Genomic DNA, 230686 nt, shown 5'->3' with positions numbered 1-230686 from the left:
TTCTCTATGATATCTTCAAAACGGTCTGTGAGCAGGCTCTGGTCGATTCCGTCCCTCTTTTTTGTCTTATCTCTCACAAGGATCTTTGCCACTGATAGATTCGCTCCGATTTTATGGGGCATCTCTTCCTTCTGACTCTCCACCAGCTTGTAAACTCCGGTTCCCACAGTCCCGGACCTCAAAAGGCCGATTTTCAGCGTCTTTAAATCTTTCATATTTATACCTCTTTCCTTTGGATTTTTCATATCAGAAGATCAAATTTAGTTCCTTTAGTATATGCCCGCCGATTCTTCTTTGCAAGACCTTTGCGGTGACAAATTACTAACGCAGAAGTTCGTGTTCGATAATCTCTGCCAGCGTTTTATTATGAACCACATAGCTCTCATGGCTCTCCCCCTTTAAGATCCTTAATCTGGCTCTTGGAATCAGCCTGGCGATCTCTCTCGTCTGGCTCTCTTTGACCAGATCCCTGCCTCCGGCAAGGACGAGAGTTTTTGCCCTTATGGCCCTCAGCTGACTTCTGGAAATATGGGGTTCTGTAAGCATCAGCTTCACCTTCGGGTCCCGGGACCAAAAATAAGAAATCTTCAGCGGAATCCTGAGCTCTGCTTTCAGGCCTCCGGGATTGATATTGGCTCCGCTTATAATCAGATGAGACAAGAGTCCCGGCCTTCTGGATGCCAGCAGAAGCCCCACGATCCCTCCGTCACTGAAGCCGTAAAAAGCCGGACTTTCAATCCTGAGCTTTTTGATAAACTGAAGCATATCGGATGCCATGTCCACATAGTGAAACTCCTCTGTGCCCGAGCTTCTCCCATGTCCTCTGGCATCCGGCAGATAAAGCGTAAAATTTTTGGACAGCGGTTTTATGACCTCCCTGAAAATCGTGTGGTCTTCCCCATTGCCGTGCAGCAGAATCAGCGGCCTTCCGCTGCCATATCGTTTATAATACATCTTGATGCTGTTTAACTGGACAAACATAACTCTCCTCCCTATTTTTCTAAAGCCCTGACAAGACGAAGGATATTTTCCACCGCAAACGCGATGTTTTCTTCCGTATAGAAACGGCTCTCTGAAAAATCCTGAGGTTTTTGATTGATGGGAAAGACGGCCGAAAGCCCTTTTTCATAGATTCCGTCAATTCCTTCTCCGACGCCTCCGACCACAGCCGCCGACGGTATCCCCAGGGCCCTGGCTCTCCCGGCTACTCCGTCCACAACTTTTCCGCAGAGGCTTTCCCCGTCAAGCCTGCCTTCTCCGGTCAGGATGAGCTTTGCGCCCCGGGCGATATCGTTGAAATGCACCATGTCAAGAACAACCTCAATTCCCATATTAAGTTTCGATCCCAGAAATGCGGCCATGCCTGCTCCCATGCCTCCTGCCGCTCCTGCCCCCGGAATTTCCGACACATCCAGGTTGATATCTTCTCTGATCCTTGTACACAGGTGGATCAGTCCCTGGTCCAAATGTGCCACCTGTTCCGAGTCTGCTCCCTTTTGGGGCGCACAGACATGGGCCGCTCCCCGAAGTCCATAGAGAGGGCTGTTCATATCACACATCGTGATGATTTCCACCCCTGATAGCTCTTTTGCGAGCCCTGATTTGTCAATATAGCGGATATCCATCAGCGTCCCTCCGTTTGGGATAAACGTCTGCTGTTCTCTGTCAAAAAACTGAACGCCCAGTGCGGAAGCCATGCCGCATCCCCCGTCGTTCGTACACGAGTCCCCCAGTCCGACGATGATGATCTCGGCTCCCCTCTGGGCGGCAGAGAGAATCAGCTGTCCCACTCCGTATGTCGTGGTGATCTCCGGATTCTTCGTCTTTCCCGCCATAGGAATTCCCGCGCAGGAAGCCATCTCGATCACAGCCACTCTGCCGTTGTCCACCAAACCATAGGAAGCGCTGATGTCATGAAAATATGGATCTTTTACCTCAATCCGGACCTTCTCTCCGCCAAAAACCTTCAAAAACACATCCACACTGCCCTCCCCTCCGTCTGCCGCAGGGATGGCAATCACCTCACTGTCCGGATATATCTCTGAAATTTTTCTGCTCATGATCCGGCACACTTCGAGGGAAGTTGCCGTCCCCTGAAAAGAATCCGGGATACAAATAAACTTTTCCATTTAAACATCCTTCTTTCTCTTTCTTCATCTTACATTGATTTTTCCCGAAATTCTTTGCCTGATACATCATCCTTACGATTATCATACGCCTTGACAATCTTTTTTTCCAGCGGTATCATAAAGTTATCATTTATTGCGCACGCAACTGTTATAAAGGAGTAGATCAGTGAAAGGCTTTTTAAAATGGATATCAACCATATCCCGCTTTACCAAAATGCAGCTGGATAAAGAATTCAAAAATCTGGGGTTTAACAGCAGCCAGCACATTTATATCTTAAAAATCTGCGAAGATCCGGGCATTGCCCAGGAAGACCTGCTGACCGCGTTCAACGTCAATGCCAGCAACGTGACGAGAGCTCTTGCCCACCTGGAAAAGGAAAATTATATTGTCCGGGTACAGAACAGAGACAACAGACGCTGCTACAACATCTATCCGACCCAAAGAGCAAAAGACGTATGCCCGGTCATCAAAGACGCCCTGAAGCGCTGGAACTCAAAGATTCTTGAAGATTTCACCGACGAAGAAAAACATCTGTTTCTGGAATTCCTCACACGGGCCGGAAACCATATGTTAGATTTTGTATATCATAGATAAGAAAGAGAGATATGAATTATGGAACAGCAGCAGTCAGTCAGGGACAATCCGCTGGCCTTTGAGAGCACCGGCCGGCTCATTGCCAAATATTCCGTACCGAGCGTGATCGCCATGCTGGTGAGCTCCCTCTACAATATTGTAGACCAGATCTTCATCGGCCAGGGAGTCGGCATGCTCGGCAATGCGGCAACCAACGTGGCGTTTCCCTTCGTCAATATATGCATCGCCCTTTCACTGCTCATCGGAATCGGCGGTGCCTCCAATTTTAACTTAAATATGGGAAGAGGAGAAAACGAAAAAGCAAAAAGCTTTGCAGGCACCTCGATCTCTCTCCTGATCCTCTCGGGCCTTGCCTTAAGTATTTTTTCCCTGCTGTTCCTGAAACCGATCCTGATCGCCTTCGGTTCCACGAAACAGGTATTTCCCTATGCCCTGACCTACACGAGGATCACCGCACTGGGATTTCCTTTTCTGATCGCCACCAACGGATTCTGCAATCTGATCCGGTCTGACGGCAGCCCCAGATATTCCATGGTCGTCATGGTGACCGGAGCCGTCATCAACACCTGCCTGGACCCTCTGTTTATCTTTGGATTCCATTGGGGCATCGCCGGCGGAGCCGCTGCTACCGTCATCGGCCAGATCGTCTCCTGTGTCATGGCCGCTGTCTATCTCACAAGGTTCCGTACCATGAAGCTCACAAAAGACTGCCTGAAGATCAAGGCGGACAATCTAAAGGCCATTGTGTCCATCGGCATCGCCAGCTTCTTCAACCAGATTGCCATGATGGCCGTGCAGATCGCTTTAAACAACACCCTGGCATACTACGGTGCCCTGTCCTCCTACGGAAGTGATATCCCCCTTGCGTGTGCGGGTGTGATCATCAAGGTCAACGCTTTTGTCATGGCATTTGCCATCGGCATCGCCCAGGGATGTCAGCCTATCCTAGGCTTCAACTACGGCGCACAGCTGTATGGAAGGGTCCGTGACACCCTGAAAAAAGAGATCATAACCGTTACCGCTATCTTCTCCGCCGCATTTATCTGTTTTCAGCTGATTCCGAGACAGATCGTCAGTATTTTCGGGGAGGGAAGCGCGGCCTATTTTCACTTTGCCGAGCGCTATTTCCGCATTTATCTTTTTATGGTTTTTATAAACGGACTCCAGCCTATTGTGTCCAACTTTTTCAGTTCCATAGGAAAAGCCTGGAAAGGGATTTTCTTATCCCTCACCAGGCAGATACTGTTTTTGCTCCCTCTGATCCTGCTGCTCCCTATATTTTTGGGAATCGACGGAGTCATGTATGCGGGCCCCATCGCGGACGGGATTGCCGCCGTCACCGCCTTTTTCCTTGGCCGTCATGAATTTATTCAGATGCAGAAGCTGGAAACTTCACAGGATTCTTCTGAGACGGCAGCAGCCGTTCTCCGCTGAGATTAAGATCAGCGTTCTTCCATGGGAATATACTTCTTTTCTTCTGCCACACTCTTATAGGCAGGACGTATGATCTTATCCACGTTGGTAAGCTCCTCCAGCCTGTGGGCGCTCCAGCCGACGATCCTCGCCATGGCAAAGATCGGTGTGAACAATTCCAGCGGAATATCCAGCATGCTGTAAACAAATCCGCTGTAAAAGTCTACGTTGGCGCTGACGCCTTTGTAGATCTTCCGCTCCTCCGCAATGGCCTGGGTTGCCAGTTTTTCCACTGATGAATAAAGTGCGAAATCATCATCCCGGCCCTTTTCTTTCGCAAGTTTCTCCACAAAGCTCTTAAAAATCAGCGCTCTTGGATCGGAGATTGAATACACCGCATGTCCCATGCCGTAGATCAGGCCCTTTTTATCAAAGGCCTCTCTGTTCAGCAGCTTCAGCAAATATGCCTTCACCTCATCTTCGTCTTTGACGTCCTTTACACTTTTCCTGAGATCCTGCATCATCTGGACGACTTTAATATTGGCGCCGCCGTGTTTGGGCCCTTTCAAAGAAGATAAGGCTGCTGCGATGACTGAATATGTATCAGACCCGGCGGATGTGACCACATGGGTCGTAAATGCGGAGTTATTTCCTCCTCCGTGCTCCATATGCAGCACAAGTGCGATGTCAAGTACCTTGGCTTCCAGTTCTGTATACTTCATGTCCGGACGGAGCATCCGCAAAATATTCTCAGCCGCAGAAAGTTTTTCGTCCGGACGGTGGATATAAAAACTCTCCTGCTTTACATAATGATTATATGCATGGTAGCCGTAGACTGCCAGCATCGGAAATACACTGATCAGCATCAGGCTCTGCCGGAGAACATTCGGCATGGAGATATCGGCTGCCTTCGGGTCATAGGACGCCAGATTCAGCACACTCTTTGTCAGAGAGTTCATGATGTCTGCGTTGGCCGCTTTCATAATAACGTCTCGGGTAAAGTTCCTTGGAAGTGTCCTGCAGAGTGAAAGGACGTCTTTAAATTCTGCCAGTTTCGTTTCGTTTGGAAGTTCCCCGAACAGCAGAAGATACGCAGTCTCCTCAAAGCCAAACCTGCGGTTTTGTACAAAATTTCTTGTGAGGTCAATAATATCATAGCCTCGGTACAGGAGCCGCCCGTCGCACGGTACCTTTTTCCCGTCAATCTCTTCATACGCCTGGATTGATGAAATATTTGTGAGTCCTGCCAAGACACCCGTACCATTTTCATCTCTCAGTCCCCTCTTTACGCCGAACTGGGAATACAACTCCTTCGGAACCGTACAGCTCTCCGTACACAGCTTAGAATAGGAATCTGTATACTCTCTGATAATGCTGCTCGTCTTCTTGTATTTCATTCTGGGTACCTCCTTTACATTTCCTGGTATTTCTTTTCATCATACCTCAATATTTGATTTTTGTCAACCATTGACACTTATCAATGAACTGATTATACTGTAGATAAGTATCAAAGAAAATTAAGGAGAGCATAAAACATGAATCAGGCAGAATCAACGGGGATCGCCGTATCTCTGTTTGAAATATTCCCTCTGTGCCGGAAACTGATTTTCAGTTCTCTGGATATGAAAGATCTGAATCTGACGAAAAGCCAGCTGTCCATCCTGTTTGCGCTGGAAGTCAAACCTTGCCTTACGATGTCCAGGCTGTCCAAATATATCGGTTCGTCAAAAGAACAGACGACCCGGGCAGTGGCTCCCCTGGCAAAGGAAGGTCTTGTGGAGCGGTACATGGATGAGGAAAATCGGAAATATGTCTACATTCGGCTATCCGAAAAGGGCACATGTATGATACAGAAAGCAAAACAGGCTTTTATCAATCATCTCAAACAGTCCTTTGACCGGCTGCCGGAAGAGGATTTAAACGATTTAAAACAGGCGGCCCGGACTACCTTAAACATCTTAAAAAAGCTGGAACCATAGTGCTGCACGGTTCCGGCTTTACTTTTTATAACATCCTGTGTTATAATTTTATATACTACATTTGTAAGATTAAAAGGAGTGGACCTATGAAACCGATTCCCCAGATTTCAGATGCCGAATATAAAGTGATGAAAACCGTGTGGGCCCATGCGCCGATCAGCACACCCCAGGTGACAAAGCTTCTGGCCGCCCAAAATGACTGGAGTCCGAAGACTGTTCAGACCCTCCTCTCAAGACTGGTCAAAAAAAGAGCCCTGACCTATGAAAAACGAGGCAGAGCTTTTTTCTATACCCCTCTGGTAAAGGAGGAGGAGATCTTAAAACAGGAGACAGATTGTTTTCTCAACCGCTTTTATGACGGCTGTTTCAGTTCGCTTGTAACAAATTTTTTAGAAGAAGACCGGCTGACAGCCCGGGAAATCCATGAATTAAAAGAGATTTTGGATGCGGGACTTGGCAGGGAGGATGAATAACATGTATCAAGCTCTGATGGAGAATTTTCTCTTCCACTGCCTGTTTCTTGCTTTTATCGTCCCTGTGATCCTGGCAGGACAAAAATTGCTGCGGCGTTGTCTGACAGCGCAGTACCGGCATATGACCTGGTATCTTTACTGTTTCTGCGCTCTTCTTTTCTTTCTTCCCGTCCGTCTGCCCGGATCAGCGGATCTCGGCTCTTTTATCATCAGTTTTATGACGAATGCTTCCAGGCAGGCTGTACAGATTTCCCCTGCCTCCGCCGCATCAGGCTCTGCCGTACAAATCAGCGACTACGCCGTATCCGCCGGAGCATCTGTCCCCGGCCCGGTCTTTACTGCCCTGTTTTGGATCTGGGCTGCCGGCGCTGCCGCCATGACTGCCGTCTTTTTATATCACTGTGTCCGTTTAAACCGCCTGGGCCGCTCTATGGCTTTCGTTAAAAATATGGATACAGAGCGCCTTTTTCTCCAGTGTAAAGAGGAATTGGGAATCCGCAGAAACATCCGCTTTGTGCTTTCCGAGACCACAGATACTCCCATGGCATTCGGGATCTTCTTCCCTGTCATCGTATTTCCGAAAAAGTTTCTCTCGGTCTTTTCTGAACGAGAACTTTCCTATGTATTTTATCACGAGCTGAGCCATTATAAGCGGGGTGATCTCGCCGGCAGCCTCATCTGCTGTATCGTGAGGGTGCTTTACTGGTTCCACCCTTTCGTGCTTTATTCTCTCAAAAAAATGCGGACAGATCGGGAAATAGCCTGTGACGCTTCCGTACTGAATCATATAAGACAGCAGGAATGGAATTCTTACGGCCACACAATCCTGAATTTTGCAGGATACCTGTCTTCCGGAGAGATATTTTCTGTTTCCTCAGGCATCGGAGGCAGCGATTCCCAGCTAAAACAGCGCATCACGGCCATCGCCTCCTACCGCAGGCCGTCAAAGAAAACAAAACTTGCAGGTTTTTCTCTCCTGCTGATCCTCTGGCTCCTGTTCTCGCCTTTCGTTCAGAATCATAATTTATTGGCGGACTCCGTATCCGGGAAACCTGACCGGCCATTCGTTTCGGTTGATCTGTCTTCTTTCTTTCCGGAAAATGAGGGCTGTTTTGTCCTATATGATAAAAATAAAGACCAGTACAGCATATACAATGAAAAAATGAGCCGGCAGAGAGTCTCCCCGGATTCCACCTATAAAATATACAGCGCACTTGCCGCATTGGATGCCGGCGTGATCTCCCCCGGCAAATCTGAGATTGCCTGGGACCAAAAGCAGTATCCATTTTCATCCTGGAATAAAGACCAGACTCTTGACAGCGCCATGTCCTCCTCAGTCAACTGGTACTTCCAGACCCTGGATAAAAAGCTTGGGAAAACGGAACTGCAAAAAACACTCAGACGCATCCGGTACGGCAATGAGGATATTTCCGGCGGAATCACTTCTTTCTGGCTGGAATCCTCTCTGAAAATTTCCCCCTTAGAACAGGTCATTCTGCTCAGAGATTTTGATCAAAACCGACTCGGCTGCTCTGAGAGATCGGTCAGAGCAGTCCAAAATTCCATCCGGCTCAACAGCGGCCCCGACAGCACCCTGTATGGAAAAACCGGGACCGGCAGCATAGACGGCCATGACATAAACGGATGGTTCATTGGTATTCTGAAAACCAAAGATAATACGTACTGCTTTGCCCTGAGAATCAAAGGCCGCGACGGCGCATCGGGGAAGGAAGCAGCCCGGACTGCCTTAGAGATTATTCGTTCTCTTTCGCTTTGATCACCGGAAGAGTCTTCTTCACGACATATCCGCTGCCCCCGCGTTCTTTCACATCTTCTGCCATGGTAATTAAAAGCCATGGCTCTTTTTCACTTTTGTCTGCAGTAAAAATCCCGAACCATCCAAGCTCTGTTCCTGAAGTATCGCTCTTGCTCGCTTTGATCTCGGCGGTTCCGGTCTTTCCGGCAAGCTTCACGCCGGGAGTCCTTGCCCCGTGTCCGGTGCCGTCCGGGTGTTCGATGACCTGAATAAGATCTTTTCTCAAGATCTCCGCCGTTTTTTCAGAAAATGCGTCTTTAATCCAGTATTGCGGTTCCGGTTTCTTCTTATAGAGAAGATATGGACGCACCATGCTGCCCTTGTTGACAAAGGCCGAATAGATCGATGCCAGGTGAACCGGATTCACAAGTACCTGGCCCTGGCCATACCCGCTGTCAGCCAGCTGGACTTCTGAATCAATACTTTTTTGATTATTTGAAAACTGAGACACTGCCGTCTTAATGTCAAAAGGCAGTTCCCGGCCAAACCCGAGATGTTTTGCCTGTGCCGCATAGTCCCGGGCCCCGATCTTTAACGCCGCCTTCGCAAAATAAATGTTATCGGAATAAATCAGTGCATTCTCAAGCACTGCGTTCTTGTATGTATGCAGGGTCGTCACTTTATAAGATCCCCAGCTGCTGTCTTTCTGCCATGAGAGCCCGCTGTATCCGAAATCCTCATTGGGCTTCAGTTTTCCTGTATTCATGCCCATCCCTGCCACCACCGGCTTAAAGGAGGATCCCGGCGCCCATTTCTGGCGGAAGCGGTTGTAGAGCGGTTTTGCCTTGTCTTTGTTCAGTTCCTCCCACTGATCCGCCGGAATCCCCAGCACAAAGTCATTACTGTCATAGGCCGGAGTGCTGACCAGAGCCAGGACCTCCCCTGTCTTCGGATTCATCATCACAGAACAGCTTTTATCACCTTTATATTGGTCATAAATTTTCTCCTGAAGTCCCGCATCGATCGTTGTATAAATATCTTCCCCATTCTTTTCCCTTTTTACGGCAAGCACCTTCTTTTCTCTGCCGTCCTCATTGAGGATCGATATCTTATATCCGTCGGTCTCATGGAGCCGGTCTTCATATAATACTTCAAGACCGCTTTTCCCCACCAGCTGTCCCTGCTCATATCCCTGATCTTTCTTTTTTTCCAGTTCCTCTGCGCTGATCTCCTGGACATATCCGGTCAGGTGTGATGCCTTCTTTCCATACGGATACACTCTGCTGTCCTCTGAAGACACAAGCACACCGGATATCTTTAACAGTTTCTTCTCTATTTTCGCTTCCTGGACAGGCGTCATTTTCTTTACCGGTACAAAGGAATCTTTTGTGACCCAGGATGCGTCAAGCTTTTTATCAATATCCTCCTTTTTCACACCAAGCAGTTTCGCTAAACCGGATACAGAAGCTTTCCGGTCTTTTATTTTCCCCGGCACAAGTCCCACAGATGCGGCTTTTCCTTTCCCGGCCAGCATTTTCCCATTTCGGTCGTAGATTGCTCCCCGAGTCCCTTTTAACTTCGTGACGCGGACTTTATCTGTGAATTCCATGTCCGGAAAAATCAGACTGTCATCCCACTTGAGACGGTAATCTCTCCCCACTTTCTCAAAATGAGCCTGATGATCAAAAGAAATTCTGCCTGCGATCGTATCCATTGACATGCGGTAGGAAACCTTATCCCCCTCTGAATCTTTATCCACAGTAACCTCCACATTTTCAGCCCCGATCCCCTGATAAATCTTTTGATTTCTCTGTATAAACTCTTTTTTTGATATCTCTTTTTGACTTCGTTTATCCAACAGTCTGTACATCGACTCATAGTCTTTTTTTTCAATACACGAAACATACTCGGAAAGTACATCTCCCGGATGCCCTGTGCCAAAATAGTTCCAGAGAACATATGCAGCGATGCCCAGTGCTGCTGCTCCGAATATAAAAATTCCTGCCTTTTTCATAAACACCTCCTGTTCCTGATCTTCTGGTATCAATATCATTTATATCTTACATGTGTAGGATATATGTGTCAAGGAAAACCAAACGGTCGGAAATCTCAGAAATAATTTCCAGCTTTTTCACGGAAAGCGGGTGGGAATCTGGCAAAATCTGTTGTATAATAATAAGTACAGTATTTGCCGCAGATGAATATAATAAGACTCGCAGAAAGACAGGGGAGGGTAATCGTGTTTAAATTAATCGACGAAATCGCAGAAGTAATCTATGTCGCAGATATAGAGACATACGAACTTCTGTATCTGAACAGTTCCGGCAAGCGCCTGTTCGGTGCAGAAAACTATAAAGGGGAAACATGCTACCGTCTTCTTCAGGGAAGGGATGAGCCGTGTGAATTCTGCACAAACCATCTGCTGTCCAGGGATTCTGTCTATACATGGCGTTTCACCAACAGGATGACAAACCGGCATTTTATACTAAAAGATAAACTGATCGAATGGAACGGCCGTCCGGCGCGGATGGAGATAGGATTTGATCTGACAGAACAGGAGAAGTCCGAACAACTGCTGAAAAACAAAGCAAAAGGAGAAGAACTTCTTTTGGAATGTCTGCGCATCCTCCACCAGACCAAAGATTTAGAAAATTCCGTACAGATGATCCTTGAAAAAGCAGGAAGATTCCTTTCCGCAGACCGGACCTATATTTTTGAAATCAGCGGACAGACCATGAACAACACCTACGAATGGTGTGCAGAAGGCATAGACCCTGAGAAAGACAATCTGCAGAATCTGCCTGTGACCCTGATCGACCGCTGGAGCAGAGAATTTGAGAATAACAAGTGTATTTTTATAGAAGACATGGAAGATCTCAGGAGTCAGTCACCGGAAGAATATGAGGTCCTTTCATCCCAGAATATCAAACGGCTGATCGCAGCACCGCTTTTTTCTAACCAGCGTCTTGCCGGCTACATCGGAGTAGACAATCCGCCCGGAGATCTTTTTGATCAGGTAGAGGCTTTTCTGGAGACTCTCAGCTACTTTCTTTCTTCCAGCATGGAGCAGATGCGCACGTACCGCGTGCTGAAAGATCTGAGTTACCTGGATACACTGACCGGACTCTATAACCGCAACCGTTTCAATGAAGATCTCGACCGCTTCGGCAGACAGGATTTCCGTTCAGCCGGGGTCATTTATCTGGATCTGAACGGACTGAAAGATATTAATGACACTAAGGGCCATCAGTGCGGAGACCAAATTCTCAAAGAATCCGCCAAAAAGCTTCAGGTCATCTTCTCAGAGCATATGATCTACCGAATCGGCGGAGACGAATTTGCCATTCTCTGTCTGAATATAAAAAATGAGCACTTTATGCGTATGATACGTGAACTTAAATATTTGTTTTCCCACTCGGTAGACGGCAGCGGCGCCGTCGGATACAGCTGGTCTGAAAGCCCGTCTGACTTTCAGGTTCTCTTAACTGAGGCAGATAAGATGATGTACACAGACAAAAAAGAGTATTACCGGTCCAATCCAAATTCTTCAAGATACCGGAATTACTTTGATGACCGGCTCGATCTCAAAAGTCTTGATCATCTTCTGAAAGCCATTGAAGAGGAACGGTTCTGTGTGTATCTCCAGCCAAAAGTCCTGTGCAGTACACAGGAAATCATCGGTGCCGAGGCTCTTGTGCGGTATATTGGCCAGGATGGAACCGTAGAGCCCCCCATCAGCTTTATTCCGCTGCTGGAATCTGCCATGACCATAAAATATGTAGATTTTTTTGTATTTGAAGAAGTTTGCCGGATCATCCAGGACTTTATCAAGTCCGATTCTCCGGTGTTCCCTATTTCTGTAAACTTCTCACGATTCACACTGGTGGATGCCGGTTTTCTGAAGACGATCTTTTCCATCTGTGATCAGTATCAGGTACCGCGCAGTCTCCTGGAGTTTGAGATCACGGAAAGTGCAGAAAACATCGACGAGACATTTCTGGATGATATGATCCGGGATATCAAAAAAGCCGGATTTTCTGTGGCCATCGACGATTTCGGAGTCAAATATGCCAACCTGTCTCTGGTTCTTAACAGCGATATTGATACGCTGAAGCTGGACAAAAGCATGATCGACTCCATCGAGAGCAATGAAAAAGCCATGATGTTTATCCAGGCTCTGGCTTATATCTGTAAGACTCTGAATATCAGTTTCATCGTGGAAGGCGTGGAATCACAGGATCAGTTTGAAATCCTAAAAGCTTTGCGGTGTGAAGGCATACAGGGCTATCTATTTGGACGTCCTATGCCCCTTTCTGACTTCTGCCGGTTCCTTGAAGAAAAACAAAACAAACCGAAAAACTCCCCCGCAGAATAAAACTGCAAAATCATATGGCCTCCGCTGCATCAGGCAGCGGAGGCCATATAAGGCTCTGTACTTCTTATTCTTCCATGATCTCTTCCGGCGTAAAACCCCGGTATCTCCACTGCCGGGTTCGTTTCTGCCAGCGTGCGCAGCAGGCCAGGAATTCCTCTTTTTCATGTATCTCATTCAGAAAAATACCGGCGTCTTTCATCAGAAGGAACATTTGAGAGACACCGCCTCCTAAGAGCAGATTGTCTTCCAGTGCGGTCATCAGTTCCGCAAACGACAGGGGATTGTGTTTCCTTTTCTCCAGAAACTTTCTCAGTTCCTTGTACTCAGGTGCATCTACATCCACATATTCTTCATAATACAGACGGATCTCCTCCTGATCTGGTATGTAATACGGCAGGTTTTTCACCTCATTCATAAGGTTTAGGCAGACTCTGGTATCCGAAATTTTGGAGGAGATCACGTAGCGCCCTTCGACACGGTAATCCCCGTAGACTTTTTCGGAGAATTTTAAAAATCTCGAAATTTCCCCTTTCCTGAGAGGTGTGCTGTGAAACTCTTCCCACACCCTCATCAGCTGTTTTTTTTCATAAACGCCGTACAAATGGGCCAGAGCTCTTGCATACCGGTAAAACTCCTGGTTGCGGACGACTGTCTCCCTGTTTTTTGTATTGGACAGGAATCTTGCGATCTTTGCTTCTACTTCGGGCGGCACAACTAACTTCCTCCCGCCGTCTTCACCGAACACAAAAAGCCAGCCTCTTCTCTGGTATGTCCAGATCCCGGTGCTTTCCCCGTCCGGCTCACTCAAAAGCAGCTTCAGTCCTCTCAGGTCTTCGGAAGAGCTGTATTTTAAAACGGCTGGCGTCTGGGCTAAAATCTCGTATTCCAGTTTCTCCGCCAGTTCATGCTTCCTGTACCGTGTGCCGTCCATTCCATAAAAAGAGGCAATCTCTAAAAGCTGGCTCTTTGTATAACACTGAAGGCAGTCCAATAAACCTTGTGCAGAGCTTTTCAGAATTGTCCATTTCATTTCTTTTTTCTGCTCCATCTTGCACCTCTTTTCTAAACTGTACATCTTTTTTTTATTTTACCATAGAATACGTATCCTTCCTACCAGTATACAATATACTTTTTCTCTGAAGCATCTTCTCCCTCGTTTTTTCTTTCACATATTTTATCCGGCACCATAAAATATAGAAAGACAAATTATGGATGTGATGTTTTGAATCATTTTACTGTCTCCTGCCAATCCCTGGGGAGCCATCTGCCCTCCTGCGCCCAATATAGTATTGATGCCGATTCTGCCTCCGAAAGTCTCCTTCCCTTGTTTCAGGTCTTTGAACAGGGCGGACAGATCAGACAGGCAGATGAACATACAGCCATATTGATGCCGTCTTCATTTTACTTTGTAAGCTATCATTTTATTGCGGGTCCCGGAAGCTGGAAGTATTTTCGTATCCTTCCGTGCATCAACAGCAATCCCGCGCTTTTATATGCTTCTTTTTCCCCCGCCGCCTCAGACGGGCTCGCATCAGCATCGGCTTGTTTTATCACAGATAAAGCCCTGCACAGCCCTGCTTCCCTGAGTTTCCGGGTGAGCTATCCGGAATCTCCAAAAGCCTTCAGCATTACGGGGGCCGTGAGCATTGCAGCATATGATGCCTGAACACAGGAGAGAACAGCAAGGACCATGTCCCGCTGTTCTCTCTCAGCAGTTCCCCACAAATACATATTTCAAATAAGCTCTCGCTGTCTCTGCCAGCCGGTAGACCTTTTCGGTTTCCGTGGCCTTCTTGTCCGCCATGTTCCATCTCGGAAAAAACCGGTTCACGTGAAGCGGAATGTCCGGATTTACAGAGGCCACCCAGGCGGCCATCTCCTCCATCTCTTCCCTCGAATCATTTTCTCCGGGAACGATCAGTGCGGCAAGTTCCACATGACATCTGTCTGCCGCTTTTTTGATAAAATTCTGTACCGTCCCCAGATCTCCTCCCAATTTCCTGTAGTAATCTTCTCTTATGCCTTTCAAGTCCACATTCATCGCATCAATATAAGGAAGCAGCGATTCTTCCACGGCTTCAGAAAAAGCACCGTTGGTCACCAAAACATTCTTCATTCCGTACTGTTTTACTATTTTTGCCGCGTCTCTCACATATTCATAACCTGTCAGCGGTTCGTTGTAAGTATATGCGACTCCGATGTTGCCTCTGGCCCTGAGTTCCGATGCCTTGAGTGCAAGCTTCTCCGGTGCAAGAAAGACCGTCTCCGCCTCATCTGCATTCTTCATGGAAATGTCATGGTTCTGGCAGAAGGGACAGTGTAAGTTGCATCCGAAGCTTCCCACAGACAGTATGACGCTCCCAGGATAAAACATAGAAAGCGGTTTCTTTTCGATAGGGTCCAGAGCCAGGGCAGTAATCCTGCCATAGTTTTCACACACGATCATACCGTTTACATTTTTCCTGGCCCCGCACCTTCCAAACTGGCCTGGTTTCAGCCTGCAGCGGTGCATGCATACCGTACATGTCTCTTTCATCTTCTCACCTGTGCCTTATGACTTCAAACCGTTCGACCTGTACAGATTCCTCTTCTCCGATCCCGGCTTTTTGTTTTGCAATCTCAATCTGTTCGTCCACGGTATCCACGCCGGAAAGATTCGGAAGCAAAAGCCCTCTCCGCCCTCCCCGTGTTACGATGACTCCATATTTTTGGGCATCCAGTTCCTCCATTGATGTTACCTTCTGAGTCTTTCCCAGGACATCCACGCTGTACTCCAGCTGAGCCAGTTCTTCTTCTCTGACAGGGGAGAATCTCGGATCTCTTGCTCCGGCGCTGACTGCATTTTGTATGATTTCCTCCGCAACAGAAGATTTCGTCGCACATATAGTGCCGATGCAGCCTCTCAGCCTTCCCTCTTTCTTCAGAGAGACAAAGACTCCTGCCCTGCTGCTCAAGAGGTCTTCCGGAAGCCCTTTCGGAACTCCGATCATAGTTCCGTTTCTCACATAAGATTCCAGTGACAGCCTCGCCAGACGCACAAAGCTGTCTTCCCTGGCCTGCCTTCGCTCCGCCTTCTTTCTCTGAAGTCTCACATACTCGTCCTTAAACTTTCGGCCCGGGTCCTCCCTGAGCGGCTCAAAGGCACAGACCCCATATCCCACGCCAAAAGGCCCCTCGTAAGAGAGTTTCTCCGTTTTCACTGCCATGCCGTCCAGGGCTCCTGCCAGCATCACAAAAGCCCTGTGGCCGCACTCTCCTGCTTTCTCAAGAAATTCCTCGTCAAAATTAAAAAGCTCCAGAAAATCTCCGCTTTCCATAGTCTTCATGATCCTGCTGTCATAACGCGGACCTTCCTCACAGTATCCGTAAGGCCCGTCCTCCATCAGCCGGTGGGACAAATCTCCGCTGGCAATAAAAACTGTCTTCCTTCCAAGGCAGTCTGCCGCCTTTTTCACATACTGCCCCATTGTATAGTGGTCAGAAAGAGAAAGACCCGAAAGGCTGATCCTGACCGTCTGAAACTCCTGATAAGTCTGCTGTATGAAATAGAGAGGAATCATCGACGCGTGATCCAGCTGTTTCTCCTGCTCTCCTGCAGTGCCTGCCATAAATCCGTCTTCTTCGGCCAGCCGCGTGATCATTTCTGTCATTTCCCGGTCATAGCCGGTACTGATCCGGCTCTCTTCCGCTCCAAACTGTGAGAAATCCCCCCGGGCCCCGTCTCCCGGAGAAATGTGAAAGTAGTCCGTATACATGACAGAGTGGGGTGTCGCGATCACGACTGTCTCCGGGGCAAGACATGCGATTTTTTTTCCGGCTTCTCTGTAAGCTTTTACGGTGTCTGCCGCCGCCTGCTCCTTTCCGCATCCCACCCCGGGAATGAGCAGCGGGGGATGCGGTACCATAAATGCACCAATTACAGCCATTTTCCATCATCCTTTCTGTGGTATTTATATTTGGTAATGTCATGGCAGGACAGCATACATGCATCTTTTTCTCCCCACCGGATCAGCGATGCATCTGCTTCCGTCCATACATTCAGGACAGGATTGAAAATCTCCATGGTCCTGTTGATATTTCTGCTTATATTCTTTGCCGGACACTCCTCACACGGCCTGGTCCTTGCAAAAAACGCCTCATAGCAGTACATTCCTGTCTTCACATCCGGTGCCATCCTGTTTGTCTTTTCGTTGATATAAATCAGATGAAAATCATCGGGGTCGATGATATAGATCCAGGAATTCTGGTTATCAAGAGCCATCTGAAGGCCTGCGGCAGTTTTCTCGGCCCTGTCCTGTGCCCTCTTTTTTAACAAGAAGACCGAAAGGAGCATTGCGGTCAGTGTCAGAGCATAAATCTGATCCTTCGTCCACATTCTCCTGATAACACACTCGTCAAATCCCACAAAGCCTTTGCATTCACCCCCATCCCTGATAGCGCACTGAAGGACTGATTTGATCCCTCTGAGCTCTAACGCTTCCTTCTGTTCTTTTGGAAGCTGCGCGATATCAGGGCAGTAGAACAGCCCGTTCTCATCAAAATTATTCTTGCAGTGTGCTTCAAACTGATCATCGGATATAGTCTGGCGATATTCTGCCAGCGGCCTGATACCCCTGCTGCACCATTCAAATGTATTGGCGCACCCTTTTTCCGATTTCTCGAAGATATAAGCCCTGCTCACGCCGAAATGTCTGCCTGCTGTCTTAAGAATCGAATCTACCGCTGTCTCCAGATCTTTCTCTTCACATATCTTTTGAATGATCTGCTCGATCAGATCATTTATTTTCTTCCCCTGTTCTTCGTTGGAATCGATCCTCGTATTTGCGGCAGGCAGTATTCCGGGAAAACCGCCCCCCTGTTCTGACAGTGAATGCTCATACAGGCTGTACCCGTTTTTACCCCTGGATTTTGCATCATACAGTGCCAGATCACTGTGTCTGAACAAGTCTTCAAAACGGGTCCCATCCTGAGGGCAGCAAGCGATTCCTATGCTTGTGGAAAACTCGCAGGATGTCATGTTCTGCCGGAACATAGACTGAAAAGATTCCCTGATCTTTTCCGCCCTGCTCTTCAAGATATCTACCCTGCGGATATCCTTCATAAAAATCAGAAATTCGTCGCCGCCGATCCTGGAAATAACATCTTCTTTCCTGAGCACTCTCGTGAGAACCGATGATATCTCCTGAAGCACGGCATCCCCGAACATATGTCCGTACCGGTCATTGATCAGTTTAAAATCGTCCACATCAATAAGCATCATGGCTGCCATTTCTTTTGGATCTCTTCTTTCCAGATAGTATTCAATCTCTTTTCTGGCAGTTTTTCGGTTGTAGAGTCCGGTCAGTTCATCTCTGGACGCCTTTTCTTCCAATGCCTGTGAAGCTCTCTTTTCATCGTCAATATCTGCCATGATCCCCACGGCTTTAAACGGTTTTCCAGCCCGGTCGAACTGAGCCGTAGCTTTTACTTTGTACCAGCGGTAGCAGCCGTCCCTGTCCGCGAGGCGGAACTCAGCCTGCCCATACGGCATGCTGCCTCCCATATCACGGAGCAGTTCTTCCACAACTTCCAGATCTTCAGGATGAATATGGGACTGTGTCAGCAGTCTCTCACTGGCTTCCTCCATGACCGGAATATATCCGAACTTCTTCTCCCAGTTGGAAGAGTACAGCATTTTATCCTTCTTCATATCCCATTCAAAAATGACATCATTGGACTGTTCCATGATGATTCTGTGTCTTTCAAGAGTCAGCCTCAGTTCCTCCTGAGCCTGTTTGGACTGAGTGATATTGATCAGTGTCCGGAAGATATGTTCCTTTCCGTCCGTTCCTGTCACCAGATTTCCCTTATCCAAAACCCATATGATCTGCCCGTCCCTTGCCACAACGCGGTACTCCAGTTCAATAACATTCCCCGAACTCAGCTGTTTTTTCGTCTGAGCCAGGACTTCCTCCCGGTCAGGCGGGTAAATGACCTCAAGATAATGTCCGCGGAATTTTTCTTTGATTTCCCAGGCCTCATAGCCGAGCAGATTTTCCAGCCCTTCATTGATCTGAAGCATCGTAAAATATTTATCGTTTAAGCACTGCTGGATACCCCCGAGAAGGTTTCCTGCTCCCCCTGTGCCCGGAATCCTGGAAGTTCCGGGCTGCTTTAATTCTCCTGCTTCTTTCAACTCTTTCCAGACCAGCATGATCCTTCTCTGGTAAGGGTGCCCGTCGGAGATTCTGAGAATCGTACATTCACACCAGCCGTATGTTTTCAGGTGCCTGTCGTAAATGCGGAATTTCCGGCTTATTTTCATCAAACCGTCATCGAGAAACTGTTCCAGATCCGGTCCCAGAAAATGAAGCATACTTTCCCGGTCCTCCGGGTGTGCAGATTTTTCCGCAAAATTTTTCAGGACATCCTCAAACCGGTCTCCGGATTTTAATGCTGAGAAGTTACTGCTGGCCGCATATACAAGATGGTGAATGCCTGTTCCAAGATCCACTTCCATAACTGTAGAGTCTGCATATCTCAGAAGAGTAAAATATTTTGCCTGCCCCATCTGAAGGGTGTCTATCGCTTTCCTGTGATGGGTTTTTTCCGATATATCCAGATCCGGAGACTCCCCTTTTGGCACGCTCCTGTCCGCATATATTTCTGAATATTCTGCAAATATGTCTTTTACATTTTTAAAAGATTCCAATAATTTCGGAGAAAAAGTCCCGCACTCGCCGTTCAGGATCATCGTAAATGCCTTCTCCGGAGCGATAGCTTTTTTATAGACCCTGTCAGTGGTCAGGGCATCGTAGCAGTCTGCAATCCCCACGACCTGGGCATAGATCGGGATGCTGTCCCCTTTCAGACCGTCCGGATACCCCCTGCCGTCCCACCGTTCATGGTGGTATCTGCATATATTATACGCATATTTAAGGTATTGTCTGTCACTCATCCGGTCCAGACCTGCAAGAATCTCACATCCTTTGACCGAATGGGTCTTCATGATCTCAAATTCTTCTTTTGTGAGTCGGCCCGGCTTGTTTAAGATTGCATCGGGGATTGCGATCTTGCCGATATCGTGCATGGATGAGGCGCTGACGATCATCTGGATCTCGGAATTTTCCAGACCGTATTCCGGGTAACTCAATGCCACATCATGAAGCAGTGCTTTTGTAAAAATCCTGATCCGCCGGATATGCTGTCCCGTCTCTGCGCTGCGGTATTCGATTATGGACGAGAGGGCATCGATCATGGCAGAGTTGGACTCCCTGAGCCTTGCCGCCTGTTCCTCGATGAGTTCTTCCTGGTTCAGCCGGTGCTGATTCAGCTCAACAATATTCTGGACGCGCCGTTTCACCACATAGGGTTCAAAGGGTTTCATAATGATCTCGGAAGCCCCCATGTCAAAAACCTGCATCTCATTCTGGACTGAATCTTCTGCTGTGATGACGATCACAGGAAATTCAGAGATCATGCCGCTTTGCCCGATCTCCTTCAATACTTGAAACCCGTCTTTTACAGGCATGACCAGATCCAGCAGCACCGCGGCGATCCGTCCGTGGTACTGTTCCAGAAGGACGAGAGCCTGCTGTCCGTTTTCAGCCTCAAGAAGATTATAATCTGCTTCAAACACTCCGCGGAGGATGACACGGTTTATCTCCATATCATCAACGATTAAAATAGTGTCTCTTCCTGTCATCACATTTCCCCCGATATTAAACTTCAAAAACTTCCCATCTATAATTTCCAAAATAAACTATATTAATAAGTATAACACAAATCAAGAAGAGAAACGCAAAAAAACAGCCGGATAAACCAGCTGTTTTCATACGATATTTTCCACTCTGCAATCGTTTTTTTCTTCATCTGCTTTCTCTGACAGATACTGCGTTAAATTCACTTGACAATACCTGTTAAGTTTTTATTTATCCAGTACAGTGTGCAAAAAACGATCGCAGATGGCATCTTTGGTTTCTAAGCAGCTTCCTCCGGCATACATTACCTCCATTTTCTGCATGATTGGAGTGAGGCATTCTAAGAGCCGAACGGAAATCATGCAGAAAATGTCACACATAGATAATCGTCACTCCCCCAAAGCTGATTCTTCCGGTCAGTCTGATCCGTATCGTACCGTCGCCGTGGTTCCTGTTTTTCTCATCCACAGCCCCGAAGACAGCACTGGCCTGATTGATCACCGTCCACTCTTTCGGCAGGAAAAGTTCCATCCCGGCAAACGATACGTCCACATTGATTTCAGCATCTCCACCCTCTACTTCTGCGTTGTCGAAGTAAGCCTTGATCTCCCCGAAGCTTACGTCAAACTGTGCATATTTGAAATGATCAGAATTTACATATTTGACGGTAGAACCGAATGTAGTTCTGTGGCAGACAGCAGTTCCGTCCTCCTCGTCAATGACTGACTCAAACGGCTCATCTCTGTGCCATTCCTTCCATCTCTTTTTCCTGGAAGGAAACAGCAGATGACACCCGATGCTTCCCAGGAGTGCAGCTCCTAATACCGGCCATGGCGTGACAGCGGTGATTCCCAGCGGCCCTGCATAAATGATGCAGAGAAATGCAATGGAAAACAGGATTCCCGTATACTCCAGATGCATCAGGCTTTTGATCAGCATAGCCGCAAAAAATATCGTTAGCATCAGGCTGAATACACTGACTTCTCTCAAGTATCCCAGTCTTCCAAAAATAATAAACACCGCTCCAAAGATAAAAAACAATCCCCAGAAAATCTTTTCTTTCTTCATCTCCCGATCCTCTTTTCTTCTAATTTTTGTTTCAGCGGTTTCAGATAAAGTCTCGACACATACAGCTGTTTATGGGTATGTTCAAACTGTATGATGCCGGAAGCCGATATCCCCCTGCTGATGGAATAGATCCTGTTGGTGTTGACAACGGCCGACTTTGAGATCCTCATGAAGGACCCCGGAAGCATCTCTTCCAGTTCATACAGCCGGTACCTGGTCTCGTAGATATCATCCGCCGTGTGCACGTTGATGGTGTTTCCGTCTGTCTCAAAAAACAGAACCTTGGACAAGGGAAAATAGTACTCCTGCTCTCCCTTGGAAAACACGGCCGTCTGTGTCCCGGATGCTGCCTCCGAGACCGCTTTCTGCACTTCCTGGACGATGTCATTTAAACCGGCACACCGGATGATGACCTCTTCTTCCATTAAATTTTCATCAATCTCAATTCGTATCTTCATCTTTTCATCTCCACGCCTTTATTATAGCAGAGCCCGTGAGACTGTAAATGAAAAACAGCCAAGTGGTAAAAAACAGAGGGTAAGTGACACATTCCTCTGTATATATGGTATAATAGCTGCAATCAGAATGGAGGTATCATACTATGTCCAAAAAAATTTTTTTCTTTGATATCGACGGGACCCTTGCGGATCAGGAAGACATCCTTCCCTCGAATCAGAAAGCCCTTCGGGAACTGAGGTTAAAAGGACACACGGTCATGATCGCATCAGGAAGGCCCGCCGGCTATATCAGGCGTATGTTTTCCGGGCTGTCCGACGGATTTATCGCCGCAAACGGCAGACGCATAGAGCACGAGGGAAACGTCCTGCTGGACAACAGCTTCACCGTCGCAGAACTGAAAGAAATCATTAAGCTGTGCAGGGTTTCCCAGTGCTCTTACTGTCTCCTCGGAGACGGCGTCGTATACCACGGCAATCCGCTGTATCTGTACGGACATACGAGACCATACGAATCCATCGATGTAATTCATGTAGATAGCTGGGACATCCGGGATGTCAGGGCCTATGCATTTGATATCATCTACAAAGATGCGGCACATCTAAAGACAATCAAGCAGAATTTTGACGGCAAATATATCATTAACGACCACTTTGACGGCTCCGCCGATGTCTCCAGTGTATCCTTCAACAAAGGACATGCTGTTGCCTATACGACCAGTGCCCTCGGCTTTTCACAGGATGACAGCTATGCATTCGGAGACGGAGACAATGACGTTCACATGTTTGAGGCCGCCGGTACGGCAGTTGCCATGGAAAACGCAACCCGGGCAGCGAAAAAAGCCGCAGATTACGTCACCCGCCATTATAAAGAGGATGGAATTTTCCATGCCCTGAAACACTTAAAAGTAATCAGCTGTCTGCTTTAATACAAAAAGAAAAAACACCAGACCTGCGAAACTACAGTCTGGTGATTTTTTTATGTGGAAAATTGTGAGTGGTAAAGCTGTTCGTAGTATCCCTTTTTTTCAAGCAGTTCCGTGTGCGTGCCGGTCTCCACGATCCGGCCTTCTTTCAGCACGAGGATCAGATCTGCATTTTTTATCGTCGACAGCCTGTGGGCAATGACAAAGCTGGTCCTTCCGGACAGCAGCTTATGCATGGCTTCCTGAAGTATCTTTTCAAGCCTTGTATCCACGGAAGATGTGGCTTCATCCAGAATCAAAATTTTCGGGTCCTTTAACACCGCCCTTGCAATCGTAAGAAGCTGTTTTTCACCCTGGGAAATATTGCTTCCTTCCTCGTCGATCTCCATATCATAACCTTTCGGCAGCGTCCGGATAAAGTGATGAACATTTACCGTCTTGGCCGCGTCGATCACCTCATCCTTTCTGGCATCCAGCCTTCCATACCGGATGTTTTCATAAATCGTTCCGGAAAACAGCCATGTGTCCTGAAGGACCATGCCGAACATGCTTCTTAAGTCTTCTCTTTTCATGGACTTGATATCCACCCCGTCAATCAGGATTCTTCCGCTGTCTGTGTCATAAAAACGCAGCAGCAGGTTAATGATCGTTGTTTTCCCGGCCCCTGTAGGACCTACGATGGCGACCATCTGGCCGCTTTTTATATGAATATCCAAATCCTTTATGACCGGTTTGTCTCCGTATCCAAAGGCCACATGCTCGAATGAAACCTCTCCTCTTACATCCAAGATGCGTGTTCCCGGTTTTGGATCTGGAATCTCCTCAGGTTCATCGAGGATCTCGAAAATTCTTTTCATCCCTGCAAATGCTGCCTGTATCTGTGCTGAAAGCTGGGCCACCTGTGAGAGGGGTTCATTGCACTGCCAGATATATCGGATGAAAGCCTGGAGATTGCCCACGGTCAGCATCCCCTGTATGACAAAGACAGTCCCGGACACCGCCACGCCTCCGATACACAGATATACAGACAGAGAAATCAGCGGACTCATCATGGAAGAGACAAACTGTGCTTTCAGAGCATGCTTCTGGAGTCTTCCGTTGATCTCTTTAAACCGTTCCTGGGAAGACTGCTGCCTTCCGAACAGCAGGATCTCATTGTATCCCGTATATAGCTCCGTGATCGTCCCGTTCAGTTCTCCCAGAGAATCCTGCTGCGCCTTGAAGTGCTTCTGGCTTTTCCTTACCACAGCCACACTGATCAGAATACTGACAGGAATGATCAGCACGACCAGCCATGCCATCACCGGCTGGATGGTAAACACCATCACAAGGACCAGGATGAGCGTCAGGACGCCGCTGATAACCTGGGTAAAGCTCTGCTGCAAACCGTTGGATACCGAATCGATATCATTTGTCACCCGGCTTAACGTATCCCCAAAGCTGTGGGTATCGAAATATTTCACCGGCAGCCTTCGGATCTTATCCTGCACCGCATTTCTCATATCATGCATGGCGCTCTGGATGGAATTGGTCAGCAGAAACATACTGATGACCTGGGATGCCATCTTTATGATATAGATTACCGCCAGTACAGCAAGAATTTTCACGATCACATCAAACTGTACTCCCGCACCGGGTACTTTTCCTGCAATCTGCGCTGCGTCTTTGGCCAGCTGGGTGGTGATCATTCCCTCGATCCTTGGCGCCGAGGTCATGGCGGCCACGCTTAAAACCGTCATCACAACCGCTCCGATGAATCCCCATTTATAAGGAGCGATAAACGGCCTGAGTCTGCTGATCACCGCACCTGCCTGTTTTATTTTCTTAATCATGGGCCAGTTCCTCCTTATCCAGCTGGGATGCGGCGATCTCCTGATAAATCCTGCAGCTTTCCAGCAGTTCTTTATGAGTTCCGGCTCCCACGACCCGGCCCTCATTGAGCACCATGATCTTATCTGCATCCATGATGCTGGTGATTCTCTGGGCTACGACCATCATGACCGCGTCCTTCAAAACCTTTTTCAGTTCTTTTCTGAGCTTTGCATCGGTCTTAAAATCAAGAGCAGAGAAAGAATCGTCAAAAATATAGACTTCCGGCTTTCTCACAAGTGCCCGCGCGATGGAAAGCCTCTGCCTCTGTCCGCCGGATACATTGGTTGCATTTTCCGTGATCTGCACGTCAAACCCGCCTTTTTCCATGATAAAATCATATGCCTGGGCGGTTTTTGCCGCCTCCTCCATTTCTTTCAAAGAGGCATCTTCTTTTCCAAACTTGAGATTATCAGCGATGCTTCCGGAGAAAAGCATAGCCTTCTGCGGTATAAAACCGATAGAATTTCTCAGAGACTTAAGATCGATCTCCCTGATGTCCTTCCCATTGACCAGAATCCTTCCGCCGGACACATCATAAGCCCTGGGTACGAGATTGATCAGAGTGCTTTTTCCGGAACCCGTGCTGCCAATAAATGCAATCGTCTCTCCCTTTTTCACAGTGAAGGACACGTCGGTGAGCACTGCTTCCTCCCCGTCCGGGTATGCGAAGGTCACATGGTCAAACGTGATCTCATCAATGCGGATAGGGCTGCCTCCTTCTCCCGAAGCATTTTCAACTGCCGGCACAGCGTCGAAGATTTTTGTAATCCTCCTGGCGCTGACCGCCGCTTTCGGATACATCATGAAAACCAGACAGAACAGCATAATAGAGAACATCACATGGAACAGATAATCCATGAAGGCTACCAGCTGTCCAATGTTCAGCCCTCCCTGCTCTATCATAATGCTGGAAATCCAGTAAATGAGCATGCCGGCTAAATTCATAAGAAAATAAAAGGCCGGCTGAGTGACAGACATCAGTTTAAACAGCTTTTTGGAATATCCCATATAGGCACTGTTTGCTTCATCAAAGCGCTTCTTTTCATGCCGGTCGTTGGTAAACGCCCGGATGACCCGGATACCGCTGATATTTTCCTTGGAAATGCGGTTGATCCATTCCAGCGAAGACTGCTGGCGCTCACTTAAAAGTTCAGAGCGTTTTGCCACAATGATCACACCTACGACGATAAAGGGAACCGTCCCCAGGATCACCATGGAAAGACTCAGAGAAGCTTTCAGCACAAGCACGATGCTGCCAACAGTCATTACCGGGGTCATCAGCGCGGTGCGGAACAGAATATTCAAAAACATCTGAATCTGAAAAGCGTCGTTGGTCGTCCTCGTAATCAGGGATGCCGTCCCGAATTCTTTGAATTCCCTGTGTGAAAATTCCTGCGTTTTTTCAAACATGTCATTTCGGATGTCCCGCGTAATCGAAGTGGACAGATAGGCACAGCAGTAGCCCAGCAGGATCGTCCCAGCAGTTCCGAGCAGAGAGATCAGGAGGATCACTCCTCCCATCTCAAAAATAAAAGCCGTGTCCTTTTCCGATACGCCCCGGTCGATCATCCACGCTACGATGGTCGGTATCCCCAGCTCCACGAGAGCAAAGCCGAATACCGAAAAAACATTCAGCGCAAACATTTTTTTATAATGTTTCAAGTAAGATAAAATTAGTTTCATTTTGTCATTTCCTCGTTCATTCCCCCATCTTCATTCTTGACGGGATTTACGTGTACCATACAATGTTTCACCGGCGCAAACTTCTCCTCAATTTTCAAGTGGACTTTTTCCGCCGTGTCGTGGGCCTTTCTGAGCGGAAGATTCCCGTCCATACAGATTTCCACATCCACATATACCCTGGCTCCGAATTTTCTCGTCCGGATATCATCAATCCCCCTGACTCCCTTCTGGTCAAGGATCACGCTTCTCATCTGTTCCACCGTCTCCCTGCTACACGACTCATCGATCATTTTGCGCACGGCATCTGCGAAAATGTCGTAGGACGCTTTTACGATAAAAATGCAGATCACTACACTCGCCAGGGGGTCCAGAATGGGAAATCCCATCCTGGCTCCCAGTACACCGACAAAGCTGCCGACGGAAGACAGTGCGTCAGAGCGGTGGTGCCACGCATCCGCCATCAGCGCAGCAGAATCAATTTTCCTGGCCGCATTCCTCGTATACCAGTACATTCCCTCTTTGACGGCTATGGAGATCAGGGCGGCCGCCATGGCCAGAGCTCCGGGAATCACAAGTTTTCCCTGATCCCCCGCAAAAATCTTCTGAAGTCCGGCCGCTCCTATGAAAAGCCCTGTGATGCACAGCACTGCTCCCAGTAGGACCGCCGCCACACATTCCATCCGTTCGTGGCCGTACTGATGTTTTTCATCTGCTTCCCTGGAAGCCAGAACAACCCCCGCCATGACAATGACCGTGCTGAACACGTCGGATGCAGAGTGGGCCGCATCCGAGATCATGGCTCCGGATCTTGCCGCAATGCCGGCAAATAACTTAAATGCCGACAATATCAGGTTTACAAGAATACTGTTGACAGACACTTTCATGGCTATCCGTTCTTTTCTTTGCTGTCTCACCGGTCCCTACACCCTTCAAATCTGAGTACTTATAGAATATGCATATTCCCTGAAAATGTACGATAAAGATTCACCGTCTGTCCGGGTGTGCATATTATAAAAACAACTGAAACAGCAAAGGATGTTTTATATGACATTTTGTGATTCTTACCATCCGGCGGTCACAGACCCCCATCCCTACCCACCTGTAAAAGCAGCCCGGCGGAATCCCCGGTATGCGGAAATGATACTGCCAGCACTGAGAGCCCAGTCCAGCGAACTGACGGCTGTCACCACATATATTTATCAAAACTGGATCTTCTTTAAAAAGTATTCCTCACTGGCCGATACTCTGATGAAAATAGCAAAGGTGGAAATGCACCACATGCAGATGCTCGGCACACTGGTCTCCCTTCTGGGCGGCGATCCGAGATTTGCCGAAGACCCCTGCCAGTGCTGGAGCGGAGATGCCCCTGATTATACAAAGGATCTTCACCAGGCACTGAAAAGCAACATGGAAGCAGAAGAGGCTGCCGCCAGCTTTTATCTGGAGACTGCCTCTAAAATACAGGACCCGTTTGTCTGTGCTGTGCTGAACCGGATCGCCATGGATGAAAAAGTCCATGTTCAGATCTTCCGTCATTATCTGGGTGCTTCTGGCTGCTGACATTTTTCGTTACAGCTTCAGCACCTCCAGGTCTTCGGGCACATAGACATTCCCTGAGTACAGCAGTTTGACCTCTTTTGTATACTGCTTCTTCCGATTCTTTAAATCGGTATCCTCCGTATGGTAAAGCACCAGATTTCTGACTTTAAGTTTTTCGGCCAGATTCCCGGCGTCCAGCGCCGTGCTGTGGTGCTTTTCATATGGATGGAAAATATCCCTCATACCGTACAGACAAAAGGCTTCGCAGAGCATCCAGTCTGCTCCTTCCACATAGGGCTTACATAAGCTGTTGTACGGTTCGTCACCAAGACATACCAGTGAAATGTCTTTCTCCAAATCCGCTCGAAATCCAAATTGCTTCGCCTTTGTGGAATGTATATCAAAAAAACGGACATGCATATCTGAGATCTGTATCCCTTCTCCGTCTTTTACTTCCTGTATTCGTATTTTACTGCCCAGAAACTTTAAGAATTTTCCGGCCAGCGTCAGTTCGCATATCTCCCTGAGAACCTTCGCCGCCTCATCGTGGCAGTAGATCGTAAAACGTCCGTGATAGGTTTCGGCGAGCATCATAGCAGCGGCTTTCCTTATGATCCACACGGCACCGAGAATGTGGTCTGTGTGGGCATGGGTTAAAAACATATGGCGGATCTGTTCAAATGGGATCTGTGCTTTTTCCAATTGTGAAAGGATCCCATTTCCTCCCCCCGCATCCACAAGAAAATATTCTTCCTCATTCCGGAGAGCAAAGCATGTATTATAGCACTTGGTAACCATCGCATTTCCGGTTCCAAGCATAATCAGTTCCGGCTTCATAAAATCAACTCATTCCTTTTTCGTTCACTGCACTCTTTTTTCAGTTTCACAGATGCTGCCATGAGCACCGGTCTGCTGACTTTCCTCGCGTGTTCCGGACAGACGGCGATGCACCGCATACAGGAGATACATGTTTCCTTCAGTGTCTCTTCCGGATGCTCTGCGGGTATGGCGCCGACCGGACAGAGACGGGCACACAGACCGCACTTCTTACACTGTTTTCCGGCAGAAGGCTTCATGGGAACTCCATTGTACTCCCGGTACGGCCGGTTTCCTTTCACGGAAAGTTCTGTCATGCCTTCGATATCTTCTGTCTGCTGTATCTTTTCCCGGATTTTCACAGCAAAATCCGTGAGTTCACTCTGATCCCGGCTGTCGGGCCTTCCTTCTGCATACTGGCGCATAATGGAATGTTCCGCCGCCGCAGCCACGGCTGCCGCAGGAACAAATCCCTGCTCCTCTGCCAGGTCTTTCATCTCAAGAAGAGTGTCGTCATAATCCCGGTTCCCGAATGCGGTCAGAAGGATGATCGGTGTCTTTTGTCCCTTTAAATTCCGAAACCGTTCTGCAGCCGGAGCCGGCACTCTTCCCCCGTAGGACGGGACTCCAAAAACTATCAGGTCCTGTGCGCCAAATTCGTGTATTTTCCTTTCCTTTGGTATCCTGGAAAGATCAATCTCCTGATGCGTTTCTTCCCATGCTTCACCAATCAGTCTGACAATGCGTTCCGTGCTGTATGTAGGGCTGAAAAATACTTCCGTCACTTTTGATATTTCCATACTCAAAACCTCCTGACTTCGCTTTCTGCCATTATAACAGAAAACTTTATCGTCTGGTAGCTTTATCGGTTCCTTTTCTGGTAATCCAAAACTCTCTCTTTATCTGCTGTTCTGATCTGATTCCCAATATAACGCACCCTGCCGTCCCCAAATTTTTTCAGAGTTACTTTATGGCGGAACAGGCAGTCCGTCCCCTTTTGTTTTAAAACAGCATCCACGGTGAGAACGATCCTTCCATCTCTTTTATGCTCTGCCCCAATCACCTCAGGAACCGGCATACTTTGAGGAATTAAATTTCCGCACCTTAAAGGCTCCCACAGATAACGTGTTCCGTCTTCGCTTCTGTCTGCCCGGACACGGATCTGTCTCTTTGAAAACGGAAGATATTTTTGCAACAGAAGTTCAAATTCTTCAGATGGAATCCCTTTTGTCCCGTTGTCCCCGTCAAAATGTCTGCCGGTCTCTATGCGGTACAGATACTCATAGAGATCATTTACATAAAGTTTTCTCGGCTTATTTTCATTCCAGTCGGTAAGAAACAGATTGTTTCCTCTGTAACCCACCGGTTCAATATATTTCCTGCAAAATCTGCGGTATTCTTTTTTAAGAGGGCGGATGCGGATCATGCTGTGGGTATCCATCTCCTCATTTTCTGTATGTTTGGTCTCCCAGATCAGCCATCCTTTCTTCGTCACACTCCAGGAGGATGCTTCCTCTTTTTTTACATAGGATACTGCCGGATTCCCCTGTTTGTTCCAGTCCAGATAAGCGTCTGTGAATTCCGCTTTGTTTCCTATCGGCTTCAGTTCATATCTGTGGATTCCCCCTGATCTGGTGACACAGAAAAATACGGCGGAAGTCTTCCCACCCTTTTCGGCTTTCCGCAAAGCTTTCTCTACTGTCCGTCCATTCTGCATATCACAGTCATTTTCCATACACGCGGCAGCATATCCGCATGTTCCGAGCCGCTGAACAATTCTGTGGATCTCCCTTTTGTCCAGCACCGGATTCATGCCTTTCCCTTTTTGTGCAGATGCATAAATCGTCTGATAGCAGTCTGCTGCCGCAAAAAGTTCTTTTTTGATCTTTTCTGTTCTTCCTTTCGGATTCTTATTCGTTTCTGTGGCGCAGGCAGAAAGACAGAAAAGGCATCCCAGCACTGGGATCAAAATTTTTATGATTCTCATAGTCATTTATCTCCTTTTTTAAATCTTACATCTGTAAGAATTAATTGTCAAGTATAGCTGTCTATGACAAAAGCCATATTAAAAAGTAAATATGATATTTAGAAAGGACGGTACAAATTATGGATGCGATTGTTTATCACGGAGTGAAAGATGTGGGAGTGGAAAAGGTTCCGGACCCAAGGATTGAAAGGGAGGATGATATCATCGTAAAAGTGACTTCCACGGCCATCTGCGGCTCCGATCTCCATCTGATCCACGGCCGGGTTCCTGCCCTGAATCCGGGATTTATTCTCGGACATGAGACCATGGGAATCGTTGCAGAAACCGGAAAAGCCGTAACCAATGTAAAGAAAGGTGACCGGGTCATCGTTCCGTTCCCTGTGGCCTGCGGACACTGCTTCTTCTGCGAACACGGGGAATACAGCCAGTGCGACAACTCTAATCCAAACGGAGGAGCCGGCGGCCTGTTCGGGTACAGTGACGCCTTCGGCGGATATCCGGGAGGGCAGGCACAGTATCTGCGGGTTCCTTACGCCAATGTAGGGCCTGTAAAAGTACCGGAAGAACTTGAAGATGAGCAGGTCTTATTCCTGACTGACATCCTCCCCACCTCCAGATGGGCCGTGGATATCAGCGGCATGAAACCGGGTGACACCGTCGTGGTCTTAGGCTGCGGCCCTGTCGGCCTTTTGACAGTCAAATGGGCCTTTTTGCTGGGTGCAGAACGTGTCATTGCCGTGGACAGCGTAGACTACAGGCTGCGGCATGCGGCATCCTACGGCGCCGAGGTCATGAATCTTAAGGACTATGATAACACCGGTATGGAACTCAAAGAAAAAACCCACGGCGGCGCCGATGTTGTCATCGACTGCGTGGGTATGGACGGGAAAATGTCAGTCGTAGAAAAAGTGGAATCCGCCCTGAAACTCCAGGCCGGCTCCAAGTCTGCCATCGAGATCTCCTCCGAAGCGGTGAGAAAATGCGGCACCGTGGCAATGATCGGTGTCTACGGCGGAAGATATAATCTGTTCCCTCTGGGCAACTTTTTTGACCGGAATATCACATTGAGAATGGGTCAGTGTCCTGCCCAGAGGTATGTGGACCCAATTCTTTCACAGATCGCGGACGGTTCCTTTGACGCCACGGATATCATCACCCACCGCCTTCCTCTGAGCAAAGGAAAACACGCCTATAAGATCTTCGATGAAAAAGAGGATGAGTGCATCAAGGTCATCTTAAAACCTTAACTCTTATCTCCCTCATGGTAAACAATCTGCCCATTGATGATTATATAAAGAGTCTTGGTAAGGGTATTCACCGGATTGTCAGAAAAAACTGCGATATCCGCATCTTTACCCGGCTTCAGGCTTCCGACCCGGTCATCCACACGGCAGATCTTAGCGGCATTGATGGTCACCGCCTTCAGTGCCCCTTCCATGGACATGCCCTGTTTCACGGCCAGTCCTGCGCAGAGAGGCAGATACCGGATCAATGATACCGGATGGTCTGTCATAATAGCCGTCAGGACCCCAGCCTTTTCTAAGATCCCGTTGGTCTTGAAGCTCATATTCTGTACTTCAATCTTGGACCGGGCAGTCAGATCAGGACCGATAATTGCAGGAAATCCGGATTCTGCAATTTCCTCAGCGATCAGATGGCCTTCCGTACAGTGATCCAGGGTCAGGTCAATCTCAAACTCCTTGGCGATCCGGATTGCGGTCAGAATGTCATCTGCCCTGTGGGCATGGGTCTTTAGCGGAATCTTTTTTTCCAGCACGGGAAGCCACGGTTCCATCTGAAAATCTTCTTTTTCCAGTGTTCCCTCCTGTTTCTCTTTCTGGTACTGTTTTGCCTGAAACAGCACTTCCCTCAGGAGTGCAGCCGTTCCCATCCGTGTTCCGGGCATGAGGTCTCTCCCACCGTATTCATTTTTGGGGTTTTCTCCGAAAGCAGCTTTCATTGCCGCAGGATTGAGCACTGCCATTTCATCGACACACCGTCCGTGTGTCTTTAAAAATATGGACTGGCCTCCCACCACATTTGCACTGCCGGGTCCTGTCATCAGTGAAGTGATCCCTGCGATAATCGCATCGTGAAACGCAGGGTCCATCGGATTTACTCCGTCCACAGCCCTCACGGCAGGAGTTATAGGATCTGTGGCTTCGTTGCAGTCATCTCCTGCCGTACCTCTTTTCTCCTCCATAATTCCCACATGGCAGTGGGCATCAATGAGTCCCGGCATGACCCAGGCCCCTTTCACATCGAGGACTTCTTCCCCCTTACCCGGCGACGGTGCCTGCTCCATTTTCCCCAGTTCTTTTATTACCTCACCTTTCGTCTGTACATATCCGTTTTCTATTGTTTTTCCTTCCATAGGAAGGATTTTCCCGTTTATAATCAGCATCGTTTTATTCCTCCTGTAACTAATGTCTCAAGAAGTATTTCCCAAAACAGAATTTTCAAACAGCGGAGCATTTTCCCGGACACATCAATAATTTTTTCTTTTTTTGGCATACTGATTATGATACGAAGTCTTATCAGATATAAAGGAGATTAAGATTATGCCAAAAAAAATCATTGTCATCGGTGCGAATCATGCAGGTACTGCAGCGCTGAATACGATACTCGACAATTATAAGGATGTGGACGTCACCGCCTTTGACGCCAATTCCAATATTAGTTTCTTAGGCTGTGGAATGGCACTCTGGATCGGGGGACAGATTTCCGGGCCTGACGGACTGTTTTATTCCAGCAAAGAAATATTGGAAGGGAAGGGCGCAAAGATCTATATGGAGACCTCGGTCAATTCCGTAGATTTTGACAGCAAGGTCGTCTATACAAAGGATGCTGCCGGCAAAGACTGTGAATACCCTTACGACAAGCTGATCCTTGCCACAGGCTCTACTCCGGTGGGACCTCAGCTGCCAGGCATGAGCCTTGAAAATGTACAGTTTGTAAAGCTCTATCAGAATGCGGCGGAAGTCATCGAAAAGCTTGGAGATACCTCTATAAAGAAAGTCGCTGTCGTCGGAGCCGGATATATCGGTGTGGAACTTGCCGAGGCTTTTCAGAGAAACGGCAGAGAAGTCACTTTAATTGACTGCGCAGACACCTGCCTGTCCGCCTATTATGACGATATGTTCTGCAAACGCATGGAAAAGCAGCTGTCTGACCACGGAATCCATCTGGCATTTGAGGAAAAAGTCGAACGCCTGGAAGGAAACGAAAAAGTCGAGAAGGTGGTCACAGACAAACATACTTATGATGCCGACATGGTCATATTCTGTGTAGGATTCCGCCCCAACACAAAACTCGGAAACGGCCAGCTTAAGCAGTTCCACAACAATGGAGCCTATCTTACGGATCTCATGCAGCAGACCAGCCGCCCGGATGTCTATGCCGTAGGTGACTGTGCCACCGTTTACAACAACGCCATCGAAGACACGGATTATATCGCACTTGCCACCAACGCCGTCCGTTCCGGAATCATCGCCGCCCACAATGCCTGCGGCACAGAGCTGAAATCTCCGGGAGTACAGGGTTCCAATGGAATCAGCATCTGGGGCTTAAACATGGTGAGCACCGGGCTTTCCCTGGAGCGCGCAAAAAAGCTGGGTTTTGACGCCGCAGCCACAGACTATGAGGACTGGCAGAAAGCCGGATTTATGGAGAAGGACAACTATAAAGTCGTAATCCGCATCGTCTACGACAAAAAGACCAGACGCATCCTCGGTGCACAGCTTTGTTCCGACTATGATATCTCCATGGCAATCCACCTGTTTTCTATGGCCATCCAGGAAAAAGTGACCATTGATAAGTTAAAACTGTTTGACCTGTTTTTCCTTCCCCATTTTAATCAGCCGTACAATTATATCACTATGGCCGCACTGAACGCAGAATAGGAGTGATTCATATGCCGGAAGCAAAAAAATCAACCTCTTTCCATGAACTCTATAAAGAATTACTCCAAAAACAAATGAAAAATGAAGATATCAGTGAGGCTGACTATGATCCCCATCAGCTGGACTGCCTCTTAAATCCGGACCAGTATGCCCCGGTCATCCACACCGAATCATGTGAGAGCTGTGCCTATGACAGGGCCTGCAAAAACAGCTGTATTTTTGACGCCATCGAAGAAGTTGACGGAAAGCTGTCCATCGATCCGGATAAATGCAGCGGGTGCGGTGTCTGTATTGAGTCATGCAGGCTTGATAAGCTGGCGGAAAGCAAGGATATCTTCCCAGTGTTAAAAGAAGTGCGCAGTGAAGAAAAAGATGTGTATGCTCTGATCGCCCCTGCTTTCGTGGGCCAATATGAAAATGCTTCCCCAGGACAGCTGAGAAGTGCCCTGAAGGCCGCCGGATTCAAAGGAATGGTGGAAGTAGCGGTCTTTGCAGACATCCTGACTCTGAAAGAGGCTTTGGAATTTGACGAGCATATCAACTCAAACGATGATTTCCAGCTTACCAGCTGCTGCTGTCCGGTCTGGATCGCCATGATCCGCAAAATCTATCATGAACTGATTCCCCATGTGCCGGGAGCGGTCTCCCCGATGATCGCGGCAGGACGGGCAGTAAAGCAGATCCACCCCGATGCAGTCACAGTATTCATCGGCCCGTGCATCGCAAAAAAGAAAGAAGCCAGAGAACCGGATATTGCAGATGCAGTGGACTATGTGCTGACGTTTCAGGAAGTACAGGATATCTTTGACGCGGCCGGGATACAGCCGGAAGAACTTGCCGACAATGACAGGGAACACTCCTCCAGGGCAGGCAGGATCTATGCCCACACCGGCGGCGTCAGCGAAGCCGTAAGGTCTACTGTGGAAAAACTCAGTCCGGGAAGAGACGTCCCGGTCCGCGCACAGCAGGCGGACGGTGTCCCTGCATGCAAAGCCATGATCGAACAAATCCAAAAGGGCGAAACAGACGCCAACTTTTTTGAGGGGATGGCATGCAGAGGCGGATGTGTCGGCGGACCTAAAATTATCATTGATAAAGACAAAGGAAAAAGAAACGTAGAAACATACGGAGAGGAAGCTCCTTATAAGACGCCCCTTGACAATCCGTATGTGATGGAACTTCTCCACCGGCTCGGTTTTAAAAATATGGAGGAGTTTGTAGAAAAGAGCGATATGTTTACCAGAGAATTTGCAAATAGTTAAAAATACAAAGAATATATATTTCCCATTTAAACAAACATCCGTTACAGTAAAAATCAATTCTGTAACGGATGCTTGTTTTCGTTTAATCTAAACTTGTTTCTTTCCATTCATTCCTGAGATCTTCTACCAGATACTCATCGCTGCGGCAGTGCATATCAGAAATTCCTGATTTAAACGTTCTATAGCGGAATATTTATCGATTAGGCCAGGAATCCAAAGTATACAATTACCACAATACCAAGCAGAATCCGATAAACTCCAAAAACTTTGAAGTCATGTTTTCGGATATAACTTAACAGCAGACGGATTGCCAGGATGGACACTAAGAAAGAAACCAAGGTTCCCACAGTCAGGAGAATCCATTCACTGCCTGAAAACATTCCTACCTTCAGAAAATATTTGATCAGTTTCAATCCGCTGGCTCCGGCCATAACCGGCACTGCCAGGAAAAAAGAAAACTCACTGGCGACATAGCGGGAACAGCCCAGCAAAACGGCTCCCAGAATCGTTGCACCGCTCCTGGATGTCCCCGGAATAGCCGCAAGCACCTGAAAACATCCGATGAAAAACGCCGCTTTATATGTCAGATCCTCCAGTGACCGCATAGACGGACGCCTGTTTCTGCTCTCAATGACAATAAAGGCAATCCCGTACAAGATCAAAGTTGCCGCTATGACATAAACGCCGGAAAGATAATCTTCCAGTACCATATCCAGCGGAAGTCCCACGATGATGATCGGTATGCATCCTACAATGACCTTTTTCCAGAGGTTATATGTATCCCGTTTTTCCCTTCTGCTCTTGCGCGGAGAAAATGGATTCAGTTTGTGAAAAAATAAAACCAGCACTGCCAAAATAGAGCCGAACTGGATCACTACTTTGAATACTTCAAAAAACTCCGGGCTTGATGCCATCGGCCAAATATTGTCAAACAAAATGAGATGGCCCGTACTGCTGATCGGAAGCCACTCTGTGATTCCCTGAATAATACCGAGAACAATCGACTTTACGATTTCTATTACATTCATAATTAATCTCCCTTACATGTTTTGTCTATTATATTTCACATCAGGGAGAATTTCAACTTATAATATCGTCATTGATTGATATCATCAAAAAAATCTTTCAGATCTTTTCTCACTTCCGGTGACAGATCCTTCTTTTTTATTCCTTCCACCGCCCCTTCAAGTCCCCAGAGCAGATGGAGGCAGGCAGACTCGTCAAAAGCTCTTATCTTCAGCCACGCTTCTTTACTTCCGGCCTTAATCAGCTGCTCTTTCGTATAGATTCCCGCCTGGTTCAGCTGATCCTCTGTTTTTGCCCCGATGTTCTCAAGATCTTTCAGTTCTCCCATAATAACTCCTTCCCGGCTCACACTCCTCATAGGTATGCAGTGCCGAGCACGATGATTCCTAAAATAATTTCAAAGATAACTTTTCCGATCATATTGCGATCCGTAATATAAAGATAGGGCTCGTTTTCGCAGATAAAAACAGGATAAGGCTTTCCTGCCTCATAATTCTTTGATATTTCAGGAGGAATGTTTTCGCCGCTCTCATTTTTATAGACAACTCCCCCGTATGTATATTCAAAAGTAGGTGTGACGCTTCTGTTTCTTCCCGTGCCTGATATCTTACTCTCTACAAACCTTCCATAAACCATTGTTTTACATATACGGATTTTTATGAGATCAAAAACACCCAGAGAAATACTGAAAAGTCCAACGCAGCTCCAAAAAGCGATCCTCAAAAGTACCGAATTTTCTGTATAGACTGCATAGAATCCCACAATTCCCCCTGCCAATAAAATAAGACCCGAAATTTCTTTTTTAATCCAATAAAATCTTTTCCCTTTAAATCCGGAAGAAAAAAGAAAAAACAGACCTGACAATATATCTGCTGCTAAAAGAATTTTAATTACTGTATCCAATCTTGCTCCTCCTCTCTCATATATTCCAATTATAAATCATTCAGTTCCATTTGAAAATCATGAAAACTAAAAACAAAAACAGTCCCAGAATTCATATAATATCCCGGAACTGTTCTATATCTAATTTCTGCCGCCTTTTAAAGGCGCTCCTGTTAATCGCATATCTCTATTGTATAACTTATTTCTTTTGTTTCCCCTGCCTTCAATGACTGGATTAAATATTTTTTCCTGATATCCTGCACGCCCTGTCCCACGAAATCATTCATGCCATACCACGGTTCAATACAGATATATTCAGCTTTATCAATAGCAGAAGGCATACTCCAGACCGCCGCTGCCGGAAATCCCGGGAAACTTACTTTCAGATGATAGTCTGCCTTGTCACACTCAAGAAGCATGGATGAAATCCCGTCTTCAAAAATGAGCGCATCGTGCCGGAGAAGATCAGGATTTAATGGAAGCTCTCTGATCTGCCTGTCCACCGGATATGTTTCCCTAGTTATCAGCCTGCCCTTTATCCGGTGCGTATTCAGATCCAAGGTCCGGTCAAAGATCAGACGGTAATCTGACAGCTCTGTATCCTCTGCAAACTGAAATCCCGGATGGGCTCCAATAGAATAATACATGGTATTTGTTCCTGCATTCAGAATTTTCCATGTAACCGTAAGTTTTCTGCCTTCCAGCCGATGAGAAACCTGCAGGCAGAAATGATACGGGTAGGATTCATAAGTCTCTTCACTGCTCTGAAGCTCCATGACAATCTCCTCATCTGTTCTGTACACTGGTGTGAAATCCATGTCACGTGCGAAACCGTGCGCCTTCATTTTATAAATCTTTTCTCCCGCCATATAAGTTCCGCCGTAAAATCCTCCGATCGCAGGAAACAGGAGAGGCCCATGCTTCGGCCAGACTGGTCCTGCCTGCCATATATACTCCCGTTTCCTCACTTTATCGTACATTTCACATAATTCACTGCCGTGTTCTTTCACTGAAATCCGGCATATTTCATTTTCTATCTGGTACACTTTGAAGTCCCTCTCTTTCTTTCATACATCTGGATTTTTGTTATGAGATATAGTATAATGAAGCGGCAAAAAACATGAATTTTTTACCATTTTATCGGCTTGCATGCTTTCATCTGGTGAAAATGGACATACTATCTGCAAATATTCCCGTTTTGGAGGATTTGAAATGAATCGAAAATTTATGTCGGTCAAGAACTGTCTTTTGGAAAAAATTAATACAATGGCACCCAATGAAAAGCTGCCTTCTGAACGTGATCTCATAGAAGAATTCGGCTTCTCCCGCCCGACCATTCAAAAGGCACTGTCCGACTTGGAAAATGAAGGTATTATTTACCGCAGGCCAAGACAAGGCTCTTTTGTTTCTGAACGCCGTCTGCACAAATCCCTGGATTCCCTCCAGAGCTTTCCTGAAGACCTGCGGTCCTCAGGCGACGTCCCTTCGACCCGCCTGATCGCTTTTGAAATCATTGAGGCCTCTGAGACTGTGGCACGGAAACTGCATCTGAAAACAGGGGATCCCGTTTATTACCTTGTTCGGCTGCGGCACAAGAATGGAGATCCGATCATTTATGATTATTCTTACTATGCGCCATTTGCCATCCAGGATGCCAGCTGTGAAGTTTTCGTCGACTCCATATACAGCTTCATGGAACAAAGAGGCATGAAGATCTCCATGGCAGAAAAAACTGTGGATGCCATCCTTCCTCCAAAAGAAATAGCCGAAGCACTAAAACTACGCGATGACGAACCTGTTATCAAAATAGAAATGGTTGCCTACCTGTCGGACGGACGGCCGTTTGAGTATACGCTGTCCCATAAGAATCCAAAAAAATATTTGCTTGAAATAAAATCCTACCGCTGATAACGAAAAGGTGCCGGTCAAAAAGACTGGCACCTTTTCGTTATCTGATGGTCACCTCATCTCCAATCCGGCAGTCCGGGTATTCACCTTCCACATGTACAGTGCCGGGAAGGGCCGCTTCTCTGGCCGCATCAAAACGGACTGTACAGTGTCCCAGCTCTGAAAATGTTTTTGATGCCATATCTCCCACAGCAGTGACTGGATAGCTGAATTTCCCGATTGTCAAAATATCCCCGGGACAGATGGAAACTGTTTCCTCCGGCTCTCTTATGAGTACGCTGTAGTCTTCCAGGCCTCCGCCTGCGCACTGCCCAAAAAAAATCAGCATATTTTCATCCCGGAAGTCACATGCCTGCGCTCCGATGCCCAGTATCTTCGCCGTATATTTCATTTTTAATTTTCCCTCCTAAAATACCAGCTGGCCAATGATGACCGCAATGAGGATCTCGACTGGAGCTACCACAAATTTAGAGAACAGCACTGCAGATACTCCCACCTCTACCGTCTCCGGCTCCGCCTCACAAAGTGACATGCCTACCGGAATAAAATCTGCTCCGCAGGGCTGATGGATTGCAAATACAGTAGGAAGCGCCATGGTAAGCGGTACGGCACCCGTGCTGATGAGTCCTCCGATCAGTGCCCCGATCACCTGCGGGATCACCGCTCCCGGTCCAATGATCGGAGAGAGCAGCGGAAATGTGATGATCAGGCCCATTACAATCAGTCCTATAGGAGAAGTTGCCAGTCCTGACAGTGCATTTGCAATAATATTCCCGACCCCGGTACTTGTGATCAGCGTAAATACTGTTGACACAAAAATCAGAAATGGGATAATGGTTTCCAGACAGAGTTTAAACGAAGTTCTTGCAGCCTGTACAACTGTCATTACAAACTTTCCGATCCCTGCAGCAACTGTTGTCATAAATTTAGAAACTGTTTTCATATTTTTCCCCTTCCACACACTCAATCTTCAGCGGTAACATTTTTAACAGTAGAGCCGGACACGTAAATCCCCTCTTTACAAAATGATCCAAATGGTCCGCTTGGCCCGGTAGGATTCAGGTTGATCGTCTTTAAACCCTTTTTCGGAAACATCCCAAGCCGGAGGCTCCCTCCGCAGTTTACAATGACGCATGCAGTTTCGGCATCCGGAACCGGTTTACGGAATCCGTCCACCGCTTCTCCCCCGATGATCCCGGCAATTTTTTCTGCCAGCGGATGAATGCCCACACCTGTCATACATACAACTTTTGTTCTTTTCCCTTCTGCACTGATCTCCAGCGGAGTACCAAATCCCCCGCCTCCTTTTGATACGATAGCTTTTCCCATTTCTGCAACCTCCTGTATAAATGATATCTTTGTCAGACACAGTACTGTACGTTAGTATGCTTCTCCATGTTTTCTTGCTTCCACCTCTTCCCAGTTGATGCCTTCACGCTTGGCAAGTATCCCGTTGACTTTCTCAATCGTAAGTCCAATCATCGAAGAGGTACATAATCCGATCAGGAATGTACATACCGCCAGAACTCCTCCGGCCTGTGCCCCATACATTTTAACAACCCCCTCGTATACCCCCAGCCACACATACATTTCTGCCGGATTTACATGAGGAAACAGACACATCATCGGCGCCATATTGGTACGGTTTGCAACCTCAAAAAAAGCGGCTTTATACTTTTCTTTCAGATAACGGCCGAAGGTAAATACAATGGGGCTTCCGACAAAGAAGTTTCCAAGATACGGAAGAATAGTATATCGGGTAAAAAAGTTTCCTGTCAATTTTTGCGCAAAGTTATCAAAGCGTTCCTCCCCGACCAGACTCACCACCGCATTCAGTACTGTCAGTGCGATCAAAGCCATTGGCAGGATGCCCAGCATATTGTCAAGGAACGTCGTTCCTGCCGCCTTGAAGAATCCTGTCAGACCTTTTGCGACAGCAACAAATGCTGTAATGATGCCCGGAAGCTCAAATGCGGTCTCGTTTGCCGCTGATGCAAGTTGTGTAAGCATATATTTTTCCTCCTTTTGCTTTTGAAGGGGGCAGGCAGCGCCCCCTTACGATTTGTTCTCTGAGTAAATACGTTATGCAGTGCACTTATCAGCAGACTGACCGTCAGAGACGATACTGAAGTCTTTTTTATATTTTGCAACAGCCATATCGACCCATTCTTCGGTGATCGGCTTTGCGTTAATAATGGTATAGCGCAGTCCTTCCCGCTCGGTAAAATCGGCGAGAGTCAGCAGTCCGGTGCGGAGCTGGTCCTCCGTAATCCCCAGACCCTCCAGTGTAACATCGATCCCCAGGCGCTTCAGCATCATCAGCGCTCTCTCGTGCTGGTTATCCTGGAACAGAGACATAAAATAGACGGTCATTCCGATGATCTGACCATGCAGAAACGGTTTTTTGCACACAAATTCCATGTTGTCGAAAAACGCATGTTCACTTGCGCTTTCCCACATCGTGTGATTCATCCTGGCACTGTATTCTGCTACCCACCGGAAAGCCTCACACATGAAATAAATTCCGTCATCATTGACTTCACGGATATTGTCAATATTTTCTGCCAGCATACCGAGCAGGTATTGGGCTCCGTCACAGATTTCCTGTGAAAATTTATGGCTCTTTGTGACCATACTGTTCAGTTTCCAGTCGTAAGAAGCAGTCAGACAGGCCAGCAGGTCGCCCGCCCCTGAAATATTCAGGTATTTCGGCGCTCCTTTAATAATGTCAAAGTCAATATAGATGGCTTCCGGGAAAATACGTCCCATATAAGTTACAACATTATGAACCCTCATGGCAGATTTATAGCAGAATGCGGCATTGACGGACAGGACTGTCGGCACACTGTGGATTTTCCTGCCCAAATGTTCAGCCATCCATTTTCCTGCATCAATTGCCATTCCACCGCCCATTGCAACAACGGTGTCCACTCCTCGGTACTTTTCTACATCTTGTTCCAGAGTGGAGATTTCAACGTCCTTTACTATATAGACTTTATAATCATTTTTTAATTGTTCTTTATATTTTTCAAATACAAATCCGTCAGTTACGACAAGATAATTACTGAGATCAGCTGTCAATCCAGGTAACAGATTTCTTCCATAGACCAGACGGAACTGATCTCCGACATGTGGAAATATCATATTTGCAGTCCTCCTTCTTAGAAGTATTGATTGCAGCGGCTGTATATGGTAGACTTAAATCAGATATTAATTTTGATAGCCGGCAGCTTTGGCAAGCTCTGCATCGATGACGATTGTGGCGTCTCTGTGCATCTTGAGCATAGTTGCCGGTATTTTGCATGTAATCTCATCGTCCGTAAGAAGCGCTTTCATTACCGGCACTTTATTCTCTCCCGTGGCAATGAGTACAATCTTTTCTGCTTTCATAATGTCGCCAATTCCCATTGTGATCGCTTCTTTCGGTACATCATCCGGTGAGTCAAAGAACCTGGAGTTTGCAGCGATCGTGCTCTCATCCAGTTTTTCGATATGTACTCCTGCTGTAAGCTTTTCCCCCGGTTCGTTAAATCCAATATGTCCGCTCACACCGACTCCCAAGAGCTGGAGGTCTACCATCTTATCTTCGTACAATTTTTCATTAAACAATTGAATCTCATCTTCTGCTTTGTTCCTGCCGGACGGCACATAAGTGTTTGCCGCGTCAATTCCTGCCGGCCCGAAGAAGCGGCATGCCATATAGCTGCGGTAGCTCTGCGGGCTGTCCGGGTCCATTCCGATGTATTCATCTAAATTGACAGTCGTGATTCGGGAAAAATCTACCTTTCCTTCTTTATAGGCATCTACCAGAAACGGATAAACCTGTTCTGCTGTTCCCCCGGTTGCAAGACCCAATTTTGATTCTGGTTTTTTCTGAACCTGTGTAATAATTTCGTTTGCCGCGGCCCGGCAGGATTCTTCATAACTTTTTGTCACGATAACCTTCATAATGATGTACTCCTTTTCTATTAGCTTTGATATGTTTCTCGTGGATATGTCCACGATTAGATTATACTGCACATGTCCAGATTTAGCAATACATTTTTGTAATCTTTTTTATATTTATTTTAAACATTCTCTGCATCCTTATGTAATTTGTATAATTTTTCGAATTTTTCTTATATATATACATAATATTTGACCACAAAAATAATTAGTGTTATACTACTCCCGGGAATTAACTTGGTCATATCCAGATGGTCTCCACCGTTTCAAAGCACTGGACCAGTCCACAAATTATTCTCAGCAATACATTCATCAATGGGAGGATTTAAAATGAATCGAAAGTTTATGTCCATCAAGCATTGCCTGTTAAAAAAGATCAGCAGCATGTCGCCGAATGATAAACTCCCCTCTGAACGCGATTTAATAGAAGAGTTTGGGGTTTCACGCCCGACGATTCAAAAGGCTCTTTCTGATCTGGAAAATGAAAGAATTATTTACAGGATACCGAGACAGGGATCTTTTGTCTCCGATCTGCGGCTCCGCAAGTCACTGAACAAACTCAAAAGTTTTGCAGAAGACCTCCGTTCTACGGGAGATACCCCATCTACCCGTCTGATTTCCTTTGAGATCATTGAGGCTTCTGAGACCGTGGCCAGACAGTTGGATATAAAACCAGGTGATCCTGTATATTATCTTATCCGTCTGCGCTTTAAGAATGGAGATCCTATTATTTATGACGATTCATATTTCGCACCGTTTTCTGTTAAGGGGATCACTTGTGATGTACTCGTTGATTCTATCTACCAATTCATCGAATCGCACGGCATGAAAGTTTCTATGTCCAAAGAAACGATCAGTGCCGTACTCCCGCCGGAGGCGATCGCGAAAGCATTGGAGCTTCAGGAAGATGAGCCTGTCATCAAACTTGATATGGTCGCTTACTTGTCAGACGGCCGCCCCTTTGAATATACAATTTCACATAAAAACCCCAAAAAATATCTGCTGGAACTGCACTCTTACCGTTAAAAAACAGGAAGAAAACCCTTATCAGGTCTTTCTTCCTGTTTTTATATCATCAATATCGGTTTATGCGGCATCTGCCTGCTTCTGCTTTTTAAATCCATCTTCCAGATACTCAGCCGCCATACATTTTGCTTTTTCAAGCTGAGACAGCTTTTTCTTTTTTCCCAGATCTTCTATAATTTCACGGTAATTTCTCTCCCTAAGTTCATGATCCTCCCGAAATCCTGAAAACACAAAATTCCCGCTTGTCTTATAACCGCAGATAATATTCCCTTCCTCATCGGTAACCAGTACATAAGCGCGGTTCCCCTTCCAGTGACGGGCGAGCCCTACGCTGGACACCGGGCCCGACTTCCTGATCTTTACAAGCTGTTTATTCAGCCTGTGGATCTGAGGCAGTGCCATCAGCCTGCTCACAACGGCCATCGCCAAAAATAACAGCACAACACCAAACAAATTGTTGTTCATAAAACTTCCTCCTTCTGCTCACAGAGCATTGACTCTTCCCCCAATATGTTTTATGGACATATCCATCCATAACACTTTTTACAGTGTAAATACTGTGTATTTATCGTATCCTCAAAAAAATATACACAAATCAACTTTATGGACATGTCCAGTTCTTGTGTTTATTGTACAGGAATTGAAACTTGATTGCAACTGTTATTATCGTGATAAAATCATCATATTAAAGTCAGTCGTCGCAGGCAGGGGGAATATAGCTGCAGAGCACAACACTCAGATTGAGAAAAAACATAGAACAAGGTGGGCAAGCCCCACACTTCAGCTCCCCAACCCCTCACTCTTTGAGAGGCTTGACAACTTTGCGTACCAGATGCGATTTGACGTAGTCAAATGATTTCCTTACGCATTCTTATAAACGTTGGTTATTACTCTGTTTCTTTATTCCTTTATCTTGGCCCACAATTCAATACAGCAGTCATCCTGCTCAGGTCTGAAATACTTCTGCATCAAAATAGGCTCCGGAATCATTCCTCTCTTTGGAAGCCAGACATCATACAAATACCTGCTTGCTTTATACAAAGCCTCAGAGACAAGAATCTCAAAATTTTCTGCCTCATAACTGCACACGATATACCGGCCCTCTGGCATCGTCCTTTCTTCAGAATCATGATCCTGTTTTCGTTTTTTTGTTCCGACAAAGTAATCAAAATACTCCGGATCACTGCCAGGCGTTAAGATGTCTACATACTCCCTGTTGTGATCTTCAGGCAGCTGTTTCCACAATTCAGTCAGCATATTGATCTTCGGCTCACCCAACTCCTTCACGGATGCTGTCCGGCTCTTTCCTGTAAAAATAACATCCTGCTTCAAATGTTCCTTCCTGATCTCCAGTACCATCTGCTCCACTGCCAGAGGAGCACCCTCCTCGATCAGAGTGTGGTTCAGCATAAGATCGGGCTTTACAAAAGCATCCAGAGTCAGATCACTTTTCCTGTACTCATCCGGCGTAATGCCGTATGTCTCCCGAAATGCCTTTGTCAGGCTGCTGTGGCCTGCAAACCCGCACTCCAGGGCCACGTCGAGAATCGTGCAGCTCCGATCCCTGAGCTTTTCTGCGGATTTTGCAAGGCGTCTTAGTTTCAGATATTCATTTACATTTTTGCGGACCAGACGGTGAAACAGCCTCTGATAATAGTACTTAGACAAATGTGCCTTTGCTGCCAGAACATCTACCGAAATCTCATCTCCATAGTGTTCTTCAATATAATCCAGCGTTTTTTGTATTGCTTCCCAAGCGTACATATTCTTCCTCCTGATTCTTTGTGATATAAGACAAGTCTAAAGGATGTTCAAGTTGTACGCTTGCCGTAGAATGCTCTCTTTTTCAACTTTTTCCTCTCTAAAGGAGGTGTCCTGCCGCCCCGCTGTGCCCGCAGTCGGCCAGCTGTTCATCGGGAAGCGTACACACTCTGCGCTCCTTTTCCACCAGCCGGCTTACAAACTCTGTGGACGGGGCTTTTAAAAGATCTTCGGGTGCGGCATACTGTTCAATCTTTCCGCGGTCCATGACCAGCACTTTTGTTCCAAGCTTCAGCGCTTCCGAGATATCATGGGTCACAAACATGACCGTGATCCCGGTTTTCTCATAGATCTGCCTGAGTTCAGTCTGGAGCTGTCCTCTCGTGATCTCATCCACGGCTCCGAAAGGCTCGTCCATCAGCAGGATGTCCGGCGAGGCAGCCAGGGCCCTTGCAATTCCGACTCTCTGCTGCTGTCCGCCGGAAAGTTCTGAAGGATACCTTTCTCTCATATCTTCCTCCAGCCCCACGATGCCCATCCACTTCTCCACCGCTTTTTTTGTGCGCTCCTTATCCTTTTTGTTGAGCAGGTCAGGAACATAGGAGATATTTTCTTCCACCGTCATATGCGGAAACAAAACGCTTCCCTGGATGGCATAGCCGATATTTCTTCTCAGGCTGATCATATCCATCTCTGAGATATCCCTGCCTTCCACAAAAATACTGCCGCCATCGGGGATTACAAGGCCGTTTACCATTTTCAGAACCGTCGTCTTTCCGCAGCCGGAGGACCCTATCACCGTCACAAATTCACCCCGCTCAACCGTCAGGTCAAAACCTTCTATGACGGTTTTTTCGCCGTATACTTTTTTAATCTGTTTGAATTCAATCGCTTTGCTCATCCGGGCCTCCTTACTTTAACAGTCCTTTGCTTTTGAGAAAATCTTCTGCCGCTTCCTTAGGTTCTTTCTTCTTCGTCTCCACTTCATAATTGATCTTTGCCATCAGCTCATCGGAGAGGATGCCGTTAAGCTTTTGAAATACCGCTTTCAGTTCCGGATGCTCATTCAGCACATCATCCCTGACTACATTTCCGCAGGAATAAGAAGGATAAAAGTTCTTGTCATCTTTCAGGACGACCACATCAGACACACTCAGCTGTCCGTCCGTGGTAAATATATTCATCACATCTATTTTCTTTTGTCCGATCGCTTTATATTTCAGGCCGATATCCATGTCCATCGTATTTTTAAACTTGAACCCGTAGGTCTTGCACAGAGCGTCGTAGCCATCTTCCCGCTCGAAGAAATCATACTCCGCTCCAAAAGTCAGCTGACCCGCCGCCCTCTTTAAATCTGAATAAGTCCTTAAGTTATATTTCTCCGCAGTCTCCCGGCGCACAGCCAATCCGTAGGTATTGTTAAATCCGTACATTCCAAGCCACTGCATCCCGCATTTTTCTTCATATCCGGCTTTCAGCTGTCCGAACATATCCTCTGTATAAATGCCGCTCTTTTTCAGTACCATATTCCATCCGGTTCCCGTGTACTCCGGATAAATGTCGAACTCCCCTTTTTCCATGGCCGGCTGGATATTGGAGGTTCCTCCGCCCACACCCTGGGTCAGTTCTGTGTTCAGCCCCGTCTCCTGCTCAATAAGAATACTCAGCATCTCTCCCAGGACATACTGTTCCGTCATCGGTTTGGTTGCAATATGGACAGTATCCTTCTTCTTTTGCCCCCAAAAGGCCCCAGCCGTCAGTGCTGCCGCTATCACAAGAACCAGGATCAATAAAATCCTGTTTGCCTTCCGTGCTTTCCTGTCCCTTACCTTCATTCTTTGTTCCACAAAGCCGAGAATAAAATCCATGGCCAGCGCCAGAAGTGCGATCAGAAGGCTTCCCGCCAGAGTCATCGCCCCATTGTTGGTCGTTATACCGCGGTAGATCGCCACTCCCAGTCCTCCTGCCCCGATAAACGATGCGATACCTGTAAGAGCAATGGTCATTGTGACCATATTTCTGATTCCGGACATGATGACCGGCATGGCAAGCGGAAGTTTAATCTTAAATAAAATCTGCGCCCTTGTGCTGCCCATTCCCTTGGCAGCCTCAAGGATTCCTTCGTCAATGTTGCTCATTCCCGTATGCGTATTTCGCACCATCGGGAGCAGCGCGTATACGGTCAGAGCGATCACCGCAGTGGCATTTCCGATTCCGGAAAATGGGATCAGAAATCCCAGCATGGAGATCGATGGAATCGTATAGAGAAAATTGATCAGTCCAAGAGCCGGTTTTGCATACCTTTGATACTCACTGATCAGGATTCCCACGACACCTCCAAATATAATCGCAATAAAAATAGCAATCAGAGAAATTTCAAGGTGCTCGAAAGCCAAGCCCATGAAAAATCCGCTCCGCTGTGTTAATACGTTCCACATTTGATGCAGCATAGACTATCCATCCTTCCTTTGAATTGCGCCCGCAGGACACTGTTCCTTACAAAGTCCGCAGTGCAGGCAGTGTTCCTGCTGTATTTTATAAGGCTTTCCCTCACTGATGCATTGCTGGGGACATACGTCCCTGCACGTCCCGCAGCCGATGCAGGCTTCTGTGATCAAAAAGCCTTTTTCTTCTTTTTTCATTGTGCCGATAGTGAAACGTTCCCTATAGGTCGGAACTTTCCCCAGATCGAAAAACTCCAGCCAGCCGTCCTCGATGCAGAAAGCCTCCGAGATATAACGGCTTTCCCCCGGATATACATCGTTCATCATCGGGTTTTCCTCAAAGATCCGGTCAATCCACATTTTTTGATCCGAAAGTTTTTTCACCGGGCCGGAGAGCCTCACCATCTGAAATTCTTTATTCATTCCTGTAATGGCTGTATATTCATTTGCCATCAGCTGTCGGTAAAAGTCTTTCCCTCTTTCCGTACAAAAATACAGCTTTTCTCCCTCTGCGATCATGACATCGATGATGCGCACCTGGGGATGTCCTTCTTTATCGACCGTTGCGAAGGCCACATCTTTGATCTCTCTTAATAATTTAATACACTCTTCTGCTGTCATCCCTTTATCCTCCTTTGTGACTGCCCAGATTCTAACCACATGATAATTCCCCGATCTCCAAACGTAAAGTACGCACAAAAAAGTAGGATGGTTACCGCCAGGAAATCCGGTATCTTTCGGATACCATAAAATGCAGAAAGGAGCGGCTAACTCTGATTAACCGCTCCTCACTATTCTTCACTGATAATTTCAGCTTTAAAGACATTGATCGTATCCGCGTCAGGACAACAGAACACCGCCGTTCCTTCCGGCTGACCCGGAATGGTTCCCCCGTATCTTAAAATATCAACATACGGAAACGCCACATGCATAGCCATCGGACAAAGCCGGCCCCTCTCCGTATCAAAATCAAAACTGTCTCCGACCCTGTGTCCCCGGTGACATCCGTGATCCCCTTTTCTTTGGACCAATGTAAGTTTAATCTTCGGACGACTCAAAATTAAGCACCTCCAAATTTTTCTCAATCGGTATTCCCTTAAATTTATCAGCTGTTTCATGGTTAATAGCAATCAGCTGTCTGACCGCAGACATAGCTCTCTGCGCCGCTTTTTCAAGCGCTGTTCCATTCAGCACCTGGCTTGCGAGAATGGCTGAAAATATATCTCCGGTTCCGGGAAAGCGAACCGGAATCTGTTCAAACGGAAGCTCAGACACCGTATCCGTCTGATGATCATAGATCAAAACAAAATCCCCGGCCTCCGTCTTTACACTCGTGATGACGATAGATTTCGCACCAAGCTTTCTGAGCTTTTTGAGAATCTCTCTGCCCTCTCCCTGGGTAATGACTTCCTTTCCCTGACACATACCCGCCAAAAAGCTTGCTTCCGTCAGGTTCGGCACAATCACATCGGCCAGGGAACACAGATCTCTCATATAGCCGACGGTTTTTTCTTCAATTCCATTGTAAAGCTTTCCTTCATCTCCCATAATGGGATCGACAAAAATCCAGGTTCCTTTCTCTTTCTGCTCTCTCAGATAGCCTGAAATCAGTTTCACCTGCTCTTTGGAAGCGATAAATCCCGTGCAGACGGCGTCAAAAGAAAATCCCAGTTCCGCCCAGACTTTCATTGTCTTCCTCATATACTCGGTGGTCTCTAATATCTCGAACTTTCCATAGTCGAGAGTGTTTGAGACCAGTGCAGTGGGAAGGTTATATAAATTAAGTCCGGCGTGGGTCATGACCGGCAGCATGGCAGACAGGGCCACTTTGCCGTAACCGGCCAGATCATTGATCAACAGTATTTGGTCTTTCATGTCATTCCTCATCTTTCCCTACTCTATATTTTTTTCCAAAACACTTATGAGCCGCTTGTAGTCAATCGGTTTTGAGACATGATCATTCATGCCTGCTGCCAGCGCCTTAGCCATGTCCTCCGCAAAGGCATTGGCCGTCAGCGCGATCACCGGAACCTTAAGAGCCTGGGGATGTGTGCTGCTCCGGATCTCTTTTGCTGCGGTGTATCCGTCCATGACGGGCATCTGCAGATCCATAAGGACTGCCTGATAATATCCCGGTTCAGAGGCCAGAAACATATCCAGAGCTTCCTTTCCATTCTCTGCGTTTTCAACCGCGAAGCCCGCTTCGGTTAGTATGGTTTCCGCAATCTCCATATTAAGTTCATTGTCTTCTACCAGCAGAAGCCGTTTGCCCCTGAGTCTGTCCGAGCACCTGGAATCAGACCCTGGCCCATCCTGAATTTCAAATCCCGCCATCCTGTGCTCCGCAACCTGATCCGAATCGGCGATCTTCAGATTCAGAGTGACGATAAAACGGCTTCCCTGACCCTTCCGGCTTTCTGCCTGGATATTTCCGTTCATCGCAGAAACGATTCCCTGGGCAATGGACATTCCAAGCCCTGTTCCCTGTACTCTGCGGACCTTGGAATCATCTGCCCTGGAAAACGGTACAAAAATATAGTTAAGAAAATCCGGGTCCATTCCGATACCGTTATCCTCCACAGTAAAGACAAAGCTTGCGGCCCCAGGCGTGCGGCCAGTAACCTCCTGGACTTCAACGATGATCCTGCCCCCGTTCTGGGTGTACTTTACAGCGTTCGTAATCAAATTGATCAGCACCTGCCTGATCCTCCCCGCGTCACCGATAAAATCAGTGTGGACTACATCCACAGTTCTGAATAAAAGCTCCTGGCCCTTCTGCAGTGCTTCCGGACGTGTGATTGAGTTGATATCCGTGATCAGTTCCCTCAGACAAAACGGTTCTTCTGTCAGTTCGATCTTTCCCTTTTCTATCTTCGACATATCCAGAATCTCATTGATCAGATCCAGCAGGTGGCTGCTCGACATGTCTATCTTTGTGAGACATTCCCTCACTTTTTCAGGATCATTGATCCTGGATGCAGCAATGGAGGTCATGCCCATGATCGCATTCATCGGAGTCCTTATATCATGGGACATCTGGGCCAGAAAACTGCTTTTTGCCTCATTGGCTTTCTTGGCGGCCTCGTACGCTGCCAGCAGCGCCTTTCTGTTTCTCTCTTCCTGCTCTTTCTCCTCCTCTACGCTGTGGGCAGCCAGGATGACTTTTACCGGAATTCCGTTCCGGCTCTCCGCCAATATGATATGGATGCGCATCCATCCGTAACACCCGTCATAGTCCCGTCTGAATTCCCTTGCATAAATCGTTTCCCCGGCACCAATCCTCTGCCGTATGGAATCAACAGAGAGCTCTCCCGCAAATTTATCCCTCTCATTTTCATGGATCAGTTTCATGTACGCTGATTTGAGTTTTTCATAGCGGTCGCTGCCGTCCAAATACCCCTCCAGATCTTTTCTGATACTGAAAGACTGGAACGACTCATCTGCCAGATCCACATAAAACACAGAGTGATAGAAGGATGAGAGTCCCTTGATAATATTTCTCGACTCAAAGTAAAGCTTCTTCTGTTTTTCTTCCTCATATTCCTCCATCTTTTGTTCATTGATATTCATATTGGCAAAGACAACCTTCGTCACCTTTCCGTCTCTCATCTCAGCAATACTGAAACGGGAGCGCACCCAGCCCAGACGATCCGGATATATCCTGCGGAAATCTACATCATATACAGGATTCTCCTCAGACAAAGTCTGTCTCAGAAACTCAGGACTGCCGGCTCTCTGCATTTTTTCCCGGTCTTCCGCAAAGACATGCTCCCGCACAAATTTCCCGTAATAACGTTCGAGGCTGCCTTTCGGAAACTCTCTGTTCCTGTAAATAGTATCCTCCTGCCAGATAGCTTCCTGTATATCCTCTTCCAGATCAAACAAATAGATCGAATAATAACACTCGCAGAGATTGGAGAGCACATTTTCCCGCAGCTGGGACTCTCTTTTATCATCAATACAGCGAAGAGTCAATAAAATATGTTCTTCCAGGCTCTGCCTGATGCAGGCAGAATAAAAATTATAATAATGCAGATTCCCCTGTTCATCTGAGAGACGAAGAGTTCCCTCCAGATAATTCTTTTCCCGGTAACTCTGTCTGTCAAATATATGATCAAATATTTTCCGGTCCTCCGAAGGCATCTTCGGCTTCATCTTGCTGTGGAAGTCCGGAAACGGCCCATGTCGGTTTAATTCAGCCCATTCTCCTGATCCATGGATACAGCTGTACTCCGATTTCCCCAGATCCGCACTGATGACCAGCTGATAGATCTGCGACACCGCAACCTGAGCAGTTCTGGCACTGATCCTTTTTTCCATCTCCTGATCCTGCTCATCAAATGCCACGATCACCCATGGAAATTCCTCAGAATACCCTGTGGACGGCACGATCCTGATCTTTCTCCAGCCACCGGTCCTGCTCCGGTAGAATTCCTCAATCTGAGACGCTCCTTCCCTGATCCTTCCGGCAATATAACTGCTCTTTGATGACTCTGAAATCATCTTTTCATATGCAGGTGACGCTTCATTGGCAGCATAGCAGCTTAAAAATTCTTCATAATCAGAAAACATCTGCGTATAAACCCTGAAGGAATCTGTCGACTTGATCGTCTTATAGGTTCTGTTCTTCATGTTGCAGAGAAAAATCCCGGTATAGCTGTCGCTCAGAGTCTGTATGACTGCGTCATACTCCTGCTTGAGCATGACGGTATTGGTAATATTCTGGTGATACCCTCTTAAGCATACTCCTTCTTTGTAGCTCCAGTCCCGGACTCCTCCGCAGCGCACATAGATACGCCCCCACTTTGGATGTTCCCATGGATACTGCACTTCTGCCCGCTCATCTTTCATTATCTTTTCCACCGCAGACTCAACAATCGGACAATACTCATCCTCGATGCGTTCATACCATGCCTGATAGCATTGCTCCGGCGAAGGTTCCGATTCAAGCCCCAGCAGCTCCAGCATAGCGCTGTCGGCGTACATCCTCGGTTTTTGCCCGTCATCTAATTCGATCACCCACAGTCCTGTCTGTGCCTCCCGCAGAATCTCCTGCATTTTCTGCGTATCCCTGAAATGGTCAAGCATATCTTTTTCCTTTCCTGTTTTAGATCTATCCCATCTGTCATTAGTATAACACGGTTTATTCTCTGTGCCCATTTGCTTATAACAAAACTCAGATGATTTTCACTCCTAAGAACCGCACCAGATCCATAGCCTGCATCGGGCCGATCCTCAGCCCGCGCAGTTCCCGAAAAGTATCGGATATCATGATTCCCTCGATGTTGCTGTCCGATAAGTCGATTCCTTCCAGCTGTGTCTTAAAAAAATCGACCCGGGAAAGGTTTACTTTTTCAAACCGGACTTTTTTAAATTTGACTTCCGCAAAAAATGCTTCGCTGAAGTCAACTCCTTTGAGTCTGCATCCGTCCCAGAGTGTGCTTTCATAGTTGGCATAGTGATAACATCCTTCTTCCACTATTGTTTTGCGGAATGTGCTCTGGCTGAAGTCCCCTCCGTCACCTTTGCATCCCGATATCTCCGTTTCTTTTAAATAGCAGGACTGAAATCTGCAGTTGGAGAAATCACAATTCACAAATTTTACATTGTAAAACATAGAACCGCTGAAATCACATGATACAAACCTGCATTTTTTGAAGCAGACATGATTAAATTCCACCTTCACAGGCATTTCCAGACACAGGGTCTCTCCTTCATAGTTTTTTTGTATCAGCGGCTCTTCCTCGGCCGCCGCCTTTATCACATCGTCTTCCAGCATTCCAAGCCTCCTTTTGTCACTCCTTTTCTGCCGCCACGATCAGCATCATAGGACGGCGCATTTCATCCCGCATACCCGGCAGATCCAGCATTTCCTCCGGCGGCTTGGGTTCTGTGATATGTCTCAGCACAAAGCCATGCCGCAGCAGTGTATTCAGATATGTCGTCAGCGTTCTGTGGTATTTTACTACCTGTTCTCCGAGAAAGACCGCATCCCTTTTTCCCTCAAAAAAATACCGGTCCACAGGGAAATGCAGAATCTCTCCGTCTTCGTCATAATACCAGTCCTGAGTTCCATATGCGGTAAATACGGGATGTTCTGCCGAAAACACAAACTTCCCGCCCGGCACAATCCATTGGCTGATCTTTTCTGCCAGGGCTTCAAAATCCTTCACGTAATGGAATGCAAGTGAGCTGATGACCACATCAAACGATTCCTTTGGAAAGTCCAGATCTTCCATGGCACATCTTCGGTACCGGATCTTTTCATGGCTGTTTTTTTCACCTGCTGTCTCCAACATTTTTTCTGAAATATCAATGCCTGTCACAGATTCAGCCCCATGTTCCGCCGCATAAATGCAGTGCCATCCGTAACCGCATCCCAGATCCAGAACTCTTTTTGAAGCAAAATCAGGCAGGACTTTCTGAAGCTCAGACCATTCCCCGGCACCTTTAAGCCCCCTTTTTGAACGGTCCATCTGACTGTATTTCAGAAAAAATTCCTCGTTGTCATATTTATTTTCTTTCATAATCCTCCCGGCACCTCCATAGCCGCATGACCTGCTCTGCCGCAGCCGCCATATTCTTCTGTGCATATTCGGGTTGCATGGCTTTTCCGATCGTCACTGTCTCTCTCAAAATCGGAAAGAAAGCGTCGATCCCGCGGCTGTTGCACTTCGGCGCATCTTCTGCAATGCATCCCGCAAATGCAATGACAGGCTTGTTATATTTTTTTGCCAGCTCTGCCACACCCACCGGGGCTTTCCCCATTGCAGTCTGGCCGTCCAGCCGTCCTTCCCCTGTGATGACCAAACCGGACTCCCGGATATATTCTTCCAGCCTGGTTTCTTCCAGTACAATTTGAATTCCGGATTTCAAGACCGCATTTGTAAATGTCAGAAAAGCGAATCCAAGTCCTCCGGCGGCGCCGGTTCCCGGCTGTTTCGGATCAGCGCCGCAAAACTTCTTCCCCGCAAGCTCAGCATAGCCTTCAAGCCATCGGTCCATATCTTTTATCATCAGAGGATCAGCCCCTTTCTGGGGCCCATAGACCGCACTGCACCCACGATCCCCGCACAGAGGATTGGTCACGTCACATGCGATCTCAAACTTACATTCGCTTAACTCCGGAAGCACGCAGGTGTCCGTAATCCTCTCAAGCTCAGCGAGTCCTCTGGCTCCAAAAGGAACCTGCTCTCCCCCGGCATTCAGGAAACCGTATCCCAGGGCCTGAAGCATCCCAATCCCGCCGTCATTGGTTGCACTTCCGCCAATTCCAATGATAAATTTGCGGCAGCCTTTCTGCACTGCATCCCGAATGACTTCTCCAACACCATAGGTTGTTGTGTACATGGGATTTCTATCTTTTTCTGGGACCAGCGTTATTCCGGCTGCACCAGACATTTCAATAACAGCTGTACCGCTTTTTTCAATTAAGCCATAACTGCACTCCACAGGCTTCCCGACCGGTCCGGTAACGGTAATTCTCTCTTCTTTCCCGCCCATACCGCAGACCAGTGCTTCCACCGTTCCTTCACCTCCGTCTGCCAGCGGCCTTACCTGTACTTCCGCTTCAGGATATACACGCAGGATGCCGTCTGAAACAGCCTGTCCTGCCATCATAGAAGACAGGCTTCCCTTAAATGAGTCCATTGCAACTGTTATTTTCATCCGGACTGCCTCCCGTCTCTGCCACGCTTTGTATACTCCCTAATTGCCGAAAATAATAATTCAGGCTCAATAGGTTTCGCCAAGTGTTCGTTCATACCTGCATTCCTGCTCATTTCCCGGTCTTCTTTATATGCATTTGCCGTCATCGCAAAAATCGGAATCCTTTCTGAGTCCGGCCGGTTCAAGGCTCTGATACGGCGTGCTGCCTCAAGTCCGTCCATAATCGGCATCCGGATATCCATCAATATCACCTGATAGGTGCCCGGACATGAATCCGTAAATTTCCTGACAGCCTCCTGTCCGTTTTCTGCACATTCCACCACGGCTCCGGCATTTTCCAAAAGATAAACAGCGATCTCTGTATTAAGTTTATTATCTTCACACAAAAGAATACGGACGTCTTTGATGTCAAAATCCTGCTTTTTGTCCTGGTCCGCACAGTCCTTGTTCATTTCGCAGATCTCCGGCCACAGATCAACTGTGAATACGGTTCCCTGTCCCACCTCACTGTTCACCTGTATCTTCCCATCCATCAGCTCTACCAGTGACCGGACAATTGCCAGCCCAAGTCCCGAATTTCTTATATCGCCTCCTGCATTCTCCCTCCTCTCCTGGGAAAACGGTTCATACATATGTTCCTGAAATTCTTTGCTCATGCCGATCCCATTGTCTTTGATCAGCAGTTGTATATGAATCCTTCCGTTATTTTCTTCCAGATCTCTGACATGCAGTTCAATCCGTCCTCCCCCGGGTGTATACTTTACCGAATTATTGAGAAGGTTCAAAATGATCTGATTCATCCGCAGCTTGTCCATCAGAATGGTAGAATATCTTATCTCTTCTTTATAAAAATTAAACTGGATGTCCTTCCTGCGGCACTGAGGAATGATCAGAGATTCTACCTGCTGCTGAAACTCGTCAATTCCATAAGGTTCTGGGTTCAGTTCGATCACATTTCTTTCAATTTTTGAAATATCCAGAACATCGTTCAGCAGGCCTAAAAGGAACTGTCCTGAAGCTTCCAGTTTATCCAGGTATGACCGCACTTTGCCGGAATGATCCAGCTCATTTCTGGCAAGAGAAGCCAATCCCAGGATCGCATTCATGGGTGTCCGGATATCATGGCTCATTCTGGACAGAAAATCAGTCTTTGCATTGCTGGCCTGTTCAAGCTCAGAAGAGATGATCTTCTGTTTTTCTAAAGCTTTTGAAAGCTGTTCCTGGAGTTCATGTTCTTCTGTGACATCTGTATAAGTGGCGTAGAACAGTTTATAATCCGGAGCAGACTCCTGCAGACGCAGATCTGCATTCACCCACACATAGGAGCCGTCACCCCGCAGGAGCCGGTATTTCTTCACGACAAAATGTTCTGTCTCATACCCGGCTTTATATTCTTTCCTCACTCTTTCCATATCATCAGGATGTACCCCGGCAAACGCATCGTCAAAATACTGGCTTTCCAATTCCGCTTCCGACGTATCCGGCACCCTGGCATCCTGCGCCGTCCTTTTAATCCTTAACATACGGTATTGTCCGATATTTCCGTATACAGGGATCAGTTTATCATAAGAAGGCATCTTCAAAATGACAACTCCAGAAGAAATTGCATCCAAAATCTCATAAGCCGTATCTGCTTTCTGTTCCGACTGTTTTAAGGAACCTTCCAGCTGTCTTTGATTCTGTCCCATGCGTTCTTCCTGTTTTGATTTCTGCATAAACACAGAAAGGAGACGCGATATGTAAACAAGAGCCGTGTAGATCTCATCCCTCTGATAACTGCATTCGGGCTGGATACAGCTGCAGACACCCAGGTAGCCTCCCGGCTGCCCATTATCCCAGATAGGACACTGGACCGCGGACCTGATCCCCTTTTCCTTAAATATTGCAGTTAAACCCATGGGAAACTCATCAGACCCAATACAGCAGAAATCTTCCCGGCAGTACAAAAGTTTGGAATTCCTTTCTTCCAGTTCCTCTTTAAGTGAAAATTCAGTACAGTTTTTCCATTCATATACTCTTTCTATCAGATCCCCGCTGTCAGAAGTCTCGGCAATATATGCAGCATCCGCCTTAAAAACCCTTCCAATCAATTTCAAAATACAGTCTGCCGCCTGACCGATATTCCCATTTTTGTACATCACATCGAATGCATCACTCATGAACTGACCCAAATTCAGATCCATTTATCTTCCTCCTGCTTTTTAAATCCATAAAAGCATACGCTTCCCTCATTCTGTGCCGACTCTTTGTGGTAATTGTAGCAAATACACTGTCTAAAAGCAATTACGGGACTGCGCTCTCAAATGAGTAATCTTAAACCATACTGCGAAAAAGAACCGATTCCTCCGGAAACTTTCCAGAGGAATCGGTTCTTGGTCTTTCTTCTAATTACACATTGTCTCTGTCAGTAAAGGTACAATCTTTCCTTTCACCACATCTACGAGTCCCCGGTCCGTAAGTTTCAGGGCCGGACTCACCGGAAGACCCAGCGTACAGAGGGACATGATCGGATTATAGTGACGGTACCCCAGCTCCTCAAGGCTTTTTCTGACCCGGCTCAGTTTCACACCGATTTCATCGGCCGAAAGTTCGGATAAGATCCCGCAGACCGGGAGCGGAAGCTCTGCCTTTATCTTCCCATTCTGTACTGTGCAGATCCCGCCGTTTTGCTTAAGTATCCTGCGGGCGGCAGCAAGCATATCGTCCGGATTGGCTCCGATCACCATAAGATTGTGATGGTCATGGAAATATGTCGTGGCAGCGGCTCCCCGCTTTATACAGTCACCGGTCACAAATCCAAATCCGATATTTCCGTTTTTCCCGTGGCGTTCCAGCACGGCCGCCAGCATACATCCGCTGTCCTGCCACTGAAGCCTTCCGCCTTTCACCTGCATCTGTACTCTGCGCTCCCCGGTCTGTGTGCGTCCGTCATTTACTTCAATCACACGGACTTCCGCTTTCCCGTCATCCATTTCCAGCCGGGGTTCTAACTGTCCGGCGGATATGCTGTCAAGATGTACACTCCGGTAAAAATGATCCGGGAACCGGTACGGCTCTGTCTTCTGATCCAACTCATTGAGATGATAGATCTCTCTGCCGTCCTTAAATACATAGTCCGGCTCAAAAGAGGCGCAGTCCTCCGCCTTTACCAGCTGGAAATCCGCCTTTCTTCCCGGCGCCAGCGACTCCCGGTCTCTTAAATTCATCCTCCCTGCCGGGGTATAAGAGGCACAGTAAATCGCTTCATTCAATGGAAATCCCATCTCCACGGCTCTCCTGACCACATAATTCAGCTGCCCCTGTTCTTTCAGCTTATCTGCCATCGTATCGTCTGTCACAAAACAGCAGTGCTCATACAGGCGGTGTTCTCTTATATAATCAAGAATCTCCGGCCGGAGCATTTTCTCCTGCAGTTCCACGAACATTCCATTCTGAAAACGCTCTTTTATTTCCTGAAGCGTGTGCTCCGTGTGATCGCCGTCGATCCCCCGGTATAAAAATTTTGCCAGATCCAGTCCAACCAGGGAAGGACAGTGTCCTTCTATGACGGCCTGAGGAACTTCCTCCTCCAGGTAATCGAGAAATTTCGTTATCTCGAGCTCGTCTCCCTTAACGATCTGCCGGTAGTTCATCACTTCTCCCACACAGACAACCCCGTCTTCCTGCATGAGCTGCTTCATCTGTGCAAGACCGATCACCCCGCCCGTGGTCTCCAGCTCCTCGTTAGTAGACGGTACACTGCTTGGAATCCCATAATAAATATCAACAGGAGAATCCTTGGCTCCGTTGATCATCTCATGAATCCCTTCAACCCCCATCACATTGGCGATCTCATGGGGCTCCGACACAAGAGTAGTAACACCGCATTCTGCCGCCCGTTTTCCAAAGGAGACCGGAGTCATCATGGAACTCTCGATGTGCATATGAATGTCAATAAACCCCGGAAGCATTTTAAAGCTGCGTCCGTCCAGCACACGAACGGCCTCAAGTTCATGCCTGTGTTCCGTGTCCACATAATAAATTTTCGTTCCCTTGATATATACATCTGCATTTATAAACTGTTTCAGATACGAATTATAGACTTCTGTATCTTCAACGAGCAAATCCACTTTCTCCATCAAAGCACCCCTTTTCTAAAGAATGGAATAGAAATACAGCAGGCACACGGCCACAAGAATCCACATGACCGGACGAATTTCCCTGCCTTTTCCAGCTGTCAGCTTCATCACCACATACGTCGGCAGGGCCGCACAGATCCCATTGGCAATGTTGTTTCCAAAGATCGTAAAAGCAATACACACAAATGCCGGAAAGGCCTCTGTTATGTCGTCAAACCGAATATTTTTCATGGCTCCCAGCATATTGATGCCGATATACATGAGGACCGGCGCCGTTGCCGCAGACGGGATCATCAGTGCAACAGGTGCCAGAATCAGGGACAGTCCGAAAAAGACAGAAGTAAAGATTACCGTAAGCCCGGTTTTGCCTCCTGCCTCCACACCCGCTGAAGACTCCAGATATGTGGTCATACTCGGCATTCCGAATAAAGCCCCGAAACTGGTCGCCACGGCATCCACCTTAAAACATTTGTCAATGCCCGGAAGGTCTCCGTTTTCATCCAGATATCCGGCCTTAGCCCCGACTCCGAGAACCGTTCCGAAGGTAGAAAAAAAGTCCGGCACAAACAGCGCGATCAGAAACGGAATATATGCAAAATTAAGCGCTCCCATAAAATCGACTCTCATGAACTGGCTTCCGATATTGGCCGGCATTGTAAACAGGCTGTCCGGCAGTGCTGTCACTCCGAACGGAATCCCCACCAGAGTCGTGAGCACAATCGCCAGGATCATATCTCCCGGAACATTTCTTGTCTTCAAAATCAGCAGAATGATAAATCCGATCACAGCTACAATCACTTCCGGCGACTTCAGATCCCCGAATCCCAAAGAATTTTTCGCCTGGTTTGCAATGATAAGGCCGCAGCTTTTTGCCCCCAGCAGTGCAATAAACAGGCCGATCCCGGCACTTACCGCATGTTTTAAGCTGACGGGAATGACTTTGACGACTGCCTCCCGAAGCCCCAGAAATGAAATCGCAATGAAGAGGACTCCGCTGAAGAAGATAACTCCGGCCGTCACAGCGGGGGCAATCCCGTCATTTGCTATCATGGCAGTAACGATCCCCACACTTCCGAGTCCCGGCGCAAGCGCGAAAGGCCTGTTCGTATAAAAAGCCATGGCGCAGGTCGTCAGGATCACCAAAAGAATCAATACCGTAAACATCACGTGTTTATCAAGTCCCGCTGACGCCAGCATGTTAGGGACCGTAGCCAGCACGTAGGCCATCGTTACGAATGTCGTCAGACCTGCTATCAGTTCTGTCTTTACATCTGTATGGTATTCAGATAATTTAAAATGCTTCTCTAACCATTGTTTCATAGTTTTTCACTCCTTTTTCTCCTATGTAAACCCTTGCTTTCTCATGTCTTTCATTGTATGCTAATCATAATTATTCGTCTAATTCATCTTGGTTATAAAAAGTATTCCATATCAGAATACTGAGAGATGATCAATTTAAAATGGCTTGACTTTGCCGGATATGGAGTTTGTTATGAATATCCACGAATTAAATTATGTACTCTGTATAGCTAAACATCAGAACCTGACGAAAGCGGCACGGGAACTTTTTATTTCTCAGCCTACTCTGAGCAAACATTTAAAAAAGCTGGAGCGGGAGCTGGGCATGAAGTTGTTTGCCCGTATAGATAACTGCTACATTCCTACCTATGCTGGCTCCCGCTACCTTAAGTATGCAGCCGGAATGCTTGCCCTCAAACAGGATTGGGAAAAGGAGCTCCTTGAGCTGTCTTCTTCAAACGACGGAGAGCTGCATGTGGCAATCCCTCTGATGAGAAGTTCCTGCATGGTTCCTGTTATTCTTCCCGTCTTCCACGAAATGCATCCAAATATCCGCGTGCATATTTTGGAAGAAACCTATGCCATACAGGAATGTCTGTTAAAAGATACCTCTGTTGATTTTGCGCTCTTTAATGAAACAAATGAGAATCCAAAGCTTTCCTATGAGTTTCTCGGAAAAGAACCGATCCTGCTGGCCGTCTCTCCTGAACATCCCCTTGCCGGCACTGCCAAGGTTAAGAACGGGAGAGAAAATGCATATCCTCCGGTCAACTGGGAAGCGATCAGAGATGAAAACTTTATTCTGCATTTTCCCGAGCAGAATACAGGAGCTATCACTGAGCGTCTTTTGCAGAAACATCATATCACTCCCCGGGTTCCTTTTTATACCCGGAATACACAGGCCGCCCTTCTTCTCATGATGAAAAACCAGGGGATCTGTTTTGCCCCGGAGACTTATATCCGCAACATGTCCTTTGAGAAAGACCCTATATGCTTTTCCCTTGAGGATGAGGAAGCATTTACATCCACCGTTCTGGCTTACCGGAAAGGAGCTTATCTGACCTCATATGCCGAGGATTTTATACAGCTGGCTAAAGATTATTTCAAATAAAAACTACGGCCATATTAATAAGACTGGCCGTAGTTTTTTGATTATTTTATTTTTCGAACCACACTCACATTTTGAATCTCTAGCAGTCCAGCTTTTTCAGCAGGCACTCCATTTCTTTGATGCCCTCTTTCTGGGATACGATGATCTCATTCAGCAGAGGCACCAGTTCCGGACAGAGACAGAACCGCAGGGCATTCTCCGACATCCGCACGGCTCCTCTGTGATGCGGAATCATTTCCCGCATAAAATTGCAGTCGATGCTGTTGTCTGTGCATGCCGATTTCATCTCACGGAACATCTCGCTGATGATCCGGTTATTTTCATTTGTATAGCAGCGAATCTCTCTTGGATTATTGATGCACGCCTTACATTCCGGGAGTGCTCTTGTCATATTCTGAATACTTTTTTCCTGGGAGGAGATAATATTCAGCGCAATATCCTGTAACGGAATATTGGTTGTATAGCAAAGCAAATTTTTTGACATCTCAATGGCGGCACGGTGATGGGGGATCATCTGTGTGATAAAGCCGGCCGAAATGCTGTTTGTCATCTTTACACAAGTCATCTGATCGATCATTTTATCCAATATGCACTCATATCTTTTCGCATAATCTCTTGTATTATTACTTAAACGACATTTATTCATATAATTTTCACCTCTTGCTATTATATGACCGCATCGCCTGTTCGGTGTATTTAACCGCCATGTTTTTATCTCCCTGCTTTTCTGACTTTGCGCACCTTACCTTTGATCGGTTTTGTCTGGAGACAGTCTAACACATGATTTCCTTTCCGATTCAAAATTTCTACATAACTTATGCTGTCCCTGATGTCCACAATTCCTATGTCGGATGCTTCCATGCCTTCCATACTGCAGATCGTCCCCACAATATCACCGGCCCGCATTTTTGATTTCCGGCCTCCTCCAATCGACAGGCGGGTGATCCCCTCATTTAATGCCTCACCCTTCTCAGGCTTTCTCTCTGCCTTTATCCGCTGGAACTTCCAGAAGGCTCTTTCCTTTTCGTCACCGATGACCGGCGGTTCCGTGACGGGCAGTTCCCGTCCCAGATACGTTTCCACCTGCTTTAACATCCTTTGGTCATCTTCGGTCACCAAACTGACTGCAGTACCTGAATTCCCGTTTCTTCCCGTTCTTCCGATCCGGTGCACATAGGTTTCTTTCCCCGTCGGAAAATCATAGTTCACCACATGGCTGATCTCTTCAAAGTCGATTCCTCTTGCCGCCACATCTGTCGCGATCAAAAAGCGAAAACCGCCCCTTCTGAATGCATTTACAGTTTTCAGACGTTCCTTCTGCTCCATATCGCCGTGCAGCATCCCGCAGAAGATCCGTTTTCTCCGCAGCTTTTGAAACAATACATTTGTCATCTCCCTGGTACCGCAGAAAATCATGCAGCTCTGTGGATTCTCGTCCATGAGAATATCAAGAAATGTATCATATTTTCTCTCCTGACTGGCGAAGTATAGCTTTTCCGTGATGGCTGGTGCCTGTTCTTCCCCTGCCTCCTGCATCACAAGCACTGCCTCCGGGATAAACTCGTCGGCCAGTTCCCGGATTTCCGGCTTTAGTGTGGCAGAAAACAGAGAGATTCTGCAGTCTGCGGGAACCAGTGAAAGGATCTGTTTCATTTCATCAATAAATCCCATATCCAGCATCAGATCAGCTTCGTCTATAACCAGCCACTGTACGTTTGAAAGTTTTAAGGTTTCCCTTCGGATATGATCCATGACACGCCCCGGGGTTCCCGCCACGATATGGGATTTCTGCTTCAAAGTCCGGATTTGTTTGTCAATGGGGAATCCCCCGAATACCGCCGGAACCTTCAGGCGCTTCTTCCGCCCTATATGAAACATTTCCTGGCTGACCTGAACTGCCAGCTCTCTGGCAGGCTCCAGCACCAGGGCCTGCGGTGCGTTTTCCTCCCACCGGACATTCTGGCAGATCGGTATGGCAAACGCCGCCGTCTTTCCGCTTCCTGTGGGGGCTTTGGCCACTATATTTTTTCCTGCAAGCATGGGCGGAATCACTTCCTGCTGTATGTTTGTGGGTTTTTTATATCCAAGGCCGTTTAAGGCCTCCAAAATTTCTATTGAGAGACCAAAATCCTGAAACTCATTTGTCATTTCTTTTTACCTTTCTTAAATTTATAAACTAGTTTTCTCATCCGTGTATCTGCACAAAACTTCTCCTGTCAGATCCCATATAATTAATTTTTGGTCTTATTCTATATGTAAAACAGAAAACTGATGACTTCCGCGTCACTGCAGAAGTCATCAGCCTCTTGGCACTTCCGGCTATTCTTTATCCTTCCAGTACCACCATTTGAGTTTTTCCGGATCGTGTTCCTCATGTTCCGCATAATAAACCGCGCACCGGAACACATAAAGCTCACACCGGTCCTCTGTAAATCCCTTCTGAATACAGTCCATACGGTATAATTCCTCCGGATCTCTGCCTTTCAGGTCATCCACGCAGTAAATTCCAATCGCATTTAAATGCTGAGCGATTCTCTTCCCTATTCCGGGTACTGTCTGTAAATCCTGTGATCCGGAACTGTTTTCTTGTTTTTGCCGCTTCTCAAATTCCTTTAAATTGTTGATCTGTACACGAAGGCCGGCTGCATTTTCTTCCGGAGTTTTTGTTGGATCATCACGCTCATAGCGGCTGCACGGCAAATCTTTGCAGCAGCCGCAGTGATCATATTTTTTCGTGTTCATGCAGCAGTCATAGATATCGCAGATACTTTCCTGTGTGTACTCCAGCCAATATACCCTGCCTTTGATCTCATGACACCCCCGGCAGCTGTCCGGATAAAATTCACATTCAGAACATATAGTGCCGCAGCAGCTCATCTTCCCTTCCACAAGCGCTTTCTCCTTCCCTGTTAATTACATTATGTACGCATCTTATGCTGACACTCACTGCACTCCGCATCATGTAAAGAAATAATACCGCCGCAGTCCGGGCATTTGTACTTCTCCCGATGTTCTTCTAATAGAATTTCTGCACCATACTCCTTCGCAGCTCTGCTGTTTTCGATCAGACTTGCACGATACCGGGAGTTATAGCTCTTTTCCAATGATTTTATCTGCTTACATGGAAAATCAGAACACTCATAACAATAAGTAATATTTTTACCGGCGGTACAGTCCTTAATCCTGCATTTCCGGCAGTGTTCCGGCTTTCCCCGGTCGCTGTTCAGACATCCGGCACAAGGTTTTTTATGATAGCAATGCTTGTAACAAACCATACAGTTCATCCCGCAGGGTGCGAACATGTCTGATTCAATCTTTCCCGGCATTCTCATCTTCCGGCCTCCTTATGATTCTTATTCTTCCAGGAATCTCGAAATGGCCTCTGCAGCCTTCTCCGCACAGGAGAGGATTGCAGGATGTATCCCTTCCGGGAATATACATATGTCTGCATTTGTCTCTCTGGCAATGACACGATATTCATCCTGAAAATCTGCTCTGCACATGTCATCTCCCTCACTGCCCATGAGCAAAAGGGGATTCTCCAGTGCACTCAGAGGTTTCGTAAATAAGGGCAGCTTCTCTTTGGCACACTGTACCATCGCATTTGTGTCCATATCCACGATGCGTTCCCAGTCATCCCCCTGGCACCACTCGTAAAATGCTCTCCCCATTTCGTCCTTCTTGGCTTCTGCACGCTCCTTAAGCAGATTCTCCGAAAAGTCATCTGCCAGCGTGCGTCCGTCAAAACTGTCCGCCACTACCTTGTCCACCAGATCCGGTCGTTCCAAGGCCGCATTAACTGCTGCCCACGCACCGCCGCTGGTTCCCACAAGGTTTACCTTTCCAATATCCAGATGCTCAAGCAGCGCTGTCGTCTGTCTTGCTTCTTCCGTCCAGAGTTCCGCCGGAAATTCTTCCAGCCTGTCTGATTTCCCATGCCCCAGAAAATCAATGAGAATCACATGAAACTTATCTTCATATAAAGGCAGTATAAGTTCAAACATCCTGGAAGATGCTGTATTCCCGTGCAAAAACACGATAGGTTTTCCACTTCCTGTTTCTTTGTAATAAATCTTCTTTGACTGATAATTAAAATATGACATCCTTTGCCTCCTGACCGTATCTTTGTTTACACCTCTTACCGATCAGCAAGGCTTTGGAAACACCAACGCCCTGCTGTTAGTGCTTCATCATCCAAATTCCCATAATTTCAACCTCCGTTCTTTCTGCCCTGACACACAACGCTCATCCGCTCAAATGAAATAAAGTGCGGCAGCGTGCGGGCGTCTGTTTTCAGTATAACATAGAACTGTATGGATTCCATTGAATTTTTCTTAACCCCATAAAGTTATTGAATTCATACTGCCTTGTTCTTGACATTTCTTCTGTCTTGCAGCATGATTTCATTAGCATAATCCATTCTATAATTTGTGAGGATATACATATGAAAAAGATTTTAGATGAGCGATTAATTTATGAAATCCTCTCTGTTGTGGAGGAAATTCCCCGGGGAAAGGTTGCGACTTATGGGCAGATTGCCCGTTTGATCGGAAGAGAAAAAAATGCAAGACTTGTGGGCAGGGTCCTCAGTATGGCAGAGTACTACGGCAGTTATCCCTGCCACCGCGTGGTCAATCACGCCGGAAGACTGGTTCCGGGCTGGCATGATCAGGGACTGCTTTTATTAGAAGAAGGTGCTGTGTTTAAAGATAATGGACATGTCGATTTGAAAGCCTGCCAGTGGGATGAATAGAGATAGACTTTCATACTCCTTTAATTTACTTAACAAAAGAAGATACCTCTGCTGACGCAGATGTATCCTCTTTTCACTCAACATCTAATTTCACTATCGGTTCCTATCCGGCATAAACTGATCCGGATAAATATCCCTTCCTTCTTAGACACAGACGCCCATTCTCATGAACCTTTATGACCAGATCCGTTGAAGATCCAAAATCATATTCATACCCTTTTGGAGCACAGATTTTAATTTATATATTTTCAGTATAGTATAAAATTTCGTATTTATATCCTCTTAAGGTAGAATAGATTAAAAAGCATCATATAGCGGTGGGAATCTTGTTCTGTTCCTCTATACAATGCTCCTTAAGACTGGAAATTATTTTAGCAAACTGTCGATAATTTTTAGATCATGCCTGTCTACATCTCTTAATTCATATCCTGTATGAAATACTTTTTGTCCTCTTGCCGAAATACATGGTATTTTAATTCCATCAAAAGCAGCAGTTCCAAAATAATCTGCACTGAACTCATACCATCCGCCTTCCAAATCTGCCTGTTTTGCGGTTCCATCTTCACCTAAAATAAAAGGATGAATGTCGATGTACCCGTATTTTTCACTATATAATTCCATTCTGACAGGGGCCCAGTCAGTTTCTATCTCATAACCATGATCTTTGAGAAGACTTAGGATTTCCTGCGTATACTGTGCATCAAAGTTTATATCAATATCCCTGTGATTTCTGCTCTGTTTACCTGCTAAAACATCGACTCCCCAGCCGCCGTCAAGCCAGTATTTTATATTTGAATCATTTAGTATTTTTAAAATTGTCATCAGATCTTCTTTAGTTGTAAAATCTTTTTTTAACATGACAGAACCTTTCTCTGCTGAAATACAGCGGCTAAAATTTTGCAATATTTTTCATTGCAGCTAGTGCTTCCATCTAATTTTAACCTTTCCATATTTTATATTACCTATAAACCCATTGTTTTAATTCTCCTAAGATTTAGAAGCTGTTTTTCTTTTTCTCAAATCTAAAATCGAAATATTTATATACAGTTGTATTGTATCTGTATAAACATGATTTCTGATAAATTTTACACTTCGTTCATACTCATTATCGGTAAAACAGGCTATCAAATAAAAAGCATTTTTATAATTACTGGATAACATATAATCTGTTAGTTGTTTTTCATATCCCTTTTTTAAATAAGTACTGCTGCCCCTTTTTAATTCAATCAGAACTTTTTCGTCTTCATGATCTGTTTTATATAGTTTGAAATCCACTTTCCCGTTTCCCAATAATGCCTCTCTGGTAATTTCCACTTCTTGATTATAGAAATATGCATCCATAATATTTTCCAAAATAAGCTGAATACGCTCCTCCTTCACAGGATGATTATTTTCCCAGAAAAGTTTATATAGGTTTCCATAACGGATTCTTTTCTCAATATATTTTAACATGGAAGAGACTTCACTTGTGAGCGTGATATGCTTTGTTTTATATTGTTCTTGAATATCCATTGGTAAGAGTTCAAAATAGTAATCTATATTGACCCCTAACATCTCTTCTATGAACGGCTTACCTGCTTTTCTCATGTTATATATTTTATCTATCAATAAAAAATCTGTATCTGTAAACAAAAAATCCGGATATAAGAAAATGTCATAATAGATTTCTCTGTAATCTTCAGATTCCAAATCACCATCTTCATCACAATCAGCTTTGATTGCTTGTTCAATTAAAGAATGTCCCTTTTCATCAATATAGATCTGATTGAAATCAGGCAAATCCTGCTGCAGTTCTGCCATATACTCAACAAAATGGAATAATAATAATTCGTGAAGCGCACGCATCTCATGATAAAAGAAATCCTCTGTCCATAGAAACAACTCTTCCAATGCTTTTATGCAGCTGCGATACTGTTCTCTATATAAATATTTAGGAAGCAGAATTTCAATCATATCTCCCAGATCTGTGTCTTCATTAAAAACTTCGATTTCTAAAAAATTATGTAATATATAATTAAACAATTCTTGGTGTATAGTTTGAAAAACAATCATTTCCTTCCTCCTATGAATTTGGCTAAAGAACGCCTCCAAATCTTATGTCGACTCAGAGGCTTCCATCTGCTCATTTATTGTTTTGTTATATACTTTTGTAACCTGCTCTTTGGCTTCTCCGGTATTGTGTATTTCAGCTTCTTGCTCTCCAATAACGGCTTAAGATAAGTTCGGGTCATATAAGTTAAATTCTTGTAACCTATATATTCTGAAATTTCTTTTTTAGTCCTTGCTGTTTTACAAAATTCAAGTATTTTCATAGCAATCGTATCATTCTCGACTTGGTCACTGACTTGGTCCCGACTCTTTGGCCCCGCCTTCAATGTAGCAGTCTCATTTAATGGAATCACTGTTTTAAAAGTATCCCCTTCTATAAACTGCGGCACTCCGCCTGAATACAATTTTGTAAATTTATAAGTATTCCGCATTCCAGAACCCACCTCATCAGCAAGTCCTATTTCTCTAAATACCTTAGAGATTGCCGGATTTTTAGTAAATGGCTCAAATGTAGTCAAAATTATATTTCCAAATCCATGTGTTCTATTACTGTTCTCCGCAAAGATCCGGTCTATCTCAATTACCATCTTGGCAACATAGCCACTTGATAAGGTTATGGTCATTCCGACCCGACGACAGGTCGGTAACACTATTAAATCAGCCGAGAAGCCAAAGCTCCGAATCGCAGCGTACTGCCTTGACAGTACCGACAGTAATGAGCAGGCTACCAGCTATGACGCACAGATTGAACATTATACGGAATACATTTCCAAGAATCCCGAATGGCAGTTGGCAGGCATCTTTGCTGATGATGGCATTTCCGGTACTAACACAAAAAAGCGTGCCTAGTTCAATCGCATGATTGATGAATGCATGGCTGGCAACATCGATATGATTATCATCAAGTCCATCAACCGAGTCGCCAGAAATATGCTCGATTGCCTGAAATTCATCCGACTGTTAAAGGATAAAAATATCCCCGTTTACTTTGAAAAGGAATCCATCAATACAATGGACGCCAAGGATGCAGATGGTAACCTTGTCATCGATCCGGAGCAAGCCGAAACGCTCAAGCGGATCTAACAGGAGTACATGGAAGGCTACAGTATGGACAGGATTGCCGCCGGTCTTATGGCTGACGGCACTCTCGCCGGCGCTGGGAAGACCAAATAGTGGACGAGTACCATCAACAAGATTCTGCGGAACGAAAAATACATTGGTGATGCCCTGCTGCAAAAGACCTACACCACCAACTTCCTCAGCAAAACCAGAATCAAGAACAACGGTACTGTCCCGCAATACTATGTGGAAGGCAACCATGAAGCGATTATAACAAAGGAAATCTTCATGAAGGTGCAGGAAGAACTGATACGCAGGTGAGTGGTTCATACCAGCGCCAGTGGACGCAAGCGCAGCTACAGCAGTAACCACTGCTTCTCCCAGCTTATCTTTTGCGGCGAGTACAATGAAATGTTTCGGCGCATTCACTGGAACAATCGCGGCTGCAAACCCATCGTATAGCGCTGCGAAAGCCGCTTGCAAAACACCGGCGTCGCTTGCCGGATCAGAACAGTCAATGAGGTACTATTATAAGACATTATCCCGAAGACCATCAACGAGATGATTCTGGACAAAGGCAGCTACATGAAAATGCTGCGAAAAAATATCACCACGGTCATCCGCAACGACACCAGTGCCTTCACGGATGACATTGACAGCAAGCTGGTGGAACTGCAAAAGGAGCTCCTGCAGAAAACAAACAACCGGGATAATCACGATTCTATCGCCGAGGAGATTATCCAACTTCGAGAACTGAAGGCAAAATCAAAAACCGACAGCGTCATCCGGGATGAACGGCTAGCCCGAATCACCGAGCTTTGCGATTTTCTCAAAGAGCAGCCCTGCGAGATTACCGTGTTCGATGAAAGCCTTGTCCGCAGAATGCTGCAGAAAATCACCGTCTTTGAAGACCACTTTACGGTGGAATTCAAGTCCGGGATAAGTGTTGATATTGCGGGGTAATTCATAAAGAAATAATACGGCTCCATACCACTGGGATAGTATTTTGTGGTACGGAGACAATTTTTATCTTACTCTGGCATTGAGCCAAAACAAATTGCTGGAATTTTAAATACAAATCCTCCGTATTCAACGGTCTGATAAGTTATTGATGCATCCTCTGGTAAACTTTCCTCATATTCGTGATTACGAATAATATGAAATACAGTACTTGGCAATTTTGTTGAAAATAACTCTTTGAATTTACTCAAATTAATAACTGGAACATACTTATTCTGAGTCCTGATATTATGCTTTGCAACAACACAACAAAACAAATCCACATCATCACCATTTCCCGCATCGAATACATTCCGCATAAACTGTTTTCTGTCCTTCATTGCGTGTCCCATTATTAACTCTGACTGTTCACAGCCGTGCGTAATATCATCCTCTCTGGCATAGACTTCCTTCGAGGAATCAGCTTCCATAAACCATTTTAGTTCACATAAAAGTACAGCATTAGAACTTGTATCAAATATTCCCAAATCTATATCAGGCAAACGTCCCTCTAGTTTTTTGTGTTTTATAATTCTCAGATCTTCATTATCCTCTATAACCTCTTCAATCTCTTGTACCATCAGGTCTTCTAAATCATTCACTTCTTTTGAATGCTCAAAATCAGTTTTAGAACTGACCACAGATAACAGGTTTCTTTCTGGACGTGACCCCATGAATAGAATAGGAGCTATAACTGCAATTTCTCCCTGCATAATCACTATGGGCTGGTATACAATATCAATATTACGTTTAGACGGTTCAAAAGTAATATAGCTAACAATATGTAAAACTGTTTCTCTCTCAATACTTGTAATCGAAGTTATGTGGTCAACAATACTTTCCATCGGTTTAATTATTGAGCTGTTTTTCAATCTAATACCTGCATCCTTTATAGATAAGCAGCTTAAAAAGTGAATATAACATAAAGCAGCAATTACTACCCATACCTGTCTATATTCATCTAATGTGAACATGTCAAATTTCCATGAATCCGGAAGTGTTTTTGTTGAATTCCACTGCTCTTGCGCAACATCAATAAAAACATCCAGAACGTCTTTTGATAGTTCATAACACAACTGTTCATCCTGAATATAAATTTCTTTTTGCAATTTCGAGTTTGCAGATGCGAGTTTTACCGGATTAATGTTCTCCATAAATCCACCAAAATCCGCTTTCTTTGATTCCCTTAGAATATCGCTCCATGCTGATGCATTCCCATCTTCCGGGAATTTAAAAGTAACATTACTATCTTCGATTGCTACATCTAATCGCTTTCTTGAATATGAAATATACCCACTACAAATTATGGAGTATGGATATGCATAATCTGTTAGAAAAGAAACACATTGCTTATACCTTTCCTCTGAGATTTTTGAATCAATTGGCTCATCCGAACAATTCAAAGAACTATTTTCAACCCAATTTAAAGCTTGATTAAGCGCATCCATATGGTCAGTAATTTTTTTTAATGCAAACGGATTTAACATACTACTTATTACCGTCAAGGAACATAAATCCTCAAAAGCAGTAAGCAATTCAAATATGACCTGTTGTTTATTACCTCTAAGCACCGGATGATTTTCGTGAAACGCATCAATTATTTTTTCTATTTCTCTTATATTCACTATCTTCCAATCCTTTCTTATATCATCCAATCCACTGCCCAAACTCTCTCTGACAACCAAATCGGCAACTCAATACCCAACATCTAAATCGGCGCCTAAACTATACCCACTTTTTCAGGCAAGCCCCTGTCGCCCTGTTCCCGCAAAGCGTTATGTTCAGACCTCGGATTGAATGTTCTCCTATCTCTGATAGGAAAAAGACTTGAAATCAGGCCTTTTTCACATGTATTTACCTAACCTTAGACATCAGAACAACCATCTCAACATGTTCAACGTTGTCCAAACTTATATTTTCCAGTCTTAAGAAACTTTTCTATCAGTTATTACCTTTTATCTCTGCTGTACTGTGAATCTTTTTAATGCTTTCCAAATACTCCTCTTCAACTGGGAACAAATTCAGTACCTAATATTTTCTATACTCCTCTGTTGCCTTCTCGATTGCCTGTGCATGACTAATTGTACCGGCCCCTTGCACTACTTTTTCGCCTGTGGTTTTTAAAAGATTGTCAAGATGCTCCACATAATCTAACATATACATAGGCTTATGACGCATAGCCTGAACTTCTGCAAAGTCAAAATATCCAGATACAATATTATTTAGAATTTTTAATTCTTCATCATCAAGATAATTCTTTGCAATACTTATATCTTTTAACGCCGGGAAATCGCCAGAAAAACTTTGCAATCCCATGAAAGGCTGGCTTGCATCCGCACGCTCATATATAACCTCCTCTGCCATGTGTCCATGGGCTGCATAATGCAATTTATTTTGCACTATCTTAAAAAATGCGACAGATTCTCTGCTCTTAGGATCATAATCAATACTTGTCGCATACAAATCCAGTACCTGCCGATACATGACCTTTTCAAATGAACGAATATCACGAATACGGTCGAGCAATTTCTTCCAGTAATCCCCACCTCCGTTTCCTTTCAACCGCTCATCATCCATAGTAAAACCCTTAATCATGTACTCTTTCAGTCATTCTGTAGCCCAACACCGGAAATTAGTTGCAATTTTGGATTTCACGCGATATCCAAGAGAAATAATCATATCAAGATTATAATGGATTGTATTATAATTTTTTCCATCAGCTGCAGTTGTTCGGAATTTCCGAACAACTGATTTTTCATCCAATTCTTCCTCTTCAAAAATCTGCTTGATATGCTCACCAATATTTGATTTGCTGGTTTGGTAAAGTTTACATAATTGTGCCCGTGTAAGCCAAACAGTCTCATTTTCCAATTTAACATCTATTTGAGTAGGTCCATTTTCTGTTTGGTATATAAGAATTTCATTATCAACAACATTTGAATTGTCTTTCTTATTCTCCACTTTTCACCCCTCCTTTTATCGTTCCATCAATTTCCTACTGACTTCTCTCACTGATCCGAGTTGCCTTTCAAACATAATATCCCATAAGTCTAAACATTTATAAGCAATCTGTTTATCTGCCATATTACTAGAATTAGCTGTCTCATCATATAAAGATATAATCAGTTTTGAAATCTCATCTTCTATACCCCATTGTTTTCTCAAAGTCTCTATTTCCATCTGTAAAATATTTTTACATAACTGTATAACAATATCTGCATAATCAACAATGGAAACAGCATTTTCTTCTAGATAATGAACAAACGCTCGTACAGTCCTCCTGCTCACCTTAGTTTTCATAAACTCCCGCAAAAATTCTCTATCATTCTTGACATCAACATATTTATCATAGAACATTTTAGATAATGGAAATTCTACATCCATATCAATACTCTTATAAGCAAGAATGATATCTTTTGCCACCTCTCGATAATCGTTAACTTTCAAATAAATTACTGCCATATCCAATATAGCTTTTATTTGCTCTTCACTTCTAGATTCAACAGACATTACAACCGTTTCAAATTCATTATGCTGTATATAAAATTCACAAACAGCATATCCTCCCATTTCTACAAGTTGTTTATCCTCCGACTCAAAGCATCTATTGATAATATTAATAATCCTTTCCTTGTATTTTGGGTATAAAAGAAAAAACATATTTTTCGAATCATGAAAACTCGCCATTCGAATATCTGACTCATACAAATATATTATTTTTTCTCCCGCCCACTTTCTATCAATATTATAAGATGGCCATAAAGCATATAATGACGCAAAACGTACCGCAGGATTTTCATCTTTGGTCAATCCATCAATGATATCTTTAAATCTTGAAAACAATTCCTTGTCTTCCCAAAGTAAATGTCCTATTGCTCTTGCTGCATTTCCTCTGACACAATTTAACGCATTGCTATGTAACATATCACAACTCTTCATTTCTTTGTCGTCCAAATTTGTTACATTGGGGTTATCTAATTCTGGATTGCTATGTTTTAAAGCAATATTTATTAATTGTTCCATTACTTCTAAAGACCAATTAACATCACTTATTTTTTCAACTATTCCACAGAAATAGGAAGCCCTATGATTGTTCATATCACACGGAAATTCAAGCAATAACCTCTCTATAAGCGAAAAATCAACCTCCTCCAATTTCTCCGATACTTCCACTCCTAAAAACAAAGAATCCACAAACACAGGCAATACCCGTTCCTTATTCTCTAAAACAAGATTTATCATTTCCTGCGGATGCTGCTTTACTACTGATTGGAAATCACTCGCATATGCTTCATAAGAACTTTCGATAAATCCACCTTTTACTTCAACCCATCTATGTTGCCCCCGATTCTTCAACTTGCTATTTGTGATGATTTGGAGCCACTGTCCTTTGCTAATATTTTTATCTGAAACAGGCGATTTTACCCACCCCGAATGCCCATTGTTATTACAATAGCGAGATGAAACTTTATGAAAACGCCTATCCAGCACATGCAATAATTCATTTGTTTTTGTTCTAATTCGTTCTTCCGGTAAACACTGTAATAATTCATACTGTAAGTCTCCCCAAAAACTCCAGTACACAGTAGGATATCCTTTCTGTTTGTTCTGCTCAATCCTTCGCTTATACCATTCAGATGCATTTGGCGAAATATAGCGACAAATTGCATCTTCTATCATTGATAATTCCTCTTTATGACAGTTACTTCCATGAATTTTTAAAACCTCTTTTACAAACCCCAGTTGATCCTCTGCTCCACTAGTATAATCAAAAACATTTTTATCCACATTATTGCTGAGATAACGCATTATCCGATTACTATATAGGGAAGATAGCGCCGCCAATCCCGTTAAAATTATTTCATTAAATACATGATACCCTTGCCCCATATATGGCTCATAATATTCCCAAAAACGCTCTGGAGATTTACCGCATAATGCTATAGTCGCTTTTTTGACTAAACACACGCAGGCTCTTTCAATACTTCTTTTATGCTCATACTTTCCTGACCAATCACTATATTTTACTTCCCATCCACTCTCTTTGGGTATATATGAAAGAAATTCATTAAGTACAACTTCCCCATTATCTATTAAAAAAGAATCATCTGAGTCTACTAATTCTTCTTCATAACGGTATACATATCTACCCTGACTTTTTATTTTATTTTGTAGCCAAAAAGAAATAAGTCGGATTGTTCTTGTCTCAAATTGTTTCATCATAGACTTTACATCTATATAAACTTCTTTTGCATACTCAGGATAATGCTCATAAAACATCATCCTAAGTTCAAACATCTCCGCACTTTCCTGTATAATATCGTGAAGGAAGCATCCCATAAACTGTTCATCATCGTCCTTATCACTAAAAGCATGTTTTTTAATAAAAGAAATATCCTCCTTATCTAAATCAGGCGTAATACTCTGCAATAAATTAAAAACTATAACTTTTTTCTTCGATTCTGAATACCATTGCTCCAAAACACCTTGATTTCTCAAGATGGTTATATATTGCTTTCTTGAAAAAATAACATTATTCAATAAATACTTTCCATAAATCTCATTTTCACAGTTATCCAAAACAAATTGAATGATATTATCATCTGGTTCTTGAATTTGTCCCAAAGTCTCATAAAAGACATATTTGACATAATATCTGATATCATCTGAAATCAACATCCTTTCACCAATTAGAATAAAATCACTACTATCATATTCTAGAAGATTTTGTAAAAGCATCTGCACCTGATATCTTCTTCCGGGTGTTTGCTTACATTTTTCTCCTATAACATTTTCTATATCTTGTCCCTCAAAATATTTTTCCATCATTCTTTGAGATATAAAACAATCTAAAATTGATTGATGAACAAAACCAACCCTATTATTTTGAATCGTAATAATCTCCGATGAAACTAAATAATCTAAGCCTGCTTCTTCAACATGCAAGATTTGTTTTGGAACATATAAGCGCCCTGTTCTATCTAAAGTGTCAACTATATTTGTCTTGGTTTCATTAACAGATTTTTGCTGTAATCCTGCAATTACGCTTTTTCTACATATTTGCTCAAACCATTTGTCTATCAAATGACTGGTCGTTAAACAATCCGAATAGACTTCTTCTTTATCCAAATGTTGCCAAATATAAATATTACTTGGTATTCTTAATAATTTTTTTAGTCTGATTGACAACTGCTCATAATATTTGCCTACAATTTTCTTTACAACATCGTCTTTAAGCTCCTCCACTTTTACTATTTCCCAATCACTCTCAGAGTTTTCCTTCTTTTTAAACAACAAATTTATATTATTATCATTTTCAAGATCATATGTCCTACAGACAAATATTATAATTATTTTTTTCTTTCTTTCAAAATTCAAGTATTCTACCTGTCTGATTAGCTCCATGCAAACTGCAAGTGCTTCACTGGAATTGGTCTGTGTCCATCTTAAAGCATCTAATTGATCTAAAATAATTACCGCATTTTCGTTTCTCGAAATACGATGTATAGAATAAGCAATTGAATCAGGAAATCCTAACTCTTTTCCCCAGATTTCACAATTCTTATGAGGTATTCTTTGGTCAAGTTTTATTGCAATACATGGGAGTTTTCTTTCTTCGCAATAATTTAAAATCGCCTCTGTACACCCACTTTTTCCATGACCTGCACTTCCAGAAATAATAACCGATTTTTCATTTTCAATGACTTTTATACAATCATCAAATTCTTCTCTATAAATGAAACCATCTATTAATGTTCTAAAATTCTTTCTATATTCTCGATTAATCTCATTAATTCTCGGCGCAATTCTTTTATCACCATCTTTCAAGCGAAGAGCAATTCCCTGCTTTATAAAATAATCACATAATACAGATTGTGTAATTTGTTTTCCTAATATATCCTCCACAACAACAAACGAAAGTAATGCATTGTAAACTACTTCTTGTTCACTACTAAACAAATATTGTATATTTTGATTTATACGTTCCTGTAACTCATATTCTGATATCTGCTTATAAAAAATCCTCTTTAAATAGTCAATGCTTTTTAAAACATCAACATCTTTATCGTAATCCAAGTCCATTTCAGCACAAAAATTTTTATAAAATTTTTGAAACTCCTTACTGCTTTTCATTATTTGTGTCGAGTAAAAATCTTCTGCTTTGCCACTAGTATTACATGCCCGATTATGTAAATCAAATAGAAAAGAACAAGCCATGGGACTGACTAATGATACTCTCCTCTTGTTATCCCTATTCAGTTGAATTTTCCATACAGAAAATATATCTTTCGACTTTAAATCAGAAATAACCCAATGCTCTTTACTTGCATTTCGCGCTTTACATTGCTGGTGTTCTTTCTGCCCATCAAAAGTCGTTACTAATATATCTGTACCAATCTCATCTGTACCAAGCGCTTCAATAATAACATCATAATTCGTTTCATCTAAAACCTTAAGCATCTCATAGATTATACAATTTATCTCATATCTATTCCCTTGTTTATCTGCTCTTCCGCCCTTTTCAAATGGCATGATTTCATCCCTCTCACAAATCCCCTATATCATTTTAAAATATTTCAGTGCCGCCATAATTGCTTTTTCTTTTTCCAATGGACATATTGGTGGTTTTACCTCTTCATTCTTCGGTTTATTGTAATTTTCACGCTCAATAATACCACATTTTTGTTTTACCTGAGCAATATACAGATTAGATATCTTAAGACCTGTCTTCTCTAACACATACTCCTTAATCTGATTATAAGTGACCTTACTCTCTGCCACTGTCAAATCAAGCTCATCCATCTTTACTTCCACCTCTATATGTTTATCCGATTTAAGTTTGGAAAGCAAACACACAACTTCTACATGCACCGTCGAAGGAAACATATCCACGCATCCCCCTCTCTCTACTTCATACCCCGCCTCCCGAAAGATCTCCAAATCTCTCGCCAGGCTGGTTGGCTTACAGCTGATATAAACCATCTTCTCCACCCCAAAGTCAATGATCTTCTGGATCGCTTTCGGGTGTATCCCATCCCGGGGCGGGTCCAGCACGATAAAATCAGGTTTGTCTTCCAGCTCATCGATCACCTTCAGCACATCCCCTGCGATAAATTCACAGTTATCAAGTCCATTCAAACCGGCATTTTCCCTGGCCGCCTCCACGGCTTCTCCGACGATCTCCACACCGACCACCTTCTTTGCCACCGGCGCCAGCATCTGGGCTATGGTCCCGGTTCCGCTGTACAAGTCAAAGATGACCTTATCCTTCGTCTCTCCCACATACTCCCTTGCAGTCTCATACAGTACTTCCGCCCCCAGAGAATTGGTCTGGAAGAAAGAAAACGGAGAAATTTTAAATTTCAGCCCAAGGATTTCCTCATAGAAAAAATCTTCCCCGTAAATCGTCTCCATCCGATCCGCCTGAACCACATCGGCCAGACTGTCGTTCACCGTATGCAGAATTCCCCGGATACTTCCGGAAAGGGGCAGAGAGAGCATCTCCTCCGCCAGAGGCTTCATATCCACATCAGCCTGGGAAGTTGTGACGATGTTGATCAGCAGGTCTCCATTTGCCTCGGAACGGCGGATGACCAAATGTCTTAGATATCCCTCGTGGCTCATTTTATGATAAAAATCACAGCCTGATTCTGAAAAATAATTTAATACACAGGAGACGAGCAGATTATAATCATTATCCACAATTTTGCAGTCCGTAATGTTGACAATATCGTGGAACGTATTCTTTTTATGCATACCAAGAGCCAGCGGGCCTCCTTTGACTTCGTCTCCAAAAGAAAACTCCATCTTGTTGCGGTACTCCCACCATTTAGGACTTCCTTTGATTCCCTCCCATGTTTCATCGGAGATATAATCCTTTAACAGCTCCCGTACCTGTCCTTCCTTGATTCTCAGCTGATTTTCATAGGAAACTGTCTGATAAAAACAGCCCCCGCAGGCCCCGAAATGAGGACACCTTGGAATCCCATCCTCCATCTCAGACGGTTCCAGTACTTCTACCAGTCTCGCAACAGCCTTGCCTTTTCGCAGCTTTGTCACCTGTCCTGCGATTCTTTGGCCCTGGATGACTCCTTTGACCGTGATCTCCCTGTCCTCAAATGCAAATGTCCCTTTGTTCGGAAACTCTGTCTTCTCAATCAAGCCTTCTACAAAATCCTTCTTTTTCATCTTTTGACCTCAACTCTAATTTATTTTTCTATATACGACGAAAAAACTGCCTGTGCCATTGACACTCGGACAGCCTCGCTGTTACTTACAGTATTCATGCCACAAACAGTTTTTTCATGTTAAATGTTCAGTTCTCTGAAATGCTCTTTATAATATCCATGGGCATAATGAGCCTCTCCCATATCGTCGATCTCCATCAGAAGAAACGTCGGCTTTCTGCCGGCCTGTCTCGGATAGGAAATACTCCCGGGGTTTAAGATTGTCATATCGTCCCCGATCTCTATGAACGGCACATGGGTGTGCCCGTACATCACGACATCTACGTCGTGCATTTCTCCATATTCCCGCAGATAGTCCACCCCGGAATTCACATAATACGGATGTCCGTGGGTTACCCAGATGCGGTAGCCCTCTACCTCTATGGTCTCCTCGCTGGGGAGGTCAAGATAATAGTCATTATTTCCCGCCACCATGACGACAGGGCATCCTGCAATATCGCGGATATACTGGTCACCGCGCTCTACGTCGCCGCAGTGGATCAGCATGTCGATCTCGCCGACCTGCTCCAATACCCCTTTTACATCGTCATTACGACCATGAGAGTCACTGATTACTAAAATTCTCACAAGATAACCTCCCTAAAGAATGTCTTTGATTTTCCTCAATGCTTCTCCGCGATGACTTAACCTGTTTTTCTCTTCACTGCAAAGTTCCGCACTGTATCTGCCTAACTCCGGCAGAAAAAAGATCGGATCATAGCCAAATCCATTCTCTCCCTTTATCTCATATCCAATGATACCTTCCATAGTACCACGACTTGTCCGTATTTGTCCATCCGGAAATGCGGCTGCGATCACACAGACGAATCTGGCGGTCCTTTCTTTTTCCGGCACGCCTTCCATCCGGTCCAAAATCTTCTGATTCTTAACGGGATACGGGGTGTCCTCTCCCATATATCTGGCCGAGTATACGCCTGGCTCTTTATTCAGAGCGTCGATCTCCAGACCGGAGTCATCCGCCAGAGTAAGTTCTCCGGTAAGTTCCATGATAGCCTTAGCCTTAATGACTGCATTTTCCTCAAATGTCGTACCGTCTTCTATTATCTCAGCGTCCACCCCTGCCTCTTTCATAGACACGACCTCATACTCTGTGTCCGCAAGGATTTCCCTGATCTCTTTCATCTTTCCCTGATTTCCAGTTGCAAATATCATTCGTTTCTTCATCGTTTTATCTCCTGGGCGGTTTTGGTCCGAGATACTGGCAGAACTCGGCACGGATCATTCCGTTGTATACCTTTCTGACCTTTGTTGCTTTGCCAATGTACTTCTGTGCATCTTCATAGGAAGTGATCACATATTTAGACCATGTATCCATCTTCTGAAAAATGTCTCCAATCTGTCCGTAAAGTTCCGGCAGAGCCTCTTTTTCTTCAAGGCGCTCGCCATACGGCGGATTGGTTATGATAAATCCATAAGGTTTCGGATGGCTGAAATCTTTTATCTCTCTTTGCTGGAAATGGATCAGATGATCCACCTCAGCGGCGGCCGCATTTTCCCTGGCAAGCTTCAGTACTTTTGAGTCCTTGTCGTAGCCCTGAAGGTCCATGGAAACATCCGGGTCCATCAGATCTCCGGCTTCATCGGCCGCGTCATACCATGTCTTTTTCGGGAGAAAATTGGTCCATGCCTCTGCCTCAAAGGAACGGTTCATCCCCGGGGCGATGCCTGCTCCCATCATGGCAGCCTCGATTAAAAAGGTTCCGCTTCCGCAGAACGGGTCTACCAGGATGCGGTCCTTCTTCCAGGGTGTCAGCATGATCAGCGCCGCTGCAAGGGTCTCTCTGATGGGAGCTTCACTTGTCAGTGTGCGGTAGCCCCGCTTATGAAGCGGAGTCCCGCTGGTGTCGAGGCTTATGGTTACCTCATCTTTTAATATGAAAACACGCACTGGATACTGGTTCCCTGTTTCTGAAAACCATGACACACGGTAACGCTTTTTCAGACGTTCCACCATGGCTTTTTTGACGATCGACTGAATATCCGGAGCACTGTAAAGTCTGCTCTTTGCAGTGGAAGCCTTTTTCACCCAGAACTTTCCGTCCTCAGGGATAAATTCTTCCCAGGCAAGTTCTGCCGTCCTGTCAAACAGCTGCTCGAAGGTCGATGCGCGAAAGGCACCAACCTTGAGCAAAATCCGTTCTGCAGTCCTCAAAAACATGTTTGCCCTTGCAATTCCGCCGAGGTCAGAAAAGAAAGTCACCCTTCCGTCCTCAACCTTTGCAATCTCGTATCCTAAATCCTGTATTTCTCTCTTTAATACTGCCTCCAGACCAAAGTGGCATGGGGCGATCAATTCTATATTCTTCATGTTTCTCCTTTGCATTATAATATTCATTCTACAATTTTAGGCCCAGAGATGTCAACTCTCCGCGGTAATAATAAATCCCGCCCACAATATTGTAGACCTCATATCCCTGCTCAGCCAGATGCCTTGCAGCAAGCATACTCTGTCCGCCGAAGTCACAGTAGACAATGATCTTTTTATCTCTGAAAGCCTCCTGGTCTTTTATGACACCATAGGGCATACTGAGAGCCCCTTCGAGATGTCCCTGTTTATATCTATACGGTTCTCTCACATCGAACATCACATGATCATCCTGTTTCGAACGGTCAATCCCTTCCTGCAAAGTTATATTTGTAAATTCCATTTTCAAACACTTTCCCTTTTATAATTTAGAATATGCAGGGACATGAAAAGACGTCCAAAGAAATTTTCTTTGGACGTCTCTCCCGCTTTCTTCTTCTAATAACTAACGGTTAGAAGAGTTCTGGCTGCTGTTCTGAGATTTGTTCTGGTTTTTGTTCTGAGATTTGTTCTGAGACCTGTTCTGGCTGTTGCTCTCGTTTGAGCTGTTGCTGCAGTTATTGTTTTTGTTATTGTTGCTGTTGTTGCTTTCGTTAGAATAATTTTTTGACATAATAAATTCTCCTTTCTGTTGGTTACACAAATATTGTCTGCAAAAGAGAAAAAAATATTCTTGCAAGATTTACAAAACGCCATATTAAAAAATTTTTGTTTTATCCATAATTTTCATTTGACTTAAAAAAATTTATTGCTTTTTTTTTGAAGATACCTTATAATGCAAATAGTAGAAGGTATTCATTATGTATATTTCTACTATATAACCCCTTATTAATTTATTTATACTCCCCTCAAAAAGGCCAGATTTCCCTATCTGGCCTTTTTACTGTCTAAAAATAATATTTTTTATTGTAATCCGATCGCCTTTTGGATTCTTTCCTTCACCTGTTCTGCAATTTCCGTAGTCTTCATATGTTTGTAATCATCATAATACAGGGGCTTTAAAAAGTGCACCTGGACTGTGACAGGCTTTATCGTATTGGAATCAAAAGGAAGAAAGGCATCAACGAGGGCCACCGGGACGATCGGACATTTCGCCTTTACGGCAGCCTTAAAGCTTCCTCCTTTCAATGTCTGTACCTCATTTCCGTTTTTCGAGCGGGTTCCTTCTGCAAATATGAGATAATTCCTACCCCGCTTTACTTCCTCTGCAACACTTAAAATCACCTGCATGGACTGGCGGATATCATCGCGGTCTATCATATAGGCCTTCATACATGCAAAAACCTGTTTTAAAAACTGGATATCAGCCACTTCTTTTTTTGCGACCACAGAAAACGGCCTTGGACACGCCTCTGCCACCGCCAGTACATCATAAAGTCCCTGATGGTTGGGGTAGAAAATAAATCCGTCTTTCTCTGGTATATTTTCTTCCCCATGGACTTCAATCGTAACATTTCCTCCTTTGTTTGCACGGGATGTGATAAATTTCAGCATAGCAAACCGCTTCTCCTCCGGATATTTATCCACATGAGAAGCATAATAGCACAGCTTGATCCACATAAACGGCACCAGAAAAATGTTTCTGAATACCATAAGCAAAATTCTCTTCATTTTTTATCACTCATTTCATCCTTCTGCAGTAACTGCGTGTTTGATCTCCGTTTTTTTTGCTCTTTTCTCATAGTATCCGAGGGATAAAAGAGAAAAAGCAATCAGAATTCCTATAAATACAAGCACATCCGCCGTGATGCCGCCGCCGATCATGAGCGTATTCCGGAATGCGTTCACACTGTAAGTAAACGGCATAAACGGATGTATCATCTGGTAGAATTTCGGTGACAGTTCGATCGGATAGGTTCCTGCCGCTCCGCCCAGCTGCAGCACCATGAACACCAGCACGATAAAGCTGCCCACTTTATCCAGCCAAAGATTGAAAAACGTGATCATGGCCATAAATGTCATAGAGACTAAAACTGCCATCAAAAATGTTGCCGTCAGTTCTTTTGGCTTCAGACCATTGATGAGCATCAGCATAAGAACCATAACAACTGCCTGCACAGCCGCGATCACCGCCATGACAGAAGCCTTGGACAGCCACCACCTGAATCCGCTTCGCACCCTGCCGTTGTGTTCCTTCAGCGGAAACATGAGGCAGAATGCGATGCATGCCACATATAAAGCCACAGACATCATATAAGGAGCCATGGCATGGCCGTTATTCTGCACATCTGACATCTGAGAATGTTCTGTTTTTACCGGTGACGCAAACATACCCACGGTCTTTTTTGAATCTTTTACTTTTCCTGCCTGTGCAGCTCCGTCAGAAAGTTTTGACTTTAATGTGCGGCTTCCGTCCTGAAGTACAGAAAGCCCGGTCCCCACTATTTCAGAGCCGTCTGCCAGTTTTTCTGCCCCGCTGCCGATCTGTTCTGCCCCGTCGGAAAGTCTGCCGCTTCCGTCTAAAAGAGTCCGGCTGTTTTTGTTAAGCTGACCGGTTCCTTTGCAGAGACTCAGTGTCCCGTTTTTCAGATCTGCCATTCCATGAAACAGCTCAGGCAGCTTTTCTGTCATCTTTCCAACACCTGCGTTCAGCTCTGACGCTCCAGTCTTCAGCTGTCCTGATTTGCTGTCCAGCTGCTGTAAGCCCCCGTTTACCTGGGTTACTCCGGCTGTATATGCATTCACTCCTTCTTTGAGTCCGTTTTTTCCATCCACACTGGTTTTCAGCTTTTCGGTTCCCAGGTGAACTGTCTGCATGCCCTGAATCAGTCCCATATCCGAAGGTTTTGTACCCGTTTTATCAAGGTTTGTTTTGACCTGACTAAGACCGGAGGACAAGCTGCCAATGGCATCCGCACCGTTTCTGAGAAGGTATGCAGTATTCTTCATCTGATCTGCCCCAGCTGACTGTGTACTGGCCGCAGAATTTTTGACCTTCTGTGCCCTATTCTGAATCGTCTCCGCATCAGAAGAAACAGCATCCGCACTTTTCTCCAGCCCGGAGAGTAGACTCTGCTGTTCCTCCCTGCTGAGTTTCTGAAACTCTGAAGAAGCCTTTAAATCTGCAATCTGCTGTTTTAGCTCATCTGCGTGTTCTGAGAGGTCCGAAGCCTTCTGCGACAATGTCTCCGCCGTTTTTTCTGTCTGTAAGCTTACGGTCTTTGATGTCCCCTGAGGGTCCAGCTGATCGGCTGCCTGTTTCATCCCCGCGGCCAGCTGCTTTGTCTGCTGCTGTTTTTCGGGTGTCAGCGACTTTCCAAGTTCAGAGGACATGGCCTCTAATCCGGTGAGGACACTTCCGCTTCCTGACTCCAGTGCCTGAATTCCTCCGGATAGCGCCTGTACTCCTCCATTTAATGAACTGCTTTTTTTCTCAAGCTCACTGCTGCCTGCATAGACAGCCCCGACTCCTTTCGTATAGTCTGCCACTCCTTTGTTCAGTGTTCCGGTTCCGCTTTTTAACTCATCAGCGCCGGACTTGAGAGTTTTTGCGCCTTTTGACAGCTGCCCCGCTCCCTGATCCAGCTTCTTTGCTCCCCGGTCCGCCTCAGCCACGCCGTCTGTGTAGCGTTTAAGCCCTATCTGGAGAGAATCTGCTCCGTCTTTAAATGTCAGAGAGCTGGAGGCCAGTGTGTTTAAATTGTCTGTAATGGTTTGACTGCCTGCCGAAAGTTTCTTTGCTCCGCTGCCTATCTGCTCTGCGCCTTCGGCGGCCTGCCCAAATCCTGCTCCTGCAGACTTTATCTGCCGGAACATGGTTTTTGTATAAGTCTTCGTGACCTGTTCTGCCACCTGGGAGCGGATCGTATTTACGGCCGTCTCATCCATCTTGGACGCAATGTAGTTTGTTCCCGGGTTCGTCCGGTATTCAAGTTCCATCTTCTTCGGATGTTCATTTAATACTGTAGCAGCATTTTCTGAAAAGTTCTCGGGAATCGTTATGACCATATAGTATGTTCCGCTTCTCAGCTTTGAGTCCGCTTCCGCCTCATTGACAAAACGAAAATCCATCGCATCCGATTTCTTCAGATTGCTGACCAGCTCTTTTCCCACTTCCATTTTTGTTCCGTTATAAGAAACCGCTTTATCGTTGTTGACCACTGCCACCGGCAGATGTTCCGTCTCACCGTACGGGTCCCACATAGACCCGAGAAAAATCGTCGTGTACAGGGTTGGGATCAGAATGATCGCCGTCAAAACCAGCATCATCCATTTACTGTTCCGTATGTTCTGCCATTCTTTTTTCAGCATCTTTCTTCCTTCTTTCTCAGCTTCATTTTTATGTCCTTCCCACACCTTTTGTTTACAAAAGAATACTTTGTAGATATAATATATCCATGGATATTTCTTATCTACGGATACAGAGTATTATATTCATCCGGTTTTTATTTGTCAACACATCTTGATAAAACGTCTCCATATCAAGTAAAATTGTGTTTAACAAGGAGGATTTATAAAAATGAAAATCAAAGGAAGCCTGGAGCAGGCCGTCTGTATTCTGCTGGTCATCGCCCATACCAAAGGCCATGCCCCTGTGAAAAGCTATACTCTCAGCGAACGTCTGGGGTTGTCAGACTCATACTTAAAGAAAATCATGCGCCAGCTGGTCGTGGCGGGCCTGGTCGATTCCGAAGCGGGAAAAAAGGGAGGATTTGTTTTAAAAAGGGCCCCGAAAAACATCAGTCTCCTGGATGTGTTCGAGGCCATTGAGAGTACCGCTCCATTTCTGTCCACTACAAATCTGGTAGATAAAGTATTCCCGAAGGAAAAAATGATTGCTCATGAAAAAGAACAGCAGATCATCTCTGTTTTTACCCGTGCAGAACAGGCTTACAGACAAAGTCTCTCACAATTTACACTGGATCATGTAGTCGCAGAGGATCTGCCTGACAGCTGATCCTCTCCCGCTCTTTATTATTTCTTTTTCCATTTTGCATAAAGTGTATAATTTGCACGCTTTCCTTTCGGTATGGTCTTGATTCTTTTCTTATATTTCTTAGATGTGTACCAGCCTTTAAACCGATACCCTTTCCGAGAGGGATTTTTCAACGGCACTTTTATATTGTAGTAACTGATCATATTCGCATTGTTGTTTTTGCCTTTATTGAGCCGGTATTTGACAGTATATCCTTTTGTTTTGCTGCTGTATGTTCCATACACTTTCCTGCCCGCAGAATCCCAACGGTAAGCTCTGATTCTGACATAATACACTGTATTTTTCTTAAGCCCTGTCAGTGTCTTTCCCCCGGCTGCAGTTTCCCATCGCTTCGTGGAACTTTTGCTGAAACCTGTATTCGGTGACACAGAAATCTCATAGCCCGCGGCACCGGGAACCTTAGAATAATCCACTGTCATCGTCGGTCCCAACGGATTCTTCATAGAGGTCAGCTTCGGTGCCTAAAGAGCGATCTTCTGCCATTTGGCATACAGTCTGCACTCCCTTTTCTGTGTAACAGATTCTACTCTCGATCGAAACCCTGCGTCTGCATACCAGCCTGCAAATAAATATCCATCCCTTGCCGGAGCTTTCAGACGCACCGGCGTATTCGAAAACTCAGAAGGATTATCTCTGTGGTTTCGGCCGCCGTTTAAGACATATTCAATAGAATAAGATCTGACAGATACTATAATGTTACAGCTGGCCTTTATGCCGCTTCCGTCATTGGCTTTGGCAGTCACCACTGCCCGGCCCTGAGATAATGCAGTAACCTTTCCCGCGCTGTTTACTGAGGCAACCTTTGGATCTGAGCTGCTCCATTTTACCGTCTTATCCGCTGCATCCTGAGGCTGTACCTCTGCCCCTAAAGTAAATTTTTCTCCTGTATACAGTGTCTTCTCTGTCTGACTCAGCACAATCCTTTCCACCGGTTTTGGCTTTACTGTAACCTGACAGGATGAAGCGGCTTCGCTTCCGTCGTCGGCTTTTGCTGTGATACTTGCCGTACCCGGTGATACTGCCGTTACATTTCCATTATCGTCTACATCTGCCACAGAAATATCGGAGGAAGTCCACTGATATCCGCAGTCTGCATCGAATGGCAGAGCCCGGGCCTTCAGCTGAAAAGTTTCTCCAACAATCAGTTCTTTCGCATTTGGACTCAAAATTATGCTTGAAGCCTTTACATGATAGGACAGCAGGTCACTGTATGATATATCACTGTCTGAATACTCGCCAGTGTCAGAAACCGCCTGGACAGCAGCCTTGTACCCGCCTTTTCCATATCTGCTCAAATCTTTGGAACAATCCAGGCTCTCTGTACTGCTCTCTTCGTCTGTAAGAATCTCTTCGTCTGTAAGAATCTCTTCGTCTCCTTTGAAAACTGTGACCAGATACCTGGATGCCCCGGGAACTTTTTCCCACGTAAGTTCACCGAATCCTTTTTCATCCCAAGTAATCTTTCTGGGCGCATCCAGCTGCGGGGCTTCCTTCAATGTTCCGATATATTTTTCGCCGCTTTTTTGTACAGGCAGCACATACCCCTTGGTATTTTTTAGCCTGACCCTGGAAATCTCAGTATTTCCAACAAAAGAATCTGCCGTCACATAAATACCCTCGGATATCATTCCCTGTTTTGGAAGAACTGTGATTGAAACCTGAGGATCAAAATCTTTAACAGTAATCTGGCTTCCGCTGGTGATCTGAAGATTTGCCTCCTGTCCGTCTGTCTCCAGTGATCCTGCCTTAATATCTCCATCTACGGTGAAAGATTGTGTTCCTCCTAATATGGTCAGCCAGCCGCTGCTCTCAATGCCTCCTCCTACAAATACAGCATCATTGTTCCACTCTTCCGGTGCCGCATTAATATAGCCCCAGCCGCTGATTTTCCCCTGGATAGATCCGTTATGCAGGATAAGGAATGCCTCCTCATTTTCTCCGTTTATATTCCCGTAAGTGCCGCTGAATATATCTACCTGCTGTCCCGCATCTCCAGATTTTATATATCTGATATCAGGCGGAGTCCCCTCCATCGTAAGATTATCTTCAAATACAGCCATATCTGTGTCGATCACAATGCCGTCCTGTCCGGCGCGCCCCGTAAAGTCCATGGTCAAAAAGCTGAATTCCGTGTATTCTCTGATTGTCAGAGGCTTGCTGACCGTAAGCTTAGCGGGAGCAGATCCGATACCGGAAATTGAAAACGTATGTCCCGGCAGGGAAAGTTCCAGCGGCTCATCGACTGTCGTGTCTCCCGAGATAATCAAGGATATGTTTTGTTTCCCGGATTTGGCGGCCTCCAGAGCCTTTTGTACAGATGCAAATGCCTGGTCTGCCGACTCCCCGGTATTCCCGTCGTTCCCCGATGTTCCGTCAATAAAATACACACTCTCCTTATTTTTTGGCGCGGCAAACCATCGTTTCCCTGATGACGTCTCCTCTGTGCGCATCTCCCATGCATTCACATCGTTTGAAAACGACAGACGTCCGTCTGAATCTTTTCTCTCCGAAACTACCTGTCCCCTAAACCATGGAGTGATCGTTCCCGAGCCATTTACCGTCCCCTTGACATAAAGATCAGAGCTGATGTCCAGATTGGCGTCTCCCTTCATATTCAGGTTCCCTTCCAGCGTGGTTCCGCCGTTAGTGCCCATCGTCAGAATAGAGCTAAGAGTCACATTTTTAACCTGAAACAGGTTATATGTGTTAAGAGGCGCGGCAATATTCAGCAGGTCAATATTCCGTGCTGCCTCCCTGAGATTCTGTTTTGTATAGATATTTACAACGGATGCCGTGTCCAGCCGGTCGGTCAGGGCATTGTCCCTGATCGTAACCTCTGTTCCTTCCAAAACTTTTGCCCCGTTTTTCCCATAACCGTATATTCCGGCAAAGTTTCCGCCGCCCACATCAATCCTTGCCCTCCGCCCTGAGACTTCTGTGGTGTCCGGACTTCCCGCATAAATATAGGCTTTCTGATTGTCATTTTCATTCACAAAACACTGGACCGTATCGGTCAGGGTCAACGAATATCCATTGACATAAAAACGCCTGGCCTCCTCATCAACAGAAGTAGTCTCAAGTTTGATCCTGTCAAACTTCAGATCACTCCCCAGAGTTATCCCATAACGGAGAGTCAGAGATACGCTCGGATGTTCTCCCCGGATTGTAAGTTTTTTCTCCTCAGGCGTTGTAATCCCCTTTTGATCCACATAGGAATCAATAATGACAATCGTTCCTCCGTCTGCTGCAGCCCGAAATGCCGCATTGATATCATGCAGCGGCTGCTCCTTTGTACTGCCGTCTCCAGACGGATATCCGTCTGATCCAGTCAGAAAGACCGTCTTAAGGCCTGATGATTTGACGGTGCTTCCCGCCGCAGATATTTTCACTGTCTGAAACAGCATTGAAAATACCATGACTGCGGCAAGGAAACAAGCTGTGATCCTTCTAAATCCTGTTAAGTTCAACTTAGTCCCCTCCTCAATATATTTGTGAATGTCCCCATATAATCATTAAATAAAAAATGCATTGCTGTCCTAAAAACGCAATGCATAAAAACTGCAGCTGGCTGTCATAATCAATAAAATCTTAGACCCTTTAGCTTTGCGCCGCAGGCTTTCACCTGTTTTGCCCAATATGTAATATTCCTTTCTTCTAATATACTTCATCCCAGAAACTGTTACAATGAAAAAGCCGTATGAATACAACATTCATATGGCTCTTTCCGAAAAACATGCTGCCTACTGTTTATTCACTGCAGCAATTCCTCCGCATACAAGAAGAATGGATGCGATATTAACCGCAGTAAAGACGTTTTCTTTTAAAAGCAGGCCGGAAAGCAGTGTTCCGAACACCGGAATCAGCAGATTATAGATGGAAATGGAACTGACCTGATAATGGGATAAAAGCCAGGTCCAGACGCTGAATGCAACAGCAGAAAGGACAGCCATGTAAAGAAGCAGGATCAGTCCGCTTGTTTGGAATGTCAAAGTTCCGTTTCCCGCATATCCAAAAATCAAAAGCAGGCTTCCTCCAAGCAGAAGCTGATATCCGGCGATCAGCATCACATTCATCGTCTGTGCCAGTTTCTTGCTGTAAATGGATGCGAGACTCTGTGACAGTGCTGCCAGTACAATGAATCCTTCTCCATTCCAGGCAAATCCGCCGAGACTCCCTCCTTTCAGATTGATCAGGACGATGCCGGAAAGTCCGACGGCACATCCTATGATTTTCTTCGCCGTCAGCCGGTCGCTCTTAAAGAAGAACGGAGCCAAAACTACCGGAAAGAATGCTGTAAATGAGTTGATAATCGACCCCTTGGCTCCCGTGGTATGCGCAAGTCCCACATAAAAGAAATAATACTGGATTGTCGTCTGAAGAATTCCAAGAGTCAAGAGATGTTTAAATGCCCCTTTTTTCGGCAGTGGCCTCTGTCTTGTCTGAACTCCCAAAACTGCAAGCACCATGAGTCCTGCCGCCGCGAAACGAATGCCTGCAAACAGCAGCTTGCTTCCGATATCGTCTCCCTGTATCTTGAAAATCTCGTAGCCCAATTTTACGCTGGGAAAGGCACTTCCCCATAAAAAAGTGGCAAGCACCGCGAGGGCTGCCATCAATGATTTATTCTTTATTTTCATAAATTCCTCCGCTCCTGATGATTCTTCTATTCTACCATGTTTTACAGACACATTAAGAATGATTTTCATCTGTATTTATTTTTATACAAACCGATTTTTTATTGACAAATGAGTCTTCTGGAGTATAATGGGAACCATTCAAGAACAAAGGCGTTCCGATCAAGAGATTGGAATGCCTTTTTTTCTTAAAATAAAAAAGAGGAGGAATTATATTATGATGAAGAAAGTTGTAGTTGTCATCAAACCCGAGAAGCTCACAGATGTAAAGCATATCCTGGAAGCTCACAAGGTATCCGGACTCATGATCTCCAATATCATGGGCTATGGAAATCAGAAAGGATTTACACAGAAATACAGAGGGAATGAATTGAATTCCAATCTGCTGCCTAAGATCAAAGTAGAATCTGTAATGCCGGAGGAAGTTGTTGAAAAGGTGACAAAAGATATCGTGAACACCGTCCGCACCGGCGAATTCGGAGACGGCAAGATCTTTATCTCACCCGTGGAAGAAGCGATCAGAATCCGTACCGGTGAAACCGGAAAAGACGCTTTATAATCTAATCGGCAGAAATATGAAAACAATAACATACTTACATCATTATCAAAGGGGATAATGCAGCCAGGCCATAAACGGCAGGCACGCATTGTCCCCTTTTTGTCTTAAAGGAGGATATTAATATGGACGTACAGCAGTTATTAAATATTGTATGGACTTGCATCGCAGCTTTCCTTGTCTTCTTCATGCAGGCAGGCTTCGCAATGGTCGAGACAGGTTTTACAAGAGCGAAAAACTCAAGCAACATCATTATGAAAAACTTGATGGACTTTGTCCTCGGTACTCTTTGTTTCTTTGTCATCGGATTTGCTCTGATGTTCGGAGGCAGCAATCCCATCGTCGGCACCACAGGCTTTTTTGATCCGACATCCATTGACCTGCAGCAATTTAAAGATCTTACACCCGGTGTCTTTATGATCTTCCAGACTGTATTCTGTGCCACAGCCGCCACCATCGTTTCCGGCGCCATGGCAGAGCGCACAAAATTTTCTTCCTATCTGATTTACAGTGCGCTGATCAGTCTGATCATTTACCCGATCACCGGACACTGGATTTGGGGCGGCGGATGGCTGGCTGAGTTAGGGTTTCATGATTTTGCAGGTTCCACTGCAGTCCATTCTGTCGGCGGATGGCTGGCACTGGTCGGTGCTGCGACAGTCGGTCCCCGTATCGGAAAATACAAAGCCGACGGAACTCCAAGAGCGATCCCGGCTCATAATATTGCGCTCGGCGCATTAGGAGTCTTTATTTTATGGTTCTGCTGGTTCGGATTTAACTGCGGTTCCACGACTGCTGCCACCGATACTCTCGGTTCCATCGCCATGACCACGAACCTGGCCGCCGCCGCATCCACGTTAGTGGCGCTGGTTATCACCTGGATGCGTTATGGTAAACCCGATGTTTCCATGACTCTGAACGGTTCCCTTGCCGGCCTCGTAGGTATCACAGCCGGATGTGATGTCGTATCCAACTACGGCGCAATCGCCATCGGTGCCATCTGCGGAGTCGTTGTAGTCGCAGTCATTGAACTGCTTGACAAAAAAATAAAAATTGATGACCCGGTCGGAGCCTGTGGTGTGCATCTGGCCTGCGGTGTGGCAGGAACCCTCCTGACAGCCTTCTTCGCAACCGGAGATTCCTTAAAGCTTATGGATATCACAAGAGGTGCATTCATCAAAGCACAGTTCATCGGTGTCGCTGCCGTTGCAGCTTACTGTATTGTCGGCGGGCTCATCATCTTCCAGGGACTGAAGCATACCATCGGACTTCGGGCTTCCGAGGAAGAAGAAATTGCAGGTATGGATATATCAGAGCATGGTATTTCCGGTTATGCAGATTTCCCACTGAAAAGCGATCATTAATATTAGTGATATAACCGGGGTCCTCTCCCCCGCTTATATAAAAAGCTGGAATTCGACTAGTTTTTACTAACATGACGACTAATCTCTGACAAACTTAAGACATTTCAATTTAACTCTAATATAATACTTCAAGATTGTTTTGCTGAAAAACCCCTGAGGATGTGCTCAGGGGTTTTCTCTCGTTTCATAGGAAAGTTCTGCGGCCTTCCCTATTAAATAAAAACGCTCCGCGGGCTGTACACAGATGCGTATTGAGGGGTTGGGGAGTTGAAGCGGCCTGCCCACTTTGTTCTATTTTATCATTTTGCTTTTTTCATGGTTAGGATCACAAATCCGGCCATGGATGCGGCCGTCAGCAGCAGCATTCCCTGCACCGGCCTTCTGTCTGAAGTCTTTGCCGCGTTTGTCTTTGATGCACTTCCGTTCCTCTTACTGTATTCCCAGTCCGGAGGGTTCTTCTTTTTTGTTTTCCCTCCACTGTCTTTTTTACTGTCTTCCCCCTGCTCTTTCTTTCCGTCTCCTGTCTGTGTCTGCTTCTCCGGTGTCTTCTCCCATTTTGCTCTCAGTGTCATGCCATCATGGACTGGTGTTTTGAAGTCCCATTCTTTTTCTGTCCCGTTCTCATCCGTGTAAAACCATCCCGCAAACTCATATCCGTCTTTCTTCGGCTCTTTGGGACGGACCAGGCGGTTCCCGCCTTCCACCGTCTGTACCTCCGGTGTGTAGTCTCCTCCGTTGGGATCAAAGACTACCTGATGTTTTCCGGTCAGCGTTACTTTCACCTGCACCTTTGTGCCGTCCTCCATCGAGAAGGTCATCCCAAACATTCCCGTCTTTCCTGCCTTTTTCGCCTCATTCAGCGCAGTCAGCTGGTTTTTGTCCGCTTTAAGGTCCAGAGTGTCTCCATTTTTGTTCTTTCCCCGGGCCTTACAGAGTTCTATGATCTCTTCTTCTGTAAACGCCTCTCCTCCGGTCTCATGCTCCGCATCGTCAGCCCCGATGGCTGCAGCCGGGTTCTCCGGATCATACGCTGTCCCGTCACTTCCCTCATCTGTAAGATACACAGTAACTGCCACTTCGGTTCCGCCCTCTGTCTTTATGGTCAGCGGAAACTCTCCTTTGGCCCCTGCTTTCTTTGCCTGATTGATCTTCTCCACCTGACTGCTGTCAGCCAGGCTGATCTGCCCCTCCGGAAGGGGGTTTCCGTCCTGGTCAAGCCCTGATGCCTTGGTCATGGCCAGCAGCTGCTCTTCTGAGAATGCAGCTCCCCCGGTTTTACTGATCACATCTTTTCCTTTCAGCGTTTCCCCGTTTTCTGGGTTCTCCGTGGTCTGGTCATATTTGACCAGGGTCACGCTGATCACGGCTTTCTCCCCGTCTGCGGTCTCGTAGGTCAGCGGAAAGACCCCGGCCTTCCCTGCCGTCTTTGCATCGTTGATCTTTTTATATTGTTCTGCATTTAAAAGATAGTCTACGTAGGAGATATTGTTCCCCTCCGGGTCCTTCCCCTTCAGCTCCCCAAGCTTCTTGATCTCCTCTTCTTCAAACGCCTCTCCCCCTGTTTCCTCTTCAAAGTCGTTCGCACCGATCATTGACGTCGGTTTCTCCGGATCGATCTGGGCCGCATCGGTCCCGTCCATTCGAAAGGATACGGTGACCGTAGCCTTAGTTCCATTTGCCGTTGTGAAAGTAAGAGGGAAATCCCCGATCTGCCCTTTCTTCTTTGCCTCGTTGATCGCTTCCAGCTGTGTTTCATCGGCGATGCTCAGCTCATCGGCCGGGAAATATTCACCGTTTTCCTGCTTTCCCGTTACCTTGGTCAGCTGTTTTAGCTGTTCCCCGGTAAACGGTTCTCCGCCGCTCTTGCTGATCAGGTGGTTGGCTCCGATCTGTTCTTTGCTGGTCTTGTCAATGTCATTGGCATCCCGGAACGGTCCGAAATAGACCTTTGTATAAAACCTTCCGACCTTGATATCCGTCGGTCCTGAAAAAGGCGTGCCGTCCATGAACGTATAGTCTGTCAATGAAGTACCGTCCTTGATATACCCCTGATAGCCGGTATCCGGAGATGCCTTGACGTTTTTCACCTTGCTGTTTCCTCCGCCGGACCCGATCCCCGGCATACTGGATCCTGAATCCCCGATCGCCGTGACCACCGTGTCTCTTCCGCTGATGACTACATTTTCTGTCTCTTGAGTTTGAAAAGAGGTAAAAGCATCTAAAGTACCAGACGCACCGATGCCCGGGGCATACTGTCCTCCCGTTGCCTTTACCGTTCCTCCCGTGATCCTGATGCCGTCTACCTTTGTGCCCATCCCGGAACCGATACCGGAGCCATACTGGGTCCCCACAGCGGTTACGTTCCCGCCCGAGATCAGGATATCTTTTGTATAGCCGCCTCTTTCCTGTGCCCGGCAGGCCGCTCCGATCCCTGGACAGTGTGCTCCGGCAGACGCCTCGATGTTGCCTCCTTTGATCGTAAAGTTGACAAACCCGGTCTCGATGGGCTTTGTATCCGGATTGATGGCCACCCGGTAAGTACCCCCGATAGCTCCGGCATGGCTTTTGCTCGGATCTCCTTTTGCGGATAAGGAACCGCAGCTTTCATCACAGCGGTGTCCTTTTTTGTCTTCGTTCTCGCACTGAATCGTCAGGGAGCCATCCATCCCGTCTTTTGTGATCGCATTTCCGTTCTTATACTTGTCAGCCGTACCTCCGGCCTGACTGTACAGACGGTTTTTTCGTACCAGTGTGATGACCACATCGGCATGGGAGACATTGATACAGTCGAGCTTTGTGATATCCACGGTAATGTCCACGTTGTCCAGAGTGATTGCCGTGGTCACTCCAGGCTCTGCCACCAGATGATACTTTGTCGTGGTCCCGGTGATCCAGTATCCCTTTTCGTTCAGGGCATCGTCCACCGCAGTGCCGTTCAGAGTGGCTCCTTTAGAAGTGATGATGATATCTCCTTTGCTGATATCCAGCCTGGTCTGTCCGTTTTCGGCCTTCTTAACATCTAAGCGGGATGATTTCTTTTTTCTGGAAATACCCCCCCCCCGATTTCCTGGGAGACTTTTGCTTCTTTCACCCCTTGCTTTTCTGTTATTTCCTGATTTTTCTCACTGGCTGCTGCCGATGCAGACTCTGGCTGTTCCTCTGTCTGTACTCCCGTCTCCTCCTGCAAAGCACTCTCATCAGCCTCAGCAGTTACTGCTTCTTCCGTTCTCTCTGCCGGTGCTGCTGAAACGATTCCTTGTCCCACAGTCAGCAGTGCTGCCAGAATGACAGCAAACCATTGTTTTTTCCTTTTCATCCTGTGATCCCTCCATGATAAATTTTTATGTACTTTCAGACATGTTGCTACGTATGTCAGGTAATGTGAAGAAATAAAAAAGTTAGTTCTATTATGACAAAAAAAGTGCCCCTCCCGGGACACTTTTTCAATAACATTATGATACAGATTCTACTCTTTTGCTTTCCTCTCCACAAGCCCCATCATCATCAGCTGATAGCTCACCAGATATCCGATCATGATCCATATAATTCCTGTGAAGAAAGAAATCCCCGCCGTAAGGCCGATGGTTCCGATCAGTTCACATGGTACCCTGGCATAGATAGACATTTGAAAAATCTTCCCGAATGCCATGGGCTGGTTTCTGGTTTTCATATTCAGAGACACCAGCCAGGAGATCAGCAGACAGTAAAACAAATACTGAAGGACGATTCCTGCATAGACAAAAAGCAGGGAGACAAAGATCAGGAAGTAGACCAATGGAAGCATATTCGCCATATCCTGATTCGTAAATGTGACATTTTTCATGGTGCTGAAATTCTTTGTTATGGTCTGTCCCATGACAGAAGTCTTGACCACCATATTATTCTTTGAAAAATGAACTTCATCGGAATATTTATCATCGAAGTCATCTGCCCCAACGGACTTTTTATTTGAATCTGCCGAGATATGAAGTGCACCCAGGTTGAAATCAACCGCGCGTTCCAGCTTTAATTGTCCGTCTTTCAGTTCAAAGGCTGGCAGCCGGTTCATGACAAAGTTTCTCGGGCCTCCCACACTCACAGCAAATCCTGCCAGATCCATCACCGGTCCAAGCAGAGTGATCACCAGACCCATCAGTAATGTAAATATAGCTACTTTCCATTTTTTCACGTTCAGCAGTTTCTTATACTGCCTCGGTTTGGTGCAGGCAATGTAGAACTGCTCCAAAATGCTTATTTTTTCTGTACTTTGCATTCTTATTTTTCCTCGTATATGATGCTTTCCAACAATTTCTCTTTGGCCTCTGTTCCAAGCAGAAGTTCCGCCAGTTTCCCCACAAACGGAATGGCAGTTCCCATACCCCGGCTGGTAATCACCCTGCCGTCAACGACAACGGATTCCGTCACATATTCTGCTTCTCCAAGCCCATCCTCCTGACCGGGATAACAGGTCGCTTTCTTTCCGTCTAAAAATCCATACTTTCCAAGCACTGTCGGTGCGGCGCAGATCGCTGCCAGATATTTTCCATTATCATACGCCTTTTTCAAAAGCTTCGCAAGTCCTTCATGCTCTCTCAGCGCGATGGTGCCCGGCATTCCTCCCGGAAGCACGTACATGGCTCCTTCCGGCTCCAGCACTTCGTGGAACATGCAGTCTGCCTCCACTTCGATATGATGGGAGCCTGTGATCATCTTAGAAGGTCCCACAGAAACCATAATCACTTCAATTCCCGCCCGGCGCAGCATGTCTACAACGGTCAGCCCCTCGATCTCTTCAAATCCATCCGCTAAAAATACAAATACCTTATTCATAAGTTCATCGTCCTTTCTTAATCTGTTCAAAACGAAAACATTCTTTTACTACTACTTTATGTAAAACAAGCAGGCATATCAGGTTTGGTACTGCCATCAGCCCGTTCATTGTGTCCGAAAAATTCCATACAAGCTGGAGCGGCACGGTGGCCCCCACAAAGATTACAAACGAGTATACAACACGGTATAATTTAATATAAGAAGTCTTTTTCACCAGGTATTCCAGCGCTTTCTCTCCGTAATACTCCCATCCTATGATCGTGGAAAAGGCAAACATGACGATCCCCAGACCGACGCATATCTCTCCTGCCGGTCCAAGTGCCTTTTCAAATGCTTTCATCGTCAGCGCCGCTCCGGTGATCAGCTTGCCGTGGGAATCCACGCTTCCGAGCACCCCCGAGGAAGCCACGATGAGGCCTGTAACACTGCATACGACCAGCGTGTCAAAGAACGTCCCCGTCATGTTGATATATCCCTGCCTGGAGGGATGATCCGTCTTAGCCGCTGCCGCAACGATCGGCGCAGAGCCCAGACCTGCCTCGTTGGAAAAGATTCCTCTGGCGATTCCCCACCTCATGGAAGAAAATAATCCTGAGACAATCGTACCTCCGACTCCCCCTGCCACAGCCCTCGGAGAAAGGCCCATTTTGAAGATCATTGCGATCCCCTGCCCGAGATTGGCCCTGTTCATATAGATGACAGCAATGCCCATCACAAAATAAAACACCGCCATCTTCGGTACAAAAAATCCGCACACCCTGCCGATGCTTTTGATCCCTCCGATCAGGATGGACAATGCCAGCAGAGCGATCACAGCTCCGGTCAGCCAGTGGGGAGTCCCCCAAAGGCCTGCCATTGACTCGGCAATGGAATTGGCCTGGGTCATATTCCCGATGCCGAAAGATGCAAATACAGTAAATAAGGAAAAGAAAAATGCCAGCACGAGACCGATCCATTTGATTTTAAAACCATTCTTCATGGCATACATAGGTCCGCCGCACATCTCTCCGTTTTCATTGACTTCCCGGTACTTCACCGCCAGAACACTCTCCGCATATTTGGTGGAAAGCCCGAAGAGGGCACTGATCCACATCCACAGAAATGCCCCTGGACCGCCCATGACCATGGCGGTGCTGACGCCGACGATATTTCCGGTTCCTATGGTAGCTGCCAGAGCTGTCATCAATGACTGGAATCCGGAGATATCCCCGTCTTCTCCCCCGCTTTTATCCCTGACAAACACCATCTTTAAGGCATAGGGCAGATTCCTCCACGGAAGAAATTTAAGGCGTATGGTCAGAAAAATACCTGTCCCCATCAAGAGCACAAGCATGACAGGTCCCCATACAAAATCATTGATCGCTTTCATAAACTACCTCCCTGTATCTTTCCGGCCCGAGCACAGAAAGATCCTATTTAACTACTTTAATGAAAAAAAATGAAAAAGTCAACGCCGTGCAACTTTTTTCATTGACTTTTCATAAATGAATCGTTACAATAATAGATGTGTTTCACGGGTCTGTAGTTAAATGGATATAACAGCCCCCTCCTAAGGGGCCGTTGTGGGTTCGATTCCCGCCAGGCCTATTTTATAAAAAGTTCCGTTTTAACGGGACTTTTTTTGTTTCTCAGGAAAAACTTGTACATAAGAACATGACAAGCTTTTCCTGAGAAACAAAAAACGCTCCGCGAGGCTGTACACAAATGCGTAAGGAAATGATTTGACTGCGTCAAATCGCATTTGGCACACAAAACTGTCAGGCACTCTAAAAATTCAGAATCAAAAAATTGTGACAGCCTGCCAATTTTGTATTTTAAATTTCTCAGGAATATGTTGATAGATTAGTTTATGCTGTCAGGAGGTTATATTATGATAGACGCCATCTTAAACCGGCGCAGTATCCGGAAATTCAAAAAAACTGATGTTTCTCCTACTATTATAGAGGAGATCATTCAGGCCGGTATTCTGGCCCCGTCTTCAAAAACCAGGCAGCCATGGCGGTTTACCGTCGTCTCAGGCGCTGCAAAAGCCGGGATGCTCTCGGTTATGGAACAGGGTATTCTAAGAGAAGAAGTGAATCCACTTCTGCCGGACAGCAGCGCCCATCTGAACGGTGCGCGCTGTACCCTTGAAATTATGAGACAGGCTCCGGTTACGATCTTCATCACCAATGCTTTAGGCCTTGACCTGTCGCGCTCTCTGACAGAAGAAGACCGTATTTCTGAAATCTGCAATGCCCAGTCGATTGGAGCCGCAATCCAGAATATGACTCTTACCGCCTGTGAACTTGGGTTGGGAAGCCTGTGGATCTGTGATATTTTCTTTGCCCTTGAAGAGCTGACAACATGGCTTCACGCGGAAGGCCAGCTTTTTGCCGCACTGGCAGTCGGATATGCGGATGAATCCCCTGATCCCCGGCCGAGAAATGACATCAGCTGTATTACCAGATGGAAAACCGAATAGTTTGTTTCGTTCCATGAATAAGCCCCTTTACTTTCCCGAAAGAAAAAGTAAAGGGGCTTGATCAATTTGCATACTCATCATGAATCAATAAGCCTGTTTTCTCTATTATTCAGGAAAACCGCAAGAATGATGAAAACCCTTCTGCCCTGTGCAGTTATAATCAATTCCAGTGAAAGGAGAATGAAAAATGCATCACACAAAAATAGAACAGATCATATCGGTCATCGACTATATTGAATCTCATCTGTCCGAAAAACTGGACCTGGAAATCATCTCCGGAGCAATGCACTATTCAAAATATCACCTGCACCGGATGTTCACTGCTGCTGTGGGCCTGACCCTGCACGATTATATTCAGCGCCGGCGCCTGACTGAGGCCGCTAAACTGCTTGTCTTTTCAGAACAGCCGATTCTTGATATCGCTCTGAAGTCAGGATATGAAAGCCAGCAGGCCTTTTCAAATATTTTTACGGCAATGTATAAGACATCTCCGGGAAAATACAGAGATAATGAAAAATTCTATCCCCTTCAGCTTAAATTTGATTTTGGAGGTAACTATCCTATGTTAAACAGCAAAGAAGCTTCGAACTGGAATGTGACATTCGCGGCAGAAAATGACATCCCCTGCTGGATGGAACTGGTACGCCTTGTCATTGACGGGTTTCCACACCTGCATGCGGATGAATATGAAACAGTTCTGCGCCAAAAGATCAGAGCAAAGCAGGCATTGATCTTAAAAGACGGAAACAGCGCAGTGGGTGCCATGCTCTTTTCGTATCAAACCGGTGCGATTGATTTCATGGGTGTACATCCTCTGTATAGAAAAAAAGGCATACCAAAAGCCTTTCTTGAGAAAGTCATGACAGAATTGCTGAACGGAAAAGAAATCAGCATTACCACGTTCAGAGAGGGGGATAAGGCAGACACAGGGCACCGCAGAGAAATCCAGGACCTGGGATTTGCAGAGGCGGAACTGCTCATTGAATTCGGCTATCCCACGCAAAGGTTTGTTTTGAACAGGGAGGAGCAGAATCATGGAAAATAAAGAATTACAGTTCCCGGATGAATGGGAGCACCTTACCTTCATCCAGACCAGGCTTGACCAGGCGCTTGGCGAGGCGAAGGAATCTGTCAGCCGGCTGGACCGGCAGTACACAGATGCCAGACAATATATGTCCGATGCCCGGGGAGAGATCGATCCTCATGAAATGTTTCAAAATGAGCTGCTTTTAAAACAGACTGACCACACAGGCGCATTTGCAGCCGAAATGTATGAAAGGCTCTGCAAATTAAAGGATTCTCCCTATTTTGCCCGGATTGATTTTTGTGAAAAAGGAAGCTTAAAGCCGGAAACATATTATATCGGACGTTTTTCTTTCCGCCATGGATATGAACTTTTGATCCTTGACTGGCGGGCGCCAATCTCCGGTATGTTCTATGATTACGAGATCGGTCCGGCCGGATTTGATGCGCCGTCGGGCAGGGTTGAGGGAAGCCTTACAAAGAAACGGCAGTTTGGCATCAAAAACGGGATCCTTACATATGCCCTTGAGACTTCTGCAAATATACAGGATGACGTCCTTCAGAAAGAACTGAGCCATACTTCCAGCGAAAAGATGAAGACGATCATTTCTACGATTCAAAAGGAGCAAAACCGGATCATACGGGATGAAGAAACCGAGACATTGATTATCCAGGGGGCTGCCGGTTCAGGAAAAACTTCCATAGCACTGCACCGCATCGCCTTTCTCCTCTACCGTCTGAAAGACCGTCTCAGTTCCAAAAACGTGACCATTCTTTCCCCAAATAAAGTGTTTGGAGATTATATTTCAAACGTCATCCCTGAACTCGGTGAGGAACCCATCTATGAATTGAGTTTCTCCGAACTTGCCGGAATCCAGCTGGAACATTACGTTGATTTTGAATCAGAAAAAGATCCTCTGGAATTTAACGATGGGTCCTATATACAGAGAGTCCGTTTTAAGTCATCGCTGGATTTTGTACGTCTCATGGATATTTATATAGAAGAAATGCCCCATCAGATCTTTGTTCCTGACGATGTGTCCTTTGGCCATTTTAAGGCGGAAAAAGAATGGATCACGAAACGGTTTGACGCATACAGAAAACACCCTGTTAAGCAGCGTCTGCAAATGACGGCAGACGATATCTGTGACCGGTTTCATTCCGAAAATACCATGCAGGAAGATCTGCCAAGTGCCAGTCAAATATTGAAAAAGCTGACTTCTATGCTTTCTGTGAAAAGTACTCTTGCACTATACAAAGATTTTTACAGAAAAGCGGGAGTACCGGAAATGCTGGTGCTGCCAGCAAAAAGCACTCTGGAATGGCCTGATGTATATCCTTTTCTGTACCTGAGCGCTGCCTTTGAAGGATTAAACGTAAGCAGGATCACAAAACACCTGGTGATCGATGAAATGCAGGATTACACTCCGATACAGTATGCTGTCATCAATCTTTTATTTCCATGTTCAAAAACTATTATTGGTGATTTCGGGCAGTCCGTACATCCATATCACCTTCACAGCCTGGAAGATATCAGGACTGTTTATAAAGCTGGAAAGTTTACGGAACTGAAGAAAAGCTACCGCTCTACGTATGAAATCATGACGTTTGCCAAATGTATTCTTGGTACTGACTCCTTAGAGCCGGTGGAGCGCCGCGGTGAACCGCCTGCCTTCTATGCCTGTGCCGATGAAGCGGACCATCTTGACAGACTTAAAACTGCTGTCAGACATTTTATAGAGGGACGCAGTTCTTCTCTTGGGATCATCACAAAAACAAATGCCGGGGCCTCTGCAGTTTTTAATCTGCTTACGAAAGAATTTGAAGTCCATCTCCTCACTCCCGAGAGTACCAGTTTTCAGAACGGCATCACGGTCACTTCCGTCAGGATGTCCAAAGGCCTGGAATTTGATGAAGTCATCCTCCCCGATGCAGACAGCAGAACTTACAAAGCCGAACATGATAAAAATCTGCTTTATATTGCCTGCACAAGAGCCATGCACCGGCTGACCCTCCTATATACCGGAGAAATCTCCCGCTTCGCGGAGCGTGCCCTGGAGAACGATATATGATATAATATGTCTATATTAAAATGAGCACGTGAAAAGGAGGAGGATTTCGTGGATACGTCTTACCGCACAAGCCTGGAACTGAACCAAAAGCAGCAGCTGTCCCAGTCACAGATCCAGTCTTTGAATATACTGGCACTGGATAATGGGGAGCTGTCTGAGTTCCTGCAAAATGAATATATTGAAAATCCAATCCTGGATTATTCACCGTCCCCCTCTTCCTATACCGTTTCTGAAGACCGGAGTTTTGACATCCCGGCCGAAAACACGGAGGAAGTCAAAACCTTTTTGCTGGATCAGCTGAACCAGAATGATTTCACACCGATGGAATGGCAGACCATGAAGTTCATGATCGACTGCCTGGACTCCGGCGGTTTCTTTAAGATTTCTGTTCATGAACTTTCTGTTCTTTTAACCATTCCGGAAGATGAGATCAGGAAGTGCTATGATGTGCTCTCCGATCTGGAACCGGCCGGAATCTTTTCTGAAAACCTGTCCCAGTGTCTGCTCAAACAGCTGGAGGTGAAAGGTAAAAAAACCGATATTTTGGAGACGATCATCCTGGATCATCTGGATGACATTGCCCTGGGACATATCAGCACTATTTCCAGGAAACTAAAGCTCAGCACGGCAGAAGTCCGAAAAAACATTGCCGTCATCCGAAACCTGAATTCCAAGCCGCTCCAGGGCTTTTCAACGGCGAGGACCGAATATATCACGCCGGATATCATTGTCACATACCAGGAGGACCAGTGGGATATCCGGCTGAATGACGACTGGGTAGGAAATTATTCTCTGAATGACTATTATGTAAAAATGCTCAGAGACGCAAAAGACCCGGAACTGAAAGACTATTTTCAAAAAAAATATGAGCGGTGCCGTTTTATCATCGCAAGCATTGAACAGCGCAGACAGACCATGTTAAAGATCACAGAAGCCGTTCTTGCACGACAGCCTGATTTCTTTTTAAACCATGGCTGTCTGAAGCCCATGACCATGAATGACGTCGCCGGGGATATTGACATGCACGTCTCCACGGTGAGCCGCGGCATCAAGGGCAAATATCTTCAGTTTCCGTGCGGCATCGTTTCCATGAGATCCCTGTTTTCCGGCGCTGCACCTGCCTCCGGCGCGTCTGTCAGCACGGGAGATATCAAGATGATCTTAAAAGAGCTGGTAGCCTCAGAAGACCCGAGAAAGCCGTACAGTGATCAAAAACTCTGCAATCTTTTAAAGGACAAAGGAATCTCCATCTCCAGAAGAACTGTGGCAAAATACCGGGAACAGATGGGGATCAAAGGCACCTACGACAGAAAAGAGACCTAGAGGGCAGGCTGAAAATGTCCCGGGCTGCACCGGCTTCTCAGTCTCTTTGCCGTTTTTAAAGAATGAAACCGATGCTCTCCCAGACTCTCCACAGGCATAACGCCCATAAGGGAATTGGTCAGAAACATTTCATCGTACATTTCTATGTCCTCCGGCCGGATGACCGTCTCTTCCGCCTGAAAAGACCGGCATATATATGCTCTCATGATACCGGGAAGCATCCCGCAGGAAACGGGCGGAGTATAAAGCTTCCCGCCCTTTACAAAAAACACATTGGATACGGTTCCCTCTGTGATCTCTCCTCTTCCGTTCAGAAAAACAGCTTCGCCGAATCCCTGCTGTGCCGCCTTCCTCTTTTCCATCAGATTTTCTGCGTAGTTTAGTGTCTTATAGTATGTGAGCGGCGATGTCTCGTTTCTTCGAATCCCGCTGTATGCTGTACGGATTTTTGTATCTGGCTCTTTTCCCGCATATGGGTTTGGGCGCACAGAGATCACAAAATTTTTCTCTGATACCGCAGTCTTCAGGGCATCATGCCCGGAAAGCTTTTCTTTGTTCCGGTCCAGATATTCCCACACCATTTTTTCTGCCGTTTTCCTTTCAAAAAATATTCCGAAATACTTAACAGCCTCCTCAAGCCTGTCCATATGCCGGTCAAAAAATACCGGTTCTCCGTCTTCCAGAGCCATTGTCTCAAACGCCCCGATTCCAAAATAATACCCTTCATCCATCTGCAGTCTCATTGCTCCTGTCTCCTCTCTCCTGCCGCGATAGCTTCCAGCACCGCTTTTGCTTTCTGCATCGTTTCCTCATGTTCAAACTCCGGGTCCGATTCCCATGTAATACCGCCGCCCACGCCCAGATGGTATGTTCCATCCTTATAAACTGCTGTGCGGATTACAATGTTGAAGTCGCAGTCCCCGTTCAGTGAAAAATACCCGATAGAGCCGGTATAGAGTCCCCTTCTGCTCCTCTCCAGCCGGTCAATGATCTCCATTGCCCGGATCTTCGGAGCCCCGGTTACCGATCCCCCCGGAAACATGGCTTTTATCAGCTGGTCAACAGACATCTGATCTTCCAGTTTCCCTGTCACGGTGCTGACCAAATGAAATACGGTCGCATACTCCTCCGGCACACAATGTTCCGGCACCCGGACACTTCCGGGCGTGCACACGCGGTTTAAGTCATTCCGTTCCAGATCCACGATCATCAGCAGTTCGCTTCGGTCTTTTTCCGACTCTGAAAGCTCTCTTTTCAGCAGTGCATCTTCCTTTGCGTTTTCACCCCTTCTTCTGGTTCCCTTAATCGGTCTTGTCACGGCGGCGCCGTCTTTTACGCTGAGAAAATGTTCCGGAGAGGCACAGATCACCTGAAATTCCCCATAGTTCATATAGGCTCCAAACGGAGACGGATTATAAGTGCGCAGATACCGGAACACCTCATAACACCTTCCGTTTCCCGGAATCGAAAGCTGCTGTGTCATGTTGGCAATATAAATATCTCCTTCTTCAATATGAGCAATCATCTGTTCCACCGCTTTCTCATACTCTTCCTTCCTGAAATCCGGAAAAAACTCTGCTCTCCCCTCCTGTTTCTGTAAAAAATCAGGAACCGTATTGTTTTGCAGTGTCTCCTCCATCTCCAGAAATGCTTTACCGGCGCCGGTAAGTTCCTCTCTTGACGCCAGATAAAGCTGTCTCTCTTCCTGGTCCGCTATGATGAGACGGTCATAAAAAGCGAATACGGCATCCGGAATCTTTAACGTGTCTGCATGTCTGGATGGGATCATCTCAAATTTTCTTCCGAAATCGTAAGACAAATACCCAAATGCCCCGGAAACCACAGGCAGTCCGGTGATATTTTCTTCTTTATATAAGTTCAGATAATGATCCAGAACTTTCTCAATAGGATCACGGGAAATGTTTTCGTTTATTTTGCACACTCCATTTTTCTCCTCCAGAATAAGATAAGGTTTCAGGGCAATGACAGAATATCTGCCCTGTTCATTCTTCATAGAAGAGTCAAGAAATACGGCATATTTTTCGTTCCTGTACGGATAAAAGGCCTCTTCCGGCTCCTTATAAAAATCCAGCTTTTTTATTTTTGTCTTCATGCTCTCCACCTCTCACACAGTCTCATATAATTTGCAAGCAGCTCCGGCCCGTACTCGGTAAGTACCGCTTCCGGGTGAAACTGGACGCCCCAGACCGGCTCTGATCTGTGGCTGACCGCCATCACCTCCCGGTCCGGGGAGACAGCGTCCACTCTGAGTGTCTCCGGAAGGCCCGCTTTGTCCGCAGTCAGAGAGTGATATCTGGTCACAAGAAAATCCTGAGGAAGCCCTGCGAACAATTCCTCCTGTCTGTGCCTTACCGGGGTCAGTTTCCCATGCATAGGTCTTGATCCTTTGATAATTCGGCCGCCGAAGGCATGACAGATAATCTGATGTCCTAAACATACTCCGAGAATTGGAACCCTGCCTGTAAACCTCCTCACCAACTCCACGGATTTTACACATTCCTCCGGACTGCCAGGACCCGGAGACAGAATCAGTCCCTGAAGTTCCTTCTGCCTGTCCAGCCGCTTCAGAGATTCAAAATCTATGCAGTCGCTCCTTACCGGTTTTACTTCTGCTCCCAAACTTTGAAAGTCCCTCACCAGATTATAAACATAGGAATCATAGTGATCCACCATCACATACATTTTAACGCCTCCTCAGAATCATTTTTATACTCATTTGTGTGCTGTCTGTACAAATATCTTTTTATTTCACCGGGGATTCCAATAAAACAGAAAGACTGCCAAAAGCAGACACAGCCCTCAGGCATATGTCCGCTTCCGGCAGTCTTCCGTCTTATTCTCTCCTGACCAGCAGGATTTCATCCGGGCACACCAGCATATTTTGTTTTCATTTCTTTCTGAATCTTACCACACATTTACTGAAACTTCAATCATCAGCGGAACAGACGACAGATCTCATTTTTTACATGCGTTTTACTCTTTCGGCGATCTCCCGGATACAGTCTTCCGCCTGGGGCAGTGAACCGATCCGGTCAAAAAACCCGTGGTCCAGGCCCTCATATAAGATCACCTCCGTATTTATCCCGGCCTCAGTGAGCCGCTTTACAAATTCGTCATTGCATATTTTAAAATAGTCAAATTCTGCCTCTATCATCAGAGTCTCAGGCATTTTTGATAAGTCTTCTGCATAAAGAGGCGATACATTTCCGTCCATTGTAGAATATCCATTCTGCACATACAGCTCTTCCATATAACCTGCCAGTTCTTTAAAGCGGAACAGCCGGTTCATAATATAATCCTTCTGCCCCTCATACATGTCATATAAAGAATAGTCCCAGTGATACGGCGTCTTCTCTGCCGGAGTCAGGTCGAGGGCTCCATAAATATAAACCGCCAGCTTAATTCTCTCTTTCTGATCCATAAGACAGCAGTTGGCAGCCAGGGTGCCGCCTGCACTCTCTCCCATAACTGCAATCTTATCCTCATCGATTTTCAGTTCCCCCGCATGTTCCGTCATCCAGTCTAAAGTTCCCAGCACATCATCTGCCGCTCCCGGAAACGGTGTCTCCGGGGCCAGACGGTATTCCGGCGAGATCACCACTGCCTCTGCCTGTTCCGCCAGATACCGGCATTGATTCCCCTTTGTCTTCACATCCCCGCCAAAAAATGCGCCTCCATGGATAAACAGCACCGCATTCTTTTTCTTTCCGGTGTCCTTTCCCCCGTATATATGGATATTGATCATATGATCTTTTACTTTAATAATCTTCGAGATCTCCCAGATTTCACTTGTCGTGATATCCTCACCTTCCCGTTTCATCTCCGTGCGCAGAAGGGCCAGGTCAAGATCCTCCGACGGGATCTGATTTTTCTGATAAAACATACCGACCCTCGGCTCCCCTTTTGCCATCTCCCTCTCCAGAACTTTCTTCTCAAATGCATGGGGCGTTATCTCTTCTAATTTTTCTTTCACACAAATCTTCATTTTTCTCCCTTTCTATATCAAAAGAAAAAATCCCAAAGAAGCTTGTTCTTTGGGATTTTTGTCTTTAAACAACCTGCTCCAGCAGACATTACGTCCATTTTCACCAGTTCGGAGGCCTTGCATTCGAAGAAATGTTAGTTTTTCTTCTTGAAGCAAAGTTTCGCAGGCGGTGCGCAAAGCGCAGTGAGGCTGTCTGAGCGTTAGCGAGTTCCGAACGGGCCGCCGGAGGAACTTTGCTGAAAGTTAGAAAATCTTACATTCCTGAGACAGCAAGCCGGAGAACTGGTGAAAATGTCATACTTTAGCCAGATATTCTGCTACATTGTCATCTGTGATCAGCACATTGATCAGCTGGCCTTTTAATACGCTTAAGATCGCATCTTTTTTCTCCATGCCATATGCCACGCCGACGCGGATCGGTATTTTTTTCAGGTCTTCCAGGCTTAAACTGATCAGTCTTCCTTCAAAGTCATCTTCGATCAGTTCTCCGTCCTTGTTGACCACATGGGAAAGGATTTCTCCTGTTCCGCCTTTTTCCTGCATCCGCTCAAACTCTTCCACTGGAATGAGTTTTGCATTGATGATAGCGGAGTTTTGATCCACGGTTCCGATTCCCATTACCGCCACATCTGCCGCTCTCGCCAGGTCCATGACTTCCTTCACACTGGCCTCGTTGAGGAAATGTTCTTTTATTTCCGAGGACGTCACATACTGCGGTGCCAGCAGCTGATAGCCGTTGCCGTTGATGATCTTTGCCACCTCATCGATCAGGTAATTAGAGTAAGCCAGACGAAATGATTTCTCTGCAGTAAGAGGAATGTTGGTCGTGGCCATCAGAGGCACCACCTTAACATCGTCCACCTTGAGGAATCTCAGCCTCACGTCCTTCGCCAGGCACTCCACCGTCTTCTGCAGGGTCACTCCTCTTGTCAAGGCAAGAGTCATATGGTTCTTCAGCGTTCTCAGTATATAGTCTGACGCATAAAAGGCAATTTCTTCACTGAGGTCTTCACCATCTTTTACACAGGCGATCACTGCCTCCTTTAAATGAAACTTTTCTTCCAGAATCGTCTCTGTACTTGTCATGGCCCCGTCAGGATAATTGATCTTGATCTGTACATACCCTTCTTTTCTGGCCTGAGCCAGGGTCCTTGATATGGTCGTCCTCGAAACGTTCAGTTTTTTCCCTATCTCCAGCTGTGACATCCCCTGTTTATAATGCATTTCTACCACTTTGATGATGAATCTTTCTTCTCTCAATTTGCCCACGCCTTTCTGTTTTCAATCTATACCCTTCGGGTAAACGTGCTTCGCACGATAAGGTATTTTTCTATTTCTAGTATACATAACTCCGGAAGGACACGTCAATCGAAAGAATCAGCTGAATTAAATAATAACTCCCAAGCATCCCAATACTAAAGAGACTATTGTAACTCCCAAAGTGGCCGCAAAATAGTTTCGTTTTACTTTTGAAAGATATCCCCATACACAGAGTACAACGATCAGCGGAAGCAGTCCCGGCACAATAGAGTCAAAAATGGACTGGAGTGTCGTCGTGTATGCGCTTGTGGCAAATTTTATTGGTGTGGATACTGTCACATAGGTAGAGGCAAGCCCTCCCATCATAAACAGTCCTAAAATACTTGCTCCTGCAATAATCTTGTTGACTAAGCCTGACTTCAGCATATTTTCTGCAAAAGAGTATCCAAATGTGTAGCATTTCTGTGTTAAGAAATATCCGATTCCAAAGCAGATCACAGTCAGCAGTACGATTGGCCCGATGCCGCCCAATGGATTTCCTTTCTTAGCAAGGGGAAGGAATAAACCGATTAAAAGGTACATCAGGGTTGACCATGAGATCGTGTCACCGATACCTGCCAGCGGTCCCATCAGACCGGTTTTGAGGTTCATGATAACCTCTCCCGGAATCGCTTCATAGTTGCGTGACTTCTTTTCTTCCAGTGCTAAGGTAAGTCCAAGAATCGGTCCTCCGCCCCAGTGTGCCTCTGTGTTAAAGAATGTCATATTTCTTTTCAATGCTTCAATATAACGCGGTTTATTTTCTTCTCCCGGATAAAACTTCTTCAGTGCCGGTACCAATGATGTACAAAAACTTGGCGCCTGCATTCTCTCGAAGCTGTGGCAGGTCTCTGCGCTGAACCACCAGATCACCCAGGATTTCAGGATATCTTTTTTACTCAGCAGTTTTTCTGCCGGTTCTTCTTCCTCATCTTCGTCGTCCTCATCCTCGTCTGTCTCTCCCTGGAACTCGTTGGATTTAAATGTGATGTAAAGGAATGTCAGGAATCCTCCCACCATCAGCAGCGGAATGGTTCCGATCTTCGTATACTGGATCAGGAAAAATCCTGCGAAGAAAAATGGAATATATTTTGGTTTTGAGATCAGGTTTGCAATAATGGCAAATCCTACTGCCGGAAGACAGGCTCCCATGGCAGATAAACCGTTTGTCACTGCTGCCGGTATATTATCCAGCACTCCCTGAAGGGCACCGCTTCCAAAATATAATGCGATGGCAACCGGGACACCAAAGCAGATAATTCTTGCGATGGCACAATATATCACCGACCATCTGGTCATTCCTGCCGCATTGCCCTTTTCTACGAATGTATCGCCTTTCTGGGCAAAAAATCCGGCCATTAAGTAAATCAGATTTGTAATCTGTGCTCCCAGCAGTCCAACCGGCACTGCCAAAGCAACTGCTGCTGTAGTGTTGAGTCCGGAAGCCATAGCAACCGGAATTGCTATATAAGCGGCCAGACAAGGATCTGACGGCTGATTTCCTCCCGCTGAGATGACTCCCAGGTAAATCAGCTGCAGTGACGCACCAATAATCATTGCCTGCGGCATGTCTCCGAGCACGGCTCCGACAACCACCGCGTTAAAGATGACGGTATTGAACATGAAAGCTCCGGCCGTATAAGGAACACAGCATTTTGCTATCCCGCAGAATAAGCCAAGCAGCACTGCCTGTAAAATTGTAATCGTCATAGTTTCTCTCCTCCTATGTAAATAAGTTAGTGCAGATCAGGAAATGTTTTCTTCATGATTTCCAGCGACTCTTTTTTGTCTGTGGGCTGCATCTGGAAGTATAACTTCACTCCGGTCTTTTCAATATCCATTAAAGTCTGTGCCTCACTCTCTGACAGACCAACCTGCTTATAAATCTGCTTTCTGTCGTTGATGATCGCCATTTGTCCGATGGTGATCTCCTCGAAGGACACCCCTTTTCCCTGGAGTTCGGCGATCTGTTTTACATCTCTGAAAAGTACGAACACATTTTTCGTCCCGAACTGGTTTTTCTCCCATGCTTCCACTGCTTTGTCCACAGAGAAAATACTTACTTTGATATCCGGCGGCGCTGCAAACTTTAACACGCTTTTCTGCATCTTATCTTTCGCCACATTGTTGTCTATGACCACGATGTGCTGCGCTTTAAAGACATTGACCCACTGTGTTACCACCTGTCCGTGAATTAACCTGTCATCCACTCTCACTGCTAATTTCTTTGCCATAAGCTCTCTCCTTTTATTTTGATGGTTATTTACTCATCATCATCGTTAAGAAATCCTTCCACATCGATTCTGAAAATTCCCTTTTTGCCATTTTCCACTGTGTCCATGCTGAATTCCTTTCCTATGAGTTCTTCCCTGGACATCACTGCATTGATCAGCATCGGTAAATTCATTCCTGCCGCAACTTCCAGTGTCTTTCCTGTCTCCTGAATGTATCTCATAACCTGGTTGCACGGCGTTCCGCCGAACAGGTCAACCATGATCAGGCTTCCCTCCGGAAATGCTTCGATCATTTCTGTAAAAGCTCCTCTGTACTTGTCAATATCATCTCCTGCTTCCAGAGAAAAGGCTGCGATGTTTTCACTGTCTCCGAAAATCATCTGTGCAGTTTTTACCAGAGAGACTGCAAACGGTCCGTGACTTAATAAAATGATCCCCGGCAGGTCTTTGTTCATTTTTTCCTGTCTGTAAACCTTCAAAATTCGATCCTCCTGTTCATACTTCCATATAAGTGTGATTATGTTCTCTATGGTGTTATTATATCCAGCTGTTTCCTCTTTGTCAATAGAAAATGCACATTTTTTCATTTTAGTGGTTAAAATCACAAAAGAGCTCCGGAAACAATTCCGGAGCTCTTCGTGCCAACAAATAATCTATCTTTTTTTCTAAAAATCCAGCATGGTCTTCCCCTCACCGCAGCAGCTCTCAAAATCACGGATAAAGTCTTTCACCGCGTTTTCTGCAATCCCGTTAAATGCAAGTGACTTTAACAGATCGGAACTGACTGTCACCGCACCGATGCCGCCTTTCCCCATATCAATGACCTGCTGTGCGTTTTTAAATGACGCTCCAAGGACTTCGGCCTTATAGCCTGCAGCTTTTACCATCATGTGGATATCCAGAGCAGTCTGTACACCGTTGTATCCCAGATTGTCCAGACGGTTTACATAAGGCGCCAGAAACTCTGCTCCCGCCTTGGCTGCCAGAAACGCTGACATCGTGCCGTAAATGGCCGTGGCTGTAACACGGATATTCTCACTGCTTAAAATAGAAATTGCTTTTAATCCATTTTCCGTGACGGGGACTTTGATAAAGGTATCTTTTCCCAACACAGATACCATATATTTCGCCTCTCTCACCATATCTTCCGTTTCCACAGATAATACCTGTGCGTGAAGCATGGCATCTGAAGGAATCAGGCTGCGGATTTGTTTCAGCTGGTCCATCGGATCAGGATTTCCTGTTTTGCTCAGAATGGTAGGATTTGTTGTCACCCCATCATATGGGTATTTGCTGTACAATTCCTCAATATTTCTTAAATCTGCATCATCAATTAACATTAACATCTGAATCTTCTCCTATATATGATAAAATTTTTTGTTTCCACTGTTCCTGTACTTCTTTGGAGGGCACAGAGAATTCTATGCTCTCACCTTTTCCTAATCTCTTTTCTTTTGCAATGCCCATCCGGTGGTAGGGCATGATTTCCCATCCTTTCAAATTCCTCAGTTCTTTTATGAGTCCCGCGATTCCTCTGAAATGTTCCTCTGTGTCGTTCACTCCCGGGATTACCGGGCACCTCAAAGTGATCACTGCACCCTTCTGGTAAAGAAATCTTAAATTTTCAAGAATCTTCTTGTTTTCCACTCCGGTCAATTCCCTGTGCTTTACATTGTCTGTCTCTTTATAGTCCCATAAAAACTCATCCGCATAGGGAAGAATCCGTTCATAATTCCTCTGGTCAGAATACCCGCTGGTCTCTATGGCTGTGGACAGTCCCATCTCCTTCGATTTCTTTAACAGCTCAAGAACAAAGTCTGCCTGTATCATCGGCTCCCCGCCCGAAAGAGTAATTCCACCTTTGCTTGTACGGAAAAATGCCTGGTCTATACAGACTTCTTCGAGAACTTCCTCTGCCGTCATTTCTTCTCCCACCAGTTCCAGTGCACCGTAAGGACAGCCTTTTGCATATGTTTCTTTTATGGACTGTGACTCTTTGGATACGGTCTGCAGATTATGACAGATGCCGCCGCATTTGCCGCACTTCCGGCATTTGTTTTCAAAATACTGCAGTTCAGCGGCCGGTGCCAGCCCTTCAGGGTTGTGACACCACAGGCATCTGAGCGGACATCCCTTCATAAAAACATTGCTCCTGATTCCGTCACCGTCATGAATTGAAAAATGCTGGATACCAAAAATCAGCCCCTTCACTTCCTCTTCCATATCTCTATCCTTCCCCGTACATCGTTCTTGCAATAATTTCGTTCTGCAGCACTCTGTCGAGATTCACAAAAAACTCGCAGTAACCGCCTACGCGTACGATCAAATCCCTGTGCTTTTCAGGATGGACCTGGGCATCTTTTATATCGTCCAAATTTGTTGTATAAACCTGGATCTGCGGTCCTCTGTTTTCTATGTAGGTCTTAAGGAGGCTGATGGCAGCCTGCCTCCCTTTTTCCTCATTTAAAAATGCAGGATTCAGCTTATAATTCAAGGCATATCCGCCCGTTATATAGTCATCATTCAGCCGGATGACAGAATGGAGCAGCCTGGTAGGGCCCTTTACGTCTTTTCCCTGTCCCGGTCCCATGCTGTCACTGAACGGTTCTCCTTTATGCCTGCCGTTTGGTGTCGCACCGACAATTTCCCCGTGATAAATGTGGAAAAAGTAACCGAAGAGCGTCGACACATATTTATCCTTTTCTGAATTGTGATTCAGCTCAAAGACCGATTTGGAGAAATGAGTAAGGACTTTGTCCGCAATACTGTCCACTTCTTCTAATCCATTGCCGTAAGCAGGTGTCATGCGGTCCAGCATGGCGCGCAGTTCTTCATAACCTTCAAAGTCTGCCTCCAGCGCATCCTTCATCTGCTCCAGTGTCACCTTCTGATCATCAAAGACAAATTTTTTCACTGCACACAGGGAGTCAGCCGCAGTTCCGATGCCGTAGGCATAGACAGACCAGTGCACAGGACACTCGCTTCCGCCCTGCAGCATATCTTTTCCATGTTCCAGGCACCCATCGATCAAGACTGAAGAAAAGGGATCATAACACCGTTCTGTCATATTGGCTTTCTTCTGCAGTGCCTCCTGCCGGTCAGCTTCTATTGCTATATCCATCTCCTGTAAATATGCGTCCATGAACTCATCAAATGACCGGATCTTAATTTCCCCTGCTCCCCATTTTCTCATAACTTCTTCTATGAGGACCGGAAATGCGATGGCCTCTGTAACTCCCCAGTTGGGCTGTTTCCCGGGAATCATGATCTCCACGCATCCCATATTGTAATAATCATTGGCCTGGTCCTCCGGATATCCAAGCTTCTTCATATTTGTGATCCATATCTCGTCATTTAACAGCATCGGCTGCCCGCATCCGGCTTTGATCGTTTCCAGTGCCTCCTCATAAATCCAGTCAGGATTCAGACGGTTCACCCGGAGTCCCACATTTGGATAAGGCATCCCGGCGTCTTTTGCTGTCTGAAGACAGATCCGGGTCAGCTCATTGGCCGCATCTTTTCCATCCGGGGTAATCCCTCCCAATGTAACACTCTGTACAGTACGCATCTTCGGCTCATTCACCTTCAGCCACAGGCATCCCACCAGCTCTTTTGCCTCGCTGTATGTAATTCTGCCTTCCTCTGTGTCCTTCTTAAAATACGGATATAAATACTGATCCAGTCTTCCGAAAGATAATGCAGAACCGCCCTGGATATTGGCAATGATATGCAGCATCCAGGTCAGCTGGACGGCTTCATAAAATGATTTTGCAGGCTTCTCTGAAATCTTCCGGCAGATGTCTGCCATCCTTTTTAACTCTCTGCTTCTCTCCTCCGTCACGTTGGTATTCTGGCTGTGCAGATCCAGTTCATCCGCATACCGTTTGATAAATCGGATCACTGCGTCAACCGCAATACGGGCTGCCTCATAATATTCAGACTTTTCCGGGTCTGACGAACTGCCAAGCCGGCTGATGATCTCATCTTTCATTTGTAAAAGACCTTTCTGCAAAGCCCTCCCGTAATTGAGATTCAAATGATTTCCCACAAACCACGGGAGCTCATTGTACAGCTTTTTGTCCTCTGCCGCATATGGGATCTTGAATGCGCGTTCCAGCTCTCTTCCGATCTCATACGGTTCCAGATCTTTACATCCGGCGTACCGCTCTTCCATCAATGCAATCTGCTTCTGCAGATCTTTAAATTCGATGCTGGCGTCATGGTGGACTCTGGACATCAGCGACCAGCGGCTTTTTTTGCTGGTGAAATCGTCCTCAAAGCTTTTTGCATGGCCCTCTTCAAACACGATGGATCCGTCAAGATTCTTATTTTCTGCTTTTTCCTTCCGATAGTTCTCAATCGTCTGTACAGACTTCTTTTCCTGTTCTTCCTCTGTCATCCGTTCCTCATACACCGGGCACATGCCGAGCATACTCCCGGCAATCAATTCATACGGAAGGACTTCTAATTTTACTTCTTCCAGTATATTGGCAAAAGCTTTCGCCCTTCTGATCTGTACCGGTTCATTCTCTGTCGTCCTTAATGAATCCGCAATATATTTATAAAGATAAGTGGACCGCACTCCCATATCATTTCGCTGCTGTATCTGCTGTTTTAAAGCTTTTAATCTTTCCTCCATAGTTTCTCCTTTCTGTTATGTGCACATATTTTCACTAATTTGTGCATTTACACTTTCACTGTATAACAATCTGCGGTGATTGTCAAATACGTTTGCTGATTTTTCTACGCATCAAAAAAGGAATGCACCTAAATGCATTCCTTTTTTGCTCTTCTCAACAACAGGGACCTAATGAATCTCCCGCTTTTTCTTTAAGACCATATACACTGCTGCCGCGGACACAATCAAAAAGATCAATTCCATTTCACCCTTGTCTTCGTCTCCTGTTTCAGCTACGCCTTTTCTAAGAACCCGATTGGATCTTGTTTCTGAACTGCCTGCATGAAACTTACCGCTGTTATCATCTTTTTTCTTTTTCTTCTTGCTCTTTGACGGATCATCTGCGGTATTGCCGCTGTTTTTCTGTTCTTTCTGATACACAACTTCTACCGTATGATTTCCGCTCACATTCTTAAAGTCAATTTTTCCAGCATTTTTAAGATCTTTCCGTTCTACTCCGTCCACAATGACCTTCTGGACTTCATATCCCTTGGCAGGCTTCCATACAACCTGATAGCTTCCACCTTTTTCTACATCTCCGCCTGCTGTGATGCTTCCTTTTCCTTCCCTGGATGTCTTAATCTCTATAAAGTCAGGGTTTCCCTGTGTACTGTTGTCTTTCTTTTTATAAATAACTTCCATAAGAATGGTTCCGGTCTGCGCCACTGAATGATATCTTCCCTTTGTCTTCTTTTAAATCATCCCTGGTAACTCCGTCTATGATCACTGCAGAAACCTCATATCCTTCTTTTAGATTCCACTGTACTTCTTTGTTTGTTCCGGCCTCAACTTTGGAAGACGGGGAAATCGTTCCCTCTCCTCCTCCGATGGAAGTAGAAATATCAAACTGCTTTCCGGCTGTGCTTCCATCATGCTTTACAAACTCTATGTAAATCGTATGATCAGACGCCACCCCCTTAAACTGAATGCTTCCTGCGTCTTTCAGATCATCTCTCCCGACACCATCCACGACTACTTTGCCGACATAGTAACCGGGCTCCGGTTTGAAGTTCACGGTGTGGTCTTCCCCACTCTTTGCAGAAGAACTGTCGAACACCTGTCCCTTGTCGCTCTAGGAAGTATTGATCTGATGCTCTTTTCTTATGACTGAAAATATACCCCTTTTTAAACAGAAATTTCTCTTTTTATACAAACATGTATGATTATGATAGGTGTGTCAATTATAATGTCAAATAATTTCCGCTAGAAGTAAATAAGGACAGATGCCCGTTTTGTTCGGCATCTGTCCTTCCTTATCTCCAGCGAAGAATACAGTCTTCAATTTTTCTTATTGTCTTATCTTCTTCTTTGCCTGTAACTTCAAGGATGATCTCGTCCCCTTTACGTATCCTGGCATCGAGAAGTTCTATGATGCTTTTTCCGTCATAGGTGCGGTCCTTCCACATGATCTTTACGTCACACGGCATATTTTCACATAAATTTGCAAGCTCGGCCGCCGTGCGAATATGAATACCGCTGCTGTTTTGGATCTTTATCTTTCTTCTCATACTCATCCGATCTCAAGCCTCTTAATCTCGCTGTCGATCCTTGCTATCTCTTCCTCTGTAAGCTCCCAGTCAAAAGCACTGCAGTTTTCATCGGCTTGTGCCGGGGTATTCACACCTGTGAGCGCCGTACTCACAAAGCTTTTCTGTGTACTCCAGTTAATCGAAACCTGTGCCACCGGCTTTTCGTGTTCCTCTGCGATGGCATCCAGAGTCTTTAACAATTCCATGATCTTTGAAAATGTCGGCTCTTTAAAAAATGGGTAGAATACGAGCCGCATATCTTTCGGATCATACTCCGGACACTCCCTGATAGCCCCGGTTAAAATTCCTGCGCCGAGGGAACCATACGTCATGGTGCCGATGCCCTGAGTCTCCGCCCATTCCATCAGCTCTCTCTCCGTCTGATTTACCATAGAAAACGGCGGCTGAATCACATCGATCTTTGCATATTTCTGCGCTTCCATGATCAGCTCTTTCGGAGAGTTGGACATCCCGATAAACCGGATCTTGCCTTTTTCTTTCAGCATATTGACCGCTGCCATCGTCTCTTCGATCGGCGTATTTACATCCGGCCAGTGCATAACATAAAAGTCAATATAATCCGTTTGAAGGCGTTTTAAGGATTCGTCAATCTCCCTCTCCACGGTATTATATTTGCAGTCTCTCACAGACGTACCGGTAAAATGATTAATATAAGACCCAAACTTGGTCGTCAAATATACCTTATCCCTGATCCCTTTTAACGCCTGTCCAACGACCTCCTCTGAGTGTCCTTCCCCGTAAATCGGTGCGGTATCCACCATATTGACCCCATTTTCCACCATCCGGCGCACGGCTGCGATGGATTCCTTTGTATCCACGTCTCCCCAGCTGACTCCCGCTGAATTGGCTCCCGCAATTCCCCATGTTCCCACGGTCAGCGCTGATATATCTGCTCCTGCATTTTTAAAATGTTTATATCTCATGATTTCCTCCTGATCCTATCTCTGTTTCAATGCTTCTTGATACTGTGCTCCAATCAGATCTAAAAGCTCCCATTCATCCGGCAGCAGTCCACAGTATTTCATTATGGCCTCCCGGATTCCATGTTCCTTTACGTAATCCGTGATCTCGATGCTCTCTGGTTCTTCCTCATCCCGGTAGAGGAATCCATAGGCGATTCCTTTCGCCAGATAATACGGAAGGATATGATGTTTCATACACAGAAGCGCTGGTCCTGTAAAACGGTTCCCTCTTGAGAGTTTCCCTTTGGGCCCTGCGGCAACTCTGCGGATCTCGTCTTTTAAATTGCGGTTTTTCGGCGCATTCATAATAAAATCCACCCATTCTTTCCGCTCTTCTTCTGTAAATCCATACTCTCTGGAAACCGCTTCTTCCGCTTCATAAAAGGCGCCGGAAATAAAGTCATCGATCCACGGATCGTCATATGTATCTGCAATGTAAGTACATCCCTTTGCTTTCCCGAGAAATGCCGTCATACAGTGCTTCATATTCCCTGTATATACTTTCCGGTAAATCTGGGCTTTGGCTTTCACCGATTTCCCTACCTGTTCTGCCTCTGGAAATTCTCCCTTAAACGCTTCCGCGTCAATACCGATGTGTCCGTCCAGTTTGGTTGTGACGGCAAACGGGTCTTCTTCCATCAGCTCTTTGGAAGACGGCATAGCTGCCATGCCGACCATAACCTGACAGATTCCTGTCTTTTCTTTCAGATAAGCCAGCGCTTCCTCATCACCTTTCAACAATTCCCCAAGACGTTTTTCAAAGAAATCCGGAGCCCCAAGGGCGTTGACGCAGAGCAGGATGTTAAAGTTCCCTGCATTTTCCCTGCTTCTGACCTTTATGGCCTGAGCCAGATTCTGCGCGATGCTCTCAAATGCCCCCTCATAGACACAGCAGGCAATCAGATCCACCTGTTCCATGTGCAGGACCAGATCTTTTTCGTCTGAACAGTCCAGGACGTCAAATCCTTTTACAAGCACACGCCGTTTTTCTTCGGCGCCGACTCTCTCGATCAGATAGGTACCCTGTTTTTTCAGCTGTTCCATCCGCTCTGCCATGATGTCATATAAGTACAGATGATAACCGGATTCATAAAACAGCCCTCCGATGACGCCCCGTCCGATATTTCCTGCTCCGATGACCAGCAGTTCTTTTTTCTGTTTTTTCAATGTCAAGACCTCCTATGCGATGATGCCCAGTGCAAATAAGACGACTCCCACAACCATGGTGCCGATCAGGAGAGGCACGACTTTGACTCCTTTGCCGAGCAGCCAGTAGATTGTACCAACCAGGCCAAGGGAGAGAATTTTCGGCATGATGCTGTCCAATGTTGTTTGGAGTACCATTCCGCCGTTTTTCACATCCCCGATAGTGATTGGCGTAGACACGTTGACCGTAGCCACGATCATAGCGCCGATGGCCATGAGTCCGACCACAGAGCAGGCATAGGAAACTTTGTCCATGATTCCGGACTTCTCGGATTTCAGCAGGAATTCTGTTCCCATACTGTACCCGTATTTTAAGCTGTACCAGCGGGCCAGCACATTCGGAATGTTGTACATCAGCAGGAATAAGACCGGAGCAAACACATTTCCCGCGGCAGCCATGCCGATGACTAAGGATGTGGCAAGGATTCTCAGCGTAGAAGGAAATAAAGTATCTCCGATGGCTGACAGCGGGCCCATGAGACCTGTTTTTACCGCATTGATACTCGTGGCGTCGAAGTCTGGATTTTTTTCATTTTCCTCCTCCATTGCCGCAGAAATCCCCAGGGCAAATCCCGCAATATTCGGAGTAATATTGAAGTATTCCATATGGCGTTTCTTTGCCTCTATCCTGTCTTCTTTCTTGTCATAAATCTTATCAATGGCCGGCATCAGGCTGAAAGTGTAGCCATTGTGCATCTGTCCCGGATAATCGTTCATGGCATTCAGCGCAAGATACCGGATAAAAATCTGTTTTAAATCTTTCTTGTTTAACTTAGAACTCATTTTCGTCACCTCCATAGGCCTCTGCCGTCTCCGGCGTATTTTTCTGGTTGGATAAGATGATCAGTACCATCATGACTGCAAACAATGTCACCGCAATGGTCGGCAGTTTTAGATAAGCCGCCAGCATAAATCCCACAAAGAAGTACGGTGCCATTTTCTTGCTGATGATCATTTTAAGAAGCAGGGCAAAACCAATGGCCGGGAGCAGGTTGGCCGCAGAGGCAAGCCCGTTGATGACCACCTTAGGGATGGCATTGACGGCTGCCTGCACCGCAGTGCTTCCCGCATAGATGGACAGGAAGCCATACAAAAAGTAAACAACAAAACTAGTGAAAAATGCACCAAAGAGATAAATTCTTCCTGCAGCCCTTGTATTGTCCTTCTCGATCTTCTTCATCATGACCTGTCCGAATGCCGCGTTCATCAGTTTACACCCGATAAAGATAAAGCCTCCGAGCAGGGCGATCGGCACTGCAAGAGTAGTAGCCACGGCCTTTCCTCCGGTTGTTATAATGGCAAATGCCGTACAGATAGCTCCCGCAGAGCCATAGTCGGGACTCACTGCCGCTCCGATAGGAAAAGACCCGATAAACATTAGTTCCAATACGCTTCCAAGAATCACACCCTGCACCGGATCTCCAAGAACCAGTCCAGTCAGCGTGGAAATGACAATCGGTCGGCAAATCATGCAGTACCCAAAAAAATATTCCATTTTGCAGAGGCCTAAAATCAGCCCCACAAGCAGCGCTTTTGTTAACATATCCCTCTCTCCCTTCTAACTCTCCAACAGTTTTTCCGTAACTTTTACAGCGGTTTCTGTGGGTACCTGCTGTATTTCCATGCGGATACCCTTAGAAAGCAGGTGTTTCAGAGTTTCTGTGTCGTCTGCGGTCACGTTGATTGCCTTACTCAGTGCCCTGCTTCCCTCCACTGCCGGAAGTACTCCCAGGTTTACATCGTTGATCTCCGGAACGGCATCTGTCAGCCTTTCCACGTCCTTTACGTTGTTGACCACAATAAACAATTTATACTTGTCAGTGACGCCTGACTTGATGGCCTTAATGGAATCCTCCATAGATTTGATGACCAGCTTAATTCCCTGGGGTTTGGAAATACGCAGCATAGACTGGCGCATCTCATCTTTTGCCACCTCATCATTTGCCACCAGGATGCAATCCACTCCCAGCGCCCTGGACCAGGAGATCGCCACCTGTCCGTGTACCAGACGATAATCGACTCTTAATTTCTTAATCATAGGTAATCCCTCCTCATTCTTTTCTTAAAATACTACGCTGACCCTGTAAGCTCCGGGGACAACAGCGGCCTCGAAGGCTTCCTGCACCTGATCCAGCGGATATTTTGCCTCCACAAGTTTAGACAGGTCAATTTTCTTTTCGCTGATCAGCTCCGCGGCTTTTTTAAAGTCACAGAGATCCGCTGAAAATGTTCCGATCAGCTCCATTTTTCTGTAATGAATCAGGTTGGAATCCACATGCAGTTCCGGAGCCGGATATCCTGCGGCAAATAATAGAATTCTTCCGTGAAGATGTTTCACCATCTCAAGGGCCTGATCATTGGCCGCCGTGACACCTACCGCCAGGATGACCGCATCGGCGCCGCGTCCGTCCGTCCATTCTTTTACTTTTTCCACCGGATCTTCCTTAGATACATCCACTGCGTGAAGTCCCAGATTTCTTGCTACTTTAAGTTTTTTCTCCATCATTTCCGTGATGAGCACATCGCATCCTTCTGCCTTTAACGCCAGTGCATTCAGAATCCCCATGGTTCCGGCTCCGATGACGACCACTTTTTCTCCCGCGGACACTCTTAATTTGCGCAGTCCCTGGCAGACCGTGCCAACCGGTTCCACAAATGCCGCCTCGGAAGGATCGATGGACGGGTCCATCTTAAACAGAGAGCGGTACGGCTTGACCACATACTCAGAGCAGCCGAAGCCTCCGTGGTAACCGTCCGGTGAAAGTTTATTCCTTCCTTCTCCCAGAGTCACACACTCACTTGTGAGGCCCTTTTTGCAGAACTCACATTTCCCGCAGTTGTCATAGCCGATGCCAACCGGCTCTCCTATTTCAAATCCTTTTACCTCCGATCCCATATCAACGATCGTCCCGCTGAATTCATGCCCGAATGCCATAGGAAACTTCAGATTCTTTCTGGCCCCGGTCCACTGTCCGTAATCTGTCGTACAAATGTTGCAGGCTCCGTTTTTGATCAGCACCTCATCGGCTTTCAGTTCCGGAATCTTCCGCTCATGTACTTTCACCACCCGTTCCTGTTCGATCACTGCAAATCTTGTCGTCTCTGTTTTTGCCATTTCGCTTACCTCTTTCTCTATCTCCTGATATATGGTTTCAATCTTTTCATCGTATCCTCATAGACTGCCGCCGGGTCTTCAAAATATCTGCTGTCTGTATACTCCAGCACCAGCGGCCCTCTGTAATCGTTTTGATCCAGTAATTTCAGTGTCCCTTCCAGGTCACAAGTTCCGTCTCCCCATTTGAGATGGGAAAAGGCGCCGTCTCTGTAATCCATAAAGTGTACCAAATTCAGCCGTTTTCCAAATGCATCAAACCAGTCCTGGAGGGATTCTCCGGCATTGTGGATCGTATGGATGTCTGCGGTCACGGCAAACTGTCCGGAGTTGACCGCTTCCATCATCCGTTTTACATCTTCAAGCCGGTTGCACAGCCTGGTGCTCTTCTTCGATAAGGTCTCCATAGTCAGATATACGCCGTAATCCTCTGAAAATCTGCAGAGTTCCCCGACCATTTCCTCACTCCTTTTCCAGGCTTCTTCCCTGTCTTCGGAAAAGAACTGCCAGCCGGATGTGATCAGCACTCTGTCACAGTCAAGTTCTGACGCCGCCCGGATCATATGCTGAAAATAGCGTTTCGCCTTTTTTCTGATCTCCGGTCTTTTTGCGGCCATGTGAAATGGCTTCGGACAGGACTGCTCCGGCGTCATGCTCACCGCTTTCAGCCCATAGTCTCCAAGCATCCTTTTGAGGCTTTTTGTTTCCTCATGAGTATGGGCATCCACAAAATAGTGGGCTCCGCATGTCCAAAGGTCAATGCTCTCATAGCCGCTTTCTGCTGCCGCCCTCAGATAGTCCTTAAACTCATAAAAGCGGAAGATATGATTCATGGGAGCGGGCTGTTTCCTGTCGATCAGATCCATAGGTTTACCACCGGTTCTGTGAATCAAACAGCCTCATGTAGTGTTCCAGCACTTCCTGAAATCCCTCGGTTCCCGCTGCGATGGTCTGCTGCATGTTCATTTTCTTCGGTGCAAACTCTCCTGCGGCCTTAACATCTTTTCTTGGCGCGCTGCTCTCAAGGGCTTTCCTCAGTGCATTCTTTCCTGCCTCGCTTAAATCTGTGTTTAAATTGACTTTCTGTATTCCGGTCTTCACTGCTTTGGCAAGATTGTCATCTCCTGTGCCGGAACCTCCGTGGAGTACAAGAGGAATCTTGATTTCTTTTGATAAAGTGGAGAGAAGTTCAAATTCCAGATGAGGAGTTCCTTTATACACTCCATGCGACGTTCCCACGGCCACAGCCAGGCAGTCAATTCCGGTTTCTTCCACATAGGACTGTGCTTCTTCCAATTTGGTCAGTCCCGCATCTCTTGTCTCCTCATATTCGTCGCCCTGACCCACATGACCAAGCTCTGCTTCTACGGAAACGCCGACCGCATGAGCCACTTTTACGATTTCCTTTACTTCTCTTACGTTTTCCTCATACAGAAGTGTGGAACGGTCGATCATGACAGAACTGAATCCGGCGTGGATCGCCTGTATGATATCCTCAAAGGCGCCGCCGTGGTCCAGATTCACCGCCACGGGTACTTCCGGATATCTGGCTGCATAAAACCTCGCCAGGTCTGCACACTCGTAAATGCCGTGGACAGAAGCCACATCAAGGATCACCGGCGCTTTTAGTTTTCCTGCGGCCAGAAAAGATGCCTCGATCGTCTCTCTGTTGAATACATTTGGGGCCGCCACCCCGTATCCTTCTTTCTTTGCCTTGCCAAGCATTTCTCCCATTGAAATAATCATTGTATGTAGTTCTCCTTCCCAGATCATATAAATGTGATGTTTTTTGCTTTCTGTCCATTTATACAACAAAAAGCGTGCCAACTTAGTGTCACGCTTTTGTCTCTGGCTCCGCAAACCGCTGATTATCTTATATTCCATTTATAATGTCATAAATATATCCGATTTCAGACAGTGGGATTTTGACACTGTAAGTGTTTTCTATCCCACTAAAGGCACTCCGTATTTTTGCAATCTCTTCTGTCCGTTCTGCCTCAAATGCATCGATATCAGGATAGTCTTCGATCGGGCTCCTCCTGATCAGGCGCTCCGCAAGACATCCCACATGAATGAAAAGATTGATCTTTGTACTGTTTGAAAGTGCTTTCCCGTCCGTGACCTCATATTGTTTCAGACAGTCCTCGATGTGGTTCATGATCTTGTCCGTATCCAGGATCGTCAGGGAACCGATCAGCTGCCGGACAGAAAAGTTTCTCACGAGATGGTCATTGATCTCCTGTATGCGCTCATGAGAGATAACCGGGGACAGGATCTTTTCCATCTTCCTCTCCGCCTCCCCTGACACAACCTCCTCAAGAGGTATGAACTCGATGCCGGAAAGCTTTGGATTTACAGTCCCTATGACTCCCAGGATGTCGTAGCCGTCCAACAGGGCATCGGCCGTTGACTGATTGTTCAGCTGGTCATAGTCGTAGGAGACCACCGTAATATCAATGTCCGAAGGAATACTGTCGTCGATCAGGCCCCGGATCTGCTCTGCGGTCCCGGTCCCGGTAAGACAGCAGGTCAGGATCACTTTCTGCTTGTCTATCTTCGGATAGATCATCTGGTATTCGGTCTGATTGTATTTCTTCAGCCTTAAGAGAATGTCCTCCAGACGGTACTTCTGTTTCACCATCTGTCCGGCGTTCACCGCCATCTGCGTGGAAATGTTGTTTACGATGGCTACGGGCACTCTGAGCATATCGCTGAGTTCCTCATAAATGTCCATCAGGGAGCCTGTGTCCACCAGAAACAGAAGGCCGCTGCTCAGATCATGAAGCTCAATATATTCTTTGATCCATAGGACAATATCTTCCATCTTTTTATCTATGGGCATATCCACCGCCTCAAATATTGTTTCTTCCAAAAGCCGGTTGGCCACATTGGCAATACTGCTTGCCGTGGCATATCCGTGGGCTAAAATGATGGCTTTAGTCCTGCCGTCCTGTGACTTCACATTCAGGCTCTTAAAATAGAGCACGAGAGGGAGCAGGTCCGCCTCCGTTACATTTAAATCCATCTTCGCGGAAAGCAGATCCATCATCCTCTTAACGAGCTGCGTTTCCTGTCTGTAATGTTCCTCCGCAAACGAAAGAAACTGCCCCGATACTTTTCCCCCGGACTCATATTCCGCAGGATGACCGTTCAGATAGAAGAAATAGGCTGCCGCAGCGTGGAGGACATTGCCCCCGAATCGAACATTGCAGCTGTATTCCACATACCGGAAAGCCTCGTGGACACTGCCGATCACATAGCGCATGAGCATAGTTTCCGACTCCTTACTCTGCTGATAGATGAGGCGGTCCAGCATGTCGCTGACCGCATGGAAGCACCGTTTCTCAAATTGGTCCAGGGCATATCCCTGGCTTTGGAATTCTTCATAGATGGAATTGAGTTTTTCAAACAGTTCCCTGTAATGTATAGATTCTTCCGTGTCTGCACCTGCAGCCGTCTCAGGCCTGGACTCCGGCGTGATCAGCACTTCCTGGCTCTTCTTAATCTTCATTCCGTCGTTCTGGGCGATCTCCGAAATGATCTCATCCGGCAGATCCCCCAGACGGAGTGCGATCTTTTCCTTTTCTTTATTTTTTGCGTAAGTTGTGGCACAGAGATATTTGATGGTATTCTGGAGTTCGCCCACATTCCCCTTAAAGTTATGTCCTGCCAGCGCGTCCAGCACATTTCCCGAAACTGAAAATGTTCTCCCCAGCACCCTGCTCTCCTGAATAAAAAAGCGGTAAATAAACTGCATCCGCTCCTGGTATCCCCGCTCCATGAGATCAGGGATTTCCACCACAATAGGCACCCTGCGCAGAAATGTGTCCAGAAAATTGGAAGCGAGATCTTCTGTGGTAGCCATAACGATCCTGACTTTTGCCTTATGCCACCCTTCACTTTCTCCCATCCGGCGGAAGATTCCCTGGTCCAAAAAAATGAACAGTTTTTCCTGACTTTCATTGTTCAGGCGGTGCACTTCATCCAAAAACAGCATCCCTCCGTCTGCTGCCTCCAAAAGTCCCTTGGATGTACCGTATGCCCCTGTAAACGCTCCTTTTACATATCCGAACAGATTGCTGGACAACAACTCCACATTGTTGGCGTACTGGGCACAATTCAGCGTGATGAACGGCGCCCCTTCCGGAAGTACCCCATGACAGACAGAAAACTCATAAATCTGCCGGGCCATGTAACTCTTTCCGGCCCCGGTATCCCCGTGGAGAAATACCGGCAGGCTTGTATTCGGATAAAATACGGAAGTCTTGATCTGCTCGATAGCCTTTTTAAGACTTCCCCGGGCCCCGATCATACTTTCCAGCGGATCGTCAGCCTCCCGGGACTTTCTCTCTGCCTCTGTATGTTCCATAAAAAGTTCCTCGAGACTTGCATAGACCGGTTTCTCAGGCTTAAAAAACCGCTCTTCAAACACTTTGGCATCAAAAAACAAAACAGGCCTTGTATTGACCTTAAATAAAGATTTCCCCACTTCTTTGTTTAGATAGTGACTGACTGTATTCCGTTTCACCGTAAAGATCCCCGACATCTCATCCGCCGTGCAGGACTTATCCACATGATCAAAATCAGCCTGTTTTGTTTGTTCTTTTATATATGACAATAACTTTTCCTTCAGCATATCCCTCTACCTCATCTCATTTGTACTGCATAATTTATTTTCATTATGCCAGCTTCCTGCCATTTGTCAATCAAGGCATTCCGCAAGATGATTTCTCAGATTCAAATTTCTTTTGACACTAGTTCTTGGCACGGAATTTGCTCTATATACAGTTGTAAATCAGTGTTATGCCCAGGCAAATATACTATCATTCAACGAGGTGAAAGAAACATGAAAAAAAGATTATTGATCGCAACCCACAGCACATTTGCTGACGGAATTAGAAATGCAATGGAACTGGTGACCGGAAGGCAGGACTCTGTTTCCACGCTCTGTGCCTATACAGACGATATGTCAGAAGTGGAAACTCCGGTCAGGGAGATCATAGACGGACTGGGTCCGGACGAAGAACTGATCATTGCCACCGATATTTTCGGCGGCAGTGTCAACAATGAGTTTATGAAATATCTGTCACAGAAAAATATCCACCTGATCGCAGGAGTCAATCTTCCGCTGCTCTTTGAACTGGTCTCCTGTCTGAATGCCCCAGACACAAAAAAGGCGTTGGAAACAGCCGTGGACAATTCCAGGGAGCAGATCTGCTACTGCAATCTGCTCTTAGATCAGGCGTGCCCTGCCTGTGACACATTTTAAGTTCCTCACGGATCAAACCGCAGGAAAGGAGGAGATTTTTTGGCCCCGTCTTACCGCTCCGCTTTAGAGCTTCACCAGAAACAGCAGATGTCTCAGTCTCAGATCCAGTCGCTGCATATTCTGTCACTGGATAACGGAGAGCTTTCTGAATTTCTGCAGAATGAATACATAGAAAACCCGATTCTCGACCATACACCTTCCGGTTCTTCTTTCACTGTATCAGAAACACAGGATTTTGATATTCCGGAAGAAGCCACCGACATGGTTAAGACATATCTTTTGGATCAGCTGAACCAAAATGATTACACAGAAAGTGAATGGCGGACAATGAACTTTATGATTGACTGCCTGGACTCCGGCGGATTTTTCAGGATTTCTTTTGAAGAAGTCTCGGCCCTTCTGGCAATTCCTTTGGAAGAGATAAAAACGTGCTATGAAACTTTGTCCGGCCTGGAGCCCGTGGGCATTTTTTCCCGCAGCCTTCCGGAGTGCCTCTTACGGCAGCTTGATTTCCTCGGAAAAAGAACGCCGGTCATGGAAAAGATTATACAAAATCACCTGGACGATATCGCCCTCGGACACATCAGCACCGTCTCCAGAAGCCTTCATATCAGCACAGCAGAAGTCCGAAAGCATATCGCCGTGATCCGGAACCTGAATTCCAAGCCTCTTCAGGGATTTTCCACAGAAAAAATCGAATACATCACCCCGGACATCATCGTGACCTGTCAGGGGAATCAGTGGGATATCCGGCTCAATGACGACTGGGTGGGGAATTATTCTCTGAATGATTATTATGTCCGTATGCTCAGAGGCACAAAAGACCCCCAGCTGAAAGAATATTTCCAGCAGAAATATGAGCGATGCCGTTTTATCATCGCAAGCATTGAACAGCGCAGAAATACGATGATCAGGATCACCGAATCCATTCTCTCAAGACAGCCGGAGTTTTTAAAAAATCACGGCTTTCTGAGACCTATGACAATGAACGAAGTGGCAGAGGATATTGGAATGCATGTTTCCACGGTGAGCAGGGGTGTCAAAGGAAAATACCTGCAGTTTCCCTGCGGCATCATCTCTATGAAATCATTATTTTCCGGCTCCTCCCCTGCTGCTGGTGCCCAGGTCAGTGCGGTAGATATCAAAGGGATATTAAAAGAAATGGTGTCCCGGGAAGATCCGAAGAAGCCATTCAGTGATCAGAAACTATCGCTGCTTCTGAAAGAAAAGGGATTTTCTATTTCACGGAGGACCGTGGCTAAATACAGGGAACAGATGGGGATTAAAGGGACTTATGACCGAAAAATAGACAGCCGAATTTAATATCCCGGCTGTCTAATCATCGTCCTTATAATCTGTTCACTTTAAAAAATTTCATGATCTCCGGCAGATATGTGGCGGTAAACAGTGCCGTCACTGTAAAGGCCGCCGCTTTGTGCAGCTTCTTCGGAAGTGCCAGTCCCCACATGACTCCGGCAGCGCAGGCACAGAGCTTAATCATTACGAGATCCTTCCAGTCTGCATGTCTCATGAAACGGTTTGTATATCGGATTAATTTCTTCACAGCAGTCACCCCATCTCTCTGTTTGATGTTCCGATTGTTCTGCTTTTATTTTACCACTCTTTGTAAGCGGTGTCACCGTGTCTTTGCATATCCTGCTCATCCCACCGAAAGATTCAATTTGCCTTTACTTCTGCCTCCATATATCTGTTAAAGAAATCTTTGACCGATATTGGTTTTGAAAAATAATATCCCTGTCCGAAGTCACAGCCCAGATTTTTCAGTATATTGATCTGCCCTTCAGTTTCGATTCCCTCCGCGATCGGAATCATCTGGTTCAAGGTCCGGCACATCTGAATCACATACCGGACGAGCACCTGCGACTTTTCATTCTTCTCCAAACCGTCAATCAGGCTCTTGTCCAGCTTAATCTCATTAAAATCAATGGCAGACAGTATGGCCAGATTTGAATATTTGGTTCCGTAATCGTCCAGGGAAATCTTAAATCCCGCTCCAATAAATTCTTCTGCCTTCCGGCTCAGCTCTTCCAGCCGGATCTTGGACGAGCTCTCTGTGATCTCTATACATATTTGGGAAGGGTCCACGTCATACTTCCGGCAGACATTCAGAATTCTGTTTGCGATATCTTTCTCCATTAAAGTAACCCGCGAGAGGTTAACGGAAATCGTAAGGGAGTCAGAACCCGTCTGCTCCCACTGTCTAAGAATCCTGCAGACTTCCTCCAGTACATATAAATCAACGTGGCAGATGACATTTTCCAATTCATAGATCGGAATAAATGCATCCGGCATAATCAAACTGCCGTCCTTTTGTATTTTTCTCACAAGAGCCTCTGCCCCTATGATCCTTCCTGTCTCAATTTCAACCTTAGGCTGAAGATGTACAACAAACCTTCCCTGTTCAATGTCTCTTAAGAGTTTCTTGGCAACTGCCGATCTGCGGTTGTATTCTGCGTTCAAGGTTTTTTTGTAGTATGACTGCTTTTCGATGTACATTAAGTCTTCTGCATAGCTGACCTGCTCTTTGACTCCCCGTCTTCCCGCATCCCAGACTGCTCCGATGGAAATATTCAGTTCCTCGTTGTGCTCGGTTTCCCTCCTCAGCGCTGACACCCTGCTGTGGAATTCCTCCCTGGATATTTCAGGGCAGAGCACAACATACTCAGCCCCACCGGTTCTTACAACACGGATTTTTCTTTCTTTTTTTACCTCTCTGTACTTCCATTTCTGCGGTATTTTCTTTTTTCTCTCTGTTTTTATTTTCTTCTTTTCCGCCGGCTTCTTTTCTTCTGATGAGGGTTCTTTTGGCACCGGATCCCATTTCGCTGTCAGTCTCATATTACCGTTCACCGGTTTATTAAAATCCCACTCTGTTTCTTTTCCGTTTTCATCAATATAATACCATCCGCCGAAGGTGTAGCCGGCCCTTTTTGGTGCTCCCGGTTCTTCGGCCTTCTCACCTCCATTTATCATCTGGTATTTCGGCTGAGTCTTATCCGCATAGGTCAGATTATCATAAGGAAAGTCTGAATCATTCTCCTGCTTGCCTGTCACTATGGAAAGCCCTTTTAACTGTTTTTCTGTAAAAGCCTCACCCCCCCCCCCGGTTTTCCAGCCATTTCCTGTTCCCATGACTGTGATCAGAGAAACTGCAGCCAGACATCTCATCCATTGCTTTTTCATTGTTCTATCCGTCCTTTTTTGCCCTCAAGTGCACTCTTTCTTGGGTGATTTTTTGACTTTATAAGAAACTTCTATTCTGAAAAAGGTTAGAAAAAAAGGCCTTTAAAAGCCTCTTTTACTCCCTGTTAAATTCAAATATTCTTTGATCTCCTGCCTTGTCCATCAAATATAATTTAAAGTCCTCTGTCTTAGGCGGTACATAGAAGATCTCCCGGCTCGTGTCACAGGTGAGTCCTGCGACTTTCTTTCCGGATTTTCCGAGGGCATAAGTCTTCACGTAATCCACATCCCCGTCCACATAGATCGCCAAACGTCCGCCCTTCTTTTCCACCTTTGCCTGGAGTATAGAAGCCGGGGTAATCTTTTTTGGTTCAGGCTTCGGTTTGGGCTTTTGGGGAATCTTGATCCCTTCCAGATTTTTTGTCTCCATCTGCACCTGAGGAGTCTCGAAGCCTCCGAAATCAACTGCCGGAAGAGGATCTTCATGAAGCATCACAAAACCGGCTCCGACCGCAATTGCTGCTCCGAGGGCCGCCTTTTTCATGGCCACCACTCCTTTTCCCGTATTGCTTCCCGCAGTATACAAAGACCCCCTGAGAATCGGATATAAAGCAAAGAAACCAAATCCCCTGATTTTCAAAGCCTCTCTGTCTGCTTTCGGAAGGCTTTCGATCTGTTTTTTCAGATTTTTCCGTCCATGGAACAAAAGGTTTTTCACCGCGTTTACATTACAGTCCATGATCTGGGCGATCTCTTTCATCTTCAGCTGTTCCAGAGCACTCAGGATAATCGCGGCTCTCTGCTTCTCCGGAAGATTCTTTATGCACTCATGGAGGATTCTTGTCTTCTCATCCTCCAAAATAAACTTCTGAGGTTCCGGCTCCTTAGAAGACATACTCTGGACAAAATCCACCACTTCGTTTCCAAGTATGTCGGTCTGACTGTTCTTTTTGGCATTCCTAAGACAGCACCGGTATGCAATCTGCCGCTGCCATGCACAAAACGCCATATTATCTTTCAGAGCAGGAAGATTCCTGTAAATCTCGATAAAAACATCCTGTAAAATATCCTCTGCCTCAGTGGCATTTCCGCAGAAATTCAATACAAACAGTCTGGCCTGGTCGTATGTCTGCCGATACAGATATTCATATGCTCTCTCATCTCCCTGCTTTGCCCTCTTCACATACGGACAAAGATTTTTATAGAAGTTCCCGTCCCTCATCTCTCCTTATCCTTTCTCCTTCGTTCATTCTCACTATAAAATAGATTTTTCATAAATACAAAAGGAATTCATTGTAACAGCAAGTTTTTTGTACATTGCGGCAGTAACTTTTCTATGGTAAACTCTAAGTAAAATAATCTTCCGTACATAATCGCGGAGAATGGAATATAACAAGGAGGATCTCATGAAAGCCTTATTTATCATCAATCCCTCTTCGGGGAAACAAAATATTGAAGCCACACTGCAGGAAATCATGTCGACTTTGATTTTAAAACAAATCACTCCGCACATTGATGTTTTTTATACAAAGAAAAAAGATGATGCAAAACACCGGGCGGCAGCCTTAAAGCCCGGAGAATACGACTATGTTGTCTCTGTAGGCGGCGACGGTACTTTAAACGAAGTGTCCAACGGACTTGTAGTCAGCCAGAGTAATATCCCCCTGGCTATCATCTCCGCAGGAACTGTCAATGACTTTGCCACTTATATGAACCTGCCTCAAACAGCCAGGGAATTCTGCAGCATGATAAAGAATTTCCAGACGAAGAAAGTAGATATCGGAAAGGTCAATGATGAATATTTTATCAATGTCCTTGCCGGCGGCCTGCTCACCGATATTGCTTATAAAGTTCCGAAAGACAAGAAGGCAGTCCTCGGGAAGATGGCATATTATCTGGAAGGCATCAAAGAACTTCCAAAGCAGTTTTCCAAAAACATGGTATTAAAGTATACCAGCAGTGAATTTTCAGAGACCACGGAAACCATGGTCTTTTTAGTGGCCAATTCAAAAAGTGTTGGAGGTTTCCCGACTGCCGCACCGCTGGCTTCTGTGTCAGACGGCTATCTGGACGTCCTGATCCTTAAAAAGATCGAGTTTTTAACAACTCCGGATCTGATCGTCAAATGGCTCCAGGGCAGCCACCAAAATCACCCGTCCATCGAGTATTTTCAGACGAAAGAAATCTTTATCGAACAGGCATCCACAGACAACGAGATCGCCATTGACTACGACGGTGAGATTTTGAGCGAAGGGCTCCCTGTAAGGATTTCTATCGTTCCGGAAGCGTTAAATATCCTTGTGCAGAGACAGGATCCACAGTGATCTCAGATATAAAAACCAGACAGCTTCATAAACCGGTTCCCAAACACCAGATCAAAAATCTGACGGTTGGGATACCGGTTTTTTTACTATCTTATATTACTTGACAAAGTCAATCTTTTGAATTATATTTGACTTAGTCAAATAAATGGAGGAAATCATGAATGACAGAATCATTTGCTTTTTATGTGTCAGTTCTCCGTAAGTATTTTACGCAGTATTGTACGGAAAAACTCGCAGAGATCAATGTAACTTACGGACAGCTGTTTATTCTTATTTTTGTCGGCAAGAAAGAAACATGTTCGCCCAAAGAAATATCCCTTGCCTTAAAGCTGGATGCGGGCCATCTGAACAGAACACTTTCAAAACTCATAGAAAACGGCCTGCTCAAGCAAAAGAAAAGTACCAAAGACAAACGGGCCAATATCATAAGTCTGACTCCGAAAGGCCGGGAAGCCTTTGAAATGAGCCATAATTTATTCTGGGAGTGGGACAGCGTTATCTTAAATCCTCTTTCGGACAATGAAAAACAAAATTTAATGGAACTGATGAAGAAAATAGCATTTTCGGAAGATGGGAGGTTCTGACATGGAACAGTTAAACAAATTTATCAGCCTTTTAACGGGCAGATTTCATAACTCTGAACAATATGAAACTATGAAAAAGAATGGAATTGAATTTCCTTTTGCTGAACACGTAAATACGGTCTGCAATGATAAAATCAGGAATCTGCCTCCAGCTTTCAAAGGAGTCTTCATGCTTGAAGAAACTTACTATACATCGGACGGAAAAACGCACGCATCACCCCACCTGTTTTTATTTACCGAGAGAGCTGACGGAGTGAAACTGACTTCTTATGAGACTCCCGATGGATATAAAAAAGACACATTTACCTATGAAAATTTAACCCCTGTTGATTTCAAGGATCTGAAACCATCAGAAAAATTCACACCGGCACTGTATACGGAAAAGGACAATATATGGGAAGGCGGCAGCACAAGCATGTTTTCCCCTGTGCTGAAATTCACCTTATTTGAACGCTTTTCTGAAGAGTATTTAGAAGTTTCTGAAATAATGGAAGTAAACGGAAAGAAAACTTTTGGATATGACAATCCGATTATTTACAAAAGAGCTGAACATTCTTAAAATAATGCCGGAAAAATCTTTAGAAAAGACTTTTCCGGCATTAGATATTTTTTAATAACTGATCTTGGTTGATCCCAGATCTTCATCCCCATAAGAGGCATAGATTTTATTGTTCTCGGTGTATACTTTCAGCTCGGCAGAGTCCTGATCCTTGGTCAGCAGAACAGAAAAGTCACTTAAGCTGCCGCCCAGCGGAAGCTGGTACGGAGAGAGTTTGCATGCCATCTGAGTGACCGGATTTTCCTGATTTTCAGAGAGGTCGCAGTTTAATCCCGCAAAAGGCGCCACGGATTTATAATTCTTAAAGCCATAGTCAAACAGTTTGATCGTATCCCTGTACAATTCATATCCGTTTCCCCGCAGGATCACAGAGATCAGCTCCGTATCCCCGCGCTTTGCAAAAGTTACGAGAGTACCGCCGGCTCTGGTCGTATATCCGGTCTTTCCGCCCTCCACGCCTTTGTATAAAAACATCGTCTGTTTTACCATCTTGTGGTGGTTCCATAATTCTCTGCCCTTTTTCTCCTTGTTGGTTCCTGACATAAAATAATGGGAAGAACATGCGATCTTGCGGAACATTGGATTTTGAAGAGCCGCTTTCGTGATCAGCGCCATATCCCTGGCAGTGACATAGTGCTTATCATTGTGAAGGCCGTTGGGATTCATAAAATGAGACCCCTTGCAGCCGATCTCTTTCGCTTTCTTATTCATCAGGTCTGCAAATTTTTCGATACTGCCGCTTGTATGCTCCGCTACACCATTGCAGGCTTCATTTGCGGATTCCAGCATGATACCGTACAGAACGTCCATGAGCGGGATCTCCTCGCCGGCCTTGATGCCGATGTGAGTGCTTCCAGGCTCAATGCTGTTTACGGCATGTCTGGAGAATTTGACCGTGGAGTACAGATCATCGTTATTTTCTATCGCCACCAGGGTCGTAAGAATCTTAGTGATGCTGGCCGGATAGCTTTTCTTGTCAATGTTTTTTGCATATAGGATCTTTCCGGTCTTGGCATCCATCAGTATTCCGCAGACTCCGTTGATCGACGGCTTATCGGCGTTTGTGTCTTCCTTTGTCGCAAGTCCTCTCTCTGCCGCCTTCGCCGGCACGGTCCCTGCTGTCACCAGTACAGCTGCAGTGAGCATCACCAGTAATCGTTTTACAAATTTTTTCATATGTTTTTCCTCATGATTCTTATTTGAAATTAAATGTCATAATGTATAGCTGGCGGTCCGTATAGTAAGTCACTTCCATCTTTTTTGCCCCGAAACCGGGCACTCTTTTCAGCAGATCAAAAATCTTTCTGTCGGCGATCAGCTGCCGGTGTGCCTTCTCATATTCCGTCCGGCTGCCCATCTGAAAACTGATCTGCCCCTGATTTTTCTGTTCACAGAGCTGGTTATAGATCTTCCCCAATTCAAACTGCCTGTAGTAATGATTCTGTCTCACATAATAATTGTTCTTCTTTGAACTGCATTTGGGCACCTTGAGTCCCTGATCCAGCGTGTGCCCCCGAAGAAGTTCCTCCTCTGTCATCCCAAAAAACCCTTTGGACATCTTCTGATTATTGCTTCCCCAGGTAGGGTCTACATAACAGTCAGCACCTTCGATCTGTACCAGATTCCACGCATGATTCTGTCCATTGGCCCTTCCGTACACCATCCGGCACGGGATGCCCATCTTCTGATAAATATACTGAAGACTCTTGGCATATCCTGTACAGACGGTCTCTTCATTGACCATGCCGCTGATCAGGTTTTGATTATATTTGCTGCCCTCCCGGTAGGAGATCCTCCTGGTCAGATGCTCATAAACCGTATAGGCCTTCTCATATTCCGTCTCTTTTTTGTCTGCATAGGAAAGATACAATGCAAGATTTTTCTTCAGTTTCTTATCGTACTGTTTGGTCTGCTCTTTTGTAAAAATATAATGGGGCAGGAACACGACGTTTTTCTTCGTTCCCGATGTCTTCCATTTGATATTTCCGGTAAAGTCGAACCAGAACAGTTCAGGACAGTCGGATTCCATCTGTTTTAAAATGTCCTCCATCCGCTTTGTGGTAACCTGTTCAATCTCGATCTCTTTTTTTCTGTTGAAAATCCCGTAGTACATGAGGCTGTAAACCCTTTTGCCCTCTTTTGAGAGGCTCTGATAACCGTACTTGGTCTCAAACAGGTCTTTGTGGGTCTTTTTTACCTCTGTGACAATCTTCTTTTGTTCCTTCTGGTGAATGCGGCTCTGGATCGATGACACCATATTGGGCAGCGTAAAGACCAGTACCAGCAGAAGGACAGATGCAAATGCTTTCAGGACTTTTTTCATAGGCAGCTCCTACCCGATCAGCCCCAGGCGTTTCAGTCCCAGCGCCAGGCCATCCCGGTCCGCAGGCTCCGTTTTGTATTTGGCCTGCTCAAGCAGTTCAGGGACTGCATTTCCCATGGCAACCCCGTATTGAACATAATTTAACATCTCAATGTCATTGGCGCTGTCTCCAAATGCGTAGCTGTCTTTCCGGTCGATTCCAAAGTGATCCAGCACCATTTTAATACCGGTGGCTTTATTAATTCCTGAAGGAATAAACTCTACGGAGTTTACCTCTTTATGTATGATCCCGGTCATGACTCCCCCGGTCATCTCCTCTACAAAGTCCTTCTGTGCGAAATCCATGTGGTGATATGTCCATTTGTTGACTTCCTCTGCCTGTGATAACGGATAGACATAAGGGGTCGTAGTCTCTCTCAGCCTCTCTACCACCTTCAGATATAAATCATCCTGATTATCCGGGTCATAGTAACTTCCTTTGACGCCTTCCAAAATAATCCCGATCCTGCTGTTTTGTCCGTAATCAATGACCTTTTGGAGATTCTCACCGGAAACCTTCTGATTGCACAATTCCCTGCCTTCACAGATCACATGGGCTCCTGCCGCAGCGATCATTCCGTGAAAGCCCTGTTCCATATAGGATTCCGGCACCATGCCGTAAGCCCTTCCGGTACAGAGCACTACTTTGCAGCCTTTGTCCATCAGCTCAGCCACGGCTCTCTGAGCGGACTCCGGAATACCAATCCCGTCACAGTACAGAGTGCCGTCGATGTCTAAAAATACAATTTTATTCATGCTTCACTCCTATATATTCTCGATCTGCCAGTCCACCGGTTCAATGCCGTGCTCTTTCAGAAATTCATTGGTTCTGCTGAAATGACGGCATCCGAAAAACCCTCTGGACGCAGAAAAAGGACTCGGGTGAGGCGCTTCAAGTACCAGATGCTTCGGATTGGTAAGCATCCATTTTTTATTCTGGGCATTCCGTCCCCACAGAAGATAGACGATCGGACGGTCCTGCTCATTTAATATGCGGATCGCGGCGTCCGTAAACTCTTCCCATCCGATATCCTTGTGGGAATTGGCCTTGTGCGCCTGGACGGTCAGTACCGTATTTAACAGCAGAACTCCCTGTTCGGCCCATTTGGTCAGATATCCGTTGTTTGGTATGTAGCAGCCCAGATCCTCGTGCAGTTCCTGGTAAATGTTGACCAGGGACGGCGGCGTCTGTACTCCCGGCTTTACGGAAAAAGAAAGCCCGTGGGCCTGTCCTACATTGTGGTATGGGTCCTGGCCTAAGATGACCACCTTTACCCTGCTCAAAGGCGTCAGGTGGAACGCGTTAAAAATATCATCCGCCGGCGGAAAGATGTTCTTCTGTGCGTACTCAGCCGTCACTGTCTGATACAGCTTTTTATAATACGGCTTTTTGTATTCTTCTTTCAGATGCTCAGCCCAGTCATTTGTAATCGGTGGCATACTCTGTTCTCCAATCTGTTCCTTAAATTTCTTTATAATATACGTGTGTATTATAAACTATCAGGCCCTGTTTTGCAAACCCGAGAAATGCGCAGATTCCTTTTTCTTTGGCACATCTTGTGATAAGATAAATATGACAAAGGAGGATTGTCGCATATGAAAACTTCAAAAATGGAAAATCCCCACTCTCTGTCCATCTCGATTGTATTCGACGGACTCCTGGTGGGGATATTTGCCGGCTGTATTGCCGTCATCTACCGTATTTTATTAAATCACGCGGAGTCTCTTTTATTCCGCATCATAGACTTTACAAAGGGAAACGCCTTCTATATTGCAGGCTGGTTTGCCGTTCTGATTATCCTGGGTCTGATCGTAGGAAGACTGGTCAAATGGGATGAAATGTGCTCCGGAAGCGGTATCCCCCAGGTACAGGGGGAGATGAAAGGATACATAAGTCAAAACTGGGTCAGCGTACTGATCACAAAGATCACAGGCGGCACTCTCTCGATCCTCGGCGGTCTGTCCCTTGGACGCGAGGGCCCCTCTGTCCAGCTGGGCGCTATGGCCGCCAAAGGACTTGCAAAGATCACAGGAAAGAGCAAGACAAAAGAAAGGATCATGGAAGTCTGCGGTTCCGGCGCGGGTCTGGCCGCTGCTTTTAACGCGCCTCTGGCAGGCATTATGTTTGCTCTGGAAGAAATTCAGAAGAACTTTAACAGTTCCATGCTGGTCTGTGTCACCGCCGGTGCCCTGACCTCGGATTTTATCTCTAAAAATGTATTCGGATTGTCTCCGGTGTTTGAGTTTCAGCTGAAATCTGCCCTTCCGCTTAAATACTACGGCCTTTTGATCCTGCTCGGGATCATCCTCGGCGCTGCCGGGGCCTTATACAACTGTGTCATGCTGAAGGGTCAGGATATTTACAAAAAACTTTCCTTCCTGAAACCGGAGTACAGGACCGTAATCCCGTTCCTAGTATCGGGTGTGCTGTGCTACTGCCTTCCTTCCGTACTCGCAGGAGGCCATGCCATGATTACACGCCTGGAGAGCGGCCATCTCCTGATCGGGTCTATGGTGCTTCTTCTCCTTGGAAAGTTTCTGTTTTCGGCAGTCAGCTTTGGCTCCGGAGCACCGGGAGGCATCTTCTTCCCTCTCCTGATCCTTGGTGCCTACATTGGTTCCATCTATGGAACCTCCGTCACAGGACTTACAGGCATCAGTCAGGATTACATCATCAACTTTATTATCCTTGCTATGGCCGGATTTTTCACTGCCATCGTCAGGGCCCCGATCACCGGCGTCATTCTGATTGCGGAAATGACAGGGACATTTGAACACTTTCTTTCCCTGGCCGTTGTGTCACTGACTGCCTATGTGATTGCCCATCTTCTGAAAAGCGAGCCGATCTACGAGAGTCTTCTGGGCCGCATTCTCGCAAAAAAGGGATTAAAAACAACGGATGCCGCAGAGGGTAAAGTACTCTCAAGTTTTGTTGTCGGAACAACCTGCCTTGCTGTAGGGAAAAAAATCAAAGATGTGGCCTGGCCGGAACACTGCCTGATCGTCACCATCAGCCGGGGCAAGGAAGAGATCATCGCCAAAGGAAGCACCGTGGTACACTCCGGCGATACGCTAGTTGTCCTGGTGGAGGAAGACTACCTGGGAATGGTGACGGAAAGCTTCCAGCTTATCTGCGGAGAGATTACGGCGGGATAGACATTTTTATAATCAAGAATTTCGTTAAATAGTGAATATGAAAGCGAAGAATCGCCAGTTCCGACATCTGCCGGAACTGGCGATTCTTAATTAAGGGCTTATTTTACAGCCCCTTATAGAAATATTTTGCAAGAGTTAAACACAAATATAATAAGCAGTCATGATTCTGCTAAGCATACATCAGTTTCCCCTGAGGCTCCGGAATTTCCCTGCCCATTTCTTTTGCCGTTTCAATCCATTCTTTGATCACGATCTGGGCATTGTACAGTGCATCCTCCTGTGTTTTTCCATCAGCCATACATCCGGGAAGTTCCGGCACTTCGGCTATATAACAATCATCATCTTTACTCCAGTATATAATAATTTCATATTTAAACATTAGCTATACCTCCAACTTATATTTCAGAATCAAGTTTCTAATTTGCTTTACTTGGTAAGGTTTTGCCTTATTTCCTTTTGGCTGTATATTAATAATTTCATTAATTCCGTCTTTATAATATATAAAGTGGTCTCCTTTTATTCTACATCTAAAACCCATAACGTCAAGCACCCTTTGCAAATCTCTAAACTTAATATTGCTGTTTTTTTCAGCACATATTATATCACTAATTATTTTTTCTACTGATGGCATTGTAATACCTCCTTTATTTGATATTACAAAAATAATATATCTGCTGACCTATATATCCGCACATCTATTTTTACCATATTTTTACTATTCTTGTATATACAAAAGAGGAATAACTTACAGATAATACCATAAGTTATCCCCTTCTATAATTTTACTTTCTCTTCCGTCTCCGGCTGCTCTTCCAGAATAAAATACCAGCTGCACCGGCTATACATCCGGACAGCCACGGCACTCTGTTCTCATCCCCGGTCTTTGCCGATGATGCCGTTTCTGTGCCGTTCTTAGTGAGCTCTTTATAATTTCAGCTTTCATCCTTTTTGTTTTTCGTTTTTTTGTCTCCTGATGTTTCCCCCATCTCCTGTACATTTAATTGTTCCGCTGCTTTTTTCCACCTGGCCTTCAATGTCATATCCTGATGTACCGGTGTGCTGAAATCCCATACAGTCTCAATTCCATTTTCATCTGTATAAAACCAGCCCTCAAAAGTATATCCTTTTTTCTGCGGCTCTTTCGGCTTGACTGCCTGTTTACCTCCTTCTACCTTCTGGACATCCGGAGTATAACTTCCTCCCTTTGAATCAAAAGATACCTTATGTTCCCCTGTCAGCGTAACCTTAACCGTTACTTCTGTACCATCCGGCATAGAAAATGTAAGCTCAAAACTGCCTGTTTTTCCTGCTGCTTTCGCTCCATTGATCACATCCAGCTGTTTTTTATTGACAGTGATCTGCGCATCGACCCCATCTTTATCCTTTCCCTTTGCACCGCACAGGTTTATGATCTCATCCTCGGTAAAAGCTTTGCCTCCGGTCGGCTGGACCGTGTCATTTGCTCCGATGGATGCCGAAGGAGCTTCCGGACGGTATTCGGCATTATCACTGCCCTCTTTTCTCAGATATACCGTAACGGTAATCTCTGTCCCCTGGGGTGTCTGAAAAGACAATGGGTAGTCTCCGGTCTTGCCTGATGTCTTAGCTTTATTGATCTTTTCCAACTGTTTAGCATCAGAAAAACTCAGTTCATCTATCGTGTACGGCGTGCCGTCATCTTTGCTTCCTGCCAGGCCAGTGAGAACCTTTATCTGGGCTTCTGTAAAACCTTTTCCCCCTGTGCTGCTGATCACATGATTCGCCATGATCTTGTCCCCGCTCTCTGTCACGTTTGTCACGTCACGCCCTCCGGTCAAAGTGACTGTGATTTCTGCCTTTTTGCCATCCGGAGTTTCAAAGGTAAGTGTAAATGACCCGTTTTTATTGGCTGTCTTGGCATCATTGATCTGATCCAGCTGCTCCTTGGAAAGTTTTATGTCATCAAAAGGTATATTGTTTCCGTCCTTATCTTTCCCTTTCAGCTTACCGAGTTCTTTGACCTCCTGCTCTGTAAAAGCCGGTCCTCCGGATTCTGACTGGAAACTGTTTGCACCGATCACAGAAGACGGATTCTGCACATCCAATTCTGCTGAATCTGTCCCCTCGCTCCGGAGACAAATGGTAACCGTCACTTTCGTGCCGTTTTCTGTGGAAAATGTCAGCGGGTATTCTCCGGTCTTTCCTTCCTTTTTTGCCTGATTGACCGCTTCCAGCTGGCTGGGATCATCAAAGAGGATCTTACTGTCAGGGATTGTAGATCCGTCTGCCTGCTTTCCGGTCACCTTAGTTAAAGCTTTTATCTGTCCCTGGGTAAATTCATCGCCTCCCGTTTTGCTGATCACATGATTGGCTCCCAGCTGCTCTTTTGTATCCTGGTCGATTCCATTGGAATCCCGGTAAGGACCAAAATATACCATTGTGAAAAACTTTTTAACTTTAATCTCTGATTTTTCTGAAAATGGAGTATCATTTGAAAATAAGTAATTATCTTCTGACTCTCCATCCTGAATATAACCCTGATACCTTTCTTTTGGAATAACATTTGCATTCTTTACGTAGTCCAGTCCCAATGCAGCTCCGATTCCGGGCATATCCGTAGACTGGTCACCGACTGCTGTTACCACCGTATCTCCACCGCTGATCTCAAGATCCACAGTCTCTGTGGATTGGGTGTAAGTGCCACAATCTGATGCCCCGATTCCCGGAGCCCGATAACCTCCCCTGGCCATAACAGTTCCCCCGGTAATATAAACTCCCTCAACCTTGCTTCCATAGCCAGAACCAATGCCTGAACCATAAGCAGTTCCTGTGGCAGTAACATTTCCTCCGGATATTCTGATATTCTTTGTATATCCATAGCCGCTGCTGTAATATTCACTGACACAGGCACAGCCGATGCCTGGACAGTGATCTCCGCCGGAAGCCTCTATATTCCCTCCCTCTATGGTAAAGTTAGAGAATCCCATCTCCTCTTTTGTTGTACCCGAACCATAAGTATTTCTTACTGTACTCCCAATAGATCCTGCATGCGTTATTCCAGGGTCCCCTTTGGCCGTTAACGATCCACAGGACAAGTTGCACTTATGCCCCTTTTTGTCCGCCGATTCACACTGTATCGTCAGACTGCCGTCCATGCCGTCTTTTGCCAGCGCGCAGCCCTCTAAACCATTTCCGTTTCCGCCGGAATTACACAAAAGCTGATTTTTCCCTCTAAGTGTTATCGTGACATTCGCATGGGAAACGTTGATGCAGTCCATTTTTTTGGTATCACAAGAGATGTCAACATTGTCTAAAGTAAGATCAACAGTGACATCCTTTTCCACTATTACATTATATTGAGTCGTTGTTCCCGTAATCCAGTATCCCTTCGGGTTCAGGGCTGTCTCATTTTCCGGCAGTCCTCCGCCCTCGGCTCCGTGTTCCGTGATCCGGATATCTCCCTGTCCTACATCGAGAAGGGTCTGTCCGTTCTGAGCAAGCTTCTTTTTCTGTACCGCTTTTTTGACTGGATTTTTCACCGAAACAGTTTCTTTCTCTGTCTCCGTGCTGTCTGTCTCTTCCTTTACTGCTGGCTGTTCTTCCGTATTCTCCGTACTTCCCGGCTGTGTCTGTTCTGGGGTCTCTGTGGTTCCAGAAGTTTCCCCTCCTGTATCTTGTGTTTCACTTTCCGGGGCTATTTCCTGTATTTCACAAATACCCCCCCCCCGGTTTTTCTAGATATTTCCTCTTCATATGCTCTGAGCAGTGTTCCTGCCCCTGTTTCTAAAGCTAAAGTCAAAGAAACAGCCGCCAATCGTTTCATCCATGGTTTCTTCATTCTCTCTCCGTCCTTTCTCATGCCCTTTGCGCGCTTTCCAGGCATATTTTATTTGTTTAACCTTTATAAGAAAATCATATCTCACAGATGGTTAGACAAAGATTTAAAAAGGCAGAACTAAAAACTGCTCTGCCCCTTTTCCACTATATTTATGATAAACCTGCTTTTTTCTTTTTCCACCCAAAGATACAACTGCCTGCTGTACAACCAAGGAGCCAAATCAGTTTCCCGTCCTCTCCTGTCTTTGCTGTATCCGCACCTCTGTTTTTGTCTGTCTCTTTATTTCCCTTAACTTCGCCGTACTTCCACTTGTCCTTATCATGATTCTCTGATCCTGTCCTGTCTTGACTTGCTGTGGAATCCTTTTCCTCCCCTGAAGCAGCTTCGGGAATCTTTTTCCATCTGGCCTTCAGGGTCATACTGCTGTTCACCGGATCTGCAAAATCCCATCTCTTCTGCCCGCCGTCTTCATCCGTATAATACCAGCCTTCAAACACATACCCTTCTTTTTTCGGCTCTCTCGGTTCTGCCGCAGGACTGCCGCCTGCAACAATCTGGTCGTCCGGGTGATAATCTCCTCCGTTTGAATCAAATATTACTGTGTGATTTCCCGTCAAAGTAACGGTTACCTCCGCTTTCGTACCGTCCTCCAGAGAAAAGGTAAGTGGAAAGTCTCCGGTCTTTCCTGCTTTCTTGATCTCATTAATTGTTCCCAGCTGTCCTTTATCCACGATCACTGCTGCATTATTACCGTATTTATTTTTCCCTTTGGCTTTGCAAAGTTTTGTAATTTCCTCCTCACTGAAGCCAATTCCTCCGGTAAGCTGTGCAGTATCATTAGCGCCGAGACTTCCTCGCTGCTCTCCATTTTTTGTCTCATCCGTTCCGCTGTCTCTCAGATACACCCGGATCGTAATTCCTGTCCCGCCCGGCGTCTCTATGGTCAGCGGAAAATCTCCGGTTTTCCCATTAGTCTTGGCTCCATTGATTGCTTTGACCTGTTTCTCATCCGGAATTACTAATTCTGTTCCTGCAATGGCAGAACCGTCTCCATTTAGGGCCGTGGCATCCGAAAGCTTTATCAGCTGTTCTTTTGTAAAGGCTTTTCCCCCGGTCTTTCCAATGATATCCAGTCCTTTGATCTGCTCTCCGGTCGTCTCATTAACTGTGATCTCATCATAAGTTTTCAATACTACTTCCACAGTGGCTTTTTTTCCATCCGGAGAAGTAAAGGTCAGTTCAAAACTTCCGCTTTCTCCTGCTGTCTTGGCATGATTGATCAATTCTAATTGACCGGCATCTGCTGTAAACTCGTCCAACGGATAGGTCGTTCCATCAGAGTTCTTTCCCTGCACCGATGCAAGCTTCCTGACATCCTCCTCACTGAGTGCTTCTCCGCCGGTATCCTGACAAAAATCGTCTGCCCCGATCGTTGGCTCAGGCTGTTCCGGGTCCATCAAAGCGGAATCAGTCCCGTCCGCTTTCAGATATATCGTGACCGTCGTCTCTGTCCCATTTGGTGTTGCAAAGGTCAGAGGAAACTCTCCGGTTTTTCCTGAAGTCTTTGCCGCATTGATCGCCTGGATCTGATCTTCTCTGGTAAAGGTTAAATCTGATGTATTAAAATCGATTCCATTTTCATTTTTCCCTGTTACCTTCGTCAATCCTTTTAACTGTTCTTTCGTAAAACCTTTTCCCCCGGTTTTACTGATCACGTGGTTAGCTCCAATCTGATCCTTCGTATTCTTTTCTATTTCATTGGTATCACGGAACGGTCCGAAATAGACCATCGTGTAAAATTGTCCTACCCGGATATCCGTCTTTTCTTTAAATGGAGTTCCGTCCGCAAATGTATATTCTGTCTCGGAAATACCATCCTGGATATAACCCTGATATCCAAAGTCCGGAGCTGCTGTCACATTGGAGACATAATCATTTCCGCTTGCGGCTCCGATGCCCGGCATCCCGGTTTCTTTGTCACCCACCGCAATGACGACTGTATCCCCTCCGCTGATCTCAATATTTTTTGTTTCTCTGCTTCTTCCATCATTTGACGCTCCAATTCCAGGAGCATGTCCTCCTCCGTAAACTTCTACTCTTCCGCCTGAAATATAGACTCCGCTCGAATTCTCGGAAAGACATGCAGAACCGATGCCTGGAGAATGGATACCTGCCAAGGCTTCAATATTGCCTCCCCGAATTGTGAAATTGGCAAATCCGCTCTCTTTTGCTTTCTGCATATTCCGCAGTGTACTTCCGATTGCTCCCACATGCCATAATTCAGGATTCCCTTTAGCAAGCAGAGAACCGCATGACTTGTCACATTTATGTCCTTTTTCATTTGCGTGTTCACACTGGAGTGTCAGACTACCGTCCATCCCATCCTTTGTCAGAGCATTTCCGGTATTTACAAAGAACCCGGTTACAGATGAACCCGTATTGCATATTAGCTTGTTATCCCCGATCAAGGTCAACGTTATGTCTGCATGAGATACATTGATACAGTCTCTTTTCGTTGTTGTTGTATCTGCCTTACCTATGGTAATACTTACATCCTCCAGAGTAATATCTGTTTTTACCCCTTCTGATACTTCAATGTTATTGGAGGTCGTAGTCCCGGTGATCCAGTATCCCTTCGGATTCAAGCTTGATTCACTTTGCTGAAGTCCGCCTCCCGTCGCTCCACTTAATGTAATACGGACATCTCCCTTGCTCACATCAAGGAAGATCTGTCCGTTATCTGCCAGCTGCTTTTTAAGATTCCCTTTGGTTTTCTTTTTAGCCGCGGCAGTTTTACCGGAAGCTTGGATTTCCTTCGGTTTTTCCTCTTCTGTACTGCTTTGCTCTGTGGCTGTACCGGCCTCGCTTCCCACTTGCTCTTCCGGGGTCAGCTCCTCAATTCTGGAAATACCCCCCCCCGGATTTTCCAGCCATTTCCTCTCCATGGGCTTTCAGAACAGTTCCTGCTCCGGTCCCTATGGTCACGATCAGAGAAACTGCGGCCAGACATCTTATCCATTGCTTTTTCATTGTTCTCTCCGTCCTTTCTTTTTACGTCCTCAAGTGTACTTTCTTTTGGACATTTCATTTTTCTTTGACTTTATAAGAAATCCGGACATGATAAAAAGTTAGATAGTCTCCTTTCCATCAAACAATTACATTCCTTTTTGCGTAAAAAATATCATATATAATAAATTATAAGAAAAGAGCCGCCGCCCACAAAGTGGAAGCCTTTAGGGTTTTTTACGTCCTATAAAAGGACGCGCCAATCCCGTTTGCCGACAGGGTAGGTATTTTTTATTTATAGAGAAAATTAAAAATCCTCTCTATAAATAAAAAACACTTTGCGAAATGCACACAGATGCATAAGGATACAATTTGCCTTCGGCAAATTGTATGTGGCGCGCAAAGCGGGCAGGCCAACTTTGATTTTTCGCTTTTTATTCCTATCAATGTAGGTCAGCATGCGATCAGGAACGTACCGCCTAAAAATAAAAGGCTTAAAACTTGGTATGTATCCATTTCCATCATCTCCCTTCTCTTTCTTCAATAGAAATTAATTTCTATTCTCCAGTTCCCCAAATCCCACTTAAGCATAATTTCAACAAAATCACTTGTTCTAAAGATTGTGAGATAATAAAATACAATTATAAAGTAATTCAAAAACTTCCGGAAGATGGATTACCTGAAACTATAACATCAAAGTATATAGAAAAGAGGTATGAAATTATGAAGTGGAATGCAGTCATAACAGAAACAGGTTCAGAAGTAATGGGATTATTAAGGGCTTCAAATCAGGTTGATTTCAGACCGAACGATAGACCCACTGATTTAGCAGATTATTCTGTGTCATATGAAGGCCGTCCGTCAGAAGATCTAAAAAAGGGTGACAGGATAGAAATTGGCAGCAGTTCATTCCGTATCGTAGGTCTCGGTGCAAATGTAAACGAAAAATTACAGACACGCGGTACCTGCACGATGAATTTTTCAGAAAAACACACACCGGCAACACCGGATTCTATCATGCTTTCAGGTATTGGATATCCCGAGACATGTATTAAAAACGGAGCAAAAATCAGCGTCAAATAATCAAACTCATTTGTTTGCAGAAATACCCAACGCCTCAGATTCTGATTTCTAAAAAAATTCTATGATAACCTGCGGAGAAAGGAAAGATAGTGAAAGATTATAAAGGAATTGTATTTTTTGATTACGACGGAACATTGATTGATGAAGTGGACGGTATTTTTCAGATGCCCGATTCCACAAAAGAAGCTTTAACAAAGCTGAGAGAAAACGGATACGCTGTCTGTATCTGTACAGGCAGAACAAAGCAATTTTCCGAAGATGTAAAAGAATACTTCAATGGTTATGTAACCGGAGTGGGTGCCTATGTAGAGATTGACGGAGAGGTCATTCAGAGCATAGAGATCACAGAATCTGAAATCGAGAATCTGAGGCAGATTTGTGCACCGAGAAATATCGTGCTTCTGATGGATGGAGAAACACAATCCTATTGCGACGGCATGGAGCAGGAAAGCTATCAGTTTTTTAAATATGTGTTTGATGTCAAAGACCATTGGGTGCTGCCGTGGGATACCAAAGAGAAATGCCGGATTAATAAACTGACCTTTTTTTATGATCATGATGAAGACTATGATTTCCTGAAAGCACACCTTTCCTCCCGGTTTGAATTGGCAAAACATATCCGGTATCATTTTACAGATGCCACACCGGTCGGGGTCGATAAAGGTTCCGGCATCCGTACCATGATGGATGCTTTAGGAATTCCAATTCAATCAACTTACGCATTCGGAGACGGTGATAACGATGTCTCCATGATAAAAACTGTGGGAACGGGAATTGTCATGGGACGTCACTACAAAGGATTGGATCCTTATGCGGCATTTACAACGGATACTGTTGCGGAAAATGGAATCTATAACGGCTGCAAAAAACTCGGTCTTATTTAGCTTTGCGGGGTTCAATCATGAGAAAAATCATAGACGATGAAAGATTAATCTACCAGTGCTGCAGTCTTTACTACGAAGAACATATGGGACAAAGTCAGATTGCAAAACACCTGGGAATTTCAAAATCCTCTGTCTCAAGAATGCTTCAAACCGGACGCGAACTTGAAATAGTGGAAATAAAAGTACGCCATCTGGCACAATATATGTATGAGGATCTGGAAGAAGAATTAAAAAAGAAATATCACTTAAAAGATGTTGTCGTAGCAGAAAGCAGCCCTCTGGATTCCAAGACAGAGCGTATCTCAAAACTGAACGAACGGGCAGCTGACTATCTGAACCGTCTGTTAAAAGACGGCGATTATGTCGGAGTATCTGTGGGATCCAGTATTAGGAATCTGGCAAAAACGAGCCATGAAGCGTTTCATAGAAACTGCACCTTTGTTCCTCTGGTCGGAGGCATCAGCCAGCATACTACCGGGATGGAAGAGGTACAGTCCAATCAGGTGGCGGAAGCTTTGGCCGAAAAATATGGCGGAAACTATGTGTCTTTCTTTTCTCCCGCAGTCTTCTCTAATGAAAATCTGATGAACGAATTTTTAAAAGAGGAAGCGGTACGCTTTATCTTTGATTACTTTGAAAAATTAGATATTGTCATTTCCGGTATGAATATTGCCAGTTCCATGTATGAGACTGTGAAAAAGCTGGGATATGTCTCCGATGATCAGCTGGACAGATTCAAGAAAAACGGTGCCGTCTGCAATCTTATCCTTCGATTCCTTGACCAAAATGGAAATACAGAGCCTTTTGATGAATATAACCGCAAGATTGCAGGAATCTCGGCAGAAGCCTATAAAAATGTAGAACATAAGCTGCTGATCACAGGCGGGGCGGGAAACGCCGCTGCGGTAAAAAGCTGTATCAGGGGAAATTTTGCAAATATCCTGATTATGGATGTGGATTGTGCAAAGGCATTGCTTGTTGATTAAGTTTTATAACATAAAAATACAGGCATTCTTAATCAAAAGAACACCTATATTTTTATCTGCTACAATCTATTCTTCATTCAATAAAACACTGACTCTGTACATTCCCGGAACAGATGCATGTTCATATGCCTTCTGTATATCATCCAGAAGAAACTTCTCCGGTTCCACTAGCTTGGATACATCCACAGCTCCGGTATTTAAAAGTTCGGCCGCCTTGAAAAAGTCTTTCATGTCCGCTCCAAAGGTGCCGATCAATTCCATTCTGCGGTAATGGATCACATTGGAATCCAGTTCGATCTCCGGAGCGGGATAGCCTGCGGCAAACATGAGAATCCGTCCGTCCAGCTCCTTCACAAGCTCTGCTGCCTGGGTGTTTGCCTTTGTGTTTCCCACGGCCACGATCACAGCGTCCGCTCCCTTTTGATCCGTCAGTTCTTTTACCTTTTCCACCGGGTCTTCTTTGCTCACATCGATGACTTCAAATCCCATATCTCTGGCTGCCTGAAGCTTCTTTTCCATCAGTTCCGTCACAATGACCCTGCAATTTTTGGCCTTGGCAGCCTGCGCATTGACGAGCCCCATAGTCCCCGCTCCGATGACAACTACCGTCTCCTGAGGTTCCAGCCGCAGTTTGGAGATTCCTTTGCACACGGTTGCCAGTGGTTCCAGAAAAGCTGCTTCTGAGGGAGGAAGTTCCGGGTTCATTTTCACAAGATTTCTGGCGCTCCTCACATTGTAATCTGCAAATCCGAAATTTCCCCTGTATCCGTCTTCCGTCAGGTTTTTGTAATCCGCGCTGGTACACTGGCCCTCATGGCCCCTCCGGCAGGCCTCGCATTTCCCGCATGAGTTATATGCGACAGCCACATGATCTCCCGGTTTTAAATCCTTCACACCGCTTCCAACCGCCTCGACGATACCGGAGCCTTCATGGCCCCCGGCCATTGGATAGCCCTGATGTTCCCTGAGTCCCAGCCATTGCCCGTAGTCTGTGGTACAAATGTTGCAGACCAGCTGTTTTACGAGCACATCATCAGGACCCATATCCGGGATCTTCCTCACTCCTGTCAGGGCGCATCCTTTTTCTTTTAAATACGCAAACTTCATCTGTTCTATACTCATTGATATCCTCCTTTACAGCCGGTCCGTTCCTCCGAATAATTCTACATAATGTTTCAGCGCCGTCTTCCAGCCCTTTGTCCCTTCCACGATGGCATCGTACAGGTTAGCATTCAAATTTCCAAACTCTCCCTTTTCAGCATCCTTCGGTATGTGGTCAAAGTTCACTCCGAGATAAGATTTCAGGGAAACGACTCCCTCCGCACTCAAATCTGTAAACAGATTGACTTTCTGGATTCCTGTCTCTACTGCTTTTTTCAAATTCTCATCTCCGGTGCCGGAACCGCCGTGAAGCACTAATGGAATCTCAATGCTCTCACTCAGCTCTTTCAAGAGCTCAAATTCCAGATGCGGAGTCCCTTTATATACTCCATGAGAAGTCCCCACAGCCACAGCCAGGCAGTCAACTCCTGTCTCTTCAATAAAACTTAATGCTTCTTTTTTGTCTGTAAGCCCGGAGTCTCTGGTTGATTCATATTCAAATCCCTGTCCCACATGCCCAAGTTCCGCTTCCACAGAGACACCCACCGCATGGGCTGCCTTGACGATTTCTTTTACTTCCCGTACATTCTCATCGTAAGGAAGTTCGGAGCGGTCTACCATAACGGAACTAAATCCGCTTCGGATGGCGAGCATGATCTCCTCATACGCCCCGCCGTGGTCCAGATTCAGCGCCACGCACGCCTCCGGGTATCTTCTCTCATAAAATCTGCTGATATAAGCCAGTTCCTCAATCCCATGGCATCCGGCGCCGTCTAGAATAACCGGCGCTTTGAATTCTGCGGAAGTCTGAAATGCAGCTTCTATTGTCTTATCGTTAAATACATTGGGCGCAGCCACGCCGTAATGTTCCTGTTTTGCTTTCTTTAAAATATCCGCCATTGAAATGATCATGTTTTATCTCCTCCTAATTTAAAATAATCCGATTGCTGAACCAAGCAGACACAATCCAAGAAGAGCAAATACCACTCTTCCGAATTTCTGTCCTTTTTTCCTAAAGAATATGTAGATCCCTACGATTAAAAGCAGCGGAAGCAGTCCCGGCAGAATACTGTCTAAAATGGCCTGTACCGTGGTCGTGGAACCTCCCATGGCAAACTTGATCGGAATTTCCAATTTTACTGTACTGGCTGACAACGCTCCCATCATAAACAGTCCGAGAATACTGGAACCTGTGATCAGCTGTTTGATCCATCCGGACTCCAGCAGCATGGATACCGCGTTTCTTCCGAGTTTATATCCAAGGTTGGTCAGGTAAAATCCTTCCATAAACGGGATGACTGCAAACATGAAACATATGAAAAATCCTGCAATTCCTCCTTTTGCACTGAAGCCTGCTGCCAGGGAAAAGATCAGCGGCTTCCATGTTCCCCAGTCAATGGTATCGCCGATGCCGGCCAAAGGCCCCATCAGCCCTGTCTTGATACCTGTGATGGCCTCGTCTGCCACTTCGCTGCCCTTTGCCTTCTGCTCCTCCATAGCAATGGAGATTCCCAGCAGCGGAGAACCCCAGATACCCTGGGTATTAAAGAAGTTCAGGTGCCGCTGAAGAGCTTTCACATAATCTTCTTTTTTGTCATAGAGTTTCTTTAAGATTCCTGAGATTGAATAGCAGAACGCCACGGTCTGCATACGTTCATAGGAATTGGACACTTCCACAGTATTGTACCAGCGCAGATACGCTTTCCTTATATCCTTTTTGGTGATTTCTTTGTTTTCCATAGGTACCTCCTCCCTATTCGTCATCGTCGTCACAGATCTGAAGTTTCTTCACCCGCTGCATGATCTCTTCCTGTCCGTCGTTCTTCATAAATAAAATAACCAGCGCAATACAGATTCCAAAAACCGCGGCTGCCATCGTGTTGATCTTTAAATACTGAACTGCAAAGTATCCCATGAAGTAGAACGGAAGCAGGGATCTCTGCCCGATGACGAACAAAATGATCGCAAAACCAAGGGCAGGCAGCACGCCTCCTGTTACTGAGATACCGTGGATGATCCACTGAGGCATGGCATTCAGGAATTTCTCCACAACGTCCGCTCCGAAATAGTTGGCGATGAACACTGGCGGGAATCTCATCAGGAATCCCACTGCCATCGGATAAATAACAGCACACCGGAACAGTCCTTTTTCATCCCCTGCCAGGGCATATTTATCGGCGACATGGGCCCACCGTGCATTGACGGTTCTTCTTAACTGGTCCAGGAAAACTCCCAGAACCCCAAACGGCACGGCCAATACTACCGCAGTAGCCGGATCAGCGCCGATTTTCATGGCGATGGGTATAGCGATCACACCCGCCAGACATTCATCCGCCGGAACATTTGCTCCCGGGGAGATGATTCCTACATATACAAGTTCAATGGCGGCACCGATCATCATGGCCTGAGGCACATCTCCCATCAGCAGGCCGATAGGAAGTGCCATAACCAAAGGCTGTTTCAGCACATAATGAAAGGTATAGCCCGGTGCTCCTCCCGCAAACCAAAACCATATACCCACAAAAACGGCAATTACAAAATTCATATCTTTCCCTCCTAACTTTCTCTGTATTTTTTCTCAATCTCGGCAAACGGCATTTTCACTTCCTCCGGCACGATATGGACCGCAACTTCCACCCCGCTCTGATCAAATTCCCGGAGCAGAGAGATATCTTCTTCTCCCAGCGAAACCGCTCTCAGGATCACCTTTTTATCCGATGCCTTGGGCAGTCCGCCCAGCTGGACATATTCCATCGGCACACCCTGTTTGTACAGTTCCAGACATGTTTTAATGTCCTTAAACAGAAGCATCACTTCTCCATCTTTATACTGGTTCTTTTCCCAGAGCCTTACGGCTTTCGGGATGTCATAGATTTTTACTTTTACATCTTTAGGCGCGGACGCCTCATAGATGTGGATCATAAAATCATCTTTTGCCAGTTCATTGTCTACGATAATAATTTTTGTCACCTTATGTATCTTGCGCCATTTGGTGATTACTTGTCCGTGGATCAGTCTGCTGTCAATCCTTACCAATGATATCTTCGCCATATGCTATCCCTCCTATTTTGATTTTTCATAGATTGCCATGCAGTCCTCTTTCCTAAGTGTTACAAAGCCTCCCACCGGACCGTATTTCGTGCAGTTCTCTGCCATTTCTTCGATTCTGTCACCGTCGATTCCTGCTTCTTCCAATGTTACCGGCATACCCACAGACCGGAAAAAATCCCGTGTCCTTCTGATGCCTTCCAGAGCCGTCTTTTCAGGATGATCCATGTTGTTTTCCACGTTCCAGACATTCACCGCATATTTCACAAAACGGGTCACATCTGTCTTGTACACATACTCCATCCAGTTCGGGATGATGATGGATAAGGTAGCTCCGTGTGTCAGACCATAGAAAGCCGTAATTTCGTGTCCAAGCATATGGCTGCCCCAGTCCTCGCTTCTTCCCACTCCCAAAATCCCGTTGTGGGCAATGGTCCCGGTCCACATGATTTCTGCCCGGCCCGCATATTCCTGAGGGTGGCTAAGCACTTCCGGGAGACAGCCGATCACTGTCTTCATCGTGGCCTCGCAAAGCCTGTCTGTGAAACCGCAGTCCGGCTCCAGTGTAAAGTACCGCTCTGCCACGTGTGAGAAAATATCCACCCCTCCTGCCGCTGTCTGGTAAGCCGGCAGAGAATAGGTAAGTTCCGGATTCATGATGGCAAACACCGGTTTAATGTTGTCTCCGGATGCGGCCCTCTTGGAATGTCCTCCCTCAGAGTTCGTGACAACCGTTGTATTGCTGGCCTCGCTTCCTGTCGCTGGGATCGTGAGGATCACTCCGACAGGCAGTGCCTCTTCAATCTGTGCTTTTCCCACAAAGAAATCCCACACGTCCCCCGGATAAGAAACTCCCATGGCAATGGCCTTTGCGGAATCAATAACGCTCCCTCCGCCTGCCGCCAGGATAAAGTCCAGTTTCTCTTCCCTGCAAAGCCTGATGCCCTCTCTCACCATTTCCACATCCGGATTGGCTTTCACGCCGCCCAGTTCCACGTATTCAATCTCATTTGCCTTCAAAGAACGGATGATCCTGTCATACAGGCCATTTTTTTTGATATGTCCTCCTCCATAGTGAAGCAGGATCCTTTTGCCGTACTTTTTAATTTCTTCCCCCACGCTGTTCTCTGTGTCTTTTCCGAAGATAAAATCCGTCGGACAGATAAATCTGAAGTTCTGCATGATATTCTTTTCTTCCTCCTTATTCCTCTAAGTCTCTGTTCTTTTCCCTGCCCCAGGAAAGCACCTCTTTTGCAAGTTTCTTCCCGCTCAGTTCTTCCCTGAGTTCTTCGGCCGCTATGAGCATTTCCATTCCCAGACCGCAGAGGGCATGTACATTTTCATAGGTCTTGCTGAAAACAGCCGCCACGTTAGAAGTTGTTCCCCCATTTAAGTCCGAGATCAGCAGGATATCCTGCCCTTTGCTCTTTTCAATCACCACCCTGATCTTTTCCATGTAGTCAGCCAGCGCATCCTCCGGTTCCAGGGCAAATGCCTCTGCATCGCGGATCTCTCCCACGACCAGTTCCGCCGACTTTATCAATTCTTCACCCCAGCACCCGTGGGTCAAAAGCAATAGTTTTGTCATACTTCACCTCGAATCATCTCTCTTGTCAGACTGACAGGTTCACTGTCCGGGACCATCTGAACAAATATTTTCGTTCCCTGGTCCAGCAGCCGCATCATCTCTTCCCCCTCCTTTTCTCCGATAAAAACATTGTCACAAATTTTTTTCTTCCCCCTCATATAAGGGAGCCGGCCAATGTTGACGGATTCTGTCAAAATTCCCGCATCGGCCAGTCTGCACACTGTCTCCAGTTCTTTGATCAGTATAAAAATGTCTTCTGTATCCTCTCTGATCTTCGTCCGTCCTTCAATTACCGTCAAAAATTCCGCTTTCACATTCCCCGGCACCGACATCTTCAGCACACTTTGGATCACAGGATCTGCTGCCACCTGGTTGTCCACGATAAAAAGCCTCTCACATCCTGTCTTCTTTAGCCATTTCAGCAGAACCTGCCCATGGATCAGCCTCTCATCCACCCGAAAATATTTCATATCGATCACAGCTTCCTTTCTATCATCCGATGAGCTGTTTCACATTGACAATACCTGTCTTACCAGCTTCCATAGCTACTTTTGGCATGCTGCGGAGGGTGCCGTCTTCCCGTTCTTCCAGGACTGAGATAAGCATAGGAAGATTTAATCCTGTGACACACTCAAGGCCTTCCTGCTTCAAACAGGACGCCGTCACGTTACACGGACTGCCTCCGAGCAAGTCCACCAATACAAGGACTCCTTCGCCGTCGTCCAGCTCTTTTGCTCTTTCTTTCACCTGTCGCGTCAATTCCTCCACATCATCCCCATGATTCAGCGTGAGCGCTTCAAGCTTTTCCTGCCTGCCAAAGACAAGCTCCATGCTCTTGATAATCGCCTCGCTGAAGTTTCCATGGGTTACCAATAGTACTCCAATCATAAGTTCACCTCCGTTTCGTGTTTGTCATTTATATATAGAGCAAAAACCATGCCAACTTAGTGTGTTATGACATTTTCACCAGTTCTGCGGCTTGCATTCGAACTGATGAAAATGGACGTAATATCTGCCAGGGAGGGTGTTCTTTATTTTTATTTGTGGTCTTTTTAATAAAAATAAATTCTCTAATTATACGACAAAGGACCGGAACACTGCTGCATGTTCCGGCCCTTTGTTCTGCCTGTCTTCTTTTCTTATTTAAATATCTTGATGGCCTCATGGATTTTTGTAAAATCTATCTCACAGAGTCCCTGAAAGATCCCCATCGGAACTGTTTCATCAAATCCATAGATGCTCAGGTCTGCGTCCTGTTTTAAATCGTAAACCAGTATCCTTTTTTTATCCGGATCTATGATCCAATACTCTCTCACTCCGGCCTCTGTGTATTTTCCTAACTTGATCGTCAGATCCTTCTTTTTTGTTGACTCCGACAATATCTCGGCGACGAAGTCCGGTGCTCCTAAAATTCTGCCCTCTCTGAACTTATCGCGGCTGCATACGATCATAATGTCCGGCTGTACGACTGTCTTGTCATCACAATCCAGCTGTACGTCAAGGGGTGCCTGGAGGGGGATACAGTCTCCTCCCTGCCTGTCAATAAAATCATATATTCTGCGGTACAGCTGTCCGGCGATCATCTGGTGGACATAGGTCGGAGCTCCCATGTCGTAGATAATCCCGTCAATCAGTTCGATCCTTCTGTCCGCAGAAATAGCATCATAATCTGAAATGGTGCAGTTTTCCGCAGTACTGCCCGAAATATAATCTGCCGATTCTCCCAGTTCTGCTTCGGATTCCCTGTTAAGGACTTTTTCCAGCGCTCTCAGTGTCTCATATCTGGGAGATTTTGTGACTCCCCCGAAGATTTTCTGCACTGTGCCTACAGGTACTCCCGACAATACTGAAATCTGCTCGTAAGAATACCCTAATTCTATTTTCCTTTGTTTCATTTCTTCCATCGTCATAGAACCCCTCCTTCAATGCCGCATACACCACACTTAAATTATAACCGCTTTATATCCGTAAAACAACCGCTTTTTCTCCATATTTATGCCATTAAAAAGTCTGATTATTCTTGTTTTTATCTGTCATTAGGAGTAAAATATAGTTATCAACTCATATTAAGAACGGACTATAAAGACATTGGAAAGGAGGATTTTGTCGATCGTATCCATACAATTTTATACCCCAAAAAGGAGGGACTGCGATGGAACTTCAGAAACTGCATTATGATGTGGCAGACGGAATTGCGACTATAACAATGGACTATCCGAAAAACTTAAATGCCATCGACGAACAGATGGCAGATGAACTGATTTATGCCGTAGAAAAGGCTGAGTCAGATCCGGATGCCAGGGTTGTGGTATTAAAGGGCGCACCGAAAGCATTTTCGGCCGGCGGTGATATCGGCTATTTTTATGACCTGATCAAAAGCGGCGGCGACATCAATATGGACGGACTCATCGGCAAAGTTGGAAAGGTTACAAATGGCCTGAAATCCATGAGTAAGATGGTCATTGTAGCAGTCAGCGGCGCTGCGGCAGGTGCAGGTTTCAGTCTTGCTCTTTCCGGCGATTTCATCATTGCGGCAGACAACGCAAAGTTTATTATGGCATTTGTAAACATCGGGCTCGTTCCGGATACCGGCGGTGCTTATCTTCTTGCAAAAGAGATCGGCGAAAAAAAGACGATGGAACTGTGTGCCACCGGACGTCCTGTAGATGCCCAGGAGGCCAAAGACCTTGGTTTTGTTTATAAAGTCACTGCAAAAGAAGATCTGGATGCGGAAGTTTACAAATTTGCCAAAAGATTAGCATCCGGACCACAGGTATCCTATAAAAATATCAAGAAACAGATCTATGCTGCGGCATTCTCTGATTACGAACGCTATCTGGATGATGTGGAAATCCCAACGCAGCATGAGTGTTCCAATACAGAAGACTTCAAAGAAGGCTGTTCTGCATTCATGGAAAAACGGAAACCTGAGTTCCAGGGAAAATAGGCAGCACACTGAAAGGAGGTAACGATATTGATCTCAAAAGTAGTGTCTAAAGAAGAAGCAATCGCAAAATTCCATGACGGCCAGACGATCATGTTTGGCGACTGGCATGGAGAGCACTCTGCAGAAGAGCTGATTACCGGAATGCTGGAAAAAGGGGTAAAAGACATTTCCGCTATCGCTGTATCCGGCGGTATGCCTGACCAGGGACTCGGAAGGCTGATCCACGAAAAGCTGGTAAAGGATCTGATTACAACCCACATCGGTCTGAATCCGGAAGCCCGTGATCAAATGTTTGCGGGTGAGTTAAATGTAGAATTTGTTCCACAGGGTACTTTTGCAGAACGCATCCGCTGCGGCGGAGCAGGTCTGGGCGGCTGCCTTACTCCCACAGGCGTGGGAACAGATATCGAGAAAGGAAAACAGAAACTGACCATTGATGGGAAAGAATATCTCCTGGAGCTTCCGCTCCACGCAGATGTTGCTCTGATCAAGGCATGGAAAGCCGATACGATCGGAAATATCGCTTTCCGATACACCGGAAGAGCCACTAACAGCTACATGGCTTTTGCAGCAGATATCGTCATTGTCGAGGTTGAAGAATTGGTTGAAGTAGGAGAATTAGGTCCTGATGATATTGATGTGCCTGCTCCAATCATCGATATGGTTTACGTAAGAACCGGCGAAAAGAAACCTTTCTGTCCGATGTGGCAGCGTGCGAGAGCAAAAGCAGAAGGAGGTGGAAAGTAATGGCAGGACTTACTGGACGTGCACTGATCGCATCCCGTTGTGCGAGATTTTTTAAAGACGGAGATTTTGTTAATTTAGGAATCGGGGTTCCCATGATGTGTGTCAACTATCTGCCGGAGGGTGTAGAACTTTGGCTGGAGGCCGAGATCGGCATTGTCGGCTGCGGTTCCACACCAAAGTGGGAGGATGCAGATCCGGATATTATTGATGCGGGAGGCCAGCCTGCTTCCATCATCAAAGGAGGCAGTATTTGTGACCACACGACTTCTTTTGCTTTCATCCGCGGCGGCCATGTTGACGCAACCGTACTCGGAACGCTGCAGGTAGATCAGGAAGGAAATATAGCCAACTGGACCATTCCCGGCAAACTTGCCCCGGGCATGGGCGGCGCAATGGATCTCTGCGCCGGTGTAAAAAAGATTATTGTTGCTACTGATCACTGTGAAAAGAGCGGCGCTTCTAAGATCCTAAAAAAGTGCACTCTTCCTCTGACCGGAGCTAAATGTGTCACTGACATCGTAACCGAACGGTGTTATTTTGAGGTGACGGACGAGGGGCTGGTCCTCAGAGAATTAGCTCCCGGCTATACGGTGGAAGACATTCTCGCCTGCACAGAGGCTGATGTGATCGTGCCTGATGAAGTGGGAGTTATGGAATAATGGCAATTTCTACATAATTTCCGTTCGGCACTTATAATGCCTCACTCCAATCATGCAGAAAATGGACGTAATATCTGCTGGATAAGCACCTATCAAACAAATGCGCGGCATAAACGGCAGTAATAAATTTTTATTTTGGAAACAGGCAGCAAAATTCTAAAAATTTGCTGCCTGTTATTTATAATTCTATTCCCTGCTTCTCTTTATTACCTGAATGCCCACCAATGAAATTCCAAGAATCAGAATCAAGAATTGTATATCTGCCGAATCTCCGGTCTTTGCCATAGGCTCTGTCTTCTTTCTTACTCTTTTTTGATACTCCCATTTAGGTGCCTGTTTCTTTACTGTCCTGTCTTCGTTTTCTTCTGTCTCAAACCCATTCTCCGCAGTTGTCCCAGATTCCTCCGATGTTGATTCTGTTCTCTTAGGCTCTTCTTTCCATTTTGCTTTCAGCGTCATATTTTCATACACCGGATCTCCAAAGTTCCATTCTGTTTCGTTTCCATCCTTGTCTGTATAATACCAGCCTTCTAATACATAACCCGCTTTTACCGGATCTTCAGGTTTTTGTACCTTCTTTCCGCTGTCCGCGGTCTGCATTTGGGGCGGTTCGCTGCCTCCATCTGTGTCAAAGGATACTTCCACTGTTCCAGTAAGCAAGATTTCCACTGTCACTTTTTCCCCTTCCGGTGTCTCATAGGTCAATAGAAATTTCCCTGTATTCTTTGATGTTTTTGCCTGGTTGATGGCTTTCAGCTGTTCTTCGTCTATCTTAAAATCTTCCAGCTTTAAATTATTCCCATCCTTGTCTTTGCCCTTTACACCGCACAGCTCTTTTATTTCTTCTACTCCGAAACCTTCTCCTCCGGTCTCTTTTTCCACATTATTAGCCCCTACCATGCCGGATGCAGTTCCGCTGTCCGGAGCCGTCACATCCGTTCCATTTCCTCTCAAAGAGACTGTAATGACTACCTGAGTGCCCTGTTCTGTTGCGATTGTCAGAGGATAGTCACCAATCTCTCCGTTTTTCTTGGCCTCATTGATGACATTGATCTGATCCCTGTCGGGCAGTGTAAAATCTTCCAGATCAAATGGAATGCCGTCCTTGTCTTTCCCGTTTGCTTTCGTCAGTTCTTTGATTTGTTCGTCAGTAAACCCTTCACCGCCGGTTTTGCTGATCACATGGTTCGCACCCAGCTGTTCTCTGCTGTCCAGATCAATTTTATTTTCATCCCGGAATGGACCAAAGTAAACCATCGTAAAATATTTATCTACCTTAATATCCTGCTGCTCCTGAAATGGGGATTCCTCTGTAAAATCATACTCTGTTCTCAGAAGTCCCGTCCTGGATGTAGCCCTGATAGCCAGAGTCCGGGACTGCGCATATGTTTGTCGCAGTACCTGGTGTCTTCGTACCGTATTTACCGCATCCGATTCCCGGCATAGATGTATTCTTGTCACCGACAGCTTTGACCAGCGTGCTGCCTCCGCTGATAACGATGTTGGAAACATTGAAGCCCTCCGGTGTTTTCTCCCATTCTGACTCCGTCGTCTCAGCACCACCGGACCCGATACCGGGAGAATATTTCCCTCCGGACGCATAAACTGTTCCTCCCGTAATATAGATTCCGTCTACCGGAGTTACCTTTCCTCCTCCGATGCCTGCGCAGAGGGTTCCCCCTTTCGCAGTGATGATACCTCCCTCTATGCGAATATTTTCTGCATATTGTTTTGTATCGGTTCCCCCATTGGCATAACTTCCGCAGGCTGCGCCGATGGCACAGTTATGTTCTCCTGCCTGTGCATTAACAATACCGCCTTTGATGGTCAGATTGGAAAATCCGGATTCTTCCTTTACTGTTCTGTTTGCAATGATATTTCCGATGGCCGTTGTATGCATTTTGGTTCCTTTTGCCTCCAAAGAACCACAGGTGTCTTTATCGCACTGATGCCCCTTCTCTCCTGCATGTTCACACTGAATGATAAGCTCAGTTTTATCCATGCCTTCTTTCACTAAGGCTCCATAGTTCTGTACACCACAAGAAAGCATGTTGTTCCCCACCAATGTAATTGTCACATTGGCATGTGAAACGTCCATGCAGTTTTTGCTTCCGCTGTTGCTGGTGACACTGACATTGTCCAATGTAATATCTGTCGTGACTCCTGCTTCGACTTTTATATAATATGAAGTGGTTTTTCCGATAATCCGGTAGCCCAGAGGGTTTAAAGATGTCTCACTGCTTGTACCCCCCCCCGGTCGCTCCGGAGCTCTTAATCGTGATATTTCCTTTGCTCACGTCCAATAAGGTCTGCCCGTCGGCTGTCTTTTTTACAGGTTTCTGAACTTGTTTCACCTGTTGAACAGAACCCTTTTTTACAGCGTCTTCTGTCGGTTTACAACCTGAAACCTGTTCTGTTTCTTTTGGCAAGTCAATATGCTCTTTTACAGTTTCCATCAGTATTTTTGTGTCAAGTTCTGTCCCATCCTCTGTTGTCTGTGTTATGGCTTCCACTGAGCCTTCTGTCTCCTGAGCTTCAGCTAAAATTGTTCCATGTGCTGCCGTAATCGCCAACACCATGGAAATCATCCATATACGTTTTCTTTTCTTCATTTTTGTGATCCCCCTGCATTAAATTTGCCTTTTCCACTTCACAGTTTTTATATCAGGTCCGGTTTGGATTATGGATAGTTAGATTTTATATGCAAATTTTAATCACAAAAAGCCGGAGCATCATACTGCGGTGCTCCAGCTGCAATTATTTCATTTTCTTATAGATCAATCCTGCCCCTGTCAGAGATACTCCAAAGATCATAAAGAGATATAAGACTTTTGTTTCATCTCCGGTTTTCGCAGTTCTTGTAACAGTCTGTTCTGACTTCATTCGTTTGCTGTACTCCCAGTCCGGGATGGTTTTCTCAGTTGTAGATGGTTTTACTGATTCGGTCTTCGTTTCTGTCGTAGACATGGTCTGTTCTGTGTCCTCTGTTCTGGGTACTTCCTTCCACTTAGCTTTTAATGTTATATTCTCATAGACAGGATCTTCAAAATTCCACTCTGTTTCGTTTCCATCTTTGTCTGTGTAATACCAGCCTTCAAATACATAGCCTTCTCTTACCGGATCTTCTGGTCTTACTACTTTTTTACCGCTGTCTGTACTCTGCATTTCCGGCGGTCTGCTTCCTCCATTTGTGTCAAAAGATATTTCGACCGTTCCTGTGAGCAGCACTTCCACCGTAACTTTTCCTCCGCCCGGGGTCTCATAGGTCAGCGGGAACTTTCCTGTATTTTTAGAGGTTTTGGCTTCATTGATTGCTTTTAACTGCTCTTCATCTATCTTAAAGTCTTCCAGCTTGAAGTTGTTTCCGTCTTTGTCTTTGCCTTTGATTCCGCACAGTTCTTTGATCTCCTCTTCTTCAAACGCCTTTCCGCCGGTCTCTTTCTCCACGTCGTTGGCTCCCACCATGCCGGTTTCAGTTCCGCCGTCCGGTTTCGCTGCATCTGTTCCGTTTCCCCTGAGAGAGACCGTAATCGTTACCTGAGTGTTATTTTCTGTGGCGATAGTCAGCGGATAGTCTCCGATTTTTCCGTTCTTCTTGGCTTCATTGATGGCATTGATCTGATCTTGATTCGTCAGGATAAAATCATCTAAATTGAACGGATTTCCGTCTTTGTCCTTCCCATTTGTTTTCGCCAGCTCCCTGAGCTGTTCTCCGGTGAATCCCTCTCCTCCGGTCTTGCTGATGATATGATTGGCTCCCAGCTGTTCTTTCGTATCCGAATTTATTTTATTTTCGTCACGGAATGGTCCGAAGTAGACCACGGTAAAATATCTGTCTACCTTGATATCTTGATTCTCCTGAAAAGGTGATTCATCTGTAAAGTTATATTCTGTTTCAGAAATGCCGTCTTGTATATAACCTTGATATCCTGTATCAGGAACCGCTACAACATTTCTTACCTCTCCAGTTACTCCCAGATCGGATTTTCCACAGCCAATCCCAGGCATATCAGAATCTTTATGACCAACTGCCCTCACTAAAGTATTCCCTCCACTAATTATAACATTTGATATCTGGAAATAAGAGGATAGGCTCGGATCAACACTTCCACCAGAACCTATTCCAGGTGCATTTTTGCCTCCATACGCGTAAACTGTCCCACCTGTTATGTATATTCCATCAACGGGGACTCCTCCTCCACCTCCTATACCAGCGCAATAATCTCCTCCTTCTGCTGTTACAATTCCCCCATTGATACATATATTTTTTGTATATTTTCCACTCTTTATAAAGCTCGCACAAGTAGCTCCTATAGCACAATTATGTTCACCAGCTTTTGCTCTAATAATGCCTCCTTTAATCGTCAAATTTGAAAATCCGGACTCATCTTCTATTTCTCTATTTTTTGTAATATTTCCAATAGCCGTTGCATGCGTTACAGTCCCTTCAGCCTCAAGAGACCCACAGAATTCTTCTGTACACTGATGCCCTTTTTCACCTGCATGTTCACACTGAATAATCAATTCAGTATTATCCATTCCGTCTTTCACCAGCGCTCCATAACCTGTAATCCCACAAGAAAGTGTGTTGCTTCCCACCAATGTAATGCTCACATTGGCATGAGAAACGTCCATACAGTTTTTATTTCCGCTGTTGCTGGTCACGCTGACATTATCCAATGTAATGTCCGTTGTAATACCTGATTCTACTTTAATATTATTCGAAGTGGTTGTACCCGTAATCCGATAGCCTTTGGGGTTTAAAGATGTCTCACTGCTTGTACCCCCCCCCGGTCGCTCCGGTACTTTTAATCATGATACTTCCTTTGCTTACGTCTAATAATGTCTGTCCTTCAGCCGTCTTTTTTGCAGTCTTCTGCACTTGTTTCTTACTGGGTTTTTTAATGTCGATTTCTCTCTGATCTTCGTTTGAAATATGTTTTGCCTCTTCCGACAGATTTATCTGATCCTTTAAATTCTCCATAAGTGCTTTTGTATCCAAAATCTGTTCAGATTCTGTTGTTTCCGAAATTGTTTCTTTTACGGCTTCCACTGGACTTCCAGTCTCCTGAGCCTCTGCAAAAACAGTCCCCTGAACTGCTGTCATGGCCACAGCCACAGCAAATATCCAGATTCTTCTTTTCTTCTTCATCTTTGTGATCCCCCTGTTATTATTTTTCCACTTCGAGTTTTTGGTTTTTATATCAGGTACTGGTCCTTTATTAAAAAGTTAGTTCCCTTTTGCCTCAAATAAAACCAGACAGCAAAATATCGCTGCCTGGCTTTATCATAATATATGTAGCTTTACATAGGTTTTAAATTTTTATTAAGCCGGCCGACCATCCAGCTTATACGTTTCTCCCTTCCGGCATCCGTTTTTGCATCAAAATATGCCCGCGTATATGTCTTCTTTACCGACGGGGACATCTGCTGAAAATTGGAGTAAGCCGGTTCATATGCTCTCAGCAGAGCAGATAAAACATCGATTTCTTCCTCTGTAATTACTGGTTTTTGGGGAGCATCCCATTGACCATTTTCTTTAGCCTGCTTTATCTTTTCCTTGCCATGATCAGTCATCATTCCTTGCTTTTCAAGTTTCTTGGCCAGCACTTTGTTCTTCTCAGACCATTTGCTGTTTTTCCTGCGCGAAGAAAAATACTTTTTGTAACTCGTCTCATCAATACGTTTCATTTGTCCGTCAATCCATCCAAAACAGAGAGCTTCCTCAAGTGCCTCACCTGCTTTAATGGTTTTCGGTCCGCCTGCCTTGCCGAATAACAGCCATACACCCTCACTGGAAACACAATGATCTGATAGCCAGTTACGAAAGCCCTCTCTATTAGAAAATTTCAGTATTTCACCCACAATATAGTCCTCCATCTGATTACTGTTCGTCCGATACTTGAATTTTCTTTTATCTTAATCTCTGTTCACGAAATTGTCAAACAACTCTGTGCCAGTCATCGAAATAACTTTTTCTTAGCTAAAATGATACAAGACAAAGAAGCTCCCAAAGCTATCAAACAATAAACTATATTTGTCTCATCCCCTGTTTTTGCTGTTCTTGAGACAGTCTGTTCTGAGATTTTTCGTCTGCTGTATTCCCAGTCCGGTACAGACTTTTCAGTTGTAGATGCTGATTTTGTCTTTGTTTCCGTTGTAGGCATACTCTGCTCTGTGGTCTCTGTTGTGGGTACTTCTTTCCATCTGGCTTTTAATGTCATATTTTCATACACTGGATCATCAAAGTTCCACTCTGTTTCATTTCCCTCTTTGTCTGTGTAATACCAGCCCTCAAATGTATATCCGTCTTTTACCGGGTCTTCTGGCTTTGATATCTTCTTCCCACTGTCCGTGCTCTGCATTTCCGGTGGTTTGCTGCCTCCATTTGTATCAAAAGATACTTCCACAGTTCCTGTGAGCAGCACTTCTACCGTCACCTTTTCTCCATCCGGTGTCTCATAGGTCAGCGGAAACTTTCCTGTATTTTTGGATGTCTTGGCTTCATTAATAGCTTTCAGCTGGCCTTCATCAATCTTAAATTCTTCCAGTTTCAGATTATTTCCGTCTTTATCTTTGCCTTTGATCCCGCACAGTTCTTTGATTTCATCCTCTTCAAATGCCTTCCCTCCGGTCTCTTTTTCCACGTCGTTGGCTCCCACCATGCCGGACTCGGTTCCTCCGTCCGGCTTTGCTGCATCGGTTCCGTTTCCTCTCAAAGAGACAGTAATCGTTACCTGAGTGTTATTTTCTGTGGAAATCGTCAGCTGGTAATCTCCGACCTCTCCGTTCTTCTTTGCCTCATTAATGTTATTGATCTGATCTTGATTGGGCAGAGTAAAATCTTCTAAGTTAAATGGATTCCCGTCTTTGTCCTTCCCGTTTGCTTTCGCCAGCTCTTTGAGCTGCTCCCCGGTGAATCCCTCTCCTCCGGTTTTACTGATAATATGATTAGCTCCCAGTTGTTCCTTATTATTCGGATTAATCTTATTTTCATCCCGGAACGGACCAAAATAAACCATCGTAAAATATTTGTCTACTTTAATATTCTGCTTAGCTTGAAATGGTGATTCCTCTGTAAAATCATATTCTGTCTCGGATGTTCCGTCTTGGATATATCCCTGATAACCGGTGTCTGGAACTGCAGCTACATTAGAAGCGCTGCCTATCACAGCGTTCCCTGCTTTACCGCAGCCAATCCCCGGTACATCAGTAGTTTTATCTCCGACTGCCCTGACTAAGGTATTTCCTCCGCTAATAATAATATTAGATACATTATAAGCCTCAGGCATAAAATCCTCTGTCCCATCAACAAATCCTCCAGAACCAATTCCAGGAGAATATTTTCCGCCAGTTGCATAAACAGTTCCCCCCGTTATATAGATTCCATTAACAGGAGTTAACCTTCCTCCACCTATGCCTGCACAATCCTCTCCTCCTTCTGCAGTAACAATTCCTCCGCTAATCCTTATATTTTTCGTAAATTTCCCACCATTTGTAAAACTCCCACAGGCAGCTCCGATAGCACAGTTATGTTCGCCAGCTTTTGCTTTGATAATTCCTCCTTTGATCGTCAAATTTGAAAATCCAGACTCGTCCGCTACTGTTCTATTTCTTACAATATTTCCGATCGCTGTTGCATGTGTCGCAGTTCCCTTAGCCTCAAGAGAACCACAAGCATTTTCCGTACACTGATGTCCTTTCTCATCTGAGTGTTCGCATTGAATAATCAGTTTTGTGTCATCCATTCCATCTTTCACTAATGCTCCGTAGCTCTGAATTCCACAAGAAAGTATGTTACTCCCTACCAATGTAATAGTCACATTAGCATGGGACACATCCATACAATTTTTATTCCCGCTGTTGCTCGTCACACTGACATTGTCAAGAGTAAGATCTGTTGTAACACCTGGCTCTACCTTAATACAATTCGAAGTGGTGGTTCCCGTAATCCGGTAACCGTTGGGGTTCAAAGATGTCTCACTGCTTGTACCCCCCCCCGGTCGCTCCGGCGCTTGTAATCGTGATATTTCCTTTGCTTACATCCAACAATGTCTGTCCGTCAGCCGTCTTTTTTACAGACTTTTGGACCTGTCTCGTACTGCTTTTTTTCATGTCAATTTCTTCTCGGTCTTTGGCTGAAATTTGTTTTACCTCTTCTGGCAAATCTTTCTGCTCTTTTACAGTTTCCACAGATCCTGTTGTATTCAGGACCATTTCAGTCTTCGTTGTCTCTGTCATGGCTTCCACTGAACTCTCTACATCCTGAGCCCCTGCCCCTGCAAAAACAGTTCCCTGAACTGCCGCCATGGCTAATACCACAGCGAATATCCAGATTCGTCTTTTCCTTCTCATCTTTGTGATCCCCCTGTTATAATATTTTTCCTTTTCCACTTCGAGTTTTTATATCAGGTACTCGTCCTTTATAAAAAAGTTAGTTTTCCGATAAAAAAGAAAACTAGGCAGCAAAAATGAATTTTTGCTGCCTGATGCTGTATACTCACAGGGTTCACCGTGTTTTATACCCTTCGGGTGGACGCGCTTTGCGCGATAAGGTATACCCACAGGGCACACCGTGTTTTATACCCTTCGGGTGGGCGCGCTTTGCGCGATAAGGTATAAGTTATTTACCACTATTTCCGTCGCGATTTTGAAATGCGCTCCTCCAATAGCGGTAAATAACTTTCGAAAAGTGGCACCTTTTTTGACAGAGGCCCTTCTCCAACAGACATTATGTCCATTTTCCACATGATTGGAGTAAGGCATTCTAAGAGCCGAACGGAAATCGTGTGGAAAATGTCATCAGTTTTTTTCTTTTCGCACCGGCCGGATATATTTAAAATGTTTTTCCGGATTAAAATAAAAATAAATGATTCTGCCGGGAGTCGTGTCATAGCGATATCCGGTTCCTTCAAAATCAAATTCTGCCATTGCCTTTTCAATCTTTTCCTCCACACTTCGGTTTTCCTGCTCATAATCGAACGGACCGTGCTCGAAAACTACATACTCGGCTTCGGGAACATCCATCAGCTGCATCTGAGGCGGTACCTCGCCGGTGTAATCCGCCGGAAGACGCACACCATGAGACTCCGTGCGCAGAAAACCCCAGTCACAGAGCCTGCCGTCCGGATCATTAATATATGCCATGATCTGGCCGCTGCCGCTGTTAGGCTCACTCCCTCCATCATCATCCAGTTTTCCCTTGATGCTGTCAAGCAGACCACAGATCGTCTCATAATCCTGTCCGGGAATGAGATTTTGTTTCTGCCAAAAATCCCAATACCCATTGCTCTCATAATTCTTAATATGCAAATATTTGTGTGCGGGAATCGTTACAAAATAAATTTTAATATCATCTTCAGATTTCTTCATGCCGATTTCTCCTAATCCAAAAAAGTAGCGGTCAAACGGAGTAATTTTTGTACGAAGAACGACTGGCTTCGGCCTTTTCCGGTATTCACTCGGAGTCACGCCGTATGTTCTCTTAAAGGCTCTCGTAAAAGCTTCATGTGACGAAAAACCATAATCAAACGCAATATCCAAAATGCTTTTCTCACTGTCCCGCACTTCTTTCAGCGCAAAGGCCAATTTTCTGAGCCGCAGATAATCCCTGAACGGAATCCCCGATATTTCTTTAAACTTTCTTGTTGTGTAAAACTCTGAATAACCCAGCCTTCGGGAAAGAAAGCACAGTGTCAGCGCTTCATCATTATAGTTCATAATACATCTGTCAATTTCATCAACGATCGCTTGGATCTGCCTCTGCCACTCATACATTCGTCTGTTCACCTCGTTTCAACCACCCTAAATTTATTATAAGGAAATAGACTGTCTTCTGCTTGATTTTACTTGCTGTTATATATCTTATCTTTTTTACTCAATACCTGTCAAAAAACCGGAACACTAATCTGATTAGTATTCCGGTATGTGTTTTATCTTATCTTCTTGTTTAATAAAATTCCTGCCCCTGCCAATGAACCTCCAAAGAGGATAAGGAAAAACAGACTTCCCTTTTTATCTCCGGTTTTGGCTGTTTTCTCTTGAGCCCTCTCTGTCTTTTTCCTTTTGCTGTACTCCCAGTCAGGCATCGGCTGTTTTGCTGTGGTCGGCTGTTCTGAATCTGCCGGCGTTTCTGTTGTAATCTGATTCTGCTCTATAATTTCTGTCTTTGGCACTTCTTTCCATCTGGCTTTCAGAGTTATATTTTCATAGACAGGCTCTTCAAAATCCCACAGGACTTCGTTCCCTTCTCTATCTGTATAATACCATCCTTCAAAAACGTATCCCTCTCTTGCCGGGTCCGTTGGTTTTACCACTGTTTGGCCGCTGTCTATGCTCTGCATCTCCGGAGCCTTCGTTCCTCCTCCAGTGTCAAATGAAATCTCCACTGTTCCGGTGAGCAGTACTTCCACCGTTACCTTCTCTCCCTCCGGCGTCTCGTAGGTCAGCGGAAACTTTCCGGTCTTCTTTGAAGTCTTTGCCTCATTGATTGCATGAAACTGATCTTCATCAATTTTAAAATCTTCCAGTTTCAGATTATTTCCATCTTTATTTTTTCCTTTGATCCCGCACAGTTCCTTAATCTCTTGTATCTCAAAGCCTTTTCCTCCGGTCTCTTTTTCTACATCATTGGCACCTATCATTCCGGAATCTGTATCACTCCCTGGCACTGCAGCATCTGTACCGTTTCCTCTTAAAGATACCGTAACCGTTACCTGAGTTCCGTTTTCTGTGGCAATGGTCAGCTGATAATCCCCAACTTCTCCTTTTTCTTTGGCCTCATTGATAACATTCATCTGATCCTTGTTCGGCAGGGTAAAATCATTAGTATCAAATGGATTTCCGTCCTTGTCCTTGCCGTTTGCCTTCACCAGCTCTTTGATCTGCTGCTCGGAAAAGCCTTTTCCTCCGGTCTTGCTGATCAGATGATTGGCCCCCAGCTGTTCTTTTGTCTCTGAGTTTATTTTATTTTCATCCCGGAACGGGCCGAAATAAACCATGGTGAAATATTTATCCACCTTAATATCCTGCTTTGTCTGGAATGGAGATTCTGCTGTAAAATTATACTCTGTCTCAGAAATGCCATCCTGAATATATCCCTGATATCCTGCATCCGGTTCTGCAGTAATATTCACTGCCGTACCTTTCACTTTATTGTCATACTTCCGGCCGCAGCCAATCCCCGGCATAGCGGTATCTTTATCACCAACGGCTATAACAAGAGTATCTCCTCCTGTAATTTGAATATTTGACGCATTCATCGACTCAGGATCATTCATGTCAGCACCGCCTGCGTCTGAACTGATCCCTCCTGAACCGATCCCCGGAGAATGGGCGCCTCCGGATGCATACACCGTCCCTCCCGTAATATAAATGCCGTCCACCGGAGTGGCTCTGCCGCCTCCAAGCCCGGCACAGTCTTTCCCTCCTCTGGCTGTTACGACTCCTCCTTCGATCCTGATATTTTTGGCATATTTATTCTGATCCGTTGCAGAATTGTGTGTATAACTTCCGCAGGCTGCTCCAATCGCACAGTTGTGGCCTCCTGCCTGTGCTTCCACAATACCGCCTCTGATGGTCAGATTAGAAAATCCCGCTTCTGAGCCAATGGTCCGGTTTGAAGTAATATTTCCGATTGCCGTTGCATGTTCCACTGTTCCCTCGGCTCTTAGTTTTCCGCATGTCCCTTCGGAACACGTATGTCCTTTTTCATCTGCATGTTCACACTGAATGATTAATCTGGTATCGTCCATTCCGTCCTTGACCAAAGCGCCATAAGCTGTCGCTCCGCAGGACAAAAGGTTATTCCCGACCAGTGTAATCGTTACATTGGCATGGGACACGTCCATGCAATTTTTAGTTCCGCTGCTGGTTACACTGACATTATCCAGAGTAATGTCCGTCGTAACGTCCGGTTCTACTTTTATAATATTCGAAGTGGTTGTACCTGTAATCCGGTAGCCTTTGGGGTTCAAAGATGTCTCACTGCTTGTACCCCCCCCCGGTCGCTCCGGCGCTTGTAATGCTGATGTTTCCTTTGCTTACATCCAATAAGGTCTGCCCGTCTGCCGCCTTTTTTATGGGCTTCTGCATCTGCATGTTTTGTTTCTTCCCAGTCTTTTTGATCTTGGGCTGCTCCTGCTTTTCATCTGAAATCTGCTCTCTGGCAGTTTCCATGAGCACTTCCGTCTTCAGAAGTTTGTCAGCCTCTGTTGTTGTTTCTGTCACAGCTTCTGCTGTACTACCGGACTCCTGGTCCTCTGCAAAAACAGTTCCCTGTACTGCCGCCACAGCTAACACTGCGGCCAATATCCAAATGCGTCTTTTCTTCTTCATCTCTGTATTCCCCCTGATTATTTTTTACCACTTCGAGTTTTTATATCAGGTGAGACGGTTCCAAAAAAAAGTTAGTCCAATCAGCAGGATTCCTTTTCTTCTAGAATCATTTCTACAAGGTACGCAGTCTCCGAATCCGGTATCTGCAGATGGAGACAATCCTCCAGGGGACGAAGGCTTTTTTTGACTGTATCAAATATGTGCTTATATTTCTTTTTTAAAATTTCCGTTTCCTGATGCGGCAGAACTTCCTCCTGGATCAGGCGCTCCAGCATACAGCACAGATGAATCACATACCGCACAGCCAGTTCTCTTGTCACTTCCATATGTAATGCCCTGACAGATTCCTTTAAGGATTCCATGGCCTGGCCTGCCATTTTTTTAGGATTCAGAAAATATAAAAGCTGTTCCAGAGTTCCGGTCAAAAGCTTTTCATCCATGACTGCTTCATCTTTTGTCTCACAGACAGTTTCAGCCTGTCCCTGTATCATCTCGCTGAGCCTTGCCATTCCGTCTCCTACAACGAACTCGTCCACGGAGATAAACGGGACATTGGGAAGTTTCAAATCAACCGTACCGACCACTGCATCTGCCCCGGACAGATCTTCCTGCCCTTCTGCTTCCTTTACCGCATCCATCCCTTCAAAATCCATACAGCGGATCTTAAACCGGCTCTGCTGCTCTGCCGGGATCATATCCCTGATAATTTCGGAAAGCTTCAGTGCCGTTCCCTGCCCTGTAAAACATGTGACCAGGATTGTATGGATATTTTGTTCTCCATGCTTTTGGTCAAACACCTTTCCGATCTGTCTCAGCTCCTTCGCAAGCCGGTCGATGTCCGCACCCCTGAGCATCGCTTTTCTTACCGCCTCAATGACCATGATGGTGGACACCATGGGAACTGTTTTCACAGGGATTCCGGTCCGTTTCTCAATCATTTCCGGGAACATGAGAAGGGAGCCCATATCTGCAAGCACCAGCACTCCTCTGCCTTCATCTGTTTCTTTTGCCAGCACCACCGCCTTTTCCAGTGCCTCCTCCGCAGGCACATCCAGAGGCATGTCGATGGCATGGCAGTGTCCGGTCTTTAAAAGCTTATTTGCTACCTCTGCCATACTGCTGGCTGTGCTGTCCCCATGGGCCATGACGATGACCGCTATTTTCGGATAGATCGCCTCCTCATCCATGGCACACAGAAACATGGTAAAATATCCGATCTCCTGCTTTGGAACCTGTATCCCGAGTTCTTCTTCCAGGAGCCTTAACATGACCTTTGCTGTCTGAAATTCCTGGGGATGATTCAGGACAATGTCATTTAATTCTTTTTCCTTAAGCATGATCCCTTTGGAAATCCTCTCGGTCATGGCATTGACATGCATGGCAATTCCGACCTTGATCCGCTCCGGCATCTTCCTTCCAAGTTTTATCTCCGCAAACTGCAGGATGTCCTCCACCGCGTAATACACTTTTGCGTCAATAATCTTCAGAAGATTTTTCTTTTCATAGTGTTCCTTCTTCATATCATACTTTTTGAGCAGCGCATTCATATACTGCTCCAGATCATCCTCGATGATATCGCTGATCTCACCGCCGGATCTTCCCTGCTCCAGGAATTTTTCGTACTTTTTGGAAATCTCCATGTATAGATTCTCGGTTCCCGGCTCACCGTCAGCCTCGCTGTCCAGAAACATATGATAATCTTCGGAGTACTGCAAAAATTCGATCAGATCGCTCTTTTTCTTTGAAGATTCCAGGCGTCCGTTCTGTATATAGGACGGCAGGATTTCAAAGTTGATCTCCACCACTTCCTTCTGTTCTACCTTGAATTCCAGAAATGCTCTGGCGCATAAGAGCTGGATATCGGCAGAAAGCTGCCCGATGTTCCCCGGACAGGAATACAAAAGAAGGGCAATGACCACATCTTTATATACCTGGATGGGCGCCCCGATCTTTTTCTGTTCTGCCGAAAAAAACTCCTCAATCAGCCGAAGCCGCTCGATGAGCGGCCGCTTTTCCAGCGATGGCAGATGAATGACCACCGGCATCCTCCGAAGGAAGGTCTTAAGGAGGGTCGTATTCAGATTTTCCGTCGTAGCGCCGATAATCAGGACACTCGCCTTTCTCACTTCCTCTGTCTCGCCGAGCCTCCGGTAGCATCCCTTATCCATGAGGAGAAACAGCATTTCCTGTCCATAGGGAGGCAGGCGGTGGATCTCATCCAGAAACAAAATGCCTCCGTCTGCCTTTTCCACCAGTCCGGGTTTGTCCTTTTCAGCTCCGGTAAAAGCGCCTTTTTTGTGGCCAAACAACTGGGAAAGAATCAGTTCCTGATTCTGGGCATACTCCGCGCAGTTAAAGACAATAAATCCGGCATCTTCCTTCATCACCTTCATGGCTTTGGCATACTGGTACAGTTTCTCCGCAAATGTAGTCTTACCTGTTCCAGTCGGACCTGCCAGCAGCGTGTGCAGACCATTGGGCGGATACAGCACCGCAGACTTCCCCTGTTGAATCTGCGTTTTCAGCGATCCGTCCTCCCCGATCATAAAAGCAAATTCTTTCGATTCCCTCTTCTCAGGCTCCGGTTTCCGGTAAAATTCTGCGGGAACAAATTTGACCGGTCTTCCGTCCAGCTTCACTGTCAATCCCTCCCGCGCAAGTTCGTTCAGATCTCTGCTCACATTGCTCCGGTCGAGTCCCAGCCTTTCTGCAATATAGCCTGAGTCCGCCTCCGGCTCAAAGCCGCTGTCTGTCTGTATTCTTGCATATTCTGATAAATACTGAAATATTTTCTCCTTCCGGTTCATACGCTCTCTCCCTGCTCTCTCTTTGGCGTCCTGGTTTTCTTATGACTATTGTACCGAATGAAGTACATAAACTCAAGAAAGGGCTTCTTCCATTATCTTCCGTCAGTCAAATACTATAATTCCTTTTACATATTCTTCAGGATTATTTTCAAGCAGTTCAAATCCCCGGGAAATCTCCTCAAACGGAATTCTGTGGGTGATCAGCCGGTCTGTGGGGAAGATTCCTTTTTTGTAGGCACTCACTGCTTTTTCCAGTGTGTCCATATAGTCTTCGCAGTACCACGGATGTACCACATGGAGGATCGGAGAGCGGTACATCATATGATAGGCCATTTTCTGCGTAAACACTTCATTTCTCGTATACATAGACGGGAGAAGGATCTTTGCTCTTCCGCTGATCCTGGAAATAGACAGGGCAGAAGCCAATCCTCTGAGACTTCCTGTGATTTCCACGATGACGTCAAATCCCTTTCCTCTTGTGATCTTCATCATGGCTTCCTCTAAAGACTCTTTTGCCGGATTCACCGTATGGTCCGCTCCATATTCTCCTGCCACAGCCAGCCGTCCGTCCACCAAATCAACGGCCGTCAGACTTCCAAGACGGTCATTCTTCAGTCCGGCGATGGTCAAAAGGCCCATGAACCCGCATCCGATCACCGCCACATGGTCACCGAATGCCGGTTTAGCAGCCTGAACGATATTTGCCACACACATCATCGGCTCTCCAAGACAACATTCAAAAGGTTTATCCATTTCCGGCACTCTGAGGATTCTCTCCTCCTCCCTGATGATCTTGTGTGTCGCCATACACTCTGATGTCACTCCAGTCACCCGGTCGCCCGGTTTAAATTTTGTCACAGCATTTCCCACGGCTTCCACTACAGCGGTCGGTTCGTGGCCGATTCCCATAGGATAATGAGGTTTAACCACATCTTCATATCCAAGAGGATTTCTTCCCATGGCGCTGGTGCCCATATATGCCGGAATGTCAGAATGACAAAGTCCCGCGCTGACCATTTTGAGCAGTATTTCGTCTGATTTCAGCTCCGGCAGGTCTTCTTCAAAAAACTCAAATGTTTTTGGTCCGGTCAGCTTTGCAATCCTGCGTTTCATCTCTCCACCCGCTTTCTCTCTATGACTTTTCTGACTTTCTGAGCGATATCATCTGCCGTGAGGCCAAACCGTTTTTTCAGATACTCCATATCTCCCACTTCACCGAACTCATCTTTTATTCCCACGGCCTCCACCGGGACAGGATTTGTCTTTGCCAGCACCTCACAAACCGCACCATACAGTCCTCCGTGGATATTGTGGTTTTCCGCCGTCACGACAGCCTTCGTCTCCTGTGCACAGCGCACTGTCAGTCCACAGTCCAGCGGTTTAATCGTAAACATATCCACGACTCTTACGGAAATACCCTCCTTCTCTAATATGTGGGCTGCTTTCAGCGCTTCTGCCACCATGATGCCGCTGGCGATTACAGATGCATCCGTTCCGTCCTTCACGATATTTCCTTTTCCGATTTCAAACTCAGAACCTTGTTCATAAATCCTGGGTACATTTTTTCTCGCACAGCGTATGTAGTACATTCCTTTCTTCTCTGCCAGCTGCTTTACCAGATCTTTTAACATCACATGATCCGTCGGCTCAACAATGGTCATCCCGGGAAATGCCCTTAAAACTGCCACATCTTCAAAAGGCATGTGAGTTCCGCCATTGTATGCCGCCATGATCCCCGGATCAGATCCCACAAGTTTTACATTGGCACCCGCATAACATCCGGAAATAAAAATCTGATCATTGGCCCTTCTGGAAATAAACGGCGCAAAGGAATGGGCAAACGGGATTTTCCCGGCAAAAGACAGGCCGCAGGCAACCCCTGTCATGTTTGCTTCCTGAATTCCGCAGTCAATGATCTGTCCCGGAACTTCCTCTGCCAGTTCATTCATCTGGTTTCCCATCAGACAGAATCCCAGGTCCGCCTCCAGCTCCACAATGTCCCGGTTTTCTTTCATCAGTTCCATCATGGTCTCTGAGTAGATCTCCGCCATGGATCTCTCGCCGTTTTCATGTGTATTGGATATTACTACGCTCATATTCTCCCTCCTTACGCCATTAAGGCTTCGATCGCTTCCTTGGCCTGCTCTCCGGTCACATTGATATGATGATTCCATATGGTTTCCGCAAACTTACAGCCTTTTCCTTTCAGTGTATCGAGAATCACCGCCGTAGGCCGCTCCTGTTCCTGTATGGCCTGGCCAACCGCATCATCAATGGCTCTGCAGTCATGTCCGTTTACCCGGACTGTATGCCAGCCGAAACTTTTGAATTTCTCTTCAAAATCCTCCATGTCACAGATTTTTTCTGTGTCATTGTCCAGCTGTTTTTTATTGTTATCCACAAACAGAGTCAGGTTCCCCAGACGGTTCTGTGCCGCAAACATTGCAGCCTCCCAGTTCTGTCCTTCCTGGCTCTCGCCGTCGCCGATGATACAGTAGACCCGTTCTTTCCTTTCGTCCAGTTTCTTTGCCAAAGCCACGCCGCAGGCTGCTGAGAGCCCCTGTCCCAGAGAACCGGTCGTCACATCGATCCCCGGTGTCTTTCCCGCGTCGCAGTGGCTCGGCAGCCTTGTGCCCGGCTGGTTCAGCGTATACAGCCACTCCTTCGGGAAGAATCCCTTTAATGCCAGTGCCGCATACACCGCCGGCCCTGCATGTCCTTTGGAACATACCAGCCAGTCCCTCTCTTCAAAGGAAGGGTCCTCAGGACAAACCTTCATCCGTTTCCCGTATAACACACTCAGCAGATCGCAGATACTCATAGCCCCTCCCATGTGTCCGAACCCTCTCTCTGCCATCTGCCGTATTGTCCAGATCCTGATTTCCTGCGCAAAATCAGTAAGTTCTCTTAACTCCTGCTCTGTTACCATACACGTACCTCCTTTTTGTTCCGTTGATATGACAAAATAGAAAGCAAAAACCATGCCAACATAGTGTGTTAATGGGAAAATCTCTCTGTAAGTGGTATCATTATAAAAATTGAGCAAAAAACAACTTAACTCTCATTACATAAGTTGTTTTTTGCTCAATTTTTTAACTTCTATTCCTATGAATAAAGGTGCTTTAAAGCCTTATTTTATCAGGTTTTTTTCAAAATTATTTGCTGCAGGAAAAATGCTCTTGTTCAGCATCATATGGAATACCGCTTTATAATGTTCTTTTTGTATCGCTGTTATAATCTGTATATCTTGAAAATTCTCAGGAATCTCTTCGACAATCCTATCTATTTCTCTTACATCCAAATGCTTTACAAACCTTAATAATGCAGCTGTACAGTCAGGATTTTCAGCGCTTTCGATATACTGAAATGGATGAATATTTTTATCGTTTTTATCTGTAAAAAATGAAACACCGGTACCAAGGGCATCCTGATAGATATCTCTTTCATTTGCAATTCTCCTTTCTGCCACAGAAGGATTGCGTTTATTAAACAGACAATTTCCATTGTCATAAACAGGTGCCAATTTTCCTGTTCCGTCTGCATTAATAAAAATGCCCCAGTTTCCGTTATTGCGGTCATTATTCCGAATAAAGGCATCTGCAATAAACATATCCCAAAATCTTTCTTTCACCCCAGGAGTCTTTTGAAAAACCGGCGCTGTGGAAATAACATTCAGTACATCCATCAAAGCTTCTCCCTGCTGGCCTGATGAACTATGCACCAATTCTATCTCTGTGTCTGTCAATGAGTTTTTTATCTGTCCATATTCTACCAGCCTGTGTAAAGGATCAAAATCTTTACATGCAACAACTAATTTGTTATCCCTTATTCCTAACATTGTCTCATGCACAGGAATCCCTAATGATTGGTAAATCTGAGAACCAATATATTCACTTAATGGACTGGCTGTATAAGATGGAAAGTGGGCGTTCTTTTTTTGTCTTCCCATAAAATCCTTTGTACTCTCTGGGAACTTTATCATCCATCGTTCTCCGTCAATTATAATCGCATATTTAGATCCACTTCTCCCTCCATAATAAGTAGAAAAATCACGCTCGTATTTATTTAGATCTTTTATATCAATCATTCTTTCCCTTTCCATATCCTTTTGTCCAATTTTTTGCAGCCATTATACCAGAGCTTCTATACTGTATAGTATGCCACGTAAATACGTGGTTATCAATTCATTTTTCTCTCCCCAATCATCAGCGCAGGCAGTATATAAATTGCCGACATAAAGATCCCTCTCATGACAAAGATCATATCGTGCATATGACTTTCCAGGTTCTCCAGATAATAATTCGGGAACATTCCCGCCAGCACGCTGGTCTCGTCGAGCATCAGCACAGAAGATATGACTGCTTCCAGCAGAAGGAACAAAAGGCTCATCCCCAGTCCCAATCCCCCGTTTTTAAAAGAAAAGCACAAAAGCCCGAAGACTGCCGCATAGACACTCAGCAGCAGGAATTCAAAGAGCAGTTCCAGGATGAACATCCACACATCCGGCTTTCCAAGCCCAAAGTTAAGCGTCAGCCCTATGACATAGAGCGCTGTCTGAAACAGCAAAAGCCTTGCCATCGTATTTTCTACTTTTATGTATTTCCAGAAAAATGAGGACGGCTCCCTCCGCCTCATCACATCTGCTGTATAAACTGCCACGCATAGTTCCAGGATTCCGGAGGACATGGAGGTGAGATGGACCGCATTGATCCCTTTTGGAAGAAATCCGTAAAGAGTTTCCAGACTCAGCTGGTATCCCTTTGGAGAAGGCCCGGTGCTCAGGTACGAGAGCACTGCCATGTCCATGACCGCATAGCAGGACAGAGCCGTGACACAGGCCACGAGAATCTTCCCGCTGTGATATTGAAAATCTCTTCCCTCCGAATAGACTTTAAAACAGGCCACAAGGATACCGGCCAGTGCCGCACACGGTGCCGCGATGGAAAAATTGATTTCCTGAAGGAATAGAGATACGAACTCATCTTCCATCATCATCTTGACTGCTGTGTAGACAAGGTATCCGGCGCAGATATCGTTTAGGACCGGAAACTCTTCCATCCACTCTGCAATGGTTCCGCTGAACCAGAGAAGCAGCGGCACACAAAATGCCAGGCCGCCGAAGATCAGCAGAAATTCTCTCATATGCAGACCGCCGCCGTCCGCAGACACGACTCCGAGGATAGCCAGCACGTTGTCAAAACTCATACTCACATCTGCTGCCACGATCGAAATGATTGCAAACCAGAAGCTGTCCTTCCGTCCTGTCTGTTCACGCTTTTCACTTCCCGTTCCGCTTTCCATCATCATCGTGAAAGTGACATATAAAAGCATCACACCTCCCAGTATTCTGATGTGAAGCCATGGAATCCTGAACAAAAATCCGATGATCCCCACAAAGATCATCTTAAGAAAGATAGACAGCCAGACGCCCAGATCTCGGGCCGCTTTGGCCCGGCGCTTTGAAAGCCCCCTGGTTGCCATGGCGATGACGCCGATATTATCCAGAGACACGACAAGGTTGATAAAAATAATCTGAAGAAGCGTACCCAAAAGGCCTTCCCCCTGTGCAAACTTTATTATTTACCATATATATGCAAAAAGCCGCCCATTCATTTCTGAATGTACGGCTTTTTTAACTATTAATCTCTTACTTTGATGTGTGTTTCCCTTAACTGAAGCTCTGACACTTCTCCCGGAGCCCCGCACATGAGATCCTGTGCAGTTCCGCTCATAGGGAAGGCGATTACTTCGCGGATATTTTCTTCATTTCTAAGGAGCATGATCATACGGTCGATACCCGGCGCCATTCCCGCATGAGGCGGTGCGCCGAACTGGAACGCATGATATAACGCTCCGAACTTTTCTTTTAATGTCTCTTCGTCGTATCCTGCGATTTCAAATGCCTTGACCATGACGTCCAGATCATGGTTTCTCACCGCACCGGAGGAAAGTTCCACTCCGTTGCAGACGATATCGTACTGGTATGCGAGGATATCCAGAGGATCTTTTTCGTTCAGCGCTTCCAGTCCTCCCTGCGGCATGGAGAACGGATTGTGTGTAAAGGTCACCTGACCTGTCTCCTCGTCTGTCTCATACATCGGGAAATCGTTGATGTAGCAGAAACGATAGGCATTTTTTTCACAGAGATCCAGGCGCGCGGCAAGTTCGTCCCTGATCTGTCCCGCAAACAGACAGGCAGGTTTTTCACTGGCTGCGATAAAGAAGATCACGTCCCCAGCCTCAAGATGTGCTTTTTCGGCAAGCTCACTCTTCATATCTTCCGGGATAAATTTGTCGATCGGTCCCTTGTAAGACATATCCTCTTTTACTTCCAGGTATCCGAGTCCGGCCATGCCGATGGACTGTGCAAATTTAAGAAGCTTTTCATGGAATCCTTTTGAGAGATTTGCGTGAACTTTCACGGCCCTTACCGTCTTGTCATGAAACGGCTTGAAGGTACATCTCTGGAAAAAGTCTGTCACGTCCACGATCCTCAAAGGATTTCTTAAATCCGGTTTGTCCGTTCCGAATTCCAGCATTGCCTGCTGATAACTGATCACCGGGAATGGCGTGTCTGTCACAACAGACCCTTCCGGCGCAAACTTCTTAAAAGTCTCTGCCAGCACTTCCTCACCGATTTTAAAGACATCTTCCTGTGTGGCAAAACTCATTTCAAAGTCCAGCTGATAAAACTCTCCCGGAGAACGGTCGGCGCGGGCGTCCTCATCTCTGAAACAAGGCGCTACCTGATAGTATTTGTCGATGCCGGATACCATCAAAAGCTGTTTGTACTGCTGCGGAGCCTGAGGGAGGGCATAAAACTTCCCTTTGTATTTTCTGGACGGCACGATATAGTCTCTCGCCCCTTCCGGTGAAGATGCGCAGAGGATCGGTGTCTGAATCTCCATAAATCCAAGGTCATCCATCTTTCTTCTCAGGAAACTGATGACTTCGGAGCGGAATTTGATATTGTCCTTTACTTTGCGGTTTCTCAAATCCAAATACCGATATTTTAAGCGGACATCCTCACGGATCTCTTTGGAACCTGATACTTCAAACGGAAGGTCAGTATATACCTTGCCGAGCACTGTAATCTTATGGGCTTCCAGTTCGATAGTTCCCGTAGGAATTTTCGGATTGTAAGTCTCTTCGTCCCTGTGCTCAATGACCCCTTCGATGGAAAGGCATTCTTCTTTTCTCACTTCATTTAAAAGATCTGCGTCTCTTAACACGACCTGCATGACGCCGTACATATCTCTTAAATCAATAAATGAAACTCCGCCGTGGTCTCGGATATTTTCCACCCACCCGGCAATCTTTAACTGGGACCCGATATCACTCTCAGAAATCTTATCCATAGTCTTGCTGCGGTACATATCTGACATTTCTTTTTCTCCTTTTACTTTCATCGTGATAAACTTTTTTGTAATAAAAAAAGTCGTCTATCCTAAAAAATCATTCAGGACGGACAACTGTACAAGTTCCGCGGTACCACCTGATTTGCTGCCCTGCAGCCTCTCTGGTATGCTGAATAACGCACAGCCTGCGGCGCACCTACTAATCCTTAGGATGTTCAGATTGCAGCTCCTGAGTGTTCTTCACATAAATTCACTCTGCGGAGTTCCCACTGTCTCCCGCTCACTGGAAGCGATAATTTATGCTACTTTTCTCAATCTACGCTTTTTGGATCATTATAGTTCAGTTTTGTCTGTCTTGTCAATTTATTTTTCTCTTTTTCTATATTTCCTCTCTTGTGATTGACTGATTTACACAAAAAATACTATAATAATAAAGTACTATATAGTAAATCCGCCTGACAGGAATATACATATGAATTCTAATAATTTTACTTCGGAAACGAGTATTTATATCATTGACGATCATTACAGGATCGTGCATTTCAACAGGGAGCTTCAGCAGGTCTTTCCACAGATCTGCTGCGGCGATATATGCTATGAAGTCTTCTGCGGGGAGAAAGCACCGTGCGGCGGCTGTCCTCTTCATGTATCTGAGAATGAAAGCACGCTCTTTTATAATAAGAAGATCCATCAGTGGATCGATGTGAGCACCGGCACGATAGACTGGCCGGGGAAAGGGCTCTGTCACGTTGTCCTGTCCAAAGCCATCTATGAGGGCAATAAAAATTTATTTTATAACCTCACGAATCTCTCTGCCTATGACGAATTATTTGAACTGAATCTCACAAAAGATTCCTTCAAAGTTTTATTTCATCTTTCTGACAAATATATTATTCCCTCAGAAGAGGGATCTTTATCCACGATGATGGCAGAAGTTATATCCCGGAAATTAGTTCATCCCGATGATATTGCGGACTATCTTGACTTCTGGAATCTGGATACGATCATGGAACGGCTCAGCAGCGCGTCTCCGTCTCCGTTTCTTTTAGGCCAGTTCCGGAAAGCAAAAAAAGACGGCAGCTACTGCTGGGTTGCCCAGACTGCCGTGGCTGTCCGCCAGAGCAGAGATGATGACCAGATCATTATGTGTTTTGTTCAGGACATTCATGAGCAGAAGGAAAAAAGCCTGGAAATCCAGGAACATAAGCCGCTTCCTTCCACTTCTATTGACCCTCTGACAGGACTTTACCGAAAAAATATATTCGTTCAGAAAGCAGTCCGGCTGCTGCAGACATCAGGAACACATGAGCACTGTCTCATGGTCATTGACATAGAACATTTCAAGCTTTTCAATGAATGGTACGGACAGGAGGCGGGTGACCAGTTTCTCATAGACATCGGCCTCCATCTGAAAAAGGCACAGGAGGAGCACGAAGGGATCGCCGGCTATATGGGAGACGATGATTTCTGTATTATTCTCCCCAACGATCAGGCAGTTATTTCTTCTCTCCAGCAAAAGATCATGGGTTATATCAGGCACTATCAGGGCAATGTAGGGTTTCTGCCTGCCTTTGGTTTATATATGATCGAAGACTGCGGCGTAGCCATTCAGACCATGTATGACCGTGCAGCCATTGCCATGTCTTCTGTCAAAGGAAATTACACAAAGAGGTCCTGTATTTATGACAGCGGCATGATGCAGAAAATGAAGAATAACCATATTCTCCTGTCGGAAGTCCAGCATGCCCTGGAACAGGAAGAATTTACGTTTTATGCTCAGCCGAAGTGCAACATGGCTACCGGAAAGATCATCGGTCTGGAATCTCTGGTCCGCTGGAATCACCCAAAACGCGGCATGATATCTCCGGGAGAATTTATCCCGCTTCTGGAAAGCAACGGATTTATTACAAATCTGGATCTTTATGTGTGGGACAGGGTGTGCCGTTCGGTCAGAGACTGGATTGACCGGGGCCACAGAGCCATTCCGATCTCTGTCAATGTTTCCAGGGTAGATGTTTATTCACTGGACATCGTACAGACTTTTAAGGATCTTACAGAAAAATACCGTCTGGAACCGCATCTGATCGAGATCGAAATTACAGAGAGCGCTTATACGGAAGAATACGAGCTCATCAACGATACGATTGAAAAACTCAGAGCCTCTGGATTTACTGTCCTGATGGATGACTTCGGAAGCGGTTACTCTTCCCTGAACATGCTGAAAGACGTCAACGTAGATGTCTTAAAAATTGATATGAAATTTTTGGAGATGGATGAACAGAGCGCCGAAAAAGGATACGGCATTTTGGAAGCCATTATCAGCATGGCCCGTTTCATGGGTATGAAAATCATAGCCGAAGGCGTTGAGACAAAGGAACAGATGGATTATCTTTTAAATATGGGCTGTACCTATGGACAGGGGTACTACTTCTACCATCCTATGCCCATCAGCGTGTTTGAGCCTTTACTGGCCAATAAGAACAATCTCGATCTCAGAGGCATCAAGGCACGCCAGCTGGAACGTCTCCATATCAAAGAGCTGCTAAATGAGAATATTGTCAGTGAGGCAATGCTGAATAATATTATGGGCGGTGTAGCTTTTTATAAAATCCATGGACGTGAGATCGAACTTGTGCGCTGTAATGAACAATATTTTAAAGTTACGGGTTCCAATGCCGTTGATCTGGAAGAACAGCGCAGAATCATCCTGGAAAATATTTATGAAGAAGATCATCAGACAGTCTTTGATTTATTCGACAGCGCTGACCGCAGTATTTTAAACGGAGCCGAAGCGGACGTCCGGCGCCTTAAAGATGACGGGAGCACCATCTGGATTCATATGCATGTGTACCTTCTGAAGAAACAGGGAGGGGATAAACTCTACTATGGTTCCATCAGTGACGTGACTGAGCAGAAACAGAGAGAACAGAGGCTGAATGCATCCCAGCGGGCTCTGTCTGCTGTTGTCCATATCTCGGAAAAAGATCCGTCCTTTATGAAACTTACGGAAGAAAACCGCAGGACTGCTGCCTCCATCTTCGCCCAGATGTCGCCGGGAGGAATGATCGGCGGCTACTGTGAAGACGGTTTCCCTCTCTATTTCGCCAACCATGAAATGGTCCGGCTTTTGGGCTACGGTTCCTTTGAAGAATTCGAGCAGGCCATAGACGGCAGAGTCATCAATACCATTCATCCGGATGACAGGGAACAGGTGGCAAAAGATATCGGTCCGGAATACTACGCCGGGCTTGAGTATACGACTACATACCGGATGCCCAAAAAAGACGGTTCCTGGTTCTGGTCCCTGGACAAAGGAAAGGTCATAGAAGCAGAAGACGGCCGCTTGGCTATCGTCAGTGCCTGCACTGATATTTCTGAACCGATGAGCGTCCAGCAGCAGCTGGCGGAGCGCAATGCCATACTGATGCGGAAATCCCAGGAGCTGGCATTCCTGAACAATGATATGCCCGGAGGTTATCACCGGTGTGAAGACACTCCGGATTATGATTTTCTCTATATAAGTGACCGCTTCCTCCAGATCTTTGGCTTTACCAGACAGGAGATAAAGGACCGCTTCGGCAATAAGTTTATGAACATGGTCCACCCTGACGACAGACACCTGGTGTCAGCCGGAGTAGAAGAACTTGAGCGGCAGGATGTGATAGTCAATTTTGAATACCGTATGCTCAGCAAAAACGGATACATCTGGGTCATAGATCAAAGCAGGTATATGGAGTATCAGGGCCGGCAGTTTTTACAGGGGATCATCACGGACATTACAGAGACTGTCAATCTCCGAAACCGAATGAGCCATCTGTTTGTCCATCTTCCGGAAAGTATTTTCCTGCTTCGAATAAGAGAAGGCAGAATTGAATTCAGGCTGCTCTCTGAGGGCTTTTTTGCGGAATATGGCTATACAGCAGAATCATTGGACCAGTATGTCAGAACCCGTTTTTACAACGATACCGTGCATCCTGAAAATCTAAGACAGATAAGACAGGACCTTTTAAAAGCCATGAAAAAAAATTCAGAATTTAAGGCTTCTGTCAACATACATTTTCCTCAGAAAGAATCATTCGCTATATCACTGGAGGCCAGCCCGATTAACGGAAGTACAGACAGTTTTTCTTACATGTGCATCTGCAGAAAAACAGAATCTTTATGATCATCCAAAAGAGCTGCCGGGACCGGCAGCTCAATTAAATGTGAAACAGAATCATTTTTGGCAGTCTTTGATATGCAGCTGATAGTCACTTGTCATTTTCCCCTGCTCATACATCTCTATTTTATAATCCAGGCGTTCCAGTGTTTCCTGCATATCCTGCATTTTCTGTACCAGACGTTTTCTCTGTTCAATGAGAATCGTTTTCCGGGCATCCATCGTTTCGTCACCCTGACGAAACAGCGCTACGTATTCGATCAGTGCCTCGATCTGCACCCCGGCTTTCCGCATGCACTTCATCAGTTCCACCCACTGGCAGGATGCCTGGTCATAGTCCCGGATGCCGTTCGGCTTCCTCGGGACAGCGGGTATCAGCCCAATCCTTTCATAATATCTCAGCGTATCTGCGGTTATGTCATACTTCTTACTCACTTCTGCGATCGTCAAAATACATTCCTCCATTCAATTCAAAGTCCTGGAAAATGACAGCGGCAGTTCCATCCCATTGTCTTCCAAAAGTGTTTGATCCCTTAATATTTCTCCCGTAGGTCCGTCTGCTGCAAGTCTTCCGTCTGCGATCAGGATAGTCCTCTCACACGTATCATAGATGAAATCCAGGTCATGGGACGCAATGATTTTCGTCCCGGAAAGTCCGTTCAGGAGATGAATCAGGCTGCGCCTGTTTTTCGGGTCCAGAGCCGCCGACGGCTCATCCATAAGGATCACCTCCGGCTCCATGGACAGGATTGATGCGATGGATGCCCTTTTTTTCTCTCCTCCGGACAGCCGGTAGATATGCCTGTCTTTCATCTGCTCCATATGGACACTCTCCAGTGCTCTCATCGTCCTCTCTCTTGTTTCCTCCTCAGAGAGCCCGTAATTGCGTGGCGCAAAAGCCACATCCTCGTATACCGTAGACATAAAAAGCTGGCTTTCCGAGTCCTGAAATACATATCCCGTCCTTCTTCGGATATCCGCCAGAGAATCTTTCTCCACACTGACCCCGCCGATTCTCATATCTCCTTCATAATCTGTCAGAAGCCCTACCATGAGTTTGAGCAGTGTAGACTTCCCTGCTCCGTTAGCCCCGATCAGGCCGATGCGCTCTCCCTCCGCTGCCGTAAAGCTTAAATCGGAAAGCACATTTTTTCTGCCTGATGAGGCTCTTTTTTCATAAGAAAAAGTGAGACCGTTTACTTCTATTTTGTTCATACTTCCTCCGTATTTTATTTTAGCAGGCTTCCGGCAAGTTTAAAAACAGAAACATACCGCAGCAAGACAACGATACCCAGCCAGCCTGCCAGATAAACGGCACTGCCCGGGTCCATTTTCTGTTTCTTTGACAGATGAAAACTTCCGTCAAAGCCCCGGAGCAGCATGCTCTCATAGACCGTCTGGGCCCGGTCGATGCTTCTTAACATCAGCTGTCCCAGCAGGGTCCCCCATGCCCGGTAATGGATTCCCTTCTGAGCCGGTGCTCTCAATGAGTACGCCTGGGAGATCCGTTCGGCTTCTTTCAGCAGCACGATCACATACCGATAGATCAGAAGCACCATGGTCACCAGGATCTTCGGCACATGCAGGAGACGCAGAGCATAACAGATGCTCTCCATGGACGTTGTCAGGATCAGCAGGTAAGACGCCAGCACCGCAAAAACTCCTTTGAGCATCAGTGTCGCCATGGAGATCATGCCGCCGGTTACCGGTATAGGTCCGGCCCGGAAGAGTACGCCCCGGTCAAAAAACGGATTCGCGATCCCCACCGCACAGACGAGCAGAAGAACCGGACCTAATTTTCTTATGCTTCTGACCACAGAAATGTTTCCTGCCCGCATGATTACTGCGGGATACAGGATCATACAAAAGGTTCCGCTCAGGTCACAGGCCGGAAATGACATGGTAAAAGCGATATACCAGACCGTCACGAGAAGCTTGCTCAGAGGATGAATCCTGTTGATTTGCCCCTCTCTTTGGGCCATGGCATCCAGATGGTGTATTTCATGTACTGCCTCATTGATTCTGCTCATGTTTCCCTTTCTTCCTAAACAGGCCGAACAGGTAACAGACGGCTGTGCATAACACGATCACCGCGATTCCTCCGAAGATGCCTGACAGAGAAGTTCCAAGCATCGTCTCCCGATCCGGGATAGAATAATCCGGCAGGAGGGAGGTCAGGCCCTGAATCCTTTCGGCCGCAGCGTGAATCGGACCGGAAGCCGCAAGCTCCGCGGATCCTGTGATTTTTTGTATAGACCATTCAAGCCCGTCCGGATTTGAGGATGCAGCCAGGGATAATGCGCCTCCGATCAGTACAAATGCGCCTGCAAGTGCAAGCAGCACTTTTCGGAAAGAGAGCTTCGGCTTCTTTGCGCCTGCCACAGATTTCCCGGAGTCTCCGGTCCAGATAAGCTCCGGCCTGGCCTCGTACAGGAAACAGAGCACCGCAGCAGTGATCAGTCCTTCCACCAGTCCGATGGCCAGATGGATCGGCTGCATAGCAGCTGCAAACACTCCAAAAGGCAGCTCTGTAATGCCCGAAGCAAGTGTCTCTGCTGTCACGGAAAGTGCTCCCAGCTGTAAGGTAAGGATACATCCGATAACGGATGCATATGTAATTTTCCTTTTATCCGGTCCGTTTTTCATGAACCGCCTCCAGAGAAGCCCGGCTCCTATAAAACAGCCGTAAAACGCCATGTTCCAAATGTTGCATCCAAGTGCGAGAAGCCCTCCGTCCGCAAAAAGAAGGCACTGGATCAGCAGTACCCCGATCATGGTCAGGAATCCCGCAAATGGTCCCAGTACTGCCGACACGAGCATTCCTCCGCACAGGTGCCCGGAAGAACCTGTGCCCGGGATCGTAAAATTGATCATCTGTCCTGCGAACACAAAGGCTCCCATGACCCCCATCAGCGGAACTTTTTTCGGGTCATCTTCCTCCTGTACTTTTTTTACCGCCCATCCTGCTGCCGCCGCAGAACAGGCATACATGGTGCCTGCCACCGCAGGGGCCACAAGCGCATCTGCCATATGCATATCCTATTTCTCCTTTCCCTGTTTCAAGTGAGTGTCCATGCTGCCGGACCTGAATCCCTCCAGATCCACCGTAATGTATGTAAAGCCTATTTCTTTCAGCCGCTTTACCGCAGCCGCTCTGTTTTTGACCAGACCGGGAAGATCTTTCTCGTCCACTTCGATCCTCGCCGTATCTCCGTGAATACGGACACGAACATTGTAAAAGCCCAATGTTCTCAGAAACTTCTCCCCTTCCTCTGCCATCTTCATTTTCTCCCAAGACAGTCTGGTCCCATAGGGAAATCTCGTGGCAAGACAGGGACTTGCCGGCCGCTCTGCCACAGAAATCCCATATTCCGATGCCATCCTGCGGATATCGGCTTTGGTCATCCCGGCCTGCACAAGAGGACTGAGAATTCCCAGCTCTTTTACTGCCCGGATTCCCGGACGGTAGGCGTTCAGGTCATCCGCATTGGTTCCTTCCAGTACCGTCTGTATCCCCAACGCTTTCGCCGATTTCAGCAGTTCTGTATACAGATATCTCTTGCACAGATAACACCTGTTTTCCGGATTGTCCATGATCCCCGCATGGGAAAGTTCATCCACATGAATGACACGGTGAACGGCTCCCGCTTCCCCGGCAACTCTCTCCGCAATTTTGGCATCCCCAGACGGGTGAAGTTTTGTCACCATCGTAAATGCCGCCACCTTTTTCCCGGTTTTCTCTGCCGCAAGGCACAGAAGCTTTAAGAGCAGGCTGCTGTCCACTCCTCCGGAAAAAGCAAGCGCCACATCTTCCTTTACAAAGCCTCTGACTGCCTCTTTTAAATTTGCGCAGTGTTCCTCATATCTGTCCATAGCATTCCTCTGCGATCCTTTGGTAGGTTTCCTGGAAAGAAAGCCCGTTCTTTCTGCACAGTTCCCTGACACTCTCATACTCCGGATAGGCTCTCATTCCGTTTTCCATAAAACACACCTTGATCCGGGCTTCCCCCAGAGAAGTCTTCACTGTTTTCACCTGCCGTTTCAGTACACTTCGTTCCATCTTCTGTCTGCGGATGCCGATGGTCGTCGTCTCCCGGAAAATGATCCCCTCAAGTTTCTCTATGTCTTCCTCCTTGCAGATGACATTGAGCTGATAGGCCGGTCTGTTCTTCTTCATAAATACGGGTGTATAGTGGACATCTCTTGCCCCTGCCTTCATCAGCCGTTCCATCACGTATCCCAGCGCTTCCCCGGTACAGTCGTCAATATTGCTCTCCAGCTTGTATATATAATCGCCGGCGCTTGCGTTTTCTGTTTCCCGGATCAGCATGGCCCGCAGCAGGCTCGGCCGTTCATACTCTCTCTTTCCGGCCCCGATCCCGGTTTTCTCGATCACAAACCGCTCCGGCAGCCGGGCGGAAGTCCGGATGGCCGCTGCGATAGCGGCGCCGGTCGGAGTGACCAGTTCTCCCTGCACATCCGTCATGTGCAGGGGAATGGAGTATTTAGACGTGACGGCGGTAACTGCCGGAACCGGGACCGGGATCACACCGTGCTGGCAGCGCACAGACCCGCTTCCCTCACAGAGCACAGGAATAATGACCTTGTCAATCTGAAGGTTGTCGAGGCAGACAGCTGCTGCCGTAATATCCACGATAGAGTCCACGGCTCCCACCTCATGAAAATGGACCTTTTCTATACTGGTCCCGTGAGCCTTGGCCTCCGCCTCTGCGAGTATCTCAAAAATTCTCACCGCCTTCTCTCTTGCACCGTCCGTGATCTGTGCCCTGCAAAGGATCTCAAGAATTTCTGCGAGCCCCCTGTGTTCGTGGTCATGAGAATGATGTCCGTGATCTCCGTGAGAATGGTCGTGGCTGTGTCCGTGAAGATATTCCATATCGTGGTCGTGGTTTTCATGTTGGCGATCCAGGATCACGTGAAAGTCACACGCGTCCAGTCCTGCCTTAGATACTCTTGTCACCTCTGTCCGAAATCCCTTTATAGGAAGACTTTCAAGAGCCTCTGAAAGGACCTTTTCATCGGCCCCGAGATCCAGCAGAGCCGCTGTCATCATGTCGCCGCTGATCCCGGAATAGCATTCTAAATAAAGTGTCTGATTCATGATCGTTCCCCCAGTCTGTTGATCTGTGATGCCATGTAGCCGGCACCGTATCCATTGTCAATATTTACAACCGCAATGCCGTTGGCACATGAGTTAATCATCGTGAGCAGAGCCGAAATGCCGTTCAGACTGGCCCCGTAGCCCACAGAGGTAGGCACCGCGATCACCGGCTTGTCAACAAGTCCACCGATGACACTTGCCAGAGCGCCCTCCATTCCTGCCGCCGCAACGACACAGTTGGCACTCTGAATCACATCCAGCCGGGACAAGAGCCGGTGAAGGCCGCTGACTCCCACATCATAGATGCGGTCCACGTGATTGCCGAAGAACTCCGCTGTCTGGGCCGCCTCCTCGGCCACAGAAATATCCGCCGTGCCTCCTGTGCATACGGCAATCTTTCCAATCTTCTTTTTCCCGGGCTTTTCAATCTTCATAATGCGGGATACTGCATCGTATGTAAGTTCCGGAAGTTCCTGCCGGACAAGTTCATACTGTGCCCGGGAAGCTCTCGTTCCGAATACTTCCCCGTTCTGTTCCCATAATCTCTGAAAAATACTGACCAGATGGTCATCAGCTTTACCGCTGCAAAAGACAACCTCGGCAGCTCCGTTCCTTAATTTTCTGTGGGTATCCAGTTTGGCATACCCCATATCCTCAAAGGGCTCCCTGCGGAAAAATGCTTCTGCCTCCCCAACGGACATTTCTCCCCGGCTGACTTTTTCTAATACTTCATGTGCTTCCATCTCTGCGCACTCCTTACTTTTTTATTTGAAGGCCGCGGCATCTTCCTGCCGGCCACTGTGTGCTCCTGAATTTACTATATCACCTGGAGCTCACTCCAAGTCAATATTTTTTACAATCTTCCTTAATTGGTCCAACCAATTTTATCATATTTTTTCACCAGTGGGAAGACTGGTGAAAAAATCAACTCTCTTATTCTTCTTTTGCCCATCCGTATGAATAGCGGACTGCCCGTTTCCATCCGGATACTTTTTTCTCTCTTTCTTCCTCACTGATCTGAGGTTCAAAGACACAGTCGATCTCCATGTTCTCGGACAGCTTCTCTTTGCTATCCCAATAGCCGACTGCAAGGCCTGCCAGGTATGCCGCTCCCATAGCTGTCGTCTCCACACAGGCCGGACGGTGTACCGGGGCACCGCTGATATCTGCCTGCATCTGCATTAAAAGATTGTTCTGGCTGGCGCCTCCGTCTACCTTGAGAGAACTTAAATGAATGCCTCCGTCGGCCTCCATAGCCTTCAGCACATCATTGACCTGAAATGCAATAGACTCTAATGTCGCCCTAATAATGTGGCACTTATTGACTCCGCGGGTAATGCCGAGGATCGTTCCCCTGGCATACTGGTCCCAGTGAGGAGCACCCAGTCCCGTAAACGCCGGCACTACATAACAGCCGTTGCTGTCCTTCACTTTTTGGGCCATATACTCAGAATCCTGGGAAGAATCGATGAGTTTTAACTCATCCCTCAGCCACTGGATGGCAGCTCCCGCCACAAAAATAGATCCTTCCAGCGCATAGTCCACCTTACCGTCCAGTCCCCATGCGATGGTTGTCAGGAGTCCGTGCTGGGAATTTACAGGCATCCGGCCTGTATTCATGAGAAGGAATCCTCCCGTGCCATATGTATTCTTGGCTTCGCCCGCCTTAAAGCAGGTCTGTCCGAACAGAGCCGCCTGCTGGTCTCCCGCCGCGCCCGCGATAGGAACCGCACCGCCGAAATATGACGGGTCTGCCTCACCGTATATCTCACTTGACTGGACAGGTTTCGGAAGCATCGCTTCCGGGATGTCAAGAATCTCAAGGATCTCCTTATCCCATGTGAGATCTTTGATATTAAACAGCATGGTTCTGGACGCATTGGAATAATCCGTCACATGGACTTTTCCTTTTGTGAGTTTCCAGATCAGCCATGTCTCCACGGTTCCAAAGAGAATCTCTCCCTTTTGCGCCCTCTCCCTTGCTCCTTCCACGTGGTCCAGAATCCACTTGACCTTCGTCCCGGAAAAATAGGCATCGATGATCAAACCGGTCTTATCCCGTATCTTTTCTTCCAGTCCCTGTTCTTTCAGGGAATCACAGAGCTGTGAGGTCCTGCGGCACTGCCACACAATGGCATTGTAGATCGGCTCCCCTGTCTCCTTGTCCCAAAGGATCGTAGTTTCCCTCTGGTTGGTGATGCCGATGCCTGCAATCTGTTCCGCCGTGACACCGATCTTCTGCATGGCCTCCACCGCCACTCCAAGCTGCGTAGACCAGATCTCGTCCGCATCATGCTCCACCCATCCCGGATTCGGAAATATCTGAGTGAATTCCTTCTGAGCCACACTGCAGATCTTGCCTTCTCTGTTGAACAGGATACACCGGTTGCTCGTTGTTCCCGCATCCAGTGCCATAATGTATCTCTCCATATTGCCCTCCTAGATCTCCGTTAATTCTCTGTGCTCCCACACGTTATGTCTGATTTATTATAGCATATTGCACAAATATATCCAACAGAACAGCAATTATTTATAAACTTTTCATCCATGCAGAAGGACACAGACAAATCCTCTTCATTAGATTACGACCGGTCAAACACTGCCAGGGATGTTACCCCTCCTATGATCAGGGCGAATCCCAGAACATCCACACCGACAAAGACCTCTCCCAGCAGCAGCGCGGACATGACTGCCGCCACCAGCGGTTCCACACACGCAAACATACTGGCTCTCACGGGTCCCAGCAGACAGACGCCTTCCAGATAACATCCAAACGGAATCACCGTTCCGAAGATGATAACGGCCAGTGCCAAAAGGACCGTTGTCATATCCCATATACCGGGTACATGAAAAAATCCCGTCACAGGTATCATAAGAAGTCCCCCTATAAACATCCCCCATCCCACGGTCTCCATGGACCCAAACTCATTGAGGAGCTTTTCCGGCTGAATGTTATAGACAGCCAGAGCCACGGCAGCCGCAAGTCCCCAGAACAAAGCCCTGCCTGTGACAGCCAGGCTGCCCGGATCTCCGTGAGTCGCCAGCAGGAAAACACCGGCTATAACGCAGACTAAAACAATCACTTCCAGGCGCTTCGGCTTTCTCTTTTCCACTGCCAGACAGAACAGCATGATCAGCGCCGGGGCAATGTACTGGAGCACCGTGGCTGTCCCCGGGTTAGAATACTGGATTGCAAGAAAATAAGACATCTGGCAGGCTGTCATCCCAAACAGACAAAATACCAGCTGGCTGACTGCCGTCCGTTTCTTTTTCCAGACACGGAATATATCCCCCTTCTTCTGGACTGCCGCCAGCATAAGCATAAGCAGTCCTGCTGACAAAAGCCTCAGCGTCACAAGCCAGACGGCCGTGAGCTGCTTTTCGTCAAACAGATATTTCCCGATAATCCCGGAAATCCCCCAGAAGATTCCGCCCAGCATCGTAAAGATTACACCTTTTGTATTTTGGTTCATAGGTTTCTTAAATCCTTTCTTTTGTAGTTCAGTTTATTATAATATAAAACAGTGTTTTGAGGAATCTGTTTTTACAGTATAATGAAGATAGAAGGATATTGTCTCAGCACGCAAAGGAGCTCGCCTATGTCCACAAATATTTTTGATTATCTGGCCTGGAGGGGAGATTTAAGTTTTCAGGAATGTAGGATCAATGAGGTTGACAGCCTGATCCTGTCCTGTCTTTCCTACATCCGCTTCCCTGGCATTGTCCCCGGTATCTCGGAATCCGGCTCGGTGACAATCAAGGAGGCATCCGATGCATTTTTCTCTCAGGACAGAGAAAACCGCCGTACCAGAACGAAAGAAGATGAAAGACTGCTTAGAATGCTCGGAGAGAGCAGACGCTTTGGGCCGCTGAGACTTTCACGTTATGCCGACCGTTTAAGCCGGGAACAGGAAAAACAGTTTTCCGCCGTTACGATTCTGTTTGAGGATCACAGCGCCTTTTTTGCATTTCGCGGGGCAGACAGCACACTTGTCGGTTGGAAAGAAGACTTTAACATGGCATTTATGCCTGTGATTCCCGCCCAGAAGGAAGCCTTGGAGTATTTGATCCGGGGAGCAGAGCAGACCGGCGGTCCACTTTTATGCGGAGGACACTCAAAAGGAGGAAATCTGGCTGTCTTCGCGACGTCTGCCTGCCCAAAAGCCATGCAGAGGCGCATACAGACAGTCTACAATCATGACGGTCCGGGCTTTGAAAAAGAAATGTTAAAAAGCGAAGGCTATCTTTCTGTATCAGACCGCATCCATACCTTCCTTCCCCAGTCTTCGGTCGTAGGCATGCTTCTGGACCATGAAGACGATTATACTGTCATTCACAGCACACAGACCGGACTTTTACAGCACGATCCATATTCCTGGGAGGTCATGGGACCTGAGTTTATCCGGGTAAAGTCAGTCAGCACCTCCTCCGAATTTATTGACCGCACATTAAAAAACTGGCTATCCGGCCTCAGCAGCTCCGAACGAAAAGATTTTTTCAACAGCCTTTATCAGATTTTCTCAGCCACAGATGCGGAGACACTTCAGGACCTGCCGGTCTGCTGGATCAAAAATTTTCGTAAGGTTTCCAAACGTCTGCTGGATGTTTCTCCGGAAAACCGCCGCATGCTCCACCGCACTTTTTTCAGGCTTCTGGATGCTGGGAAAGAAGCATTGCTGAAGGAGCTTTAAAAGGACTGCCAGTTCGGCAGGGTTCAAGAAATCCAGAAGTTTGTTGAGGGCGCTGTCCATGTTCTTCTTCGGTTTCCCTCCTTTTTCATGACAGAAAAGCAGGAAGTCCTTTCGGATCTCCTGCTCATTAGTACTACTGTGAAAGCAGCGATTATCACGTTGTTTTATGTTTTATACAAACTGGAATTTGTGACTACTTTGAATTTTGTCTCTTAATTATATTGAATAAGCTTGATAATATAAGGCTGCCTAATGCAATACCTAAATATATGTTGTTTCTTTCAGCTGAAAAAAGGCATAAACAAATAAATATTGCAGCGGATAGTAACAAACCTACACTTGCTATTGTCAGTAATTTGCAAATGATTTTTTTATCCATTTTTATCTCCTGTCATTTTAATAATTCCCATTTGTAATGTTTTCTCACTTTCAAAATCATACCATACCAGATGTAAAAATTCTATGTGATGATACGCTCAATTTACCGCAAGTAATTTTTCGTAGATTTCTTTATCTAAGTCTTTGTATACATTAAAGATAACTCTCTCAATCCTTGTATCCACAGCGAGAACATCTTTGACTGTCTTAATCGCAATCTCGGCTGCCTCCCGGTTTGGAAACATAAAAACGCCGGTTGAGATACAGCAAAAAGCAATGCTCTTGCACCCGTATTCAGATGCAAGCTGTAAACAGGAACGATAGCAGGACGCGAGCTGCTCTTTCTGCTGCTCACTTGGATATCCCGTTTCGATGATTGGGCCAACGGTGTGAAGTATATATTTGCACGGCAAATTGTATGCTGGTGTAATCTTCGCCTGCCCGGCAGGTTCTTCGCGGCCTTGTTTCTGCATAATCTCATTGCATTTCAGACGCAGGGCAATACCGGCTTTTGTATGCACGATATTATCGATACAGGAGTGCAAAGCCCGGAAACATCCACACATCTGACTATTCGCTGCATTTACAATCGCATCACAGTTTAACACGGTAATATCACCCTGCCATAATACAAGACGCGGATATTGAGGAACCACGGGAAGGGATGCCGCATCAACAACTCCTGCTGCATCACGTTCATTGGACAAGTAGTTATCCTGCACTTCCATAAATTCCCGGCTGACAGCCTTTGGCGGTCTAACATTCATTAAACTGCGCAGCAGTAATTTTTGCTGCTGCACATCTGCTGGAATAACCACATCTTTATACTGAATATCCTCATCAAGAAGTTTCTGAATCAGATATTTTCTTTGCTCGTCATGTGTCATTTTTTCTTTCTCCCTTCCTGATGTTTTTTTTACCCCATCAGTGTAACCCCCATATCCACTTCTTAATTGCAAGAATTCTTTTTTCGTCAATCAAATCAATTTTCTGACTCGAAACACAAATATCTATAAGTTTCCCAATATCCCCGTCAATACAAATCGACTGCGCTTCTATTTCCCTCGGAGAGTACGCTTCCCCGGAATTGACGCAGACATAGACTGCCTTTGGATTCTCCGCAGTCAGCTGCCAGAAAGGGTACTTTATAATCCCCGGTGTATTCATTCCGACGCCAAGTTCCAAAAACAGGATTCTTTTGTCTCTGTTCTCACTGAGAAATCTTTTATAACGTCCGGCCGCCTCATGCCACTTCTCATCTTCTATGAAATATTCATCTTTCCTAATGTTTACTTCCATTTCTCCGCCGCAGACCGGACATTTTGGTATCAGGGACTTTGGTATCCTGCAGTTCCTCTGCTTCCGTACCATGGCCCTCACCTGAGTCTCATTATCGTAGAGCTTCGGATGGCACGCTTTTTTACACTGAAACAGGCCGTAATCTCCCTGGACGGCAAAAATTCTCCGATCCTCAAATCCGGACAGCCAAAACTGATGATCTACGTTGGTTGTCAGCACGAAATAATTTTTATCTCTCACTGCCTGAAACAGATCTGTATATGCTTTTCCTGAGGGCATATCATATCGGTTTAAATAAATATGCCTGCTCCAGTAAGCCCACTTTTCTTCCGGGGAAGGAAACGGATAAAAACCTGCGGAATACATATCTCTGAGTCCGTACCGCTCTATGAAGTCCTTAAAATTCTTCTCAAACCGTTCTCCGGAATACAGCAGTCCGGCTGCCGCCGACATCCCTGCGCCTGCGCCAATTACAATGGCTTCTGCCTGCGAAAGCTTTTGTTTTAACACCCTTTGATTTTCTGTCCCCATATTTCATCCCCCTTTTGCACCTTTCATTCTCTTCTTTTATTCTAATCGGTCTTCCATACTCCGTAAACCACGCACAAAAAGGTGGCATGGTATCCAAAAGATACTATGCCGCCGCCAGGTTACTTATTGTATTTCTAAATGGGAAGATATAAAATAAACATAGCAAGGAGGAAGTACACAATGTCAAAAAAACGAAACATCCCGGAATGTCCTGTGGAAATGACACTGCAGCTGATCGGTGACAAATGGAAGGTCTTAATCATACGTGATCTTTTGACCGGAACGAAACGGTTCAGCGAACTGATGCGCTCCGTGACCGGAATCACGCAGAAAGTCCTGACCAGCAATCTGCGCTCTATGGAAGCCGACGGACTGGTAAACCGGAAAGTCTACCCTCAGGTCCCTCCGAAAGTAGAATATTCTCTCACTGAAACCGGCCTGAGCTTAAAACCGATCCTGGACTCCATGGTGCAGTGGGGAACCGAATACAGAGACAAAATGCACCGCAGTGAGACCTCATTTCTTTAACACCACATCTATGATCACGTATTCACAGTGGCCTCCCGTGCGGATCGGATACCCCCATCCCGCCATGCCGGATGTCACCACGGTCTGGAGGTTCCCGGTCTTCCGGTAACCATAGTTGATCTCATTGATTCCAAGAAGCTGCATCAGCTGCCCGGTCGGCCAGATCTGCCCGGCATGGGTATGTCCGGACACCTGAAGATCGATGCCCTGCCTGTTATTTTCCTTCAGATCTCCGGGCTGGTGATCCATCAGGATTCTGAAACTTTTTTCCGGTGCATCTTTCATGATCTCTTTCAGACTCTTCCGGTCCCGGTCACCGGCATCCTTTCTCCCGATGATACAGATATCCTTCCCTGTCTTAAACACCTCATCCTCCAGCACACGGACTCCGGCTTTTTCTAACGTATTCCTGAGATAACCAGAAGTGTACTCCGGCTTTTCCCTGTACTGATTGGAATCATGATTCCCATATACATAAAAACTTCCATAAGTACTCTTCATATATCCCAAAGCTTTGGCCGCCCGTTCCATCTCTTCTCTCTTTGTATCCTCATCGAAGATATCTCCAGTCAAAAGAACCAGATCCGGCTCCTGACTCTGTATTTTGCCGCACCAATTCTCCAGATCTTTGGCACTCATCGTAACACCCAGATGGATGTCTGACATGAGAGCTATTCTGAGCGTTTCCTCCTGCTGTATCTTAGGAGTCCCGATCCTGTAACTGGTCTTCTTAATCTGCTGCATATTAATATATCCGTAGGAAAAGACAACCGCAATGATGAGAAAAGACAGTATCCCGCTTCTGTAAATCAGATCCCATTTCTTGAAAACAAACGGCGTTCTTTTTAAGAGAAGATTGATCAGCTCAAGGACCAGAGAGACTCCCACAAGATGCAGGACCGCCACTCCTCCCCATCCATAGGCCGGCCATGCTGAAAACACACAAGCCAGTGCCAAAACCGCACTCAGCACTTTCACCATGCGTACGTCTCTTTTTAAGAAAAGGCTTAAAATCCTGCGGAAGAAAATATATAAATAAATCCCTGCCGGTATGAGAATCAGGATCGGCAGTATAAAAAATAATAAGTACAATGCGAATTCTCCTTTGGCTTATTGTGCGAATATTTCAGCGGCTTTTTTCATGTTTTCAATGATGGACACTTCAAACGGACACCGATTCTCACAAATACCGCATCCAATGCACTCTGATGCCTTATGTTCCAGAACCGCATAGTGTTCTCTCACTGTTTCAGGAACATCATCCTGAGCCTTTGCCAGATTTAAAAACTTAGTGACAGAGGCCACCTCAATTCCCTTCGGACAAGGCGCGCAGTGGCCGCAGTACATACAGTGGCCTTTCCAGCTGATATTCGGAAACTCAGCCAGGGCACGGGCGTAATCCTTCTCATCTTCGCCTGCCTCTTCATACCTCAGACTGTCTGAAAGTTCTTCGGCAGTGTGAGCCCCAGCCAGGACAGATGCTGCGGCAGGCCTGGTAAGTGCATAGTGAATGCATTGACTCGGTGTCAGCGCTCTGCCTGCGGGTGATAATTCCTCACTCAGCAGATCCCCTCCTCCGAAAGCTTTCATGACGGTAATGCCCACACCCTGTTTACTGCACATTTCATACAGCTCCTCCCTGGCCGGGTCCATATTCACAAGATCCCCTTTATAATTTTTGTCATCCCATAATGCCTCACAGTTTTCCCCGGCGGGCTGCAGATCATAGCAAGGATTGATGCTGAACATAAGAACCTCGATCTCTCTGCTCTTTACAGCTTCCATGGCAGCCTCCGGATTGTGGCTGCTCAGCCCGATATGGCGAATCTTTCCCTGAGCCTTCAGTTCTCTGGCATACTGCATGACCGGGCCCTCGTATACTTCCTTCCAGTCTTTTAAGGAATCTACATAGTGTATCATCCCTACTTCCAAAGAATCGGTACATAGTCTTTGAAGCATATCTTCGAATCCTTCCCTGACTTCATCAATCTGTCTGGTGCGCTTATATTGTCCGTCCCTCCAAATCGTACAGAGATGCCCCTGAAGGAAAAACTCTTCTCTCCTTCCTTTCAGCATCTTTCCGATTCGATCTCTGAGATCCGAATCAGGCGTATATAGGTCTAAATAATTTATTCCTTTTTTCTGTGCCAGATTTAAGAGTTCTTCTGTTTCATGTTCGTCTTTTCCTACAAATCCCTCACATCCAAGCCCGATCTCACTGATCTCAAGCCCTGTATTCCCAAGCATACGATATCTCATATTATTTGTCCCTGACCTTTCTTCATTTCAATGGTTTTCTCTATCATAGCACTTGGAGCTCACTCAAAGTCAACAATTTCCGAAAAAAGGAGCCCTGAAACTAATCAGGACTCCTTCTGCATCATTCTCTCTTATTTTTCCGGCGCTAAAGTATCGAGAAGATATTCTTCTGCCTCTTTGCACCACACATTGTTGTTTGCCTTGCAGATCTCCGCCAGATGTGCAAACATTTCGTTTTCTTTTCCCAGTTTCTCAAAATCTTCGATGGCAGTCAACTCCATCTTGATATGAGGGTAAATCAGCTTTTTGCCTCCCGGAAGCTTCGGCAGATTCAGGATCGTATCCGGTGCCGCGTCAATGCCTCCAATGTGTGTGACCATGTAAGACGGATTGATCTTTCCAGCCGCAGACAGTTCCAGAGACTCGATCATATCCGCAGGCGCTCCCCCTGAAGTTCCGCAGATATGGGTTCCTTCATAGTGGACATTGTAGAAATTATACTTTGCCTTGAAGTTGTTGTCCGTAGGACCTGCAAAGAAATTCAGGCAGCCGTCGTTTCCTAAAAGGTCGTCTCCCATCTCGATGAGGGATTCTACCGGTGCGAATACGAACACCTCATCGTATCCCTTTCCGCCGTTTAATTCTTTCAGTTCTTCTACCGCATTTTCTTTTCCTGCGGTGTTCACATAGATGAGTTCCACGCCCTTAGATGCCGCATCCTCCGGAGTGATCAGGGATTTTGCCCTCTCAAGCCTTTCTTCATTGATATCTGTTACAACGATGCGCTTTGAATTGTACGGTCCATTTAATGCATAATCAATGGCTCCGATTCCCATCGGGCCAGCACATCCTAACAGCGCAACACTTCCACCGTCCTTTAATCCCATTCTGTGCTCATACACATATGGTGTTGTGTGGTAGGTAGCGTGAAATGCCCCGATGATACATGACATCGGCTCTGCCAGAGACGCATTTGCAAAATAATCACCGTCATATGGAAGTACGCATCCAATGTCGATGGAAACCTTCGGAATGATGCAGTAAGTTGCATTTCCTCCATAGTATTCGTAGCTGTATCCGGCAGAATATCCGCTCGGAAGTCCCATAGCCGGCTGAAGTACGAATTTCTCTCCCGGCTTGAAGCGGTCTTTCAGCTTTTCTCCCACTTCTACGATGTATCCGCCAAACTCATGGCCGGTAATCGTCGGGTGCTCCGGACTCAGATCATCCGGCACTCTCTTGTGCTCCCCGCCTCTCAGTGCCGCCTTATAAGTTGAAAGGCAGATGCTGTTTGACACAACCTTTACCAAAAGTTCTTCTTCCCCGATTTCCGGAAGCTCCACTTCTTTTACATATACCTGATTTTTCCCTGCCAGAACTGCTGCTGTTGATTTCATCCTTTATCCTCCTATATAATCTCCGTCTGCTTCTACTTTTAACATCAGATCCCCGTCCAGAGAAGTCTCCAAAACCCTTCTCACATTCACGCTGTCGCTGTTTATGTACCAGTCCTCTGCCTCTTCTCTCGTAAGTCCGCCCTTCATCTTTCTTCCGATCAGCCGTTCCTTTAACGTCTCTTCTTCTGAGCGGATCATTATTGTATAATCTGCGGTATCCTTTAATGTCTTCCACGGCTCCTCGTCAAGAAGCAGCCAGTTGCCTTCGATCAGCACAATGTCCTTCGTGATCTTTTCTACATCTTCCACCACATCGTGGATGTTTCTGTCATATATGGGCCACAGAATGTCCTCTTCTTTAATCTTTTTCAGCTTGTCTTCCAGTTTTTTAGTATCGTATGTTTCCGGGCATCCCTTGACTTTCTTCATCGGCACTTCTTTTCCCATCACGACCGCATTGTGGGAATTGATGTAATCTGAATGGTAGTGGAAACCGTCCAGGCCTATAGCCTGTATCTCTGTCAGATCTTCATGCTGCAAAGCCAGATATTCCAGAAACTTGGACAATGTCGTCTTTCCCACTGCCGGCGGCGCCGCCAGAAATACGATCAGTCTCCGGCCCAGTTTTTTCTGCATCCCGGTGAGCTTTCTCAGCATGGGCAGAAAAATGGTTTCTATGGCTTCCCCGCTGTAAACCGTATTGATCTGAAATCCGTTGACATCAAACACATACTCTTTCCAATTTTTCATGATCTACCTCATTAAATTTTGTTTACGTTGTTTTATGTCCGTTTATTTTTGTTTTATGGGTAAATTATATGATTTCTTCATTGTCATGTCAATACTTTGCCCTAAATTATGTTTGTTTCTGTTGTTTTGTTTTTGTTTATGTGGATTTCAATTTGAAATGAATCTGAGAATCTGTTATGATAAATATAACAGCAGAAAAGGAGGAACCGACATGGGAAAACTTCTCGCAAAAGAACGGCAGAAGGAAATCATTGAATATATCAACAGCACGGGAAGTGCAAAGATCGGGGAGCTCGCGGACAAGTTTGAGGTGACAAAAGAGACGATCCGGAGGGACCTGACCCATCTTCAGGAGATCGGAGCCATCGAGCGCAGCCACGGCGGGGCTACACTGATCTCCAGTTTCCGTCCCATTCCTATAGAGACACGGATCAGCGAAAACAGCGCCGTCAAATATGCTCTCTGTGAAAAAGGCCTGGAACTGATTCCGGAACAGGGCGTCATCTATCTGGATGCCGGAAGCACCATGCAGTGCATGGCAAAGCTCCTGAGCCAAAAGTCAGGCTATACTATCGTCACAAATTCCATCAATACAACCTATCATCTGAATAACGGAAACAATGTGACGATTCTCACCGGAGGCCAGCTCAATCCCAACAATATGTCCACAGAAGGATTTCAGACGACCAATTTTATCAACACAATCAAGGTGGATATCGCATTTTTAGGCACCAGCGGCTTTGAACAGCACAACGGTCCTGCGGTCTCTGAATTTACGGACGCCCAGATCAAGCAGGCGATCATTCCCCAGTCCAAGATCATTGTTGTCATCTCCGACAGTTCCAAGGCACATATCTGTTCTCTGGTACAGTATGCCAACTGGAAAGATATCGACTACTTTATAACCGATAAAGATTTGCCGTCCGCCACTTATAAGACACTGAGCGAATTAACGGAAGTTATCCTGGTATGACATTTTCCACATGATTTCCGTTCGGCTCTTAGAATGCTTCACTCTAATCATGTAAAAAATAGATATCCTATTTACCGGAGGAGGAGTTCTGTCTCATCTCAGAAAAACCGGCACCAGAAAATTAATTCCGCTGCCGGTCTGCTATTATTTATAAAGTTTTTAACACTTCGATGACTTCTCCCGCTGTCTTTGCTTCCAGCAGTTTTTTCCTGAAATCTGCTTTGATCAGATTTCTTGAGAGTGTTGCCAGCGCCTGCAGGTGCAGGTTGCTGTCTGTATCGGTGGCCGCTATCATGAAAATCAGGTGTGCTTTTGTCCCGTCTTCGGCTCCGAAATCAAATCCTTTGTCAGACTTTCCGAAGGCCACCCGTGCAGTTTTTACTGCTGCGGTCTTGGCATGCGGGATCGCGATGTCAAATCCGAGTCCTGTGGAGGACTGCTCTTCTCTTGCATAGATCGCTTTTTTATAAGCTTCTTTGTCGGCGAGCACTCCGCCTTCGTCCAAAAGGGTTACCATTTCCTCAATAATCTGATCTTTTGTCTCACCCTGTAAGTCAAGATTCATTGTTGATTCATCAAATAATTCCATAATTTCCATAAAAGTTACCAACCTTTCTTATACATTATCGTGCGAAGCACGCCAAGCCCCAAGGGCATAAAATACGGGATGCCCTTTAGGGTAATCTATTATTTCTGCTCTACATCCTTTGCAGTGAGAACATAAAGTACTGCTCCTACTACAGAACCTGCCAAGATACATAATACCCATGTTACAGCCGGATGTACTAACGGAAGGATTAAAAATCCGCCATGAGGTGCAGGAACCTGAACTTTCATCACGTAGGAAAGAATCGCTGAGATAGAGGAACCTACCATCAGAATCGGCAGTACTCTCACAGGGTCTTTTGCCGCAAATGGAATCGCACCTTCTGTGATGTGGGTACATCCCAATACATAGTTTACAAGTCCTGCCGCACGGTCAGCCTTAGTAAATTTCTTCGGTGCGAAAGTAGCTGCAAGTGCGATGATGAGCGGAGGTGTGATACATGCCGCAGATACACCTGCCATAAAGTAGAAGTTACCCTGAGCTAAAAGTGTTGTTCCTGTTACATATGCAGCTTTATTTACCGGACCACCCATGTCAAATGCAGACATACATCCAACAGCGAGTCCTAAGATGATTGGGCTTGAGTTCTGGAGTCCTGCCAGGAAGTCCATCATTCCCTTGTTGATGCCTGAAACCGGCCCAGCAGTAACCTGCATCAGAATACCTACAACCGCCACTGTAATGATTGGTATAAAGAAAATAGATTTTAAACCTTCAAACTGTCTAGGCAGTCCTTTTAATGCATTTACAACAAATTTACAAAAATATCCTGCAACGAAACCTGCGATAATGGCTCCGATAAATCCTGAACCGGTATTATTGGCGATCATACCGCCTACAAAACCTGCGATCATACCAGGGCGGTCACCGATGGACTGAGCGATAAATGCCGCCAGCACAGGAACCATCATTCCCATAGAAGTACCGCCGACTGTCTTGATCGTCGCAGCGATTACATTGTACTGATCTGAGCTCGGATCGAAAGAATAAATACCCCATAAGAAAGAGATTGCTGTCAGGACACCGCCGGCTACAACAAACGGAAGCATATGGGATACACCATTCATCAGGTGCTTATAAATCTGATGTCCGATGGAATCTTTTCCTTCTTCTGCTTTTGTTTCTGTACCCTCTGCTTTTACCTGTCCGCCTCTTACGGCAACATTTCCATTAAGCATTTTCTGTACTAATTCTTCTGCCTTGCTGATTCCGTCTGCAACCGGCACTTCGATGACCGGTTTACCGTTAAAACGGTCCATATCTACATTTTTATCACAAGCTACGATAATTCCGTCACATTCTGCAATGTCTTCAGCAGTCAGTTCATTCTCCACACCGACAGCTCCGTTTGTCTCAACCTTCATTTCGGCACCCAGCTTTTCGGCAGCTTCTTTCAAAGCTTCCTCAGCCATGTAAGTGTGGGCGATCCCGGTTGGGCATCCTGTAACACCTAATAGTTTTTTCATATCATTTCTCCACCTTTCTTATTTTGATGTTGTGAAAGTAAGTATCTACTTTGGCAAAATCACCGAGCGCGTTGCTCTCCGCCACGTTTGCCCCTGTGGCAGCAGAACGCTTCAATGCATCCTCAACATTTTCCGGATGACCAAGCCAAAGGCTTAAAAAGCTTGCCAGTGCGGCATCTCCCGCACACGCCGAGCTTAATAACTTAACCGGCTGGGAAGATGAATAGTAAACATCTTCTCCGTTGCTGAAATATGCTCCCTTGCTTCCGAGCGTCAGCAGTACATTTCTTGCTCCCTGTTCTTTCAGGAAGGTAAGAACATGAAGGATATCTTCCTCGTTCTTAATTTTAATTCCGAAGATTTCTTCGATCTCTTCGTCATTGGGTTTGATCAGCAAAGGTTCGTATTTCAATAAGTCTTTTAGTTTCGGAGAACTGATGTCGAGTACAACATCGACGCCCCTCTTTTTGCATATGGATAAAATGCTTTCATAAAAACTCGGTTCGATTCCGGGCGGAAGACTGCCGCTGATCACCAGACAGCTCAAATCTTCGGCCGTCTCAAACAGATGCAGCATCTCGTCCTGCTGATCTCTCCCCACGAAGGACCCGCTGTTGACAAATTTGAATTCTCCCTCTCCATCATTCAAAAATATATTGATCCTTGTCGTGTCATCAACCCAGACCGGTTTCACCGGAACCTGTCTCTTTTCCAGTTCCTCTACAATATATTTTCCCGAAAATCCTCCAAAAAATCCGGTTACCGTGGAATCCACCCCATAATGTTTCAATGTAAGAGTCACATTGACACCTTTTCCATTGGGTGTGTAAACCGTATCGAATGTACGGTTTACCTTGGCACGTTCCATTCCTTTTGTGGATATGTTCATATCGATGGCAGGATTTGTAGTTAAGGTATAAATCATACTGCTCCTCCATAGAATACAATTTCTTTTTACAGTTTTCATTATAGACAAGTATTCCATGAAAATCTTTTCATATCCTGAAAATAAACTTTAAATTACTGTTTTGGAAATAAAATTTACAATAGTTACTTTTTATTGGTAAAATATAGAAGAAACTCTCAATATCAAAAAAGAAAAGAGACATCCATGGATATACTTTACAATTTACTGCCAACAGCAATTTTCATAATTTCTTTTTTAATCAAAGCTATTTTATGTACAGCTCTCATAGCGACAACTGTCCTGCTTTTTAAAATTTATAAAATATTAAAGTCAAAATAAGAATAATATAGAGGGAACAGAGAAATTTATCGTTTTCTCTGTTCCCTCTATATTTTCTAATCCCTGTGTTCAATATTTTCTACCAGGAAATCCACCAAAATTCTGCACATGATATACAGCGGAAGCCTGGATGTCACCTCATAGTTTCTGATCGCAATATGGGAATGTTTATACCCAAGCCATGTATAGTCCGAATACTCAAACAATTCACTGGAGCTGCTGCAGCACAGAGTGATCACTTTGCAGCCCCGAAGCTTTGCATTTCTCGCCGACTCGATCAATTCCTTCGTCTCTCCGTTCAGAGATAAAATGATTACGACTTCGTCTTCCTGAAGATTCTTCGACATAATTCTCATAATCTGCGGGTCTTCCACATCCACCACAAAAAAGTCCAGTACCTGAAGCTTCATGCTCAGTTCCTGTGCCACCAGGTGTGTCGGTCCCCTGGAGAATATCAGGACCCTCTTTGCATCCTTCATGGTGTGCAGAATATTCAGCACATTTGGAATAGACATGTGCTCAATCACGGAAGTCGCCTCAATCAGAGACTTGTTCATGATTTCATTCAAGTCTTTCACTTCTGTATTTTCCGTCTTCGCCGTTAATTTATACCGAAGCTCGTTAAACCCATTGATCCCGCATTTACGGATGGCTCTGGACACAGTTGCCGGGGAAGAAAATGTTTCAAATGCAATATCTACGATGGACAGTTCTGAGAGCTTGTCTTCATTGTCATTAATATAATTGACAACTCCCAATTCGGTCTTGGAAAGATTTTCGGCAATCTTGCTGTTTATCTCAATAATCATAACTCGTCCTCCTGTCTGTGTGAAAGATCTTTTTTATTATACATGATTTTCATCCGTTTTCATAACTTGAAAAGATTTTCACAGCTGATTTTTTTATAATGTAAATGGTTAAACTAAGACAAAAAGCAGGAAAGCTTTAGGAGGATGAATATGAGTAAGATGGTATCAACCAGACATATGTTATTAGATGCACAGGAAAAACGATATGCCGTGCCGGCATTTAACATTCACAACTTAGAGACGATCCAGGTCGTGGCAGAGACTTCTGCAAAGCTTGGCTCTCCGATCATTCTGGCAGGTACTCCGGGCACATTTTCTTATGCAAACCGTGATTATCTTCAGGCGATCGTCGAGACAACTGCTAAAAAATATAATGTTCCGGTGGCACTTCACCTGGACCACCACGAAGAATTTGACGCCATTAAAGAATCTATTGACCTGGGCACAAAATCTGTAATGATTGATGCTTCCAGCCTTCCATATGAAGAAAATATAGAAAAAGTAAAAAAAGTCGTGGCCTATGCTCATCTCCACGACGTTACCGTAGAGGGAGAGCTCGGACGTTTAGGCGGACGCGAGGATGATCTCGTAGTAGACGAAAAAGACTCCATGTACACAAATCCTGCACAGGCTGCCGACTATGTGGCCCGCACAGGCATTGACTCTCTGGCCGTAGCCATCGGTACTGCCCACGGTTTATATAAAGAAGAACCGAAGCTTGACTTTGACCGTCTGGCAGAGATTAGTGAGGAAGTATCTGTACCGCTTGTGCTCCACGGCGCATCCGGTGTCCCGGGCGACGCTGTGAGGCGTGCCATTGAGCTTGGAATCTGTAAAGTCAACATTGCTACAGAATTAAAAATTCCTTATTCTCAGGAACTGAGAAAAACTTTGGTTGAAAATCCTGAAGCCAACGATCCAAGGATTTATACAAAGGAAGCAAAAGAAGCAATGGCAGCTGTTGTAGAAGAAAAAATCAGGATGTGCAACAGCCAGAACCGTTACTAAATTGAAATAAAGATATTGATACCCGGCCTTATCATTTACAGGCCGGGTTTTTTTAACATTGGGGCGTCTGATTCCTCTTGGCCAGATCGAGAGCGACCCTTTTCCCAGTCTCTGTGACGGCAAGTCCCGCCTGACTTGTCTCTTTGAGTCCTCCAGGCATCATTTCCCCGATTTCTCCCATGGCATCAATTACCTCGTCAAAGGGCACTCTCGTAAGAATTCCGGCCATCGCCATATCTGAACAGGCCACTGCGCTGACGGCTCCCGTTACATTTCTTCTGATACACGGTATTTCCACCAGTCCTCCCAGAGGATCACAGACCAGTCCAAGCAGACTCTTCATGGCAAATGCTCCTGCCGATAAAATCTGTTCATTACTCCCTCCCCGGATGGAGGTCAGTGCCGCCGCACACATCGCAGACGCAGTCCCGACCTCCGCCTGACAGCCTCCCTGTGCACCGGAGATACTGGCTCTGCGGGCTATGACCTGACCGGTCCCGGCGGCCATGAACAGCCCCTCGGTCATCGTTCTCTCCGGTATCCCATAAAACTGTTCATATGTCAGAAAGACTGCCGGCACCACGCCGCAGGCTCCTGCCGTGGGTGCGGCTACGATCCGTTTCATGCAGGCGTTGGATTCTCCCATCTTCAATGCTCTTGTGACGACCATCCCCATGAAGCCGCCGGAAACGGCTTCTCCTTCCCGGACCAAACGTTGCATGTTTGCTCCGTCACCGCCGGACAGGCCGCTGAAAGATTTTAAATTTTCCTCATAGTCTGTATCCGCCTGTTTCATGGCTTGATAGCGCTCCCTCATCTTATCCATTGTCTCTTTCATGGAAACACTGCGCTCTTTCATATCTTCCTCCATGACCGCTTTCCAAAGAGGAATCTTCCCCGCGGCTGCTGCCTTTTCCATATCTGCCATTGATTCAAAGCCCATATTTCTTCACCTCAATCCATACCCGCCAGACTGGCGGCTTTTTGAATTCCTTTCATGTTCTCAATCATTCTCACCGTTTCTTCCGGTATCTCCTGGTCACACTCCAGCACCATGACCGCACTGCCGTTTCTCTGGTCCCTGGAAAGCCGCATGGACGCAATATTTATTCCTGCATCCGCAAGCAGAGAGGCAGCAGCGGCCACATGTCCGGGGCTGTCTTCGTTGTGAACGATCAGTACAGGGATATCCCCGGAAAAAGTCGTGGAAAGGCCATCCATCTGACAGATCTCCACTCTTCCGCCCCCGGGAGAGCTGGCCACAATTTCAAGGTTTCTTCCGCTTTCCCCTGTCAGGCGCAGCTTTACACTGTTTGGATGAACATCTTTCAGATATGCTCTCCCAAATGTCCACTCCATTCCCTGTTTCCTGGCCAGCTCAAAACTTTTCGGAATCCTCAGGTCATCCTGTGCCATTCCCAAAAGTCCCGCGATGACTGCCCGGTCTGTGCCGTGTCCGGTACCTGTGGCCAAAAAGGAACCGTGAAATAAGATCTCAGCTTTCTGGACCTGCTCGCCCAAAAGCTTTCTCGAAATCAAGCCGATTCTGACAGCTCCTGCCGTATGGGAACTGGACGGGCCTACCATAACCGGCCCCATAATATCATATAAATTCATAAGTTTTTCTCCATTATCTCCAGTCAACTCTGGAAAGGCTTCCTTCCGACAATGGAGAAAAACTATCGCAGATGGTGCCTTTTGTCTTTAAGCAGCCTGCTCCAGCAGTTATTACGTCCATTTTCCACATGATTGGAGTAAGGCATTCTAAGAGCCGAACGGAAATCATGTAGAAAATGTCATAAGTTATTTACCACTATTTCCGTCGCGCTTTTGAAATGCGCTCCTACAATAGCGGTAAATAACTTTCGAAAAGTGGCACCTTTTTTGACAGAGGCCCTTCTCCAACAGACATTACGTCCATTTTCCACATGATTGGAGTGAGGCATTCTAAGAGCCGAACGGAAATCATGTGGAAAATGTCATGAGTTTTTCTCCATTGTCTGTTTTTTACTTTTCATCAGTATGTTTCGTTTTTCCGATTTTATGAATCATTCGGCTTTGAACACAGTAAAATATGCTGGACGAATTGAGTCTCTCGTGTAGAATAAAAGAAGAAAGACTTTATAATCTGAAATTGAAATCAAAAACCGGAGATGATACCAAATGGATTTGAAAAAAACAGCTGAAAATATAAATATCCTTGCCGACTTCTGCGGAGTAAGAGACATTGAGGAACTGAGGCAAAACGCACTGAAAGAAAAATATGGATTTGAAAAAGCGGATGTTCTCATTTTATTCGGCGGGAGTATTCCAGCGGGCTGTGACACGGCCGCAGCAGGCTATTTGAATGGTGCTGCCCGCAGACTGATGATCGTCGGCGGAGAAGGACATACGACAGAGTTTCTGCGCCAAAACATTCACGATCAATGCCCTGAAATTGAGACGAACGGAAGAATGGAAGCCGACATCATGGAGGAATATATTTCACAAAAATATGGAATTCAGAATATTCTGATCGAACGGACCTCCACAAACTGCGGCAATAATATCACGAACGCACTGGAAGTTCTTAAAAACAGCCGCGTTGAAACAAAAAATGTAATCCTTATGCAGGATGCCGCAATGCAGCGCCGGATGTGGGCAGGTTTTGCCAAACATACACCAGACATCACCGCCGTTAATTTTGCCGCATACCGCAATAAAGTTATCGTAGAGAATGAAAAGCTGGAATTTTGCGACAAATCTCTATGGGGAATGTGGAGCATGGAACAGTACATAACACTCCTTATGGGAGAAATCCCCCGATTGTCCAACGATACAAATGGATATGGACCAAAAGGCTGTAACTATATCGCAGAAGTAGACATCCCTGACACGGTCCAAAACGCCTTTGTAGAATTAAAGGATATCTATTCTGAAAATATACGGACAGCCAACCCCAAATATGCATCCCCTAAAATATAAAGCATCTGAAAAAAGTCTGTATCTCTCCCTTCATCGCTCAGGGCATGATACAGACTTTTCTTATTAAGGCCGGCAGACAGCCTTGCATATAGTGATTTCTCTGTTATATATCTGGTCAAACAATTCCTTCAAGTGTTCAAGATCTGCACTGTGGGTGATCAGGTCGTCTACTTTCAGACTTTGATCGGCGATCCTGTCCGCAGTGTACTGCCATTCGTTAAACGGAAGGTCATTATAATAATTGTTCCAGACTCCGGTAAGCCGTAATTCTTTTCTCAGTATCTGGCTGTGGCTGTCAAGTTTGAGCACCGTGTCCTGATGAGGATTTCCAAGGAGCACCAGCATACCAAAAGGCTTTAAACATTCCACGGCCTGATTCCATGCCGGAGAACTTCCAGTCCCTTCGATGACCGCATCCGCCATATGTCCTCCGGTCATCGTCCGGATCTGTTCCGGTATCTCTCCGTCTGCAGGACTTATGACTTCCAGCCCTTTTTCCCTGGCAAACTCTGTTTTTTCCTCACTGATCTCCACCAATACGGCCCGAATGCCGAACATTCCGCACCAGCGGGCCGTCAGGATCCCGATGGGGCCTGCCCCGAAAATCACTGCCGTATCCCCGCCTTTGATCTCCCCCTTGCGGATCGCATGGAGAGCCACACAGGCAGGCTCCACAAGTGCCAGCTGTTCTGGGGAAACCCCTGTATTTTCAGGAAATACAAGGTGTTTCCGAGATGGAAGCAGACAGTACTCGGCAAAGCCGCCGTCTGTTCTGGAACCCAGGTTTTTGTAGCTCTCACACTGAGCATACTGGCCGATCCGGCAGCTGGGACATTCCATACACGGAACTACCGGATAGACAGCCCCGGTTTTACCAATCAGTTCCTGATCCTCATCGTTTCCGACACTCACAACCGTGCCCACGTATTCATGTCCGAGGGTTACCGGATAAACCTTTGTTCCCAGCTCATAGACTCTCGGAATGTCGGAGCCGCAGATCCCGCAGGCGTCCACTTTCACGAGAATCTCCCGTCCCTGCGGCTCTGGAACTTCCACTTCGTCCAATGTAAATTTCCCTATCTCATGAAGTCTCATCGCTTTCATTAATGTATCCCCCATTCTATAAGAGCCCGGCAACATCCACAACCTTGTCGGCAGGTATTACCTGGATCTTCACCTGGATTCCCTGATCCAGAAATTTTCTGATCGCATCCCGTTCCTGAGGGTCGGCTGCGATATTTTTATACAAAGTCTTTCGTTCGCCGCTGATCCCCATGCCTCCGATGTTAATTGCAGGGATGTGAGCTCCCAGGTCTACAATTTTTTCATAGGTAAGCGGTGTTTTTGCCAGCATAATGGACGGGACTTTCAGGCCGTCTTTCAGCGCTTTTGCCGCCTCTTCTACGGAGTAAACTTTCACCTTTACCCCGGCCGGAGCCGCCATAGTCAGCACCTGTGTCATAAATGGGTCTTTTGCCACTTTATCATCTGCAATCAATATTTCTTTTGCAGGCAGAAGCTTCATCCACGCGGTCATCACCTGTCCGTGGATCAGCCGGTCGTCTACCCTCGCAAGCAATAATTGTTCCATTTTTGTTTCCTCCTATTCCAGGTTTGCGTGCTTCTCCCACAGAGAATCCACGTCGTCAATTTCCTTTTCCTGCATAATCATCAGCGCCGCCGCATCCAAGAGCAGAAGAAGACTCTGCTCAAACAGGCTGCTCATGATCTGTGCGGACTCGATCTCGTCCGGCAGGGCAAGCTTTGTCCTGCACGGAATCCTCACGAACAGATCCTCATAGGGAGCCATGGAGCTATCCGCATTGGAACCGATATGGATCACCGACGCACCGAACTGTTTTGCCTTTTTCACAAGCCCCAGGGGAATCAGACTCTCCCCTGAGCCGGAACCGGCAATTAACACGTCTTTCTCGGTGATCGCGGGCTCATTCACATCTCCCACACAAAATGCATCGATACCCAGATGATTCAGCCTTTTAGCAAAAGCCTCCATCATCATAAAGACTCTCCCGACGCCTGTGACAAATATCTTTTCCGAATGAAGCACCATCTCCGTCAGCGCCCGGACCTCCTGTCCGTCTACCGCCGCCAGTGACTGGTCCAGTTCTCCCATAATCAATTCTTTAAAATCTTTATATTCCACGTTAACCTCCCTGTCACCCCAGCGCTGCTTTATAACTTTCCGTCATTTTCGCACAGGCTGTTTTCAGGTCTTTGTCCAGCCCGAACAGCCCGGAGCTTCCGAGGATTAAAATGTCCGCACCTGCCTCGGTGAGTTTTTTAAATGTTGAAGCTTTACAGGACCCGTCGATCTGTATCTGGTAGTGGTATCCCTTTTCTTCCCTTATCCGCTTTGCCTCCCGGATCTTATCGAGCATTTCTTCGATAAACGGCTGCCCGGCAAAACCCACATCCACGGTCATGATAGTCAGCAGGTCGATCCGGTTCAGGTAATGGGCGGCCTCAGACAGGGGAGTTGCCGGGTTTAAAACAAGCCCTGCTTTTAATCCCAGTTCCTCAATCCTGTTGTACAGGCGGAATGCCTGACCGTTGATGGTCTCAGCATGCAGTGATATGATATCCGCACCTGCCTCTGCCACCGGGTCAATCCAGTCTTCCGGATTTGTCGTCATCAGATGTACATCCAGCGGAAGTTTGGAGACCTTTTTAAAACTTTTCACCAGGTCCGGTGACAGGGTGATGTTTTTACAGTAATGACCGTCCATGATGTCCACATGGTACATTCCCACCCAGTCATTTAATATGTTAAGCTGTTCCCCGACTTTCAGAAAATCCATACACATCAGGGAGACAGCAAACTTCTCTTTCATAAAATCGTCTCCTTTCTCTCAAGCCTTAGAGCTGTAAATTGCCTTGCAGATCGTGATTTCTTTCTGATAAATCTGCTCAAACAGCTCACTCAAATGTTCCAGATCGGACGTATGGGTGATCAGATCATTCACTTTAAGCCTGCCCGCATCGATCATATCCGCCGTATACTGCCATTCATTGAGAGGCATCTGTGCGTAATAAGAATTCCATACTCCCGCGATATCGACTTCTTTTCTCAGAATGCTGCTGTGATTTGCAAGTTTTAAGGAAGTGTCCCTGTGGGGATTTCCGAGCATGGCGATCCGTCCGAAGGTTCTTACGATTTCCACCGCCTGATTAAGTGCTGCGGAAGTTCCGGTTCCCTCGATGACTGCATCCACATGATCCGTTCCCATCACTCTCAGGAGGCCGTCTTTTGGATCTTCTTCCATGGAATTTAAAATCGTCAGTCCCCGCTCTTTTGCAAATGCAATTTTTTCTTCGCTGATGTCAAACAAGACCACTTTCCCGGCGCCGAAAATTTCTGCCCAGCGGGCCGCCATGATTCCTATGGGTCCTGCGCCAAAAATGGCAATGGTCTGCCCGGCTTTGATCCCTGATCTTCTCACCGCATGCTGTGCCACTGTGGCCGGTTCCACCAGACTCAGTTCTTCCTTTGTCACTTCCGGATTTTCTGAAAATACCAGATTCCAACGGGAAGGGATGACACAGTACTCCGCAAAACCGCCGTCACACCTGGACCCCAGGTAGTTATAATTCGAACACTGGGCGTAGTGCCCGGTTTTACAAAATTCACACTCTCCGCATGGGATGAGCGGGAAGACGGCTGCCGTCTTCCCCACCAGTTCCTGGTCCTCTTCCCTTGCTGCTTTTACGATCGTCCCCGCGAACTCATGTCCTATGGTAATAGGGTGAACATGTGCTCCCAGCTCAAATACTCTGGGAAGATCGGATCCGCAGATCCCGCAGGCCTCCACCTTCACGAGAAGTTCTTCTCCCTTTACCTCCGGAAGGGGCACTTCTTCCATCCGGAAATCTCCGATTTTGTTTAGTCTCACTGCTTTCATCTTCACGCCGTTCCTTTCTCCTGAATGTCGAGCCTCTTTATACCGTCATGTCCCGCCTGTTCACAGATCTCCGCAAGTTCTGAGAGTGTCGTGTCCTCCTCCCTCTGAAGCGCCGCGGCGATCCCCATAGCCATATTGGCTCCGGTGATGACCGCTGCCGGATATTCCTGGCACAGCATGGCAATGCTGTTAAACGGTGTCCCTCCTAAAAGATCCGTCAGCACAAGGACTCCCATGCCGGTGTCCAGCTCTTCCACTGCCTGTCTTACCTTTTCCTTAAACTCCCCGGGGTCCTGGCCCGGTTTCAGAGATATACATTCTGACTGCTCTATGTTTCCTGCTACCATGGAGACGCTGTCAGCAAGTCCCTGGCAGAGCAGTCCGTGACTGATTAATAAAACTCCAACCATGTCTCATTCCTCCGTCTTATGATGCCACAGCCAGCAGGCCGATCAGGGATGTGATAACACCTACCACAAAGATAATAACGATGATATAGGTCGGCTTCACCTTCTTGCTCAGAAGCTTCCACACGAGCAGCGTCGCGATCAAAGGCAGCATTCCAGGAAGCAGAGAATTTAAGATATTTTGAAGATTGATTCCTACTTCCCCGACTTTAAATGCGATCGGAGTCTTGATATTAACCCTTGTAGCCGCCATATTTCCGACAACCATCAGTCCCACGATACTGAATGCTTCGGTGATTCTGTTTAAAGTTCCTGCACTTAAGATTTTTACGATGGCACTTTTTCCCTGTTTATATCCCATCATATACATGGCATATCCCATACCGATCATCAGAACTTTGTACGCAACCTCAAACAGGATCGGTCCGGCTACATTTCCGGCCAATGCCAGGCTGCAGGCGATTCCGGCTAAGATCGGATAAGCGATACCCTGGGAAACTGTGTCCCCGATTCCCGCCATCGGTCCCATTAATCCTGTACGAACCGCATTGATGTCTTCCGCGTCAATGTCCGCTCCGTTGGCAGACTGTTCTTCCATAGATGCGGCGACTCCATGAATCACAGTTCCAATCCATGAAGGCTCCGTGTTGAAAAATACCATATACTTCTTTAATGCTTTTGCCTGCTGTTCTTTTGTCTCATAGAGCCTTCTCACGATCGGTACCATGGCATTGGTTGTACCCAGTGCCTGGAGACGCTCATAGTTATAACAGGTCTCGCTGGAGTATCCGAGAAGAAAATGTTTGACCAGATCTTTTTTCAAAAGTTTTTTGCCGCCGGTCTGCACATCGGCCTCCTCAGGAGAAGCTGTTTCGATTTGTTCCGCCTCAGCGGCCTGTTCTGATTTTCCTGTAAAGAGATAGATCAGGACTGCTACAGCCGCTGCAAATACAGTCACCGCCATGGTATCAACTTTCGCGTAGATGGTCAGGAAGTAACCGATAAAGAAAAATGCCACGATTTTCTTTTTGCCGAGAAAGCTTAACAACATTGCGATTCCAAGTGCCGGCATCAGTGCCCCAACCACATTTAACGCTGCGATCATCGGCTCCGGTATTGCCTTTAAGGCGTTGGTTGCAAAATCTCCTCCGAAATATACGAGGGCAAATGCCGGAATTCCGTAGAGGACTGTGGCAGTGATTCCGGACGGCAGGTAGTTCATAAGCCTTAATCCGCGGATGTTGCCTTTCTCCAAGTACTGGTCTGCCTTATGTACCCAAAAACTGTTGATAGTCATATAGGCCTGGTTGATCAGGATTCCCAGCAGACTGAACGGCACCGCAAAGGTCGGCGCCAGGTTCGGAGATGCCCCGGAAATGATGGTCAGCGCCGTTCCGAACACTCCGGCTACCATCAGGTTGCCCGGCATGGTTCCTCCGGCTGTGATCCATCCAAGGTATGTAAGCTGGATATAGGCTGCGGCCTTCATGCCAAGGACCGGTTCTCCCATAGCTACCGCCACAAGGAAACCTGCCCAGATCGGATACAGCCATGTACGGGTGATTGCGTGGCTGAACCACCACTGGCTTCCAATGGCGATCAGCGCGACTAAGATTGCTGAAATTAACATAATACTTTCCTCCTTTTCTGTTATCTGATATGTATAGTCTACCGGCATAAGAAAACTGCCGCCATACCAATTAATTTCCTGAAATGCGGAAAGCGGGGATCTGCCCCGGCGCAGATCCCCGCTTTCCCCTGTTATTTCTTATTCGCCATTTTTGATTCTTTTAAGATCTCATCGGTGTCAAATGAAAACCATTCGTCCTGGTTTTCTTCCATGTCATCCATCATTTCCGGGATCAGGATCATGATGATCACAATGCCGATCAGAATGGTCAGAGTCCCGTAGCTTCCGATCCGGTTCAGCCAGTCTCCCAGAAATGCTCCCGCAAATCCCATATCCGCATCCGGAAATGTGACAGAGGCGTTTGCCAGTTCCCCCAAGTACGGCAGAAAAATCACCGGAAGAAACGAAATCAGCACTCCGTTCAGGAAGCCGCCCAGAATAGCTCCCCTTCTTCCTCCCGTAGAATTTCCATAGACTCCTGCCGTGGCTCCGCAGAAAAAATGCGGAACAACTCCCGGAAGAATCACGGTGAGATTACATGCGATCATGATACCGAGAGAAAGAAGCCCTCCCAAAAATGACGAGATAAACCCCACGATCAGGGCATTGGGCGCATACGGAAAGACGACGGGGCTGTCCACTGCCGGTTTGGCATTGGGAATCCAGTTATCCGCAATCCCCTTCACTGCGGGCACGATCTCATTGATAAACCAGCGCACTCCTGTGATGACCACAGTAAATCCCACGGCAAAGGTCAGCCCCTGGACGATGGCATAGACCAGATAATCTTTTCCTTCTGACAGATTCTGTTCTACAAATTCACTGCCGCAGGCAAGAGCAACCACCACATACATGACAATCATCGTAATGGAAACGGTAACAGAAGAATCCCGCAAAAATGCAAGTTTTTTCGGAAGACGCATTTCCTCCGTGGACTTAGAGTTTTCTCCGTAGATTCCTCCCAGCCATGCAGCCAGAAAGTAAGCACTCCCGCCGAAATGTCCCAAAGCCACCGAGTCATTTTTACAGATCTGCCTCGTATATTTCTGCAGAATGGCAGGAGAAAATACCATCAGAATCCCAAGAGCCAGGGCCCCGATGGCATAAAAGATCCATCCGCTGATTCCCGCGCCTTTCATGCATACGACGATCATGCCTGCCATGAATAACGTCTGATGGCCGGTCACGAACACATAGCGGAATCTGGTGATCCTGGCCAAAATCAGATTGACCGCCATCCCAAGCAGCATGACGACGGAAATCTCCATCCCAAACCTGCCCACTGCAATTCCCGCGGCTCCTTCCACACTCAGGATCACGCCGGATACGTGAAATCCGTACTGAAACATCCTTCCGAAAGGTTCCACACTCTCTGTGATGATATTTCCCCCGATCCGGATGACCATAAACCCTATGACCGATTTAAGAGTCCCCTTTACCGTGGTCTCCAGGCTCTTTCTCTGCAGCACCAAGCCTAAAAAGACGATGCCTCCGACCACGATGGACGGTTCCAGTACCAGGTCTCTCAGCATTTTTAACATATATATCCCTCTTTTATCTTTAAGACAAGAACGTTGTCAGTTTCTCTCTCAATTCCTCTTCGTCAATCAGGGATTCCAGTACGATCAGATGTTCCACAGGCGGAATACTGTCCTTTAAATCGTTTGCAACGATAAAATAGTCTGCGTCCATGGCACTCATTTCATATACTGAGGAATGGCATGTCTCAAACTCCTGCTCTCTCCCGAGCTCTCTCAGGATCTTCTGTATATTCATTTCCACCAGGAAGCTTGATCCGAGGCCGGTGCCGCAGACTGTCATGATTCTTTTCATTGTTCTTCCTCCATCATCATAAGCATCTCCTCACTGCTTCTGCATTCCAGCATCTTTTTCAGGCTCTGCTTTTTCGAACAGATTTCCGCTATCTGCTTCATCAGCACAAAATGAGCCGCCTCATCCCTGGCCGCCAGCGTAAAAAATATGCGCACTTTTTTTCCTTCAAAATCCACCGGTGTGTTTAGTTTTATGATGCACAGTCCCGTGGACAAAACACCCGTCTCCGGTTTCGCATGGGGCATGCATACCCCTTCTCCCAGATAGAAATATCCACCGTATTCTCCGATATTGTCAATGATCCCCCGGTAATATTCCCCGGTCACCATCCCATACCGCTCGAGTATCTCACAGCTTTTTCTGATAGCCTGTGTATATTCACTGACTTCCTCCAAGATTTCGGCACAGATCATAGGCTGCCGCCTCCCTCTTCAGATCTAAGAGAAAGAAGTTCCTCATAAGAACTGATATGCTTAATTCTTTCCATGTTGTTCTCCCACGCCAGAATCCGGACCAAATCTGCCAGATTCTCGTTCTCGGTAATATTTCCGAGGACAATGATGACTTTCACATCTACCTTTGCCTTGCTCCCAAAATCAATGGGATGTTTTAGCTTCATCAGGCTGATGCAGTTTTCCCGAACATTGTCTTTCCTCCCGTGAACGAAAGCAATCTCCGGAATAAACACCATATAGTTCCCCAGATTCTGCACAATGTGGATCATCTCTTCCACATACTCCGGCTTCACAAGTCCATTTTTGATCAGCGGCTCACAGGCCATGGCAATGGCCTCCTTCCAGTCATCTGTTTCTGCATCAAACCGGCAGTATTCTTCTTTTAAAAGGTCCCCGATGCCCCTCTGCATCGTCTGGTGGATTCTGTGAACCAGATACTGGTTCTTTCTGTTGTATGCGAGGACGGAAATAATATTTTTCACCCGGTCGATATCCGGAGAATTCAAGAGCGGATTTACGTGAATGACCTGCTGATTTCTAAGACTCAGCGGAACTGTGCTGATGATAAAGTCGGGCCGGTTTCTTTCAGTTTCCTCCTCCACATCACTGACCCTGCAGATTTTTCTGACCCGAAGTTCCGGAAAGTATTCTGAAATCCGCTGTTTTAAAAGCACTGCTGTCGCCGTGCCTCCCCCGCAGACAAGCACGACCTCCGGTGACAGATTCAGGCTGAAGTTTTCCTGAAACAGCACTTCAAAATACATGGTCGTATAGGCAATCTCAGCGTCGGGAAATACCACGCCCAGCATTTCTTCCTGCCCTTTAAGCAGCCGTTCCGTCAGCTCATACATAAAGGAATGGGAGTACTTGATATCCTCCATCAGGGGATTCTTGATCTTTATTTTATTTTTCAGCCGGAACACCGCCACTTTTAAATGCATCATGATCTGTCTTTGAATCTCCGGGTCAATCTCACTGCTGATCTTTAAATCACTGCAAAACTTCCGGATCAGCTGCTCTGTAGCCTGCATCACCCTGCCGTCCTCATCCCAATTTTCAAGACTCTCCCCGTCCATCCGCTTCGTGCTCTGGAACAGCATGACAAAATAGCTCAGATCCCCTTTTGTCACCTGAAAACCGGGGAGGCCTGAAAGAATCGCTTCTCTGCAAACGCCGTCCGCGTCGTCCAAAGTGCGGCCCCTGACATGAAACCCGCACCGGATTCGGCACAGTGATGCAAGAATCATGCTTTCCAGTTCCCCGATGGATTCATCCGCAAACCGGATGCCCATGGCCGCCTCCACTCTCCGGATCATGTTCCTTCCTGCTTCCGGGTCCACTTCTGCATGATCTTTCAAAATGTGCAGTATGTTCAGGGAGCCTTCGCTGGCCGTCTTTATATATAAATTAAACAGTGTATTCCGTATTTGTTCTTCCTCGCCTTTCAGGGACATGCCGTAATAGGACTTTTTTATGAGCCGTACCTCATGCTTCTTTAAAAATTCTTCCGCCGGCCTCAAATCCTGTACAACCGTATTCTTGCTGACCTGAAGCTTCTCAGCCAGCTGCTCGATGGTCACTTTCTCTGAGATCATCAGCAGAACAGTAATAATGATAACTCTCTCTTCCCTGGAATGGACTTTGATCTCATTGCTGGAATAAAGGCTTGTGATATCGAATCCCTTTTTGACAATGAGACGGACACCGAGTCTTGGTGTGCGTTCGATTTCCACCGGCAGTTCTTTCAAATAATATTGGACTGCATCCAGATCGTTGCGGATCGATCTGCTGCTGACATGAAACACCTCTGCCAGTTTTCCCGCCGTCGTATAACCATCACATTCCTGCAGGTATTTTACTAATTGCAACTGTCTTTCCGTCAACAATGTCCTCTCTCCTTCTACTGGGGTTTATCAAAATTGTAGCACATTTGAAAGCCTGAAAGCTATGCCAAAAGCTTTCCACATATGCAGAAGTTCTTAAGATGTTCCAAAACGAGAAACCGCCTCTTCATATCAATATAGTACAAAATAATGATTTTATAAGACAAGAAATGCAGCTGAAATGATGATATATTGCAATTACAGTGATAAACAATGAAAATACAGGAGGTATACTATGAAAAAGATATCAAAAAAGGCTGAAGAAATGACGGTAAAAGAACTGGCTTCTTATATCGACTATTCCGTTCTGAAACCGGAGTTTACAGAAGAACAGATCATAGAACTGACAAAAGACGGAGTGAAATTAGGATGTGCCACCATCTGCATCAATCCGGGTTATATTGAGCTTTGTACCCCGTATGTGGAAGGCACTGAAACGGGCCTCTGTCCGGTCACGGATTTTCCTTTCGGAACCAGCTCTACCGAATCCAAAACCGCACAGGTCGAGATCGCAGCCGGATACGATACCGTGACGGAGATCGATGTTGTGGCAAACTTTGGCCTGATCCGCTCAGGAGAATATGAAAAGGTCACTGCGGACCTGAAAGCCTGTGCCGATACTGCACACAAATACGGCAAGGAATTAAAAGTGATCTTTGAGACTGATGCTCTCACAGAAGAACAGATTAAAAAAACCTGCCGCTGCTGTATGGAGGCAGGTGCAGATTTTGTGAAGACAAGTACAGGTTTCCTCACCGGATATGAACTGCGGGGAGCGGCGCCGGATGTCATACAGCTCATGATGGACGAAGTAGGTGAGAAGTGTAAGATCAAGGGAAGCGGATGCATCCGCACGAGAGAACATTTCTTACAGCTGATCGATATGGGAATCGACAGAATGGGTGTCGGCTACAAATCCGTTCCTGTTGTTTTAGGGCTGGAATCCTGAATGTAATTTCCATTCATCTTCCGGAACCTGGACGGCGGACACTGGTATTTCTTTTTAAACAGATGATAAAAATGACTCAGGGAAGAAAAGCCGCACAGCATGCTGATCTCTATGATCTCTTTAGAGGTCTGTGTGAGAAGATAAACCGAATATTCCAGACGCTTACTGTTGATATACTCAGTTGGAGTCACGGACATCACAGACTTAAATACCCTGCACAGATGATTGGAAGAACATGAGGACAATTCGATCATTTTCGGAAACCCGATCCTCAGGTTATCAAATTTCTGCATCTCGTTCAGCATGGGCTGAAACCAGGAAGGACAGCTGGCTGTGGGAAACTCCTCCGTGTCATAGGAAAAGAAATACCTTGTAAATACGTCTGCAAGACAGCATTTGGCATAAAATACGGTTTTTTGAATCTTTGGTGTGTCCATGAGGGCGCCGATCTCCTCAAACCGTACACTGATTTCCTCCCTGCCGGATTTATCTAAGCGGACACACGGCGGCAGCTCCGACTCCGTCAGCGTCCGGAGCATGGCCGTGTGATCCAGAAATAACCGTATATTCTGCAGCAGCTGTTCACTGAATCCGATATTTATAATACGGAAGTCATCCGAATAGTAGAACTGATAGCTGTGGGTATCTTTCGGCCGTATAAAGACAAGATCCCCCTGTGTGATCGTCTGGATGGAATCATTGACAAGGTGCAGGGCACTTCCTTCTGCGACGATAAAAAATTCATAAAAGGTGTGGGTATGGATGGACGCCGTCTGCCGAAACCGGGAATTCCGATACAGGAGCCCGGTTTTTTCATCCAAAAATGTATGTTCCATTCCGTAGACAGGAATATTACCCATGATGACCTCTCTTTTTACAAAAATACTTCTTTCTCTGTAACGAGTTAATCTTACACATGGAGTCCAGTATTGTCAATGAGTTCCGCATCACCAAATTTTTAATTCATACATTACAGCTTTTTCCATCCCCATTCTAATTCTGTCCCTTGGGAATCACGTTTTGTCACTCCCCAGTGATAGATCGGCTTGTCAGATGGCTTGATCTTAGAATGTGTTGACGGATAAAACTCTCCTCCCAGATTAGAAGAAGAATAAATAAACGGTTTATCATACAGTTCATTTAATGCAGTATAAATACTGATCTGGGACTCAGGTTTTACTTGCTCAATAATATAATCTAATACCGATCCTTCTTCCTCATCATAGAGATAAAATCCTTCCTCTATGGGATCATCCGGTAATTGAATATCCTCTGAATTCTGTATTCCGGTATCTGAAGAAAGAAGATTACCCTCATTATTCACATAACACCAGAACTGCGGGTCAAACTCCTCTCCGATGGAAGAATTCCACCTGCTGTTTCCATACCTGAGATTTTCAGGAGCACTGTTTAAGATATATAGAAGCTTATTCAAACAGTCACATAGGCTCTCCGCCTGTTCCGGACTTTGAGGCTCAAGGTTAACTGCAATAATTTTTATCAATTCTATTGAATTTAGATAGGCTTCCGAGTTTTGATCTAAATGTGCAACTGCAAGAGAAAGGTTATGCAGATTCGCTGCTGCGGCTTCCGGATTATCAGAAAAGTTTGACAGTGTATAAAAAATTGTTTTCTCTATCTGAGAAAAGCTAAAATTATGACACACTGCCGACACATCCGGAAACAAATCTTTGATTCCCTCATCAAATTCCCGCCCTGCATTTTTATTAATATAAACTCCATCTTTAAATGCAAATCTTCGATATGTACCCATAAAAACCTCCTGTCTTTGCTTTTCATCCGGTTTCTTTTATGACGCAAATATAACAGGAGGTTTTTATGATGTAAATGCTTTTCCAGTGATTAACTGTTCTGACAGAGTGAATAACGGCCGATGACTATACCTTCTCAAAGAAAAACAAAAGAACAGGAGCAGTCCATTTTGAAAATATCTCTCCTATATCAACATTGTTTATTTCTACATGATCGGAACCTTCGTAGTCCTCTCCATGATATAAAATCCGATTAATGTATCCGTCATCTGCATAAGTTACTTTTACCCCCTTTTTTGGAACCGGATATTCTTCTCTGATCACAAGTCCTTCTTCTAACTCCGAGTTTTTTGAAAGATTTTTATCTTCTTCTCTCAGTTTTTTGTGCGGAAGTCCCCCTTTTAAAATTTTATAATGACTGCTGTCTACAAACACAATCTCACTGCCCGGCTGCATTGGTTCAGGTATCTCGGTTGATTCTATTATTTGTTCTCGTCCCCTTGCCTGACTGCCGGTGCCAAACATCAGCAGAAGAAAACAGGAGATTACGAAACACCATAATAATTTTCTCTTTAACATTCATACACCTCCTGCAAGCCTTTTATTTTTTTACAACACATGCATTGTTGATGGCACCTTCTGTTCCGGGATATCGAAACAAAATTTTTTCTTTGTGAGTTTTCAGGTCATAGGATACCAGTTTATCGGGATCTCCCAGTCCCTGCCCCTTTTTCAGCCCATAGAGAGTCGTTCCCTTCCTGTCCAGGTAGATAAAACCCATTTGGTATAATGATTTATCTTTCTCTGATAAAACCGTTTTCTTTTTTGACTGAAAATCATAGGATACCACTTCTATGATCTGTTCTTTTAAGCCTTTCATTTCGGGAACATTGGGCACGCTTGTATTTTTCCTTATGTAGAGCATCTTTCGGCTGTTTGCCACAAGAGAACCGATGATCTTCCTTTTCTCTTCTGTGATCAGTCTGAAAGATCCATCCGGTTTGATTTGATAGAATCTTTGTCTGATCCCATTTTCAGGTTCATTAAGCCTTTTATATGATTCTCTGTCGGAATAAAGATTACAGTACAAACCCTTTGTCAAAGGATTGTATGTCACGTAATCCACAAAGAGATCGTGATCCCATGTTAAATCTGTTGGCTTTCCTGTCTCTCTGTCACACCAGTATGATGTAATGATTGTTTTTTTCGTATCCATTGCAGCAAGATACAGCTTATCTTCTTTGATAAACATATAATTCAGGACATCACACCAGTCGGTCAGCTGCCTTGTTTCCTTTGTCCTGCAGTCATATACAAAGACTTCATCCTCATGTGTCCCTTTTAACCTGGATGAATAATAGAGCAGCTTTTTCTGAGGATCATATACAGAAAGCGGATATTGAGAAGTATACGGAACCGTTGCTATCTTTTTTGTTTTCGCAGTTTTCATGTCAAACAGATAAATATCACTCTCAAATGTACCTGCCTTTTGTCCGTTCCTGGTTGTCATAATAGAGATCGCAAGCTGATCTTCCGGATTCGTTTGTAAAGACTCATGTTTCTGGCAGCCCGTCAACAAAAACATCAGCGATAATAATGTTATTACTTCTATCTCCTTCATAAATTTCTGCATCCTGCAATCCTCCAACGGCAGTCATTATTAACTAATTCAATAATCAAAACTATCATTACAATCATTATATCATAAGACTATTTTGCCGCAAACTATTTCAAAAAATTACGCCACATAAAAAGACAGATCCTGTCTGCATACAGAACCTGCCTTCTTTCATTATCGTATTCTTTAGAAGTTAAACCCTTCAATCGTAGCAAAATAATCTTCCGGCGTCTCAGCCCTTCTGATCATCTCCGTGCTTCCGTCCTCTTTCAATAAAATCTCCGCTGATTTTAATTTTCCGTTGTAGTTATATCCCATGGCAAAACCATGTGCTCCGGTATCATGGATCACCAGCAGATCTCCGTTCTCAATCTCGGGAAGCTTTCTGTCGATGGCGAATTTATCGTTATTTTCACAGAGAGATCCGGTGATGTCATACATGTGGTCACACGGCTCATTTTCTTTTCCC

The 230686-nt window shown here is 45.9% G+C and carries 214 protein-coding genes, 1 tRNA gene, 2 pseudogenes, 1 riboswitch and 1 other annotated feature (2 of these 219 cut by a window edge); of the genes and pseudogenes, 45 read left to right on the top strand and 172 right to left on the bottom strand.

The features are described 5' to 3' along the window. The 3 genes from ANCC_RS04150 to ANCC_RS04140 form a co-directional block, all read right to left on the bottom strand. Positions 1-215 carry the 5' end (the start) of a homoserine dehydrogenase gene (locus tag ANCC_RS04150; RefSeq protein ID WP_039946501.1) on the bottom strand. 1072 nt of this gene lie to the left of the window's left edge, so 215 of the gene's 1287 nt are visible here — the first part of the coding sequence; the start codon lies at positions 213-215; the stop codon falls past the left edge of the window. A gap of 106 nt (positions 216-321) precedes the next feature. Then, positions 322-981 carry an alpha/beta fold hydrolase gene (locus ANCC_RS04145; protein WP_006566586.1) on the bottom strand — a complete coding sequence of 220 codons (660 nt, stop codon included), beginning with the start codon at positions 979-981 and terminating at the stop codon, positions 322-324. Between the two features lie 11 nt (positions 982-992). Continuing rightward, positions 993-2129: a glycerate kinase family protein gene (locus ANCC_RS04140; protein ID WP_006566587.1), complete on the bottom strand. Its 1137-nt coding sequence runs from the start codon at positions 2127-2129 to the stop codon at positions 993-995. Between the two features lie 166 nt (positions 2130-2295). Between ANCC_RS04140 and ANCC_RS04135 the strand changes: the two genes are divergently transcribed. Together ANCC_RS04135 and ANCC_RS04130 are read left to right on the top strand one after the other, a co-directional pair. Continuing rightward, positions 2296-2724 (top strand): MarR family transcriptional regulator, encoded by a 429-nt coding sequence (locus ANCC_RS04135; protein WP_009289106.1) that lies wholly within the window; start codon positions 2296-2298, stop codon positions 2722-2724. Positions 2725-2742: 18 nt separating this feature from the next. After that, positions 2743-4158, top strand: coding sequence for an MATE family efflux transporter (locus ANCC_RS04130; RefSeq protein WP_006566590.1), 1416 nt, complete (start codon positions 2743-2745; stop codon positions 4156-4158). An 8-nt stretch (positions 4159-4166) separates the two neighbouring features. Here ANCC_RS04130 and ANCC_RS04125 read toward each other — a convergent pair whose 3' ends face one another. Continuing rightward, the gene (locus tag ANCC_RS04125; protein ID WP_006566591.1) at positions 4167-5534 is read right to left on the bottom strand and encodes a citrate/2-methylcitrate synthase; all 1368 of its coding nucleotides are present in this window, start codon (positions 5532-5534) and stop codon (positions 4167-4169) included. Positions 5535-5672: 138 nt separating this feature from the next. On the opposite strand from ANCC_RS04125, the gene ANCC_RS04120 reads away from it, so the two are divergent. From ANCC_RS04120 to ANCC_RS04110, 3 genes are all read left to right on the top strand, one after another. Next, a complete protein-coding gene (locus ANCC_RS04120; protein WP_006566592.1) occupies positions 5673-6116 on the top strand; it encodes a MarR family winged helix-turn-helix transcriptional regulator in 444 nt (147 codons plus the stop codon). 86 nt (positions 6117-6202) lie between these two features. Further along, positions 6203-6589, top strand: coding sequence for a BlaI/MecI/CopY family transcriptional regulator (locus ANCC_RS04115; protein WP_006566593.1), 387 nt, complete (start codon positions 6203-6205; stop codon positions 6587-6589). A 1-nt stretch (position 6590) separates the two neighbouring features. Beyond that, positions 6591-8366 carry a BlaR1 family beta-lactam sensor/signal transducer gene (locus ANCC_RS04110; RefSeq protein WP_039946503.1) on the top strand — a complete coding sequence of 592 codons (1776 nt, stop codon included), beginning with the start codon at positions 6591-6593 and terminating at the stop codon, positions 8364-8366. Here the strand turns inward: ANCC_RS04110 and ANCC_RS04105 are convergent. Further along, a complete protein-coding gene (locus ANCC_RS04105; RefSeq protein ID WP_039946506.1) occupies positions 8344-10359 on the bottom strand; it encodes a penicillin-binding transpeptidase domain-containing protein in 2016 nt (671 codons plus the stop codon). The genes ANCC_RS04110 and ANCC_RS04105 overlap by 23 nt on opposite strands. Positions 10360-10584: 225 nt before the next feature. Here ANCC_RS04105 and ANCC_RS04100 point away from each other — a divergent pair, with 225 nt between their 5' ends. Further along, positions 10585-12720 carry a sensor domain-containing phosphodiesterase gene (locus ANCC_RS04100; RefSeq protein WP_233458263.1) on the top strand — a complete coding sequence of 712 codons (2136 nt, stop codon included), beginning with the start codon at positions 10585-10587 and terminating at the stop codon, positions 12718-12720. Between the two features lie 64 nt (positions 12721-12784). On the opposite strand, the gene ANCC_RS04095 is transcribed toward ANCC_RS04100, so the two are convergent. After that, positions 12785-13768 carry a hypothetical protein gene (locus tag ANCC_RS04095; RefSeq protein ID WP_233458264.1) on the bottom strand — a complete coding sequence of 328 codons (984 nt, stop codon included), beginning with the start codon at positions 13766-13768 and terminating at the stop codon, positions 12785-12787. Positions 13769-13942: 174 nt separating this feature from the next. Between ANCC_RS04095 and ANCC_RS04090 the strand changes: the two genes are divergently transcribed. Then, positions 13943-14386 (top strand): hypothetical protein, encoded by a 444-nt coding sequence (locus ANCC_RS04090; protein WP_182483059.1) that lies wholly within the window; start codon positions 13943-13945, stop codon positions 14384-14386. Between the two features lie 42 nt (positions 14387-14428). Here ANCC_RS04090 and amrS read toward each other — a convergent pair whose 3' ends face one another. From amrS to ANCC_RS04065, 5 genes are all read right to left on the bottom strand, one after another. Beyond that, positions 14429-15256 (bottom strand): AmmeMemoRadiSam system radical SAM enzyme, encoded by an 828-nt coding sequence (gene amrS / locus ANCC_RS04085; RefSeq protein ID WP_039946510.1) that lies wholly within the window; start codon positions 15254-15256, stop codon positions 14429-14431. A gap of 4 nt (positions 15257-15260) precedes the next feature. Continuing rightward, complete coding sequence (gene amrA / locus ANCC_RS04080) at positions 15261-16646, bottom strand: AmmeMemoRadiSam system protein A (RefSeq protein WP_006566602.1); 1386 nt, start codon at positions 16644-16646, stop codon at positions 15261-15263. Continuing rightward, positions 16637-20404, bottom strand: a complete 3768-nt coding sequence (locus ANCC_RS04075) for a diguanylate cyclase domain-containing protein (RefSeq protein ID WP_039946511.1) — start codon at positions 20402-20404, stop codon at positions 16637-16639. Before ANCC_RS04075 ends, amrA begins: the two co-directional genes overlap by 10 nt. Positions 20405-20771: 367 nt before the next feature. Continuing rightward, positions 20772-21467, bottom strand: a complete 696-nt coding sequence (locus tag ANCC_RS04070) for a LiaF transmembrane domain-containing protein (RefSeq protein WP_006568590.1) — start codon at positions 21465-21467, stop codon at positions 20772-20774. Next, on the bottom strand, positions 21464-21925 hold the full coding sequence (locus ANCC_RS04065) for a LytTR family DNA-binding domain-containing protein (RefSeq protein WP_006568591.1): 462 nt from the start codon (positions 21923-21925) through the stop codon (positions 21464-21466). The genes ANCC_RS04070 and ANCC_RS04065 overlap by 4 nt, the downstream gene beginning before the upstream one ends. 143 nt (positions 21926-22068) lie before the next feature. Between ANCC_RS04065 and ANCC_RS04060 the strand changes: the two genes are divergently transcribed. Further along, entirely contained in the window at positions 22069-22851 is a 783-nt protein-coding gene (locus ANCC_RS04060; RefSeq protein ID WP_006568592.1) for a Cof-type HAD-IIB family hydrolase, read from the top strand. Positions 22852-22901: 50 nt separating this feature from the next. Here ANCC_RS04060 and ANCC_RS04055 read toward each other — a convergent pair whose 3' ends face one another. The 3 genes from ANCC_RS04055 to ANCC_RS04045 are packed head-to-tail and all read right to left on the bottom strand — an operon-like array spanning position 22902 to position 27287. Further along, entirely contained in the window at positions 22902-24680 is a 1779-nt protein-coding gene (locus tag ANCC_RS04055) for an ABC transporter ATP-binding protein (protein ID WP_006568593.1), read from the bottom strand. After that, a complete protein-coding gene (locus tag ANCC_RS04050) occupies positions 24673-26403 on the bottom strand; it encodes an ABC transporter ATP-binding protein (RefSeq protein WP_006568594.1) in 1731 nt (576 codons plus the stop codon). Before ANCC_RS04050 ends, ANCC_RS04055 begins: the two co-directional genes overlap by 8 nt. Then, positions 26400-27287: a cation diffusion facilitator family transporter gene (locus ANCC_RS04045; protein WP_006568595.1), complete on the bottom strand. Its 888-nt coding sequence runs from the start codon at positions 27285-27287 to the stop codon at positions 26400-26402. Before ANCC_RS04045 ends, ANCC_RS04050 begins: the two co-directional genes overlap by 4 nt. Before the next feature lie 160 nt (positions 27288-27447). Here ANCC_RS04045 and ANCC_RS04040 point away from each other — a divergent pair, with 160 nt between their 5' ends. Continuing rightward, positions 27448-27963 carry a ferritin-like domain-containing protein gene (locus ANCC_RS04040; protein WP_009289126.1) on the top strand — a complete coding sequence of 172 codons (516 nt, stop codon included), beginning with the start codon at positions 27448-27450 and terminating at the stop codon, positions 27961-27963. A 9-nt stretch (positions 27964-27972) separates the two neighbouring features. Here ANCC_RS04040 and ANCC_RS04035 read toward each other — a convergent pair whose 3' ends face one another. From ANCC_RS04035 to ANCC_RS04025, 3 genes are all read right to left on the bottom strand, one after another. Further along, positions 27973-28779 (bottom strand): MBL fold metallo-hydrolase, encoded by an 807-nt coding sequence (locus tag ANCC_RS04035; RefSeq protein WP_006568597.1) that lies wholly within the window; start codon positions 28777-28779, stop codon positions 27973-27975. Beyond that, positions 28776-29558 (bottom strand): EFR1 family ferrodoxin, encoded by a 783-nt coding sequence (locus ANCC_RS04030; protein WP_006568598.1) that lies wholly within the window; start codon positions 29556-29558, stop codon positions 28776-28778. The genes ANCC_RS04035 and ANCC_RS04030 overlap by 4 nt, the downstream gene beginning before the upstream one ends. A 62-nt stretch (positions 29559-29620) precedes the next feature. Then, on the bottom strand, positions 29621-30745 hold the full coding sequence (locus tag ANCC_RS04025; protein ID WP_233458265.1) for a DUF6070 family protein: 1125 nt from the start codon (positions 30743-30745) through the stop codon (positions 29621-29623). A 119-nt stretch (positions 30746-30864) separates the two neighbouring features. Here ANCC_RS04025 and ANCC_RS04020 point away from each other — a divergent pair, with 119 nt between their 5' ends. Beyond that, positions 30865-31992: a zinc-dependent alcohol dehydrogenase gene (locus ANCC_RS04020; RefSeq protein ID WP_006568600.1), complete on the top strand. Its 1128-nt coding sequence runs from the start codon at positions 30865-30867 to the stop codon at positions 31990-31992. Here the strand turns inward: ANCC_RS04020 and ANCC_RS04015 are convergent. Next, positions 31989-33149 (bottom strand): amidohydrolase, encoded by a 1161-nt coding sequence (locus tag ANCC_RS04015; protein ID WP_006568601.1) that lies wholly within the window; start codon positions 33147-33149, stop codon positions 31989-31991. The two genes, ANCC_RS04020 and ANCC_RS04015, sit on opposite strands and share 4 nt — an antisense overlap. A 157-nt stretch (positions 33150-33306) precedes the next feature. On the opposite strand from ANCC_RS04015, the gene nox reads away from it, so the two are divergent. Then, entirely contained in the window at positions 33307-34647 is a 1341-nt protein-coding gene (gene nox, locus ANCC_RS04010) for a H2O-forming NADH oxidase (RefSeq protein ID WP_006568602.1), read from the top strand. Between the two features lie 11 nt (positions 34648-34658). Beyond that, positions 34659-35909, top strand: a complete 1251-nt coding sequence (locus ANCC_RS04005) for a [Fe-Fe] hydrogenase large subunit C-terminal domain-containing protein (protein WP_006568603.1) — start codon at positions 34659-34661, stop codon at positions 35907-35909. Between the two features lie 200 nt (positions 35910-36109). Here ANCC_RS04005 and ANCC_RS04000 read toward each other — a convergent pair whose 3' ends face one another. The 4 genes from ANCC_RS04000 to ANCC_RS03985 all read right to left on the bottom strand — a co-directional run bounded on the left by ANCC_RS04000 (position 36110) and on the right by ANCC_RS03985 (position 38863). Further along, positions 36110-36937, bottom strand: a complete 828-nt coding sequence (locus tag ANCC_RS04000; RefSeq protein WP_006568604.1) for an undecaprenyl-diphosphate phosphatase — start codon at positions 36935-36937, stop codon at positions 36110-36112. Between the two features lie 68 nt (positions 36938-37005). Then, the gene (locus tag ANCC_RS03995; RefSeq protein WP_039947006.1) at positions 37006-37263 is read right to left on the bottom strand and encodes a TfoX/Sxy family protein; all 258 of its coding nucleotides are present in this window, start codon (positions 37261-37263) and stop codon (positions 37006-37008) included. A 26-nt stretch (positions 37264-37289) separates the two neighbouring features. Continuing rightward, positions 37290-37838 carry a hypothetical protein gene (locus ANCC_RS03990; RefSeq protein WP_006568606.1) on the bottom strand — a complete coding sequence of 183 codons (549 nt, stop codon included), beginning with the start codon at positions 37836-37838 and terminating at the stop codon, positions 37290-37292. Between the two features lie 152 nt (positions 37839-37990). After that, positions 37991-38863 carry an aldose 1-epimerase family protein gene (locus ANCC_RS03985; RefSeq protein WP_039947007.1) on the bottom strand — a complete coding sequence of 291 codons (873 nt, stop codon included), beginning with the start codon at positions 38861-38863 and terminating at the stop codon, positions 37991-37993. A gap of 166 nt (positions 38864-39029) precedes the next feature. On the opposite strand from ANCC_RS03985, the gene ANCC_RS03980 reads away from it, so the two are divergent. After that, positions 39030-39725 (top strand): GntR family transcriptional regulator, encoded by a 696-nt coding sequence (locus ANCC_RS03980; protein WP_156340659.1) that lies wholly within the window; start codon positions 39030-39032, stop codon positions 39723-39725. A gap of 40 nt (positions 39726-39765) precedes the next feature. Here the strand turns inward: ANCC_RS03980 and ANCC_RS03975 are convergent, their stop codons facing one another. The 6 genes from ANCC_RS03975 to ANCC_RS03950 all read right to left on the bottom strand — a co-directional run bounded on the left by ANCC_RS03975 (position 39766) and on the right by ANCC_RS03950 (position 43673). Continuing rightward, positions 39766-40116 (bottom strand): PTS glucitol/sorbitol transporter subunit IIA, encoded by a 351-nt coding sequence (locus ANCC_RS03975; protein WP_006568609.1) that lies wholly within the window; start codon positions 40114-40116, stop codon positions 39766-39768. 15 nt (positions 40117-40131) lie between these two features. Next, entirely contained in the window at positions 40132-40668 is a 537-nt protein-coding gene (locus ANCC_RS03970; protein WP_039947009.1) for a PTS glucitol/sorbitol transporter subunit IIB, read from the bottom strand. A gap of 20 nt (positions 40669-40688) precedes the next feature. Continuing rightward, complete coding sequence (locus ANCC_RS03965; RefSeq protein ID WP_006568611.1) at positions 40689-41054, bottom strand: PTS sorbitol transporter; 366 nt, start codon at positions 41052-41054, stop codon at positions 40689-40691. Positions 41055-41105: 51 nt separating this feature from the next. Further along, on the bottom strand, positions 41106-41735 hold the full coding sequence (locus ANCC_RS03960; protein ID WP_006568612.1) for a PTS glucitol/sorbitol transporter subunit IIC: 630 nt from the start codon (positions 41733-41735) through the stop codon (positions 41106-41108). Positions 41736-41807: 72 nt separating this feature from the next. Then, positions 41808-42869 carry an iron-containing alcohol dehydrogenase gene (locus ANCC_RS03955; RefSeq protein WP_006568613.1) on the bottom strand — a complete coding sequence of 354 codons (1062 nt, stop codon included), beginning with the start codon at positions 42867-42869 and terminating at the stop codon, positions 41808-41810. A 66-nt stretch (positions 42870-42935) separates the two neighbouring features. Continuing rightward, on the bottom strand, positions 42936-43673 hold the full coding sequence (locus ANCC_RS03950) for a glucosamine-6-phosphate deaminase (protein ID WP_039947010.1): 738 nt from the start codon (positions 43671-43673) through the stop codon (positions 42936-42938). Between the two features lie 327 nt (positions 43674-44000). Between ANCC_RS03950 and ANCC_RS03945 the strand changes: the two genes are divergently transcribed. Further along, positions 44001-44696 carry a GntR family transcriptional regulator gene (locus tag ANCC_RS03945; RefSeq protein WP_039947012.1) on the top strand — a complete coding sequence of 232 codons (696 nt, stop codon included), beginning with the start codon at positions 44001-44003 and terminating at the stop codon, positions 44694-44696. 60 nt (positions 44697-44756) lie between these two features. On the opposite strand, the gene ANCC_RS03940 is transcribed toward ANCC_RS03945, so the two are convergent. From ANCC_RS03940 to ANCC_RS03875, 14 genes are all read right to left on the bottom strand, one after another. Then, on the bottom strand, positions 44757-45161 hold the full coding sequence (locus ANCC_RS03940; RefSeq protein ID WP_006568616.1) for a transcriptional regulator GutM: 405 nt from the start codon (positions 45159-45161) through the stop codon (positions 44757-44759). A gap of 435 nt (positions 45162-45596) precedes the next feature. Continuing rightward, the gene (locus tag ANCC_RS03935; protein WP_006568618.1) at positions 45597-46460 is read right to left on the bottom strand and encodes a helix-turn-helix domain-containing protein; all 864 of its coding nucleotides are present in this window, start codon (positions 46458-46460) and stop codon (positions 45597-45599) included. Between the two features lie 97 nt (positions 46461-46557). After that, the gene (locus tag ANCC_RS03930; protein WP_006568619.1) at positions 46558-47358 is read right to left on the bottom strand and encodes an ATP-binding cassette domain-containing protein; all 801 of its coding nucleotides are present in this window, start codon (positions 47356-47358) and stop codon (positions 46558-46560) included. Positions 47359-47368: 10 nt separating this feature from the next. After that, positions 47369-48907, bottom strand: a complete 1539-nt coding sequence (locus ANCC_RS03925) for an ABC transporter permease/substrate-binding protein (RefSeq protein ID WP_006568620.1) — start codon at positions 48905-48907, stop codon at positions 47369-47371. A gap of 3 nt (positions 48908-48910) precedes the next feature. Next, the gene (locus tag ANCC_RS03920) at positions 48911-49522 is read right to left on the bottom strand and encodes a 4Fe-4S binding protein (RefSeq protein WP_050754307.1); all 612 of its coding nucleotides are present in this window, start codon (positions 49520-49522) and stop codon (positions 48911-48913) included. A gap of 170 nt (positions 49523-49692) precedes the next feature. Then, positions 49693-49959, bottom strand: coding sequence for a TIGR04076 family protein (locus ANCC_RS03915; RefSeq protein WP_039947013.1), 267 nt, complete (start codon positions 49957-49959; stop codon positions 49693-49695). Next, positions 49940-50776, bottom strand: coding sequence for a pyridoxamine kinase (locus tag ANCC_RS03910; protein WP_039947014.1), 837 nt, complete (start codon positions 50774-50776; stop codon positions 49940-49942). The genes ANCC_RS03915 and ANCC_RS03910 overlap by 20 nt, the downstream gene beginning before the upstream one ends. An 18-nt stretch (positions 50777-50794) precedes the next feature. Then, positions 50795-53989, bottom strand: coding sequence for a hybrid sensor histidine kinase/response regulator (locus ANCC_RS03905; protein WP_039947027.1), 3195 nt, complete (start codon positions 53987-53989; stop codon positions 50795-50797). Between the two features lie 88 nt (positions 53990-54077). After that, complete coding sequence (locus ANCC_RS03900) at positions 54078-54680, bottom strand: pentapeptide repeat-containing protein (protein ID WP_006568625.1); 603 nt, start codon at positions 54678-54680, stop codon at positions 54078-54080. Between the two features lie 16 nt (positions 54681-54696). Beyond that, positions 54697-55428: a class I SAM-dependent methyltransferase gene (locus ANCC_RS03895; RefSeq protein WP_006568626.1), complete on the bottom strand. Its 732-nt coding sequence runs from the start codon at positions 55426-55428 to the stop codon at positions 54697-54699. Further along, positions 55415-56569: a glycerate kinase family protein gene (locus ANCC_RS03890; RefSeq protein ID WP_006568627.1), complete on the bottom strand. Its 1155-nt coding sequence runs from the start codon at positions 56567-56569 to the stop codon at positions 55415-55417. Before ANCC_RS03890 ends, ANCC_RS03895 begins: the two co-directional genes overlap by 14 nt. Continuing rightward, positions 56566-58752, bottom strand: a complete 2187-nt coding sequence (locus ANCC_RS03885; RefSeq protein WP_006568628.1) for a PAS domain-containing hybrid sensor histidine kinase/response regulator — start codon at positions 58750-58752, stop codon at positions 56566-56568. Before ANCC_RS03885 ends, ANCC_RS03890 begins: the two co-directional genes overlap by 4 nt. A gap of 201 nt (positions 58753-58953) precedes the next feature. Further along, complete coding sequence (locus tag ANCC_RS03880; protein ID WP_006568629.1) at positions 58954-60687, bottom strand: adenine deaminase C-terminal domain-containing protein; 1734 nt, start codon at positions 60685-60687, stop codon at positions 58954-58956. Positions 60688-60702: 15 nt separating this feature from the next. After that, the gene (locus ANCC_RS03875; protein WP_156340658.1) at positions 60703-62007 is read right to left on the bottom strand and encodes an NCS2 family permease; all 1305 of its coding nucleotides are present in this window, start codon (positions 62005-62007) and stop codon (positions 60703-60705) included. A 172-nt stretch (positions 62008-62179) separates the two neighbouring features. On the opposite strand from ANCC_RS03875, the gene ANCC_RS03870 reads away from it, so the two are divergent. Next, positions 62180-63097, top strand: coding sequence for a LysR family transcriptional regulator (locus ANCC_RS03870; RefSeq protein ID WP_039947016.1), 918 nt, complete (start codon positions 62180-62182; stop codon positions 63095-63097). Between the two features lie 79 nt (positions 63098-63176). Here ANCC_RS03870 and ANCC_RS03865 read toward each other — a convergent pair whose 3' ends face one another. The 5 genes from ANCC_RS03865 to ANCC_RS03845 all read right to left on the bottom strand — a co-directional run bounded on the left by ANCC_RS03865 (position 63177) and on the right by ANCC_RS03845 (position 67200). Further along, positions 63177-63743, bottom strand: a complete 567-nt coding sequence (locus ANCC_RS03865; protein ID WP_006568633.1) for a DUF305 domain-containing protein — start codon at positions 63741-63743, stop codon at positions 63177-63179. 65 nt (positions 63744-63808) lie between these two features. Next, positions 63809-65245, bottom strand: coding sequence for a DEAD/DEAH box helicase (locus tag ANCC_RS03860; RefSeq protein WP_006568634.1), 1437 nt, complete (start codon positions 65243-65245; stop codon positions 63809-63811). Between the two features lie 171 nt (positions 65246-65416). Continuing rightward, positions 65417-65986, bottom strand: a complete 570-nt coding sequence (locus ANCC_RS03855; RefSeq protein WP_039947017.1) for a helix-hairpin-helix domain-containing protein — start codon at positions 65984-65986, stop codon at positions 65417-65419. Positions 65987-66015: 29 nt separating this feature from the next. Continuing rightward, complete coding sequence (locus tag ANCC_RS03850; protein WP_006568636.1) at positions 66016-66429, bottom strand: DUF3795 domain-containing protein; 414 nt, start codon at positions 66427-66429, stop codon at positions 66016-66018. Positions 66430-66450: 21 nt separating this feature from the next. Then, on the bottom strand, positions 66451-67200 hold the full coding sequence (locus ANCC_RS03845; protein ID WP_006568637.1) for an alpha/beta fold hydrolase: 750 nt from the start codon (positions 67198-67200) through the stop codon (positions 66451-66453). A gap of 341 nt (positions 67201-67541) precedes the next feature. Between ANCC_RS03845 and ANCC_RS03840 the strand changes: the two genes are divergently transcribed. Continuing rightward, positions 67542-67850: an MGMT family protein gene (locus tag ANCC_RS03840; protein WP_006568638.1), complete on the top strand. Its 309-nt coding sequence runs from the start codon at positions 67542-67544 to the stop codon at positions 67848-67850. Between the two features lie 366 nt (positions 67851-68216). Here ANCC_RS03840 and ANCC_RS03835 read toward each other — a convergent pair whose 3' ends face one another. The 3 genes from ANCC_RS03835 to ANCC_RS03825 form a co-directional block, all read right to left on the bottom strand. Continuing rightward, positions 68217-68708: a nucleotidyltransferase domain-containing protein gene (locus ANCC_RS03835; RefSeq protein WP_006568639.1), complete on the bottom strand. Its 492-nt coding sequence runs from the start codon at positions 68706-68708 to the stop codon at positions 68217-68219. A gap of 129 nt (positions 68709-68837) precedes the next feature. After that, the gene (locus ANCC_RS03830) at positions 68838-69902 is read right to left on the bottom strand and encodes a hypothetical protein (RefSeq protein ID WP_006568640.1); all 1065 of its coding nucleotides are present in this window, start codon (positions 69900-69902) and stop codon (positions 68838-68840) included. A gap of 74 nt (positions 69903-69976) precedes the next feature. Further along, positions 69977-70486 (bottom strand): Fic family protein, encoded by a 510-nt coding sequence (locus ANCC_RS03825; RefSeq protein ID WP_156340657.1) that lies wholly within the window; start codon positions 70484-70486, stop codon positions 69977-69979. Positions 70487-70514: 28 nt separating this feature from the next. On the opposite strand from ANCC_RS03825, the pseudogene ANCC_RS18115 reads away from it, so the two are divergent. Then, a pseudogene (locus tag ANCC_RS18115) lies at positions 70515-70982 on the top strand (recombinase family protein). Positions 70983-71519: 537 nt separating this feature from the next. Continuing rightward, positions 71520-71921, top strand: a complete 402-nt coding sequence (locus ANCC_RS18110) for a hypothetical protein (RefSeq protein ID WP_006568644.1) — start codon at positions 71520-71522, stop codon at positions 71919-71921. A 68-nt stretch (positions 71922-71989) separates the two neighbouring features. Here ANCC_RS18110 and ANCC_RS03815 read toward each other — a convergent pair whose 3' ends face one another. The 11 genes and pseudogenes from ANCC_RS03815 to ANCC_RS03765 all read right to left on the bottom strand — a co-directional run bounded on the left by ANCC_RS03815 (position 71990) and on the right by ANCC_RS03765 (position 87761). Beyond that, a complete protein-coding gene (locus tag ANCC_RS03815) occupies positions 71990-73624 on the bottom strand; it encodes a hypothetical protein (RefSeq protein ID WP_247881547.1) in 1635 nt (544 codons plus the stop codon). A 274-nt stretch (positions 73625-73898) separates the two neighbouring features. Beyond that, positions 73899-74918, bottom strand: a pseudogene (locus tag ANCC_RS03810) (virulence RhuM family protein). A gap of 15 nt (positions 74919-74933) precedes the next feature. Continuing rightward, complete coding sequence (locus tag ANCC_RS03805) at positions 74934-79490, bottom strand: NACHT domain-containing protein (protein WP_006568648.1); 4557 nt, start codon at positions 79488-79490, stop codon at positions 74934-74936. A 24-nt stretch (positions 79491-79514) separates the two neighbouring features. After that, the gene (gene rlmD, locus ANCC_RS03800) at positions 79515-81146 is read right to left on the bottom strand and encodes a 23S rRNA (uracil(1939)-C(5))-methyltransferase RlmD (RefSeq protein ID WP_006568649.1); all 1632 of its coding nucleotides are present in this window, start codon (positions 81144-81146) and stop codon (positions 79515-79517) included. Between the two features lie 119 nt (positions 81147-81265). Then, positions 81266-81772, bottom strand: a complete 507-nt coding sequence (locus tag ANCC_RS03795) for a metallophosphoesterase (RefSeq protein WP_006568650.1) — start codon at positions 81770-81772, stop codon at positions 81266-81268. Between the two features lie 12 nt (positions 81773-81784). After that, the gene (locus ANCC_RS03790; protein ID WP_006568651.1) at positions 81785-82369 is read right to left on the bottom strand and encodes an XTP/dITP diphosphatase; all 585 of its coding nucleotides are present in this window, start codon (positions 82367-82369) and stop codon (positions 81785-81787) included. A 4-nt stretch (positions 82370-82373) separates the two neighbouring features. After that, positions 82374-83513: a THUMP domain-containing class I SAM-dependent RNA methyltransferase gene (locus ANCC_RS03785; RefSeq protein ID WP_039947020.1), complete on the bottom strand. Its 1140-nt coding sequence runs from the start codon at positions 83511-83513 to the stop codon at positions 82374-82376. 28 nt (positions 83514-83541) lie between these two features. After that, the gene (locus ANCC_RS03780) at positions 83542-83853 is read right to left on the bottom strand and encodes a rhodanese-like domain-containing protein (protein ID WP_006568653.1); all 312 of its coding nucleotides are present in this window, start codon (positions 83851-83853) and stop codon (positions 83542-83544) included. A 102-nt stretch (positions 83854-83955) separates the two neighbouring features. Beyond that, positions 83956-84123: a hypothetical protein gene (locus ANCC_RS03775; RefSeq protein ID WP_006568654.1), complete on the bottom strand. Its 168-nt coding sequence runs from the start codon at positions 84121-84123 to the stop codon at positions 83956-83958. 290 nt (positions 84124-84413) lie between these two features. Beyond that, complete coding sequence (locus tag ANCC_RS03770) at positions 84414-85121, bottom strand: lysophospholipid acyltransferase family protein (RefSeq protein WP_006568655.1); 708 nt, start codon at positions 85119-85121, stop codon at positions 84414-84416. Between the two features lie 15 nt (positions 85122-85136). After that, entirely contained in the window at positions 85137-87761 is a 2625-nt protein-coding gene (locus ANCC_RS03765; protein ID WP_182483060.1) for a YhgE/Pip domain-containing protein, read from the bottom strand. Positions 87762-87969: 208 nt separating this feature from the next. Between ANCC_RS03765 and ANCC_RS03760 the strand changes: the two genes are divergently transcribed. Continuing rightward, positions 87970-88407 carry an Rrf2 family transcriptional regulator gene (locus ANCC_RS03760; protein ID WP_006568657.1) on the top strand — a complete coding sequence of 146 codons (438 nt, stop codon included), beginning with the start codon at positions 87970-87972 and terminating at the stop codon, positions 88405-88407. A 17-nt stretch (positions 88408-88424) separates the two neighbouring features. Here the strand turns inward: ANCC_RS03760 and ANCC_RS03755 are convergent, their stop codons facing one another. From ANCC_RS03755 to ANCC_RS03745, 3 genes are all read right to left on the bottom strand, one after another. Then, positions 88425-88889 carry an InlB B-repeat-containing protein gene (locus ANCC_RS03755; protein WP_006568658.1) on the bottom strand — a complete coding sequence of 155 codons (465 nt, stop codon included), beginning with the start codon at positions 88887-88889 and terminating at the stop codon, positions 88425-88427. Positions 88890-88907: 18 nt separating this feature from the next. After that, the gene (locus ANCC_RS03750; RefSeq protein ID WP_050754308.1) at positions 88908-91913 is read right to left on the bottom strand and encodes an Ig-like domain-containing protein; all 3006 of its coding nucleotides are present in this window, start codon (positions 91911-91913) and stop codon (positions 88908-88910) included. A gap of 89 nt (positions 91914-92002) precedes the next feature. Continuing rightward, positions 92003-92088, bottom strand: a riboswitch (cyclic di-GMP riboswitch). Between the two features lie 98 nt (positions 92089-92186). After that, a complete protein-coding gene (locus tag ANCC_RS03745) occupies positions 92187-93083 on the bottom strand; it encodes a DMT family transporter (protein WP_009289189.1) in 897 nt (298 codons plus the stop codon). Between the two features lie 217 nt (positions 93084-93300). Here ANCC_RS03745 and ANCC_RS03740 point away from each other — a divergent pair, with 217 nt between their 5' ends. Both ANCC_RS03740 and ANCC_RS03735 read left to right on the top strand, forming a co-directional pair. Further along, positions 93301-93639: a P-II family nitrogen regulator gene (locus ANCC_RS03740; RefSeq protein ID WP_039930244.1), complete on the top strand. Its 339-nt coding sequence runs from the start codon at positions 93301-93303 to the stop codon at positions 93637-93639. Between the two features lie 122 nt (positions 93640-93761). Beyond that, entirely contained in the window at positions 93762-95000 is a 1239-nt protein-coding gene (locus ANCC_RS03735) for an ammonium transporter (RefSeq protein WP_006568664.1), read from the top strand. Positions 95001-95299: 299 nt separating this feature from the next. Here ANCC_RS03735 and ANCC_RS03730 read toward each other — a convergent pair whose 3' ends face one another. The 5 genes from ANCC_RS03730 to ANCC_RS03710 form a co-directional block, all read right to left on the bottom strand. After that, the gene (locus ANCC_RS03730; RefSeq protein ID WP_006568665.1) at positions 95300-97924 is read right to left on the bottom strand and encodes an InlB B-repeat-containing protein; all 2625 of its coding nucleotides are present in this window, start codon (positions 97922-97924) and stop codon (positions 95300-95302) included. Positions 97925-98019: 95 nt separating this feature from the next. Continuing rightward, complete coding sequence (locus ANCC_RS03725) at positions 98020-98316, bottom strand: hypothetical protein (protein ID WP_225103651.1); 297 nt, start codon at positions 98314-98316, stop codon at positions 98020-98022. A 150-nt stretch (positions 98317-98466) separates the two neighbouring features. Next, positions 98467-99252, bottom strand: a complete 786-nt coding sequence (locus ANCC_RS03720; protein WP_006568667.1) for a DUF1189 family protein — start codon at positions 99250-99252, stop codon at positions 98467-98469. A gap of 2 nt (positions 99253-99254) precedes the next feature. Then, positions 99255-99809 carry a DJ-1 family glyoxalase III gene (locus tag ANCC_RS03715; protein WP_006568668.1) on the bottom strand — a complete coding sequence of 185 codons (555 nt, stop codon included), beginning with the start codon at positions 99807-99809 and terminating at the stop codon, positions 99255-99257. 4 nt (positions 99810-99813) lie between these two features. Then, positions 99814-101178, bottom strand: a complete 1365-nt coding sequence (locus tag ANCC_RS03710; protein WP_006568669.1) for an alanine/glycine:cation symporter family protein — start codon at positions 101176-101178, stop codon at positions 99814-99816. Positions 101179-101324: 146 nt separating this feature from the next. On the opposite strand from ANCC_RS03710, the gene ANCC_RS03705 reads away from it, so the two are divergent. The 5 genes from ANCC_RS03705 (at position 101325) to rpoN (ANCC_RS03685) (ending at position 106691) form a co-directional block, all read left to right on the top strand. Next, positions 101325-101396, top strand: a tRNA-Arg gene (locus tag ANCC_RS03705). Positions 101397-101679: 283 nt separating this feature from the next. Beyond that, complete coding sequence (locus tag ANCC_RS03700; protein WP_009289195.1) at positions 101680-102273, top strand: nitroreductase family protein; 594 nt, start codon at positions 101680-101682, stop codon at positions 102271-102273. A 187-nt stretch (positions 102274-102460) separates the two neighbouring features. Next, the gene (locus ANCC_RS03695; RefSeq protein ID WP_006568672.1) at positions 102461-103318 is read left to right on the top strand and encodes a GNAT family N-acetyltransferase; all 858 of its coding nucleotides are present in this window, start codon (positions 102461-102463) and stop codon (positions 103316-103318) included. Continuing rightward, positions 103308-105368 carry a HelD family protein gene (locus tag ANCC_RS03690; RefSeq protein WP_006568673.1) on the top strand — a complete coding sequence of 687 codons (2061 nt, stop codon included), beginning with the start codon at positions 103308-103310 and terminating at the stop codon, positions 105366-105368. The genes ANCC_RS03695 and ANCC_RS03690 overlap by 11 nt, the downstream gene beginning before the upstream one ends. Before the next feature lie 48 nt (positions 105369-105416). Then, a complete protein-coding gene (rpoN, locus tag ANCC_RS03685; RefSeq protein ID WP_006568674.1) occupies positions 105417-106691 on the top strand; it encodes an RNA polymerase factor sigma-54 in 1275 nt (424 codons plus the stop codon). On the opposite strand, the gene ANCC_RS03680 is transcribed toward rpoN (ANCC_RS03685), so the two are convergent. From ANCC_RS03680 to ANCC_RS03570, 23 genes are all read right to left on the bottom strand, one after another. After that, a complete protein-coding gene (locus tag ANCC_RS03680; protein ID WP_006568675.1) occupies positions 106688-107434 on the bottom strand; it encodes an aminotransferase class IV in 747 nt (248 codons plus the stop codon). The two genes, rpoN (ANCC_RS03685) and ANCC_RS03680, sit on opposite strands and share 4 nt — an antisense overlap. Beyond that, complete coding sequence (gene pabB / locus ANCC_RS03675) at positions 107431-108804, bottom strand: aminodeoxychorismate synthase component I (protein ID WP_006568676.1); 1374 nt, start codon at positions 108802-108804, stop codon at positions 107431-107433. Before pabB ends, ANCC_RS03680 begins: the two co-directional genes overlap by 4 nt. Then, the gene (locus tag ANCC_RS03670; RefSeq protein ID WP_006568677.1) at positions 108801-109394 is read right to left on the bottom strand and encodes an anthranilate synthase component II; all 594 of its coding nucleotides are present in this window, start codon (positions 109392-109394) and stop codon (positions 108801-108803) included. The genes pabB and ANCC_RS03670 overlap by 4 nt, the downstream gene beginning before the upstream one ends. A 280-nt stretch (positions 109395-109674) precedes the next feature. Next, positions 109675-110697, bottom strand: a complete 1023-nt coding sequence (locus tag ANCC_RS03665) for an alpha/beta hydrolase (RefSeq protein ID WP_006568679.1) — start codon at positions 110695-110697, stop codon at positions 109675-109677. A 294-nt stretch (positions 110698-110991) separates the two neighbouring features. Continuing rightward, positions 110992-111966, bottom strand: coding sequence for a sugar-binding transcriptional regulator (locus ANCC_RS03660; RefSeq protein WP_006568680.1), 975 nt, complete (start codon positions 111964-111966; stop codon positions 110992-110994). Positions 111967-112083: 117 nt separating this feature from the next. Continuing rightward, entirely contained in the window at positions 112084-113706 is a 1623-nt protein-coding gene (locus tag ANCC_RS03655; RefSeq protein ID WP_006568681.1) for a PTS system mannose/fructose/sorbose family transporter subunit IID, read from the bottom strand. A 26-nt stretch (positions 113707-113732) separates the two neighbouring features. Further along, the gene (locus tag ANCC_RS03650) at positions 113733-114230 is read right to left on the bottom strand and encodes a PTS sugar transporter subunit IIB (protein ID WP_006568682.1); all 498 of its coding nucleotides are present in this window, start codon (positions 114228-114230) and stop codon (positions 113733-113735) included. Positions 114231-114259: 29 nt separating this feature from the next. Further along, on the bottom strand, positions 114260-114709 hold the full coding sequence (locus tag ANCC_RS03645; RefSeq protein WP_039947023.1) for a PTS sugar transporter subunit IIA: 450 nt from the start codon (positions 114707-114709) through the stop codon (positions 114260-114262). Between the two features lie 186 nt (positions 114710-114895). Then, the gene (locus ANCC_RS03640) at positions 114896-115576 is read right to left on the bottom strand and encodes a transaldolase family protein (protein ID WP_006568684.1); all 681 of its coding nucleotides are present in this window, start codon (positions 115574-115576) and stop codon (positions 114896-114898) included. Continuing rightward, positions 115560-116453, bottom strand: coding sequence for a glycyl-radical enzyme activating protein (locus ANCC_RS03635; RefSeq protein WP_006568685.1), 894 nt, complete (start codon positions 116451-116453; stop codon positions 115560-115562). Before ANCC_RS03635 ends, ANCC_RS03640 begins: the two co-directional genes overlap by 17 nt. A 4-nt stretch (positions 116454-116457) precedes the next feature. Continuing rightward, positions 116458-118869, bottom strand: a complete 2412-nt coding sequence (locus ANCC_RS03630) for a pyruvate formate lyase family protein (RefSeq protein WP_006568686.1) — start codon at positions 118867-118869, stop codon at positions 116458-116460. A 168-nt stretch (positions 118870-119037) separates the two neighbouring features. Further along, on the bottom strand, positions 119038-119550 hold the full coding sequence (locus ANCC_RS03625; RefSeq protein WP_006568687.1) for a hypothetical protein: 513 nt from the start codon (positions 119548-119550) through the stop codon (positions 119038-119040). Continuing rightward, positions 119534-119923, bottom strand: a complete 390-nt coding sequence (locus ANCC_RS03620; RefSeq protein ID WP_225103650.1) for a hypothetical protein — start codon at positions 119921-119923, stop codon at positions 119534-119536. The genes ANCC_RS03625 and ANCC_RS03620 overlap by 17 nt, the downstream gene beginning before the upstream one ends. Positions 119924-120161: 238 nt before the next feature. After that, entirely contained in the window at positions 120162-120422 is a 261-nt protein-coding gene (locus tag ANCC_RS03615; RefSeq protein ID WP_006568689.1) for an HPr family phosphocarrier protein, read from the bottom strand. Then, positions 120419-121381 carry an aldo/keto reductase gene (locus tag ANCC_RS03610; RefSeq protein WP_006568690.1) on the bottom strand — a complete coding sequence of 321 codons (963 nt, stop codon included), beginning with the start codon at positions 121379-121381 and terminating at the stop codon, positions 120419-120421. The genes ANCC_RS03615 and ANCC_RS03610 overlap by 4 nt, the downstream gene beginning before the upstream one ends. A gap of 15 nt (positions 121382-121396) precedes the next feature. Then, entirely contained in the window at positions 121397-122587 is a 1191-nt protein-coding gene (locus tag ANCC_RS03605) for a mannitol dehydrogenase family protein (protein WP_006568691.1), read from the bottom strand. 12 nt (positions 122588-122599) lie between these two features. Next, the gene (locus ANCC_RS03600; protein WP_009289205.1) at positions 122600-123409 is read right to left on the bottom strand and encodes a PTS system mannose/fructose/sorbose family transporter subunit IID; all 810 of its coding nucleotides are present in this window, start codon (positions 123407-123409) and stop codon (positions 122600-122602) included. Further along, the gene (locus tag ANCC_RS03595) at positions 123399-124169 is read right to left on the bottom strand and encodes a PTS mannose/fructose/sorbose/N-acetylgalactosamine transporter subunit IIC (RefSeq protein WP_006568693.1); all 771 of its coding nucleotides are present in this window, start codon (positions 124167-124169) and stop codon (positions 123399-123401) included. Before ANCC_RS03595 ends, ANCC_RS03600 begins: the two co-directional genes overlap by 11 nt. A gap of 15 nt (positions 124170-124184) precedes the next feature. Beyond that, positions 124185-124664 carry a PTS sugar transporter subunit IIB gene (locus ANCC_RS03590; protein ID WP_006568694.1) on the bottom strand — a complete coding sequence of 160 codons (480 nt, stop codon included), beginning with the start codon at positions 124662-124664 and terminating at the stop codon, positions 124185-124187. A gap of 24 nt (positions 124665-124688) precedes the next feature. Then, positions 124689-125741 carry a zinc-dependent alcohol dehydrogenase gene (locus ANCC_RS03585; RefSeq protein WP_006568695.1) on the bottom strand — a complete coding sequence of 351 codons (1053 nt, stop codon included), beginning with the start codon at positions 125739-125741 and terminating at the stop codon, positions 124689-124691. Positions 125742-125758: 17 nt separating this feature from the next. Further along, positions 125759-126631, bottom strand: coding sequence for a sugar phosphate isomerase/epimerase family protein (locus tag ANCC_RS03580; RefSeq protein ID WP_225103649.1), 873 nt, complete (start codon positions 126629-126631; stop codon positions 125759-125761). Further along, positions 126609-127484 (bottom strand): class II fructose-bisphosphate aldolase, encoded by an 876-nt coding sequence (locus ANCC_RS03575; RefSeq protein WP_009289206.1) that lies wholly within the window; start codon positions 127482-127484, stop codon positions 126609-126611. Before ANCC_RS03575 ends, ANCC_RS03580 begins: the two co-directional genes overlap by 23 nt. 127 nt (positions 127485-127611) lie before the next feature. Further along, a complete protein-coding gene (locus ANCC_RS03570) occupies positions 127612-130374 on the bottom strand; it encodes a sigma-54-dependent transcriptional regulator (protein WP_006568698.1) in 2763 nt (920 codons plus the stop codon). A 210-nt stretch (positions 130375-130584) separates the two neighbouring features. Between ANCC_RS03570 and ANCC_RS03565 the strand changes: the two genes are divergently transcribed. Then, positions 130585-131007, top strand: coding sequence for a PTS sugar transporter subunit IIA (locus ANCC_RS03565; RefSeq protein WP_006568699.1), 423 nt, complete (start codon positions 130585-130587; stop codon positions 131005-131007). Between the two features lie 39 nt (positions 131008-131046). Continuing rightward, positions 131047-132330: an RNA polymerase factor sigma-54 gene (gene rpoN, locus ANCC_RS03560; protein WP_009289208.1), complete on the top strand. Its 1284-nt coding sequence runs from the start codon at positions 131047-131049 to the stop codon at positions 132328-132330. 25 nt (positions 132331-132355) lie between these two features. Here the strand turns inward: rpoN (ANCC_RS03560) and ANCC_RS03555 are convergent, their stop codons facing one another. From ANCC_RS03555 to ANCC_RS03545, 3 genes are all read right to left on the bottom strand, one after another. After that, complete coding sequence (locus tag ANCC_RS03555; RefSeq protein WP_225103648.1) at positions 132356-132571, bottom strand: hypothetical protein; 216 nt, start codon at positions 132569-132571, stop codon at positions 132356-132358. Positions 132572-132684: 113 nt separating this feature from the next. Beyond that, on the bottom strand, positions 132685-134211 hold the full coding sequence (locus ANCC_RS03550; RefSeq protein WP_227032291.1) for an EAL domain-containing protein: 1527 nt from the start codon (positions 134209-134211) through the stop codon (positions 132685-132687). Positions 134212-134326: 115 nt separating this feature from the next. Further along, positions 134327-135433 carry an RNA polymerase sigma factor gene (locus ANCC_RS03545; protein ID WP_006568704.1) on the bottom strand — a complete coding sequence of 369 codons (1107 nt, stop codon included), beginning with the start codon at positions 135431-135433 and terminating at the stop codon, positions 134327-134329. Positions 135434-135617: 184 nt separating this feature from the next. Here ANCC_RS03545 and ANCC_RS03540 point away from each other — a divergent pair, with 184 nt between their 5' ends. From ANCC_RS03540 to ANCC_RS03530, 3 genes are all read left to right on the top strand, one after another. After that, complete coding sequence (locus tag ANCC_RS03540) at positions 135618-136535, top strand: diacylglycerol/lipid kinase family protein (protein ID WP_009289211.1); 918 nt, start codon at positions 135618-135620, stop codon at positions 136533-136535. A gap of 161 nt (positions 136536-136696) precedes the next feature. After that, a complete protein-coding gene (gene bilQ / locus ANCC_RS03535; RefSeq protein ID WP_006568707.1) occupies positions 136697-137119 on the top strand; it encodes a bilirubin utilization transcriptional regulator BilQ in 423 nt (140 codons plus the stop codon). Between the two features lies 1 nt (position 137120). Next, positions 137121-137678 carry a hypothetical protein gene (locus ANCC_RS03530; protein WP_009289212.1) on the top strand — a complete coding sequence of 186 codons (558 nt, stop codon included), beginning with the start codon at positions 137121-137123 and terminating at the stop codon, positions 137676-137678. Positions 137679-137729: 51 nt separating this feature from the next. Here ANCC_RS03530 and ANCC_RS03525 read toward each other — a convergent pair whose 3' ends face one another. Genes ANCC_RS03525 through ung form a run of 4 tightly spaced genes read right to left on the bottom strand, consistent with a single transcriptional unit; the run spans position 137730 to position 141480 of the window. Beyond that, positions 137730-138854, bottom strand: coding sequence for a D-alanyl-D-alanine carboxypeptidase family protein (locus tag ANCC_RS03525; RefSeq protein WP_006568709.1), 1125 nt, complete (start codon positions 138852-138854; stop codon positions 137730-137732). 19 nt (positions 138855-138873) lie between these two features. Next, on the bottom strand, positions 138874-140001 hold the full coding sequence (locus ANCC_RS03520; protein WP_006568710.1) for a transglutaminase domain-containing protein: 1128 nt from the start codon (positions 139999-140001) through the stop codon (positions 138874-138876). 9 nt (positions 140002-140010) lie between these two features. Then, entirely contained in the window at positions 140011-140796 is a 786-nt protein-coding gene (locus tag ANCC_RS03515; RefSeq protein WP_006568711.1) for a Cof-type HAD-IIB family hydrolase, read from the bottom strand. A 9-nt stretch (positions 140797-140805) separates the two neighbouring features. Then, a complete protein-coding gene (gene ung / locus ANCC_RS03510) occupies positions 140806-141480 on the bottom strand; it encodes a uracil-DNA glycosylase (protein WP_006568712.1) in 675 nt (224 codons plus the stop codon). Between the two features lie 156 nt (positions 141481-141636). On the opposite strand from ung, the gene ANCC_RS03505 reads away from it, so the two are divergent. Continuing rightward, positions 141637-143196, top strand: coding sequence for a ClC family H(+)/Cl(-) exchange transporter (locus ANCC_RS03505; RefSeq protein WP_006568714.1), 1560 nt, complete (start codon positions 141637-141639; stop codon positions 143194-143196). 169 nt (positions 143197-143365) lie between these two features. Here the strand turns inward: ANCC_RS03505 and ANCC_RS03500 are convergent, their stop codons facing one another. From ANCC_RS03500 to ANCC_RS17580, 7 genes are all read right to left on the bottom strand, one after another. Then, the gene (locus tag ANCC_RS03500; RefSeq protein ID WP_006568715.1) at positions 143366-143575 is read right to left on the bottom strand and encodes a type II toxin-antitoxin system HicB family antitoxin; all 210 of its coding nucleotides are present in this window, start codon (positions 143573-143575) and stop codon (positions 143366-143368) included. Between the two features lie 3 nt (positions 143576-143578). Then, complete coding sequence (locus ANCC_RS03495) at positions 143579-143827, bottom strand: type II toxin-antitoxin system HicA family toxin (RefSeq protein WP_006568716.1); 249 nt, start codon at positions 143825-143827, stop codon at positions 143579-143581. A 301-nt stretch (positions 143828-144128) separates the two neighbouring features. Continuing rightward, positions 144129-146714, bottom strand: coding sequence for an InlB B-repeat-containing protein (locus tag ANCC_RS03490; protein ID WP_006568717.1), 2586 nt, complete (start codon positions 146712-146714; stop codon positions 144129-144131). A 155-nt stretch (positions 146715-146869) separates the two neighbouring features. Beyond that, positions 146870-147013: a hypothetical protein gene (locus ANCC_RS17585; RefSeq protein WP_227032275.1), complete on the bottom strand. Its 144-nt coding sequence runs from the start codon at positions 147011-147013 to the stop codon at positions 146870-146872. 149 nt (positions 147014-147162) lie between these two features. Next, complete coding sequence (locus tag ANCC_RS03485; RefSeq protein ID WP_147509947.1) at positions 147163-149958, bottom strand: InlB B-repeat-containing protein; 2796 nt, start codon at positions 149956-149958, stop codon at positions 147163-147165. Continuing rightward, positions 149909-150043 carry a hypothetical protein gene (locus ANCC_RS17785; RefSeq protein ID WP_022261181.1) on the bottom strand — a complete coding sequence of 45 codons (135 nt, stop codon included), beginning with the start codon at positions 150041-150043 and terminating at the stop codon, positions 149909-149911. The genes ANCC_RS03485 and ANCC_RS17785 overlap by 50 nt, the downstream gene beginning before the upstream one ends. 429 nt (positions 150044-150472) lie before the next feature. Continuing rightward, on the bottom strand, positions 150473-150535 hold the full coding sequence (locus tag ANCC_RS17580) for a putative holin-like toxin (protein ID WP_225103795.1): 63 nt from the start codon (positions 150533-150535) through the stop codon (positions 150473-150475). On the opposite strand from ANCC_RS17580, the gene ANCC_RS03480 reads away from it, so the two are divergent. The 3 genes from ANCC_RS03480 (at position 150521) to ANCC_RS03470 (ending at position 152972) form a co-directional block, all read left to right on the top strand. Further along, complete coding sequence (locus tag ANCC_RS03480; RefSeq protein WP_147342243.1) at positions 150521-151102, top strand: PTS glucitol/sorbitol transporter subunit IIA; 582 nt, start codon at positions 150521-150523, stop codon at positions 151100-151102. The two genes, ANCC_RS17580 and ANCC_RS03480, sit on opposite strands and share 15 nt — an antisense overlap. A gap of 89 nt (positions 151103-151191) precedes the next feature. After that, complete coding sequence (locus ANCC_RS03475; protein WP_006568722.1) at positions 151192-151986, top strand: HAD-IIB family hydrolase; 795 nt, start codon at positions 151192-151194, stop codon at positions 151984-151986. 17 nt (positions 151987-152003) lie between these two features. After that, on the top strand, positions 152004-152972 hold the full coding sequence (locus ANCC_RS03470; protein ID WP_006568723.1) for a sugar-binding transcriptional regulator: 969 nt from the start codon (positions 152004-152006) through the stop codon (positions 152970-152972). A gap of 66 nt (positions 152973-153038) precedes the next feature. On the opposite strand, the gene ANCC_RS03465 is transcribed toward ANCC_RS03470, so the two are convergent. The 10 genes from ANCC_RS03465 to ANCC_RS03420 all read right to left on the bottom strand — a co-directional run bounded on the left by ANCC_RS03465 (position 153039) and on the right by ANCC_RS03420 (position 160619). Further along, positions 153039-154094 (bottom strand): zinc-dependent alcohol dehydrogenase, encoded by a 1056-nt coding sequence (locus ANCC_RS03465; RefSeq protein WP_006568724.1) that lies wholly within the window; start codon positions 154092-154094, stop codon positions 153039-153041. Positions 154095-154106: 12 nt separating this feature from the next. Then, on the bottom strand, positions 154107-154985 hold the full coding sequence (locus ANCC_RS03460) for a class II fructose-bisphosphate aldolase (RefSeq protein WP_006568725.1): 879 nt from the start codon (positions 154983-154985) through the stop codon (positions 154107-154109). A gap of 18 nt (positions 154986-155003) precedes the next feature. Further along, positions 155004-155813 (bottom strand): PTS system mannose/fructose/sorbose family transporter subunit IID, encoded by an 810-nt coding sequence (locus ANCC_RS03455; RefSeq protein WP_022261182.1) that lies wholly within the window; start codon positions 155811-155813, stop codon positions 155004-155006. A 13-nt stretch (positions 155814-155826) separates the two neighbouring features. Beyond that, the gene (locus ANCC_RS03450; RefSeq protein WP_006568727.1) at positions 155827-156618 is read right to left on the bottom strand and encodes a PTS mannose/fructose/sorbose/N-acetylgalactosamine transporter subunit IIC; all 792 of its coding nucleotides are present in this window, start codon (positions 156616-156618) and stop codon (positions 155827-155829) included. A gap of 11 nt (positions 156619-156629) precedes the next feature. Then, positions 156630-157124: a PTS sugar transporter subunit IIB gene (locus tag ANCC_RS03445; RefSeq protein WP_006568728.1), complete on the bottom strand. Its 495-nt coding sequence runs from the start codon at positions 157122-157124 to the stop codon at positions 156630-156632. A 12-nt stretch (positions 157125-157136) separates the two neighbouring features. After that, entirely contained in the window at positions 157137-158303 is a 1167-nt protein-coding gene (locus ANCC_RS03440) for an iron-containing alcohol dehydrogenase (RefSeq protein ID WP_006568729.1), read from the bottom strand. A 19-nt stretch (positions 158304-158322) separates the two neighbouring features. Beyond that, positions 158323-158709 carry a PTS sugar transporter subunit IIA gene (locus ANCC_RS03435; RefSeq protein WP_006568730.1) on the bottom strand — a complete coding sequence of 129 codons (387 nt, stop codon included), beginning with the start codon at positions 158707-158709 and terminating at the stop codon, positions 158323-158325. Continuing rightward, positions 158706-159179 (bottom strand): PTS sugar transporter subunit IIB, encoded by a 474-nt coding sequence (locus tag ANCC_RS03430; protein ID WP_006568731.1) that lies wholly within the window; start codon positions 159177-159179, stop codon positions 158706-158708. The genes ANCC_RS03435 and ANCC_RS03430 overlap by 4 nt, the downstream gene beginning before the upstream one ends. 22 nt (positions 159180-159201) lie before the next feature. Next, positions 159202-159597 (bottom strand): PTS sugar transporter subunit IIA, encoded by a 396-nt coding sequence (locus tag ANCC_RS03425; RefSeq protein WP_006568732.1) that lies wholly within the window; start codon positions 159595-159597, stop codon positions 159202-159204. Positions 159598-159848: 251 nt separating this feature from the next. Further along, complete coding sequence (locus ANCC_RS03420) at positions 159849-160619, bottom strand: Uma2 family endonuclease (RefSeq protein WP_006568734.1); 771 nt, start codon at positions 160617-160619, stop codon at positions 159849-159851. A gap of 242 nt (positions 160620-160861) precedes the next feature. Here ANCC_RS03420 and ANCC_RS03415 point away from each other — a divergent pair, with 242 nt between their 5' ends. From ANCC_RS03415 to ANCC_RS03405, 3 genes are read left to right on the top strand one after another with little or no spacing between them, the layout of a single operon-like run. Continuing rightward, the gene (locus ANCC_RS03415) at positions 160862-161656 is read left to right on the top strand and encodes an enoyl-CoA hydratase/isomerase family protein (RefSeq protein WP_006568735.1); all 795 of its coding nucleotides are present in this window, start codon (positions 160862-160864) and stop codon (positions 161654-161656) included. A 27-nt stretch (positions 161657-161683) separates the two neighbouring features. Next, entirely contained in the window at positions 161684-162403 is a 720-nt protein-coding gene (locus ANCC_RS03410; protein WP_009289219.1) for a 3-oxoacid CoA-transferase subunit A, read from the top strand. Further along, positions 162403-163062 carry a CoA transferase subunit B gene (locus tag ANCC_RS03405; RefSeq protein WP_006568737.1) on the top strand — a complete coding sequence of 220 codons (660 nt, stop codon included), beginning with the start codon at positions 162403-162405 and terminating at the stop codon, positions 163060-163062. Before ANCC_RS03410 ends, ANCC_RS03405 begins: the two co-directional genes overlap by 1 nt. Before the next feature lie 186 nt (positions 163063-163248). Here the strand turns inward: ANCC_RS03405 and ANCC_RS18060 are convergent, their stop codons facing one another. The 18 genes from ANCC_RS18060 to aspS form a co-directional block, all read right to left on the bottom strand. After that, entirely contained in the window at positions 163249-164319 is a 1071-nt protein-coding gene (locus ANCC_RS18060) for an InlB B-repeat-containing protein (RefSeq protein WP_006568738.1), read from the bottom strand. A 61-nt stretch (positions 164320-164380) separates the two neighbouring features. After that, positions 164381-165160 carry a hypothetical protein gene (locus tag ANCC_RS17570; RefSeq protein WP_022261183.1) on the bottom strand — a complete coding sequence of 260 codons (780 nt, stop codon included), beginning with the start codon at positions 165158-165160 and terminating at the stop codon, positions 164381-164383. A gap of 136 nt (positions 165161-165296) precedes the next feature. Beyond that, on the bottom strand, positions 165297-165674 hold the full coding sequence (locus tag ANCC_RS03395) for a hypothetical protein (RefSeq protein ID WP_156340656.1): 378 nt from the start codon (positions 165672-165674) through the stop codon (positions 165297-165299). Between the two features lie 145 nt (positions 165675-165819). Next, positions 165820-167742 carry an InlB B-repeat-containing protein gene (locus ANCC_RS03390; protein ID WP_233458266.1) on the bottom strand — a complete coding sequence of 641 codons (1923 nt, stop codon included), beginning with the start codon at positions 167740-167742 and terminating at the stop codon, positions 165820-165822. A 91-nt stretch (positions 167743-167833) separates the two neighbouring features. Continuing rightward, positions 167834-168214, bottom strand: a complete 381-nt coding sequence (locus ANCC_RS03385) for a hypothetical protein (RefSeq protein WP_006568741.1) — start codon at positions 168212-168214, stop codon at positions 167834-167836. Positions 168215-168366: 152 nt separating this feature from the next. After that, the gene (locus tag ANCC_RS03380; protein ID WP_006568742.1) at positions 168367-168942 is read right to left on the bottom strand and encodes a YdeI/OmpD-associated family protein; all 576 of its coding nucleotides are present in this window, start codon (positions 168940-168942) and stop codon (positions 168367-168369) included. An 80-nt stretch (positions 168943-169022) separates the two neighbouring features. Further along, entirely contained in the window at positions 169023-171035 is a 2013-nt protein-coding gene (locus ANCC_RS03375; RefSeq protein WP_233458267.1) for an InlB B-repeat-containing protein, read from the bottom strand. A gap of 7 nt (positions 171036-171042) precedes the next feature. Then, positions 171043-171417, bottom strand: a complete 375-nt coding sequence (locus ANCC_RS03370; protein ID WP_039947032.1) for a hypothetical protein — start codon at positions 171415-171417, stop codon at positions 171043-171045. A gap of 447 nt (positions 171418-171864) precedes the next feature. Then, a complete protein-coding gene (locus tag ANCC_RS03365; RefSeq protein WP_006567405.1) occupies positions 171865-172839 on the bottom strand; it encodes a helix-turn-helix domain-containing protein in 975 nt (324 codons plus the stop codon). A 155-nt stretch (positions 172840-172994) separates the two neighbouring features. Continuing rightward, the gene (locus ANCC_RS03360; protein ID WP_233458268.1) at positions 172995-175037 is read right to left on the bottom strand and encodes an InlB B-repeat-containing protein; all 2043 of its coding nucleotides are present in this window, start codon (positions 175035-175037) and stop codon (positions 172995-172997) included. A gap of 7 nt (positions 175038-175044) precedes the next feature. Further along, positions 175045-175398 carry a hypothetical protein gene (locus ANCC_RS03355; protein WP_006567407.1) on the bottom strand — a complete coding sequence of 118 codons (354 nt, stop codon included), beginning with the start codon at positions 175396-175398 and terminating at the stop codon, positions 175045-175047. An 80-nt stretch (positions 175399-175478) separates the two neighbouring features. Beyond that, positions 175479-178205, bottom strand: a complete 2727-nt coding sequence (locus tag ANCC_RS03350) for a sigma-54-dependent transcriptional regulator (protein ID WP_006567408.1) — start codon at positions 178203-178205, stop codon at positions 175479-175481. A 102-nt stretch (positions 178206-178307) separates the two neighbouring features. Next, complete coding sequence (locus tag ANCC_RS03345) at positions 178308-179318, bottom strand: zinc-dependent alcohol dehydrogenase (protein ID WP_006567409.1); 1011 nt, start codon at positions 179316-179318, stop codon at positions 178308-178310. Further along, entirely contained in the window at positions 179315-180301 is a 987-nt protein-coding gene (locus tag ANCC_RS03340; protein ID WP_006567410.1) for a transketolase family protein, read from the bottom strand. Before ANCC_RS03340 ends, ANCC_RS03345 begins: the two co-directional genes overlap by 4 nt. Before the next feature lie 11 nt (positions 180302-180312). Further along, positions 180313-181134, bottom strand: a complete 822-nt coding sequence (locus tag ANCC_RS03335; protein WP_039946704.1) for a transketolase — start codon at positions 181132-181134, stop codon at positions 180313-180315. 201 nt (positions 181135-181335) lie between these two features. After that, positions 181336-182307, bottom strand: a complete 972-nt coding sequence (locus tag ANCC_RS03330; protein ID WP_006567412.1) for a HipA domain-containing protein — start codon at positions 182305-182307, stop codon at positions 181336-181338. A 77-nt stretch (positions 182308-182384) separates the two neighbouring features. Next, the gene (locus tag ANCC_RS03325) at positions 182385-183755 is read right to left on the bottom strand and encodes a YjbE family putative metal transport protein (RefSeq protein WP_006567413.1); all 1371 of its coding nucleotides are present in this window, start codon (positions 183753-183755) and stop codon (positions 182385-182387) included. An 89-nt stretch (positions 183756-183844) separates the two neighbouring features. Beyond that, complete coding sequence (gene aspS, locus ANCC_RS03320) at positions 183845-185590, bottom strand: aspartate--tRNA ligase (RefSeq protein WP_039946707.1); 1746 nt, start codon at positions 185588-185590, stop codon at positions 183845-183847. A 72-nt stretch (positions 185591-185662) separates the two neighbouring features. Next, positions 185663-185891: a binding site (T-box leader), on the bottom strand. 144 nt (positions 185892-186035) lie between these two features. On the opposite strand from aspS, the gene ANCC_RS03315 reads away from it, so the two are divergent. Continuing rightward, positions 186036-189728 (top strand): EAL domain-containing protein, encoded by a 3693-nt coding sequence (locus ANCC_RS03315; protein ID WP_083774650.1) that lies wholly within the window; start codon positions 186036-186038, stop codon positions 189726-189728. Between the two features lie 51 nt (positions 189729-189779). Here ANCC_RS03315 and ANCC_RS03310 read toward each other — a convergent pair whose 3' ends face one another. From ANCC_RS03310 to ANCC_RS03270, 9 genes are all read right to left on the bottom strand, one after another. After that, positions 189780-190187 (bottom strand): MerR family transcriptional regulator, encoded by a 408-nt coding sequence (locus tag ANCC_RS03310; protein WP_006567417.1) that lies wholly within the window; start codon positions 190185-190187, stop codon positions 189780-189782. Continuing rightward, positions 190188-190937, bottom strand: a complete 750-nt coding sequence (locus tag ANCC_RS03305; protein ID WP_006567418.1) for an energy-coupling factor ABC transporter ATP-binding protein — start codon at positions 190935-190937, stop codon at positions 190188-190190. Positions 190938-190951: 14 nt separating this feature from the next. Continuing rightward, on the bottom strand, positions 190952-191752 hold the full coding sequence (gene cbiQ, locus ANCC_RS03300; protein ID WP_006567419.1) for a cobalt ECF transporter T component CbiQ: 801 nt from the start codon (positions 191750-191752) through the stop codon (positions 190952-190954). Beyond that, a complete protein-coding gene (locus tag ANCC_RS03295; protein ID WP_006567420.1) occupies positions 191736-192758 on the bottom strand; it encodes an energy-coupling factor ABC transporter permease in 1023 nt (340 codons plus the stop codon). Before ANCC_RS03295 ends, cbiQ begins: the two co-directional genes overlap by 17 nt. Before the next feature lie 3 nt (positions 192759-192761). Continuing rightward, positions 192762-193595, bottom strand: coding sequence for an ATP-dependent sacrificial sulfur transferase LarE (larE, locus tag ANCC_RS03290; protein WP_006567421.1), 834 nt, complete (start codon positions 193593-193595; stop codon positions 192762-192764). Then, positions 193582-194844 (bottom strand): nickel pincer cofactor biosynthesis protein LarC, encoded by a 1263-nt coding sequence (gene larC, locus ANCC_RS03285; protein WP_006567422.1) that lies wholly within the window; start codon positions 194842-194844, stop codon positions 193582-193584. Before larC ends, larE begins: the two co-directional genes overlap by 14 nt. Further along, entirely contained in the window at positions 194841-195587 is a 747-nt protein-coding gene (gene larB, locus ANCC_RS03280) for a nickel pincer cofactor biosynthesis protein LarB (RefSeq protein ID WP_006567423.1), read from the bottom strand. Before larB ends, larC begins: the two co-directional genes overlap by 4 nt. A gap of 190 nt (positions 195588-195777) precedes the next feature. Further along, a complete protein-coding gene (gene glpK / locus ANCC_RS03275) occupies positions 195778-197274 on the bottom strand; it encodes a glycerol kinase GlpK (RefSeq protein WP_006567424.1) in 1497 nt (498 codons plus the stop codon). Between the two features lie 152 nt (positions 197275-197426). Further along, entirely contained in the window at positions 197427-198317 is an 891-nt protein-coding gene (locus ANCC_RS03270) for a DMT family transporter (protein WP_006567425.1), read from the bottom strand. A 126-nt stretch (positions 198318-198443) separates the two neighbouring features. On the opposite strand from ANCC_RS03270, the gene ANCC_RS03265 reads away from it, so the two are divergent. Then, positions 198444-199535: a DUF2974 domain-containing protein gene (locus ANCC_RS03265; RefSeq protein ID WP_039946708.1), complete on the top strand. Its 1092-nt coding sequence runs from the start codon at positions 198444-198446 to the stop codon at positions 199533-199535. 193 nt (positions 199536-199728) lie between these two features. Here the strand turns inward: ANCC_RS03265 and ANCC_RS03260 are convergent, their stop codons facing one another. From ANCC_RS03260 to ANCC_RS03250, 3 genes are all read right to left on the bottom strand, one after another. After that, positions 199729-199914, bottom strand: a complete 186-nt coding sequence (locus ANCC_RS03260) for a hypothetical protein (protein WP_039946709.1) — start codon at positions 199912-199914, stop codon at positions 199729-199731. Between the two features lie 97 nt (positions 199915-200011). Continuing rightward, positions 200012-200800 (bottom strand): protein-ADP-ribose hydrolase, encoded by a 789-nt coding sequence (locus ANCC_RS03255; RefSeq protein ID WP_006567428.1) that lies wholly within the window; start codon positions 200798-200800, stop codon positions 200012-200014. A 37-nt stretch (positions 200801-200837) separates the two neighbouring features. Beyond that, positions 200838-201743 carry an SIR2 family NAD-dependent protein deacylase gene (locus ANCC_RS03250; protein ID WP_006567429.1) on the bottom strand — a complete coding sequence of 302 codons (906 nt, stop codon included), beginning with the start codon at positions 201741-201743 and terminating at the stop codon, positions 200838-200840. A 180-nt stretch (positions 201744-201923) separates the two neighbouring features. On the opposite strand from ANCC_RS03250, the gene ANCC_RS03245 reads away from it, so the two are divergent. Continuing rightward, a complete protein-coding gene (locus ANCC_RS03245; protein WP_009289247.1) occupies positions 201924-202271 on the top strand; it encodes a winged helix-turn-helix transcriptional regulator in 348 nt (115 codons plus the stop codon). Here the strand turns inward: ANCC_RS03245 and ANCC_RS03240 are convergent. The 4 genes from ANCC_RS03240 to ANCC_RS03225 all read right to left on the bottom strand — a co-directional run bounded on the left by ANCC_RS03240 (position 202260) and on the right by ANCC_RS03225 (position 206677). Beyond that, entirely contained in the window at positions 202260-203363 is a 1104-nt protein-coding gene (locus tag ANCC_RS03240) for a metallophosphoesterase (protein WP_039946710.1), read from the bottom strand. The genes ANCC_RS03245 and ANCC_RS03240 overlap by 12 nt on opposite strands. An 18-nt stretch (positions 203364-203381) precedes the next feature. Beyond that, a complete protein-coding gene (locus ANCC_RS03235; protein WP_039946712.1) occupies positions 203382-204530 on the bottom strand; it encodes an aldo/keto reductase in 1149 nt (382 codons plus the stop codon). Between the two features lie 131 nt (positions 204531-204661). Next, positions 204662-205927, bottom strand: a complete 1266-nt coding sequence (locus ANCC_RS03230; protein ID WP_006567433.1) for a zinc-binding dehydrogenase — start codon at positions 205925-205927, stop codon at positions 204662-204664. Between the two features lie 3 nt (positions 205928-205930). Further along, positions 205931-206677, bottom strand: a complete 747-nt coding sequence (locus ANCC_RS03225) for a nucleoside/nucleotide kinase family protein (protein WP_006567434.1) — start codon at positions 206675-206677, stop codon at positions 205931-205933. 211 nt (positions 206678-206888) lie between these two features. Between ANCC_RS03225 and ANCC_RS03220 the strand changes: the two genes are divergently transcribed. After that, on the top strand, positions 206889-207650 hold the full coding sequence (locus ANCC_RS03220; protein WP_009289251.1) for a DeoR/GlpR family DNA-binding transcription regulator: 762 nt from the start codon (positions 206889-206891) through the stop codon (positions 207648-207650). Between the two features lie 148 nt (positions 207651-207798). Here the strand turns inward: ANCC_RS03220 and ANCC_RS03215 are convergent, their stop codons facing one another. The 4 genes from ANCC_RS03215 to ANCC_RS03200 all read right to left on the bottom strand — a co-directional run bounded on the left by ANCC_RS03215 (position 207799) and on the right by ANCC_RS03200 (position 211778). Further along, a complete protein-coding gene (locus ANCC_RS03215; protein WP_006567437.1) occupies positions 207799-208248 on the bottom strand; it encodes a PTS sugar transporter subunit IIA in 450 nt (149 codons plus the stop codon). A gap of 89 nt (positions 208249-208337) precedes the next feature. Further along, on the bottom strand, positions 208338-209723 hold the full coding sequence (locus tag ANCC_RS03210) for a PTS fructose transporter subunit IIC (RefSeq protein ID WP_006567438.1): 1386 nt from the start codon (positions 209721-209723) through the stop codon (positions 208338-208340). A 1-nt stretch (position 209724) separates the two neighbouring features. Next, positions 209725-210648, bottom strand: a complete 924-nt coding sequence (pfkB, locus tag ANCC_RS03205) for a 1-phosphofructokinase (protein WP_022261191.1) — start codon at positions 210646-210648, stop codon at positions 209725-209727. A gap of 377 nt (positions 210649-211025) precedes the next feature. Next, positions 211026-211778 (bottom strand): MurR/RpiR family transcriptional regulator, encoded by a 753-nt coding sequence (locus tag ANCC_RS03200; RefSeq protein WP_006567442.1) that lies wholly within the window; start codon positions 211776-211778, stop codon positions 211026-211028. 150 nt (positions 211779-211928) lie between these two features. Here ANCC_RS03200 and ANCC_RS03195 point away from each other — a divergent pair, with 150 nt between their 5' ends. Then, positions 211929-212786, top strand: a complete 858-nt coding sequence (locus ANCC_RS03195; RefSeq protein WP_022261192.1) for a tagatose bisphosphate family class II aldolase — start codon at positions 211929-211931, stop codon at positions 212784-212786. Positions 212787-212838: 52 nt separating this feature from the next. Here the strand turns inward: ANCC_RS03195 and sdaAA are convergent, their stop codons facing one another. Continuing rightward, entirely contained in the window at positions 212839-213729 is an 891-nt protein-coding gene (sdaAA, locus tag ANCC_RS03190; RefSeq protein ID WP_006567444.1) for an L-serine ammonia-lyase, iron-sulfur-dependent, subunit alpha, read from the bottom strand. Positions 213730-213740: 11 nt separating this feature from the next. Further along, a complete protein-coding gene (sdaAB, locus tag ANCC_RS03185) occupies positions 213741-214403 on the bottom strand; it encodes an L-serine ammonia-lyase, iron-sulfur-dependent subunit beta (RefSeq protein WP_006567445.1) in 663 nt (220 codons plus the stop codon). Between the two features lie 546 nt (positions 214404-214949). On the opposite strand from sdaAB, the gene ANCC_RS03180 reads away from it, so the two are divergent. Beyond that, complete coding sequence (locus tag ANCC_RS03180) at positions 214950-215750, top strand: ElyC/SanA/YdcF family protein (protein ID WP_006567447.1); 801 nt, start codon at positions 214950-214952, stop codon at positions 215748-215750. Between the two features lie 63 nt (positions 215751-215813). On the opposite strand, the gene ANCC_RS03175 is transcribed toward ANCC_RS03180, so the two are convergent. The 11 genes from ANCC_RS03175 to ANCC_RS03125 all read right to left on the bottom strand — a co-directional run bounded on the left by ANCC_RS03175 (position 215814) and on the right by ANCC_RS03125 (position 225881). Continuing rightward, the gene (locus tag ANCC_RS03175; RefSeq protein WP_022261193.1) at positions 215814-216854 is read right to left on the bottom strand and encodes a galactitol-1-phosphate 5-dehydrogenase; all 1041 of its coding nucleotides are present in this window, start codon (positions 216852-216854) and stop codon (positions 215814-215816) included. 16 nt (positions 216855-216870) lie between these two features. Continuing rightward, positions 216871-217341, bottom strand: coding sequence for a PTS sugar transporter subunit IIB (locus tag ANCC_RS03170; RefSeq protein WP_006567449.1), 471 nt, complete (start codon positions 217339-217341; stop codon positions 216871-216873). 12 nt (positions 217342-217353) lie between these two features. Continuing rightward, positions 217354-217914, bottom strand: a complete 561-nt coding sequence (gene hxlB / locus ANCC_RS03165) for a 6-phospho-3-hexuloisomerase (RefSeq protein WP_006567450.1) — start codon at positions 217912-217914, stop codon at positions 217354-217356. 13 nt (positions 217915-217927) lie between these two features. Continuing rightward, positions 217928-218602, bottom strand: a complete 675-nt coding sequence (alsE, locus tag ANCC_RS03160; protein WP_006567451.1) for a D-allulose 6-phosphate 3-epimerase — start codon at positions 218600-218602, stop codon at positions 217928-217930. A gap of 18 nt (positions 218603-218620) precedes the next feature. After that, on the bottom strand, positions 218621-219670 hold the full coding sequence (locus ANCC_RS03155; protein ID WP_009289254.1) for a galactitol-1-phosphate 5-dehydrogenase: 1050 nt from the start codon (positions 219668-219670) through the stop codon (positions 218621-218623). A gap of 2 nt (positions 219671-219672) precedes the next feature. Beyond that, positions 219673-220080 carry a PTS sugar transporter subunit IIA gene (locus ANCC_RS03150; RefSeq protein ID WP_006567453.1) on the bottom strand — a complete coding sequence of 136 codons (408 nt, stop codon included), beginning with the start codon at positions 220078-220080 and terminating at the stop codon, positions 219673-219675. 16 nt (positions 220081-220096) lie between these two features. Next, complete coding sequence (locus ANCC_RS03145) at positions 220097-221707, bottom strand: PTS system mannose/fructose/sorbose family transporter subunit IID (RefSeq protein WP_006567454.1); 1611 nt, start codon at positions 221705-221707, stop codon at positions 220097-220099. A 131-nt stretch (positions 221708-221838) separates the two neighbouring features. Then, positions 221839-223248, bottom strand: a complete 1410-nt coding sequence (locus tag ANCC_RS03140; protein WP_006567455.1) for a PTS ascorbate transporter subunit IIC — start codon at positions 223246-223248, stop codon at positions 221839-221841. Between the two features lie 19 nt (positions 223249-223267). Beyond that, complete coding sequence (locus ANCC_RS03135) at positions 223268-223540, bottom strand: PTS sugar transporter subunit IIB (RefSeq protein ID WP_006567456.1); 273 nt, start codon at positions 223538-223540, stop codon at positions 223268-223270. Next, positions 223537-223953: a PTS sugar transporter subunit IIA gene (locus tag ANCC_RS03130; RefSeq protein WP_006567457.1), complete on the bottom strand. Its 417-nt coding sequence runs from the start codon at positions 223951-223953 to the stop codon at positions 223537-223539. Before ANCC_RS03130 ends, ANCC_RS03135 begins: the two co-directional genes overlap by 4 nt. Next, positions 223950-225881: a BglG family transcription antiterminator gene (locus ANCC_RS03125; protein WP_022261194.1), complete on the bottom strand. Its 1932-nt coding sequence runs from the start codon at positions 225879-225881 to the stop codon at positions 223950-223952. Before ANCC_RS03125 ends, ANCC_RS03130 begins: the two co-directional genes overlap by 4 nt. Before the next feature lie 232 nt (positions 225882-226113). Between ANCC_RS03125 and deoC the strand changes: the two genes are divergently transcribed. Beyond that, on the top strand, positions 226114-226827 hold the full coding sequence (gene deoC / locus ANCC_RS03120) for a deoxyribose-phosphate aldolase (RefSeq protein ID WP_006567459.1): 714 nt from the start codon (positions 226114-226116) through the stop codon (positions 226825-226827). On the opposite strand, the gene ANCC_RS03115 is transcribed toward deoC, so the two are convergent. From ANCC_RS03115 to ANCC_RS03095, 5 genes are all read right to left on the bottom strand, one after another. Beyond that, complete coding sequence (locus ANCC_RS03115; RefSeq protein ID WP_006567460.1) at positions 226788-227687, bottom strand: AraC family transcriptional regulator; 900 nt, start codon at positions 227685-227687, stop codon at positions 226788-226790. The genes deoC and ANCC_RS03115 overlap by 40 nt on opposite strands. 110 nt (positions 227688-227797) lie before the next feature. After that, positions 227798-228601, bottom strand: coding sequence for a hypothetical protein (locus ANCC_RS03110; RefSeq protein WP_006567461.1), 804 nt, complete (start codon positions 228599-228601; stop codon positions 227798-227800). A gap of 124 nt (positions 228602-228725) precedes the next feature. Then, a complete protein-coding gene (locus ANCC_RS03105) occupies positions 228726-229178 on the bottom strand; it encodes a hypothetical protein (RefSeq protein WP_039946714.1) in 453 nt (150 codons plus the stop codon). Positions 229179-229200: 22 nt separating this feature from the next. Next, positions 229201-230232: a hypothetical protein gene (locus ANCC_RS03100; protein WP_006567463.1), complete on the bottom strand. Its 1032-nt coding sequence runs from the start codon at positions 230230-230232 to the stop codon at positions 229201-229203. Between the two features lie 171 nt (positions 230233-230403). Continuing rightward, a protein-coding gene (locus ANCC_RS03095) for a diaminopimelate decarboxylase (RefSeq protein WP_006567464.1) crosses the window boundary here: on the bottom strand, positions 230404-230686 show its end. 968 nt of this gene lie beyond the right edge of the window; the window shows 283 of its 1251 coding nt (coding positions 969-1251); its start codon lies off the right edge, out of view — the gene reads right to left on this strand; the stop codon is at positions 230404-230406.

It is taken from the genome of Anaerostipes caccae L1-92, from assembly GCF_014467075.1.
GTDB classification, from domain to species: domain Bacteria; phylum Bacillota; class Clostridia; order Lachnospirales; family Lachnospiraceae; genus Anaerostipes; species Anaerostipes caccae.
Note: the sequence above shows the minus strand (reverse complement) of the source record. Positions and strands in the feature narration are given on the sequence as shown.

Excerpts from the sequence above, each read along its gene's own strand:
- ANCC_RS03540 (WP_009289211.1), top strand. The coding sequence starts at position 135,618 with ATGAAAGCCTTATTTATCATCAATCCCTCTTCGGGGAAACAAAATATT.
- ANCC_RS03670 (WP_006568677.1), bottom strand. The coding sequence starts at position 109,394 with ATGTATGTGATGGTGGATCACTATGATTCCTATGTTTATAATCTGGTG.
- ANCC_RS03435 (WP_006568730.1), bottom strand. The coding sequence starts at position 158,709 with ATGACAAAACTATTGCTTTTGACCCACGGGTGCTGGGGTGAAGAATTG.
- ANCC_RS04015 (WP_006568601.1), bottom strand. The coding sequence starts at position 33,149 with ATGCTGATTATAAACGGGAAAATCCTTCCTATGGAAGGAAAAACAATA.
- ANCC_RS03780 (WP_006568653.1), bottom strand. The coding sequence starts at position 83,853 with ATGGAATTTACAAATATAACTTTGCAGGAAGGGATTGACCGTTCGAAA.
- ANCC_RS03790 (WP_006568651.1), bottom strand. The coding sequence starts at position 82,369 with ATGAAGAAACGAATGATATTTGCAACTGGAAATCAGGGAAAGATGAAA.
- ANCC_RS03385 (WP_006568741.1), bottom strand. The coding sequence starts at position 168,214 with ATGAAGAAGAAAAGAAGAATCTGGATATTTGCTGTGGCTGTGGCCATG.
- amrA (WP_006566602.1), bottom strand. The coding sequence starts at position 16,646 with ATGGCTGTAATTGGTGCATTTATGGTACCGCATCCCCCGCTGCTCATT.
- ANCC_RS03525 (WP_006568709.1), bottom strand. The coding sequence starts at position 138,854 with ATGAAAAAATTTGTAAAACGATTACTGGTGATGCTCACTGCAGCTGTA.
- ANCC_RS03625 (WP_006568687.1), bottom strand. The coding sequence starts at position 119,550 with ATGGAAGTTATTTATAAAAAGAAAGACAACAGTACACAGGGAAACCCT.
- ANCC_RS03250 (WP_006567429.1), bottom strand. The coding sequence starts at position 201,743 with ATGGGGACAGAAAATCAAAGGGTGTTAAAACAAAAGCTTTCGCAGGCA.
- ANCC_RS03145 (WP_006567454.1), bottom strand. The coding sequence starts at position 221,707 with ATGTTAATTTCAGCAATCTTAGTCGCGCTGATCGCCATTGGAAGCCAG.
- alsE (WP_006567451.1), bottom strand. The coding sequence starts at position 218,602 with ATGAAAGAGAAGTTTGCTGTCTCCCTGATGTGTATGGATTTTCTGAAA.
- ANCC_RS03530 (WP_009289212.1), top strand. The coding sequence starts at position 137,121 with ATGGAACAGTTAAACAAATTTATCAGCCTTTTAACGGGCAGATTTCAT.
- ANCC_RS03890 (WP_006568627.1), bottom strand. The coding sequence starts at position 56,569 with ATGAAAATAACAGTTGCAATGGACTCATTTAAGGGAAGCCTGTCTTCT.
- ANCC_RS03735 (WP_006568664.1), top strand. The coding sequence starts at position 93,762 with ATGGACGTACAGCAGTTATTAAATATTGTATGGACTTGCATCGCAGCT.
- ANCC_RS03235 (WP_039946712.1), bottom strand. The coding sequence starts at position 204,530 with ATGAGATATCGTATGCTTGGGAATACAGGGCTTGAGATCAGTGAGATC.
- ANCC_RS04110 (WP_039946503.1), top strand. The coding sequence starts at position 6,591 with ATGTATCAAGCTCTGATGGAGAATTTTCTCTTCCACTGCCTGTTTCTT.
- ANCC_RS03405 (WP_006568737.1), top strand. The coding sequence starts at position 162,403 with ATGGCAGGACTTACTGGACGTGCACTGATCGCATCCCGTTGTGCGAGA.
- ANCC_RS03195 (WP_022261192.1), top strand. The coding sequence starts at position 211,929 with ATGAGTAAGATGGTATCAACCAGACATATGTTATTAGATGCACAGGAA.
- ANCC_RS03965 (WP_006568611.1), bottom strand. The coding sequence starts at position 41,054 with ATGGGAAAAGCTATCGTATCAAAAGGAGGCGGGGGATTTGGTACTCCG.
- ANCC_RS03840 (WP_006568638.1), top strand. The coding sequence starts at position 67,542 with ATGAAAAAGATTTTAGATGAGCGATTAATTTATGAAATCCTCTCTGTT.
- ANCC_RS03615 (WP_006568689.1), bottom strand. The coding sequence starts at position 120,422 with ATGAGTATGAGAAGAAAGATAAAGATCCAAAACAGCAGCGGTATTCAT.
- ANCC_RS03955 (WP_006568613.1), bottom strand. The coding sequence starts at position 42,869 with ATGATATTTCCACATGTCGGAGATCAGTTCCGTCTGGTCTATGGAAGA.
- ANCC_RS03425 (WP_006568732.1), bottom strand. The coding sequence starts at position 159,597 with ATGATTGGAGTACTATTGGTAACCCATGGAAACTTCAGCGAGGCGATT.
- ANCC_RS03220 (WP_009289251.1), top strand. The coding sequence starts at position 206,889 with ATGGGAAAACTTCTCGCAAAAGAACGGCAGAAGGAAATCATTGAATAT.
- ANCC_RS03870 (WP_039947016.1), top strand. The coding sequence starts at position 62,180 with ATGAATATCCACGAATTAAATTATGTACTCTGTATAGCTAAACATCAG.
- ANCC_RS18110 (WP_006568644.1), top strand. The coding sequence starts at position 71,520 with ATGATTCTGGACAAAGGCAGCTACATGAAAATGCTGCGAAAAAATATC.
- ANCC_RS03230 (WP_006567433.1), bottom strand. The coding sequence starts at position 205,927 with ATGAAATCAACAGCAGCAGTTCTGGCAGGGAAAAATCAGGTATATGTA.
- ANCC_RS03225 (WP_006567434.1), bottom strand. The coding sequence starts at position 206,677 with ATGAAAAATTGGAAAGAGTATGTGTTTGATGTCAACGGATTTCAGATC.
- ANCC_RS03245 (WP_009289247.1), top strand. The coding sequence starts at position 201,924 with ATGTCAAAAAAACGAAACATCCCGGAATGTCCTGTGGAAATGACACTG.
- ANCC_RS03590 (WP_006568694.1), bottom strand. The coding sequence starts at position 124,664 with ATGATTAAGAAATTAAGAGTCGATTATCGTCTGGTACACGGACAGGTG.
- ANCC_RS03260 (WP_039946709.1), bottom strand. The coding sequence starts at position 199,914 with ATGGATAAAAAAATCATTTGCAAATTACTGACAATAGCAAGTGTAGGT.
- ANCC_RS03565 (WP_006568699.1), top strand. The coding sequence starts at position 130,585 with ATGAAAAAAAGATTATTGATCGCAACCCACAGCACATTTGCTGACGGA.
- ANCC_RS04140 (WP_006566587.1), bottom strand. The coding sequence starts at position 2,129 with ATGGAAAAGTTTATTTGTATCCCGGATTCTTTTCAGGGGACGGCAACT.
- ANCC_RS03440 (WP_006568729.1), bottom strand. The coding sequence starts at position 158,303 with ATGCAGAACTTCAGATTTATCTGTCCGACGGATTTTATCTTCGGAAAA.
- ANCC_RS03315 (WP_083774650.1), top strand. The coding sequence starts at position 186,036 with ATGAATTCTAATAATTTTACTTCGGAAACGAGTATTTATATCATTGAC.
- ANCC_RS03770 (WP_006568655.1), bottom strand. The coding sequence starts at position 85,121 with ATGAAGAGAATTTTGCTTATGGTATTCAGAAACATTTTTCTGGTGCCG.
- ANCC_RS03520 (WP_006568710.1), bottom strand. The coding sequence starts at position 140,001 with ATGAAAAAAGTCCTGAAAGCATTTGCATCTGTCCTTCTGCTGGTACTG.
- ANCC_RS03115 (WP_006567460.1), bottom strand. The coding sequence starts at position 227,687 with ATGGGTAATATTCCTGTCTACGGAATGGAACATACATTTTTGGATGAA.
- ANCC_RS03310 (WP_006567417.1), bottom strand. The coding sequence starts at position 190,187 with ATGGAGGAATGTATTTTGACGATCGCAGAAGTGAGTAAGAAGTATGAC.
- ANCC_RS03370 (WP_039947032.1), bottom strand. The coding sequence starts at position 171,417 with ATGAGAAGGAAAAGACGAATCTGGATATTCGCTGTGGTATTAGCCATG.
- rlmD (WP_006568649.1), bottom strand. The coding sequence starts at position 81,146 with ATGAAAAAGAAGGATTTTGTAGAAGGCTTGATTGAGAAGACAGAGTTT.
- ANCC_RS03295 (WP_006567420.1), bottom strand. The coding sequence starts at position 192,758 with ATGCATATGGCAGATGCGCTTGTGGCCCCTGCGGTGGCAGGCACCATG.
- ANCC_RS03930 (WP_006568619.1), bottom strand. The coding sequence starts at position 47,358 with ATGAGCAAAGCGATTGAATTCAAACAGATTAAAAAAGTATACGGCGAA.
- ANCC_RS04095 (WP_233458264.1), bottom strand. The coding sequence starts at position 13,768 with ATGGAGCAGAAAAAAGAAATGAAATGGACAATTCTGAAAAGCTCTGCA.
- ANCC_RS03860 (WP_006568634.1), bottom strand. The coding sequence starts at position 65,245 with ATGACAAATGAGTTTCAGGATTTTGGTCTCTCAATAGAAATTTTGGAG.
- ANCC_RS03720 (WP_006568667.1), bottom strand. The coding sequence starts at position 99,252 with ATGCAAAGTACAGAAAAAATAAGCATTTTGGAGCAGTTCTACATTGCC.
- ANCC_RS03960 (WP_006568612.1), bottom strand. The coding sequence starts at position 41,735 with ATGCTTACACAACTTGCATCAGCGGCAAACGAGACCGCATTTGAGCTT.
- ANCC_RS03835 (WP_006568639.1), bottom strand. The coding sequence starts at position 68,708 with ATGTTAAAAAAAGATTTTACAACTAAAGAAGATCTGATGACAATTTTA.
- ANCC_RS03680 (WP_006568675.1), bottom strand. The coding sequence starts at position 107,434 with ATGAGACTGCAGATGGATGAAGGGTATTATTTTGGAATCGGGGCGTTT.
- ANCC_RS03935 (WP_006568618.1), bottom strand. The coding sequence starts at position 46,460 with ATGTACGCTTGGGAAGCAATACAAAAAACGCTGGATTATATTGAAGAA.
- ANCC_RS03465 (WP_006568724.1), bottom strand. The coding sequence starts at position 154,094 with ATGAGTATAGAACAGATGAAGTTTGCGTATTTAAAAGAAAAAGGATGC.
- ANCC_RS03970 (WP_039947009.1), bottom strand. The coding sequence starts at position 40,668 with ATGAAAACAGTTTCTAAATTTATGACAACAGTTGCTGCAGGGATCGGA.
- ANCC_RS03920 (WP_050754307.1), bottom strand. The coding sequence starts at position 49,522 with ATGACAGCAGAAGAGTGTATTAAATTATTAAGAGAGATCAAAGATGTG.
- ANCC_RS03650 (WP_006568682.1), bottom strand. The coding sequence starts at position 114,230 with ATGGCAAAGAAATTAGCAGTGAGAGTGGATGACAGGTTAATTCACGGA.
- ANCC_RS03305 (WP_006567418.1), bottom strand. The coding sequence starts at position 190,937 with ATGAACAAAATAGAAGTAAACGGTCTCACTTTTTCTTATGAAAAAAGA.
- ANCC_RS03945 (WP_039947012.1), top strand. The coding sequence starts at position 44,001 with ATGAATCGAAAGTTTATGTCCATCAAGCATTGCCTGTTAAAAAAGATC.
- ANCC_RS03365 (WP_006567405.1), bottom strand. The coding sequence starts at position 172,839 with ATGTATGAGTGGCAGAGGCAGATCCAAGCGATCGTTGATGAAATTGAC.
- ANCC_RS03905 (WP_039947027.1), bottom strand. The coding sequence starts at position 53,989 with ATGCTTGACCATTTCAGGGATACGCAGAAAATGCAGGAGATTCTGCGG.
- ANCC_RS03505 (WP_006568714.1), top strand. The coding sequence starts at position 141,637 with ATGAAAACTTCAAAAATGGAAAATCCCCACTCTCTGTCCATCTCGATT.
- ANCC_RS03500 (WP_006568715.1), bottom strand. The coding sequence starts at position 143,575 with ATGTTTAAATATGAAATTATTATATACTGGAGTAAAGATGATGATTGT.
- ANCC_RS03745 (WP_009289189.1), bottom strand. The coding sequence starts at position 93,083 with ATGAAAATAAAGAATAAATCATTGATGGCAGCCCTCGCGGTGCTTGCC.
- ANCC_RS03995 (WP_039947006.1), bottom strand. The coding sequence starts at position 37,263 with ATGGGAGAACTGAAAGATCTTGAGAACATCGGGGCAAAAACAGAGGAT.
- ANCC_RS17785 (WP_022261181.1), bottom strand. The coding sequence starts at position 150,043 with ATGAAAAAGCAATGGATAAGATGTCTGGCCGCAGTTTCTCTGATCGTG.
- ANCC_RS03805 (WP_006568648.1), bottom strand. The coding sequence starts at position 79,490 with ATGCCATTTGAAAAGGGCGGAAGAGCAGATAAACAAGGGAATAGATAT.
- ANCC_RS03200 (WP_006567442.1), bottom strand. The coding sequence starts at position 211,778 with ATGATTATTGAGATAAACAGCAAGATTGCCGAAAATCTTTCCAAGACC.
- ANCC_RS03610 (WP_006568690.1), bottom strand. The coding sequence starts at position 121,381 with ATGAGATATAAACATTTTAAAAATGCAGGAGCAGATATATCAGCGCTG.
- ANCC_RS03255 (WP_006567428.1), bottom strand. The coding sequence starts at position 200,800 with ATGACACATGACGAGCAAAGAAAATATCTGATTCAGAAACTTCTTGAT.
- ANCC_RS03395 (WP_156340656.1), bottom strand. The coding sequence starts at position 165,674 with ATGAAGAAAAGAAAACGTATATGGATGATTTCCATGGTGTTGGCGATT.
- ANCC_RS03130 (WP_006567457.1), bottom strand. The coding sequence starts at position 223,953 with ATGATCTGTGCCGAAATCTTGGAGGAAGTCAGTGAATATACACAGGCT.
- ANCC_RS04060 (WP_006568592.1), top strand. The coding sequence starts at position 22,069 with ATGTCCAAAAAAATTTTTTTCTTTGATATCGACGGGACCCTTGCGGAT.
- ANCC_RS04130 (WP_006566590.1), top strand. The coding sequence starts at position 2,743 with ATGGAACAGCAGCAGTCAGTCAGGGACAATCCGCTGGCCTTTGAGAGC.
- ANCC_RS04050 (WP_006568594.1), bottom strand. The coding sequence starts at position 26,403 with ATGAAACTAATTTTATCTTACTTGAAACATTATAAAAAAATGTTTGCG.
- ANCC_RS03635 (WP_006568685.1), bottom strand. The coding sequence starts at position 116,453 with ATGGAAGAGGAAGTGAAGGGGCTGATTTTTGGTATCCAGCATTTTTCA.
- ANCC_RS04055 (WP_006568593.1), bottom strand. The coding sequence starts at position 24,680 with ATGATTAAGAAAATAAAACAGGCAGGTGCGGTGATCAGCAGACTCAGG.
- ANCC_RS03170 (WP_006567449.1), bottom strand. The coding sequence starts at position 217,341 with ATGGAACAATTATTGCTTGCGAGGGTAGACGACCGGCTGATCCACGGA.
- ANCC_RS03495 (WP_006568716.1), bottom strand. The coding sequence starts at position 143,827 with ATGCCATCAGTAGAAAAAATAATTAGTGATATAATATGTGCTGAAAAA.
- ANCC_RS04000 (WP_006568604.1), bottom strand. The coding sequence starts at position 36,937 with ATGAATGTAATAGAAATCGTAAAGTCGATTGTTCTCGGTATTATTCAG.
- ANCC_RS03665 (WP_006568679.1), bottom strand. The coding sequence starts at position 110,697 with ATGAAGATTTGTGTGAAAGAAAAATTAGAAGAGATAACGCCCCATGCA.
- ANCC_RS04005 (WP_006568603.1), top strand. The coding sequence starts at position 34,659 with ATGCCGGAAGCAAAAAAATCAACCTCTTTCCATGAACTCTATAAAGAA.
- ANCC_RS03150 (WP_006567453.1), bottom strand. The coding sequence starts at position 220,080 with ATGGTTGGAGTTTTATTAATCAGTCACGGACTGCTCTGCCAGGGACTT.
- ANCC_RS04035 (WP_006568597.1), bottom strand. The coding sequence starts at position 28,779 with ATGAAGCCGGAACTGATTATGCTTGGAACCGGAAATGCGATGGTTACC.
- ANCC_RS04145 (WP_006566586.1), bottom strand. The coding sequence starts at position 981 with ATGTTTGTCCAGTTAAACAGCATCAAGATGTATTATAAACGATATGGC.
- ANCC_RS03640 (WP_006568684.1), bottom strand. The coding sequence starts at position 115,576 with ATGTTAATGTTAATTGATGATGCAGATTTAAGAAATATTGAGGAATTG.
- ANCC_RS03110 (WP_006567461.1), bottom strand. The coding sequence starts at position 228,601 with ATGGGTACATATCGAAGATTTGCATTTAAAGATGGAGTTTATATTAAT.
- ANCC_RS03760 (WP_006568657.1), top strand. The coding sequence starts at position 87,970 with ATGAAAATCAAAGGAAGCCTGGAGCAGGCCGTCTGTATTCTGCTGGTC.
- ANCC_RS03355 (WP_006567407.1), bottom strand. The coding sequence starts at position 175,398 with ATGAAGAAGAAAAGACGCATTTGGATATTGGCCGCAGTGTTAGCTGTG.
- ANCC_RS04030 (WP_006568598.1), bottom strand. The coding sequence starts at position 29,558 with ATGGAAATATCAAAAGTGACGGAAGTATTTTTCAGCCCTACATACAGC.
- ANCC_RS03980 (WP_156340659.1), top strand. The coding sequence starts at position 39,030 with ATGAATCGAAAATTTATGTCGGTCAAGAACTGTCTTTTGGAAAAAATT.
- ANCC_RS03655 (WP_006568681.1), bottom strand. The coding sequence starts at position 113,706 with ATGACGATTACAATTTTACAGGCAGTGCTGCTTGGCTTATTCTGCGGG.
- ANCC_RS03775 (WP_006568654.1), bottom strand. The coding sequence starts at position 84,123 with ATGTCAAAAAATTATTCTAACGAAAGCAACAACAGCAACAATAACAAA.
- amrS (WP_039946510.1), bottom strand. The coding sequence starts at position 15,256 with ATGAAAGAGACATGTACGGTATGCATGCACCGCTGCAGGCTGAAACCA.
- ANCC_RS04025 (WP_233458265.1), bottom strand. The coding sequence starts at position 30,745 with ATGAGAATCATAAAAATTTTGATCCCAGTGCTGGGATGCCTTTTCTGT.
- ANCC_RS03885 (WP_006568628.1), bottom strand. The coding sequence starts at position 58,752 with ATGGATCTGAATTTGGGTCAGTTCATGAGTGATGCATTCGATGTGATG.
- ANCC_RS03630 (WP_006568686.1), bottom strand. The coding sequence starts at position 118,869 with ATGGAGGAAAGATTAAAAGCTTTAAAACAGCAGATACAGCAGCGAAAT.
- ANCC_RS03105 (WP_039946714.1), bottom strand. The coding sequence starts at position 229,178 with ATGTTAAAGAGAAAATTATTATGGTGTTTCGTAATCTCCTGTTTTCTT.
- ANCC_RS04040 (WP_009289126.1), top strand. The coding sequence starts at position 27,448 with ATGACATTTTGTGATTCTTACCATCCGGCGGTCACAGACCCCCATCCC.
- ANCC_RS03415 (WP_006568735.1), top strand. The coding sequence starts at position 160,862 with ATGGAACTTCAGAAACTGCATTATGATGTGGCAGACGGAATTGCGACT.
- ANCC_RS03380 (WP_006568742.1), bottom strand. The coding sequence starts at position 168,942 with ATGGAGGACTATATTGTGGGTGAAATACTGAAATTTTCTAATAGAGAG.
- ANCC_RS03865 (WP_006568633.1), bottom strand. The coding sequence starts at position 63,743 with ATGAATAAATGTCGTTTAAGTAATAATACAAGAGATTATGCGAAAAGA.
- ANCC_RS03175 (WP_022261193.1), bottom strand. The coding sequence starts at position 216,854 with ATGAAAGCGATGAGACTTCATGAGATAGGGAAATTTACATTGGACGAA.
- ANCC_RS03215 (WP_006567437.1), bottom strand. The coding sequence starts at position 208,248 with ATGGAAATTATGGAATTATTTGATGAATCAACAATGAATCTTGACTTA.
- ANCC_RS03430 (WP_006568731.1), bottom strand. The coding sequence starts at position 159,179 with ATGAAATATTTTCGGGTGGATGAGAGGCTGATCCATGGGCAGGTTCTG.
- ANCC_RS04075 (WP_039946511.1), bottom strand. The coding sequence starts at position 20,404 with ATGACAGGAAGAGACACTATTTTAATCGTTGATGATATGGAGATAAAC.
- ANCC_RS03755 (WP_006568658.1), bottom strand. The coding sequence starts at position 88,889 with ATGAAGAATCCGTTGGGACCGACGATGACAGTGGATTATTCTAAGGTT.
- ANCC_RS03725 (WP_225103651.1), bottom strand. The coding sequence starts at position 98,316 with ATGAAAAGGAAAAAACAATGGTTTGCTGTCATTCTGGCAGCACTGCTG.
- deoC (WP_006567459.1), top strand. The coding sequence starts at position 226,114 with ATGAAAAAGATATCAAAAAAGGCTGAAGAAATGACGGTAAAAGAACTG.
- ANCC_RS04070 (WP_006568590.1), bottom strand. The coding sequence starts at position 21,467 with ATGAAGAAAGAAAAGATTTTCTGGGGATTGTTTTTTATCTTTGGAGCG.
- larE (WP_006567421.1), bottom strand. The coding sequence starts at position 193,595 with ATGGACAGATATGAGGAACACTGCGCAAATTTAAAAGAGGCAGTCAGA.
- ANCC_RS03700 (WP_009289195.1), top strand. The coding sequence starts at position 101,680 with ATGATAGACGCCATCTTAAACCGGCGCAGTATCCGGAAATTCAAAAAA.
- ANCC_RS03975 (WP_006568609.1), bottom strand. The coding sequence starts at position 40,116 with ATGAAATATACGGCGAAGATACTGGGCATCGGAGCGCAGGCATGTGAC.
- ANCC_RS03485 (WP_147509947.1), bottom strand. The coding sequence starts at position 149,958 with ATGGAGAGGAAATGGCTGGAAAATCCGGGGGGGGGTATTTCCAGAATT.
- sdaAA (WP_006567444.1), bottom strand. The coding sequence starts at position 213,729 with ATGGGCTTTGAATCAATGGCAGATATGGAAAAGGCAGCAGCCGCGGGG.
- ANCC_RS03570 (WP_006568698.1), bottom strand. The coding sequence starts at position 130,374 with ATGCTGAAGGAAAAGTTATTGTCATATATAAAAGAACAAACAAAACAG.
- ung (WP_006568712.1), bottom strand. The coding sequence starts at position 141,480 with ATGCCACCGATTACAAATGACTGGGCTGAGCATCTGAAAGAAGAATAC.
- ANCC_RS03925 (WP_006568620.1), bottom strand. The coding sequence starts at position 48,907 with ATGCTGCATCAAATGTGGAACGTATTAACACAGCGGAGCGGATTTTTC.
- ANCC_RS04115 (WP_006566593.1), top strand. The coding sequence starts at position 6,203 with ATGAAACCGATTCCCCAGATTTCAGATGCCGAATATAAAGTGATGAAA.
- ANCC_RS03950 (WP_039947010.1), bottom strand. The coding sequence starts at position 43,673 with ATGAAGGTTATCGTGACAAAAAGTTATGAAGAATCCTGCCGGGCCGCG.
- ANCC_RS03335 (WP_039946704.1), bottom strand. The coding sequence starts at position 181,134 with ATGGTAACAGAGCAGGAGTTAAGAGAACTTACTGATTTTGCGCAGGAA.
- ANCC_RS04020 (WP_006568600.1), top strand. The coding sequence starts at position 30,865 with ATGGATGCGATTGTTTATCACGGAGTGAAAGATGTGGGAGTGGAAAAG.
- ANCC_RS03710 (WP_006568669.1), bottom strand. The coding sequence starts at position 101,178 with ATGAAAGCGATCAATGATTTTGTATGGGGACCTGTCATGCTTGTGCTC.
- pabB (WP_006568676.1), bottom strand. The coding sequence starts at position 108,804 with ATGAAGACAAAAATAAAAAAGCTGGATTTTTATAAGGAGCCGGAAGAG.
- ANCC_RS04105 (WP_039946506.1), bottom strand. The coding sequence starts at position 10,359 with ATGAAAAAGGCAGGAATTTTTATATTCGGAGCAGCAGCACTGGGCATC.
- ANCC_RS03330 (WP_006567412.1), bottom strand. The coding sequence starts at position 182,307 with ATGGAAAGGGAAAGAATGATTGATATAAAAGATCTAAATAAATACGAG.
- ANCC_RS03265 (WP_039946708.1), top strand. The coding sequence starts at position 198,444 with ATGTCCACAAATATTTTTGATTATCTGGCCTGGAGGGGAGATTTAAGT.
- ANCC_RS03515 (WP_006568711.1), bottom strand. The coding sequence starts at position 140,796 with ATGAATAAAATTGTATTTTTAGACATCGACGGCACTCTGTACTGTGAC.
- ANCC_RS03155 (WP_009289254.1), bottom strand. The coding sequence starts at position 219,670 with ATGAAAGCAGTGAGACTAAACAAAATCGGAGATTTCCGGATGGAAGAA.
- ANCC_RS03595 (WP_006568693.1), bottom strand. The coding sequence starts at position 124,169 with ATGTTAACAAAAGCGCTGCTTGTGGGGCTGATTTTAGGCCTCTGCAAA.
- ANCC_RS03545 (WP_006568704.1), bottom strand. The coding sequence starts at position 135,433 with ATGAGGGACGGGAACTTCTATAAAAATCTTTGTCCGTATGTGAAGAGG.
- ANCC_RS17570 (WP_022261183.1), bottom strand. The coding sequence starts at position 165,160 with ATGGACGTTTCACATGCCAATGTGACAATTACATTGGTGGGGAACAAC.
- ANCC_RS03450 (WP_006568727.1), bottom strand. The coding sequence starts at position 156,618 with ATGAATTTTGTAATTGCCGTTTTTGTGGGTATATGGTTTTGGTTTGCG.
- ANCC_RS03585 (WP_006568695.1), bottom strand. The coding sequence starts at position 125,741 with ATGGCAAAAACAGAGACGACAAGATTTGCAGTGATCGAACAGGAACGG.
- ANCC_RS03825 (WP_156340657.1), bottom strand. The coding sequence starts at position 70,486 with ATGGTAATTGAGATAGACCGGATCTTTGCGGAGAACAGTAATAGAACA.
- ANCC_RS04120 (WP_006566592.1), top strand. The coding sequence starts at position 5,673 with ATGAATCAGGCAGAATCAACGGGGATCGCCGTATCTCTGTTTGAAATA.
- ANCC_RS03550 (WP_227032291.1), bottom strand. The coding sequence starts at position 134,211 with ATGAAAAAGCAATGGATGAGATGTCTGGCTGCAGTTTCTCTGATCACA.
- nox (WP_006568602.1), top strand. The coding sequence starts at position 33,307 with ATGCCAAAAAAAATCATTGTCATCGGTGCGAATCATGCAGGTACTGCA.
- ANCC_RS03715 (WP_006568668.1), bottom strand. The coding sequence starts at position 99,809 with ATGAATAAGGTATTTGTATTTTTAGCGGATGGATTTGAAGAGATCGAG.
- ANCC_RS03695 (WP_006568672.1), top strand. The coding sequence starts at position 102,461 with ATGCATCACACAAAAATAGAACAGATCATATCGGTCATCGACTATATT.
- ANCC_RS03880 (WP_006568629.1), bottom strand. The coding sequence starts at position 60,687 with ATGGAGAAAGTGGATTTGCTCGTTGAAGATACAGAAGTCTATAATTCG.
- ANCC_RS03765 (WP_182483060.1), bottom strand. The coding sequence starts at position 87,761 with ATGCTGAAAAAAGAATGGCAGAACATACGGAACAGTAAATGGATGATG.
- ANCC_RS03140 (WP_006567455.1), bottom strand. The coding sequence starts at position 223,248 with ATGTTAAAAATGCTGAGAGACCTGGTACTGGAACCGTCCATCGTGGTC.
- ANCC_RS03845 (WP_006568637.1), bottom strand. The coding sequence starts at position 67,200 with ATGTCATATTTTAATTATCAGTCAAAGAAGATTTATTACAAAGAAACA.
- ANCC_RS03455 (WP_022261182.1), bottom strand. The coding sequence starts at position 155,813 with ATGGAAAACAAAGAAATCACCAAAAAGGATATAAGGAAAGCGTATCTG.
- glpK (WP_006567424.1), bottom strand. The coding sequence starts at position 197,274 with ATGGAGAGATACATTATGGCACTGGATGCGGGAACAACGAGCAACCGG.
- bilQ (WP_006568707.1), top strand. The coding sequence starts at position 136,697 with ATGACAGAATCATTTGCTTTTTATGTGTCAGTTCTCCGTAAGTATTTT.
- ANCC_RS03895 (WP_006568626.1), bottom strand. The coding sequence starts at position 55,428 with ATGAAAGAAAATAAATATGACAACGAGGAATTTTTTCTGAAATACAGT.
- aspS (WP_039946707.1), bottom strand. The coding sequence starts at position 185,590 with ATGTCAGATATGTACCGCAGCAAGACTATGGATAAGATTTCTGAGAGT.
- ANCC_RS03210 (WP_006567438.1), bottom strand. The coding sequence starts at position 209,723 with ATGAAAAAACTATTAGGTGTTACAGGATGCCCAACCGGGATCGCCCAC.
- ANCC_RS04045 (WP_006568595.1), bottom strand. The coding sequence starts at position 27,287 with ATGAAAGTGTCTGTCAACAGTATTCTTGTAAACCTGATATTGTCGGCA.
- ANCC_RS03345 (WP_006567409.1), bottom strand. The coding sequence starts at position 179,318 with ATGAAACGCAGGATTGCAAAGCTGACCGGACCAAAAACATTTGAGTTT.
- larB (WP_006567423.1), bottom strand. The coding sequence starts at position 195,587 with ATGGAAGCACATGAAGTATTAGAAAAAGTCAGCCGGGGAGAAATGTCC.
- ANCC_RS03900 (WP_006568625.1), bottom strand. The coding sequence starts at position 54,680 with ATGCTGGAAGACGATGTGATAAAGGCGGCGGCCGAGGAAGAGCCGCTG.
- ANCC_RS03875 (WP_156340658.1), bottom strand. The coding sequence starts at position 62,007 with ATGAAACAATGGTTAGAGAAGCATTTTAAATTATCTGAATACCATACA.
- ANCC_RS03785 (WP_039947020.1), bottom strand. The coding sequence starts at position 83,513 with ATGAAGAATATAGAATTGATCGCCCCATGCCACTTTGGTCTGGAGGCA.
- ANCC_RS03575 (WP_009289206.1), bottom strand. The coding sequence starts at position 127,484 with ATGATTATTTCAATGGGAGAAATGCTTGGCAAGGCAAAGAAAGAAGGA.
- pfkB (WP_022261191.1), bottom strand. The coding sequence starts at position 210,648 with ATGATTTATACCTTAACTACAAATCCTGCCATCGATATGAACATATCC.
- ANCC_RS03600 (WP_009289205.1), bottom strand. The coding sequence starts at position 123,409 with ATGAGTTCTAAGTTAAACAAGAAAGATTTAAAACAGATTTTTATCCGG.
- ANCC_RS03180 (WP_006567447.1), top strand. The coding sequence starts at position 214,950 with ATGGATTTGAAAAAAACAGCTGAAAATATAAATATCCTTGCCGACTTC.
- ANCC_RS03350 (WP_006567408.1), bottom strand. The coding sequence starts at position 178,205 with ATGAACCGGAAGGAGAAAATATTTCAGTATTTATCAGAATATGCAAGA.
- ANCC_RS03270 (WP_006567425.1), bottom strand. The coding sequence starts at position 198,317 with ATGAACCAAAATACAAAAGGTGTAATCTTTACGATGCTGGGCGGAATC.
- sdaAB (WP_006567445.1), bottom strand. The coding sequence starts at position 214,403 with ATGAATTTATATGATATTATGGGGCCGGTTATGGTAGGCCCGTCCAGT.
- ANCC_RS04125 (WP_006566591.1), bottom strand. The coding sequence starts at position 5,534 with ATGAAATACAAGAAGACGAGCAGCATTATCAGAGAGTATACAGATTCC.
- ANCC_RS03340 (WP_006567410.1), bottom strand. The coding sequence starts at position 180,301 with ATGAGCGTAGTAATATCCAATACACATGAAAACGGCGAGAGATCCATG.
- ANCC_RS03910 (WP_039947014.1), bottom strand. The coding sequence starts at position 50,776 with ATGAAAGACCAAATACTGTTGATCAATGATCTGGCCGGTTACGGCAAA.
- cbiQ (WP_006567419.1), bottom strand. The coding sequence starts at position 191,752 with ATGAGCAGAATCAATGAGGCAGTACATGAAATACACCATCTGGATGCC.
- ANCC_RS04065 (WP_006568591.1), bottom strand. The coding sequence starts at position 21,925 with ATGAAGATACGAATTGAGATTGATGAAAATTTAATGGAAGAAGAGGTC.
- ANCC_RS03940 (WP_006568616.1), bottom strand. The coding sequence starts at position 45,161 with ATGAACAACAATTTGTTTGGTGTTGTGCTGTTATTTTTGGCGATGGCC.
- ANCC_RS03740 (WP_039930244.1), top strand. The coding sequence starts at position 93,301 with ATGAAGAAAGTTGTAGTTGTCATCAAACCCGAGAAGCTCACAGATGTA.
- ANCC_RS17585 (WP_227032275.1), bottom strand. The coding sequence starts at position 147,013 with ATGAAGAAACCATGGATGAAACGATTGGCGGCTGTTTCTTTGACTTTA.
- ANCC_RS03460 (WP_006568725.1), bottom strand. The coding sequence starts at position 154,985 with ATGATCATTTCAATGGCGGATATTTTAAAGAAAGCAAAACAGGAACAT.
- larC (WP_006567422.1), bottom strand. The coding sequence starts at position 194,844 with ATGAATCAGACACTTTATTTAGAATGCTATTCCGGGATCAGCGGCGAC.
- ANCC_RS03690 (WP_006568673.1), top strand. The coding sequence starts at position 103,308 with ATGGAAAATAAAGAATTACAGTTCCCGGATGAATGGGAGCACCTTACC.
- ANCC_RS03850 (WP_006568636.1), bottom strand. The coding sequence starts at position 66,429 with ATGAGAATGCCGGGAAAGATTGAATCAGACATGTTCGCACCCTGCGGG.
- ANCC_RS18060 (WP_006568738.1), bottom strand. The coding sequence starts at position 164,319 with ATGGTTTACTTTGGTCCATTCCGGGATGAAAATAAAATTGATCTGGAC.
- ANCC_RS03100 (WP_006567463.1), bottom strand. The coding sequence starts at position 230,232 with ATGCAGAAATTTATGAAGGAGATAGAAGTAATAACATTATTATCGCTG.
- ANCC_RS03830 (WP_006568640.1), bottom strand. The coding sequence starts at position 69,902 with ATGATTGTTTTTCAAACTATACACCAAGAATTGTTTAATTATATATTA.
- ANCC_RS03470 (WP_006568723.1), top strand. The coding sequence starts at position 152,004 with ATGAGAAAAATCATAGACGATGAAAGATTAATCTACCAGTGCTGCAGT.
- ANCC_RS03135 (WP_006567456.1), bottom strand. The coding sequence starts at position 223,540 with ATGAAAAGAATCATGACAGTCTGCGGCACCGGCCTCGGATCAAGCTTC.
- ANCC_RS03445 (WP_006568728.1), bottom strand. The coding sequence starts at position 157,124 with ATGGCGAAGATATCATTGGTAAGGATTGACAGCAGACTGATCCACGGA.
- ANCC_RS03420 (WP_006568734.1), bottom strand. The coding sequence starts at position 160,619 with ATGACGATGGAAGAAATGAAACAAAGGAAAATAGAATTAGGGTATTCT.